At 72.1% G+C, this 218,880-nt stretch carries 228 protein-coding genes and 1 riboswitch (2 of these 229 running past the window's edge); of the genes, 119 read left to right on the top strand and 109 right to left on the bottom strand.

Annotation, left to right across the window (positions count from 1 at the left end; all coding sequences use genetic code 11):
* The 6 genes in view from L3i22_RS25990 to L3i22_RS26015 are tightly spaced (at most 12 nt apart) and all read left to right on the top strand, a layout consistent with a single transcriptional unit that may run on beyond the window.
* Nucleotides 1-880: the 3' portion of a glycosyltransferase gene (locus L3i22_RS25990; RefSeq protein ID WP_255658602.1), read on the top strand. Its footprint begins 254 nt before the window's first position; only the last 880 of its 1,134 coding nucleotides appear in the window; its start codon lies beyond the left edge, outside the window; its stop codon occupies nt 878-880.
* A gap of 12 nt (nt 881-892) precedes the next feature.
* Nucleotides 893-1,612, top strand: a complete 720-nt coding sequence (locus tag L3i22_RS25995) for a hypothetical protein (RefSeq protein WP_221329557.1) — start codon at nt 893-895, stop codon at nt 1,610-1,612.
* Nucleotides 1,609-1,947, top strand: coding sequence for a hypothetical protein (locus L3i22_RS26000; protein WP_221329558.1), 339 nt, complete (start codon nt 1,609-1,611; stop codon nt 1,945-1,947). The genes L3i22_RS25995 and L3i22_RS26000 overlap by 4 nt, the downstream gene beginning before the upstream one ends.
* Nucleotides 1,947-3,038, top strand: a complete 1,092-nt coding sequence (locus L3i22_RS26005) for a glycosyltransferase family 4 protein (protein ID WP_221329559.1) — start codon at nt 1,947-1,949, stop codon at nt 3,036-3,038. Before L3i22_RS26000 ends, L3i22_RS26005 begins: the two co-directional genes overlap by 1 nt.
* Nucleotides 3,035-3,817, top strand: coding sequence for a hypothetical protein (locus L3i22_RS26010; protein WP_221329560.1), 783 nt, complete (start codon nt 3,035-3,037; stop codon nt 3,815-3,817). Before L3i22_RS26005 ends, L3i22_RS26010 begins: the two co-directional genes overlap by 4 nt.
* Complete coding sequence (locus L3i22_RS26015; protein ID WP_221329561.1) at nt 3,814-4,353, top strand: GNAT family N-acetyltransferase; 540 nt, start codon at nt 3,814-3,816, stop codon at nt 4,351-4,353. Before L3i22_RS26010 ends, L3i22_RS26015 begins: the two co-directional genes overlap by 4 nt.
* A 64-nt stretch (nt 4,354-4,417) precedes the next feature.
* Here L3i22_RS26015 and L3i22_RS26020 read toward each other — a convergent pair whose 3' ends face one another.
* On the bottom strand, nt 4,418-4,825 hold the full coding sequence (locus L3i22_RS26020; RefSeq protein WP_221329562.1) for a DUF6069 family protein: 408 nt from the start codon (nt 4,823-4,825) through the stop codon (nt 4,418-4,420).
* A gap of 131 nt (nt 4,826-4,956) precedes the next feature.
* On the opposite strand from L3i22_RS26020, the gene L3i22_RS26025 reads away from it, so the two are divergent.
* Complete coding sequence (locus tag L3i22_RS26025) at nt 4,957-6,102, top strand: sensor histidine kinase (RefSeq protein WP_255658604.1); 1,146 nt, start codon at nt 4,957-4,959, stop codon at nt 6,100-6,102.
* Nucleotides 6,090-6,779 carry a response regulator gene (locus L3i22_RS26030; RefSeq protein WP_370644508.1) on the top strand — a complete coding sequence of 230 codons (690 nt, stop codon included), beginning with the start codon at nt 6,090-6,092 and terminating at the stop codon, nt 6,777-6,779. Before L3i22_RS26025 ends, L3i22_RS26030 begins: the two co-directional genes overlap by 13 nt.
* 50 nt (nt 6,780-6,829) lie before the next feature.
* Here the strand turns inward: L3i22_RS26030 and L3i22_RS26035 are convergent, their stop codons facing one another.
* Nucleotides 6,830-7,114, bottom strand: a complete 285-nt coding sequence (locus L3i22_RS26035; RefSeq protein WP_221329564.1) for a hypothetical protein — start codon at nt 7,112-7,114, stop codon at nt 6,830-6,832.
* Nucleotides 7,115-7,127: 13 nt separating this feature from the next.
* Between L3i22_RS26035 and L3i22_RS26040 the strand changes: the two genes are divergently transcribed.
* Complete coding sequence (locus tag L3i22_RS26040; protein ID WP_221329565.1) at nt 7,128-8,114, top strand: hypothetical protein; 987 nt, start codon at nt 7,128-7,130, stop codon at nt 8,112-8,114.
* Between the two features lie 143 nt (nt 8,115-8,257).
* Here L3i22_RS26040 and L3i22_RS26045 read toward each other — a convergent pair whose 3' ends face one another.
* The 10 genes from L3i22_RS26045 to L3i22_RS26090 form a co-directional block, all read right to left on the bottom strand.
* Nucleotides 8,258-8,791: an SRPBCC family protein gene (locus tag L3i22_RS26045; protein WP_221329566.1), complete on the bottom strand. Its 534-nt coding sequence runs from the start codon at nt 8,789-8,791 to the stop codon at nt 8,258-8,260.
* 206 nt (nt 8,792-8,997) lie between these two features.
* On the bottom strand, nt 8,998-9,474 hold the full coding sequence (locus tag L3i22_RS26050; RefSeq protein WP_221329567.1) for a hypothetical protein: 477 nt from the start codon (nt 9,472-9,474) through the stop codon (nt 8,998-9,000).
* Nucleotides 9,475-9,612: 138 nt separating this feature from the next.
* A complete protein-coding gene (locus L3i22_RS26055) occupies nt 9,613-10,158 on the bottom strand; it encodes a cysteine hydrolase family protein (RefSeq protein ID WP_221329568.1) in 546 nt (181 codons plus the stop codon).
* Complete coding sequence (locus tag L3i22_RS26060; RefSeq protein ID WP_221329569.1) at nt 10,155-11,000, bottom strand: helix-turn-helix domain-containing protein; 846 nt, start codon at nt 10,998-11,000, stop codon at nt 10,155-10,157. Before L3i22_RS26060 ends, L3i22_RS26055 begins: the two co-directional genes overlap by 4 nt.
* Nucleotides 11,001-11,097: 97 nt before the next feature.
* Nucleotides 11,098-11,763: a triacylglycerol lipase gene (locus L3i22_RS26065; protein ID WP_221329570.1), complete on the bottom strand. Its 666-nt coding sequence runs from the start codon at nt 11,761-11,763 to the stop codon at nt 11,098-11,100.
* A gap of 76 nt (nt 11,764-11,839) precedes the next feature.
* The gene (locus L3i22_RS26070; protein ID WP_221329571.1) at nt 11,840-12,166 is read right to left on the bottom strand and encodes a TraR/DksA C4-type zinc finger protein; all 327 of its coding nucleotides are present in this window, start codon (nt 12,164-12,166) and stop codon (nt 11,840-11,842) included.
* A 43-nt stretch (nt 12,167-12,209) separates the two neighbouring features.
* A complete protein-coding gene (locus L3i22_RS26075; RefSeq protein ID WP_221329572.1) occupies nt 12,210-12,632 on the bottom strand; it encodes a hypothetical protein in 423 nt (140 codons plus the stop codon).
* Nucleotides 12,633-12,732: 100 nt separating this feature from the next.
* Nucleotides 12,733-14,370, bottom strand: coding sequence for an NAD(P)/FAD-dependent oxidoreductase (locus L3i22_RS26080; RefSeq protein WP_221329573.1), 1,638 nt, complete (start codon nt 14,368-14,370; stop codon nt 12,733-12,735).
* On the bottom strand, nt 14,349-15,578 hold the full coding sequence (locus L3i22_RS26085; protein WP_221329574.1) for a cation:proton antiporter: 1,230 nt from the start codon (nt 15,576-15,578) through the stop codon (nt 14,349-14,351). Before L3i22_RS26085 ends, L3i22_RS26080 begins: the two co-directional genes overlap by 22 nt.
* Complete coding sequence (locus L3i22_RS26090; protein WP_221329575.1) at nt 15,575-16,744, bottom strand: LLM class flavin-dependent oxidoreductase; 1,170 nt, start codon at nt 16,742-16,744, stop codon at nt 15,575-15,577. The genes L3i22_RS26085 and L3i22_RS26090 overlap by 4 nt, the downstream gene beginning before the upstream one ends.
* A 107-nt stretch (nt 16,745-16,851) precedes the next feature.
* Here L3i22_RS26090 and L3i22_RS26095 point away from each other — a divergent pair, with 107 nt between their 5' ends.
* Together L3i22_RS26095 and L3i22_RS26100 are read left to right on the top strand one after the other, a co-directional pair.
* The gene (locus tag L3i22_RS26095; RefSeq protein WP_255658605.1) at nt 16,852-17,598 is read left to right on the top strand and encodes an alpha/beta fold hydrolase; all 747 of its coding nucleotides are present in this window, start codon (nt 16,852-16,854) and stop codon (nt 17,596-17,598) included.
* A gap of 18 nt (nt 17,599-17,616) precedes the next feature.
* Nucleotides 17,617-18,462, top strand: a complete 846-nt coding sequence (locus tag L3i22_RS26100) for an aldo/keto reductase (RefSeq protein ID WP_221329577.1) — start codon at nt 17,617-17,619, stop codon at nt 18,460-18,462.
* Between the two features lie 79 nt (nt 18,463-18,541).
* Here L3i22_RS26100 and L3i22_RS26105 read toward each other — a convergent pair whose 3' ends face one another.
* Together L3i22_RS26105 and L3i22_RS26110 are read right to left on the bottom strand one after the other, a co-directional pair.
* A complete protein-coding gene (locus L3i22_RS26105) occupies nt 18,542-19,252 on the bottom strand; it encodes a histidine phosphatase family protein (protein WP_221329578.1) in 711 nt (236 codons plus the stop codon).
* A 3-nt stretch (nt 19,253-19,255) separates the two neighbouring features.
* The gene (locus L3i22_RS26110) at nt 19,256-19,996 is read right to left on the bottom strand and encodes an SDR family oxidoreductase (RefSeq protein WP_221329579.1); all 741 of its coding nucleotides are present in this window, start codon (nt 19,994-19,996) and stop codon (nt 19,256-19,258) included.
* Nucleotides 19,997-20,067: 71 nt separating this feature from the next.
* Here L3i22_RS26110 and L3i22_RS26115 point away from each other — a divergent pair, with 71 nt between their 5' ends.
* Complete coding sequence (locus L3i22_RS26115) at nt 20,068-21,444, top strand: FAD-binding oxidoreductase (protein WP_221329580.1); 1,377 nt, start codon at nt 20,068-20,070, stop codon at nt 21,442-21,444.
* A gap of 41 nt (nt 21,445-21,485) precedes the next feature.
* Nucleotides 21,486-21,971 (top strand): nitroreductase/quinone reductase family protein, encoded by a 486-nt coding sequence (locus L3i22_RS26120; RefSeq protein WP_221329581.1) that lies wholly within the window; start codon nt 21,486-21,488, stop codon nt 21,969-21,971.
* Here the strand turns inward: L3i22_RS26120 and L3i22_RS26125 are convergent.
* Nucleotides 21,955-22,587 carry a maleylpyruvate isomerase N-terminal domain-containing protein gene (locus L3i22_RS26125; protein ID WP_221329582.1) on the bottom strand — a complete coding sequence of 211 codons (633 nt, stop codon included), beginning with the start codon at nt 22,585-22,587 and terminating at the stop codon, nt 21,955-21,957. The two genes, L3i22_RS26120 and L3i22_RS26125, sit on opposite strands and share 17 nt — an antisense overlap.
* A 43-nt stretch (nt 22,588-22,630) precedes the next feature.
* Here L3i22_RS26125 and L3i22_RS26130 point away from each other — a divergent pair, with 43 nt between their 5' ends.
* The 3 genes from L3i22_RS26130 (at nt 22,631) to L3i22_RS26140 (ending at nt 25,577) form a co-directional block, all read left to right on the top strand.
* Entirely contained in the window at nt 22,631-24,070 is a 1,440-nt protein-coding gene (locus L3i22_RS26130; protein WP_255658606.1) for a hypothetical protein, read from the top strand.
* Nucleotides 24,071-24,101: 31 nt separating this feature from the next.
* Nucleotides 24,102-24,944 carry a maleylpyruvate isomerase N-terminal domain-containing protein gene (locus L3i22_RS26135; protein ID WP_221329583.1) on the top strand — a complete coding sequence of 281 codons (843 nt, stop codon included), beginning with the start codon at nt 24,102-24,104 and terminating at the stop codon, nt 24,942-24,944.
* A 114-nt stretch (nt 24,945-25,058) separates the two neighbouring features.
* Nucleotides 25,059-25,577 (top strand): polyketide cyclase, encoded by a 519-nt coding sequence (locus L3i22_RS26140; protein WP_221329584.1) that lies wholly within the window; start codon nt 25,059-25,061, stop codon nt 25,575-25,577.
* Between the two features lie 36 nt (nt 25,578-25,613).
* Here L3i22_RS26140 and L3i22_RS26145 read toward each other — a convergent pair whose 3' ends face one another.
* The 3 genes from L3i22_RS26145 to L3i22_RS26155 form a co-directional block, all read right to left on the bottom strand.
* Nucleotides 25,614-26,150, bottom strand: a complete 537-nt coding sequence (locus L3i22_RS26145; protein WP_221329585.1) for an O-acetyl-ADP-ribose deacetylase — start codon at nt 26,148-26,150, stop codon at nt 25,614-25,616.
* Between the two features lie 158 nt (nt 26,151-26,308).
* Entirely contained in the window at nt 26,309-27,271 is a 963-nt protein-coding gene (locus tag L3i22_RS26150) for an arabinan endo-1,5-alpha-L-arabinosidase (RefSeq protein ID WP_221329586.1), read from the bottom strand.
* 42 nt (nt 27,272-27,313) lie between these two features.
* A complete protein-coding gene (locus tag L3i22_RS26155; protein ID WP_221329587.1) occupies nt 27,314-29,002 on the bottom strand; it encodes a methyl-accepting chemotaxis protein in 1,689 nt (562 codons plus the stop codon).
* Nucleotides 29,003-29,091: 89 nt separating this feature from the next.
* On the opposite strand from L3i22_RS26155, the gene L3i22_RS26160 reads away from it, so the two are divergent.
* The 10 genes from L3i22_RS26160 (at nt 29,092) to L3i22_RS26205 (ending at nt 38,425) form a co-directional block, all read left to right on the top strand.
* Nucleotides 29,092-29,640 (top strand): chemotaxis protein CheW, encoded by a 549-nt coding sequence (locus tag L3i22_RS26160; RefSeq protein WP_221329588.1) that lies wholly within the window; start codon nt 29,092-29,094, stop codon nt 29,638-29,640.
* Nucleotides 29,637-30,473, top strand: coding sequence for a protein-glutamate O-methyltransferase CheR (locus L3i22_RS26165; protein ID WP_255658607.1), 837 nt, complete (start codon nt 29,637-29,639; stop codon nt 30,471-30,473). Before L3i22_RS26160 ends, L3i22_RS26165 begins: the two co-directional genes overlap by 4 nt.
* Complete coding sequence (locus tag L3i22_RS26170) at nt 30,466-30,933, top strand: hypothetical protein (RefSeq protein WP_221329589.1); 468 nt, start codon at nt 30,466-30,468, stop codon at nt 30,931-30,933. Before L3i22_RS26165 ends, L3i22_RS26170 begins: the two co-directional genes overlap by 8 nt.
* Nucleotides 30,930-31,982 carry a chemotaxis response regulator protein-glutamate methylesterase gene (locus L3i22_RS26175; RefSeq protein WP_221329590.1) on the top strand — a complete coding sequence of 351 codons (1,053 nt, stop codon included), beginning with the start codon at nt 30,930-30,932 and terminating at the stop codon, nt 31,980-31,982. The genes L3i22_RS26170 and L3i22_RS26175 overlap by 4 nt, the downstream gene beginning before the upstream one ends.
* A complete protein-coding gene (locus L3i22_RS26180) occupies nt 31,975-33,009 on the top strand; it encodes a methyl-accepting chemotaxis protein (RefSeq protein ID WP_221329591.1) in 1,035 nt (344 codons plus the stop codon). Before L3i22_RS26175 ends, L3i22_RS26180 begins: the two co-directional genes overlap by 8 nt.
* 11 nt (nt 33,010-33,020) lie before the next feature.
* Nucleotides 33,021-33,389 (top strand): response regulator, encoded by a 369-nt coding sequence (locus L3i22_RS26185; RefSeq protein WP_221329592.1) that lies wholly within the window; start codon nt 33,021-33,023, stop codon nt 33,387-33,389.
* Nucleotides 33,386-33,655: a lipid asymmetry maintenance protein MlaB gene (locus L3i22_RS26190; protein ID WP_221329593.1), complete on the top strand. Its 270-nt coding sequence runs from the start codon at nt 33,386-33,388 to the stop codon at nt 33,653-33,655. Before L3i22_RS26185 ends, L3i22_RS26190 begins: the two co-directional genes overlap by 4 nt.
* Complete coding sequence (locus tag L3i22_RS26195) at nt 33,655-35,826, top strand: chemotaxis protein CheA (protein ID WP_255658608.1); 2,172 nt, start codon at nt 33,655-33,657, stop codon at nt 35,824-35,826. The genes L3i22_RS26190 and L3i22_RS26195 overlap by 1 nt, the downstream gene beginning before the upstream one ends.
* A gap of 68 nt (nt 35,827-35,894) precedes the next feature.
* Nucleotides 35,895-36,899 (top strand): alpha/beta fold hydrolase, encoded by a 1,005-nt coding sequence (locus L3i22_RS26200; RefSeq protein WP_255658609.1) that lies wholly within the window; start codon nt 35,895-35,897, stop codon nt 36,897-36,899.
* 119 nt (nt 36,900-37,018) lie between these two features.
* Nucleotides 37,019-38,425: a DUF1996 domain-containing protein gene (locus L3i22_RS26205; protein WP_221329594.1), complete on the top strand. Its 1,407-nt coding sequence runs from the start codon at nt 37,019-37,021 to the stop codon at nt 38,423-38,425.
* A gap of 204 nt (nt 38,426-38,629) precedes the next feature.
* On the opposite strand, the gene L3i22_RS26210 is transcribed toward L3i22_RS26205, so the two are convergent.
* Nucleotides 38,630-40,678, bottom strand: a complete 2,049-nt coding sequence (locus tag L3i22_RS26210) for a serine/threonine-protein kinase (RefSeq protein WP_221329595.1) — start codon at nt 40,676-40,678, stop codon at nt 38,630-38,632.
* A gap of 74 nt (nt 40,679-40,752) precedes the next feature.
* Between L3i22_RS26210 and L3i22_RS26215 the strand changes: the two genes are divergently transcribed.
* Both L3i22_RS26215 and L3i22_RS26220 read left to right on the top strand, forming a co-directional pair.
* Nucleotides 40,753-41,364 (top strand): DUF4304 domain-containing protein, encoded by a 612-nt coding sequence (locus L3i22_RS26215; RefSeq protein WP_221329596.1) that lies wholly within the window; start codon nt 40,753-40,755, stop codon nt 41,362-41,364.
* A 161-nt stretch (nt 41,365-41,525) separates the two neighbouring features.
* Nucleotides 41,526-42,050, top strand: coding sequence for an ATP-binding protein (locus L3i22_RS26220; RefSeq protein WP_221329597.1), 525 nt, complete (start codon nt 41,526-41,528; stop codon nt 42,048-42,050).
* Here L3i22_RS26220 and L3i22_RS26225 read toward each other — a convergent pair.
* Nucleotides 42,047-42,523 (bottom strand): helix-turn-helix domain-containing protein, encoded by a 477-nt coding sequence (locus L3i22_RS26225; RefSeq protein ID WP_221329598.1) that lies wholly within the window; start codon nt 42,521-42,523, stop codon nt 42,047-42,049. The genes L3i22_RS26220 and L3i22_RS26225 overlap by 4 nt on opposite strands.
* Before the next feature lie 72 nt (nt 42,524-42,595).
* On the opposite strand from L3i22_RS26225, the gene L3i22_RS26230 reads away from it, so the two are divergent.
* Nucleotides 42,596-43,186, top strand: a complete 591-nt coding sequence (locus L3i22_RS26230) for a dihydrofolate reductase family protein (protein ID WP_221329599.1) — start codon at nt 42,596-42,598, stop codon at nt 43,184-43,186.
* Nucleotides 43,186-43,995 (top strand): MBL fold metallo-hydrolase, encoded by an 810-nt coding sequence (locus tag L3i22_RS26235; protein WP_221329600.1) that lies wholly within the window; start codon nt 43,186-43,188, stop codon nt 43,993-43,995. The genes L3i22_RS26230 and L3i22_RS26235 overlap by 1 nt, the downstream gene beginning before the upstream one ends.
* Here the strand turns inward: L3i22_RS26235 and L3i22_RS26240 are convergent.
* The 3 genes from L3i22_RS26240 to L3i22_RS26250 all read right to left on the bottom strand — a co-directional run bounded on the left by L3i22_RS26240 (nt 43,992) and on the right by L3i22_RS26250 (nt 46,999).
* Nucleotides 43,992-44,576 (bottom strand): TetR/AcrR family transcriptional regulator, encoded by a 585-nt coding sequence (locus L3i22_RS26240; RefSeq protein ID WP_221329601.1) that lies wholly within the window; start codon nt 44,574-44,576, stop codon nt 43,992-43,994. The two genes, L3i22_RS26235 and L3i22_RS26240, sit on opposite strands and share 4 nt — an antisense overlap.
* Before the next feature lie 105 nt (nt 44,577-44,681).
* A complete protein-coding gene (locus tag L3i22_RS26245) occupies nt 44,682-45,542 on the bottom strand; it encodes an SDR family oxidoreductase (protein ID WP_221329602.1) in 861 nt (286 codons plus the stop codon).
* Between the two features lie 212 nt (nt 45,543-45,754).
* Nucleotides 45,755-46,999 carry an NAD(P)/FAD-dependent oxidoreductase gene (locus tag L3i22_RS26250; RefSeq protein ID WP_255658610.1) on the bottom strand — a complete coding sequence of 415 codons (1,245 nt, stop codon included), beginning with the start codon at nt 46,997-46,999 and terminating at the stop codon, nt 45,755-45,757.
* Between the two features lie 62 nt (nt 47,000-47,061).
* Here L3i22_RS26250 and L3i22_RS26255 point away from each other — a divergent pair, with 62 nt between their 5' ends.
* On the top strand, nt 47,062-47,529 hold the full coding sequence (locus L3i22_RS26255) for a MarR family winged helix-turn-helix transcriptional regulator (protein ID WP_221329603.1): 468 nt from the start codon (nt 47,062-47,064) through the stop codon (nt 47,527-47,529).
* Nucleotides 47,530-47,553: 24 nt separating this feature from the next.
* On the opposite strand, the gene L3i22_RS26260 is transcribed toward L3i22_RS26255, so the two are convergent.
* From L3i22_RS26260 to L3i22_RS26270, 3 genes are all read right to left on the bottom strand, one after another.
* A complete protein-coding gene (locus L3i22_RS26260) occupies nt 47,554-49,047 on the bottom strand; it encodes a gamma-glutamyltransferase (protein ID WP_255658611.1) in 1,494 nt (497 codons plus the stop codon).
* A 199-nt stretch (nt 49,048-49,246) separates the two neighbouring features.
* A complete protein-coding gene (locus L3i22_RS26265) occupies nt 49,247-50,155 on the bottom strand; it encodes a hypothetical protein (protein ID WP_221329605.1) in 909 nt (302 codons plus the stop codon).
* A 182-nt stretch (nt 50,156-50,337) separates the two neighbouring features.
* Complete coding sequence (locus L3i22_RS26270) at nt 50,338-50,901, bottom strand: TetR/AcrR family transcriptional regulator (RefSeq protein ID WP_221329606.1); 564 nt, start codon at nt 50,899-50,901, stop codon at nt 50,338-50,340.
* Between the two features lie 91 nt (nt 50,902-50,992).
* Between L3i22_RS26270 and L3i22_RS26275 the strand changes: the two genes are divergently transcribed.
* Together L3i22_RS26275 and L3i22_RS26280 are read left to right on the top strand one after the other, a co-directional pair.
* Nucleotides 50,993-51,871, top strand: a complete 879-nt coding sequence (locus tag L3i22_RS26275) for an NmrA/HSCARG family protein (RefSeq protein WP_221329607.1) — start codon at nt 50,993-50,995, stop codon at nt 51,869-51,871.
* Nucleotides 51,868-53,025 carry a cation:proton antiporter gene (locus L3i22_RS26280; protein WP_221329608.1) on the top strand — a complete coding sequence of 386 codons (1,158 nt, stop codon included), beginning with the start codon at nt 51,868-51,870 and terminating at the stop codon, nt 53,023-53,025. The genes L3i22_RS26275 and L3i22_RS26280 overlap by 4 nt, the downstream gene beginning before the upstream one ends.
* Here the strand turns inward: L3i22_RS26280 and L3i22_RS26285 are convergent.
* Entirely contained in the window at nt 53,006-53,512 is a 507-nt protein-coding gene (locus L3i22_RS26285; RefSeq protein ID WP_221329609.1) for a hypothetical protein, read from the bottom strand. The two genes, L3i22_RS26280 and L3i22_RS26285, sit on opposite strands and share 20 nt — an antisense overlap.
* A 173-nt stretch (nt 53,513-53,685) precedes the next feature.
* Between L3i22_RS26285 and L3i22_RS26290 the strand changes: the two genes are divergently transcribed.
* Nucleotides 53,686-54,375: a GntR family transcriptional regulator gene (locus L3i22_RS26290; RefSeq protein ID WP_221329610.1), complete on the top strand. Its 690-nt coding sequence runs from the start codon at nt 53,686-53,688 to the stop codon at nt 54,373-54,375.
* An 18-nt stretch (nt 54,376-54,393) separates the two neighbouring features.
* Here L3i22_RS26290 and L3i22_RS26295 read toward each other — a convergent pair whose 3' ends face one another.
* A complete protein-coding gene (locus L3i22_RS26295; protein WP_221329611.1) occupies nt 54,394-55,254 on the bottom strand; it encodes a biotin-dependent carboxyltransferase family protein in 861 nt (286 codons plus the stop codon).
* Nucleotides 55,251-55,868, bottom strand: coding sequence for an allophanate hydrolase subunit 1 (locus tag L3i22_RS26300; protein WP_221329612.1), 618 nt, complete (start codon nt 55,866-55,868; stop codon nt 55,251-55,253). The genes L3i22_RS26295 and L3i22_RS26300 overlap by 4 nt, the downstream gene beginning before the upstream one ends.
* A 113-nt stretch (nt 55,869-55,981) precedes the next feature.
* Here L3i22_RS26300 and L3i22_RS26305 point away from each other — a divergent pair, with 113 nt between their 5' ends.
* The 3 genes from L3i22_RS26305 (at nt 55,982) to L3i22_RS26315 (ending at nt 58,778) form a co-directional block, all read left to right on the top strand.
* Entirely contained in the window at nt 55,982-57,286 is a 1,305-nt protein-coding gene (locus tag L3i22_RS26305) for an MFS transporter (protein ID WP_221329613.1), read from the top strand.
* 514 nt (nt 57,287-57,800) lie between these two features.
* Nucleotides 57,801-58,034, top strand: a complete 234-nt coding sequence (locus L3i22_RS26310; RefSeq protein ID WP_221329614.1) for a hypothetical protein — start codon at nt 57,801-57,803, stop codon at nt 58,032-58,034.
* 189 nt (nt 58,035-58,223) lie between these two features.
* On the top strand, nt 58,224-58,778 hold the full coding sequence (locus tag L3i22_RS26315; protein ID WP_221329615.1) for a hypothetical protein: 555 nt from the start codon (nt 58,224-58,226) through the stop codon (nt 58,776-58,778).
* 334 nt (nt 58,779-59,112) lie between these two features.
* On the opposite strand, the gene L3i22_RS26320 is transcribed toward L3i22_RS26315, so the two are convergent.
* Nucleotides 59,113-59,580 (bottom strand): OsmC family protein, encoded by a 468-nt coding sequence (locus tag L3i22_RS26320; protein WP_221329616.1) that lies wholly within the window; start codon nt 59,578-59,580, stop codon nt 59,113-59,115.
* 8 nt (nt 59,581-59,588) lie between these two features.
* On the bottom strand, nt 59,589-60,176 hold the full coding sequence (locus L3i22_RS26325; RefSeq protein ID WP_221329617.1) for a TetR/AcrR family transcriptional regulator: 588 nt from the start codon (nt 60,174-60,176) through the stop codon (nt 59,589-59,591).
* A gap of 118 nt (nt 60,177-60,294) precedes the next feature.
* Here L3i22_RS26325 and L3i22_RS26330 point away from each other — a divergent pair, with 118 nt between their 5' ends.
* The gene (locus L3i22_RS26330) at nt 60,295-61,470 is read left to right on the top strand and encodes a macrolide family glycosyltransferase (protein ID WP_221329618.1); all 1,176 of its coding nucleotides are present in this window, start codon (nt 60,295-60,297) and stop codon (nt 61,468-61,470) included.
* A gap of 515 nt (nt 61,471-61,985) precedes the next feature.
* Here L3i22_RS26330 and L3i22_RS26335 read toward each other — a convergent pair.
* On the bottom strand, nt 61,986-62,858 hold the full coding sequence (locus tag L3i22_RS26335) for a hydrolase (RefSeq protein ID WP_221329619.1): 873 nt from the start codon (nt 62,856-62,858) through the stop codon (nt 61,986-61,988).
* A gap of 43 nt (nt 62,859-62,901) precedes the next feature.
* On the opposite strand from L3i22_RS26335, the gene L3i22_RS54645 reads away from it, so the two are divergent.
* Both L3i22_RS54645 and L3i22_RS26345 read left to right on the top strand, forming a co-directional pair.
* A complete protein-coding gene (locus L3i22_RS54645; protein ID WP_370644509.1) occupies nt 62,902-63,981 on the top strand; it encodes a TetR/AcrR family transcriptional regulator in 1,080 nt (359 codons plus the stop codon).
* 55 nt (nt 63,982-64,036) lie between these two features.
* Nucleotides 64,037-65,845 (top strand): ATP-binding protein, encoded by a 1,809-nt coding sequence (locus tag L3i22_RS26345; protein WP_221329620.1) that lies wholly within the window; start codon nt 64,037-64,039, stop codon nt 65,843-65,845.
* 55 nt (nt 65,846-65,900) lie between these two features.
* Here L3i22_RS26345 and L3i22_RS26350 read toward each other — a convergent pair whose 3' ends face one another.
* Nucleotides 65,901-66,323 (bottom strand): ester cyclase, encoded by a 423-nt coding sequence (locus L3i22_RS26350; RefSeq protein ID WP_221329621.1) that lies wholly within the window; start codon nt 66,321-66,323, stop codon nt 65,901-65,903.
* Nucleotides 66,324-66,422: 99 nt separating this feature from the next.
* Here L3i22_RS26350 and L3i22_RS26355 point away from each other — a divergent pair, with 99 nt between their 5' ends.
* A complete protein-coding gene (locus L3i22_RS26355) occupies nt 66,423-69,596 on the top strand; it encodes an AAA family ATPase (protein WP_221329622.1) in 3,174 nt (1,057 codons plus the stop codon).
* Between the two features lie 129 nt (nt 69,597-69,725).
* On the opposite strand, the gene L3i22_RS26360 is transcribed toward L3i22_RS26355, so the two are convergent.
* Nucleotides 69,726-70,454: an alpha/beta fold hydrolase gene (locus L3i22_RS26360; RefSeq protein WP_221329623.1), complete on the bottom strand. Its 729-nt coding sequence runs from the start codon at nt 70,452-70,454 to the stop codon at nt 69,726-69,728.
* A 205-nt stretch (nt 70,455-70,659) separates the two neighbouring features.
* Nucleotides 70,660-71,496, bottom strand: a complete 837-nt coding sequence (locus L3i22_RS26365) for a hypothetical protein (protein WP_221329624.1) — start codon at nt 71,494-71,496, stop codon at nt 70,660-70,662.
* A 150-nt stretch (nt 71,497-71,646) separates the two neighbouring features.
* Here L3i22_RS26365 and L3i22_RS26370 point away from each other — a divergent pair, with 150 nt between their 5' ends.
* Both L3i22_RS26370 and L3i22_RS26375 read left to right on the top strand, forming a co-directional pair.
* Entirely contained in the window at nt 71,647-71,823 is a 177-nt protein-coding gene (locus L3i22_RS26370) for a hypothetical protein (RefSeq protein ID WP_221329625.1), read from the top strand.
* The gene (locus L3i22_RS26375; protein WP_221329626.1) at nt 71,820-72,218 is read left to right on the top strand and encodes a hypothetical protein; all 399 of its coding nucleotides are present in this window, start codon (nt 71,820-71,822) and stop codon (nt 72,216-72,218) included. The genes L3i22_RS26370 and L3i22_RS26375 overlap by 4 nt, the downstream gene beginning before the upstream one ends.
* A 243-nt stretch (nt 72,219-72,461) precedes the next feature.
* Here the strand turns inward: L3i22_RS26375 and L3i22_RS26380 are convergent, their stop codons facing one another.
* The 3 genes from L3i22_RS26380 to gabT are packed head-to-tail and all read right to left on the bottom strand — an operon-like array spanning nt 72,462 to nt 75,441.
* The gene (locus tag L3i22_RS26380) at nt 72,462-73,844 is read right to left on the bottom strand and encodes an NAD-dependent succinate-semialdehyde dehydrogenase (protein WP_221329627.1); all 1,383 of its coding nucleotides are present in this window, start codon (nt 73,842-73,844) and stop codon (nt 72,462-72,464) included.
* The gene (locus tag L3i22_RS26385) at nt 73,841-74,122 is read right to left on the bottom strand and encodes a hypothetical protein (RefSeq protein ID WP_221329628.1); all 282 of its coding nucleotides are present in this window, start codon (nt 74,120-74,122) and stop codon (nt 73,841-73,843) included. Before L3i22_RS26385 ends, L3i22_RS26380 begins: the two co-directional genes overlap by 4 nt.
* Entirely contained in the window at nt 74,119-75,441 is a 1,323-nt protein-coding gene (gabT, locus tag L3i22_RS26390) for a 4-aminobutyrate--2-oxoglutarate transaminase (RefSeq protein WP_221329629.1), read from the bottom strand. The genes L3i22_RS26385 and gabT overlap by 4 nt, the downstream gene beginning before the upstream one ends.
* A gap of 76 nt (nt 75,442-75,517) precedes the next feature.
* Here gabT and L3i22_RS26395 point away from each other — a divergent pair, with 76 nt between their 5' ends.
* On the top strand, nt 75,518-76,402 hold the full coding sequence (locus tag L3i22_RS26395) for a LysR family transcriptional regulator (protein WP_221329630.1): 885 nt from the start codon (nt 75,518-75,520) through the stop codon (nt 76,400-76,402).
* A gap of 880 nt (nt 76,403-77,282) precedes the next feature.
* On the opposite strand, the gene L3i22_RS26405 is transcribed toward L3i22_RS26395, so the two are convergent.
* The 3 genes from L3i22_RS26405 to L3i22_RS26415 all read right to left on the bottom strand — a co-directional run bounded on the left by L3i22_RS26405 (nt 77,283) and on the right by L3i22_RS26415 (nt 85,206).
* Nucleotides 77,283-78,290: an ATP-grasp domain-containing protein gene (locus L3i22_RS26405; RefSeq protein WP_255658612.1), complete on the bottom strand. Its 1,008-nt coding sequence runs from the start codon at nt 78,288-78,290 to the stop codon at nt 77,283-77,285.
* A 236-nt stretch (nt 78,291-78,526) separates the two neighbouring features.
* A complete protein-coding gene (locus tag L3i22_RS26410) occupies nt 78,527-80,404 on the bottom strand; it encodes a bifunctional diguanylate cyclase/phosphodiesterase (RefSeq protein WP_221329631.1) in 1,878 nt (625 codons plus the stop codon).
* Nucleotides 80,405-80,409: 5 nt separating this feature from the next.
* Nucleotides 80,410-85,206: a diguanylate cyclase gene (locus tag L3i22_RS26415; protein WP_221329632.1), complete on the bottom strand. Its 4,797-nt coding sequence runs from the start codon at nt 85,204-85,206 to the stop codon at nt 80,410-80,412.
* A 161-nt stretch (nt 85,207-85,367) separates the two neighbouring features.
* Between L3i22_RS26415 and L3i22_RS26420 the strand changes: the two genes are divergently transcribed.
* Genes L3i22_RS26420 through L3i22_RS26430 form a run of 3 tightly spaced genes read left to right on the top strand, consistent with a single transcriptional unit; the run spans nt 85,368 to nt 88,371 of the window.
* Nucleotides 85,368-86,345, top strand: a complete 978-nt coding sequence (locus L3i22_RS26420) for an efflux RND transporter periplasmic adaptor subunit (RefSeq protein ID WP_221329633.1) — start codon at nt 85,368-85,370, stop codon at nt 86,343-86,345.
* Nucleotides 86,342-87,085 (top strand): ABC transporter ATP-binding protein, encoded by a 744-nt coding sequence (locus L3i22_RS26425; protein ID WP_221329634.1) that lies wholly within the window; start codon nt 86,342-86,344, stop codon nt 87,083-87,085. The genes L3i22_RS26420 and L3i22_RS26425 overlap by 4 nt, the downstream gene beginning before the upstream one ends.
* Complete coding sequence (locus L3i22_RS26430) at nt 87,082-88,371, top strand: ABC transporter permease (RefSeq protein ID WP_221329635.1); 1,290 nt, start codon at nt 87,082-87,084, stop codon at nt 88,369-88,371. Before L3i22_RS26425 ends, L3i22_RS26430 begins: the two co-directional genes overlap by 4 nt.
* Before the next feature lie 54 nt (nt 88,372-88,425).
* On the opposite strand, the gene L3i22_RS26435 is transcribed toward L3i22_RS26430, so the two are convergent.
* Nucleotides 88,426-89,472 carry an amidohydrolase family protein gene (locus L3i22_RS26435; protein ID WP_221329636.1) on the bottom strand — a complete coding sequence of 349 codons (1,047 nt, stop codon included), beginning with the start codon at nt 89,470-89,472 and terminating at the stop codon, nt 88,426-88,428.
* Between the two features lie 166 nt (nt 89,473-89,638).
* Nucleotides 89,639-90,226, bottom strand: a complete 588-nt coding sequence (locus tag L3i22_RS26440; protein ID WP_221329637.1) for a hypothetical protein — start codon at nt 90,224-90,226, stop codon at nt 89,639-89,641.
* Nucleotides 90,227-90,249: 23 nt separating this feature from the next.
* Here L3i22_RS26440 and L3i22_RS26445 point away from each other — a divergent pair, with 23 nt between their 5' ends.
* On the top strand, nt 90,250-90,927 hold the full coding sequence (locus L3i22_RS26445) for a hypothetical protein (RefSeq protein WP_221329638.1): 678 nt from the start codon (nt 90,250-90,252) through the stop codon (nt 90,925-90,927).
* Between the two features lie 10 nt (nt 90,928-90,937).
* On the opposite strand, the gene L3i22_RS26450 is transcribed toward L3i22_RS26445, so the two are convergent.
* Nucleotides 90,938-91,849: a hypothetical protein gene (locus L3i22_RS26450; protein ID WP_221329639.1), complete on the bottom strand. Its 912-nt coding sequence runs from the start codon at nt 91,847-91,849 to the stop codon at nt 90,938-90,940.
* Nucleotides 91,850-91,898: 49 nt separating this feature from the next.
* Between L3i22_RS26450 and L3i22_RS26455 the strand changes: the two genes are divergently transcribed.
* Nucleotides 91,899-92,642 carry a DUF6597 domain-containing transcriptional factor gene (locus L3i22_RS26455; protein ID WP_221329640.1) on the top strand — a complete coding sequence of 248 codons (744 nt, stop codon included), beginning with the start codon at nt 91,899-91,901 and terminating at the stop codon, nt 92,640-92,642.
* 282 nt (nt 92,643-92,924) lie between these two features.
* Here the strand turns inward: L3i22_RS26455 and L3i22_RS26460 are convergent, their stop codons facing one another.
* Nucleotides 92,925-93,437, bottom strand: coding sequence for a hypothetical protein (locus L3i22_RS26460; RefSeq protein ID WP_221329641.1), 513 nt, complete (start codon nt 93,435-93,437; stop codon nt 92,925-92,927).
* A 544-nt stretch (nt 93,438-93,981) separates the two neighbouring features.
* Nucleotides 93,982-94,473, bottom strand: a complete 492-nt coding sequence (locus L3i22_RS26465) for a HEAT repeat domain-containing protein (RefSeq protein WP_221329642.1) — start codon at nt 94,471-94,473, stop codon at nt 93,982-93,984.
* 112 nt (nt 94,474-94,585) lie between these two features.
* Between L3i22_RS26465 and L3i22_RS26470 the strand changes: the two genes are divergently transcribed.
* The 5 genes from L3i22_RS26470 (at nt 94,586) to L3i22_RS26490 (ending at nt 99,851) form a co-directional block, all read left to right on the top strand.
* On the top strand, nt 94,586-94,885 hold the full coding sequence (locus L3i22_RS26470; protein WP_221329643.1) for a hypothetical protein: 300 nt from the start codon (nt 94,586-94,588) through the stop codon (nt 94,883-94,885).
* Nucleotides 94,886-95,054: 169 nt separating this feature from the next.
* Entirely contained in the window at nt 95,055-96,653 is a 1,599-nt protein-coding gene (locus L3i22_RS26475) for a cellulase family glycosylhydrolase (RefSeq protein WP_221329644.1), read from the top strand.
* A complete protein-coding gene (locus tag L3i22_RS26480; protein WP_221329645.1) occupies nt 96,650-97,789 on the top strand; it encodes a cellulose-binding domain-containing protein in 1,140 nt (379 codons plus the stop codon). Before L3i22_RS26475 ends, L3i22_RS26480 begins: the two co-directional genes overlap by 4 nt.
* 134 nt (nt 97,790-97,923) lie before the next feature.
* A complete protein-coding gene (locus L3i22_RS26485; protein ID WP_221329646.1) occupies nt 97,924-99,045 on the top strand; it encodes an NAD(P)/FAD-dependent oxidoreductase in 1,122 nt (373 codons plus the stop codon).
* 14 nt (nt 99,046-99,059) lie between these two features.
* Complete coding sequence (locus tag L3i22_RS26490; RefSeq protein ID WP_221329647.1) at nt 99,060-99,851, top strand: MBL fold metallo-hydrolase; 792 nt, start codon at nt 99,060-99,062, stop codon at nt 99,849-99,851.
* Nucleotides 99,852-99,858: 7 nt separating this feature from the next.
* Here L3i22_RS26490 and L3i22_RS26495 read toward each other — a convergent pair whose 3' ends face one another.
* From L3i22_RS26495 to L3i22_RS26505, 3 genes are all read right to left on the bottom strand, one after another.
* Nucleotides 99,859-101,223 carry a cellulase family glycosylhydrolase gene (locus L3i22_RS26495; protein WP_221329648.1) on the bottom strand — a complete coding sequence of 455 codons (1,365 nt, stop codon included), beginning with the start codon at nt 101,221-101,223 and terminating at the stop codon, nt 99,859-99,861.
* Nucleotides 101,224-101,358: 135 nt separating this feature from the next.
* Nucleotides 101,359-102,669, bottom strand: coding sequence for an ABC transporter substrate-binding protein (locus L3i22_RS26500; protein ID WP_221329649.1), 1,311 nt, complete (start codon nt 102,667-102,669; stop codon nt 101,359-101,361).
* 109 nt (nt 102,670-102,778) lie between these two features.
* Nucleotides 102,779-104,785 (bottom strand): DUF6461 domain-containing protein, encoded by a 2,007-nt coding sequence (locus tag L3i22_RS26505; protein ID WP_221329650.1) that lies wholly within the window; start codon nt 104,783-104,785, stop codon nt 102,779-102,781.
* A gap of 69 nt (nt 104,786-104,854) precedes the next feature.
* On the opposite strand from L3i22_RS26505, the gene L3i22_RS26510 reads away from it, so the two are divergent.
* From L3i22_RS26510 to L3i22_RS26535, 6 genes are all read left to right on the top strand, one after another.
* Nucleotides 104,855-105,454 (top strand): HD domain-containing protein, encoded by a 600-nt coding sequence (locus L3i22_RS26510; RefSeq protein ID WP_221329651.1) that lies wholly within the window; start codon nt 104,855-104,857, stop codon nt 105,452-105,454.
* A 399-nt stretch (nt 105,455-105,853) separates the two neighbouring features.
* Nucleotides 105,854-107,089, top strand: coding sequence for a glycosyltransferase (locus tag L3i22_RS26515; protein WP_255658613.1), 1,236 nt, complete (start codon nt 105,854-105,856; stop codon nt 107,087-107,089).
* Complete coding sequence (locus L3i22_RS26520; RefSeq protein ID WP_221329653.1) at nt 107,086-108,696, top strand: glycosyltransferase family 39 protein; 1,611 nt, start codon at nt 107,086-107,088, stop codon at nt 108,694-108,696. Before L3i22_RS26515 ends, L3i22_RS26520 begins: the two co-directional genes overlap by 4 nt.
* Nucleotides 108,693-109,943, top strand: a complete 1,251-nt coding sequence (locus L3i22_RS26525) for a glycosyltransferase (protein ID WP_221329654.1) — start codon at nt 108,693-108,695, stop codon at nt 109,941-109,943. The genes L3i22_RS26520 and L3i22_RS26525 overlap by 4 nt, the downstream gene beginning before the upstream one ends.
* A complete protein-coding gene (locus tag L3i22_RS26530; RefSeq protein WP_221329655.1) occupies nt 109,940-112,024 on the top strand; it encodes a galactose oxidase early set domain-containing protein in 2,085 nt (694 codons plus the stop codon). Before L3i22_RS26525 ends, L3i22_RS26530 begins: the two co-directional genes overlap by 4 nt.
* Entirely contained in the window at nt 112,021-112,548 is a 528-nt protein-coding gene (locus tag L3i22_RS26535) for a hypothetical protein (RefSeq protein ID WP_221329656.1), read from the top strand. Before L3i22_RS26530 ends, L3i22_RS26535 begins: the two co-directional genes overlap by 4 nt.
* Before the next feature lie 44 nt (nt 112,549-112,592).
* Here L3i22_RS26535 and L3i22_RS26540 read toward each other — a convergent pair whose 3' ends face one another.
* The 7 genes from L3i22_RS26540 to L3i22_RS26570 form a co-directional block, all read right to left on the bottom strand.
* Nucleotides 112,593-113,072, bottom strand: coding sequence for an SRPBCC family protein (locus tag L3i22_RS26540; protein WP_221329657.1), 480 nt, complete (start codon nt 113,070-113,072; stop codon nt 112,593-112,595).
* The gene (locus tag L3i22_RS26545) at nt 113,069-113,458 is read right to left on the bottom strand and encodes a metalloregulator ArsR/SmtB family transcription factor (protein ID WP_221329658.1); all 390 of its coding nucleotides are present in this window, start codon (nt 113,456-113,458) and stop codon (nt 113,069-113,071) included. Before L3i22_RS26545 ends, L3i22_RS26540 begins: the two co-directional genes overlap by 4 nt.
* A gap of 312 nt (nt 113,459-113,770) precedes the next feature.
* Nucleotides 113,771-114,520, bottom strand: a complete 750-nt coding sequence (locus tag L3i22_RS26550; RefSeq protein WP_221329659.1) for an SDR family NAD(P)-dependent oxidoreductase — start codon at nt 114,518-114,520, stop codon at nt 113,771-113,773.
* Nucleotides 114,511-115,785 (bottom strand): enolase C-terminal domain-like protein, encoded by a 1,275-nt coding sequence (locus L3i22_RS26555; RefSeq protein WP_221329660.1) that lies wholly within the window; start codon nt 115,783-115,785, stop codon nt 114,511-114,513. The genes L3i22_RS26550 and L3i22_RS26555 overlap by 10 nt, the downstream gene beginning before the upstream one ends.
* Nucleotides 115,782-116,606: a fumarylacetoacetate hydrolase family protein gene (locus L3i22_RS26560; RefSeq protein WP_221329661.1), complete on the bottom strand. Its 825-nt coding sequence runs from the start codon at nt 116,604-116,606 to the stop codon at nt 115,782-115,784. Before L3i22_RS26560 ends, L3i22_RS26555 begins: the two co-directional genes overlap by 4 nt.
* Nucleotides 116,603-117,430, bottom strand: a complete 828-nt coding sequence (locus L3i22_RS26565; protein ID WP_221329662.1) for an amidohydrolase — start codon at nt 117,428-117,430, stop codon at nt 116,603-116,605. Before L3i22_RS26565 ends, L3i22_RS26560 begins: the two co-directional genes overlap by 4 nt.
* Nucleotides 117,427-118,404 (bottom strand): aldo/keto reductase, encoded by a 978-nt coding sequence (locus L3i22_RS26570; protein WP_255658614.1) that lies wholly within the window; start codon nt 118,402-118,404, stop codon nt 117,427-117,429. Before L3i22_RS26570 ends, L3i22_RS26565 begins: the two co-directional genes overlap by 4 nt.
* An 88-nt stretch (nt 118,405-118,492) precedes the next feature.
* Between L3i22_RS26570 and L3i22_RS26575 the strand changes: the two genes are divergently transcribed.
* Nucleotides 118,493-119,146, top strand: a complete 654-nt coding sequence (locus L3i22_RS26575) for a GntR family transcriptional regulator (RefSeq protein WP_221329663.1) — start codon at nt 118,493-118,495, stop codon at nt 119,144-119,146.
* 307 nt (nt 119,147-119,453) lie between these two features.
* Here L3i22_RS26575 and L3i22_RS53710 read toward each other — a convergent pair whose 3' ends face one another.
* From L3i22_RS53710 to L3i22_RS26585, 3 genes are all read right to left on the bottom strand, one after another.
* On the bottom strand, nt 119,454-119,576 hold the full coding sequence (locus tag L3i22_RS53710) for a hypothetical protein (RefSeq protein ID WP_255658615.1): 123 nt from the start codon (nt 119,574-119,576) through the stop codon (nt 119,454-119,456).
* 101 nt (nt 119,577-119,677) lie between these two features.
* Entirely contained in the window at nt 119,678-119,893 is a 216-nt protein-coding gene (locus L3i22_RS26580; RefSeq protein ID WP_255658616.1) for an AlpA family transcriptional regulator, read from the bottom strand.
* A gap of 299 nt (nt 119,894-120,192) precedes the next feature.
* A complete protein-coding gene (locus tag L3i22_RS26585; RefSeq protein ID WP_221329664.1) occupies nt 120,193-121,338 on the bottom strand; it encodes a monooxygenase in 1,146 nt (381 codons plus the stop codon).
* 143 nt (nt 121,339-121,481) lie between these two features.
* On the opposite strand from L3i22_RS26585, the gene L3i22_RS26590 reads away from it, so the two are divergent.
* Both L3i22_RS26590 and L3i22_RS26595 read left to right on the top strand, forming a co-directional pair.
* Nucleotides 121,482-122,399, top strand: coding sequence for a cation diffusion facilitator family transporter (locus tag L3i22_RS26590; RefSeq protein WP_221329665.1), 918 nt, complete (start codon nt 121,482-121,484; stop codon nt 122,397-122,399).
* A gap of 10 nt (nt 122,400-122,409) precedes the next feature.
* Nucleotides 122,410-122,640: a YiaA/YiaB family inner membrane protein gene (locus L3i22_RS26595; RefSeq protein ID WP_255658617.1), complete on the top strand. Its 231-nt coding sequence runs from the start codon at nt 122,410-122,412 to the stop codon at nt 122,638-122,640.
* Here L3i22_RS26595 and L3i22_RS26600 read toward each other — a convergent pair.
* A complete protein-coding gene (locus L3i22_RS26600; RefSeq protein WP_221329666.1) occupies nt 122,628-123,194 on the bottom strand; it encodes a GNAT family N-acetyltransferase in 567 nt (188 codons plus the stop codon). The genes L3i22_RS26595 and L3i22_RS26600 overlap by 13 nt on opposite strands.
* A 389-nt stretch (nt 123,195-123,583) precedes the next feature.
* Entirely contained in the window at nt 123,584-124,594 is a 1,011-nt protein-coding gene (locus L3i22_RS26605) for a cation diffusion facilitator family transporter (protein WP_221330166.1), read from the bottom strand.
* 55 nt (nt 124,595-124,649) lie between these two features.
* On the opposite strand from L3i22_RS26605, the gene L3i22_RS26610 reads away from it, so the two are divergent.
* From L3i22_RS26610 to L3i22_RS26620, 3 genes are all read left to right on the top strand, one after another.
* Complete coding sequence (locus L3i22_RS26610) at nt 124,650-124,982, top strand: metalloregulator ArsR/SmtB family transcription factor (protein WP_221329667.1); 333 nt, start codon at nt 124,650-124,652, stop codon at nt 124,980-124,982.
* Entirely contained in the window at nt 124,979-125,698 is a 720-nt protein-coding gene (locus L3i22_RS26615; RefSeq protein ID WP_221329668.1) for a sulfite exporter TauE/SafE family protein, read from the top strand. The genes L3i22_RS26610 and L3i22_RS26615 overlap by 4 nt, the downstream gene beginning before the upstream one ends.
* A 101-nt stretch (nt 125,699-125,799) precedes the next feature.
* Entirely contained in the window at nt 125,800-126,237 is a 438-nt protein-coding gene (locus tag L3i22_RS26620; RefSeq protein ID WP_221329669.1) for a chemotaxis protein CheW, read from the top strand.
* A 1-nt stretch (nt 126,238) separates the two neighbouring features.
* Here the strand turns inward: L3i22_RS26620 and L3i22_RS26625 are convergent, their stop codons facing one another.
* Complete coding sequence (locus L3i22_RS26625; protein ID WP_255658618.1) at nt 126,239-127,252, bottom strand: LacI family DNA-binding transcriptional regulator; 1,014 nt, start codon at nt 127,250-127,252, stop codon at nt 126,239-126,241.
* Nucleotides 127,253-127,382: 130 nt separating this feature from the next.
* On the opposite strand from L3i22_RS26625, the gene L3i22_RS26630 reads away from it, so the two are divergent.
* Entirely contained in the window at nt 127,383-130,874 is a 3,492-nt protein-coding gene (locus L3i22_RS26630) for a LamG-like jellyroll fold domain-containing protein (protein WP_255658619.1), read from the top strand.
* Between the two features lie 19 nt (nt 130,875-130,893).
* Here the strand turns inward: L3i22_RS26630 and L3i22_RS26635 are convergent, their stop codons facing one another.
* Nucleotides 130,894-131,625: a DUF4253 domain-containing protein gene (locus L3i22_RS26635; protein WP_221329671.1), complete on the bottom strand. Its 732-nt coding sequence runs from the start codon at nt 131,623-131,625 to the stop codon at nt 130,894-130,896.
* 110 nt (nt 131,626-131,735) lie between these two features.
* Between L3i22_RS26635 and L3i22_RS26640 the strand changes: the two genes are divergently transcribed.
* Complete coding sequence (locus L3i22_RS26640) at nt 131,736-131,951, top strand: hypothetical protein (protein WP_221329672.1); 216 nt, start codon at nt 131,736-131,738, stop codon at nt 131,949-131,951.
* Nucleotides 131,952-132,286: 335 nt separating this feature from the next.
* Here L3i22_RS26640 and L3i22_RS26645 read toward each other — a convergent pair whose 3' ends face one another.
* Nucleotides 132,287-133,021: an SDR family NAD(P)-dependent oxidoreductase gene (locus L3i22_RS26645; RefSeq protein WP_221329673.1), complete on the bottom strand. Its 735-nt coding sequence runs from the start codon at nt 133,019-133,021 to the stop codon at nt 132,287-132,289.
* Nucleotides 133,022-133,144: 123 nt separating this feature from the next.
* Between L3i22_RS26645 and L3i22_RS26650 the strand changes: the two genes are divergently transcribed.
* Entirely contained in the window at nt 133,145-133,738 is a 594-nt protein-coding gene (locus L3i22_RS26650; protein WP_221329674.1) for a TetR/AcrR family transcriptional regulator, read from the top strand.
* 18 nt (nt 133,739-133,756) lie between these two features.
* Here the strand turns inward: L3i22_RS26650 and L3i22_RS26655 are convergent, their stop codons facing one another.
* From L3i22_RS26655 to L3i22_RS26665, 3 genes are read right to left on the bottom strand one after another with little or no spacing between them, the layout of a single operon-like run.
* A complete protein-coding gene (locus L3i22_RS26655) occupies nt 133,757-134,722 on the bottom strand; it encodes a hypothetical protein (RefSeq protein ID WP_221329675.1) in 966 nt (321 codons plus the stop codon).
* Complete coding sequence (locus tag L3i22_RS26660; protein ID WP_221329676.1) at nt 134,722-135,222, bottom strand: SigE family RNA polymerase sigma factor; 501 nt, start codon at nt 135,220-135,222, stop codon at nt 134,722-134,724. The genes L3i22_RS26655 and L3i22_RS26660 overlap by 1 nt, the downstream gene beginning before the upstream one ends.
* Nucleotides 135,223-135,255: 33 nt before the next feature.
* Nucleotides 135,256-136,263: a DUF4037 domain-containing protein gene (locus tag L3i22_RS26665; RefSeq protein ID WP_221329677.1), complete on the bottom strand. Its 1,008-nt coding sequence runs from the start codon at nt 136,261-136,263 to the stop codon at nt 135,256-135,258.
* 116 nt (nt 136,264-136,379) lie between these two features.
* Between L3i22_RS26665 and L3i22_RS26670 the strand changes: the two genes are divergently transcribed.
* From L3i22_RS26670 to L3i22_RS54410, 3 genes are all read left to right on the top strand, one after another.
* Nucleotides 136,380-137,315 carry a phosphotransferase gene (locus L3i22_RS26670; RefSeq protein ID WP_255658620.1) on the top strand — a complete coding sequence of 312 codons (936 nt, stop codon included), beginning with the start codon at nt 136,380-136,382 and terminating at the stop codon, nt 137,313-137,315.
* A gap of 283 nt (nt 137,316-137,598) precedes the next feature.
* Nucleotides 137,599-138,594, top strand: a complete 996-nt coding sequence (locus L3i22_RS26675) for a BtrH N-terminal domain-containing protein (protein ID WP_255658621.1) — start codon at nt 137,599-137,601, stop codon at nt 138,592-138,594.
* 162 nt (nt 138,595-138,756) lie between these two features.
* Nucleotides 138,757-139,755 carry a HEAT repeat domain-containing protein gene (locus tag L3i22_RS54410; RefSeq protein ID WP_221329678.1) on the top strand — a complete coding sequence of 333 codons (999 nt, stop codon included), beginning with the start codon at nt 138,757-138,759 and terminating at the stop codon, nt 139,753-139,755.
* A 265-nt stretch (nt 139,756-140,020) separates the two neighbouring features.
* Here L3i22_RS54410 and L3i22_RS26685 read toward each other — a convergent pair whose 3' ends face one another.
* Nucleotides 140,021-141,484 carry an MFS transporter gene (locus L3i22_RS26685; RefSeq protein WP_221329679.1) on the bottom strand — a complete coding sequence of 488 codons (1,464 nt, stop codon included), beginning with the start codon at nt 141,482-141,484 and terminating at the stop codon, nt 140,021-140,023.
* A gap of 129 nt (nt 141,485-141,613) precedes the next feature.
* Here L3i22_RS26685 and L3i22_RS26690 point away from each other — a divergent pair, with 129 nt between their 5' ends.
* The 5 genes from L3i22_RS26690 (at nt 141,614) to L3i22_RS26710 (ending at nt 145,594) form a co-directional block, all read left to right on the top strand.
* The gene (locus L3i22_RS26690; RefSeq protein ID WP_221329680.1) at nt 141,614-141,985 is read left to right on the top strand and encodes a YciI family protein; all 372 of its coding nucleotides are present in this window, start codon (nt 141,614-141,616) and stop codon (nt 141,983-141,985) included.
* Complete coding sequence (locus L3i22_RS26695) at nt 141,982-143,184, top strand: RNA polymerase sigma factor (RefSeq protein ID WP_255658623.1); 1,203 nt, start codon at nt 141,982-141,984, stop codon at nt 143,182-143,184. The genes L3i22_RS26690 and L3i22_RS26695 overlap by 4 nt, the downstream gene beginning before the upstream one ends.
* 252 nt (nt 143,185-143,436) lie before the next feature.
* Nucleotides 143,437-144,027: a dihydrofolate reductase family protein gene (locus tag L3i22_RS26700; RefSeq protein ID WP_255658624.1), complete on the top strand. Its 591-nt coding sequence runs from the start codon at nt 143,437-143,439 to the stop codon at nt 144,025-144,027.
* A 14-nt stretch (nt 144,028-144,041) separates the two neighbouring features.
* Nucleotides 144,042-144,377, top strand: coding sequence for a YciI family protein (locus tag L3i22_RS26705; protein ID WP_221329681.1), 336 nt, complete (start codon nt 144,042-144,044; stop codon nt 144,375-144,377).
* Nucleotides 144,374-145,594: an RNA polymerase sigma factor gene (locus tag L3i22_RS26710; RefSeq protein WP_221329682.1), complete on the top strand. Its 1,221-nt coding sequence runs from the start codon at nt 144,374-144,376 to the stop codon at nt 145,592-145,594. Before L3i22_RS26705 ends, L3i22_RS26710 begins: the two co-directional genes overlap by 4 nt.
* An 89-nt stretch (nt 145,595-145,683) precedes the next feature.
* Here L3i22_RS26710 and L3i22_RS26715 read toward each other — a convergent pair whose 3' ends face one another.
* On the bottom strand, nt 145,684-146,643 hold the full coding sequence (locus tag L3i22_RS26715) for a winged helix-turn-helix domain-containing protein (protein ID WP_221329683.1): 960 nt from the start codon (nt 146,641-146,643) through the stop codon (nt 145,684-145,686).
* A gap of 67 nt (nt 146,644-146,710) precedes the next feature.
* On the opposite strand from L3i22_RS26715, the gene L3i22_RS26720 reads away from it, so the two are divergent.
* On the top strand, nt 146,711-147,919 hold the full coding sequence (locus L3i22_RS26720) for an MFS transporter (protein ID WP_221329684.1): 1,209 nt from the start codon (nt 146,711-146,713) through the stop codon (nt 147,917-147,919).
* 13 nt (nt 147,920-147,932) lie between these two features.
* On the opposite strand, the gene L3i22_RS26725 is transcribed toward L3i22_RS26720, so the two are convergent.
* The 4 genes from L3i22_RS26725 to L3i22_RS26740 all read right to left on the bottom strand — a co-directional run bounded on the left by L3i22_RS26725 (nt 147,933) and on the right by L3i22_RS26740 (nt 151,326).
* Nucleotides 147,933-149,177 carry an RNA polymerase sigma factor gene (locus tag L3i22_RS26725; protein WP_221329685.1) on the bottom strand — a complete coding sequence of 415 codons (1,245 nt, stop codon included), beginning with the start codon at nt 149,175-149,177 and terminating at the stop codon, nt 147,933-147,935.
* Nucleotides 149,174-149,527, bottom strand: coding sequence for a YciI family protein (locus L3i22_RS26730; protein WP_221329686.1), 354 nt, complete (start codon nt 149,525-149,527; stop codon nt 149,174-149,176). The genes L3i22_RS26725 and L3i22_RS26730 overlap by 4 nt, the downstream gene beginning before the upstream one ends.
* Nucleotides 149,524-150,621: an anthranilate phosphoribosyltransferase gene (gene trpD, locus L3i22_RS26735; RefSeq protein WP_221329687.1), complete on the bottom strand. Its 1,098-nt coding sequence runs from the start codon at nt 150,619-150,621 to the stop codon at nt 149,524-149,526. The genes L3i22_RS26730 and trpD overlap by 4 nt, the downstream gene beginning before the upstream one ends.
* Before the next feature lie 126 nt (nt 150,622-150,747).
* Nucleotides 150,748-151,326: a TIGR03086 family metal-binding protein gene (locus L3i22_RS26740; protein WP_255658625.1), complete on the bottom strand. Its 579-nt coding sequence runs from the start codon at nt 151,324-151,326 to the stop codon at nt 150,748-150,750.
* Nucleotides 151,327-151,455: 129 nt separating this feature from the next.
* Here L3i22_RS26740 and L3i22_RS26745 point away from each other — a divergent pair, with 129 nt between their 5' ends.
* Together L3i22_RS26745 and L3i22_RS26750 are read left to right on the top strand one after the other, a co-directional pair.
* Nucleotides 151,456-151,956 (top strand): sigma-70 family RNA polymerase sigma factor, encoded by a 501-nt coding sequence (locus L3i22_RS26745; protein ID WP_221329688.1) that lies wholly within the window; start codon nt 151,456-151,458, stop codon nt 151,954-151,956.
* Complete coding sequence (locus tag L3i22_RS26750; RefSeq protein WP_221329689.1) at nt 151,946-152,713, top strand: hypothetical protein; 768 nt, start codon at nt 151,946-151,948, stop codon at nt 152,711-152,713. The genes L3i22_RS26745 and L3i22_RS26750 overlap by 11 nt, the downstream gene beginning before the upstream one ends.
* 40 nt (nt 152,714-152,753) lie before the next feature.
* Here the strand turns inward: L3i22_RS26750 and L3i22_RS26755 are convergent, their stop codons facing one another.
* The gene (locus L3i22_RS26755) at nt 152,754-153,272 is read right to left on the bottom strand and encodes a hypothetical protein (RefSeq protein WP_221329690.1); all 519 of its coding nucleotides are present in this window, start codon (nt 153,270-153,272) and stop codon (nt 152,754-152,756) included.
* A gap of 41 nt (nt 153,273-153,313) precedes the next feature.
* A riboswitch (cobalamin riboswitch) is annotated at nt 153,314-153,388 on the top strand.
* A 58-nt stretch (nt 153,389-153,446) separates the two neighbouring features.
* Between L3i22_RS26755 and L3i22_RS26760 the strand changes: the two genes are divergently transcribed.
* The 3 genes from L3i22_RS26760 (at nt 153,447) to L3i22_RS26770 (ending at nt 154,923) form a co-directional block, all read left to right on the top strand.
* Nucleotides 153,447-153,650 (top strand): CbtB-domain containing protein, encoded by a 204-nt coding sequence (locus L3i22_RS26760; RefSeq protein ID WP_221329691.1) that lies wholly within the window; start codon nt 153,447-153,449, stop codon nt 153,648-153,650.
* Nucleotides 153,641-154,405 (top strand): CbtA family protein, encoded by a 765-nt coding sequence (locus L3i22_RS26765; protein WP_221329692.1) that lies wholly within the window; start codon nt 153,641-153,643, stop codon nt 154,403-154,405. Before L3i22_RS26760 ends, L3i22_RS26765 begins: the two co-directional genes overlap by 10 nt.
* Before the next feature lie 68 nt (nt 154,406-154,473).
* Entirely contained in the window at nt 154,474-154,923 is a 450-nt protein-coding gene (locus tag L3i22_RS26770) for a MaoC family dehydratase (RefSeq protein ID WP_221329693.1), read from the top strand.
* Between the two features lies 1 nt (nt 154,924).
* Here L3i22_RS26770 and L3i22_RS26775 read toward each other — a convergent pair whose 3' ends face one another.
* Together L3i22_RS26775 and L3i22_RS26780 are read right to left on the bottom strand one after the other, a co-directional pair.
* Nucleotides 154,925-157,198, bottom strand: coding sequence for an FtsX-like permease family protein (locus L3i22_RS26775; RefSeq protein WP_221329694.1), 2,274 nt, complete (start codon nt 157,196-157,198; stop codon nt 154,925-154,927).
* Nucleotides 157,198-157,851, bottom strand: coding sequence for an ABC transporter ATP-binding protein (locus L3i22_RS26780; protein ID WP_221329695.1), 654 nt, complete (start codon nt 157,849-157,851; stop codon nt 157,198-157,200). Before L3i22_RS26780 ends, L3i22_RS26775 begins: the two co-directional genes overlap by 1 nt.
* A gap of 103 nt (nt 157,852-157,954) precedes the next feature.
* On the opposite strand from L3i22_RS26780, the gene L3i22_RS26785 reads away from it, so the two are divergent.
* Together L3i22_RS26785 and L3i22_RS26790 are read left to right on the top strand one after the other, a co-directional pair.
* The gene (locus L3i22_RS26785) at nt 157,955-159,118 is read left to right on the top strand and encodes a sensor histidine kinase (RefSeq protein WP_255658714.1); all 1,164 of its coding nucleotides are present in this window, start codon (nt 157,955-157,957) and stop codon (nt 159,116-159,118) included.
* Entirely contained in the window at nt 159,115-159,771 is a 657-nt protein-coding gene (locus L3i22_RS26790) for a response regulator transcription factor (RefSeq protein WP_221329697.1), read from the top strand. Before L3i22_RS26785 ends, L3i22_RS26790 begins: the two co-directional genes overlap by 4 nt.
* On the opposite strand, the gene L3i22_RS26795 is transcribed toward L3i22_RS26790, so the two are convergent.
* The 5 genes from L3i22_RS26795 to L3i22_RS26815 form a co-directional block, all read right to left on the bottom strand.
* Nucleotides 159,768-160,355: a hypothetical protein gene (locus L3i22_RS26795; RefSeq protein ID WP_221329698.1), complete on the bottom strand. Its 588-nt coding sequence runs from the start codon at nt 160,353-160,355 to the stop codon at nt 159,768-159,770. The two genes, L3i22_RS26790 and L3i22_RS26795, sit on opposite strands and share 4 nt — an antisense overlap.
* A complete protein-coding gene (locus tag L3i22_RS26800; RefSeq protein ID WP_255658626.1) occupies nt 160,342-160,881 on the bottom strand; it encodes an RNA polymerase sigma factor in 540 nt (179 codons plus the stop codon). Before L3i22_RS26800 ends, L3i22_RS26795 begins: the two co-directional genes overlap by 14 nt.
* 53 nt (nt 160,882-160,934) lie before the next feature.
* Complete coding sequence (locus L3i22_RS26805; RefSeq protein WP_255658627.1) at nt 160,935-161,423, bottom strand: adenylate kinase; 489 nt, start codon at nt 161,421-161,423, stop codon at nt 160,935-160,937.
* Between the two features lie 97 nt (nt 161,424-161,520).
* Nucleotides 161,521-162,201, bottom strand: coding sequence for an alpha/beta fold hydrolase (locus tag L3i22_RS26810; protein WP_221329699.1), 681 nt, complete (start codon nt 162,199-162,201; stop codon nt 161,521-161,523).
* Nucleotides 162,202-162,276: 75 nt separating this feature from the next.
* Nucleotides 162,277-162,972, bottom strand: coding sequence for an SDR family oxidoreductase (locus tag L3i22_RS26815; RefSeq protein WP_221329700.1), 696 nt, complete (start codon nt 162,970-162,972; stop codon nt 162,277-162,279).
* 92 nt (nt 162,973-163,064) lie between these two features.
* Here L3i22_RS26815 and L3i22_RS26820 point away from each other — a divergent pair, with 92 nt between their 5' ends.
* A complete protein-coding gene (locus tag L3i22_RS26820) occupies nt 163,065-163,940 on the top strand; it encodes a LysR family transcriptional regulator (protein WP_255658716.1) in 876 nt (291 codons plus the stop codon).
* Here L3i22_RS26820 and L3i22_RS26825 read toward each other — a convergent pair.
* The 7 genes from L3i22_RS26825 to L3i22_RS26855 all read right to left on the bottom strand — a co-directional run bounded on the left by L3i22_RS26825 (nt 163,880) and on the right by L3i22_RS26855 (nt 169,937).
* The gene (locus L3i22_RS26825) at nt 163,880-165,259 is read right to left on the bottom strand and encodes a serine hydrolase (protein ID WP_221329701.1); all 1,380 of its coding nucleotides are present in this window, start codon (nt 165,257-165,259) and stop codon (nt 163,880-163,882) included. The two genes, L3i22_RS26820 and L3i22_RS26825, sit on opposite strands and share 61 nt — an antisense overlap.
* A gap of 18 nt (nt 165,260-165,277) precedes the next feature.
* Nucleotides 165,278-166,528: an MFS transporter gene (locus L3i22_RS26830; protein ID WP_221329702.1), complete on the bottom strand. Its 1,251-nt coding sequence runs from the start codon at nt 166,526-166,528 to the stop codon at nt 165,278-165,280.
* Between the two features lie 51 nt (nt 166,529-166,579).
* Entirely contained in the window at nt 166,580-166,930 is a 351-nt protein-coding gene (locus L3i22_RS26835) for a DoxX family protein (RefSeq protein WP_221329703.1), read from the bottom strand.
* A gap of 70 nt (nt 166,931-167,000) precedes the next feature.
* On the bottom strand, nt 167,001-167,636 hold the full coding sequence (locus L3i22_RS26840) for a class I SAM-dependent methyltransferase (protein ID WP_221329704.1): 636 nt from the start codon (nt 167,634-167,636) through the stop codon (nt 167,001-167,003).
* The gene (locus tag L3i22_RS26845) at nt 167,633-168,361 is read right to left on the bottom strand and encodes a class I SAM-dependent methyltransferase (protein ID WP_221329705.1); all 729 of its coding nucleotides are present in this window, start codon (nt 168,359-168,361) and stop codon (nt 167,633-167,635) included. The genes L3i22_RS26840 and L3i22_RS26845 overlap by 4 nt, the downstream gene beginning before the upstream one ends.
* A 47-nt stretch (nt 168,362-168,408) precedes the next feature.
* On the bottom strand, nt 168,409-169,086 hold the full coding sequence (locus L3i22_RS26850) for a dienelactone hydrolase family protein (protein WP_255658628.1): 678 nt from the start codon (nt 169,084-169,086) through the stop codon (nt 168,409-168,411).
* A gap of 119 nt (nt 169,087-169,205) precedes the next feature.
* Nucleotides 169,206-169,937, bottom strand: coding sequence for a maleylpyruvate isomerase family mycothiol-dependent enzyme (locus L3i22_RS26855; RefSeq protein WP_221329706.1), 732 nt, complete (start codon nt 169,935-169,937; stop codon nt 169,206-169,208).
* A gap of 143 nt (nt 169,938-170,080) precedes the next feature.
* On the opposite strand from L3i22_RS26855, the gene L3i22_RS26860 reads away from it, so the two are divergent.
* Nucleotides 170,081-170,623, top strand: coding sequence for a GNAT family N-acetyltransferase (locus L3i22_RS26860; RefSeq protein ID WP_221329707.1), 543 nt, complete (start codon nt 170,081-170,083; stop codon nt 170,621-170,623).
* A gap of 71 nt (nt 170,624-170,694) precedes the next feature.
* The gene (locus L3i22_RS26865) at nt 170,695-171,687 is read left to right on the top strand and encodes a HEAT repeat domain-containing protein (protein WP_221329708.1); all 993 of its coding nucleotides are present in this window, start codon (nt 170,695-170,697) and stop codon (nt 171,685-171,687) included.
* 186 nt (nt 171,688-171,873) lie between these two features.
* Here L3i22_RS26865 and L3i22_RS26870 read toward each other — a convergent pair whose 3' ends face one another.
* On the bottom strand, nt 171,874-173,028 hold the full coding sequence (locus tag L3i22_RS26870) for a tyrosine-type recombinase/integrase (RefSeq protein WP_255658629.1): 1,155 nt from the start codon (nt 173,026-173,028) through the stop codon (nt 171,874-171,876).
* Nucleotides 173,029-173,331: 303 nt separating this feature from the next.
* Here L3i22_RS26870 and L3i22_RS26875 point away from each other — a divergent pair, with 303 nt between their 5' ends.
* Nucleotides 173,332-173,721, top strand: coding sequence for an endonuclease VII domain-containing protein (locus tag L3i22_RS26875; protein ID WP_221329709.1), 390 nt, complete (start codon nt 173,332-173,334; stop codon nt 173,719-173,721).
* A gap of 55 nt (nt 173,722-173,776) precedes the next feature.
* On the opposite strand, the gene L3i22_RS26880 is transcribed toward L3i22_RS26875, so the two are convergent.
* A complete protein-coding gene (locus L3i22_RS26880) occupies nt 173,777-174,790 on the bottom strand; it encodes an aldo/keto reductase (RefSeq protein WP_221329710.1) in 1,014 nt (337 codons plus the stop codon).
* A gap of 133 nt (nt 174,791-174,923) precedes the next feature.
* Between L3i22_RS26880 and L3i22_RS26885 the strand changes: the two genes are divergently transcribed.
* From L3i22_RS26885 to L3i22_RS26900, 4 genes are all read left to right on the top strand, one after another.
* The gene (locus tag L3i22_RS26885) at nt 174,924-175,454 is read left to right on the top strand and encodes a TetR/AcrR family transcriptional regulator (RefSeq protein WP_221329711.1); all 531 of its coding nucleotides are present in this window, start codon (nt 174,924-174,926) and stop codon (nt 175,452-175,454) included.
* A complete protein-coding gene (locus L3i22_RS26890; protein ID WP_221329712.1) occupies nt 175,451-175,879 on the top strand; it encodes a GNAT family N-acetyltransferase in 429 nt (142 codons plus the stop codon). The genes L3i22_RS26885 and L3i22_RS26890 overlap by 4 nt, the downstream gene beginning before the upstream one ends.
* A 121-nt stretch (nt 175,880-176,000) precedes the next feature.
* Entirely contained in the window at nt 176,001-177,710 is a 1,710-nt protein-coding gene (locus L3i22_RS26895) for a hypothetical protein (RefSeq protein ID WP_221320311.1), read from the top strand.
* 214 nt (nt 177,711-177,924) lie between these two features.
* Nucleotides 177,925-178,287 (top strand): hypothetical protein, encoded by a 363-nt coding sequence (locus tag L3i22_RS26900; RefSeq protein ID WP_221320312.1) that lies wholly within the window; start codon nt 177,925-177,927, stop codon nt 178,285-178,287.
* On the opposite strand, the gene L3i22_RS26905 is transcribed toward L3i22_RS26900, so the two are convergent.
* Nucleotides 178,241-179,236 (bottom strand): TerC family protein, encoded by a 996-nt coding sequence (locus L3i22_RS26905; RefSeq protein WP_221320313.1) that lies wholly within the window; start codon nt 179,234-179,236, stop codon nt 178,241-178,243. The two genes, L3i22_RS26900 and L3i22_RS26905, sit on opposite strands and share 47 nt — an antisense overlap.
* Nucleotides 179,237-179,363: 127 nt before the next feature.
* Entirely contained in the window at nt 179,364-179,924 is a 561-nt protein-coding gene (locus tag L3i22_RS26910) for a TetR/AcrR family transcriptional regulator (protein WP_221320314.1), read from the bottom strand.
* A gap of 96 nt (nt 179,925-180,020) precedes the next feature.
* Between L3i22_RS26910 and L3i22_RS26915 the strand changes: the two genes are divergently transcribed.
* Both L3i22_RS26915 and L3i22_RS26920 read left to right on the top strand, forming a co-directional pair.
* Nucleotides 180,021-181,190 carry an acetyl-CoA C-acyltransferase gene (locus tag L3i22_RS26915; RefSeq protein WP_221320315.1) on the top strand — a complete coding sequence of 390 codons (1,170 nt, stop codon included), beginning with the start codon at nt 180,021-180,023 and terminating at the stop codon, nt 181,188-181,190.
* A gap of 17 nt (nt 181,191-181,207) precedes the next feature.
* Nucleotides 181,208-182,002 carry a thioesterase family protein gene (locus L3i22_RS26920; RefSeq protein WP_221320316.1) on the top strand — a complete coding sequence of 265 codons (795 nt, stop codon included), beginning with the start codon at nt 181,208-181,210 and terminating at the stop codon, nt 182,000-182,002.
* A 72-nt stretch (nt 182,003-182,074) separates the two neighbouring features.
* Here L3i22_RS26920 and L3i22_RS26925 read toward each other — a convergent pair whose 3' ends face one another.
* The 4 genes from L3i22_RS26925 to L3i22_RS26940 all read right to left on the bottom strand — a co-directional run bounded on the left by L3i22_RS26925 (nt 182,075) and on the right by L3i22_RS26940 (nt 185,390).
* The gene (locus tag L3i22_RS26925) at nt 182,075-182,266 is read right to left on the bottom strand and encodes a hypothetical protein (protein ID WP_221320317.1); all 192 of its coding nucleotides are present in this window, start codon (nt 182,264-182,266) and stop codon (nt 182,075-182,077) included.
* A gap of 172 nt (nt 182,267-182,438) precedes the next feature.
* On the bottom strand, nt 182,439-182,639 hold the full coding sequence (locus L3i22_RS26930) for a hypothetical protein (RefSeq protein ID WP_221320318.1): 201 nt from the start codon (nt 182,637-182,639) through the stop codon (nt 182,439-182,441).
* Nucleotides 182,640-182,857: 218 nt separating this feature from the next.
* Entirely contained in the window at nt 182,858-184,348 is a 1,491-nt protein-coding gene (locus L3i22_RS26935) for a M1 family metallopeptidase (protein ID WP_221320319.1), read from the bottom strand.
* A 79-nt stretch (nt 184,349-184,427) separates the two neighbouring features.
* On the bottom strand, nt 184,428-185,390 hold the full coding sequence (locus L3i22_RS26940; protein WP_221320320.1) for a DUF2332 domain-containing protein: 963 nt from the start codon (nt 185,388-185,390) through the stop codon (nt 184,428-184,430).
* Between the two features lie 61 nt (nt 185,391-185,451).
* Between L3i22_RS26940 and L3i22_RS26945 the strand changes: the two genes are divergently transcribed.
* Complete coding sequence (locus L3i22_RS26945) at nt 185,452-186,192, top strand: methyltransferase domain-containing protein (protein WP_221320321.1); 741 nt, start codon at nt 185,452-185,454, stop codon at nt 186,190-186,192.
* Here L3i22_RS26945 and L3i22_RS26950 read toward each other — a convergent pair.
* Nucleotides 186,173-186,898 carry a hypothetical protein gene (locus L3i22_RS26950; protein WP_221320322.1) on the bottom strand — a complete coding sequence of 242 codons (726 nt, stop codon included), beginning with the start codon at nt 186,896-186,898 and terminating at the stop codon, nt 186,173-186,175. The genes L3i22_RS26945 and L3i22_RS26950 overlap by 20 nt on opposite strands.
* A 60-nt stretch (nt 186,899-186,958) precedes the next feature.
* On the opposite strand from L3i22_RS26950, the gene L3i22_RS26955 reads away from it, so the two are divergent.
* The gene (locus tag L3i22_RS26955) at nt 186,959-187,447 is read left to right on the top strand and encodes a MarR family winged helix-turn-helix transcriptional regulator (RefSeq protein WP_221320323.1); all 489 of its coding nucleotides are present in this window, start codon (nt 186,959-186,961) and stop codon (nt 187,445-187,447) included.
* Here L3i22_RS26955 and L3i22_RS26960 read toward each other — a convergent pair whose 3' ends face one another.
* On the bottom strand, nt 187,448-188,308 hold the full coding sequence (locus tag L3i22_RS26960; protein WP_221320324.1) for a LysR family transcriptional regulator: 861 nt from the start codon (nt 188,306-188,308) through the stop codon (nt 187,448-187,450).
* Nucleotides 188,309-188,379: 71 nt separating this feature from the next.
* On the opposite strand from L3i22_RS26960, the gene L3i22_RS26965 reads away from it, so the two are divergent.
* The 4 genes from L3i22_RS26965 to L3i22_RS26980 all read left to right on the top strand — a co-directional run bounded on the left by L3i22_RS26965 (nt 188,380) and on the right by L3i22_RS26980 (nt 193,087).
* Nucleotides 188,380-189,237, top strand: a complete 858-nt coding sequence (locus L3i22_RS26965) for a 4-hydroxy-tetrahydrodipicolinate synthase (RefSeq protein WP_221320325.1) — start codon at nt 188,380-188,382, stop codon at nt 189,235-189,237.
* A 35-nt stretch (nt 189,238-189,272) separates the two neighbouring features.
* Entirely contained in the window at nt 189,273-192,278 is a 3,006-nt protein-coding gene (locus tag L3i22_RS26970) for a BTAD domain-containing putative transcriptional regulator (RefSeq protein ID WP_221320326.1), read from the top strand.
* 86 nt (nt 192,279-192,364) lie between these two features.
* Nucleotides 192,365-192,607, top strand: coding sequence for a hypothetical protein (locus L3i22_RS26975; RefSeq protein ID WP_221320327.1), 243 nt, complete (start codon nt 192,365-192,367; stop codon nt 192,605-192,607).
* Nucleotides 192,608-192,745: 138 nt separating this feature from the next.
* On the top strand, nt 192,746-193,087 hold the full coding sequence (locus L3i22_RS26980) for a hypothetical protein (RefSeq protein WP_221320328.1): 342 nt from the start codon (nt 192,746-192,748) through the stop codon (nt 193,085-193,087).
* Nucleotides 193,088-193,149: 62 nt separating this feature from the next.
* Here the strand turns inward: L3i22_RS26980 and L3i22_RS26985 are convergent, their stop codons facing one another.
* The gene (locus L3i22_RS26985; protein WP_221320329.1) at nt 193,150-194,652 is read right to left on the bottom strand and encodes a multicopper oxidase family protein; all 1,503 of its coding nucleotides are present in this window, start codon (nt 194,650-194,652) and stop codon (nt 193,150-193,152) included.
* Between the two features lie 218 nt (nt 194,653-194,870).
* Between L3i22_RS26985 and L3i22_RS26990 the strand changes: the two genes are divergently transcribed.
* Genes L3i22_RS26990 through L3i22_RS27000 form a run of 3 tightly spaced genes read left to right on the top strand, consistent with a single transcriptional unit; the run spans nt 194,871 to nt 196,542 of the window.
* Nucleotides 194,871-195,314, top strand: coding sequence for a hypothetical protein (locus tag L3i22_RS26990; RefSeq protein ID WP_221320330.1), 444 nt, complete (start codon nt 194,871-194,873; stop codon nt 195,312-195,314).
* 26 nt (nt 195,315-195,340) lie between these two features.
* Entirely contained in the window at nt 195,341-196,159 is an 819-nt protein-coding gene (locus L3i22_RS26995) for a sugar nucleotide-binding protein (protein ID WP_221320331.1), read from the top strand.
* 26 nt (nt 196,160-196,185) lie between these two features.
* Nucleotides 196,186-196,542, top strand: coding sequence for a DUF6204 family protein (locus L3i22_RS27000; RefSeq protein ID WP_221320332.1), 357 nt, complete (start codon nt 196,186-196,188; stop codon nt 196,540-196,542).
* 22 nt (nt 196,543-196,564) lie between these two features.
* Here L3i22_RS27000 and L3i22_RS27005 read toward each other — a convergent pair whose 3' ends face one another.
* A complete protein-coding gene (locus L3i22_RS27005; protein ID WP_221320333.1) occupies nt 196,565-196,948 on the bottom strand; it encodes a VOC family protein in 384 nt (127 codons plus the stop codon).
* An 8-nt stretch (nt 196,949-196,956) separates the two neighbouring features.
* Nucleotides 196,957-197,412: a GNAT family N-acetyltransferase gene (locus tag L3i22_RS27010; protein WP_221320334.1), complete on the bottom strand. Its 456-nt coding sequence runs from the start codon at nt 197,410-197,412 to the stop codon at nt 196,957-196,959.
* A gap of 66 nt (nt 197,413-197,478) precedes the next feature.
* On the opposite strand from L3i22_RS27010, the gene L3i22_RS27015 reads away from it, so the two are divergent.
* The gene (locus L3i22_RS27015) at nt 197,479-198,192 is read left to right on the top strand and encodes a Clp protease N-terminal domain-containing protein (RefSeq protein WP_221320335.1); all 714 of its coding nucleotides are present in this window, start codon (nt 197,479-197,481) and stop codon (nt 198,190-198,192) included.
* Here the strand turns inward: L3i22_RS27015 and L3i22_RS27020 are convergent.
* Nucleotides 198,189-198,707: a 2'-5' RNA ligase family protein gene (locus tag L3i22_RS27020; protein ID WP_221320336.1), complete on the bottom strand. Its 519-nt coding sequence runs from the start codon at nt 198,705-198,707 to the stop codon at nt 198,189-198,191. The genes L3i22_RS27015 and L3i22_RS27020 overlap by 4 nt on opposite strands.
* A 116-nt stretch (nt 198,708-198,823) precedes the next feature.
* Between L3i22_RS27020 and L3i22_RS27025 the strand changes: the two genes are divergently transcribed.
* From L3i22_RS27025 to L3i22_RS27050, 6 genes are all read left to right on the top strand, one after another.
* Nucleotides 198,824-199,762: an ABC transporter ATP-binding protein gene (locus tag L3i22_RS27025; RefSeq protein WP_221320337.1), complete on the top strand. Its 939-nt coding sequence runs from the start codon at nt 198,824-198,826 to the stop codon at nt 199,760-199,762.
* Complete coding sequence (locus L3i22_RS27030; RefSeq protein ID WP_221320338.1) at nt 199,759-200,538, top strand: ABC transporter permease; 780 nt, start codon at nt 199,759-199,761, stop codon at nt 200,536-200,538. Before L3i22_RS27025 ends, L3i22_RS27030 begins: the two co-directional genes overlap by 4 nt.
* A gap of 21 nt (nt 200,539-200,559) precedes the next feature.
* Nucleotides 200,560-201,684 (top strand): sensor histidine kinase, encoded by a 1,125-nt coding sequence (locus L3i22_RS27035; protein WP_221320339.1) that lies wholly within the window; start codon nt 200,560-200,562, stop codon nt 201,682-201,684.
* Nucleotides 201,681-202,292: a response regulator transcription factor gene (locus tag L3i22_RS27040; protein ID WP_221320340.1), complete on the top strand. Its 612-nt coding sequence runs from the start codon at nt 201,681-201,683 to the stop codon at nt 202,290-202,292. The genes L3i22_RS27035 and L3i22_RS27040 overlap by 4 nt, the downstream gene beginning before the upstream one ends.
* Before the next feature lie 171 nt (nt 202,293-202,463).
* Nucleotides 202,464-203,870, top strand: a complete 1,407-nt coding sequence (locus tag L3i22_RS27045; RefSeq protein WP_221320341.1) for a HEAT repeat domain-containing protein — start codon at nt 202,464-202,466, stop codon at nt 203,868-203,870.
* A 423-nt stretch (nt 203,871-204,293) separates the two neighbouring features.
* Nucleotides 204,294-205,172: a sigma-70 family RNA polymerase sigma factor gene (locus tag L3i22_RS27050; protein WP_221320342.1), complete on the top strand. Its 879-nt coding sequence runs from the start codon at nt 204,294-204,296 to the stop codon at nt 205,170-205,172.
* A gap of 85 nt (nt 205,173-205,257) precedes the next feature.
* Here the strand turns inward: L3i22_RS27050 and L3i22_RS27055 are convergent, their stop codons facing one another.
* Both L3i22_RS27055 and L3i22_RS27060 read right to left on the bottom strand, forming a co-directional pair.
* On the bottom strand, nt 205,258-205,860 hold the full coding sequence (locus L3i22_RS27055) for a dihydrofolate reductase family protein (RefSeq protein WP_221320343.1): 603 nt from the start codon (nt 205,858-205,860) through the stop codon (nt 205,258-205,260).
* 117 nt (nt 205,861-205,977) lie between these two features.
* On the bottom strand, nt 205,978-207,111 hold the full coding sequence (locus L3i22_RS27060) for a PLP-dependent aminotransferase family protein (RefSeq protein ID WP_221320344.1): 1,134 nt from the start codon (nt 207,109-207,111) through the stop codon (nt 205,978-205,980).
* A 345-nt stretch (nt 207,112-207,456) separates the two neighbouring features.
* Between L3i22_RS27060 and L3i22_RS27065 the strand changes: the two genes are divergently transcribed.
* From L3i22_RS27065 to L3i22_RS27075, 3 genes are all read left to right on the top strand, one after another.
* On the top strand, nt 207,457-209,055 hold the full coding sequence (locus L3i22_RS27065) for an ABC-F family ATP-binding cassette domain-containing protein (protein ID WP_221320345.1): 1,599 nt from the start codon (nt 207,457-207,459) through the stop codon (nt 209,053-209,055).
* A gap of 89 nt (nt 209,056-209,144) precedes the next feature.
* Entirely contained in the window at nt 209,145-209,981 is an 837-nt protein-coding gene (locus L3i22_RS27070) for an undecaprenyl-diphosphate phosphatase (RefSeq protein ID WP_221320346.1), read from the top strand.
* Between the two features lie 130 nt (nt 209,982-210,111).
* A complete protein-coding gene (locus L3i22_RS27075) occupies nt 210,112-210,990 on the top strand; it encodes a hypothetical protein (protein ID WP_221320347.1) in 879 nt (292 codons plus the stop codon).
* Nucleotides 210,991-211,004: 14 nt separating this feature from the next.
* Here L3i22_RS27075 and L3i22_RS27080 read toward each other — a convergent pair whose 3' ends face one another.
* The 3 genes from L3i22_RS27080 to L3i22_RS27090 form a co-directional block, all read right to left on the bottom strand.
* Entirely contained in the window at nt 211,005-211,589 is a 585-nt protein-coding gene (locus L3i22_RS27080; protein ID WP_221320348.1) for a class I SAM-dependent methyltransferase, read from the bottom strand.
* Complete coding sequence (locus L3i22_RS27085; protein ID WP_221320349.1) at nt 211,586-212,317, bottom strand: hypothetical protein; 732 nt, start codon at nt 212,315-212,317, stop codon at nt 211,586-211,588. Before L3i22_RS27085 ends, L3i22_RS27080 begins: the two co-directional genes overlap by 4 nt.
* A 155-nt stretch (nt 212,318-212,472) precedes the next feature.
* A complete protein-coding gene (locus L3i22_RS27090; RefSeq protein ID WP_221320350.1) occupies nt 212,473-213,069 on the bottom strand; it encodes an exonuclease in 597 nt (198 codons plus the stop codon).
* A gap of 849 nt (nt 213,070-213,918) precedes the next feature.
* Here L3i22_RS27090 and L3i22_RS27095 point away from each other — a divergent pair.
* From L3i22_RS27095 to L3i22_RS27105, 3 genes are read left to right on the top strand one after another with little or no spacing between them, the layout of a single operon-like run.
* Entirely contained in the window at nt 213,919-214,887 is a 969-nt protein-coding gene (locus L3i22_RS27095) for a tyrosine-type recombinase/integrase (protein ID WP_221320351.1), read from the top strand.
* A gap of 38 nt (nt 214,888-214,925) precedes the next feature.
* Nucleotides 214,926-215,645, top strand: a complete 720-nt coding sequence (locus tag L3i22_RS27100; RefSeq protein WP_221320352.1) for a dienelactone hydrolase family protein — start codon at nt 214,926-214,928, stop codon at nt 215,643-215,645.
* 35 nt (nt 215,646-215,680) lie between these two features.
* Nucleotides 215,681-216,178: a GNAT family N-acetyltransferase gene (locus tag L3i22_RS27105; RefSeq protein ID WP_221320353.1), complete on the top strand. Its 498-nt coding sequence runs from the start codon at nt 215,681-215,683 to the stop codon at nt 216,176-216,178.
* Here the strand turns inward: L3i22_RS27105 and L3i22_RS27110 are convergent.
* Together L3i22_RS27110 and L3i22_RS27115 are read right to left on the bottom strand one after the other, a co-directional pair.
* Nucleotides 216,135-217,013: an aminoglycoside phosphotransferase family protein gene (locus L3i22_RS27110; protein WP_221320354.1), complete on the bottom strand. Its 879-nt coding sequence runs from the start codon at nt 217,011-217,013 to the stop codon at nt 216,135-216,137. The genes L3i22_RS27105 and L3i22_RS27110 overlap by 44 nt on opposite strands.
* Before the next feature lie 56 nt (nt 217,014-217,069).
* Complete coding sequence (locus L3i22_RS27115; protein ID WP_221320355.1) at nt 217,070-217,654, bottom strand: bifunctional 2-polyprenyl-6-hydroxyphenol methylase/3-demethylubiquinol 3-O-methyltransferase UbiG; 585 nt, start codon at nt 217,652-217,654, stop codon at nt 217,070-217,072.
* 161 nt (nt 217,655-217,815) lie between these two features.
* Here L3i22_RS27115 and L3i22_RS27120 point away from each other — a divergent pair, with 161 nt between their 5' ends.
* Nucleotides 217,816-218,181, top strand: a complete 366-nt coding sequence (locus L3i22_RS27120; RefSeq protein WP_221320356.1) for a hypothetical protein — start codon at nt 217,816-217,818, stop codon at nt 218,179-218,181.
* A 46-nt stretch (nt 218,182-218,227) separates the two neighbouring features.
* A protein-coding gene (locus L3i22_RS27125) for an aminoglycoside phosphotransferase family protein (RefSeq protein ID WP_221320357.1) crosses the window boundary here: on the top strand, nt 218,228-218,880 show its 5' portion. Its footprint extends 313 nt past the window's final position; only the first 653 of its 966 coding nucleotides appear in the window; it begins with the start codon at nt 218,228-218,230; the stop codon falls past the right edge of the window.

The raw sequence follows: 218,880 nt of genomic DNA on the forward strand, positions 1-218,880 counted from the left end.
CGCGCCGCACCGGGACACCCTCGAACTGTGTCACGTGCGGGATCCGTGGAGCGCGCTGCCGGTGACCGGGCGGATGGTCTACGAGGCCAACGGGCTGCCGTCGATCGAGCTGCCGTACGCCTGGCCGCTGGTCGCCCCGGCCACCCTCGCCAAGATCCGTGACCTGGAGCGCGACTGTCTGAGCCGGGCCGCGGCGGTGGTCGTGCCGTCGTACGTCATCGAGAAGGCCGTGATTGATCGCGGCGCCGCGCCGGACCGCGTACATCTGATTCCCAATGGAGCGGACCCGGTGCCGGCCGGACTACCGCGCCCACCAGCGGCCCCGGGCCGTTATCTGATCTATGTCGGCGCGCTGCAGGCGTGGCAGGGCGTCGACGTGCTGCTGCGGGCGTTCGCCCGGCTGGCCGATCTGACCGATCTCGCCCTGGTCGTCTGCTCGTCGGTGTCGCCGAACCGGGCCCGCCCGCTGCGCCGCCTCGCCGAGCGCCTCGGCGTCGGCGACCGGGTCGTCTGGCAGTACACGCTGCCGCACGAGGAGGTCGCGGCCTGGCTGGCGAACGCGGAGCTCTCGATCGCGCCGCTGACCGCGAGCCCGCGGAATCTGGATCAGGGGTGCAGCCCGATCAAGGTGTGGGAGTCGATGGCCGCCGGGACCCCGGTCGTCGCCTCGGACCTGCCGGTGACCCGTGAGGTGCTCGGTGAGCACGGCCGGTTCGTGCCGCCGGACCGGCCGGCCGAGCTGGCCCGCGCCATCCGGGTGCTGCTCGAATACCCCGAAGCGGCACAAGAGCTCGCCGCGCGGGCCCGGCCGCGCGTTCTTGCCTGGTCGGACGTGCGACATCGGCTGGCCGCCGTCTATGACCAGGTCGAACTCCACTGATACGGTCCGATCATGTTTTGGCGCGAGCAGAAGGCCGCTCTGGCGGGGTTCCACCCGCTGCATCAGGCCCTCGTCCATCAGCGTGGCTTCGCCGCGACCCAACCCGCGGCGGGCTGGACCGCGCTGATCACCAGCCTGTACCAGCACGCGGGGCTGGTGAAGCGGGGCAAATGGGCGTTGCCGGCCCGCACCCTCGACGTCGTCGTGCCGCTGATCATCGAGCTCTGCTCGGACCTCGGCGCCAAGGGCACCCTCGCCGTGACTCTCGACCTGCGCGGCCGGGACGTGCCCGGCAAGACCGGGCCGGAACACAAGCTGGCGGTGCGCCCGCCGATCCGGTCGGCCACCGAGGCCTGGACGATCGACCCGTGGCTGAGCCTGCGCGCCGAGCTGCGCGACGGCAGCATCCTCGAGGTGCTCGTCGTCGACCGGGAACGCAAGCGCAAGATCACCAAGCGCAACGCCCGCGGCAAGACCAAGTGGAAGCGCAAGAGCAAGGTGGTGCAGACCATCAAGGTGCGCCGCCGGCTGCCCGAGGATGTTCGCGGCCAGGTCCCGCCGACGCCACCGCCGCCCTGGATCGGCGTGTTCGTCCGGGACGGATCACGCCGCAGCGTCCTCGCCGGCGCGAAGCTCGACCGGATGCCGCAGAGCGGGCAGGAACAGGTCGACCGGATCCTGACCGTGGCCACCGAGCCGTTCCGCTGGACGCAGACCCGAGGAGTGTCATGACGCCCTGCACCGTCACCACCGGCTTCTTCACCCTCGGCAAGTGCGGGGTGATGGCGGTGGCCGGCTGCGCGGCCTGCGGGCGGGCGCTGTGCGCGAACCACGTGACGCCCGGCGGGCTGTGCCCGGAGTGCGCCGCGGCCCGCAACCAGGTCGGGCACCCGGCGGCCGCGTCGGCCTTCCGCCGGCGGGCGCATCGGCAGCGGACCTCGCAGGCGTACCAGGACTACGGGTGGTACACCAGCTTCGACTCCTACGACCGGGCGCCGTTCGATCCGGGCATGGGCGCGGACCAGGACTATCTCGACGACGGGCCGGGCGCGCTGGTGGACAGCTGATGCGGCTGCTCTGGGTGACCGAGAACTATCCGCCCAGCCCCGGCGGGATGGCGAACTCGTGCGATCGGATCGTGCGGGGGCTGCGGGGCGCCGGGGTCGCGGTGGACGTCGTGCATCTGAGCCGGCGAGCCGGTCCGTCGCGCTCGGCGGCCGGAGTCCGCACGGTTCCGCTGGGGGAGGATCCGGAGCACGCGCTGCGGCTGCTGTGGACGTCGCTCAGCGGCTCGATCGGGAAATATACGCACGTCGTTGCCTTTGGTGGGACCTATCCGCTTCTGGCGGCGCCGGTCTATGCCGCGTGGGCCGGGTTGCCGCTGGTCACGCTGTTGCGCGGGAACGACTTCGACACCGGGATGTTCTCGCTGCGCCGCCAGCCGGTGGTCCTCGAAGCGCTGCGCGCCTCCGCGCACGTGTGCGTCGTCGCCGCCTCGACGGGCCCGCAGGTTTCCGCGCTGGCGCCCGGTGTTCCGGTCAGCTGGGTCGCCAACGGCATCGACACCGAGGACTGGCAGATCCTGCCCTCGGAACGGGCCGGGGCAGCGGGGTGGCGCGACTCGCTCGGGCGGCGGACGCTGGGCCTGATCGGCCAATTGAAGAACAAGAAGGGGGTACGGCTTCTGCTGGACGCCCTGGTCGCCGGTCGGCACGCCGAACGATTCCACGTGGTGCTCGCCGGGGAGCTCGAGCCGGGCATCGAGGAGTGGCTCGCGCTGCATCCGGAGGTCGAATACACCGCGCTGCCGTTCCAGGACCGGTATCAGTTGCTCTCCGTTTATGCCGGGTGCGATCTGGTGGCGCTGCCGTCGTTCTACGACGGGCTGCCCAATGTGGCGCTGGAAGCGGCCGCGCTGGGCATTCCGCTGCTCACCTCCGACGCCGGTGGACTGGCCGATCTCGTGGACGACGCGATCGGATTCCGATTCACCGCCGGGGACGCGCACGAATGCCGGGCCGCCGTGCACCGGGCGGCACTGGCCACCGACGACGAACTCGCGGCGCTGGGCGCGGCCGGGGCCCGGCGGGTCCGGGACCGATTCGATGTGGCCGCCGAGACCGACGGTTATCTGAAGGTGCTGGCCGCGACGCAGTGATCGTCTGCTATGCGCACGGCGGTGGGCTCGGGCATCTGACCCGGATCCGGGCCTATCTGTACACCGTTCACGGGGACGCGCCGGCGACTATTCTGAGTGCTTCGCCGTTCGGGGCCGATCCGCGCGTGGTCGGGCCGCACCGGGTGCTTCCGGTGCGTGGCCCGGTCGGTGACGTGCTGCGGGAACTGCGGGCTTCGACATTCGTGGTCGATGCTTTTCCGGGCGGGATCGACGGAGAGTTGACGGGGACGATGATTCCTTCCGGGGTGCGGACGGTTCATCTCGCCCGGCTTCTGCGCGAGGAGGCGTACCGTCGCAGGCCGTTGAATTTTGATCAGGTTTTCCTCGTCGAGGAATTGACCGGCCACCATCGGGCCGCGCTCTCCGGGATCGCCGGGAGCGTCGTCCCGCTGGAGCTGACCGACCCGCCGTCCACCTCGGCCGATCTGGCCGACGGGGCCTGGCTGATCCCGCATTCCGGGCCTTCGGCCGAGATTCACGAGCTGATTTCGTACGCGCGTGAATGCGCCGGCCTGGAGGGCGTCCGGCCCCGGCTGGTCCTGGCGTCGCCCGGTCGCCCCGCATCGCTGCCGGACGATGTCGAGCACCTCGACGGGTATCCGGCGTGGCCGTTGTTCGCCCGGGCCGCGCGGGTCATTTCCGCGGCCGGGTTCAACGTCGTCCGGCAGATGCGGCCGTGGCGGGACAAGCATCGGATGCTGCCGTTTCCCCGTCGATGGGACGATCAGTTCACGCGAGCGGCGCGGGCCCGCCGATGACCATTCGCACCGCGCGACTTCTGCTCCGGCCGTTCACGATCGACGACGTGGACGACGTGTGGGGTTATCAGCGGGAGCCCTCGGTCGCGCGATTCATGCGGTGGGAGCCGCGGGATCGGGATGAAGTGGCGGTCTCGGTCCGGCAGATGACGACCGAGACGGTTCTGGTGGCCGAGGGCGACTGTTTGACCTATGCCGCCGTGGATCCGTCGTCGGAGCGGGTCATCGGGCATGTCGAATTGGCGTGGGTGAGTGAGGCGGATCGGACCGGGGAGATCGGGTTCGTGTTCGATCCGCGGTTCCAGGGGCGGGGGCTGGCTTTCGAGGCCGCCCGGGAAATGCTGCGGATCGGGTTCGACGAGCACGGATTCCGGCGGATTGTCGGGCGTTGTGTTGCGCCCAACGTTGCTTCGGCGGCCCTGTTGCGACGGCTGGGGATGCGGCAGGAGGCGCATTTCCTGCAGAGCCGGTTGTTGAAGGGCGCTTGGGTGGACGAATTGGTCTTCGCCGTTCTGCACGACGAATGGGCTGAATAGCCGCAGGGCGCGCCGGTTTCCCGGTGCGCCCTGGCGTTTCCTGTCGGCAGTTTGCGGGGGTTGGTCAGCAGTTGCGGCGGCCGGGGAGGCCGATGATCAGGGCGGCGCCGACCGTGAGGTGCATGCCGAGGAGGACCAGCTTCGTGCTGGTGCCGATGCCGCTGCCGAGCGGGCCGGCCAGGGAGAGCAGCAGGATCAGCGACGTGATGATCCGGTAGATCCGGGCCGGGTGGCGGGTGGTCCGCTCCAGGACGGCCAGCAGGCCCCAGGCGGCCAGGCCGGCGAACAGGGCGGTCAGGGCGACCGCGAGCGGGCCGATGTGCTGGACCGAGCCGCCCTGGCGGACGGTCAGGTCGAGGCCGGCCCAGGGGTCGTTGATCGCCCACAGCAGGAGGGCGCCGGCGGTTCCGGCGGCGATCGTGATGGCGCGTCCGGCGGTGCGGGACTTGGCGGTGCGGATGTCGGTTGTCATGCCGATGAGCTTGGCCGCGGGAGGCCTCCGCCGACATCGGACCGGCGGCGTCGCGCGCACCCTCCTAGGAGAGGGAGTCCTCCTACTTTAGAAGGTGTCGGTGGGTTCTCCGGCGGGGCTAATCTCGCGGCGTGAACGAGAGAATCCGGCCGCCGCTGGCCGCCGTCGGCATCGTGCTCGGCGCGTCCGTCGTGCTGGTCGCGGTCACCCTGGTGTCCTGGTGGAGCGGGCGGCCGCTCGGCCCGCTGTTCGCGCTGGACGTGGTGGCCGGGGTGCTCAGCTGGGCGCTGACCCCGCTGGTGCTGTGGCGGCCGGTGTTCGCGACGGCCGTGCTGAACGTGTTCGCCGCGCTGTCACCGGCGGCCACCCCGGCGGCCTCGATCGGGGCGCTGCAGGTGGCCCGGCGGCGGCGCTTCCCGGTGGCGGCCGCGGTGGCCGCCGGCGGGGTGGCGGCGCACGCGGTGCAGGGGCTGTGGCGGTCGAACGGGGGGATGTCCTACGGCTGGTGGCTGGTTCTGATCGTCGTCACCTACGGCGCGCTGCTCGGCTGGGGGGCGTGGGCGCAGGCGCGGGCCGCGCTGATCCACTCGCTGCGGGAGCGGGCCCGCCGGGCCGAGGCCGAGCAGGGCCGGCGGGTCGCCGAGGCCCGCATGCTGGAGCGCCGCCGGATCGCGCGGGAGATGCACGACGTGCTCGCGCACCGGCTGTCGCTGCTGGCGACGTTCGCCGGGGCGATGGAGTTCCGGCCGGACTCGTCGCCCGAGCAGATGTCCCGGGCCGCCGGCGTGGTCCGCGACGGGGTGCACCAGGCGCTGGAGGAGCTGCGCGAGGTGATCTCGCTGCTGCGCGACGACGATCCGCCGGACGGGGACGGGGTCCATCCGCAGCCGGTGCTGGCCGACGTGCCACGGCTGGTGGAGGAGTCCCGATCGGCGGGGACCGAGGTGGAGCTGCGGGAGGCGGTGGACGAGCCGGGGGAGGCGCCGCCCGCGGTGGCCCGCACGGCCTACCGGGTGATCCAGGAGGGGCTGACCAACGCGCGGAAACACGCGGCCGGGCAGGTGGTCCGGGTCGCGCTGCGCGGCGGGCCGGGGGCGGGCTTGGAGATCGAGGTGCGGAACGGGCTGACCCCGGATCGGCCGGCGCCGGCCGGGTGGTCCGGGGGAGCGGGGCTGGTCGGGCTCACCGAGCGGGTGCACCTGGCCGGGGGCCGGCTCGATCACGAGGAGCTGGCCGGTGAGTTCCATCTCCACGCGTCGATACCATGGCCGGCATGACTGCGTCCGGGGGAGAGGCCGAGGTGACCCGGCCGGTGCGGGTGCTGGTGGTGGATGATGACGCGCTGGTGCGGGCCGGGCTGACGATGATGCTGGACGGGGCGCCCGGGATCGCCGTGGTGGGCGAGGCTTCGGACGGCGACGAGGTGCCGGCGGCCACCGACGCGCACGGGCCGGACGTGGTGCTGATGGATCTGCGGATGCCGCGCGTCGACGGGATCACCGCGACCAGGCGGCTCCGGGCGCGGGCGCGGCCGCCAGAGGTGATCGTGCTGACCACGTTCGACGCCGACGAGAACATTCTGCACGCGCTGCGGGCCGGGGCCAGCGGGTTCCTGCTCAAGGACACCCCGCCGGCGCGGATCGCCGAGGCGGTGCGCCAGGTGGCGGCCGGGGAGCCGATCCTGTCGCCGCGGATCACCCGGCGGCTGATGGACCGGGCGGCGGTGCAGGCGGGGGCGTTCACGCAGGCCAAGAGCAGTCTGGCCGCGCTCAGCCCGCGGGAGCGGGACGTGGTGGTGGCGATCGCTCAGGGGCGGTCGAACACGGAGATCGCGCGGGCACTCGACATGACGCTGGCCACGGTGAAGTCGCACGTGTCGCACGTGCTGGCCAAGCTGGACCTGGACAATCGCACGCAGATCGCGCTGCTGGCCCACGACGCGGGCCTGGCCTGATCAGGCGGTTCGCGGTCGCGTTGTCGGTGGGTGATGCGGGACCGGTCGGATCAGGCGGTTTGCTGGATCCAGGCTTGCTGGGCCGGGGCGAGGTGGCGGCGCGGGAGGTTCTTGCGGACGGTGGCGGCCTGGTCCGCCGCGGCCGCTGCCTCGCGGTCGGTCACCGGAACGGCGGGCGCGACGTCCAGGTCCACAAGGGAATCGGGGAGCGGCCGGCGTGCGCGGTCGATCACGGTCCGCAGCGCGGCGAGCACCAGGAGCAGGGACGGCGCGCAAGGTGGAGGTGCGGCGCGGAGGAGGGTGCGGTGCGAGGACGAGGCGATGAGCCTGGGCACCTATGCTGCGGCGGTGCGTCCGATCCTGATCGCCGAGATCGCCCTTCCGGCGTTTTCTTGGGCCAGTTGGGTTCCCGAGGTGGGGTGGCTGGTCATCCAGCCGGCCGACCGGTCGGTGACGGTTCTGGACGCCGGCCTCCGTGCCCCGGTGCGAACGGCTGTCCCGGTCCACGCCCCGCAGTTCATGGCCAGTGTGAGCGAGCGGCACCTGGCCGTGGTGACCCTCGACGAGCTGGTCGTCGCCGACCGGGACGGCGCCGTGCTGTGGCGGCGGGAGCACGAACTGCCGGAGGCCGGCGAGATCTGGCGGCCGAACTGTCACCTCGACGCCGGCGGGGTCCTCTGGGTGTATCTGCCGAACGGCGACGAACTGGTCGCCTACGACGCGGCGGCCGGGCGGGAGATCGACCGGGTTCCGCTGAATTCCACGGTGGGCGTGGCCCACTTCTTTCCGCACCCCGACGGTGAACGCATCGGATTCTACGTGGCGATGGGCCAGGATCGGCCGCTCAGCCATGTGGCCTGGCTGGCCGGCGGCCGGATCCGGGGCCGCGACCTGCCAGGCGGCTTCCTCGCCGGCTTCACCACGAGCGGCGACCGCTACCTGGCGATGCCGCACGCTGATGCCCCGGAACTCGCGTTCCACGACCTGGCAAGCGGGGCCGTCGTGGCCGCGTGCGACCCGGCCGCGATTCCGGGTCATGACGGCGAGTATCGCCTGATGGAAGCGGCGGTGCTGGCCGATGACGACACCGTCCTGGTGGCGGTCAGCACCGACGACTTCGCGACCGACTTCGAGGATCACCTGGCACTCACGACGCGGGGGCTGGGCCGGCGGGCGCATGTCGACTACGGCCGTGCCATGACCCACAACTCGATCGCCGCCGGCGACGGGCATGGCCGCTGGCTGACCAGGAACAAAAACGATGCGACGGTACGGCTGTGGCAGCTCCCCGGCCACATCGACGACGAGGTGGAAGGGCAGCTCGGGCTCTGGTGACCGTTCCGCTCGACCGGGTGCACGAGATGATCGCTGCCCCGCCACCAGGAGCCGCTCGACGGGTGACCGCAAGGCGGCCCGCCGGCGGCCTGGCCGGATCCTGGCCGGCCGGGAGCACGTCGGCCAGGACGGTTGGCCGGTCCTTAACTTTCGGAGGTTTCGACCGGCAGGGTTTGATAGGTCGGGTGGAGTTGTTGCCAGCGTTGGCGGGCGTCGCAGGGGGCCTGGGCGGTGAGGTGGGCGGCGAGGTCTTCGATGTGGATCTGGACGCCGGCGCCGTAGGCCGGGAGCAGGCCGACCGGCATGCCGCGCTCCTCGAGGATCAGGATGGTCGCGTCGCCGTCGGGGGTCAGGGTGGCCTCGATGGTGTGTCGTTCCTTCTGTTCCGCGTCGATGGTGGTGACCATCAGCCGGCGGGGTGGCTCGCAGGCCTCGACCTGGCCGGTTCCCTCCCAGCCGCTGGCGAAGAAGCGGGCCTTGAACTCGCCGCCCAGGCGCAGGTCGCCCGCGCACTCGCCGAGCCATCGGGCGAGGCGGGTGGGGTCGGTCAGGGCCGACCACAGATCGTCGACCGGGGTGTCGAACCGGTCCTCCATGCGGACTACGCCGACACCGTCCACCGTGTACAGGCTGCCGATGATGCGATTCCCCGCGTTCGCGTTGCTCACAGCTTCCATGGAGCTTGTGTACCAGGGCGGGTACGTAACCGTCAAGGTACATAAGCTTCGTCGATGGCGGGCCGGGGCGCAGGATGGCGGGCCGGGGCCGGGGCTGGGGCCGGGGCTGGGGCAGAGGGTGGCGGGCCGCGGCGGGTCGGGGGCGCGGGGGTCGGGGCAGTGGATGGCGGGCCGCGGCGGGTCGGGGCTGAGGGTGGCGGGCTGGGTTACAGGAAGTCGAAGTAGCGGACGAACCATGTCGGTGCGACGCTCGCGCCGTCGTAGGGGGTGTTCAGCACGTCCTCCAGCAGCGGCACGTAGGTCAGCTCGGCCAGGATCTCCAGGAGCGCGTCGAGGTCCGGGCCGCCGATCAGGGTCAGCGTGTCGGCGTCGTCGTAGCAGCCCGGGTTCTCGGCGCCGAGCAGGGCCAGGCGGCCGAAGTTGCTGACCCGGACGAAGATCGCCACGCTCTCGGTCGTCGCGGAGGCCGGGATCACGACCTGGCCCAGGTGACTGGCGTCCTGGATCTCCCGCTCCGACTCGAACCGGCAGGTGCACGCGAACCGGCGCTCCAACTCGGACACCAGGGACCGGAATCGCCGCTGTTCGATCGCGTTGTCGAAGGTGGCCGGGTGTTCGAGGTGGTCGGGGTCGTCCAGCTGGCGCAGCAACGCGAGGATCTCGGCGCGGTCGGGCATGGTCACCCGGCCATCCTCCATCCATCCCGGTGACCGGGTCCAGCCCGCCGCGACTGTCACCCGGGCCGCGCCGAGGGGAATTGCTGTCCCGGTGACCGGGTCCAGCCCGACACGGCGGTCACCCGGGCCTCGGCGGGGGAATTGCTATCCCGGTGACCGGGTCCAGTCCGCGACCGTGGTGACCTCGGCCTGGGCGGGGAAGATCTTTTCGGTGAGGACGGTGTGCACCTCGGGGTCGTTGTCGAGGCAGCCGTCGGCCGGCACCGTCAGGCGGTAGTCCAGGTCGGCCGCCTGGCGCAGGGTGGACAGCACCACGCCGCTGGTCGCGATGCCGGTGAGCACCAGGTGGTCGATCCGCTGGGCGCGCAGCAGCAGGTCCAGGTCGCTGCCGGCGAACGCGGAGACACGGCGCTTGGTGACCACGATGTCGCCCGGCCGCGGGGCGACGTCCGGATGCACCTCGACCGCCTGGGCCGGGGCGTCGTGGCCGGCGAGGCGGCCGAACATCTTGTTGGCCGGGTCGACCTCGGGGGCGCCCGGGCGGAAACCGACCACCACGTAGATCACCGGCAGTTCCGCGGCGTGCGCGGCGTCGATGGCGGTGCGCAGCCGGGGCAGGTACGCCGGGTCGGGGTAGCGGGCCACCACCGAGCGCTGGACGTCCATCACGAGGAGGGCGGTACGGGTCATTGCGGTCCTTTTCTGATCAGGGTGGTGGTGGTCCAGTTCGCCAGGAACTGCAGGGCCTGCTCGGTGGGGGAGTGCGGCTCGGCGGTGCCGGCGGACAGGCGCAGGCCGGTCGGCAGGGTCATCGACTCGAACGTGAGGGTCAGCGGGCCGGCGACCGGGTGGTGGAAGCGCTTCACGCCGGTGCGGCGCCGGCTGACGTCGTACGCAAGCCAAAGCTCCTGGAATTTGATCGTGGTTCTGAGCCGGCCGATCAGGGTGGCCAGGCGCTCGTCGTGCGGGGTGCGGGCGGTGGCGGCGCGCAGGACCGCGACGGCGTCGTGGGCGAGCAGCTCCCAGTCCGGGAAGAAGGCGGGGGCGCCGGGGTCGAGGAAGAGGAAGCTCGCCTGATTGACCGGGTGACCGTTCTTGAACAGCGGGTCGAACAGCGCGCGGCCGAGCGGGTTGGTGGCGACGATGTCGAGGCGGCTGTTCCAGACGTACGCCGGGATGGTCATCGCATCCAGGACGCGCTGGAGATTCTCGGTGGGAGCCCGGTCGGCCTTCATCCGCTTCGCCGGTCCCGCGCCGGCGGCGTGGACCAGGTCGAACAGGTGCTCGCGCTCGGCGTCGTCGAGCTGCAGCGCGTGGGCGACCGCGGCCAGCACCTCGTCGGAGTAGCCGCGGGAGTTCCCGCGTTCGAGGCGCGTGTAGTACTCGACACTGATGCCGGCCAGCTCCGCGACCTCCTCGCGGCGCAGGCCGGCGACCCGGCGCTCGCCGTGCCGCGGCAGACCCGCGCGCTCCGGCGAGATCCGCGCCCGGCGGGACAGCAGGAAGTCCCGGATCTCGTCCCTGACACTCACCGGCCGACGATATGCCGGGCGGGCCGGTCGCCGGGAGGAACTGCTGGTGCCTGGACGCCGCGCGCCCGGTCGGGGCGCGCGGCGCGGTTCGGCCGGATCAGCTCGCCAGGAACGTCCTGACCTGGGTGAGCGTGACGGTGTCGGTCAGGTAGCCGATGTGCGTCTGGCACGCCACGTAGTTGTTCGTGGCGCCGCTCAGCACCGTGCTCGTGTACGGGATGATGATCCCGTCGCACGGGGAGTACCACGTTCCGTACTTCGTGCTGCCCGGCGTCTCGTCGCCGGCGCTCAGCGTGGTGATGAACGACGAGCCCGGATACATCTGCTGGCAGGTGACGTAGACCAGGCAGGCGCTCGCGTAGGTGGTGCCGTGGTTGGCGCCGGCGATCGACGCCAGGTGCCGGACGTACTGGGCGCCGCCCAGCTGCTTCAGGTACCAGAGGCTGACCAGGCCGCCCATCGAGTGGTTGACGATGTCGACCTGGGCCGCGCCGGTGCGGGCCCGGACCTGGCTGACGTACGTGGCCAGACCCTGCGCGTTGGTGATGTTGTTGCCGTAGGAGTTGTACTCGTAGGCGAACAGTTCGCTGCTCGAATAGCCGCCGGCGCGGAACACCGACATCGCGGTGGTCCAGTTCGAGGCGCTGCCGGTGTAGCCGTGCACGAAGATCACCGGAGTGCCGGGGGCGGCGGTCGCGGGCAGGGCCGGGCTCAGCGAGAGCGCGGCCAGCAGCGCGGTGACGAGGACGACGAGACGACGCATGAAACCTCCTGGGGAATCGGGGTTTCTGCATCGTCAGTGCAAAGTCATTGCCCACGCATCGGTGAAATCGCCGGTGTCAGGCGCAGGCCATGCACCGGCGGGCGAACGGGCGCACCGCGAGCCGATCGGCGGGGATCGGCCGGCCGCAGCCCTCGCAGTTGCCGTAGGTGCCGGCGTCGAGCCTGGTCAGCGCGTCGTCGACCTCGGCGATCCGGGCCCGGGCGGCGGCCAGCAGGGCGGTCAGCTGGGCGCGCTCGAAGCCGATCGTGGCGCCCTCCGGGTCGTGCTCGTCGTCGGCGTTGGAATCCCGCGACGCGGCGAACAGCGACTCCAGGTCGGCGGCCAGGGTGGTGGCCTCGGAGTGGGCGCTCGCGCGCAGCCGCAGCAGCTCGTCCCGGATCATCTCCGCAGCCTATGACCGGCCGGCGTCGTTCTCCCCGCCAGCTTTATCGCCGGCGGCGGAGGATGCCGACCATGAGCATCGCGAGCAGAGTCAGCGGACACAACAGCAGGCCCGCCAGAGGTGACTCGCGCAGATGCACCTCCGTCGCCGACGCGTTCGACGCGTCGGCGTCGACCCGGTCACCCGCCCCGAGCTCATCGTCGGCGCGGACCGAGACGATGCGCGGGGCGCCGCCGTCCGATGGGGCGAACGAGCCGCCGCAGGTCCAGTCGGCCCGCTTGGCGGTGGGGTGCGCGGCGAAGCAGTGCTGCACCGTCAGGACGCCGGCCTGACCGGTTGCCCGGCGCCACAGGGCGGACGGGCTCGCGGCCAGGCCCAGGCAGAGCGCCAGGGCGGCGGCGATCAGGGCGGCGGTGCCCAGCCGCCCGACGCGGGTCACCGGGTGCGGAAAGCTCGGCTCGGTCACGATCGGCTGCCCACCTTGATGGCGCGTTGCGGCCTCGCGCCAGGAGGTACCTCGCGCGAGGCCGGTCCGGGGGCGTCGGCTACGCCCGTACGTCGGAAATCTAGGCTTTTTTGATGAGATCGGCGGCCTTGGGGATGGTGGCCCGGTCGTAGTCGAAGTAGGGGCGCAGCGCGAGCGGCGCCGCCGTCCGCCCCCACTGGTAGATCAGCCGCTGCGTCTCCATCGAGCCGTCGTGCCAGCGGCGCAGCACGTCGTGCAGGTTCAGCGGACTCGGCGAGGCTTCGCCGTCGCCGAGGAGAAAAGCCAGCTCCGGTACGGCGTCGGTCGGCGCCAGCACCCCGTCGCGCACCCGGCGCAACACGTCGAAGCACGCGTCGAACTGCTCCTGGGCACTGGGCAGATCCGGACAGAACGAGCCCGGCACCGGCCCCTGGTGCAGGCGGTCCAGCAGCGCCGGGTCGCCGGTCTCCAGGTACTGGTAGTACGTCCCGGCGACCCGGATGACGCCCAGGTTCCAGGCCAGGTACCACATCTTGGACCAGGCCCGCCACAGGTCGAAGTCCCGGAACGCGATGTACGACCCGGCGATCAGCTTGTCGTTGTTGTCGAGGATGCTCTGGTTGAGCGTGTCGAGGTAGGCGAACCGCTCGGCCGAGTAGTCGTCCGCCTCGCGCGCCTTCAGCAGCAGCGGGACGAACGCCTCGATCACCGCCATGGTGTTCGCCATCCCCCGGCTGAACAGGGCGTCGATCGCGCCGGCCGCGTGGCTCATCAGCACCCAGCGGTCACCGACCGTGCGCGACGAGGAGAACTGGGTGCGGCCGGTGGAGATCCAGCGGAACGCCGACGTGGCGTTCGCGAACTGGCGCTTGAGCGGCGGGAACCGGTCCAGGAACTCGGTCCACTCCTGCTCGGCGGAGACGCCCTCGCGCTTCGGGAACCGGTCCACGTCCAGGTTCAGGCCGACGCTGACCAGGTCGGACTCGCTGCCCTCGCGGTTGTCGAACGGGATCACCCACATCCAGCCGCCGTCGAACAGGTGGTGCAGGGTGCCCTCGTGCCAGAGGTTGGGCTGGCCCGACGAGCTCTCGACGGCGTCGTACGGCACCACCCCGCGCATGTGCGTGAAGATCGTCCGCGAGTTCGTCTCGAACCGGCACGGCTCCTCGCGCAGCCCGAACGTGTCGGCCAGCACCGAGGTGCGCCCGGTCGCGTCGATCACGTAGTCGCTGCGGAAGATCTCGCCGCTGTCGAGCGTCACGACGGCCTGATCGGGCTGGACGTCCACTGATTGGATTCGGACACCCTCGCGCCCGAGCGCGCCGTATTTCAGCGCGGCGAGATACAGGTATTGATCGATGTCGGCGCGCATCAGGTGCGACTCCGGCCCGAACGGCCCCTCGGAGACGCTGCACTGCGTCACCTCGAACGGGTCGTGCTCCTGCCCCTCGTGGTGGTAGACGAACCCGAAGTTGGTCTTGATGCCGCACCGCTTGCTCGCGTGCTCCAGGATGCCGCCGCTGGTCGACACGTGCGCCAGCTCCGGCACGTCGTAGCGGGCGGCGAGCAGCCGCAGCAGGAACGACGTCTCGCCGATCGTCGACTCGCCCAGGGCGAACCGCGGGTGCCTGGCCGCGTCCACGATCGCGACCGAGAGGCCCAGCCGGGCCAGGATCGCGGCCACCGTGCTGCCACCGATACCGCTGCCGAGGACCGTTACGTCGACGCGGGTGTCCATATCTGCTCCACCTTCCGATTGTTCGTCGAGCGGCCCCGGCGCTCCAGCAGGCTGAGCAGCGGACCGGTGGCCAGGGTCGTGATCACCGCATTGATCACGAGGATCGTGTAGAGCGTCGTGGTGAGCAGGCCGGCCGCCGCGCCCACGGTCAGCACCACGAGCTCGGTCAGCCCGCGCGTGCTCAGCAGCACGCCCAGGGTCAGCGCGTCGCGGCCGCCCATCCCGGTCAGCCGGGCCGGACCGGCCGCGCCGGCGATCTTGCCGACCATCGAGACCACCACCGCCGCGCCCAGCACCCCGGCATCGCGCCAGGTCAGCGCGGAGAGATCGACGCCCAGGCCGGCCACCACGAAGAACGCCGGCAGCAGCAGCCCGGTGCTCAGATCCGCGGCCCGGGTCACCACCAGGTCCACGGTGGCCCGGTGGCGGGGCAGCGCCAGGCCGACCACGAACGGGCCGAAGATGCTGTGCAGGCCGATGCTCTCGGTGAACCAGGCGGCCAGCACCGCCGCGACCAGGACGCCGACCAGCAGCGCGCGCGGCGACACCCGGTCGAGCGTCCCGCGCCGCTGCAGCGCGGCCAGCCCCGGGCGTACCGCCAGCAGCACGACCAGGACGAACGCGGTCACCAGGGCGAGCATCACCCACGGCCGGTGGGTGCCGTGCCCGGCCAGCGCGATCACCGCGGCCAGCCCCAGCCACGCCACCACGTCGATGATCGCGGCGCAGGTCATCGCGATACCGCCGATCCGGGTGCCGGACATGCCCCGGTCGCGCAGGATCCGGGCCAGCACCGGGAACGCGGTGATCGCCACGGCGACGCCGACGAACAGCAGGAACGGCAGGCGACCGGCGGCCACCCGGTACCACGGCCAGACGACCGCGGCGAGCAGCACGCCGAGCACGAACGGGAGCACGGTGGCGCCGGCCGCGATCGCGCCGACCGTCCGGGCCCGGGCCACGACCTCCACCTCCAGGCCGACGATCAGCATGAAGATGACCAGGCCGAGCTGGGCGATCAGGTTCAGGTAGGGCCGGGCGTCGCTCGGCAGCAGCACGCCGCCGAACTGGGCGGCGGCGATCCCGGCCACGATCTCGCCGACCACCGGCGGCTGGCCGAGCCGCTCGAACAGGAAACCGCCGAGGCGCGCGAGCAGCACCACGATCGCCAGGCTGAGCAGCACGTGCGACAGGACCGCGCTGGTCACGTCGTGCGCCGCCGCTCGGCGACCTCGTGGGAGTACTCGACACCCGCCTTCGCCTGGGCCGCGGCCATCGTCCGGCGGGTCAGGCCACCGGACTGCAACTCCTGCTCGTACGCCTTGATCCGGGGCCAGGTCGCCGCGGTGAAATACGGGATCACCCGCCGGGCGAACAGCTCGTAGGACCGCAGCGTCGCCGCGGTGTCCGCGATGTCCGACTGCTCGATCAGGAACGTCCCGAAGCCGCCGCTGAGCTCCCACATCTTCTCGATGTGCCGGATCGCCTGCTCCGGCGTCCCGATCACCGCGGTGCCGGTGGTCATCAGCACGTCGATCACGGCATCCGGATCCTCCAGATCCACCGGGACGTTCATCGGCAAAATCTGACGGACAAATTTGATGTACGCCGTGAGGCCGTGCCGAACCTCAGCGCGCGCCTGCTCCTCCGTCGGGGCGACGTGCAGCAGGCTCATCACCGACCAGCGGCTCCGGTCGAACCGCAGCCCGACCTGCTCCGCCTCGGCCTGGGCGATCCCGGCCGTGGTGCGCAGCGGGTTCTCCGAACCGGTGCCGATCGCCGCCGACGCGCCGAACGAGACGATCCCGGCGCCGAACCGCCCGGCGAGCCGTGGCCCGGCCGGCGACTTGAACGCGGCGACCCGGACGTCCAGGGGCCATTGGTACGGCCGGAGGTGCATCGTGGCCTGGTCGAGGTGGAACCAGTCGGTCTTGCGGGTGACCGGGCCGTCGTACCGAAGCAATGCGGTTATCGCTTCTAAAGCTTCTTCCATCATCCGGCGCGCCTGCATCGGATCGTGGCCGATCATGCTCGCGTCCAGCGGCAGCGCCCCGGAGCCGACCCCGAAGATCAACCGGCCGCGGGTCAGGTGATCGAGCTGGATGATCCGGTCCAGCAGCAGGAACGGGTGGTGGTAGGAGAGCGTCGCGACCCCGGTCCCGAGCCGGATCCGGTGCGTCCGCTGCGCCGCCGCGGCGATCATCAACTCCGGCGACGCGATGATCTGCCAGCCGCCGGAGTGATGCTCCCCGAACCAGAACTCGTCGAAACCGAGCCGGTCACAGTGCTCGGCGAGGGCGAGGTCCCCCTCCAGTTGCAGGGTGGGATCCTCGACCGGGTTGTGGAACGGAAAGGTCAGCGCTCCGAACTTCATGCGTGGCCCCCTACCTGCACGAATTAGGCCCACTGTAGACGTTGATCGCCATGCATGCAGGACACGTTCGCGTCCCGCGCGACAATTGCCTGGGTAAGATCAGGTCTGTGCGTACCGGCGACGGATTCTCCCTGGCGGTTCAGGTCAGTGGGCGGGATGACGGGCCGGTGCTGCTTCTGCTGTCCGGGCAGGCGAATTCGCATGGCTGGTGGACCGGGCTGCGGGAAGCGTTCGAGGATCGGTTCCGGGTGGTCACGTTCGACTGGCGGGGGACCGGGGGCAGCCGCGGGCCGGTGGAGGAGTGGACCACGCCGTGGTTCGCCGACGACGCGGCGGCCGTGCTTCGCGGGTTTCCGACGCCGGCGGCCGTCTACGGCACCTCGATGGGCGGCCGGGTCGCCCAGCACCTCGCCGCGAACCATCCCGGGCTGGTCGACCGGCTCGTGCTCGCCTGCACGTCGCCCGGTGGGGAGCACGCCCACGAGCGCACCCCCGAGGTGCGCCGCCGGCTGGCCGCCGGGCGGGCCGGCACGCTGCGCGAGCTGTTCTACACCGACGCGTGGGACGGGCACAGCCATCTGTTCGGTGACCCGACGATGAGCGCCGAGGAGAGCCGCGCGCACCTGCGGGCCAGCAACCGGCACGACGCGTGGGACGTGCTGCCGCTGATCCAGGTGCCGACGCTGGTCCTGCACGGCACCGACGACCTGATGGTCCCGTCCGCGAACGCGCCGCTGCTGACCGGGCGGATCCCGGGCGCGGTGATGCACCTGCATGAGGGCGGCCGGCACGGGTTCTTCGACGAGTTCGCCGGCGACGTCGTGCCGGTGATCGACGATTTCCTTCTAGGTTAGTTCGTTTGGGGAGTGGCAATGACCAGCATCGACCTCGGTGGGAAGACCGTGAACCGGCTCGGGTACGGCGCGATGCGCATCACCGGGCCGGGCATCTGGGGCCCGCCGCGCGACCACGACGAGGCGATCCGGGTGTTGCGCCGCAGCGTGGAGCTCGGGGTCACGTTCATCGACACGGCCGACTCGTACGGTCCGGATGTCTCCGAGAATTTGATCTTCGAGGCCCTGCACGACGGCACCGGCTACGGCGACGTGGTGATCGCGACCAAGGGCGGCTTCACCCGGCACGGCCCGAACATCTGGGCCGCGGTGGGCCGCCGGGAGTACCTGCGCCAGTGCGTCCTGATGTCGATGCGCCGGCTCGGCGTCGAGCAGCTCGACCTGTGGCAGCTGCACCGGATCGACCCGCGGACGCCGCGCGCGGAGCAGTTCGCCGAGCTGCGCGCGTTCCTGGACGAGGGCCTGGTCAAGCAGGTCGGCCTGTCCGAGGTCAGCGTCGAGGACGTCGAGGAGGCGCAGGCCGCCGGTGTCCCGGTCGCGTCGGTCCAGAACCGCTACAACCTGGGCGACCGCCGGGCCGAGGACCTCCTGGACTTCTGCACCGAGCAGGGCATCGCGTTCATCCCGTGGGCCCCGGTCGACGCCGGCAACCTGGCCCGCCCGGGCGGCCCGCTGGAGAAGGTCGCCGCGAATCACCCCGGTGTCAGCACCGGTCAGCTCGCCCTGGCATGGCTCCTGCGCCGTTCTCCGATCGTGGTGCCGATTCCCGGCACGTCGACGGTCGCGCATCTTGAGGAAAACCAGGCTGCGGCCGGGGTGCGCTTGTCCGACGAGGAATTCGAGACGCTGGCCAAGGCCGCCTGAAAACCCGATTTCGACGGTACGGACGGAAACCGCGTCCCGTGGCGGCCCCGCCGGAGGCCGGCACGGGACGCGAGCCGGGTCAGCGGTAGGTGAGCAGCCGGGGTTCGGGCTCGGTGTGGGTGTGTTCGTTGAACGTCGACAGGGAGAGGCCGCTGCGGCCGGAGATGACCTTGGTGACGCCGGTGTTGACCGAGACCCGGTTGAACGACGCCCACAGGGTGGCCAGCGTGGGAGCGGGAACGGCCGGGCCGGCGGTGATCAGGGCGGTGGCCATCGCGATCGGGCCGCCGGAGCTGACCGTCAGGATGTCGCGGTGCTCGGGCAGCAGGGCGGTGACCGATGACAGTGCCTCGGCGATCCGGGTGCGGAACGCGGTGAACGACTCGGTGTAGTCCGCGTCGTGGGCGCCGGCCGACCAGCGGAGCGTGGCCTCGTCGAAGACCTGCTGGAACGCTCGGTCCGGGCGGTCCGACAGCGCCAGCTCGGCCATCATGGCCGACCGGTCGCGGTAGGCCGGGCGGTGGATCTCGACCACGTGCTGGAAGTCGAACTCGTTCCAGCCCGCGTCGGTGATCATCGGGACCGGGCTGCCCAGGCCCTCGAGGATTCCGGACAGGGTCTCCTCGTGGCGGCGCATCGTGCCGCGCAGGACCAGGGCCGGCTTGATGCCGCGGGCCGCCAGCGAGCGGCCCAGCACGCGGGCCTGCTCGTGGCCGAGCGGGGAGAGCGCGTCGTAGTCCTCGGCGCCGAACGACGCCTGGCCGTGCCGGACCAACAACAGACGAGCCATTCTTCAGACCATCTTTCGTACGGCGGAGAGCGGCAGGACTTTCATCGCGAGACCGATCGGGAGCCAGGGCCATGCGGGGACGTACGCCTTGACTTTTCGTTTCTCGATGGCCGCGACCATTTTCCGTACGCCGAATTCGGTGTTGACCATGAACTTGGTTTTCTGGGACACCCGCGAGTTCATTTCCGAGCGGATGTAGCCCGGATAGATGACCGAGACGTCGATGCCCGGAATGCGCTCCGAGCGCACCCCTTCGGCGATCGCCGCCACGCCCGCCTTGGTCGCCGCGTAGGTGGTCATCGACTTCCGCATGCCGCGGAGCGCGGACATCGACGAGATCAGGACGAGGTGGCCGCGGCCCTGGGCGCGGAAGATCTGCAGGGCGGCCTCGGTCTGGGCGAGCGCGCCGACGAAATTGACCATCGCGGTGGCGCGGTTCGCGTCGAAACGGCCGGTGCCGAGGGGCGCGCCCTTGCCGAGGCCGGCGTTGACGACGACCCGGTCGATGCGGCCGAATTCCGCCGCGAATTCCTGGAAGACGGTGAACACGGCGTCGTCGTCGGTGACGTCCAATTCCTTGACGATGACGCGGACCTCCGGAAGGGCGGCCCGCAATTCCTGGAGGCGGTCGATCCGGCGGGCGCAGAGCGCGAGGTCGTAGCCGAGCGCGGCGAACTGGCGGGCCATCTCCTCGCCCAGCCCCGCGCTCGCGCCGGTGATCAGCACGACGGGTCGATCGGTCATCCCGACACGGTAGGGCACCGCCTGATGATCTTGCACGCCGAGTGCGTAATTCCGGCGCGTAGGGTCGGCGTATGCCGACGATCCCGGAGCTGCCCGGCCTCGATCTCGTGGACGACCCGGACGTCCTGGCGAGCCTCAGTCACGACGACGCCGAGTGGGCGCCCTACGGAAAAGCGCTGGCCGCGGTGCGTCCGCGGACCACCGGGCAGGTCCAGCGGATCGTCGCCGCGTGCGCCGCGGGGCAGATCCCGATCATCCCGCGCGGCGCCGGGACCGGCCTGTCCGGCGGCGCGAACGCGGTCGACGGCGCGATGATCGTCGATCTGTCGCGGATGAACCGGATCGTGGAGATCGACGCCGAGAACATGACCGCCACCGTGCAGCCCGGCGTGATCAACGACGACCTGAAGGCGGCCGTCGCCGAGCACGGCCTGTGGTATCCGCCCGACCCGGCCAGCGCGCCCTGGTCCACGATCGGCGGGAACGTCGCGACCAACGCCGGTGGACTTTGCTGCCTGAAGTACGGCGTGACCCGCGACTACGTGCTCGGGATGGAGGCGGTCGTCGGCGGCCCGGCCGGCGACTACGGCACGGCGGTCCGCCTCGGCCGGCGCACCACCAAGGGCGTCAGCGGCTACGACCTGGCCGGCCTGTTCACCGGCTCGGAGGGCACCTTCGGGATCATCACCGAGATCACCGTACGGCTGCGCCCGGCCCGCCGCGAGGCCCCGCGCACCGTGGTCGGCGCGTTCGCCAGCGTCGTCGCGGCCGGCGAGGCGGTCGCCGCGATCACCCGGGCCGGCCTGCTCCCGGCCGCCCTGGAGCTGCTCGACCGCACCTGCCTGCGCGCCGTCGAGGACTGGAAGCACCTCGGCCTCGAAGCCGACGCCGCCGCGCTGCTGCTCGCCCAGCTGGACACGCCCGGCCGGGCCGGCGACGAGGAGGCCGCCGCGGTCGCCGAGGTGTTCCGCGCGGCCGGGGCGTCGTGGGCGGAGCGGTCCACCGACGAGATCGAGGCCGAGGCGCTGTTCGCGGCGCGCCGGCTGGCCTATCCGGCGCTGGAACGGCTGGGCCCGGTGCTGACCGAGGACGTCTGCGTGCCCCGTTCCCGCGTACCGGAAATGTTGTCCTTGATCGAAAAGATTGCGGCGCGGCACGGCGTCACCATCGCCACGATCGCGCACGCCGGCGACGGCAACCTGCACCCGCTGATCCTCGCGCCGGCCGGGAACGACGATGCCCGCCGCGCGGCCCAGGCCGCGTTCGAGGAGATGCTGACCGCGGCGATCGCGATGGGCGGCACGGTCACCGGCGAACACGGGGTCGGGCTGCTGAAACGGGCCGGGATGCGGCAGGAGCTGTCGCCCGGGGTGCTGGCCATGCAGATCGCGGTCAAACAGACGCTGGACCCGCTCGGCCTCTTCAACCCGGGCAAGGTCATCGGCTGATCACCCCCGGTTCGGCAGGCAGTATCGTGACGCCAGCGTCGATGGAGGTCACGGTGGTCTGGAAAGGTTTCTGGCGGGCGGTCGGCTCGATCCCCGGGTTCACCCCGGTCGCCAAACGGACGGTCACCCTCGACCGCTGGCTGAGCCGGGTCACCAAGGGCCGCGTCGTGGCGCTCGGCATGGCGCCGAGCCTGCTACTCACGACGGTCGGCCGCAAGAGCGGCCAGGAGCGAAAATCGCCTTTGCAGTACGTCGCCGACCAGGGCGCCTATGTCGTGGTCGGCTCCAACTGGGGTGGCCCGAACGCGCCGGGATGGGTCCACAACCTGCGGGCGAAGCCGGCGGCCACCATCACGATCGGCGGCCGGGACCTCGCGGTCGAGGCGCAGGAGGCGACCGGCGACGAGCGCGAGCGGCTGTGGCAGCTGTTCGTCGACCAGTGGCCGGGCTACGCCCGCTACCGCGAGCAGGCCGCGCACCGCACCCTGCGGATCTTCCGCCTGGTGCCGGTCACAGCCCCGCGATAGTCGCCGGGGCCCGTTCGGCGCGGCTCAGCGCGCGGAGCACGGCCGGCTGACCGTGCCGGCGCGCCGCCAGCCGGCAGAGCACGCCGGTCACCGCGTCGAAGGCGGCCGGTGGGAACTCCGGGGTGTCCGCGCCGATGCTCACGGCCAGGTCGTCGCAGTGCACGACCAGCTCCAGCAGCCGGGTGACCAGGTAGTCGTCGAGGGACAGCGTCCACGGCCCGAACGGCAGCTGGACCACCCGGTCCGGCGGCTCCTGGGGCAGCCGCCGGCGCAGCTCCGCCAGGGCGTTCCCGGCGGCGGCGAGCAGGGCCGGCGCGCCGGCGGCCGCCTGCTGCCGGGACGCCTCCTGGATGTACGTGCTGTCCTCGCTGTCGAGGTCGCCGCCGACCCACGTCGACCGGGCGAAGTGCTCCGGCAGCGCGACCCGCTCGTCGGCGACCGGCGCGTCGAGCACCGCCGGGAGCTGGGTGACCTGGTCGACGAGATGGGCGGCGAGCCCGCCGATCCGCATCCGGGGCAGGGCGCTCGGCGCCGCCCAGCCGTCCGCCACCCCGGGACGGGCCAGGAGAGCGATCATCGCCGCGGTGGATTCGAGGAAGTCGTCTCTGATGCTCACCACTCCAGTCTGGACACGGCGGGAACCTGGCAGAGTGGTGGGGGTGAATCTTGCCGAGGGCGCCGGTCTGCTGCACCGGCTGACGTCGTACGTGCCGGACCGCGAGTGGGACGTCCCGGTCGACGATCCCCGGGTGCGGCACGACCTGGTCCCCAATGATCCGGACACGCTGCCGCCGCCGGTGAAGACGTACCCCAATGATCTTGAGGTTTTGATTTTGCCGCAAGAACTGCCCGATCCGGGGGTGAGCGCGACGGCGGTGCTGGCCGGCGTCGCGGCCCCGGCGCGGGTGCTGGACGTCGCGCAGCTGGGCCGGCTGCTGTTCCTGGGGGCCGGGGTGGTCCGGACCGGCGAGCGCAACGGCCGCCGGATCCTGTACCGGGCCGCCGGATCGGCCGGGGCCCGCTTCCCGCTCGAGGTGTACGTCAGCGCGCGCGGCGTGACCGGCGTCCCGGACGCGGTGTACTGGTACGACGCGGTCCGGCACGCCCTGGTCCGGATCGCCCCGGCCGCCACCGGCGAGGTGACCACGCTGATCGTGACCGGCGTGCCGTGGCGGACCGGCTGGCGGTACGCCGAGCGGGGCTGGCGGCACCTGTACTGGGACGCCGGGACCGTGCTGGCCCAGCTCTCGGCCGCGGCGGACAGCGCGGGCCTGGCGCCCCGGCTGCGCTCGCTGTTCCCGGACGCGGCGGTCCGGAACCTGGTCGGCGCGGACGGCGTGCACGAATACCCGCTCGCGCTGCTGTCGCTGGGCGACGGCGGGCCGGCGATCGGTGCGGCCGGCCCGGCGATCACGGGGGAGTTGCCCGAGGTGGAGCTGCCGCTCTGCACGGTGGCGCAGCGCGCCGGCGACCGGGACAGCCTGGGCGAGCCGTGGCCGGTCGGGCCGGCGCTGGCCGAGGTGCCGCCGTCCGGCTCGCTCGACGAGGTGGTCCGGCGGCGGGGCTCTCAGCGGCGGATGGACCGGTCCGGGACGCTGACCGCCGAACAACTGCGGTGGCCGGTGGCCGCGTCGCTGCGCGGGGTGCCGGTGCCGCACTGGGTCGTCGTGCACGGCGTCGACGGGGTCGAGCCGGGCCTGTACCGGTGGCCGGACCTGGACCGGCCGGTGCGGGCCGCCGGCCTGCGCGACGAGCTGCTGCGGATCTGCCTGGACCAGGCGCTGGCCGGCGACGCGGCGTACGTGGTGATCGCGGCTAGCCCGCTCGACGGCCTCGACGATCGGGGCTACCGCGACGCCCAGTTGGCGGCCGGGCTGGTCGAGGGGCGGTTGCACCTGGCGGCGTACGCGCTGGGGGCCAGCGCCTCCGGGATGACCTTCCTCGACTCGGAGGTGCCGGACCTGCTGGGCGAACCGGCGGAGCTGGCCGCGCTGCTGTTCACCTGCGTGGGCGTGCCGGAGTACCGGTCCCGGCCGGGTGGGGGGCCGGGCGCCCCGGTCGCCGTCCGCTCGGTCGTTCCGCGTCTCGGCAGCTCCTGACACCGGGGCCGGTTTCCGGCAGACTGCCCGGATGATCGTCGAACCGGATCCGGACGCCCTGCGCGCGGCGCTGCTCCGGGAGAGCGGCCGCCTGGTCGACCGGGTCCGGTCCAGCCCGCACCTGGACGGGCCGGCGCCCGGGCTGGCCTGGACCGCCGGCCAGCTGGTCGCGCATCTCTGCGTGGTCTACCGGGCGTTCGCGCTGGCCGTGCGCGGGGCCGACTACGGGCCGGACATCCTGGCGAACCTGGGCAGCGGGCACACGCTGCCCGAGGTGGTGGCGTCGACGAACGCCCGGGCCCTGGCGGTGGTGTCGTTCCCCGGTCCCCGGGAGGCCGCCGACGGGCTGCGGGAGTGCGCCGACGAGCTGATCGCCGCGCTGGACACCCGGCCGGACCTGCGGGCCGGCCGGGCCGCGCCCTGGTACGGGCCGGACGTCACCCGGACGGTCGGGACGCTGGCCGCGCTCACCGTCAGCGAGAGCGTGGTGCACGGGTACGACCTCGCGCGGGCGCTGCGGATCCGGCCGTGGCTCGACGAACGGTCCGCGGCGGCGGCCGCCCCGACCGTGATGAGCGAGATGCTGCCGCTGCTGGTCGACCCGGCCGGGGCGCGGGGCTTCAGCGGGACCTTCGAGGTGCGGATCCGGCGGGCGCCGCGGTTCGTGCTCCGGGTGGACGGCGGCCGGGCCGAGAGCGCTGTGCCCGGTGGTGGGGACGTCGACTGCGTGCTGTCCATGTCCGGGTGCGCCGCCCTGTTGCTCGGCTTCCGGCGGCGGCCGTTGTGGCGGGCGCTCGCCTCCGGGGATGCCGTGGCCTTCGGGCGCCGGCCCTGGGTGGGGTTGCGCTTTCCCGCGCTGTTCCAGCTCCCGTAGGGCTGCGGGCCGACTCAGTCGGTGTGCACCACGGTGAGCGCCCAGCCGGAGTTGTTGTAGGCGACCCAGGCCGGCGGCAGATCCGGATACCGGGAGACAGTGGAAGATGGATACGTGATCGGTGACCGGTGGGGTGTGACGGACAGCGAGATGCTGCGTCCGTATCCATGCGACGATTTTGTCGTCTCGCCCACCGTGCAGGCCTGGCGGGGAGTGTCGATCGAGGCTCCTGCCGCGGCGGTGTGGCCGTGGGTTGCCCAGGTGAGACTTGCGCCGTACTCCTATGACTGGATCGACAACCTCGGCCGCCGCTCACCTCGACAGCTGACCGGCCTTCCCGAGCCTCAGGTCGGCGAAGCGTTCACCACGGCGGGCGGGCGGAAAACCGGCACGATCGTCGCGGTCGACCTCGGGGAACAGCTGACGGGCAGCATCATGGGCGCCTACATGTCGTACGTCCTGGTGCCCCAGGAGCACGACATGACGCGTTTGTTGCTCAAGGTCGTGATGCGGACGAACCGTTGGTTGGCCCCCGGGCTGTCGATCGGGGACCTGGTCATGGCTCGACGGCAGTTACTGAACCTGAAGCAGCTCGCCGAACGTCAACACCACCAGGGCGATGCCCCGGAATGAAGATCAAATGGCGCTCATCGGCAGATCCGGATGGGGCTATCGCCGGCTGGGCTCGTCTTGCGGGTGGGTTCCGTCTCGAAGGGCAGCCGCGAGCAGGTTCCGACTCTCTTCGTCGAACGCGACCAGAAGGACTCTCTGGACGGCGGTAGGTGTCGACCGGATGGTGTCGATCGCGATGCGCGCGGCGTCGTCTGCCGGGTAGCCGTAGACGCCGGTGGCGATCGTGGGGAAGGCGATCGTCCGGGCCTGTAGTTCGTCGGCGACCTGCAGGCTACGCCGATAGCAGGCGGCCAGGATGCCGGCCTCGTCGTAGCCGCCGCCCTCCCAGACCGGGCCGACAGTGTGGATGATGTGTCGCACCGGCGGGTTCAGGTCGAAAGCGGGCGTGGCTTTCGCATCGCCCGGGTCGCAGGGGGCGATGGCCGCGCCGGCTTGTGCCAGTCGCGGACCGGCGGCCCGGTGGACGGCGCCGTCGACCCCGCCGCCACCGAGCAGGGACTCGTTGGCGGCCGTCACGATGGCGTCCACCTGCTGATGAGTGATGTCGCCGAGAATGACTTCGATGCTGGCCATGACCGATAGTGGCACTACCGCGTCTGCCCCGCCGATGGGGGAGGGCAACAGGAGAGAGTCGCCGCACGCAAGCAAGCAGTGCCGGAGGGCCGCTTGAGCTTACGGGCAAGCCATGCGGCATGTGGTCATGATATTGCGAGGGAGATCTGGCTCGAGACTTATGGGCTGGTGGGCGTGTAGATGAAAGGCCAGCCGTCCCCGTCGTACGCCAGGGAATTGATCCCCAGGTAGGACGCGCCGCTGTCCGCGTAGTAGTGGTAGATCAGCAGGTCGCCGAGGACGGCCTCGTGGCCCGGCCCGTGGATGCTCCCGTGCCCGGCGACGACCTCGGTCCCGCCGCCGGCCGTCATCGGTGTCCCGTCCCGGTCGGCGAACGGCCCCTCCGGCGAGCTCGCCCGCCCGACCATGGTCCGGTACGTGCTGGCCGCCCCCTTGCAGCAGGCGTCGAACGAGACCCACAGGTAGTAGTAGGACCCGTGCTTGACCAGGTACGGCGCCTCGATCGCGGTGTCGCCCCGGCCGGCCAGGCCGATCATCGTGCCGCCCCGGCGCAACCCGGTCGACGGGTCCAGCCGGATCTGCTTGATCCCGGTCCAGAACGAGCCGAACGTCAGTCGCCAGCCGTCGTCATCGACGTACAAATTAGGGTCGATGGCATTGAAATCGTCGCTCCTGGCGCTTTCGACGACCAGACCGCGGTCGATCCAGGAGCCGGACTCGCCGGTCGGGCTGGTGGCCAGGAAGATCGCCGAGTGGTTCGAGCCGAACGACGAGGCCGAGTAGTACATGAAGTACTGCCCGTCGTGGTAGGAGATGTCCGGCGCCCACAGGTCCTTGTTGTCCGCGGTGTAGGGCTTCGTCCACGGCGTCCCCGACGGAAACGCCGGGCCCGCGGCGGTCCAGGTGGAGAGATCCGCCGAGGTCTTGAGCGGGATGTTCGCCCCGGTGACCGCGAGCAGGTAGCCGCCTGCCGGCGTCCGGGCCAGGGACGGGTCGTGCGCATTGGTGTCGCCGAGGACCAGGATCGGGTCCGGGTAGGCGGCCGGCCGGACGGGTGCGGGTGGCGCCGCCGTGCATGCCGAGAGCAGGAGCAGGGCGGCGGCCAACGCGATGCGGGACATGCCGCACGATGCTAAAGAGGATTTTGCAGCGCTGCAATATCCTCAGAACCGGTCGAACTTGGCTTCCAGGTCGACCGGGGCGGTGCTCGCCGGGCTGAGCGCGGGCGCCGAGTTCTCGTTGTAGGACGCCCAGTTCCCGCCGCCCCGGTTCGCCGGCCGGCCGCCGCCGCGCGAGGACACCGGCATCGCCACCGTCCGGTGCGCGCCGCCGATGTGGAAGAAGTCCATCAGCGCGGTGAGCTGCGCGGTCTGCGCGGACATCTGCTGCGCGGTGGCGGCCAGCTCCTCGCTGGACGACGCGGTCTGCTCGGTGACCTTGCCGATCTGGGACATCGCGATGTTGATCTGGCGCACCCCGGTGGACTGCTCGCCACTGGCGGCGGCGATCTCCTGGACCAGATCCGACGTACGGATGATGTTGGGAATCATCGTGGAGAGCAGGTCGCCGGCCTTCTCCGCGGTCTGCACGCTGCCCGCCGCCAGCTCGCTGATCTCCTGCGCGGCGATCTGACTGCGCTCGGCCAGCTTGCCGACCTCGGTCGCGACCACCGCGAAGCCCTTGCCGTGCTCGCCGGCCCGGGCCGCCTCGATCGTCGCGTTGAGCGCCAGCATGTTCGTCTGGAACGCGATGTCGTCGATGATCGCTATCTTGCTGGTGATCTCCTTCATCGCCGCGACGGTCTTCTGCACCGCGTCGCCGCCCTCCTGGGCCTCGGCCGCGGTGTTCGTCGCGATGCCCTCGGTGGCCGATGCGTTCTCGCTGTTCTGCCCGATCCCGGCGGTCATCTGCTCGATGCTCGCGGTGGTCTCCTCGACGCTGGCGGCCTGTTCGGTGGCGGCCTGCGACAGGCTCTGCGACGCCCCGCTGATCTGGTTGGAGGCGCTGTTGAGCTGGGCGGCCGACTCGACGACGGTCGACACGGTCTCGCTGAGCCGGCCGAGCGCGCTGTTCAGGGCCTCGCCCATCCGCCCGACCTCGTCCCGGCCGTGCACGGTGACCCGCTGGTCGAGGCGGCCCTGGGACAGCCCGGTGAGCACGGCGACGGTCTCGTTGAGCGGTCTGGCGACGGCTCGGATGATGAACTGGACCACGGCGAACGTCAGGATCAGCGCCACCACGATCAGGACGATCATCACCATCCGGGCGGTCGAGTACGCGTTCGCCGAGTCGGTGATCGACGACTTGGCCGCCGTGTCGTCCTTGGTGATCAGGTTGTCGACCGCCGCGTTGATGCTGTCCGCGATCGGGTTCACCTGGTCGCTGACCACCTTGTTGAACTGGGTCAGGTTGCCCGCCACGGCCAGCGGCCGCAGCTTCTCGGTCAGCAGCTTCTTGTACGCCGTCCAGTTCGTGGTGAACGACTCCTGGTCCGTGTCGCCGGTCGCGGTGGCCGCGAACGACGTCCACACCTGGTCCATGGTCGTGACCGAGGTGTCCAGCCGGGTCAGCGCGGCGTCCATCGCGGTGCCCTGCCCGGACATCGCCACGCTGCGCAATGCCAGGCGGACGTCCCGGTAGTCGGAGGCGACCTCGCCGAGCAGCCGTACGTCGTGCAGATTGCTGTTGTAGAGGTGGGACAGGCGGTCCTGGGTGCGGCTGAGCTGTACCAGCCCGACCACTCCGAGGACCACGAGCAGGGCGCAGACCATTCCGGCGAGCGCGCGCAACTTCACCGCGATCGGCATGTCCCGGAAGGCGAACCGGCTACCAGTTTCCGACGAGTCAGCCACCGCGCCAGCGTATTCAACCGGATGCCGGACGTATGCGGGAAAGCAGTTTCCCCTGGAAAACCGGCCGGGATCGTGGTTGGTCTGATCGAATGACGCAGGTGAACACGGTCACCGAAGCGGGGCGGTATCTGACCTTCACCCTCAACGGCGAGGCGTACGCGCTCGACATCTTCCACGTCACGGAGATCCTCGAGTACCGCGCGCTGACCGTGGTGCCGATGATGCCGGACTTCATCCGTGGCGTGATCAACCTGCGCGGGCGGGCGGTGCCGGTGATCGACCTGGCCATCCGGTTCGGCCGGGGGCGTACCGAGATCGAGCGGCGGACCAGCATCATCATCGTGCACGTCGAGGATCCGGGGCTGGCCGAGATGGCCGAGCTGGACGGCGACGACAAGAGCATCACCGACGGGCAGGACATCGGGGTGCTGGTCGACTCGGCGTCCAAGGTCGTGACGCTGCAGCCGGACGACATCGAGCCGGCGCCCGCGTTCGGCGCCGGGATCCGCGCCGACTACATCAGCGGGATGGCCCGCCGGGACACCGACTTCCTGATCCTGCTGGACATCGGGCACGTGCTGTCGATCAGCGACATGGTCCGGCTCAGCGAGATAGCCCAGCAGCCGGTCCAGTCGTGATCGCCTCGGAGTCCTACTCACGGTCGATCAGCCGGGCCGACTTCCAGTACATCACCGGGATCCTGCACAAGCACGCCGGGATCCGGCTCGCCGACGGCAAGGAGGCCCTCGTCGCCAGCCGGCTGGACAAGCGGATCCGGGCGCTGGGGCTGGGTGGGTACTCCGAGTACGTACGCCTGCTGCAGGACCGCGCCGGGGAGGCCGAGCTGCGGCAGATGGTCGACCTGCTGACCACCAACGAGACGTTCTTCTTCCGCGAGGAGCAGCACTTCGAGTTCCTGCGCCGGGAGGTGTTGCCGGGGCGGCGCACCGGGCGCACGTTCCGGCTGTGGAGCGCGGCCAGCTCGACCGGGGAGGAGGCGTACACCGCGGCGATGGTGCTGGCCGACGCGCTGCCGGCGGGCACCTGGGAGATCGTCGGCACGGACATCTCCACCCGGGTGGTCGAGGGGGCCCGGACCGCGCTCTACCCGATCGCCGCCGCCGAGAAGATCCCGCGTCAGCTCCTGCGCCGCTTCTGCCTGAAGGGCCGTGAGGAGTACGAGGGCCTGATGACGATCACCCGTGAGCTGCGCGCCAAGGTCCAGTTCCACTGCATGAACCTGCAGGAGGACGTCAGTCACCTGGGCCGCTTCGACGTGATCATGCTGCGCAACGTGATGATCTACTTCGACGTCGACACCAAGCGGACCCTGATCGGCCGGCTGCAGGAGATGCTGCACCCGGGCGGCTATCTGATCATCGGGAGCTCCGAGTCGCTGAACGCGATCCCGTCCCGGCTGCGCATGGTGCAGCCGTCGATCTACACGGCGGACGGCGAAGGCCGTGCCTGACGTGCACCTCAACCCCGGCGACTACCACTTCGGTGACGCGAGCACCCGGATCCACACCGTGCTCGGCTCGTGCGTCTCGATCACCATGTGGCACGCCGGGCTGCGGATCGGCGGCATGTGCCACTACATGCTGCCCGGCCCCTGCCCGCGGGAGGATCCCCTGAACTCGCGGTACGCCGACGGCGCGGTCCGCCGATTTCTCCGGGACGTGCGCCGGTCAAGGACCAGCCCGCCCCAGTACGAGGTGAAGATGTTCGGTGGCGGCCAGCAGTTCCCGCAGCTGATCGTGCCGGCCGCGCTCGACGTCGCCAACCACAACATCAGCGCCGGGATCACCCTGTTGGAACAACAGAACTTCGCGATTTCGGTACGGGAGTTGGGCGGCACAGGCGCACGACGCCTGATCTTCGACCTGGCCACCGGCACGGTGTGGCTGCGAGCCGCGGCGGCGACCGCGTGACGGGGCCGATCCGGGTGCTGATCGTGGACGACTCGGCGGTCGTCCGGCAGGTCCTCGCCGCCCGCCTGCGGGAGAACCCCGGCATCGACGTGGCCGGCGCCGTCGCCGACCCGATCTTCGCCATGGAACACATGAACAAGTCCTGGCCGGACGTGGTCGTCCTGGACCTGGAGATGCCCCGGATGGACGGCCTCACCTTCCTCAAGAAAATCATGGAGGTACGGCCGACGCCGGTGGTGATCTGCTCCACGCTGACCCAGCGCGGCGCCGAGAAGTCGATGGAGGCCCTGTCGGCCGGCGCGGTCGCGGTGATCGAGAAGCCGCAGAGCGGGCTGAAGAAGTTCATGGAGACCGACAGCGGCGACATCGTGGCCGCCGTCCGGGCCGCGGCCGCCGCCGGTCAGCGCCGCCGCACGCCCGCGACCCGGGCCGCTCCGGTGCTGGCGACGCCGTCCCAGCCCCGGCCCCGCTCGCAGGCCACCCCCGCCGAGCGCCTGATCGCGATCGGCACCTCGACCGGCGGCACCCAGGCCCTGGAGGTGGTGCTGACCGCGCTCGCCCCGGGCGGCCCCGGCGTGGTCGTGGTCCAGCACATGCCGGAGAAGTTCACCGCCGCGTTCGCCGCCCGCCTCGACACCATGTGCCGGGTCCGGGTCAAGGAGGCACGCGACGGCGACCCGGTGCTGCCCGGGCACGTGCTGATCGCCCCCGGCGGCCGGCACCTGGAGGTGCAGCGGTTGGACACCCGCTTCCGGGTCCGGGTCTTCGACGGCCCCCCGGTGAACCGGCACCGGCCGTCGGTCGACGTGATGTTCCGCTCGGTGGCGAAGGTGGCCGGCGCGGACGCGGTCGGCGTGATCATGACCGGGATGGGCGACGACGGCGCCCGCGGACTGCTCGAGATGCACAAGGCCGGCGCCTACACCGTGGCGCAGGACGAGGCGACCTGCGTGGTCCACGGGATGCCCCGGGAGGCCGTCGCGCTCGGGGCCGTGGACCGCGAGACGCCACTCTCCTCGATCGCGGAGGTGATCCACCAGCATGGCTAACGTTGTGATCGCGGCGGTCGCGCTGGCCGTCGGGGTCGGTGTCGGCTACGCGTTGCGCAGCCGGCAGGACCCCGCTCGGCCGACCGGCGCCCTACTGCCACCGGACGGTCAGGCCCAGGACCTGACCCGCTTCGCCGGTGCGATGACCCCGGTCTGGTCGGCGCAGATCGATTCATCGCGTACCCAGATGGAAACCGCCGTCGGGCAACTCACCGAGACCTTCGCCGGCATCGTGGAGAACCTCGACACGGTGCTCACCTCGTCCAGCGGCGTGCTCGACGACGGCCAGGGCGGCGTCTTCGCCCGCAGCCGCGAGCGCCTCGGCGAGGTGGTCGGCACCCTGGACAGCGCGCTCACCGGCAAACGCGAGGCCCTCGCCGAGCTGCACGACCTGCTCAGCCTCAACGAGGAGCTGCGCCAGATGTCCGGGGAGGTCACCCGGATCGCGTCGCAGACCAACCTGCTCGCCCTCAACGCCGCCATCGAGGCACAGCGCATCGGCGAGGCCGGCGCCGCGTTCGGCGTGGTCGCCTCGGAGGTCCGCCAGCTCGCCGACCGCTCGCAGAACACCAGCGTGCGGATGGTCGAGAAGGTCGACAAGGTGGCCCAGGCGATCTCCGGCGTGCTGGTCACCCAGGAGGCCAGCGCCGAGCACGAGGGCACCGCGGTCGCCCACGCGCACGGCGAGGTGCAGGCCGTCCTGGACGATCTGATGGGCATGCTGTCGAAGATGCGCGAGTCGTCGCAGGGTCTGGAGCAGGCCGCCGTCGGCATCCGCGGGGAGATCAGCGAGTCACTGGTCAACCTGCAGTTCCAGGACCGGGTCAACCAGATGCTGGAGCACCTGCGGGACAACATCGGCCGGTTCCCGGACGTCGCGCAGGCGGCCGCCACCGGTACCGCGCCGCTGGACGCGCAGGTCCTGCTCGACGAGCTCGCCGCGCGCTACACGATGGCCGAGGAGCACCAGGCGCACCAGTCCGGCTCGGCCACCAAGGTGAACGAATCCGAGATCACGTTCTTCTGAGGGGGACGACCATGGCCAAGACGATTCTCATCGTGGACGACTCCGCGTCGGTGCGGCAGGTCGTCAGCATCGCCCTGAAAGGCGCCGGCTACGAGGTGATCACCGCCAACGACGGCAAGGACGCGCTCAGCAAGATGACCGGCGTACGCATCCACCTGATCATCTCGGACGTGAACATGCCGAACATGGACGGGATCACGTTCGTGGCCGAGGCGAAGAAGCTGCCCGCCTACAAGTTCACGCCGATCATCATGCTCACCACCGAGTCCCAGGACGACAAGAAGAAGCAGGCCCAGGCGGCCGGCGCGAAGGCCTGGGTGACCAAGCCGTTCCAGCCCGACCAGATGCTCAGCGCGGTGTCGAAACTGGTCGCGCCGTGAGCGACCCGGCGCTGCGGCGGTTCGCCTTCGACGACGAGCTGACCATCGTCACCGCCGCCGAGCACCGCGAGCGTCTGCTGGCCGCACTGGGCGACGGCATCGGCGTACGTCTCGATCTGTCCGGAATTTCTGATCTTGACACTGCCGGGTTGCAGGTTCTGCTTCTGGCGCGCAACGAGGGCGCCCGCCTCGGCCTGCCGGTGGAGTTCACCGAGCCCAGCCCCGCGGTGGCCGCGGTCCTGGAGCTGACCAGCCTGGAGTTGTGATGAGTCTCGACGACAGCATGCGCGAAGCGCTCGACATGTTCGTGACCGAGGCCCGCGACCTCGTGCAGCAGCTCGAGGAGGGCATCCTCGAGATGGAGGGCCAGCCGCCCGGCGGCGACGCGGTCAACGCGATCTTCCGCGCGGCGCACACCGTCAAGGGCTCGGCCGGCCTGTTCGGGCTCTCCGACCTGGTGTCGTTCACGCACGTGGTGGAGACCGTGCTCGGCTCGGTCCGGGAGGGGCAGCTCCCGGTGACCGCCGGGCTGGTCAGCGCGCTGCTGCCGTGCGTCGACCAGATCTCGTCGCTGATCGAGGGGATCGCCGAGGGCCGGCTCGAACCGGACGCCGCCCAGGCCGCGTCCGGCGCCCGGCTGCTCGACGGCCTCGCCCCGTTCCTGGAGGGTGGCCCGGCCGTCGCGGCCCCGGCCACCGCCGCCGAGACCGTCGCGACCGAGACCGCGTGGCACCTCGACCTGCGCTTCGGGCCGGACTGCCTGCGCAACGGCATGGACCCGCTGTCGTTCCTGCGCTACCTGTCGTCGCTCGGCGAGGTCACCGGCGTCACGACCGATACCGATCGGCTGCCCGAGGCCGCCGCGATGGACCCGGAGACCTGCTACCTCGGCTTCACCGTCGACCTGGTCAGCGCCGCGCCGAAGGGCGAGATCGAGGCGGTCTTCGACTTCGTGCGCGAGGACAGCGACCTGCGGATCACCCCGGCCGAGAGCAGCCTGGACGCGTACGTCGCGGCGATCCGGGCGATGCCGGAGAACGACCGGATCGGCGACGTGCTGGTCACCAGCGGCGCGGTCACCGAGCAGGAGATGGCCGAGGCGCTGCGGGTGCAGCAGGAACGCGCGGTCCGGGAGAAGACCCAGCCGGTCCCGATCGGCGAGATCCTGATCGAGCAGGGCATCGTGCCGCGGGCCATCGTCGACGCCGCCCTGTCCAAGCAGCGCCGCACCACCGAGACCCGCTCGTCGCAGGACACCCGCACCATCCGGGTCGACGCCGGCCGGCTCGACAAGCTCATCGACCTGGTCGGCGAGCTGGTCATCGCGCAGTCCAGCACCGGCGTCACCGGCGGCGGGGTGAGCGAGGCGCAGAGCGAGGTGATGCGCCTGGTCGACGAGGTCCGGCACAGCGCGCTGTCGCTGCGGATGGTCCCGATCGGCACCACCCTGCGGCGCTTCGAACGGGTGGTCCGGGACGTCTGCATGGAGCTCGGCAAGGAGGTGTCCCTGGTGATCACGGGAGGGGACACCGAGATGGACAAGGCGCTCGTGGAACGGATCAGCGACCCGCTGCTGCACCTCGTACGCAATAGTCTTGATCATGGTATTGAGCAGGCGGCGGAACGCCGCCGGCACGGCAAGTCGGCGCACGGGACCCTGCGCCTGAACGCCTACCACGACGCCGGCAACATCGTGATCGAGGTGACCGACGACGGCCGGGGACTGGACCGGGACCGGATCCTGGCCAAGGCGGTGGAACGGGAACTGATCGCGCCGGACACCGTGCTGCCCGACACCGACGTCTACAACCTGATCTTCGAGCCGGGGTTCTCGACCGCCGCGACCGTCTCCAACCTGTCCGGCCGCGGCGTCGGGATGGACGTGGTCAAACGCAACGTCGGCGCGCTGCGCGGCAGCATCGAGGTGGAGACCACCCGGGGGATCGGCACCACGATCCGGATCCGGCTGCCGCTCACCCTGGCGATCATCGACGGGTTCCTGGTCGGCGTCGGGCCGTCGTCGTTCATCGTCCCGCTCGACCGGGTCACCGAATGCGTCGAACTGCCGCCCGCGCAGCTCGGCCGGGAGTGCATGAACCTGCGCGGCGAGGTGCTGCCGTTCATCCGGCTGCGGCAGCTGTTCCACATCCCCGGCCCGCCCGCGCGGCGGCAGAGCGTGGTGATCGTGGAGCAGTCCGGGCAACGGACCGGGCTGGTGGTGGACAATCTGCTGGGCGAGCTGCAGACCGTGATCAAGCCGCTCGGGGTGCTGTTCAGCCGGGTCAAGTGCGTGAGCGGCTCGACGATCCTGGGGAACGGGGAGATCGCGCTGATCCTCGACGTCGGCCCGCTGATCGCCGACCACTCCGACCGCGAACAGACCCGGCAGGCCGCGGTCACCCGGGAGCCCGGGGCCCTGGCCGCCGTCGGCCAGTAGGTTCCCCTGGGGACAGATGGGCCTCGTCGATGTGAACCTGGTGTCACATCGACATTCCGGAGGCTCACATGGTCGACAACAGCACCCGCCGCCAGTTCCTGGCCACCACCGGCACGGTCGCGATGGCCGCCGGGGCCGCCCCGCTCATCGGCGCCGGCCCGGCCGTGGCCGGCGGGGCACGCTTCGGGCGCATCCGAAAGATCGACGCGGGTGTGCTCAACGTGGGATATGTCGAGCTCGGCCCGTCGCACGGGGAGCCCGTGGTGCTGATGCACGGGTTCCCGTACGACATCCACAGCTTCGAGGAGGTCGCCCCGCTGCTCGCCGCCCGCGGGTACCGGGTGATCGTCCCCTACTTCCGCGGGCACGGCGCGACCACGTTCCGCTCCGCGTCCACGCCGCGCGACGTCGACCAGGCCGCGTTCGCGCTGGACATCATCGCCCTGCTCGACGCCCTCGGGATCCCGCGGGCGGTCCTGGCCGGCTTCGACTGGGGCTCCCGGACCGGGGACATCATCGCGGCGCTCTGGCCGGAACGGGTCAAGGCCCTGGTCTCGGTCACCGGCTACCTGATCACCAACCTGGCGATGAACCGGACGCCGACCCTGCCGGCCAACGAGAACGCCTGGTGGTACCAGTACTACTTCGCGACCGACCGGGGCGAGGCCGGCCTGACCGCGTACCGGGCCCAGATGGGTGAGTTCATCTGGAAGTTCAACTCGCCGACCTGGAAGTACTCGCCGGCGACCTACGACCGGACGTCCGCCGCGTTCTTCAACGACGACTGGGTGGCGATCGTGATCGGCAACTACCGCTGGCGGCAGAGCCTGCTGCCGGCCGAGCCGGCGTACGCCGCGCTGGAGGCGAAGTTGCAGGCCGCGCCGAAGATCGCGGTCCCGACGATCACCATCGACGGGAAGTACGACCCGTTCACCCCGGCCGGCGACGGCAGCGCCTACCGCGGCCAGTTCACCGGCAGGTACCAGCACCGGGTCCTCGACGTCGGCCATAACGTCCCGCAGGAGGCCCCGCACGACTTCGCCCGCGCGGTCATCGACGCCGGTCGCCTCTGACCGAGTTCTTACCGAACGATGACGTGCTGGCCCGCCACCCGTCCGGCGTGGACCCCGGCCCGTAACTCCGATCACCGGCCGCCGCAGCGGCCGGCCACATCGGGCATCGAGGAGGAACCGTGCGAACTCGATACAGGGGCAACGGAAAACCGGTACGGATCGTCGCGGCGGTGGTCGCCCTGGCCGCGGCCGGGGTCCTGACCGTCACGTTCGTCTCCGGCGGCGGCAAGGGCAGCGCGGACGCGGCGACCAGCCTGACCGACTACGTACCGATCCAGCGGGTGCAGCCGAACGTAGTCAGACCCGCACCGGGCCCGGCTGCGTCCCGCGGCCGGTTCACCGTCGACTGCGGCACCAACCGCATCGGCAAGTTCAGCCCGGACAACCCGGTCGCCCAGCCGGGCATCAGGAACGGCGCCGAGCACCTGCACGACTTCGTCGGCAACATCGCGATCACCGCGACCTCGTCCGACGCCGACCTGGAGGCGTCCGGCACGACCTGCCGCAACGGCGACCGGTCGTCGTACTTCTGGCCGGTCGTCCGGATCGACCACTCGGTGCGCGACGGCGAAGCGGTCCGTCAGGCACTGGCCGCGACCTCGGGCGCAGTGGTCTGCCCGTCGGTGCGGGACCGGCTGCCCGCCGTCCCGGCCGGCGCCCGCACCGTCGTCGACCGCAAGCTGGCCGAACTGGATCAGCTGACCGCCGCTGCCGGGCGGCGGCTCCAGGCGAGCCGGGGCGCCGATCCGACGCTCAACAACGAGGTGCTGGGACGGTTGCGGGAGCGGCGCGCGGCGGTTCTCGTCACGATCGGGAACGCGATCCGCGGGGGTCACCTGGTCTCCCTGGCCGACTGCGACGTCAGCTACGACGGCATCCACGCCGGACACACCGCCGCGCCATCACCCGCGCCGAGCACCGCCCCGGCGTCTCCCGCCCCGAGCGGCAGCGCACTGCCGGAGCCGCAGGGCCGCAACCGGGAGCTGCCCAACAACACCGGCGGCATCGTCCGCCCGTCGAGCGTGCTCATCGAATACCGCGGCAACGCCACCGCGCAGGTCGTGCCGATGCCGAGGCTCCTGCGCGCGCTGACCGGCGACGCCAAACCGACCAGCCGCGGCCCGGCCAACGCCCGCGCCGCCTGGACCTGCTCCGGCTTCGGCGACCGGCTCACCGACAAGTATCCGATCTGCCCGGCCGGCCGCCAGGTCCAGCGGGTGCACGACTTCCCCGGCTGCTGGGACGGCAAAAACGTGGACAGCGCCAACCACCGCAGCCACGTCGCCTTCGCCGACCAGACCACCGGCGCCTGCCCGGCCGGCTTCGTCGCGATTCCCCAGCTGCGCGTCACGATCTCCTACCGGATCTCCCGCGCGGAACAGCTCCGGGGCCAGTACGCCCTCGACTCGTTCCCGGAGGAGAACCACAACCCGTTCTCCGACCACGACGACTTCGTCAACGTCAACTCGACCCGCACCATGCAGCGCATCGCCACCTGCCTCAACCAGGGCCGGAACTGCGCCTGACCCCGGCGGACTCTCAAGATCAAATTCAAGGGATTCATTGCCTCGGCTGCGGCCAATAACTGATCGTCGCTCCCGCGGGGACCCTTGCGACCCTCGCAGGGCGCTGGCGCGCCCAGAACGCGAGGCCCACAAGGGCGACGTCCGCGGGTGGTCGCGGTAGAAAAACCCCGGTACGGAGCCGGCCGGCTCCGTACCGGGAGCGACTCAGTGATAGTCCAGGTGCGCGACCGAGACCACCGTGCCGCCCCGGATCGTGAGCAGCCCCGCCCACGGATCGAACTCGTCGCCCATCACCGCGAACACCCCGCGGCTCACCTGGCACGTGCCCGCGTGCGTCCCCGCGTCCAGGCACCGCGCCGGCAGCTCGCGGTAGTCGAGAAACTTCACCCCGGCGGCGACCGGCAACGTCACCCGGGTCCCGCTGTACACCGGCACGGTCTTCTTCGCGCACTTCGGCGACGAACTCGCCACCGCGAACCGCCGGCAGTACTCCGCGCCGCCCAGATACTCGGCCTGCTCGACGATGGCCAGCCGATGCGCCTGGTCGAGCATCCACACCCCGGCGACCAGCTGCGCGTCCCCGGTGACGAACGCGGGCACCGGCGGCACGGCCGGATCGGTGCCGGACCGCAGCAGCGCGTCGGTGAACGTCACCTTCGCGCTCCCACCGGGCAACGCCTCGGCGCCGAACATCACCCGCCCGCTGATCAGGTTGTTCTCGGTCAGCTCACCCTCGAGCACCGGTTCGTCGTCGATCGAGACGGTCGCGCCGCGGTCGGTCGTGACGACCAGGATCCGGTGCGGCACCCCGACCTTGGTCGGCCGCTTGACCGTCGCGATCGGATCGTCCGCGGCGGCGATCGAGCTGGTCAGGCGGACCTCGCCGGGGCAGACGAAGACCTGGTAGCCCTGCGCCAGATAGTCGGGCTGGCCCTCGTCGCCGGTCGCCCGGAACCAGATCGTCGCGCAGGACCGGCTGTTGGCCAGGGTCGCCCGCACGCCGATGTTCTGGCTCGCCGGGAAGGCCAGGTGCGCGTACTCCCCGCAGACCATCATCGACTCCGCCTTCGCCGAGACGACCAGGCCCTTCTTGATCGCGCAGGTGCCGCCCTCCTCGCTGACCGGGCCGAATCCGGCCGCGGTCAGCAACGGATCGAAGAGCGCGGGCCCGGTGGGCGGATCGGTCGCGGTCGCGGCCGGGCTGGGCTCCGCCGATTGCGGGGTACGGCCCTCGGCGGCCTGCGGCCCGTCCCGCAGTCCGATGCCCGCGGCCACGCCGGTGCCGACCGCGAGGACCGCCGCCACCGCGGCCGCGATCACCACGCCCCGCCGCTTGCGGGGCGGCTTGCGCTCCCCGGTGTGGTAGCGCCCGGACTGCTGCGCCGCCTCCGCCTCGCGGCGCAGTTCCGGCGGCAGCGGGGGAGCGCTCGGCGCCGCCCCGGTCACCAGCAGCCGGTCCAGCAGCTCCGTCGCGGTCGGCCGGTTCGCCGGCTCCTTGTCCAGCGCCGCCCCGACCAGCTCGGCCAGGTAGGGCGGCAGATCCCCGATCCTCGGCGGCTGGGTGAGGATCCGGGCCGCGGTCACCGCCGGGGTGTCGCCGCCGAACGGGGTCCGGCCGGTCCCCGCGTACGTGACCACCGCGCCCCAGGCGAACACGTCGACCGCGGGCGTGATCAGCCGGTCGGTCTCCGGGTCGAGCCGCTCCGGCGACATGTAGGCGAGGGTCCCGACCACCTCCTGGGCCCGGGTGTGGAAGCTGGTCGGTTCGAGCGGCCGGGCGATCCCGAAGTCGATCACCTTGGGGATGCCGAGCGCGAACAGCACGTTGCGCGGCTTCAGGTCCCGGTGGATCACCCCGACGCCGTGGATCGCGGCGAGCGCCGACGCCACCCCGACCGCGACCCCGTGCAGGCTGCCCCCGCCCAGCGGCCCGCTCTCGGTGACCACCTCGCTCAGGCTCGGGCCGTCCACGTACTCGACCACCAGGTACGGCGTCTCGTGGTCCGGGTCGGCGTCGAGCACCTCGGCGGTGCAGAACGGCGGCACCTGCCGCGCCCGGTTCACCTCGCTCCGGAACCGGGCCCGGAACTGCTGGTCGTGCGCGTACTCCGGCCGGATCACCTTGACCGCGACGAGCCGCCCGCCCGGGTCCTGGGCCAGGTAGACGGCGCCCATCCCGCCCTCCCCGATCCGGGAGAGCAGGCGGTACTTCCCGATGGACTGCGGGTCGGCGGGACGCAAACGATCTACCACGGGGTGACAACCTACCGGCCCCGCATTTCGGGCCACCCCGTGGTCCGTGCGACGGCGCGATATCGTGCCGCCTCGTGAACGCGTTGCTGCGCCGCTTCGTCGACCTGATCGAGCCGGACCTGACGGCCGCCGGCTTCGTCCGGCGCGGCCCGGTCTTCCGGCATCTCGACGCGGCGGGCAACGGGATCGCCCTGGACGTCCAGCCCACCGCCGCGATGTGGGGCGAGGTCGAGTTCTTCGTCAACGCCGGCCTGCTGCTCGCCCCGCACCTGCGGTTCTACTTCGGCGACGAGGACCCGGGCCGGGAGGCGATGCCGCACCACAGCGTCTGGGACCACCGGCTGACCGGGATGCGCGACCACCACCTGTTCTCGCTGTCGACCGAGGCCGACGCGGACACCGCCGCGACCATCGTGCTGACCTGGCTGGCGGCCAGCCTGCCTCGATTGAAGAGCTGCCTGGGCGACTACGACGCGATGTTCGCGGCGATCGCGGCGGACGGGCGGCACGCCGACCCGGACGGCACCTGGCACGAGGCGGTCCTCCGCCTCTACGCCCACGCCGACCGCGGCGACGTGGCCGCGGTCCGCGCAGCCCTCGGCACCTGGCACGACACCGGCCCGGACTCGCTGGCCGCCCACGCCCTGCACCTCGCCGAGCAGCGCCGCCGCGAGCGGGAAAGCTGATCCGTGGTCGGCTAACCTGGGCCGCATGGGTTGCATGTGCTGCTTCGCCGCGATGAACATCCGCGCCGCCGCCTGACGGCGGTCACGCGGTTGTCGTAACCGCGGGTCGTACCGCCGGACAAGGTCCGTTCCGGCAGCTACCTGACTCGTGGAGCAGATCCATGGCACAACTCTTTCTGATGGTCGGCCTCCCCGGTGCGGGGAAGACGACCAGGGCTCTCGCCCTCGCCGCGGCGCACCGGGCGCTGCGGCTCACCCCGGACGAATGGATGATCGCCCTGTTCGGCGAGCCGGACGCCGACGGCCGGCGCGACGTGCTGGAGGCCCGGCTGATCACGGTCGCCCTGCAGGTGCTGCGGGCCGGCGCCGACGTCGTGCTGGACTTCGGCCTGTGGGGCCGCGACGAACGGTCGGCGCTGCGCCGGCTCGCCGCCGAGGCCGGCGCCGCCTGCACGGTCGTCTACCTGCCGGTCGGCCGGGACGTGCAGCGCGCCCGGATCGCGCACCGCCAGGCCACCGCGCCGCACACCACGTTCCCGATGAGCGAGACCGAGCTCGATCAGTGGCGGACCCAGTTCCAGCCCCCGGACGCCGCGGAGCTCGACGGCGGCCCCATCCCGGCCCCGCCGCCGGGCTGGCCCACCTGGCCGGCCTGGGCCGCGGACCGCTGGCCGACGCTGGGCTAATCCGCGGGGCGGGCCGCGTTCAGGCGTTCCAGGGGGCTGGGGCCGGAGCGCGGCACCGCCGGCGCGCCGAGGTGGTGGACGCGCAGCTCGTCCATGAGCTCGTCGAGGAACGCCGGACCCGCGTCGCGCAGGAACTCCTGCCGGGCCCGGAGCTCGTCGCTGCCGGCGCGCCAGTCGAGCCCCCAGTTCCCGAGCGCGTAGATGATCGGCAGCGTCCGGATCCCGGCCTCGGTGAGGCTGTAGCGGGCCCGCTGACCCCGCGCCGCCGTGCCGCGGGTCAGGATCCCGGCCTCGACGAGCCGGACGAGCCGGTCGGCGAGGATGTTCGAGGCGATGCCCTCGATCGACCCGGTGAGCAGCGCCCGGAAGTACCGGCGGTCGCCGAAGATGACGTCACGCAGCACCAACAGCGCCCAGCGATCGCCGAGCACCTCGACGGCGGCGTTGATCGGACACCCGGACCGTGGTTCCACGCTTCCTCCTTGACACGTATGACGCCCTCAATATAGTGGTTGCAGAACGCAACCACTAGGAGGCGGGAGCGAATGGGCAGCTTCATCTACCAGATGAACGTCTCCCTCGACCTGCGGATCGAGCAGGTCCCCGGGGACAACGGCGCGGGCGAGTGGCTGCGCATCGACGAGGAGCTGCACCGCGAGTTCAACGCGCGCTCCCGGGCGATGTCGCTGATGGTCCACGGCCGGGTCCTCTACGAGGTGATGGAGGAGTACTGGCCACGCGCCCGCGCCGACGAGTCCCTGCCGGCCGTCATGCGGGAGTACGGCGAGATCTGGACGTCCACCCCGAAGGTGCTCGTCTCCCGAACCCGCCGGGCGGCCGGGCACGACACCGTGGTGATCGGGGGCGACGACGCGATCGAGCGGCTCGCCGCGCTCCGGGCCGAGACCAGCGGCCGGATCGGGGTGGGCGGCGCGACGCTGGCGACGCAGCTGCTCCGCGCCGGCCTGCTCGACGAGCTGCTGCTCTTCACCCATCCGGCGTTCCTCGGCTTCGGCCGGCCGCTGTTCGACGACTACGAGATGCCGATCGACCTGGAACTGCTCGAGCACCGGGCGTTCGGCCAGGGGGTCACCATGCACCGCTACGCCATCCAGGACGCGAGTGAGGAGAGCTGATGCTGACGCAGATCGCTGAGGGAGTGCTGGTCCACGAGAGCGAGTTCCTGCAGAGCAACGCCGTCGTGGTGCACGGCCGCACCGGCGTGCTGCTGGTCGACGCCGGGTTGCAGGACCACGAGCTGGCCTGCCTCGCGGACGACCTGGCCCGGGCCGGCCGGACCGTCGTCGCCGGCTTCTCCACCCACCCGCACTGGGACCACCTGCTCTGGCACGCGAGCCTGGGCGATCCACCGCGGTACGGCACGGCCCGCTGTGCGGCCGCGGCCCAGGAGGAGCTGGCCGACCCGGACACCAAGGCGAACATCATCGAGCACCTGGCCGGGACCGGGATCGAGGAGCACCTCTCGCTGGATCGGTACGGCCTGATCACCGCCCTGCCCGCCGGTACGGACCTGATCCCGTGGGACGGCCCGCGGGTCCGGATCGTCGAGCACCAGGCGCACGCCCCGGGCCACGCGGCGCTGTTCGTCGAGGAGCGCGGCGTCCTGATCGCCGGCGACATGCTCTCCGACGTCCTGATCCCGATGCTCGACCTGCACGGCCCCGCCGACCCGATCGAGGGCTACCTCGACGCGTTGCGCCTGCTGGAGACGGTGCCGGCCGGGGTCGTCGTCCCCGGCCACGGCTCGGTCGGCGACGCCACCGAGCTGACCACCCGGATCGCCCGGGACCGGGCGTACGTCCTCGCCCTGCGCGACGGCACCCCGCTCGACGACCCGCGGCTCGGCCCGTCGGCCAAGCCCGGCTGGGAGTGGGTCGGCGACGTCCACGACGGTCAGGCCAAGGGGCTGGCCGGCCGCGCCTAGGCGAGCGACGCGAGGATGATCTCCTGCGCGGCGCCGACCGCGGCGGTGAGCGCGGCCGGGTCCCGGCCGATCCGCTCGGCGCCGGCGCGCATCACCCCGGACAGCAGCTCCACCCGCAGGCCCACGTCGCCGACGGCACGGAACTCGCCGCGCGTGACACCGTCCCGGACCACCGTCTCCACCTCGGTCACGATCTGGTGGAACGGGCCGTCCGGGCCCTTCACCGCGGCGCTGCCCGGCCGGAACATCAGCTGCAGGGTCTGGTCGGTGAACGCGTCCAGGACCACCGCGACGATCGCCCGCAACCGCTCCGGCGCCGGGTCGCCGGACCGGGCGGCGATCGCGGTGACCCGCTCCACCGTGGGCCGCCCGGCCCGCTCGGTCAGCGCCAGCACCAGCCCGCTCTTGTCCGGGGCGTAGTTGTAGAGGGTGTTGCGGGCCAGCCCGGCCCGGGCCGCGATGTGCCCCATCGTGATCGCGTCGTAGTCCTGCTCCAGCAGCAGCTCCCGGATCGCGGCGGCGAGGCCGGTCCACACCATCTCGTGGTGTTCCCCGATGCTGGCTCCCCGGATCCGCGGCATCCGGTCATCCTCCCGCACCGCGCCGACCGGCGGTCACGCGGCGGCCGGCGGTCACGCGTTGGCCGACGTTCGTGCGGCGGCCGGCGGTCATGCGGCGGCCGGCGGTCATGCGGTGGTCGGCTTCGGGAGGTGGCGGCGCACGGTGCCGGCGATGACCCGGTCGAGCAGGCGGTCGGGCAGCACCCGGGCCATCCCGATGATCATCGCGGCGTCCCGGCCGACCGTGTAGCGGGTGCGCGGCCGGCGCGCGGTCACCGCCTTCGCGATCACCCGGGCCGCGGCGTCCGCGGTCAGGCCGGCCGAGGTGCCGGACGCCATCAGCGAGTTGATCGCCTGGACCAGGCCGCCGTAGCGGGCGTCCTGCTCCGGGGTCATCCGGGCGGCCAGATCATTCGCGGTCACGATGCCGCGGCCGGACATCTCGGTGCGGACGCCGCCGGGCTCCAGCACGATCACCCGTACCCCGAGGGGCTCGACCTCCCGGCGCAGCGCGTCACTGACCGCTTCCAGGGCGAACTTCGCGCCGGCGTACGCGCCGTAGGTCGGCATCGCGGCCTTGCCGCCGATCGAGCTGATGTTGAGCACGCGACCGCCGCTGCGCAGCAGCGCGGGCAGCAGCGCCTGGGTGACCGCGATGTGCCCGAACAGGTTCACCTCGAACACCCGCCGCCACTCGGCCAGCGGCAGCGCCTCGACCGGCGCGTTCACCTGGATGCCGGCGTTGTTGACGACCGCGCGCAGTGGGCGCGGGTCCGCGTCGACCCGGGCGGCGAGCGCCTCGACCCGCGCGGTCTCGGTGATGTCGAGGATCACCGGCTCGACGCCGTCGCCGCGGAGCGCGTCCGCGTCCCGGTCGCGGCGCACCCCGGCGAGCACGTGGAACCCCTGCCGGGCCAGCTCACGCGCGGTGGCCGCACCCATCCCGGTCGACGCCCCGGTCACGACGACCAACTGCTGTGCACTCATGGTCCACTCCTCTTTCGCGACGATCTGTCGCAAAGATTACGACGGACTGTCGCGAAAAGCGAGCGGGGCCGACGGGCGTGCTCACCCGCCGTACCCAAGCAAGGGTTTTAAAGAAAACGCGACGGCCGTGCCGCCTTGCTGATCGATCGCGGTCACGGCCGCCTTGCCTCCAGGCCGATTGCGGGGGTACGGCACGATCCCCGCCCCCGCCGTCAGTTGCCGGTGAACACGGCGATCAGGTTCCGGGCCGCGTCGGGGCCGAGCAGGACCCGGTTCATCTCGATGCCGTCGTGGGCGCCGTCCGCGCTGCGGGCGAACATCGCCTGCTCGTAGCCGGCGAGCGCGGCCTCGGTGTCGTCCGGGTGGGCCGCGAGCGCCGCGCCCAGCTCGGCCCCGTCCAGCATCGCGAGGTTGGCGCCCTCGCCGTTCGGCGGCTGCACGTGCGCGGCGTCGCCGAGCAGCGTCACGCCCGGCACCCGGTCCCAGCGCAGGCCGAGCGGCAGGCCGAAGTGCGGCCGGTGCACCGGCGCGGTGTCACTGTCGGTGATCAGCGCGGTCAGCTCGGGCGCCCAGCCCTCGACCTCGCGCACGAGCCGCGCGGTCGCCGCGGCCGGATCGCCGAAGTCGATGCCGGCGAACCAGTCCAGCGGCCGGGACAGCCAGAGGTAGGCGTGCAGGTTCCCGTCGCTCTCCCGGTGGGCGAGCACGAGTTTCCCGCTCGTGCCCTGGTCGAACGCGAACAGCGAGCCGCCGCCGATCGCCTTCGCGCTGGCCGGGTGGCGGTTGTCGCCGTCGAACAGGAACGTCTCGACGGCCGAGGCGCCGCCGTAGGCCGGGGTCACGTCGGTGAGCAGCGGCCGGACCCGCGACCAGGTGCCGTCCGCGCCGACGAGCAGGCCGGTCACGACGCTCCCGCCCGCCCGGCCTCCGGTCGGGCCGGCGTGATCGTTCCCGGTCGCGCGGTCTCCGGTCGGGCCGGCGTGGTCGTTCCCGGCCGCGCGGCTTCCGGTCGGGCCGGTGTGGTCGTTGCCGGCGGCGAAGGTCACCTCGTGCCGGCCGTCGCCCAGCGCGCGCACGCCGCTGACCCGGTGGCCCCAGCGGACCGTGCCGGCCGGCAGCGAGTCGAGCAGCATCTGCCGCAGCGCGCCGCGCTGCACCTCGGGGCTGTCACCCGAGCCGTCGTCCGGCTTGTCGAACAGGATCGTGCCGTCCCGGTCGGTGACCCGGTAGGCCTCCCGGCCGGGCAGCACGAGGCGCCGGAACTCCGCGGTCAGCCCGGCCGCGGCGAGGGCCGGCTGGCCGTTGTAGTCGTGGATGTCGAGCAGGCCGCCCTGGGTGCGCGCGCCCGGCCCGGACTCCGCCTCGAACACCGTCGCCGGGATGCCGTTGACGTGCAGGACGCGGGCCAGGACGAGGCCGCCGAGGCCGGCGCCGACGATCGTGACAGGGGTGGTCATGATTGCTCCCTCGTAAAGTAGTAACGCGATGAAGCTACTTCACGAGATGCTATATTTCAACCGTGAGTGACGAGCACGAACGGGTCATCCGGAGCCTGCAGGCCTTCGCGTCCACCCGCGGCGAGCTGGCCCGGCTCTTCGCCCGCGGCCAGGGTCTGCACACCACCGACGCGGCCGCGATCGTCGAGATCATCGACGCCGAGGAGCGGGGCGCCCCGCTGACACCCGCGCGGCTGGCCGAGCGGCTCGCGCTGACCACCGGGGCGACGTCCACGCTGCTGAACCGGCTCGAAGGCGCCGGCCACGTGTCGCGGGCGCGCGGGCACAGCGACCGGCGGATGGTGACGCTGCACGCGACCGCGGCGATCGAGGCGACGGCGGACGCGTTCTTCGATCCGCTCGCGCGGCAGTTGCGGGCCGCGGTGGGCGACTACTCCGCCGCCGACCTGGCCCTGATCGAGACGTTCGTGAACCGGCTGACCGACACGATGAGCACCTACATGGACGCGGCCGGCCGCGAGCAGCCGTAGCGAGCAGCCACCTTCACCGGCGCGTCACAGCACGGCCGGGCGCCCGTCCGCACGCGGGTCGCTCGCCGCGGCCAGCACACCGTCCCGGAGCCGGGCCACCTGGACGTGACCGGCGTCGTCGTGCCGCCCGGCCGTGGTCTCGACGGCGAAGCCCAGCTCACCGGCCACGGCCGCGAGTCGCGCCGCGTCCGGGGTGCCCGGCTCCAGCAGCAACGTCGGCCGCGCGCGGTCGATCCCGGCCGTGCCGATCACCCACCGGGACCGGGCCAGCAGGCCGTCCAGGTCGGGCGAGGCGAGGACGTCCGCCGCGACCTGCGCCAGGATCCACGGCTGGGACCGCCCGCCCTGACAGCCCAGCGCCACCACGGTGTCGCCGTCGACGGCCAGGGTCGGGCAGAGGGTGTGCGGGGGTCGCGCGCCCGGGGCCAGCCGGGCCGGATGGGCCGGGTCGAGGCTGAACGACGAGCCGCGATTGTGCAGGACGATGCCGGTGCCCGGGTCCAGCAGACCGGACCCGAAACTCCAGAAGACACTCTGGATCAGCGTGACCGCGTTGCCCTCCGCGTCGACCGCAGTGACCGCCACGGTGTCCCCGGCCGGCTTGGCCCCGCCCGCCGATGTGCCGGCGGCCGATGTGCCGGCCGCCGATGGGCCGGGGGTCGGCTCGGGTCGCAGCAGGCCGTCCAGGTCGATCGGACCGGTGCGCGGGTCGCCGAGCAGCAGGTCACGTGCCCGCCGGGCCCGGCTGGCGTCGGTCAGCAGGTCCGGTGACCCGGCGATCGCCAGGAACGTCGCGCCCTGTACCGGCGGCGGCGCGGCATGCCAGGTCGCCTCGCCGATCACCCGGGTCAGCGGCTCGGTCACCTCGGCCCGGTGCGCCGCGAGGTCGGCGGCCGACAGCGGGCTGCCCAGCGCGGTCAGCCCGGCGACCAGCCGATCCGCCAGCTCGCCGGTGTAGAACGACCGCCAGTCCCCGGCGAGCACGTCGAAGGTCTCCGCCAGCACGGGCTGGCTCAGCGTGGTGACCGGCGACCCGTCACTCCGCAGCAGCAGCGCGGACAGGCCCGGGTCGGCCCGGACGACGTCGATCCCGTCGCGGACGGCCCGCCGCAGACCGGCGCTGACCGGCACCCCACCGGCCGCGAGCGCCCGAGCCGGAGCGAGCAGGTCGGCGAACGGCAGCCGGGCACCGAGACCGGCGATCGCCGCCCACCCGGCGACCACGCCCGGCACGGTCACCGTCTGCGGCCCGCCGGACGGCATCTCTGCCCCGGCCGCCCGCAGCGCCGCCACGTCGACCGCGGCGGCGGCCGCCCCGATGGACAGCACCGCGCGCGGCGCCTGCCCGGCCGGGCGCACGATCGCGACCAGGTCACCGCCGATCGAGCACTGATGTGGATAGACCACGGTGAGCGCCGCGGCGGCGGCCAGGGCGGCGTCGAACGCGTTCCCCCCGGCGGCGACCACAGCCCGAGCGGCGTCGGCGGCGGCCGGATGCGGAGCGGCAAGGGCGACCATGAGGTCGTACTGTACGTCGCCCGTGGCCCCGGCGAGCCGCGCCGCATCCTGGCCCGCCCCGCCCCGCCCCGCCCGGCCGCGCCGCATCCTGGCCCGCCCCGCCCCGCCCGGCCGCGCCGCGTCCTGGCCCGCTGCGTCGCGCCGCGTCCTGCCCAGCCGCCGGACCGGTGTCGACCGCTGCTCGGCCCGGGGGCGTGCGCTACTGCGGGCCGGCCAGGGCGGTGAGGCGCTCGGTGGCCAGGCAGGAGGTGAGGCAGCGCTCCTTGGCATCGCCCATCAGCTGCGCCGTCCACGTCGTGAACCCACCGTCGCCGAACTCCAGATCTCCCGCGGCGATCCGCAGCGCGGCGTCGGTGTAGTACCCGCGTCCACGCTCCCGCCCGGGATCGGCGACCACCGGCACGGGTGAGCCGGCGAGCCGGGGCAGAACGGTGTCGTCGAGGCGGTCCCCGACGGCCGGGTTACCCATCACGGTGTACTGCAGCCGGGCACCGGCCCCCGGCGCGAGCTCGGCGAGAACCTCCTGCCAGAAGCCGAGGTGCCGGGCGAGCAGCCGCGCCTGGGTGCGTCCCGAGCCGGTGTCGCGGGCGCTGGACACCAGCGTGAAGAGCCGGAAGTGCGCGGACATCCCCGCGCCGAAGTCCTGGGCCCGCAGCTGGCGATGGCAGGCGGCCAGATGCACCTCGCCGCCGACGGGTTGCCGCCTGCGGCGGTGGGCGGCCTCGATCGCCAGGGCGTTGGTCGCGTCGCTGAGCACCTCGGTGCCGCGCATCGTGCTGACCACCCGGTTCTGACTCCCCGGGGAGACCGCCGAGCAGGTGCCCAGCGGCACGACCGGCGACAGCTCGACCCCCTCGAAGCCGGCCGGCAGCAGCCGCCAGATCCGCGCCTCGACGGCGGCGAGGGCGCGCGGATCGGTGCCCGCGGTCCGGACGAACCGGTCCTCACGCCACCGGCGCATCAGGTCCGCAGGCCGCACCGCGGCGGCCCGGTCGCGGGCGATCGCCAGCAGCAGGGTCTGCAGATCCGTCCCGGCCAGCCCGGCGAGCGCCGCCCGGGCACCGTCCGGAAGCCGGCTCCAGACCCGTTCCTCCGCCGCTGACGTCATCCGGTCACGATGGCGGCGCCGGCGCGCGTTGTCGACGCGATTACCCGGCGTCAGGCCGGTCTGACCCCGGCGATCGTCAGGCCGATACCCGGCGTCGGGCCGGGCTGGTCCCGGCGATCGTCAGGCCGATACCCGGCGTCGGGCCGGGCTGGTCCCGGCGATCGTCAGGCCGATACCCGGCGTCAGGCCGGGCTGACCCCGGCGATCGTCAGGCCGAGCAGGCGCTTCGCCTCGGTGGCGGCGTCCGGGTGGTGCTCGGTGGCCAGGGCGATCCCGGTGATCAGGCTGAGCAGGTCGTCGATGGTCACGCCCGGGGTCAGCGCGCCGTCGGCCGCGGCCCGGCTCACCAGGGGCTGACCGGCCTCGGTCAGGCGGGCGGTGGCGCAGTGGTCGTGGGCCTCGCCGGGGTCGGCGGCGTGGTCGCGGTTGAGGGTCTCGGCCAGCCCGCGGGTCGTCGCGGCGAACGCCAGCAGCTCGCCGAGCCACTCCAGCAGCGCGGCCCGGCTGTCCGGCCGCCCGGCCAGGTCGCGGGCGCGGTCGGCGAGCACGTCGGTCTGCTTCCGGAAGACCGCGGCGAGCAGGGCGTGCCGGGTGGGGAAGTGCCGCCGCACGGTGCCGGACCCGACCCCGGCGGTCCGGGCGATCTGTTCCAGGGACGCGTCGGCGCCCTGCTCGGCGATCGCCCGCTCGGCGACGGCCAGCAGCAGCGTGTAGTTGCGGCGGGCGTCCGCGCGCTGGCCGGCCATCGGTTCTCCTCACGGTTGCTAAGTGGCGGGGTCCGCCGTATCTTAGCGGCATGGAAACGGCGGGCCCCGCCGTTTAGTCTGAGGAGTGATCATGTCCGATCCCGTACTCGTCGTCGGCGCCACCGGTCAGCAGGGCGGCGCGGTCGCCCGGGCCCTGCGCGCCGCGGGCATTCCGGTGCGTGCGCTGGTCCGTGACCCGGCCAAGGCGGTCGTGGGGGAGGCGGTGATCGGGGACCTGCGGGACCGGGAGTCGCTGGCCAAGGCCGTGGACGGGGTCCGCGCGGTCTTCTCGGTGCAGATGCCCGAGCTCAAGGACGGCGGCTACGACTTCGACGGCGAGCTGCGGCAGGGGGTCAACCTGATCGAGGCGGCGCGGGCCGCGGGCGTGCCGCAGTTCGTGCACTCGTCGGTGTCCGGATCGGACCGGCTCGCGCAGGCGCCCGGGGACCGGTGGCAGCCGCTGGCGCCCTATTACGACGCGAAGGCGGGCGTGGAGGAGGCCGTACGGGAAGCGGGTTTTGCTCTTTGGACGTTGGTGAAACCGGCGTTCTTCATGGAGAACTTCCTGCTCTCGGCGAAGTATCTGGTGCCGCGCGGTGCGGCGGGTGGCCTCGCGACGGTCCTCAAGCCGGCGACCCGGCTGTCCCTGGTCGCGGTCGAGGACATCGGTGCGGCCGCCGCCGCGGCGATCGCCGAGCCGCAGCGGTTCCACGGTGTCGAGCTGGAGTTGGCCGGCGACTATCTGTCGATGACCGAGATCGCCGCGGTGCTGTCGAAGGCCCTCGGCGTCCCGCTGACCGCGCCGGACATGACCGAGCGGGAGGCGCTCGCGGCGGGCGCGCCGGCGTATTCGGTGCTGCCGATGGAGCTGATGAACATTGTCGGTCAGCCGGCCCGGCCGGAATTCGCGCGGGCGCTCGGGATTCCGCTCACGTCGTTCGCGGCGTGGGCGCACGATCAGATGAAATGACCTTCACCGACCTCGCGCTCGTCGGCGCCGCCGCCGTGCTCGGCCCGCTCCTCGCGATGCCGCGGCTCGGGCGGCTGCCGGTCGTCTTCGGGAAATTGCTGGCCGGCCTCGCGCTCGGCCATACCGGCCTGCGGATTCTCGATGCCGGCGACCCGACCTTCGCGTTCCTCGCCGAGATCGGCTTCGCGCTGATCATGTTCGTGGCCGGCAGCCACGTCCCGATCCGCGACCCCCGGCTGCGCCCGGCGTTCCGCACCGGCGCCCTGCGGGCCGTGGCCGTCGGGGTCCTGGCCCTGCCGGTCGCGGCGCTCATCGCTGGTCTTTTTCAGACAAGACATTTTCTGCTGTACGCCGTTCTGCTCGCCTCGTCGTCGGCCGCGCTCGTGCTGCCCGCCGTCGAACCGGGCGACCCGGCCGTGCTGGCGCTGCTGCCCCAGGTCGCGATCGCGGACACCGCCTGCATCGTGGCCCTGCCGCTGGCGATCGATCCGGCCCACGCGGCCCGGGCCGGGCTCGGGGCGCTCGCGGTGCTGGCGGCGGCGGCCGTGCTGTTCCTCGGTCTGCGCGCGGCCGAACGCCGTGGCTGGCGGCACCGGCTGCACCGGGTCTCCCGGCGGCACAAGCTGGCGCTGGAGATGCGGCTCCACCTGGTCCTGCTGTTCGCCCTGGCCGCGGTCGCCGTCGCCACCCACGTCTCGGTGCTGCTGGCCGGGTTCGCCTTCGGGCTCGCCGTCGCCGCGGTCGGCGAGCCCCGGCGGCTGGCCCGGCAGGTGTTCGCGCTCACCGAGGGCTTCCTCGGGCCACTGTTCTTCGTCTGGCTCGGGGCGTCGCTCGACGTCCGCGGCCTGGCCGCGCATCCCCGGTTCATCCTGCTCGGGCTGGTCCTCGGGGTGGCGGCACCGGCCGTGCACGGCGCGATGCGGGTCACCGGGCAGCCGCCGGCGGTGGCGACGATGGCCGCGGCCCAGCTGGGCGTGCCGGTCGCGGCGGCCACCGTCGGCACCCAGCTGGGTGTGCTGGCGCCCGGCGAGCCGTCGGCGCTCGTGCTCGGCGCGCTGGTGACGATCGGCGCGTTCACCGTCGCCGTCGCTGCCCGGTCGCGCTCCGCACCGGACGGTCCGGCGTCGCCGCAGGCTAACCGGCCGGGCGGATGACGGCGCGGGCGGGTTGCGCGGTCGGCTGGAAGACGGCGAGCGCGTCGCCGCCGGGGCCGGCCGCGATCCAGACGTGCCCGACGAAGGTGTCCTGGGTGTACTTCTCGCCGGCGGCGAGGGTGGCGTAGACCGAGCGCTCGCCGTCGTAGCCGAGCCACGCGATGGTCACGTTCTGGGCGGTCTCGTTGACGAACTCGACCCGGGTCTGCGGCCCGCCGTCGGTGGCCCGCAACGTCTGCTCGGCGGTGCCGGGCAGCGCGGGCAGCTCGGCCCAGGCGGTCGCGGCCGGCGTCGGCGCGGGGGTCGCCCCACCGGACGGCCAGAGCTGCACGAGCAGGACCACGGCACCGGCACAGAGGACGGCGCCGAGCGCGGCGACCAGGCCGATGAGCTTGCGAGGCTTGCGCGGCTCCGGGAAGTCCTGCGCGGTGATCTCCGCGAGCGGCGGGTCGAACGGGTCCACGGCAGGCGGAAGCTGATCGGTCACCGCGCCACCGTAGTGATCAACTAATCCCTGCCACAATTCGGGTCATCTCCCGCAAAGTGCGGCGTGCCTGGTCAGCGCCGGTGCCGGCGAAGATCGACCGTCAGCTTTCCGACAGGCCGGGGAGGGTGGCCGGCCACGCACGTACCGTGCAGGATTGTTCTACGATTCTGGGCGTGACTGACGAGTGGGGCGACCGGCTGGCGGGGGATCGGGCGCTGCTCGACCGCGGCAGCACGGCGGAGCGGGTGGCGGACATCCTGCGGCAGCGGATCACCGAGGGAGTGTTCCTGCCCGGCACGCGGCTGAGCGAGGAGAGTCTGCGCGAGGCGCTCGGCATCTCGCGGAACACGCTGCGCGAGGCGTTCCGCCTGCTCGCCCACGAGGGCCTGCTGGAGCACCAGCTGAACCGGGGCGTCTTCGTCCGGCTGCTGAGCACGTCCGACATCCGGGACCTGTACGCGATCCGCCGCATCCTGGAGTGCGGCGCGCTGCGCAACCTGAAGACCGTGCCGCCGGAGGGCGCGGCCCAGGCGGGGGTGGCGATCGAGGCGGCCGAGGCCGCGGCGGCGGTCGGGGACTGGGGTGCGGTCGGCACCGCGAACATGCGGTTCCACCAGGCGATCGCCGACCTGGCCGGCAGCCGCCGGGTGGCCGAGGCGGTGCGCGGGCTGCTGGCCGAGCTGCGCCTGGTCTTCCTGGTGGTGGCGGATCCGCGGCAGTTGCACGAGCCCTATCTGGCCGGGAACCGCGCGCTGTACGAACTGCTCGCGGCCGGTGACGCGGCCGCGGCCGAGGAGGCGCTGCAACGCTACTTCGACGAGGCCGAGGCCCAGCTGCTCGCCGCCTACGCGGCCGCCAACTGAGGGCGGCGCGGATTCGAGCTAGATCACCGGCGTGAACCGGACCGGGAGGCCCGGGCGGGCCTGGCCGAGCAGATCCACGTCGGCCGGGTCGACGACGCCGATCACCGGGTAGCCGCCGGTCGTCGGATGGTCGGCCAGGAAGATCAGCGGCTGCCCGTTCGCCGGCACCTGGATCGCGCCGAGGACCAGCCCCTCGCTGGGCAGCTCGCCGCCGACCGCGCGGTCCAGCGCCGGCCCGGTCAGCCGCGCGCCGACCCGGTCGCTCTCCGGCGACACGCGATAGACCGACCTGAACATCGTCGCGATCGCGTCCGCGGTGAACCAGTCGTCGCGCGGCCCGAGCCAGATCCGGAGCCGCAGCTCGGCGGCGGGCGGGGGATAGGGCGCGAGGTCCACCCCGGGCGGCAGCGCGATCATCGGCCCGAGCGGCAGCACGTCGCCGTCGAGCACCCGGTCCGGTCCGAGCCCGGAGAGCGTGTCGGTGGACCGACTGCCCAGCACCGGCGGCACCGCGATCCCGCCGGCGGCGGCCAGGTAGATCCGCAGACCCGCCCGAGCCTGACCGATGCTGATCAGCGCGCCGGCGGGCACGGCCAGGGGCAGGCCGGGGTCCGCGGGCCGCTCGCCGACGGTCACGTCGCACGGCGCGCCGGTCACCGCGAGGGTCGTCGCGCGGGTCGCCCGCAGCCGCACGCCGCCGAGCAGGATCTCCAGCCCGGCGGCCCCGGGCGGGTTGCCGGCCAGGCGATTCGCCAGGCGCAGCGCACCGGCGTCGACGGCTCCGGACCGCGGGACGCCGAGATGGGCGTACCCCGGCCGCCCTTGATCTTGAATGGTGGTCCGCACCCCGGCGCGCACCACCTCCAGCGCGGCGCTCACGCCGCCTCGACGAAGCGGACGGTGGCACCCGGGGCGAGCAGTGCCGGAGGGTCATTTTCAAGATCAAAAAGAATTGCTTCGGTACGGCCGATGCACTGCCACCCACCCGGCGACGCCACTGGGTACACCCCGCTGTACGGCCCGGCCAGCGCGACGGTCCCGGCCGGCACCCGGGTCCGCGGCGACGCCCGGCGGGGCACGTGATGCGGCGAGTCCAGGCCGGTCAGGTACGCGAACCCGGGCGCGAACCCGCAGAACGCGACCCGGAACTCGGTTCCGGTGTGGATCGCCACCACCCCCGCCCGATCGGTGTTCCACAGCTTCGCCACGTCGTCGAGGTCCTCCCCGTCGTACGTCGTCGGAATCTCGATCGTGGGCAGCGACCCGGCGGCGGACGGCGGACCCTGCGGCCCGCCCGCCTTGATCAATGTCGTAATCCGATCAGGATCGGTGACGCCGTCGACCAGCACCGTGCGCGCCGCCGGAACGATCTCCGCCGCGCTCAGCGTCCCCGCCGCCCGCGCCGCGGTGAGCAGGTCGTATGCCGCGAAGGCGGCGGTCTCGTCGGCCCACTCGACGAGGACGGCCGACGGCCCGGCCCGGCGGACGCGCATGCTTGCTCACTTTCCGCAGATTCGTATTGGGGTATTGCCGGATTGTTCAACGATTCCTAGAGTGTGGCACACGGCACCACGCAGCCCAACGCACACCCCCGTAGGAGCTAGCCATGAATGCCAGCCGCCGCGTCATCCTCGCCAGCCTGGTCGGTACCTCACTGGAGTGGTACGACTTCTTCCTCTACGCCTCCGCCGCCGCGCTCGTCTTCGGCAAGCTGTTCTTCCCCAGCTTCGAGCCGCTCACCGCGACCCTGCTGGCGTTCGCCACCTACGCCGTCGGGTTCGTCGCCCGGCCGCTCGGCGGGATCCTGTTCGGTCACTTCGGCGACCGGGTCGGCCGCAAGGGCGTCCTCGTCGTCACGCTGCTGCTGATGGGCGGCGCCACCTTCCTGATCGGCGTCCTGCCCACCCATCAGACGATCGGCGCCGCCGCCCCGATTCTGCTGGTCACGCTGCGTTTCTTCCAGGGCCTCGGCCTCGGCGGCGAATGGGGCGGCGCGGTCGTGATGTCCCTCGAGCACGGCGACCCGCAGCGGCGCGGGCTGTCCGCGTCCTGGCCGCAGGTCGGCGTGCCGGCCGGGAACCTGCTCGCCTCCGGCGTCCTCTGGATCCTCTCCGCGACCCTTTCGGAGAGTTCCTTTCTCGGTTGGGGATGGCGTGTCCCGTTCCTTCTTTCTGGGGTGCTTGTGCTGGTGGGCCTATGGATCCGCGTCGCGGTCACGGAGTCGCCGGCGTTTGCGGAGCTTGCGGCCAAGGGTGGCAAGGCCAGACTCCCGCTGATCGAGGTGCTGCGCCGGCACCCGCGCGGGCTGCTGGTCGCGATGGCCGCGCGGATCGGCACCGACGTCGCTTTTTACACCTTTTCGCTGTACGTGTTGACGTACGTGACCGGGACGGTCGGGCTGCCCCGGACCGTTGCCCTGACCGGTGTGCTGGTCGCCTCCGGCCTGCAGCTGGTGCTGATCCCGCTCTTCGGCGGACTGTCCGACCGGGTCGGCCGGCGGCCGGTCTACGCGGCCGGGGCGGTCGCGGCCGGGGTGTGGGCGTTCGCGTTCTTCCCGCTGCTGGACACCGGGAACACACTGGTCATCGTGCTGACCGTGGTGGTGGCGCTGGCCACGCACGCGGCGATGTACGGTCCGCAGGCGGCGTTCGTGGCCGAGATGTTCTCGACGCGGTTGCGGTATTCGGGCGCTTCGATGGGCTACCAGATCGCCGGGATCCTCGGCGGGGCGCTGGCCCCGATCATCGCGATCAAGCTGGTGGCGGCGACCGGGAGTGCCCTGGCGGTGTCGGTGTATGTGGCGGGGGCGTTGGGGTTGACGCTGGTGGCGCTGGCCTTCGCCCCGGAGACGTCGCGCGACCCGGCGGACGACGGGGTTCTCCCGCAGGCTTCATCGGCACTCGCGGCGTGACCCCCGTTTCGTCTTCGCGCGGCGTGATTCCCGCTCTGCCTTCAGGTGGCGTGATTCCCGTTTCGTCTTCGCGTGGCGTGATCTCCGTTTCGTCTTCGCGTGGGGCGATTCCCGTTTTGCCTTCGCGTGGCGTGAGCGCCGCTTCGTCTTCGCGTGGGGCGATTCCCGCTTTGCCTTCGCCTGGCGTGAGCGCCGCTTCGTCTTCGCGCGGCATGGCCCGGGGCGCTGATCCGGTCCACGATGGCGGCCCGGTTGGCGAGGGGTCTCCGCGTTCGTATCGCGCGGCCCATGGCATCTGCGCCTCGCCGGTCTGACCCGCGGCGCCGTTGCCAGCCGGTGCGGTGTTCGGTGCCTGACCTGTGAGATCTCCGCGTTCTTCGCACCCGCTACGGTGTCCCGAGGCCCTCCCCGTGGGGGGTGTCGGGACACCTTCGCGATATCCTGTGTGGCGTGATGAGCGCTGCGTTCCATCCCCTTTAGCGCCGCATTTCCGCGGCTCCGGAAGGGGTTTTTCATGTCTCGCACGGACAAGGACGGTCCGCACCACCCGCGCACCGGCCTGCGACTCCTTGTCGGCGGTGGCGGCCCGCCCCGCTGGTTCATCAACCACATCTGGACCGGCCGGGAACGCCAGGCAGCCCGGATCGCCTGCCGCACCGCCGCCAAGGAACACCGCGGCGCCGGCAGCACCGACACCGTCCCCACCGTTCGCCAGCATCGCCACAGCGCCCAGTGGCTGTGGTGGTGAGCACCACGACCTCGCGACCCTCGTCGGGCAGCTGGACGTAGACGATGTCGCCGATCAGGCCCGAAATCCGGCCCGGCCAGGCACGTCGCGCAGGCCTCCTCGCGTACCGTCGCCGTCGACCGCAACCGAAGCGGACCGTGACCGGAGAGATCATCAGTGACCGAGGACCGTGACCGGGGCAGATCATCAGTGACCGAAGACCGTGACCGGGGCAGATCGTCAGCGACCGAGGTCCTGTTCGACGGGGAGATCGAAGTCCACTACGGCTTCATCGACCTGATCGAAGCCGGCGAGACCGACCGCCCCGAACTGCGCGCGGCCCGAGCCGGCCAGCTCAACGGCATCTGCGGCGCGACCGAGCCGGGATTCCTCTCCCTGATCACCGGCCTGCACACCGGCGGAGTCGCGTTCACGATGGAGTGGCACGACACCGAGCCGCCCATCGGCGAGGACTGGGAGGAGGTAGTCGAGGTGGCCTACCAGCCGCCCTCCGCAGACCTCCTGTTGTCCGCTTTCGAGCAGGAGGAACCCCTACGCCTGCCGACCGTCACGAGCATGCGCGCCCGTTACTGCGCCACGGAGATGGACGCCGGCCACGAGATGGACACTCCCGCCGACGACGAGTCCGGCCCGGACCGCTACCTGCTGCAGCTGTGGCCGTCACCACCCCTGCCGGAGTCGATCCCACGGCAAACCAGCCAGATCGCCGCCTACTGGCACCGCGAAGCCCGCACCCCGAGGTAAGCCGAAACAGCGCCGCCCAAGCCAACGCACCGTTGGCAGACGCGCCCGCATCCGCGCTGTGCCCGCATCCGCGCTGTGCTGTGCCCGCATCCGCGCTGTGCTGTGCCCGCATCCGCGCTGTGCTGTGCCCGCATCCGCGCTGTGCTGTGCCCGCATCCGCGCTGTGCTGTGCCCGCATCCGCGCTGCGTTGTGCCCGCATCCGCGCTGCGTTGTGCCCGCATCCGCGCTGCGTTGTGCCCGATGCGTCACGCCGGTGGAGCACTGCCACGTCCGTGCGTCAGGCTCGCCGCGCCTCACCCGGCGAGATCGTTCAGCCGGCGGCTCGGTGTGGAGTCAGGCGACCGGCTCGGGCTCGTGGCGGACCGGGAAATTGACCGAGTTGGCGATGAAGCACAGCTTGTGGGCCCGCTCATGCAGCTCGGCAAGCTGGTCGGCCTGTCCCGGATCGGCCAGCGTGACCCGGGGCCGCAGGACCACCTCGTCGAAGCTCCCACCACCGTCAGCGGTCGTCGTCATCGAGCCGTGCGGTGTGTCGGAGTAGCCGGTCACCACGACCTTCGCCATGACGCACACGTGCAGGAACGACAGCATGTGGCACTGGGACAGCGCGGCCAGGAGCAGCTCCTCCGGATTCCATCGGGCCGGATCGCCGCGGAACGTCGGGTCGGCGCTGCCGGCGATCGGCTGCTTGCCTTCGGCTGTGAGGTCGTGGGCGCGCGAATAGTCCCGGTAGGAACTGGTACCCGTCCCGGTGTTCCCGGTCCAGGTGACCGTCACCTCGTACCGATGCGTCTTTGACATCTTTCTCCTCAAGCTCGGTCGGCCATGCCGGTGATCGCCAGGTCGACCAGGTTGTCGGCGTAGTCGTCGGTCAGCGGGCCGGTGCGCAGCATCCACCGGTGATAGAGCGGCCCGAAGATCAACTCGACGCCCTGGTCCAGGTCGAAGTCGTCCCGCAGCTCGCCGGCGTCCTGAGCCGCGCGCAGTCGGTCCTTGACCGCGTCGAGCTGGGGGCGCAGCAGCCGATCGCGGACGTGCCCGGCCAGCTCCTCGTTGAGCAGCGTCTCGACGGTGATCGCGCGGGTGGTCTCGGACAGCGCCGGGTCGGCGAACTCGGCGACCGTGGCGCGCATGACTAAGCACAGGTCGGCCCGCAGATTGCCGGTGTCGGGCAGCCGCGCGCCGTCCTCGGTCACGCTGTCCACCATGGCGTCCAGCACGACCGCGCCCTTGCCGCCCCACCAGCGGTAGATGGTCTGCTTGCCGACCCCGGCCCGGGCCGCGATCGCGCCGACGGTGAGCTCGGCATAGCCCGTCTCGGCGAGCAGCGCGCGGGTCGCCTCGAGGATCGCGCGGCGGGATCGCTCGTTGCGGCGGGTGGGATCTGGCGTGGACACTCCGCCACCCTACCTCAAACGAGACGAGCCGTCTCGTCTTGACAGCGAAATCTTCAAGGGGCAAAGTGATTAGCGAGACGAGGCGTCTCGTCTCACCGAACCTGCCTGAGGAGATCGCATGCCGCACATCGCCATGGTCAGCATTCCGTTCCACGGGCACGTCAACCCGAGCCTGGAGCTGCTGCGAGCGCTCGTCGCGCGCGGCCACCGGGTCACCTATGCCAACGACGCCTGCTGGGCCGAGCCGATCAGCGACATCGGCGCGCAGCTCAGACCCTACGAGTCCACCCTGCCCAAGGCCGGTGCCGGCTGGGCCGGCGACACCATCGACCAGCTCACGCTGTTCCTCGACGACGCCATCAGGATGCTGCCCCAGCTGCGGGCCGCTTATCTCAACGACAAACCAGACCTCTTTCTGTACGACATTGCCGGCGCCCCGGCCCGGCTCCTCGCCGCGGAGTGGGACATCCCGGCGATCCAGCTGTCACCCACGTTCGTCGCCTGGGAGGGCTACGAGCAGGAGATGGCGGAGGCGATCGCGGGCATGCGAGCCGACCCGCGCGGCGCGGACTACTACCGCCGCTTCACCGAGTGGCTGACCGAGCAGGGGTCGCCGGTCACTGATGGCCCGGCCTTCATGGGCCGACCCGATCGTGGGCTGGCGTTGATCCCCCGAGCACTGCAGCCGCACGCCGACAAGGTGAATCCGGAGGGCTTCCAGTTCGTCGGCCCGCTGATCGGCGAGCGGGCCGCGACCGAGCAGTGGACGAGACCGCCCGGGGTGGAGAAGGTGCTGCTGGTGTCGCTCGGTTCCGCCTTCACCAACCATCCGGACTTCTACCGGCGCTGCGTCGCCGCGTTCGGGGCCCTGCGCGGCTGGCACACCGTCCTGCAGATCGGCAGCGAGGTCGACCCGGCCGAGCTGGGCGCGGTCCCACCCTCGGTCGAGGTCCGCGACTGGGTGCCGCAGCCGGCGATCCTGGCCCAGGCCGACGCGTTCCTCACCCACGCCGGAATGGGTGGCAGCGCCGAGGGCCTGTTCCACGGCACCCCGATGATCGCCGCCCCGCAGGCAGCCGACCAGTTCGCGAATGCGGAGCGCCTGGCCGCGCTGGGCGTCGCCCAGGTGATCGATCTGGAGACCGTCACCGCCGAGGAACTGCGCGCCATCCTGATCGCGCTGACCACGGATCCGGATGTCGCCGCCAGGTCCGACGAGCTCAGCCGCGATGTGCGCGCTGAGTGCGGGGTGACCCGCGGCGTCGATCTGATCGAGGCCGCGTTGCCGGGATAAGGCCTCGCGCTGCTCAAGGGCCTACCAAGCACCCGCTGCCGCTCGGTGCTTGGCCGGTCGAGGCCGTTCGGCTACTCAGGGCCTGTCAGCCGCCCGCTGGCGCTTGATGCTTGGTCGGTCGAGCTGTCGGTAGGAGCCGTCCGGCTGCTCAACGGCCTCCCCGCGAGCCGCCGCCGCTTGGCGGTTCACGCTCGGTCGGGCGGGCTGCCGGTCTGCTGGGCCGTGCGAGGGCGGGATGCCGGTCGGTCGGGTTGGCGGTCTGCTGGGCCGTGCGAGGGCGGGATGCCGGTCGGTCGGGTTGGCGGTCTGCTGGGCCGTGCGAGGGCGGGATGCCGGTCGGTCGGGTTGGCGGTCTGCTGGGCCGTGCGAGGGGGCGGGCTGCTGGGCCGTGCGAGGGGCGGTCTGCCGGGCGAGTTGCGGGGCGGACGAGTTGCGGAGGTGGGAGGTGCGCGACGACTACGGCATCGGTCGCGGGGTGAGGCGATCTCAGGGTGCGGCGTTGATCGTTGAGTGGTCTACGGCGCCGGGCTTCGCTCGACAGAGACGACGGCGCCGCTCTCCATTGCCACCCAGACGTGGGTGGGGGAGACCCAGAGGCCGTGCGGTTCCTCGCCGGGGAGCTTGTGGAGGGTGATCTTGCCGTCCGTGGTGATCCGGGCCAGTTCGGTGGAGCCCCACAGGGTCACCCAGCAGCCGCCGGCCGGGTCGGGGGCGACGGCGTGTGGGCGGCAGGCGGGATCGGGGAACGGGAATTCGTCGATCGAACCCGACCGGGAGATCCGGCCGGCGAGTCCGCGGGCGATATCGGCGTACCAGATGCCGTCTGTGGACGCGGTGATGCCGACCGGAGCGCTGCCGGTGGGTAGTTCGACCAGGTCGACGGTGTCGTCGGGGCGGACGCGGGCCAGTGCCGCGGCACCGTTGAGGGCTGCCCAGGGTGCGCCGTCACCATCGATCGTGAGCATCGCGGGCCGCGAGTCGGGCAGCGGCAGGTCGATCGTGATGGCGGTCTCTCCGCCGCTCACCCGGACGATCTGGTTGGTACCGGCGGCGGTGAACCAGACGTCGCCAGGTCGGGCGGTGGGGTTGGCGTGTGGGGGAGTGGTGACGGCGATGCCGTAGGGCGATGAGCCGGGAGTGACGTTGATCGTCGTGTGGGAGCCGGACGGGTCGCGGCGGCCGAGTTTGTCGTCGGTGCGGGTGTACCAGAGGGCTCCGTCCGGGGCGGTGGCCAGCAGCATCGGCTGGCCGGTCAGTGGTTCGAGGTGGATTTCGGAGGTGGTGGAGATGCGGCCGAGGCCGTGGGGTTTCAGCAGCGTGGTCCAGATGGTGCCGGTGGCGTCGCCGGTCACCGCGTAGGGCGTCCAGCCGGAGGGAAGGGTAGGCACGTCACTGCTCCTCTCATTAACGCGACAGTTGTAACATTAATCCGTGGATGACGATACGCAATTGCCGGGCTCGGTGCGGCCCGGCGGGCGGACCGCGCGTACCCGGGAGCGGGTGCTCGAGGCGGTCTCGGCATTACTGCTGGAGGAGGGTTATGACGGACTGACCATCGACGCGGTCGCCGCGCGGTCAGGGGTTCATCGGGCGACCGTCTACCGGCGCTGGCGGGACGTCGGCGGGCTGCTGGCCGATACCGTCGACGCTGCCCGTGAGCTGCCGTGGGAGCCGCCGGACACCGGTTCGCTGATCGGTGATCTCATCGAGATCAACCGGCAGGTGGCCGCCGTGCTGACCGAGCGGCCGTCGATCGCCCAGGCGCTGATCGCCGCGTCGTTCCGGTCCCCGGCGGCCGCGACCGCGCTGCGGACGTTCTGGGAGGACCGGTACGCCCGCGCCGCGATCGTCGTGACCCGCGCCGCCGATACACGCGCAGGGGTCGCGGCTGACAAACGCGCTGCATCCCGCGCCGAGCCCGCCGGGGAAGGCCACTCGGACGCTGCGCCCGCCGCCCGGGCTGCGGCTGCGGGGGCTGTGGCCGGCATGCGGGCGGTGGTCGCGTCCGGCGCGCGGGCTGCGGCTGCGGGGGTTGCGGCTGGTGCGCGAGCCGGGGCTGCGGTCACCGAGACTGACCGGCACGCGGGCGCTGCGACTGACTCCGGCGCGGCAGCCGCAGCTGGCGGCGGCGCGGATGCGGGGGCTGGCGGCGCTGGGGCTGGCGGCGCGGGCACTGGCGTTGCGGTTGGCGGCGTGGGGGTTGCGGTTGGCGGCACGGGCGCGCGCGTGAGGGTTGGCGGCGCGGGCGTGGGGGCTGGGGCTGGCGGTGCGGGCGTGGGCGCGGATGCGGGGGCTGGCGGTGCGGGCGTGGGCGCGGATGCGGGGGCGGCGGCTGAGGCGCGGAGTGTGATTGTCGCGGCCTGTGCGCCGCTCTTCTACGAGCTGGCCCTCATGCGCAATCCCGCCCCCGCCGACCTCCCCGAGCGATACGCACGGATGGCCGCCGCGCAGTTTTTGTCGGGCGATGAGGTTTCAACGAAGGACGGGTCAGCAGGGGCGAACCGGGACTAATCTGCCCCTACCGGAGATGCCAGGGAGGGCCCGCCGCGCGGAAAGGCGCCGCACCATGAAGCGACCGCATTCTTCGTACGTCCTGGCCGCGTACGTGACGGTGACCGCGCTGGCCGCCGTCTCCATGGTGGCGCCGCCGCGAATGCTGGTGTTCGGCATGCTGGCGATCGGTCCGGTGCTGGCCGTGGCGTCCGCGCGACCGCGCGCGGTGCTGGGCGTCGGCGGCTACGCGTTGACGGCCTCCGCCGTGATCTCCACCGAGAAAGGCCTGTTCGGCACCGGCGACCAGGCCTGGCGCCTGCTCGTGGTGGCCGCGCTCACCGTGGTCAGCTGGGCGATCGCCCGGCACCTGCGGACGTTGCTGCGGGCCACCGCGGCCGCCACCCAGGAGCGGGAGATGCTCGCCGCGCTGGTCCGCCAGTCCGCGGACGCGATCATCGTGATGACCCTCGACGGTGTCGTGACGATCTGGAACGCCGGCGCGGAGAGTCTGTACGGCTACACCGCCGCCCAGGTCGTCGGCACCAGGTTCACCAAGGTGCTCCCGCCGGGCCGGGTGCACCTGCTGCAGGAGGCGCTCGCCAACCTGGCCGCCGGCGACCACGTGCTGCTGGAGGAGTCCCGCCGGATCCACCGGGACGGCCACGAGCTGCTGGTCAACGTCGCGGTCTCGCCGATCCGGGACGAGCACGGCCGGGTCGTCGCCGCGGCCGCCACCGAACGTGACATCAGCCGCCGCAAGCGGCGCGAGGCCGAGGAGCGCGTGGCACTGGAACGTTCGGCCCGCGCGGCGCGGCTGGAGAGTCTGGGGCAGCTGGCCGGCGGTGTCGCGCACGACTTCAACAACCTGCTCGCGATCATCCTGAACTACGCGGATTTCCTCGGTGACGAGGTCACCCCGGCCGGTACGAGGGATCTGGCCCGGATCCGGGACGCCGCCGACCGGGCGCGTTCGCTGACCGGCCAGTTGCTGCTGTTCGCGAAGCGGGAGCCGACCGAGGTGACGAATGTCGACCTCAGCGACATCGCGACCTGTTCGAGTGAGCTGCTCAGCCGCACGATCGGGGCGAACATCCGGCTGGTGTGCCACCCGGATCCGCAGCCGTTGCCGGTCCGCGCGAACCGGGGCCGCCTGGATCAGATCCTGCTCAACCTGGTCATCAACGCCCGCGACGCGATGCCGGACGGCGGCGTGATCATGGTCGAGACCGATCGCTGGCAGGGCCGGTTCGCGCGGCTCACGGTCAGTGACACCGGGTGCGGGATGACCGCCGAGGTCCGCGACCGGCTCTTCGAGCCGTTCTTCACCACGAAACCCGCCGATCGGGGCACCGGCCTGGGCCTGGCCACGGTCTACGGCATCGTCGGCGACGCGGGCGGCCAGATCAACGTGGAGTCCGAACCGGGCATCGGCACCACGTTCCACATCCTGTTGCCGCTCGCGGAGGAGCTGAACGAGCAGCCGGCCGAGGCGGACGTGGGTGGTCCGGCAGCCGGTCACGGCGAGCACGTCGTCGTGATCGAGGACGAGGAGTACGTCCGTGACCTGGTGGTTCGCATCCTGCGCGACAACGGCTACCGGATCAAGACGCTCGACGACGGCGACCTCGACGACGTCGCCCTGATCATCACCGACGTCGTGCTCCGCGACCGCTCCGGCCCGGAGATCGCCGAGCAGCTGCGCGGGCGGTACCCGCGGCTGCGCGTGCTGTTCATGTCCGGCTACAGCGACGAGGAGCTGCGCACCCGCTTCGACCTCGGCGAGTCGGAGCGGATCGTGCACAAGCCGTTCACCGCGATCGAGCTGCTGGCCGCGGTCGGCGAGACGCTGGCGACCCCGGCCGAGGTCGCCCCACGCCCATGAGAACCCCAAAAACCACAACAAAACCCGCTTCGGCGTACGACCGGAAGGAGCGCCCCTACTCCCGGATGTGCCCCAGCTGACTCAGCTGCGTGTACAGGTCGACCACGCCCCACAGGTCGGTGATCCGCCCGTCGTCGAAGCGGGCGATGAAGATCTCCTGGTAGGTGACCCGCCGGCCGCTCGCCGGTCGCCCCCGGTACTCCCCGGTGTTGGTCCCGGTGACCGTCTGCCGGGCGACGATCTTGTCGTCGACCGCGAGCAGCTCGTCGATCGTCACCCGCAGATCCGGATAGGCCCGGAACAGCACCCGCCAGATCCGGTTCTGCGCCGGGACCGCCGGAACGCCGCCCGGCTCCGCGGTGTGGAACCTGGCGTCCGGGTGGAAAGTTTCCTCCACCACTTTCGCGATCGTCTCCGGGTCACGACTCTCGACGGCGTCGTGGAACCGGTGGAACGCCGCGATGTTCTCTGCTGACATGGGCTTGCCTCCCTGGTCTCTCACCGGTCATGACGGGACCGGCGGCCGGAATGTGACGGCGCCGGGCGGTTCCGCCGGCACCGGCTACGCTGACCAGTCGTGTTGGCGCTGCAGATCCTCGGCCCGTTGCGGGTCTGGCACGACGGCGCCGAGTCGGCCCTGCCACCCAGGCAGCAGGCGTTCCTGCTCGCGCTGCTCCTGGCCCGCGCCGGCCGGCCGATCGCGGTCGCCGACCTCGTCGACCTGATCTGGGAGAACGGCGCCCCGGCCAGCGCGGTGAACACGGTCCACAAGAACGTCGGCGCGCTGCGGCGATTCCTGCAGCCCACGCTGCCCGCCCGGGAGTCCGGCAGCTACCTGATGCGCTCCGGCACCGGCTACCTGATCGAGGCCGGCCCGGACCTCCTCGACCTCGCGCGCTTCCGCGAGCTCACCGGCACCGCCGCGCCCCTGACCGACCAGCGACCGGACGAGGCGCTCGCCACCTACGCGGACGCGCTCCGGCTCTGGCAGGGCGCGGCCGCCGACGGCCTCCGCCGCGGCGCGGGCGCGGCTTCGATCTTCGCCACGGTCGACACCGAATTCTTCGGTACGTGCGTGACCGCGGCCCGCCTCGCCACGTCGCTGGGCCGCCCGGAGCCGGTGCTGCGCGCCCTGCGCCTGGCCGCGACGATGGCACCCCTGCACGAGCCGGTCCAGGCGAGCCTGATCACCACGCTGGGCGCGGCCGGCCAGCAGGCCGAGGCCCTCGCGGTCTTCGGCGCGGTCCGCGCCCGCCTGAACGACGAGCTCGGCGTCGAGCCCGGCCCGGCGCTGCGGGCCGCCCACCAGCAGCTCCTCGCCGACAGCATCACCCCGGTCACGCTGACCAGCGGCAGTGGCCCAGGCCCCAGCATCGATCCTGGCCCAAGCATCGACCCTGGCCCCAGCGTTGACCCTGGCCCAACTGGCGGATTGGTCGGCCGGACCGCCGAGCTGGCGACGCTGCGGCAGGCGGTGGACCAGGCGTTCGCCGACGGCACCGGTCTGGTGCTGGTCGAGGGCGAGCCCGGCAGCGGAAAGACCCGCCTGCTACGGGAGATCACCGGCGAGGCGGCCGGCCGGGGCGCGCTCACCGTCTGGGGCCGCTGCCTCGACGGCGCCGGAGCCCCGTCGATGTGGCCGTGGATCCAGGCCACCCGGGCGCTGCTCGGCGCACTGCCCGCCGCCGCCCGGACCCGCCGGCTCGCCGGTGAGCTGCGCCGCCTCGCCGAACCGCCCGAGGACGACCTCGCGATCCCCGACCAGGGCGCCCAGTTCCGGCTGTTCGAGCAGGTCGTCGCGGTGCTCGAGGAGGCCGCCGCGGCGCGCCCGGTGCTGCTCGTGCTGGACGACCTGCAGTGGGCCGACGACGCCTCGCTGCGCCTGTTCGGCCACCTGGCGACCCGCCTGCCCGGCCGGACCGTGCTCGTCGGCGCGCTCCGCGACGGCGCCCCCGCACCCGGCGCGGAGCTCACCCGGATCCTCGCGCTGACCAGCCGCACCCCGTGTTACCGCCGGATCCGCCTCGGACCGCTCGACCGGGCCGAGGTGGGCGAGCTGGTCCGGCAGGAGATCGGGAAAGACGCCGGCTTCGCCGCCATTCAAGACCTTCACGTCCGTACGGCGGGAAATCCGTTCTTTGTTCTTGAATTGTCCCGAATCCTCGCCGCCGGCGGTGAGGTGTCGATTCCGGCCACCGTGCGGGATGTCGTGCGGGACCGGGCGGCCGCGCTGGACGCCGAGTCCGGGCGCCTGCTGGAGATCGCCGCGCTGCTCGGCCGCGACGTCGACCTGCGGCTGCTCGCCCGAGTGGCCGGCCTCGACGTGCCGGCCTGCCTGGCCCGCACCGAGCCGCTGGAGCCGCTCGGGCTGATCGGTCCCGGTCGGGACGATCCGTTCGCTCTGCGCTTCACGCACGACCTGGTCCGGGAGTCGGTGGCCGGGGCGACGCCGCCGCTGCGGGCCGCCCGGCTGCACCTGGAGATCGCGGACGCGCTGGAGCACGCCGGGCCGGACGAGGAGACCGCCGAACGGCTCGCCCACCACCTGTCGGCGGCCGGGCCGCTGGCCGACCGGGCCCGGACCGCGACCGCGCTGCTGCGGGCGGGCCGGCACGCGGCCGCGAAATCCGCGCTCGAAGCGGCCGGGCAGCACCTGGACTCGGCTGTCCGGCTGGCTCGCGCGGCCGATCTGCCGGAACTGGAGCTGTCCGCGTTGTCGCAGCTCACGGTCATTGCCGGGATGCGTGCGGGCTATCACTCGTCGGCGCCCGACATGCTCCGGCGGGCCGAGCACCTGGCCCGCGGCCTCGGGCGGGAACGGGAGGCCGCCGACTTCCTGTTCTCCCGGCGGGCCGCGCACTCGCAGGCCGGGCAACTCGGGGAGAGCGGACGGCTGGCCCGGCGACTGCTGGAGCTGGGCACGGCGTCGCGCGATCCCGTCGTACGGCGATATGGGTTTTATGCCTGGGGAATCCACCAATGGGATCTTGGCGACATCGGGGCGGCGTTCCGGCATCTGACCTCGACGGACGGGGCCGCCGGCGACGATCCGTGGGCCGAGCGGTCGCTGCGGTACGACCTGCGGCTGATGTCGGCCGGGATGGTCGCCGAGACGACCGCGCTGCACGGGGACGTCGGCGCGGCGCGGGCCCGGCTCGACACGCTGGAGGCGCGGGCCGGGGACGATCCGTATGCGATCACGGTGTCGGCCAGCTTCGCCGCGCGGATCGCCGCGATGGCCGGCGACCCGGACTGGGCACTGCGGGCGGCCGAGCGGGGGATCGAGGCGGATCCCGGGTTCTCGTACACGTTCTTCGGGGCCTACCTGCGGCTGGCCCGGTTCTGGGCGCTGGCGGTGACCGGCGACGACCCGGCGGGTGCCGCGACCGGCGCGGCATCGGTGATCACCGACGTGCTGCTCGACCCGCCGCGGTCCAATCTGCACACCTGGTACGGGTTGCTGGGGGAGATGTGGCTGGCGGCCGGGCGGGTGGACGAGGCCGGGGAGGCGCTCGACCGGGCGGATCGGTTCCTGCACGCGCAGGGGCAGCGGTATGCCGAAGGGCTGCTGCTCCTGCTGCGGGCCCGGTTGCTGCGGGACCGGGGTGCGCCGGTCGCGGAGGTGCGCGCGGCGGGCGAGGCGGCCCGGTTGCTCTCCGTTGAGCGTGGGGCCCACCTGTTCGCCCGCCGCGCCGGCGAGTTCCTGGCCGGGCTCAGCCCGGTTGCTCGCTCACCCTTTTCTCCCCGTTGATCAGGTTGTGGCGGGCTTTGTTGGTTCGCCGCGCTGATCAGGTTGGGTCCGGCTTTGTCTGCTCGCCGCGTTGATCAGGTTGTGGGCGGCCGTAGTCTGCTCGCCGCGCTGATCAGGTCGTGGGCGGGCTCAGTCGGTGACGTGGGCGGCGGCGGCCAGGATCGCCTCGACCGTCACCTCCGGGTGCGACACCATCGACAGGTGCGAGGCCGCGACCTCGGAGATCTTCGAGCCGGCCCGCTCGGCCATCGAGCGCTGGGTCGCCTCCGGGATCACCAGGTCGTCGGTGCCGAGCACGGCCCAGCTCGGCAGCGTCCGCCACGCGGTGGCCTCGGTCGGGGCGGCGTTCGCGCTCAGCGTGATCGGTCGCTGACCGGCCAGCACCAGCCAGCCGTCCGCCTCGGACAGGTCCTGGGCGAACAGCCGGTACACGGTGTCCGCCTTGAGGAACGCCTCCGCGTCACCCTCCGGGGCGCCCGGGTAGCCGACCACGTCCAGAACGGTGGTCGGGTCCGGGACGTCGAGCGCCGAGCCCGAGCCGCCCAGGATCTGGAAGATGCTCTCGCCCTCGGCCGGGATGAACGCGTTCACGTAGACCAGCGCCTTGACGTTCTCGGCGCTGCCCGCGGCGTTGCTGATCACGACCCCGCCGTAGGAGTGGCCGGCCAGGACGACCGGGCCGCTCGTGCGCTGCGCCAGGAACGACGACAGGTACGTGGCGTCGGAGGCCACGCCGCGCAGCGGGTTCGGCGGGGCGAGCACCTCGAACCCGTGACCGCGCAGCTCCGTCGCCACCTTGTTCCAGCTCGAGGCGTCGGCCCACGCGCCGTGCACCAGGACGATCGTCGGTTTCACCATGGTTGTGCTCCCCAGCCAGAGATTTTGTTCGTTCGTTTCGTGAAGTCGTCACCGATGCTGGTTCGCGCTTGTGGAGATCGAGTGAACTGCCACTGAAGTGGGCCGTGTTCCGGCGGTGGTTCTTTCCTGCGGCGGTTCTTTTCCTGCGGCGGTTTCTTCCTGTGGGGTGGTTCTCTTCTTTCGGTGGTTCTTTTCTTTCGGCGGCTCAGCCGGGTGGTAGGGGCAGCTCGTACTCCGTGGCGAGGCCCTCGACGAACACCCGGGCGTGTTCGTCGCCGGTGGCCCGGACCCGCTGGATCAGCTCCGCCGCCTCGTCGACGGCCCCGCGGTTGAGCAGCAGGGCGGCGAGCACGCTGCGGGACCTGTTCTCCAGCAGTGCGGCGCCGCGCCGCAGCACGACCTCGGCCTCCGCCTCCCCGCCCGGCGCGACCAGCAACAACGCGCCCAGCGGTGCCAACGCGCCGGAGTTTTCGTCGGCCAGCCGCCGATACTTCTCGACCGCCTCGGCCCACTCGCCGGGCTCGCCGCCATTGCGCAGGAACGTGCCGTATCCGAGCAGGGAGTAGATGTCACCGGCGTCGATACCCTGCTGGAACAGCTCGCGAGACTCCACGCCGTCACCGCGCCGGGCCCGGACCACGGCCAGCGACGACAGCGACGTCACGTCGCCGGCCGCGACCGCCGCGCGGTACACCGCCTCCATCGCCGCCGGATCCTCGCGGACGCCCGGCCAGTTGACCACCTTCCGGACCGCGCGGTGGTCACCGGCCCCGGCGGCCTTGCGATACAGCGCCAGCGCCTCGTCCGGCCGGCCCGCGCGGAGCGCGCTGTCCGCCATGTCCAGGAGAAACGCGATCGCCCGCGGCCGGGACATCTCCCGGAACGCGGCCGTCGCGTAGGCATCGGCGAGCGCGTCCGGCAGGGGCGTTCCGCGGCGCGCGGCACGGAAGATCGCGACGCCGATCCGCAGCGGGCGGACCCAGCCCGCGACCAGCCGCTCGCACCATTGCACCGCCGCCCGCACCGCCGAAAACAATCTCACATCAGTCGATGATTTCAGGCGCCCGCACCCCACCCCGTCGATCCGGAGCCGGCCGGCGGGGTGACCGGCGGCCCGGAATGATCGACCGGCCGGAAATGAGTGGATGGGGCGTGCTTACCGGAAGGGCGCGGGCGCGGTTACTCTGGGCGGATGGAGCAGGACACCAGTTCGAAGCTGAGCGTCGAGGACATCCACGCGCGGATGGGGCTGGCGGTTACCGACGAAGGTAAGGCCAGGGCCAAGCAGCGCCGCCGGAAGGCGGAGCGGGCTCGGGACGCGGACGGCCGGGCGGCGTTTCTCGCCGGGCTGCGGTCGCGGCCCGCGTGACGGAGGGGCGCGACGCGAAGCTGGTTCTCGACACGTCGGCGATCACCGCGTGGGTCCGCGGTTCGGTCGCGGTCGGGGAGACGCTGGCCGAGGTCAACGATGAGAACGGGGCGGTGGTCATCCCGCTGTGGTGCCTGATCGAGGCCGGCCACAACACGGCGATGATCGAGCGGGAGCGGATCGAGCTGCTGCTCGCCCACCCGGCGACGTTCCTGATCGCCGACGACGCGGACGACTGGGCCGCGCTGGTCGCACTCCGGACCCTGACCGGCCGGCCGGACTGCGCCTCGGCCGCGATGCTGGCGCTGGACCTCGGCGTGGACGTGATGACCGCCGACCCACGCTGGTACAAAGGCGTCGCCGGCGGCCACATCGTCCTGCACATCGAGGAGTAGCGGCACTGGCCTGACCACGAACGTGATTTGGCCCCGCGCTGCCAGGCACGTAGCTGGCCCTGTGGAGTAGCCCGCTGGCTGCCCCGCGCAGGGCCAGGCACGTAGCTGGATCGCGGAACAGCCGCACGGCCGGGCGCGTAGCTGGATCGCGGAGCAGCCCGTCGGCTGCCCTGCACGGCCGGGCGCGTAGCTGGATCGCGGAGCAGCCTGCTGGCTGCCTCGGTCGGGTGGGCGCGGTGCTGGTCAGGAGGGCCAGGCGACGCTCAGGTAGTGGGTCTCCTGGAACTCCCGCAGACCCTCCCGGGCGCCCTCGCGACCCAGACCACTCTGCTTTACCCCGCCGAACGGGGCGGACGGGTCGGAGACCAGCCCCCGGTTGATGCCGACCATGCCGGCCTCCACCGATTCGCCGATCCGGATCGCCCGGGCCAGGTCGCTGGAGAAGACGTAGCCGGCCAGGCCGTACTCGGTGGCGTTGACCTGGGCCAGCATCTCCCGCTCGTCGGACCAGGTGACGATCGGGGCTACCGGGCCGAAGATTTCTTCCTGCAGGATCGCCGCATCCGGAGCCACGTCCACCAACACCGTCGGCGGATAGAAGTGGCCCGGCAGATCGGGCGTAGCCGCCTGATGGGAGATCCGGGCACCGGCCGCCACCGCGTCGGCGACCGCGCGCGACACCCGGCGCAGGGCCGACGCACTGATCAGCGGGCCGATCTCGGCACCGTCCGTGGCCGCGCCGACGGAAAGTTTCTCCACCGCGGCGCCGAAGCGGGCCACGAAGGAAGATGCCACCGCCTCGTGGACGTAGAAGCGGTTCGCCGCCGTACACGCCTGACCGCCGTTGCGGAACTTGGCGATCATCGCGCCGGCCACCGCCTCGTCCAGATCGGCGTCCTCGGCGACGATGAACGGGGCGTTGCCACCCAGCTCCATCGACGAGTTGACCACCCGGTCGGCCGCGTGGCGCAGCAGCACCCGGCCGACCGCCGTCGAGCCGGTAAAAGAAATCTTCCGGACCCGCTGGTCGTTCAGCCAGGCACCGACCACGGCGGAAGCATCCGACGCGGTGACGATGGTGACGACACCTTCCGGCACGCCGGCCTCGGTGAGGAGCCGGGCGATCGCCAGCGCGGTCAACGGCGTCTCGGCGGCCGGCTTCACCACCACGGTGCAGCCGGCGGCCAGCGCCGGGCCGATCTTGCGGGTGATCATCGCGGCCGGGAAGTTCCACGGCGTGACCAGCGCGGCGACCCCTACCGGGCGATGCGTGACCAGCGTGCGGGCGCCACCGGCCGGGGCCTCGCCGTACTCGCCGCCCGGCCGCACGGCCTCCTCGGCGAACCACCGGAAGAACTCCGCCGCGTAGGTGACCTCGCCCGCCGCGTCGGTCAGCGACTTGCCGTTCTCCCGCGCGATCAGCGCGGCCAGCTCGGTGCGGTCCCGCAGCATCAGCTCGAACGCCCGGTGCAGGATCTCCGACCGGTGCCGGGGAGCGGTGCGGGCCCACGCCCGGAACGCCTGGTGCGCCGCGTCCACCGCGGACCGTGCCGCGGCGACGTCCTGGTCCGGCACCTCGGCGACCGTCACCAGCGATGCCGGGTCGACAACTGCGATCGTGTTCATCGGATCTCTCCCACGGTGATGAGGTGCTGGTTCGGCGCTGCGGTGGTCGCTGCCGGGCGGGCTGCCGCGTTCTGGTTCGCCGGGATCGTTCCGGCGGTGTGGTGCTGGTGGGCCGCCGCGTTCTGGCTGGCCGGGATCGCCCTGGCGGTGAGGCGCTGGTCCGGTGCCGTGGTGGCCGCTGCCGGGTGGGCTGCCGCATTCTTGTTCGCCGGGATCGTCCCGGCGGCGAGGTGCCGATTCGGTGCCGCTGCGGGGCGGACCGCTGCGGTCGTGCTCATCGGATCTCCCCGAAGGCCGCGGCGAGCACGTCGAACGCGTCGTCGAGAAGGTCGTCGGAGATCGACAGCGGCGGCAGGAAGCGCAGGACGTTTCCGTACGTCCCGCAGGTCAGCACGATCACGCCCCGCTGGTGGGCGTACCGGGCGACGTCGCGGGCCAGCCGGGGATCGGGCTCCGCCGTGCCGGCCCGGACGAGCTCGACGGCGAGCATCGCGCCCCTACCCCGTACGTCGCCCAATCGGTTGTCCTCGACCTGGAGTCGCCGCAGCCGGGAGATGACCGCGGCCTCGATCTCGCGGGCCCGGGCGACGAGGCCGTCGGCCTCGATCGTCTCGATCGCGGCCAGGGCGGCGGCGCAGGCCAGCGGGTTGCCGCCGTAGGTGCCGCCCAGCCCACCGGCGTGCGGCGCCTCCATGATCTCGGCGCGGCCGGTCACCGCGGACAGCGGCAGCCCGCCGGCAATTCCCTTCGCGGTCACGATCAGGTCGGGAATTACCTTCTCGCGGTCGCAGGCGAACATGTCACCAGTGCGGGCGAAGCCGGTCTGCACCTCGTCGGCGACGAACACCACGCCGTTGGCCCGGCACCACGCCGCGAGGGCCGGAAGGAAACCTTCCGCCGGCTCGATGAAGCCGCCCTCGCCCTGGATCGGCTCGATCACGCACGCGGCCAGGTTGTCCGCGCCGATCTGCTTCTCGATCTGGTCGATGGCACGCGCGGCCGCCGCCCGGCCGTCAAGACCGTTGTCCCGGTACGGATACGACCCCGGCGCGCGGTACACCTCGGGAGCGAACGGGCCGAAGCCGTGCTTGTACGGCATGTTCTTCGCCGTCATCGCCATCGTCAGGTTGGTGCGCCCGTGGTAAGCGTGATCAAAAACGACCACGGCGTCCTTACCGGTGTGTGCCCGGGCGATCTTCACCGCGTTCTCCACGGCCTCCGCGCCCGAGTTGAACAGCACGGTGCGCTTGTCGTGGTCACCCGGCGTGACGCGGTTCAGCGTTTCGGCCACCGACACGTACCCGTCGTAGGGCGTGACCATGAAGCAGGTGTGGGTGAACGCCGCGACCTGCTCGGTGACGGCCGCGACGACCCGCGGCGCGCTCGCGCCGACGGTGGTGACCGCGATGCCGGAGCCGAGGTCGATCAGGTGGTTCCCGTCGACGTCGACGACGATGCCGCCCGCGGCGCGCGCCGCGAACACCAGCATGGTGGTGCCGACGCCGCCGGGAACCGCGGCGAGCTTGCGTTCCATCAGTTCCTGGGACCGGGGACCGGGCAACTCGGTGACCAGCCGGCGCTTCTGTTCGAGGCTCACGCCGAACAGTGTGTTCACCTGGGACTATGCTCGTCCAGTTCCGATTGGGCAGGTGAAGTATGCCGGGGAGGCATAGGTGGAGCTGAGGCTGTTGCGGTACTTCGTCGCGACCGCGGAAGCCGGCACGGTCAGCGCCGCCGCCGTCGCGCTGCACCTGACCCAGCCGGCGCTGTCCCGGCAGATCCGGCTCCTGGAACGCTCGCTGGGGGTGGAGCTTTTCGACCGGGGCGGGCGGCGGCTGGAACTTTCCACCGTCGGGCGCGCGCTGCTGCCACTCGCGCGTGACGTGCTCGGCCGGGTCGACGCGTTGCGGGTCGCGGCGATGGTGGCCGCCTCGGGCCGCCTCGAACGGCTCACCATCGGGGCGCCGACGGTCACCCTGACCGACGTGGTGTCACCGTTCATCGCCACGCTCGCGCCGGAGGACCCGACCGCGGACGTGCTCGGCGCGGACGGACTGTCACCGGTGGAGACGCTCCGGCTCGGCGCGGACCTGGCGATCGGGACCGTCCGAGCACCTGATCCGTTCCGGTCACAGGCGCTGGCCGTCTTGCCGGTCTGGGCGTATGTGAACGCGGAACATCCGTGGGCGGGCCGGACGTCGGTGCCGCTGGCCGAGCTGCTCACCGAGACGCTGATCGTGCAGCCGGGAGCGTTCACCGCGCGGCAGTCCCTCGAAGCGGCGGTCACCGCCGCCGGGGCGACCTACTCGTCCGTGATCGAGGCCGCCAACGGAACGGTCGCGCAAGCCCTGGCGGCGGCCGGCCGGGGAATCGCCGTCGCCTCCGACGATCCCCGGTTCGGCCTGCTCCCGCTCGCCGTCGACGTGGGCGGCCGGCACCTCAACATCCGCCTGGCCGCGGTCTGGGACTCCCGGCACGCAGCCGCACCAACGCTGGAAAGTTTCGCCGCGCGCCTCGGCGCCTTCGTCCGCGACCGCTACAGCGCCCCAGCCAACTGACCAGCCCCCGAGCCCCGAGCCACCTGACCGACCCCCGAGCTGACTCTGACCGCGGACCCCCAAGCCGCCTGCGTACCGCCAGCTGACCAGCCGACCTCCAGCCAGCTGATCAACCCGGAGCCAGCTACCGACCCCCAGCCAGCTGACCGAGCCCCAGCCGACTGAGCGGGCCCAGCCTCGGCGGCCTGGTCGCCGGCGCCGCTGGCAGGTCGCGCCAGAGCACATCGTCGTCGCAGAGGTGCACCTTCTTCCCAACTCCCCGCATCCCCGCATCTCCACGGCCCCGCCCGTCGGGTGGTGAAAATCTTCGCTGCAGGTCCGTGGGTGGTGAAAGCTTCCGCCGACGGACCTGCGGTGGTGAAAGTCTTCACTGCCGGTGCCTGGCCGATGGAAGTCTTCGCCACCGGGCCTCCTGGGCGGCGAGATCTTTCGACGCTAGCGTCGGCGTGGCGAAAGGCACCACCGCCGACCTCTGAACGCGGAAGTCTTCGCCGGGCCTGGCTGCGGGGGTAAAAGTCTCTGTCGGTACCGACCGCCTGGCGACAATTTTTGTGGGTGTTGGCAGCGTGGCGACAGTTTTCGCCGGCGCTGGCGGCGTGGCAAAAGGCCTTGCCGTTATCGACCGCTTGGCGGAATTCTTCATCGCCGATGACCATGCGGGCCGGGGGTTTCTACCGCCGGTCCCGGCGCGTTGGAAGTTGTCGCCGCGGGACCCGGCGCGTTGGAAGTTGTCGCTGCGGGACGTGGCGTGCTGGAGGTTTTCGCTGCGGGACGTGGCGCGTTGGAAGTTGTCGCTGTGGGTCCTGGCGCGTTGAAATTCGTCGGCGCGGGTCCTGGTGCGGCGGAAATTTCTGTCGCCGGTGAGAGCGGCGCGGTTGTCTCACCGCATGAGCGCGGCGATCAGGTCAGCGGCTGGGGTGCTGCGTGGGCGGTCGCTGACCTGGCCGTCGCCGATCTCGATCAGGCGCCAGCGGCCGTCGGCGTGGCGGGCCAGGTCGGCGGTGACGAACGGCAGGTTCAGACTGCGGATCAGCGGGGCCAGGAACTCCGGGTCGAGGCTGGCGGGCGACAGGCCGGTGAGTGGCGGGCCGGTGAGTGGCAGGCCGGTGAGTGGCAGGCCGGTGAGTGGCAGGCCGGTGAGTGGCAGGCCGGTGGGTGACGGGCCGGTGGGTGACGGGCCGGTGGGTGACGGGCCGGTGGGTGACGCGCTGGTGGATGGTGGGCTGGTGGGTGGCAGGTCGGCGGGGGTGTCTGGGTGTGCGGTTACCAGGCGGCATGTGCCGTTGAGCCACCAGGTTCGGACTTCGGCGCCGGTGAGCTGCTCGAATCGGCGTAGGACGAAGCCGCCGGTGAACTCGTCGTCTCGGAGTTCGCGGAAACGGGTTGCGATCTTCCAGGCGTTTTTCAGATCCGAGACTGATTCGATGTAGGCGGCCTCGTGCCAATGATGTTTCATCGACTTCGTGTAGTCCCGCAGGACTGCGGCCCCGGTGCCGAGTGACGCGCACGCCGCCATGAAGCCGTCTCGGTCATCGCCGTCGGTCCAGACGGTCTCTGGGGTGAGGGTGCCGGCCACCGTGCACCAGCCTGGCAGTTCGTGCGCGCGTCGGTAGGCATCCGCGCTGGTCCGGAGCGTGACATCCCGGCGAGACAGCGCGGCCTCGAGCGCCGCGTACTGCGAACCGTTCAGCATCCAGCCGCGATAGACGGCGTCCGTGGCGGCCGGGACCCGGGATACCGCGGCGTCGGCGGATCCGCCGCTGGTCAGGGCGTCGTGGTCGATCACCGCGACCTCGATCCCGGCGTCCCGGGCTGCGGCGACCTCGTCGGCGAAGTGCTCGTCGGGCCGTCGCGGTCGCAGCACGTCCCCGGGAACCAGCAGCAGCATGGCCCCGAGGGTAGCCGCATGCCCTGACCGGCCACGCGGGGCTGCGGCCCTGGCCGGCAGGGTGAGCGGTCGGGGTGGTCGGGAGCTTGTGGGGCTGCGGCCCGCGCCGGTAGGGCGGGCGGTCGGGTGGTCGCGGCAGGCAGGGGCGAGCAGGTGGCAGACAGGACGATCAGCCGGGGGACCGGGGGACCGGGTGGCCGGGTGGCCGGTTGGCCGGGGGGCGCCAGGGCAGGTGGTCAGGCGATCGGGAGCTGGCGGGGCTCCAGGCATACCTCGGCGGCCGGGACCGGGCGGGCGAAGTGGTAGCCCTGGGCCGTGTCGCAGCGCAGGGCCCGCAGCGCCTCCGCCGTGGGGGCGTCCTCGACGCCCTCGGCGACCACGGTCAGGCCCAGGTTGTGGGCCAGGTCGACGGCGGAGGCGACCAGGGCGTGACTGCTCGGGTCGGTGACCATGTCGGCGACGAAGGCGCGGTCGATCTTCAACTCGTCGACCGGGAGGAGTTTGAGGTACGCCAGCGACGAATACCCCGTACCGAAATCGTCTATGGAAGTTTTGACGCCCAGCGCGCGGATGCGATGCAGGGCCGCGATCGTCGTGGCCGGGTCGGACATCACCGTGTACTCGGTGATCTCGATGCAGAGCAGCGACCCGGGCACGCCCGCCGCGTTGAGCAGGGCCGCGAGCCGGTCCGGGAACGTCTCGTCGAGCAGGCTGCGGGTGGAGACGTTCACCGCGATCGCGACCTGCCGGCCGGCGTCCAGCCAGTCGCGGGACTGGCGGAGCGCGATGGTCAGCACCCGCTCGGTGAACCGGTGGATCAGCGTGGTCGTCTCCAGGACCGGCACGAACTGTCCCGGCGACACCGGTCCTTTCACCGGGTGATGCCACCGGGCGAGCGCCTCGACCCCGGAGACCGAGCCGTCGTCGAGCCGTACCTTCGCCTGGTAGTGCAGGGTGAACTGGCCGTCGTCATCGAGGCCGCGGCGCAGGTCGCCGAGCAGGCTGAGCCGGTCCGCGCTGTCCGGCCCGGTGTGCGGGGTGAACCGGCGGAACCCGTCGTGCTGCTGTTTCGCCTCGTGCATGGCGGTGTCGGCGTGCCCGAGCAGGCTGCTGACGTCGTCGCCGGGGGCGGCGGTCGCGGCGCCGATGCTGATCTCCAGGTCGACGGTCAGGTCGCCGAGCTGGAACGGCTGGTCGAACGCCTCGCGCAGGCGTTCGGCGACCAGCTCGGCGCGGGCCGGGTCGGTGTCCGGCAGCAGGATGGCGAACTCGTCGCCGCCGATCCGGGCGACCAGGTCGGTCTCCCGGACGCCGGACGACAGCCGCCGGCCGGCCTCGGCCAGCAGCCGGTCGCCGATGCTCGGCCCGAGCTGGTCGTTGACGTGCCGGAAGCCGTCGATGTTGACGGTCAGCAGGGTGACGCCGGTGGCCAGGGCGCGCTGGGTGTACGCGGTGAACGCGGCCCGGTTGGCCAGCCCGGTGAGCGTGTCGGTGGCGGCCATCGTCTCCACCCGGATCCGGTGCGCGCGCAGGGTCCAGACGAACAGGCCCAGCATCAGCACGGTGAGGCCGAAACTGATCACGCTGACCACGAGCAGTTCCCGGGAGTCCTCGCGGGCCTGGACGGCCCGTTGCGCGTACAACGCCTGGTGCCGGTCCCGCAGTTCCTGGAGCTGGGCCATGTTCCGCCGGTACGTCGGGACGATGCTCCCCTCCAGCACGGCGACCGCCCGGGTGTGCTCACCCCGGTCCAGCAGCGACAGGTACCAGATGATGTCCTGTCGCAGGTTGATCTGCCGCTGGGCGATGTTGCCGGCCTCCATCGCGTCCGTGTGTGCCGCGTCGGAGCCGGCGAGCACCGCGGTGGCCTGGTACGCCTGCTGGTCGAGGTCGAGCAGTTCCTGGCGTCCCGGGCCGTCCGGGTCGTTGGCGGTGCCCTCGATCAGCGACATCTCCCGGGCCGACAGGTAGGCCGCCTGCTCGTAGGCGGTGACCTGGTTGCCGGCCCGGACGATGTCCTCGGTGATCTGGCGGTGCCGCCTGCTGTCCAGCACCGCCGACGCGGACAGCAGGATGAGCACCACGACCAGCGCGCCGACGATGTAGCGGCGCATCGCGTTCACCCGCTCACGACGCGGTTGCGCCCGCCGCGTTTCGCCTCGTAGAGCGCCTCGTCGGCGAGCTTGGTCAGCTGGTCCGGCCCGGCCGCGGCGGCCGGCGTGGCCGAGGTGACGCCGACGCTGACGGTGACGACGCCGGCGTCGGCGAGCAGGTGCGGCTCGCGCAGCCGGGCGACCGCGCGGCAGGCCCGTTCGGCGACCATCACCGCGTTCTCCTCGTTGGCGCCGGGCATCACGATGCAGAACTCCTCGCCGCCGTAGCGGGCGACCAGGTCGGTGACCCGCACGCTGTCGCGCAGCGCTTCGGCGACCAGCCGCAGGCAGTTGTCACCGCCCTGGTGGCCGTAGTGGTCGTTGTACTTCTTGAAGAAGTCGATGTCGACCATGGCGACGCCGACCGGTTCGCCGGAGCGCAGCGACCGCAGCCACTCGGCGTCCAGGAACGCGTTCAGCTTGCGCCGGTTGGGCAGGCCGGTCAGCGGGTCGGTCACGGTGAGCAGCTCGAGCCGCCGGTTCGCCTCGGCCAGGGCCTCGGTGCGCTCGGCGACCTTGCGCTCCAGCGACGCGTAGACCTGGGCGTTCTCCAGCGAGACGGTGAGCTGCCCGGCGATCAGCTGGACCGCGTCGAGGCGGCCGGCCGAGAACGCGCGCCGGGTCAGCCGGTTCTCCAGCACCAGCATCGCCCGGGGCTGGCCCTGGCTGAGCACCGGCACGACCAGCAGCGAGCAGTGCTCGAGCCCGGCCAGGTACGGATCCCGCCCGACCCGCCCGTCGAGCGTCACGTCGTCGACGACCAGCGGCTCGCGGGTCCGCTCGGCGTACCGGATCGCGGTCATCGGCACCCCGGCGTCGCCGTCGAAGGACCAGCCGCCGACGGCCGCGTCCCAGAGCGCCACCCGCACCCCGGTCGCCCCGGTCATCGCCTTGAGCACGTGCTGCACCCGGCGGCGCAGGCTGTCGAGGTCGGTCTCCGAGCTGAGCACCCGGGCCGCCTCGAGGACCGCCATCAGGTCGATGACCTCGGTGGACAGGTTGATGCTGTGGTTGCCGTCGATCGTGGTGTTGCGGGGCGTGGCGGCGCCGCCCAGCGCCGAGCCGAGCGACGGGTACGCCCGTTTCAGCTCGTGCACCTTGCCGACCGCACCCCACCGCGAGTAGCCCTGCACCGCCTCGGCGAGCAGCCGGTCACCGACGTGGTCGAGGCCGTTGGCCAGGTAGAACCGGGCGGCCCGCTCGGCGATCAGCGGCGCGTGCCAGGACCGGCCGGTGGTCGACGCGTCCTGCAGGGCGGTGTCGTAGGCGACCGCGGCCGCCTGGAAGTCGCCGAGCGCCGCGGCCCGGGTCGCCTCGGCGAACCGGTGCAGGTGCCGGAAGTTGCCGGGCTGGTCGAGGGCCCGTTCGGCGAGGAAGTCGCGGCTGCGGTCGAGGTCGGCCAGCGCGGCCGTCCGGTCCCGGCCGGCGGTGATCCGGATCGCGGCACCGAGCACGGCCATCATGTGCGCGGGCGCCTGCAGGTAGACGCCGGGGATGGTGGGCAGCAGCCGGACCGCCACCGCGCTGTGCTCGGCGAGCCGGTCGTCGTCGCCGAGGATCGCCGCGGCCAGGGCCTGCGCGGACGCGAAGAACGCGCTGGCCGCGTCGTTGCCGGCGAGCTCCGGGAACTCGCCGAGCGAGGCGCCCGCCCCGGCCTCGCCGCGCAGCACCCGGACCAGGTGCTGGCCGACGACGAACATCGACGTCTCGTACTCGGCGCCGATCCGCGCGCCGAACGCCTGGGCGGCCGCGGCCTCCTGGACGAACGCGTCCAGCGCGGGCGCGCTGCCCAGCGTCTGCGGCACCGACGCGTAGTAGGTGTAGAACGCGCTGCGCAGGTCCCCGCCGCGCAGCAGGCCGTCGCGCGCCTGGTGAGCGAGCCGCACCCCGTTCTCCAGCGGCTCGAACCAGGGCACCCCGGCCAGCGCGTGCAGGAACTTGACCTGCGACACCTCCGGCTCGTAGCCGTGCTTCTCGCCGGTCGCGATGATCACCCGCAGGGCGTCGTAGGCGGCCCGGTACTCGCCGCCGCTGCCGATCGTGATCACGCCGATGTTGCCGACCGTGCCGGCCAGCGCCGCGCACACCCCGTGCGTGGCCCAGATCCGGGCGGCCTGCGCCACCAGCCAGGCCATCATCTGCTGGTCGGCGAAGAACGCGGCCGGGGCGAGCCGGTTGAGCAGGTGCGCGACCGCGAGCAGCCGCTCGTCGGTCAGCTCCGGATGGTCCGGGTCGTCGCCGTAGTTGGCCAGCCAGGTGTAGAACGTGGCCAGCCCGCTGCCGATCTCCGGCCCCATCTCCGCCGGGCCCGGCACGTCCAGGTCGAGCGCGCCGAGCAGGTCCAGGCCGAGGGCCAGGGCCTCGGCCAGCATCCGCCGGTTGGTGAGCGAGCCGACCTGCTCGGCGACCGGGCCGGCGAACCACACCGGGTCGTGGTCACCGACCTCGAACTGCCCGAACACCTCGTCGGCCGCGTCGAACCGGCCGAGGGCACAGAGCGCGGCGTGCCATTCCGCGCGCGTGTCGTCGTACGCCGAATCGGTTTTCTCCAGAAGGCGCAGCGCGGCGGCGAGATAGACCTCGGCCGCCGCATGGTTGGCGACGAGCCGCGCGGCATGCGCGGCGTGGCGCATCAGGGCCGTCGCGGTCCGCTTCTCCGCCGGCAGAGAGATTTCCGGTACGGCGAAGGCCCGCACCGCCGCGAGGTACTGCGGTGCCGCCGCGAGGGCGTGCTCGGGCACCGCCGCGAGCCGCCGGGCCAGGGTCAGGCTGAGCCGGGCGCGTTCGTCCGCGGCGAGCCGCCCGAACGCCGCCTGGTGCACCCGGTCGTGCCGGAACCGCGCGGTGGCCGCGTCCACGGCGACCAGCCCGTCGTCGGCCGCCGGCCGCAGCGCGACGGTGATCTCCTCGACGCTCCGGCCGGACGCCACCCGCAGCAGCTCCAGGTCGACCTCGCCGCCCAGCCCGGCCATCGTCTCGATCATGTCGCGGGCCTCGTCCGGCAGCGCCGCGATCCGGGTGCCGAGCAGGTCGAGCACGTCGCCGTGGCCGACGAACCGGCGGACCGCCGTCTCGGCCCACCGCCACCCGTCGCCCTCCGGGACCAGCACGCCCTCCCGGCGCAGCGCGTTCAGCAGCTCGACGGTGTCGAACGGGTTCCCGCCGGTGCGTTCGGCGAGGACCGCGGCCAGCGGCGCGGCGGCGCCGACCGGCAGCCGCAGCATCTCCGCGACCAGCTGCGGCAGGTCGCCCGGCCCGAGGTTGGCCAGCCGGATCTCGCCGGCGTCGCCGTGGTCGCGGTGCAGCCGGGCGAGCAGCTCGGTCAGCGGGTGCGCCGCGTCGACCTCCGCCTCGCGGTAGGCGCCGAGGACCAGCAGCCCGGGCAGGTCGGCCTGGTCGAGCACGTCGTCGAGGAACCGGAACGCGGCGGCCGACGCCCACTGCAGGTCGTCGAGGAAGAACACCACCGGGCTGGTGCCACTGGCGACCGTCCGCAGCACCGCGAGCACGGCCAGCCGCAGCCGGGCGAACAGGGCCCGCGGGTCGTCGGCGCGCGGCTCGGCGGCCTCCTCGCCGAGCAGCGCGCGAAACGGCGGCATCATGCTGCTGACCAGGCCGCAGTTCGGGCCGAGCGCGTCCCGCAGCCGGGTCCGCAGCTCGGTCACCACCTCGTCCGGCTCGGCGAGCAGCTGACTGCCGAGAAGATCGAAGGCTTCCCGTACGGCGTCGCCGGCCAGGTCCTGCCGGAACTGGTCGAACTTGCCGGTCACGAACCGCCCGCCGGCCCGCTCGACGGCCGGCCGGAGCCGGTCCACCAGGCTGGTCTTGCCGACCCCGGGCGGCCCGGTGACCAGGGCCAGCGCGCTGTGCCCGGCGGTGGCGCCGGCGAGCAGCGCGTGCAGCGCGGCGAGCGGCTCGGCCCGGCCGATCAGCCGGGCCGGCGCGGCCAGGCGCAGCGGGAAGTCCCGGGTGCCGAGCTCGTCGAGCCGGCCGTCGCGCAGCCGCGCCAGGTCGTAGGCCAGGCCCTCGGCGCTCTGGTAGCGCTGGTCCGGCTCCTTCCGCAGCAGCCGCATGATGATCCCCGACAGCAGGGCCGGCACCCGCGGGTTCACCTCGGCGGGCGGTTCCGGGACCCGGGCCAGGTGGTCGTGGATCAGGCTCAGCGGGTCCCGGTCGCGGCCGAACGGCGGCGCGCCGGTGGCCAGCTCGTACAGGGTGGCGCCGAGCGCGTAGAGGTCGGCGCGGTGGTCGACCGGGCGGCCGGTGCGCCCGGTCTGCTCCGGCGCCAGGTACGGCAGCGTGCCGGCCAGCCCGTCCTCGGGCACCTGCGTGTGGTGATCCTGAACGGTCAGGGCGGCCAGTTCGAAGTCGATCAGGACCGGTTCCCCGGAGCCGTCCGCGATCAGCACGTTGGCCGGGCTGACGTCGCGGTGGATCACTCCGTGCCGGTGGATCGCGGCGAGCACCCCGGCCAGCCGGTGCGCGAGCCCGGCCAGGTCGCCGGGATCCCACGGGACCGGCAGGTCGGCGAGCGTGCGTGCGGGCGTGTCCCGCAACGTGAGCCGGCCCTCGCCGACCAGTTGCGGGGTGCCGTCGACCCCGGCCAGCCGTTTCAGCGCGGCCAGCTCGTTGCGCAGCCGCTCCTCGGCGCCCGGGCCGAGTGGCTGCTTGTCGATCAGCCACCCGCCGTCCGCGCCGCGGATCCGGGTGACTCGGGTGCGCTCGCTGTCATAGAGCAGCTCTTCCAGCTGGTCAGACGTCACGCAGTGAAGATCGGCAGCTCGGTGCGATTCGTTACACCGGAGAGCGAACCCTCAACCCGGGCGGCGGCCGGCCGCCACCGGGATCTGTGCGCTTTCTGTGGGTTGCGTGTGTCCGGTACCCTTCGCCGCGCTGCTGATCGCATTGACGACGGGGGATTCGGGTGGTTGCTCGCAGGCAGGCCTTTCTCGGCCTGGTGGTGGTGTTCGCGGTGGCCGGGTGCTCGTCGTCCGGGGACGCCGCCGAGACACCGGGCCTGGCTGACCGGGGCACGGTGCTGACCACCGTCAAGCCGACCCGGCAGGACCTCAGCAACAAGATCAGCCTGGCCGGGAAGGTCACCATCAACCCGGTCTTCGGCGTCGTCGCGCCGTACGACGGCGAGCTCCGCTGGGTGACCCGCACGCTGCCGAAGAAGGCGAGCGACAAGTCGGTCTGGGTGGCCACCGTCTGGGACGACGACATCCCGCACCGGGTCGACATCCCGGCCGGCTCGGTCTTCGCCGGGCGGCTGATGGACGACCGTGCGGCGGTCACCAAGGGGATGCCGATCGTCTCCGCGACGCACGGCGGGTACGGGATCGTGGCCGACATCGACAGCGCACAGGCGTACCGGGTCTCGGGCGCCGTGAAGCAGGTCCAGGCGCAGATCAAAAACGGTCCCGGCCCGTTCAAGTGCACCGCCCTCGGGACGATCGCGGCGCTGCCCGCCGGCACCGTCCCCGAGCCGGTCACCACGACCACGGCGCCCGCGCCCAACGCCTCCGGCGGCGGCCTGCAGGTCCAGAGCACCCCGGACCCGGCGCTCGGCGGCGCCCCGGGCGGCTCCGAGCCGACCGGCCTGCGCCTGGTCTGCGTGCCGCCGGCCGGCGTCAAGCTGATCAACGGCGCGGACGTGACCATCGAGGTGATCACCGACAAGGCCAGCAAGGTCCTCGTCCTGCCGGTCGAGGCGGTGGCCGGCTCGCAGGGCAGGGGCAAGGTCGACCTGGTCGTCGGCGAGGGGCAGACCCGCAAGACGGTCGACGTCACCCTCGGCATCTCCGACGGCAAGGTCATCGAGATCAAGAAGGGCCTGACCGGCGAGGAGACCGTCGCCGTCCCCGGCCCGAACCTGCCCACCCCGGCAGCGACCCCGTGACCGAGCTGATCCAGCTGACCGGGATCACCAAGGTCCTGAAGGGGCAGAAGGAGCCGCGCACCATCCTGGACGGGGTCGACCTGACCGTCCGGGCCGGGGAGAGCGTGGCCATCGTCGGGCGGTCCGGCTCCGGCAAGAGCACCCTGCTCAGCGTGCTCGGGCTCTTCGACCGGCCGGACGCCGGGAGCTACGTGATGGACGGCGAGGACATCAGCCGGGTCCCCGAACGGCACGCGGCCAAGCTGCGCAGCTCCCACTTCGGCTTCGTCTTCCAGCGGTTCTTCCTGCTCAAGCACCTGAGCGCGGCGCAGAACGTGGCGATGGCGCTGATCAACGGCCAGGGCTGGCTGCCCCGCCGGGAACGCCGGACCCGGGTGATGACGGCGCTCGACCAGGTCGGCATCGCCCACCTGGCGAAGAACCGGCCCACCAAGATGTCCGGCGGCGAGCAGCAGCGGGTGGCGATCGCCCGCGCGCTGGTCCGGGATCCGCGGATCCTGCTCGCCGACGAGCCGACCGGCGCCCTCGACACCGAGACCGGCTCGATCGTGATCGACGCGCTGCTGGAGGCGACCACCCGCGGGTGCGCGCTGATCCTGGTCACCCACGACCGCGACCACGCCGCCCGGATGGGCCGGATCCTCGACCTGCAGGCCGGGGTGCTCGGCGAACGGGCCCCCGCGCTCGCGGTCGGCGGCCCGACGATGCAGCTCCCGCACCTGGGCGGAGCGACCGCATGATGCGTCTCTCCGGCCGGCTGCGCTCGGCGATGATCATCGGCGGCCAGGGCATCCGGGCCCGCAAACTGCGCACCCTGCTCTCCATGGTGAGCCTGTTCCTCGGCGTGCTCGCGGTCGTCGTCGTCCAGGCCGGCGCCGGCATCGCCGAGCGCCTGCAACTCGCCGACCTCGAACTGCAGTCCGGCGTCGACGGCACCAAGGTCCTCTACATGCCGCAGGTGGCCGGCGGGGGCCAGGCCGTGGTCGGCACGGTCAAGGGCCGCACCGACGCGGTCGCCATGTTCACCCTGAACGCGGTCATCGGCGAGCCCGGCGTGCGGGCGGTCAACGAGGGCGGCTCCCCGTTCGACCAGAACTGGGGCGGGTCGTCGCAGATCTGCGACCAGTTCGGCAAGTGCTACGACCCGACCGCCGGGATGCCGCAGGGGCAGGCGATCGAGCTGCGGATCACGGCGCTGACCGGGGACGTGCGGGAGTTCCGGCCGTACCGTCCGCAGTCCGGTCACTGGCTCGACTTCGGCACCGCGCCGATGCTCGCCCCGCGCCTGGTCCTCAACGAGGAGGCGGCGAAAGGTTTCGACCGTTACCACGTGCCCGCCGAGATGCGCGTCAACGGCGCCACCGCCGACATGACGCCGCAGCTGATCGGTGTGGTGAAAGACGGAGATTCCCAACCCCATGCTTACGTACGTCTTGACGAGCTGACCAACTGGGTTCCGCTGGACAAGCTCACCGACCCGAACGGGGTCAGCGAGAGCCAGGTCCTGATGACCGGCTCGTCCCCGGTCGAACCGGTCCTGATCGCCAAGCTGAAGGGCCTCGGCGCCCCGGACGTGGCCGCGGAGACGATCAACTCCCGCAAGGAGATGAAGGAGCAGCTCAACCTGCTGCGGATGATCTTCCTGGCGATGGCCGGCCTGGTCCTGGTGATCGGTGCGGCCGGCGTCCTGAACGTCGGCCTGGCCACGGTCGGCGAACGGGTCGAGGAGTTCGCGCTGCGCCGGGCGGTCGGCACGCCGCGACTGGTGCTGGCCGGGATCGTGCTGGCCGAGACCCTGCTGACCGGGTTGTTCACGGCCGCGGCGGCGATCGGGGTGAGCGTGGCGGCGCTCAAGGCGGCGTCGGTCTTCCTGGGGCCGTCCCAGCCGTTCCTCCAGGGGGTGGAGTTCCCCTGGTCGGCCGGGGTGTCCGGGGTGATCGCCGGGCTGGTGGCCGGGATCCTGGGCGGCTTCATCCCGGCGATCCGGGCGGCCGGCATCCCGATCGCCACGGTCATGCGCGCCTGACCGTTTTCCTTCGCGGCGGCATCCCGGCGTCGGGATGCCGCCGCTGCTGTCTCCTCAGCGAGCGACCCGCTTGCCCCGGACGATGACGGCCGAGGGCTTGTCCAGCTGGGACAGGTCGGTGCGGGGGTCCGCGGCGTACACGACCGCATCGGCCGGGGCGCCGTCGAGCAGGCCGGGCAGGCCCAGGTAGGCGCGGGCCGCCCAGGACGCGGCGGCGATCGCCCGGTGCGGTGTCACCCCGGCGGTGACCAGGGCGCGGATCTCCTGCGCGATGCCGCCGTGCGGCCGGGTGTCGGTGCCGGCCAGGACCGTGACGCCGGCCTCGACCGCGGCGGCGGTGAGCCGGGCGTGCACGCTCGCGCCGGGGACGTACCAGCTCGTGCGCGCCCGATCCGGGTTGGCGAGGGTCCGGGCCAGCGAGCCGGTGATCGCGGCCAGCGTCGGGGTCAGCGCGGTGCCCTGCTCGGCCATCCGGGACAGCAGCGCCGGATCGAGGCCCATGCCGTGCTCGATCGAGTCCACCCCCGCCTCCACCGCGACCGCGCCACCGGCCCCGTGCTGGGAGTGCACCGCCAGCCGCCCGCCGGCCGCGTGCACCCGGGTGACCGCCTCGCGCAGGATCTCCACCGGCACGATGTCGTCGCCGGCCTTCCAGTCGATCACGATCTTGGCCCAGCCGGTGCGGGCGGCCTGCTCGGCGGCGACGGCCGGCAGGTCGGCCGGGTCCGGGCGGCGTCCCCAGCCCGGCGCGAACTGGCCGTGCTGGGCGATCCACCGGCCGGCGTGGAACGCGCGCGGGCTGTCGTCGGACCGGCCGAACCAGTCCGGCGGGTCGTCGGCCAGGCCGGGGGAGCGGATCAGCGTGACGCCCGACTCCAGGTGCGCCCGCAGGTCGTCCCGGAGGATGCCGTCGTCCAGCGGGTCGCCCGGGGTGTTCGCGCCCGGATGGGTGTGCGCGTCGACCAGGCCGGGCAGGATCCAGCCCTCGGCGACCAGGTCCGCGCCGGGCACCGGGTCCGACGTCCACCGGTCGCCGTCGGCGTAGAGGTCGACCGGGTCGCCCTCGGGGAGCGCGAGACCACGGATGCGCAGGACTGCCACCGACACCACCTCCGGTTACCGCGTCGTACCGCTTCGACGCGGGAAGTGGCCAGCATGCCATCGCCGGTGATCATTGCCGCCGTGGGCCGCTCCGCCCGGCGTGTCGCTTCTGGACGGTGCTCCCCACCCGGCACGGCGTGCCGTCTCAACCAGCTGATTGTCCCGATCAATCAGCCGGTTGACAGCGGTCGGGCAGCGGAAACTCACGCTCGCCCGCCGGGAAGTGGACCGTCAGGCGGCGGGCGTCCGGTGGTGGGGGTGGGCGGAAGTCCCGGTGCATTCGCCACGGCGTCGCCGGCCCGCCACCGCTGCCGCCGGCGAACCGGTACTCGGTGCCCACGTCGTCGGTGACCGAGATCGGGATCCGCGGGAAAGCGTCGGCGCCCGGCGGGGCCGGCGGTTCGATGCCGGGCCCGGAGCTGTCCGCCCACACCTTCTCGGCGGCCAGGTAGGCCTCGGTGGCGGCCCGCGCCGCCGGGGAGTCCTCCACATCGAGGGTGACCTCGACGTGGTTGGCGACGCCGACCCGGACCAGGAGCGCCCGTACCCCGCCGGCCTCGCCGACCACCACCGGTGCCGCCAGCGGCAGCCGGATCCGGGGCACCTGCCGCACGGTCACCAGGTAGACGTGATCCGGGTCGTCCCGGTAGTCGACGTGGTACACGCCCTGATCCAGCCGGGCGATGCGGCCGTCCGGCGGCGACTCGTTCCGGCGCCGGAACAGCAGCGCGTGGATCACGTCCTCGAAGTTCATCGACGCTCCTCTAGGGTGGGGGCGTGGCTACGAGTCGACGGTTGTGGATGGTCACGGCAACCTCGGCGGAGGTCGACTGGCGGGTCGCCGTGGCCGCGATCGCGGCGGGAGCCGAGGTGCCGGTCGCGGTCGTCATCGTAGGCGTCGTCGCCCCGGATCCGCTCGTGGCACATGTCGCCGGGCTGGTGTGTGCCGACCGGCTCTCCCTCGAACAGGCGCGGGATCTGGTCGTCGCGGTGTCCCGGGCGTACCGTCTGGTCCTGCTCGCGGCCCCGGCCGGACTGCTGGTCCCGCTCGGCGACGACGGCTGGAACCTGGCCGACCTGACCGCCGGGCTCGGCTCGCCTGCGCTGGTGGTGGCCGGTCCCGGGCCGGACGCGCTGAACCACACGACGCTCGCGATCGGGGCGCTCGCCGGGCACGGGATCGCCGCCTCGGTCATCACCGTCGGCGTGGCCACCGACCCGGCCGGGCTGCCGGTGACCCCGATCGGGCGGATTCCGGCCGATCATCCGGCGGACTTCGCCGGCGCGGCGAGCTGGTTCGACCCGGCCCTGTTCGTGCCGCCCGACCCGCCGCCGGTCCTGGCGGGCCGGACGGCGGTCAGCGGCCGGAAGGTGGTGACCACGTTGCTCGCCGGGTTCGCGATCTTCATCGCCATGGTCCTGCTGGCCTGCGGCGCCGCCTGGTGGGGCGGGTGACCGGCCGGTTTCAGAGCCGTCCGTACGATCTCAGCGTCCGCAACGCGTGCAGGGTCACCAGGCCGCGCCACTCCAGGCGGGAGGCCTGGCTCGGGGGCTCCCAGACGACCGGCCAGCCGCCGTCGTCCTGCTGGGCGGCGGCCAGTTCGTCCAGGTGGGCGTCGAGTTGCGCGTCGGTGAACAGGCCGCGCCACGGGGAGTCGGCGGACGGCGCGACGTTGAGCGGGGTCAGGCCGTACTCGCCGGGCCGCGGCATCGGCTGGAACAGCGGCGACTCGGTGATCCGGGCCAGCACGGCACGCGCGGCCTGTTCCGCGCGCGGGCGGTCCGGGACGTGGGCGAGGAACACCAGCGTCTCGGAGAGCGCGTGCGTCTCCTCGGGCAGCTTCGCCGAGTCGATCGCGTCCCAGCAGTACCGGGTCGCGGCGTCCCGCCACGGGTGCTCGAAGCCGATCCGGTGCAGCAGCCCGGCCAGGCCGGCGGTCGGGTTCAGGCCCGGCTCGTAGGTCCAGTCGGTCCAGTGCGCCGCCCGCGGATAGTCCTCGATCACCGGGAACGCCAGCGGCACCGCGCCGTCGGTGGCGACCCCGGCCAGGAAGTCGCAGGCCGGCCCGAGCAGCTCCCGGAACCCGGCCGGGGGCTCGCCGGGCCCGGCCACGGTGGCCCGCTCGCCGGACCCGGGCCCGGCCGCGGCGGCCAGCGCCTGGAACGCGATCTCCACGTCGACCGGCAGGCTGGCCGGGCAGCGCTTGTCCGGTTCCAGGCCGTGGCCGAAGCCGCCGTCGGCGTTCCGGTAGCCGCGCAGCACCTCGGCCACGCCCTCCGGCGCCTCGTCGCGGAACAGCACGCCGAACAGGCGGCGTTCCAGCAGCCGGCCTTCGGCCTGCAAAAACCTTTCAGCGGTACGGAAATCTGCGGTCATGCCCCGACGCTATTGGCAACCACCCCCGCGCGTCTTGTATGAATCGGTCATGAGCTACGTCGAGTGGGCGCCCCCGCCGGGACTCGACCGCGCCGTCGCCTGCCTGTGGCGCAGCGCCGTGCCGGATCGGCAGGATCGGCCGGACCAGCCGGACCGGCCGGGCCGGATGCCGATCCTGCCGGACGGCTGCGTCGACCTGATCTGGCAGAGCGGGCGCGGCGCGTTCCTGGCCGGCCCGGACACCGGCCCGGTCGCGAACCTGACCCCGGGCGGCCGGATCCTGGTCGGGGTGCGGCTGCGGCCCGGCGCGGGAGCGCTGCTCGGCATGCCGCTGACCCCGCTGCGGAACCTGCGGCCCGGCCTGGACGAGCTGCGCCTGGGGGCGGAGCTGCCCGGGGACCTGGCGCCGGCGGACGCGCTGCGGCGGCTGGTCACGCTGACCGGGCGGCTCGCCGAGGAGCGGCCGGCGGACCCGGCGATGCTGGCGGCGGCGCGGCTGCTGCGGGATCCGGGGGTGCGGGTGCACGAGCTCGGCGGGCGGCTCGACCTGAGCGATCGGCAGTTGCGGCGGCGGTTCGGGGCGGCCGTCGGGTACGGGCCGAAGACGCTGCACCGGGTGTTCCGGTTCCGGCGGTTCCTGCGGATGGCGGGGGAGGGGAGCCTGGGGGAGCTGGCGGTGCGGGCGGGGTACACCGATCAGGCGCACCTCAGCCGGGAGACGGCCGAGTTCGCCGGGATGACCCCGGCCGCCCTGGTGCGGCGGGCGGCCCCGTGGCGGCGACCGGTCGGATGATCACCGGCCCGGGCCCGTGGCGGCAACCGGCCGGATGATCACTGGCCCGGGCCCGTGGCGGCGACCGGCCGGGTGATCATCGGCGCGGGTGCCGCCACGAGAAGCCCGAGCAATCCGCCGGCGACGGCCAGCCGGATGATCACCGGTCCGGCGCCGCCGTCAAAGCCTCAGCGAGCTGCCACAACAAGCCTCAGCAAGCCGCTGAGACAAGCAGCGAGCTGCCGCGAAAAGCTTCAGCAAGCCGCCGAGACAAGCGGCAACGAAAAGCGAAAGCGAACAGCGTCAGCAGTAGCCGGACGGGCACTCGCCGCTGGCGAGCAACTCGTACTGCCGGCACTTCGAGCAGATCGGCTGGTCCGGCCGGGGCGCGGGCTTGGTGGCCCGCGGGGTGGCCGCCGCCTTGGTGGCGCGCGGCGCCGCCGCGGCCTTGACCGCCTTCACCGGCGCGGTCTTGCGGAACTCGACCGCCTGCACCGCGGCGGCCAGGATCGCGTCATAGTTCGCGTCGATCAGGCTGCCGTCGACCGAGACGAACGGTATCGGGTCGTCCGGATCCTTCACCGTCGCCCCGTAGATCGTGGCCGCCACCTCGTCGGCCTGGTCGCGGGCCACCGCGATGTCGACCCCACCCGGGTGGATGTTCACCGCGACGACGCGTGCGCCCTGCGGCCGGATCTGAATGCTGCGCCCGGCCGGCTTGACGTCGACACCTGTGTGGCCGCGCAGCTCCAGGAGCAGCCGGGCCACCGAAGGCGCCGCTCCGACGCCGTCGGAGTCAGTTTCCTCTACGTCCATGTGCCATGCCCCTCGCTGTCCACGACGACCCGGTGGCGTGCACCCCGCGCCGCCCGTGAGCCGTCGATGCGAGCCTACCCGGCGCGATGATCGCGGTTTTATCCTCCCGGACCGGCGCCGAAATCGGGTCGGATCGTGGCAGCGGTCTGCCCCAGGGTCCGTGCCGTGCGACCGGCGGCGATCACCGCGGCGGGGCCGGCCCCTCGAGGTGCGCCCGGGCCAGGCGGATCTGGTCGCCCCGGTGGTGAAGTCGCTGGTGGAGGGGTGGGTGCACACGCGAAGCCGCCGCGGCCCGGCCTGGCGCGGTCCCGGCTGGCGTCGAGGATTGTCGCGGGGTGCCGGAGCCGCGACACGCGGCTGGGTCCCGGCCCGGCCGCCGGCTCGCGTGGGTTCTTTGAAACCGCAACCACCCGCGGACGTCGCCCTGGAGGGTCTCGTGTTCTGGGCGCCCCGCGCCCTTGCGAGGCCCGGAAGGGTCCCCGCGGGAGCGACGATCAGTTATTGGCCGCAGCCGAGGCAAAAATGAAGTTGATCTGTGGTTCGCTCATTCCTCGAAGAGCTCCAGCAGCGGCCCGAGCACCTCGTTGGCCGGATCCGCGGCGTGGGCCGTGCGCAGGCGTTCGTGGGCCCGGTCGAAGACGTCCGCGTCCATCTCGCCCTCGATCTGGGAGATCAGGCCGGCGGCGGAGACGCGGACCTCCCAGCCGCCGGTGATCGCCAGCTCGACGAGCCGGGGCAGGAGCGGCCGGCAGTCGTAGTCGTCGGTGCCGAGCGCGTAGAGCAGGGTGCCGCGGCTGTGGGCGGTCCGCGGGTCGTCCAGCAGCCCGGCGACCACGCCGAGCAGGTCCGGGACCGCCATGTCGGAGAGCGCCAGCGCGGCCGCGTTGCGGATCGTGGCGTCGTCGCTGGTCCGCAGCAGGTCCAGCAGCGCGGGCGCGGCCGCCCGGGCCCGCTGCCGGCCCAGTTCCTGGATCGCGGCGTCGACGACCTCAGGATCGGCCGACTCCAGGCGGCGGATCAACTCCGATACGGTCACGTCTTTCTGATCGGCCGCCGCGGGGCCATCTTCATCCCACCCGCCTAGGACGCTCTACGGGGTGTGGTGCGGGCGCGACGTTCATCGTGTTCGATGGGTGACCATGGGGACCGTGAGCACGGCCGGCCGGCGGGGACTGCTGGGCTTCGGCATCGGGTTCGTTCCGCACCTCACCCTGCTGGTCGTGATGATCGTGCTGGGCGCCCAGGTGGGCGGCGGTGACGGCTGGGCCTATGTCGCCTACTGGGGGCTGCTCGAGGTCTACCTGGCGCCGCTCGGCCTGCTGGTTGCGCTGGTGCTGTGCGCGTGGCCGCGGATGCGCCCGGTCGCGGCCGGGGTCGCCGCCGCGTCGGTGACCGGGTTCGGGGTGATCGCCCTGACCGTCGTGGTCTTCAACGGCCTGGCCGGTTGAGACGGCCTGGCCGGTTGAGACGGCCTGGCCGGTTGAGACGGATTGGTCGGTTGGGACGGGCTGGCCCGCTGCGGACGGAGTTTCGAAAACATCGATGACGATTGTTACTGGGAGCGCTCCCATGTAACGATGTCGTGAACCGCCTTCCGTCCTCGAAGGAGCTCCCCGGATGAAACCACGCAGCTGGCTGGCCGGCGCCGTCGCGCTGGCCGCCGCGGCGGCCACGGCCGTCGTCATCACCGCACCACCCGCGTCCGCCGCCACCGGCGGGACCGGCACCGGATACCTGCACACCAGCGGCAACAAGATCATCGACAGCGCGGGCGCCACCGTCCGGCTGACCGGGATCAACTGGTTCGGCATGGAGACCGACAACAAGACCTTCCACGGACTGTGGTCCAGCAACCCGTGGAAGAGCCAGCTCGACACGATGGCCTCGCTCGGCTACAACACGCTGCGGGTCCCGTTCTCCGACGACGCGCTCAAGGCCGGCGCGACCGCCACCGGCATCAACGACTTCGTCAACCCGGACCTGGTCGGGCTCTCCCCGCTGCAGATCCTGGACAAGGTCGTCGCGTACGCCGGCGACAAGGGGATGCGGATCATCCTGGACCGGCACCGGCCGACCGCGGCGGGACAGACCGCGCTCTGGTACACCGCCGCCGTACCGGAGAGCACCTGGATCTCGGATTGGAAAGCGCTCGCCCAACGCTATGCCGGCAACACCACGGTGATCGGCGCCGACCTGCACAACGAGCCGCACGCCGAGGGCACCAACCCGGCCGCGACCGGGGCCTGCTGGGGTTGTGGCGACACCACCCGGGACTGGCGCCTGGCGGCCGAGCGCGCGGGCAACGCGATCCTCGCCGTACAGCCGAATTGGTTGATCTTCGTGGAGGGGGTCAGCTGCCCGAGCGGTGGCCTGTCCAACGTCTGGGACGGGGACACCAGCAACGACGAGGACTGCGGCTGGTGGGGCGGCAATCTTTCCAAGGCCGGAGATTTCCCGGTACGGCTGAGCGTGGCGAACCGTCTCGTCTACTCCCCGCACGAGTACGCGACGTCCGTCTACCACCAGGCCTGGTTCGACGCCGCGAACTACCCGGCGAACATGCCGGCGATCTGGGACCACTACTGGGGTTATCTGTACAAGCAGAACATCGCGCCGATCATGATGGGCGAGTTCGGCACCACGCTGGCCAGTGACGTGGACAAGGTGTGGCTGCAGAACCTGATGGCGTACACCGGCACCGGGGTGAACGGCATGTCGTTCACCTACTGGTCGTGGAACCCGAACTCGGGCGACACCGGCGGCATCGCCAACGACGACTGGACCACGATCAACCAGGCCAAGCAGGCGATCCTGCAGCCGTACCTGATCGCTCCGGTGGCCGGCGGCGGCAGCACCTCGAACCCGTCCCCGTCGCCGTCGACCTCGGTCAGCACCCCCGCGACGAGCGGCGCCTGCAAGCTCACCTACACCCAGGACAACGCGTGGCAGGGCGGCTTCCAGGGCCAGCTCAAGGTGCAGAACACCGGCACCGCCGCGGCCAACCCGTGGCAGGTCACCTGGACCTGGCCGTCCGGCGTCACCCTGGCCAGCGGCTGGAACGCGACGGTCACCCAGTCCGGCACGACGATCACGGCGGCCGCGCCGACCTATTCCCCGTCGCTCGCGGCAGGCGCTTCGGTCACGGTCGGATTCACTGCCAACGGTACGGCGTCGGCCCCGGCGACCGTGAAGCTCAACGGCACGGCCTGCTCATGAGACGACTGATACCGGTCGTCTCGGCCGTGGCCCTGACCTGCGCCGCGATCAGCGTCGCGGGCCTCGGCCCGGCCCATGCCGCGGCCGCTACCTGCGACGTCACCTGGACGGCGAACAGCTGGAGCACCGGCTTCACCGCCGACGTCAAGGTCACCAACCTCGGCGCGGCGGTCACCTCGTGGACGCTGGGCTGGACCTTCGCCGGCAACCAGCAGGTCACGTCGGCCTGGAACGCCACGGTCACGCAGTCGGGCGCGTCGGCGACCGCCACCAGCGTGGGGTGGAACGGGCCGCTGGCCACCGGCGCCTCGGCGAGCTTCGGCTTCCAGGGGACCTACTCCGGGACCAACGTCGCGCCGACCGCGTTCACCTTCAACGGGGTGTCCTGCGGCGGCGACGTGACCCCGTCCCCGTCGCCGTCGGTCAGCGTCTCGCCGAGCACGTCCAGCCCGCCCGGCACGTCCGGGGGTGACGGGTTCGAGTCGCAGACCGGCAGTGCGCCGACCGGCGCGTGGGCGGTGACCAGCCCGGACTGCTCCGGCGCCGGGACGGCCACCATCGACCGCACGGTCGCGCACAGCGGCACCACCTCGCTGAAGATCAGCGGGGCGGCCGGCTACTGCAACCACGTCTTCGCCCGCAACACCGCCCTGATCGCCGCGGTCTCGGGAAAGACCTGGTACGTCCGCTACTGGGTCCGGCACACCACCGCCCTGCCCGCCGCGCACGTCACCGCGGTCGCCATGACCGACGCCAACGACGGGGGCAAGGACCTGCGCTTCGGCGGCCAGAACGGCGCGCTGCAGTTCAACCGGGCCTCCGACGACGCCACCCTGCCGGAACAGAGCCCGGCCGGGGTGGCCCTGTCCAAGCCGCTCCCGGTCGACACCTGGAACTGCGTCGAGTTCAAGGTCGACGGGACCGGCGGCACCATCGAGACCTGGCTCAACGGCGCCTCGGTGCCGGGCCTGCTCGAGGACGGCGTCGCGACCCACGACATCGACAGCCAGTGGCTCAACCGCACCTGGCGCCCGGCCCTGACCGATCTGCGCCTGGGCTGGGAGAGCTACGGCGACGGCGCCGACACCCTCTGGTACGACGACGTGGCGGTCAGCGGCGCCCGCAACGGCTGCTGACCTGAGAAAACGATGCCGGCTCGCCCGCCCGGTCGAGCCGGCCCATCGTCTCCGCCTGCGGCTGTCAGCGCCGGGCCAGGACCTGCCAGGGCGGTGACAGGCCGGTGCCAGGACTTCGCGCCAGGCTTCCCGGCATGAACGTCACGATCATCGGCGCCGGCCTCGCCGGCCTCACCCTGGCCCGCGTCCTGCACGTCCACGGCATCCCGGCCGTGGTCCACGAGGCGGAGGCGTCCCCGGCGGCCCGCGCCCAGGGCGGCATGCTCGACATCCACGACTACAACGGGCAGCTCGCCGTCGAGGCGGCCGGTCTGCTGGACGAGTTCCGGGCACTGACGCTGGCGGGCCGGCAGGCGTTCCGGATCGCCGGCCCGGACGGAGCGGTCCTGTTCGACAAGGCGGACGACGGCGCCGGCGGACGCCCCGAGGTGCAGCGCGGCGAGCTGCGGCAGATGCTGCTCGACGCGCTGCCGCCCGGCACGGTCCGGTGGGGCCGCAAGGTCACCGGCGTGCGCGCGCTCGGCGACGGCCGCCACGAGGTCACCTTCGCCGACGGCGGCGCCGAGGTCACCGACCTGCTGGTCGGCGCGGACGGCGCCTGGTCCCGGGTCCGGCCGCTGCTCTCCGACGCCCAGCCGGCGTACACCGGCGAGTCGTTCGTGGAGACCTACCTGTACGACGCCGAGGAGCGGCACCCGGCCGTCGCGGCCCTGGTCGGCGGCGGAACCCTGGCGGCGGGCATCGGCGACCGGGCGATCAACGCGCACCGGGAGCGCGGGACGACCCTGCACACGTACGTGATCCTCAACCGCCCGCTGGACTGGTTCGCGGCCATCGACTTCACCGACTTCGAGCAGACCACCGCCCGGATCGCGGCCGAGTTCGAGGGCTGGGCGCCGGAGCTGACCGCGCTGATCACCGCCAGCGACACCCAGCCGGTGCTGCGCCCGATCTTCGCCCTGCCGGCCGGGCACCGGTGGGACCGGGTCCCCGGCGTGACGCTGGTCGGCGACGCCGCGCACCTGGCCGCCCCGGACGGCGAGGGCGCCAACAACGCCATGCTCGACGGCGCCGACCTGGGCCGGGCCCTGGCCGCGCACCCCGGGGACGTGGAGGCCGCGCTGGCCGCGTTCGAGGCGGCGATGTTCGAGCGCAGTGCCAAGCCGACCGACGGGGCCGAGTTCCTGGAGCAGATGTTCGGCCCGGACGGCCCGCCGGAGCACCTGCGGGAGATGTTCGCCGCGATGGCCGAGTGAGTACCGTGGCAGCGGTGCGCACAGATGCCGAAGAGCTGCCGGTCGCCGGCCGATGGTACGAGGTCACCCGGGTCACCGACACCCTGACGGTGATCACCGAGCCGTACGTCGACGCGCTGCTGCGGGCGAACATCTGGCACCTGCGCGGCCGCGACCGGGACCTCGTCGTCGACGCCGGGCTGGGTGTGGTCCCGCTGCGCCCGGCGCTGCCGGAGCTGTTCGACCGGGACCCGGTCCTGGTCGTCACCCACGCCCACCTGGACCACATGGGCGCGGCGGCGGAGTTCGGCGAGGTCCGGGCCCACCCGCGGGAGCCGCTGCACGATCCGCTGCCCGGCACGCTGCGCACCGCGGAGCTGGCCGCCCTGCTCGGCCTGGAGCTGCCGGACGGTCCGGAACTGATGATCACGGCGGCGCCGTTCCCGGGCTACGACCCGGCGAGCTACCGCCTGGCGCCGGTGCCGGCGGTCCGGCCGCTGGCCGACGGCGACCGGATCGACCTCGGCGACCGTGCGCTGGTCGCCCTGCACCTGCCCGGCCACACCCCGGGCAGCCTGGCGCTGTTCGACCCGGGCGACGGCACGCTGTTCTCCGGTGACGTGGTCTACGACCTGGACGAGGGCGAGGAACTGCTCGACGAGATCCACGGGGCGGACGTCACCGACTACCTGGCCTCGCTGACCCGGCTCGCCGGGCTGCCGGTCACCGTCGTGCGGCCCGGTCACGGCCCGAGCTTCGGCCGCGACCGGCTCCAGGAGCTGATCGAGGGGTATCACCGGTCCCGGCACGCGCACCGGGACCGGTGACTGACGATCAGCTGGCGGTGCAGGTGACCGCCGGGACCGGGTTGCTGCCGGTCCACGAGCCGAGGAAGCCGAACGAGGTGCTGGCGCCGGCGGCCACGCTGCCGTTGTAGCTCACGTTCTTCGCCGTGACGGCGGCCCCGCTGCTGGTCACGGTGGCGTTCCAGGCGTTGGTGACGGTCTGGCCGTTGGCGTAGGTCCACTTGACCGTCCACCCGGTGATCGCCGAGCTGCCCGCGGTCACCTTGACGTCACCCTGGAAGCCGCCGGACCACGAGCCGGTCACCGTGTAGGTCGCGGTGCACGCCTTGCCGGTGGGCTGCGACGGGGACGTGGACGGCGACGCCGACGGGCTGCTGGACGCGGACTGGCTCGGCGTGGGGGAGGTGGTGCCGCCGGTGCCGTAGATCGTCGCCTGCTTGGCGGTCGCGGTGATGCCGTTCGCGCCGTCGAAGATCCGGTGGTACCAGGTGGTCTTCTGGTTGACGTCGAAGCTCAGCACCATGTCCAGGATCGGGTCGGTGTTGCCCGACCAGGACCAGCCGATGTAGCCGATGTCCCGCTTGACCGCCTCGGCGATCGCGGTCTGGTCGTCGACCTGGCTGGAGTCGAACTGCCAGCCGAACTCGCCGATGATCAGCGGCCAGCCCTTGGACTTGAAGGTGTCCAGGTACGACGTGATCGACGACGCCTGCGCGAAGATCGAGTACATGTGGATCGACAGCACCGTGTTGTGCTGGGCGTCCGCGTCGAGGACCGCCTGGCCGTTGTCGCGCATCACGTACTGCCAGTCCTGGCCCCAGTTCGGGGCGTCGATCACGAGCAGGTGCTGGAAGCCGTTGTCGCGCATCTTCTTGACCGCGGCGACCGTGGCGGCGGTCCACTGGCCCGGGTTGGTGTTGCCGATCGGCTCGTTGCCGATGTTGATGGCGACGTAGTCCTCCTGGCCCTGCAGGACGCTCTTCAGGCTGATCCAGTAGTTGGCCGCCTGGTCCAGGGTGTACGCCGCGCTGTCCTCGCCGTACCCGGTGGTGTCGTGGTCCTCGAGGATGCAGATCAGCTTGTTGGCCTTGCAGAGCGAGATCACGTTGGCGACGTCGCTGGCGGTGTTCGCGGTCCAGCGGCCGCCGCTGAGCACCACCCGGACGGTGTTCGCGCCGGCCGCCTTGATGTTGGCGAACGAGCTGGTCTGGCTGGTGTACCAGGTGTGCGCGTGATTGACGCCGCGCATGACGAACTTGGCGCCGTTGGCTTCGTAGATGTCGGTGCCGGAGACGTGCAGGCCGGTGGCCGCGTACGCCGGGTTCCCGAGCGCGAGGACGGCGCCGGTGGCGGCGAGCAGGGCGGCACAGATCGCGACGAGGACTCTTCGCATGGTCTGGCTCCCCTTTCTGGGGATTGATGGGGGTCATTCGGGAGCGCTCCCACAAGAGTCCAGATGTTTCTTCATTTGGTCAAGATAGTCACCGCGGTGTTTCGAAACTTTCGCCGACCGCGGCCGCGGCGGGCCTCAGGCGTTGTCGATCGCGGTCTGCAGCTCCTTGATGAACGACGTCGCCGCGTCCTGCGGGGACTGCCGGCCGAACAGGACCTCCTCGGTCCGGCGGCGCATCATCGCCTCGACGTCGCTGGCGCCGTTCGGGGTGACCCGCGGGGACTCGCCGACCTTGACCGTGTCCAGGAAGTCGGCGGCCGCCTTGTCGTAGGCGCTGAGCTTGCCGGCGATCCCGGCCCGGATCTTCGGGTTCGCCGGGACGCCCCGCTCGGTGAGCAGGATGTCCGCCGCCGACTGGTCGTTGACCAGGAAGTTCACGAACAGGGCGGCCTCGGCCGGGTGCTTCGAGCGGGACGACACCGACCAGAACATCGACGGCTTGTAGTACGCGCCCGGCGCGCTCGCCGTCGATTCGCCCGGCAGCCGCAGCAGCTTGAGGGTCTGGCCGCTGGCCGTGGCGAGCGAGGTCAGCTGGGTGTTCCACCAGGTGGCGAACGCGGACTTGTTGGTCGCCGTGCCGGACTGGTCCAGCGGGGCGTTGGCCCGCTCGACGGTCACCGACGCGGCCGGCGCGACGCCGGACTTCGCCAGGTCGGCCAGGTACTGCCAGAAGCCGGCCAGCACGTCCGGCGGCACGGCCACCCTACCGTCCGGGGCGTAGATCGCGGCGCCGTGCTGGCGGGCCCAGATGTTCGGCGCGCCCATGTCGAAGCCCCACGACTGTACGCCGGTGACCGCGCCGCCGGACGCCTTGGACACCGCGCCGCCGAGCGCCTTCAGGTCGTCCCAGGTCCAGGTGGCGTCGTCGGGCAGGGCCACTTTGTACTTCGCCAGCAGGTCGGTGTTCACGATGATCGCGTAGGTGTTCAGGCCGACCGGCAGCGCGTACTGCTTGTCGTCGAGCAGCCCGGTCGCCAGGGCCTTCGGGTCGAAGTCGCCGGTGGTCAGGTGCTTGTCCGCGGTCTTCAGGTCGAGCAGGGCGCCGCGCTGGGCGTAGGACGCGAGGTAGAGCTCGTCCATCTGGATGATGTCCGGCGCGTCGTTGGCGGCGACCGTGGTCGCGAGGGCGTCCCAGTAGCCGTTCCAGTCCTTGAACTCGCCCTTGATCGTGATGGTCGGATGCGCCTTGGTGAACAGGTCGATGACCTGCTGGGTGCGCTTGTGGCGGGCGTCCGAGCCCCACCAGGTGAACCGCAGGGTGACCGGTTTGTCGGAGAGCTCCCCGCCGGCATCCCCGCCGCCGCTGCCTCCGCAGGCGGCGAGGGCGGCTGCGGCGCCGAGTCCGAGGGGCAGGGTCAGTACGTCGCGGCGACTCCACTTGGGCATGGTGAAACGCGTCCTTCCGATCGGCGTTGATCAATGCGGAATGCGTTTTCCCGCGAGTCTAGGACCTGCCGCGCCGATCACGCGAGCACGAGCCCAGCCGGCCGTTGCGTCAGGCGCTGGTGATCCGGTAGCCGTCGCCGGCGCGGATCGCGGCGAGCATCGCCGGGGTCGGCCCGCAGCCGGTGAACCGCTCCACCGCGACCAGGCCCTTCTCCGCCCGCAGCCCCGGCGACCCGAAGTCCAGCCCGGTCAGCGCGGCGGCCACCCGCGGCTCGGCGTCGAGGTCCGCCCACGGCTCGAACGCCGCGAGCAGCTCGCCGTGCTCGGCGAACGACAACCGGGTCAGCGCCCGCTCGTTCCAGAACATGCTGGCCACCCGGCCGTGCGCGGACGCCGCCTTGACCACCGCGGCGTGCGACCCCTGGTAGCCGTTGAACTCGACCGCGATGATCGCCTTGCCGGCGTCGTGCACCGCCACCCACGGGTCCGGCCAGGGGGAGGCCTCGATCGACGCGATCGGCTGCGGCCGGTCCGGGTCCGCGCCGAAGGCGCGCAGAACCTCCGCCGTGGTCGAGCCGGTCACCACGGTCACGGTTGCGGCGCCGGCGATTACGGTACGGCGGATCCACCGGTACGCGTGCTCGGGGCGAATCGGCCGCACGGGTTCGGGCTCGCCCCGCAACCGGTGCCCGAGCCGGTCACCGCGCTGGTGCACGACCGTCCCGGCGGGCGGCGCGGCCCACACCACCAGGTGGTACATCTCGGTGTCCGGCGCGTCCGGGTCGTCCGCCTCGTCGCGTCCGCGCGCGTGCACCCGCACCCGGTAGTCGCCCGGCCACGGCGGGGTCGCGTGGCGCAGCTGCGGGTCGCCGCTGCCGTCCGGTCCCATGATCGACGCGTGCCCGGCCGACGCGTGCCAGCTGAGCTCGACGATCTCGTCCCAGCGGTCCTCCACCTCGGCGGGCGGGTCGGCGAGCACGGACAGGTGCATCCGGACCGGGCCGTCGGCCACGCCGGTCCGCACCGCCACCCCACCGTCCACGACGGTCACCAGGCCGTTGTCCGAGAAGTCGGCTGCGGCCGGGAAGTCGGTCTCGGTCAGCGCGAACCGGTGACCGGAGATGATCACGGTGCCGTAGCTGTGCCGGGGCAGCAGGTACTCGTCCCGGATCCGGGCGAGCCGGGCTCCGGCGTACCCCGAAGGCATCGGAGCTCGGCGCAGGACCGTCGCCGCGGCACCCACCGCGAGCCCGGCGGCGGCCGCGACCCGTTCCACGATCCCCGGCGGATCGGCTTGCTCGACCGCGGCGCACGACGCGGCCACCGCGAGGCCCAGCCAGTACCGCCCGTGCGCGGCCGCGATCTCCGCCTCACCCGGCCCGTCCTCGCCCGGCCCGTCCTCGCCCGGCCTGTCCTCGCCCGGCCCGCCTTCGGCAGGCTTGCTCGCGGAGGTCGCGGAGGTCGCGGAGGTCGCGGAGGTCGCGGAGGTCGCGGAGGTCGCGGAGGTCGCGGAGGTCGCGTCCTGCGGCGAGGGGGCTGGCGAGGGGGCCGGCGAGGGGGCTGCTGGCGGGGGAGTCGCGGAGGGCGGCGAGGGCAGCAAGGGCGGCGGCGTGGCAGGCGGGGGGAGGGCGGCGCCGAGGCGGCGGGTCAGGGTGAGGGTCAGGTCGGCGAGGCCCGGCCGCAGCCGGTCGGCGAGGACGGCGGCCCGGACCGCGGCGCTCTCCTGCCCGCCGGCGAGGACCATGGCCAGCCCGGTCGTCGCCGGCTCGGCGGGCTCGGCCGGCAGCGCCGGGAACGACAGGCCGGCGATGGTGACCTCGAGTGCGCCGAGCAGCCGCTCGGGCAGCAGCGGGCCCAGGTCGCGCAGGGCGGTGAGCGGGACCGGCTCGGCCGCCGACGCGCCGAGGCGGTGGGCGACCCGGGCCTGGGCCAGGCGCAGCTGCCCGCCGCGGCCGGGCGTCGCGGGGGCGGGGCCGGCCGGCAGGGCGGGGGCCGGGTCGTCGGGTGCCCCGAGGCGGCCGAGCTCCGCCGCCGGACCGGAAGCGATCAGGGCCGTGAGCCTCGGCAGGCAGGCGCGCACGGCGGCGAGGAACTCGTCCGGCAGGGAATCGACCACCGTCGAGACGGTACCGGACCGTGGCGGGCCTGTCCGCCCGCTGCGGCCGGGCTGGGATCATGGACGGTCATGTGGATTCCCTCCGACCCCGAGATCCGGCGGCTGCACGAGCGGGTCGCGCCCACGCCCGAGGCGTTCGACCTGGTCTGGACGCACTGCGAGATCGTCTGCCGGATCGCCGAGCAGCTTCTGGACCGCCTCGACCTCGGGGTGAACGCCGATCTGGTACGGGCCGGCTGCCTGCTGCACGACATCGGCGTGTACCGCCTCTACGGCCGGGACGGGACGCCGGACTTCACCGGCTACATCCGGCACGGGCTGCTCGGGCACGAGCTGCTGCGCGACGAGGGCTACCCGGACTACCTGTGCCGGTTCTGCTCCTGCCACACCGGGGTCGGCGTGACCCGCGCGGACATCCTGGACCAGGGGCTGCCGCTGCCGCCCGGCGACTACGTGGCCGAGACCGGTGAGGAGGAGCTGGTCATGTACGCCGACAAGTTCCACAGCAAGAAGACGCCGCCGGTCTTCGTGTCGGTGCCCGCGTACACGCTCAGCGTCGCCCGCTTCGGGCCGGACAAGGCGGAACGCTTCACACGCATGGTCGACACGTACGGCGCGCCGGACCTCAGCGCGCTGTCCACGGAGTACGGTCACGCCGTCGCCGGCTGATCCTGTCCCCCGTACGCGGGATGTCTTGAAATAGCCAATCTGGTTTACCTTCTTTCTAGCGGGCCGCTCCCAGTGGCGTGAGAATTTCTTGCGTCGGCCACGAATAAGAAAAGGCATCCGCTCCGACGGCCGGGGCGGATGCCTTTTCGTGTCCGGACCCGAAATGGCTCGGAAAATGTGTCACCGATCTGACCGGTCGATCCGTTCAAGCGCGGCGAACTGGACATTAGCCGTGTATCGGCCCTGCTCACTGGATCAGGGGAAAAGGCTCTGATCGACTTGAATTGCACCGGCCGGTTAGCGATATGGTCTCGCCGCACCCCATTTCTGGTGGCTATTCCTCACTTTGCCGAAAGGGCCACGATCTTGGCTGCCGCCGTCATGATTTTGATTTCTGTTGTGCTCTCCGTATTCGCTGCGGTGACGCTGTGGTGGACGATGCACGCCTGGCGCACACCGGAGACGCTGGCCGGCACCCGGTTCGCCGAACCGGACGGCGACCACCGGGTCACGTTCTCGTTGCTGGTGCCGGCCCGGCACGAGCAGGCCGTGCTGGAGCACACGGTCCAGCGGCTGCTGAGCTCGATCCACCGGGGCTTCGAGATCATCCTCATCGTCGGGCACGACGACCCGGACACGGCCGAGGTCGCCCATCGGGTCGCGGCGACGGCGCCGGACCGGATCCTGGTGGTCACCGACCACAACGAGGTGAAGAACAAGCCGCGGGCGCTGAACACCGCGCTGCCGTACGTCCGCGGTGACGTGGTCGGGGTCTTCGACGCCGAGGACCAGGTCCACCCCGACCTGCTGGAACACGTCGACCACGCGTTCCGGACCACCGGCGCCGACGTGGTCCAGGGCGGCGTCCAGCTGATCAACTTCCACTCCAGCTGGTACAGCCTGCACAACTGCCTGGAGTACTTCTTCTGGTTCCGCAGCCGGCTGCACCTGCACGCCGACAAGGGCTTCATCCCGCTCGGCGGCAACACCGTGTTCGTCCGGACCGACGTGCTGCGCACCGCGAACGGCTGGGACGGCACCTGCCTGGCCGAGGACTGCGACCTGGGCGTGCGGCTGTCCAGCCGGGGCGCCAAGGTGGTCGTCGCCTACGAGGCGTCGCTGGTCACCCGGGAGGAGACCCCGGACACCATCGGCAGCCTGCTCAAGCAGCGCACCCGGTGGAACCAGGGGTTCCTGCAGGTGCTGCGCAAGGGGGAGTGGCGGCGGCTGCCGTCGTTCCGGCAGCGGCTGCTGGCCCGCTACACCCTGACCGGCCCGTTCCTGCAGGCGTTCTCCGGCCTGGCCATCCCGGTCGGCATCGCGATGGCGCTCTGGGCGCGGCTGCCGGTCGGGATCGCGCTGGCCACCTTCGTGCCGGTGGTGCCGATGCTGGCCAACATCGTCTTCCAGACCGTCGGGCTGCGCGACTTCGGCATGCAGTACGGCCTGAAGATCAAGCTGCGGCACTACGCGTGGCTGACGCTCGGCGCGTTCCCGTACGCGCTGGTGCTCAGCGTCGCGGCGCTGCGAGCCGTCTGGCGGGAGTACACCGGCCGGCGCAACTGGGAGCTGACCGCACACGTCGGGGCGCACCTGCACAACCCCGCTCCGGCCACTGAGGCGAGTGCCGCATGACCACGACCACGACGAAGCCGGTCCACGGGAACCTGCGATTGGTGGACGCGGCGGACGGCCGTACCCAAGCAATCTCTGACCCGGCCGAAGCGCCCGGCGCGAGAAAACGACGCGGGCGCAACCCGGAGACCTACCTGATGTTGTCCCTGACCGCGCTGGTGGTGACCGTCCTCGCGATCAACATCACCGGGTTCCCGGGGGCCAGCGACGACGAGGGCACCTACCTCGCGCAGGCCTGGGCGGTCGCGAACGGCAAAGGCCTGGCGCACTACACCTACTGGTACGACCACCCGCCGCTGGCCTGGATCCAGCTCGCCGCCCTGTCCTGGCTGCCCGGGGTGTTCGGCGTGCACAGCCCGGCGGTCGCCGCCGGCCGGATCGCGATGCTCCCGGTGATCGCGGCCAGCCTGATGCTGATCTACACGATCTGCCGCCGGACGGGGATGGCCGTCTGGTCGTCGGCCGCCGCGCTGCTGATCTTCGGACTGTCCCCGCTCGCGATCACCATGGACCGCGAGATCTACCTGGACAGCTTCGCCGTCGCCTGGATGCTCGGCGCGCTCGCCCTGGTGCTGTCCCCGCGCCGGCACCTGTGGCACGTCACCGCGGCCGGCGCGGCCACCGCGATCGCCGTGCTCAGCAAGGAGACCATGCTGGTCACCGCGCCGGCCGTGGTCGTCGCGCTGTGGCAGAACGCGGCCCGCAGCTCGACCCGGCCGTGGGCGGTCGGCGGCTACGCCAGCGGGGTGGTGCTGGTCGGCGCGTTCTACCCGCTCTACGCGCTGCTGCGCGGCGAGCTGTTCCCCGGCCCCGGGCACGTGTCGCTGATCGGCGCCTGGCAGTTCCAGCTGGCCAGCCGGTCCGGCTCGGGCAGCATCTTCACCGGCGGCTCGGGCGCCAACGACCTGCTGCACTCCTGGCTGTACTACGACCCGATCATCCTGGTGGCCGGGCTGGTCGCGACGGTCGCGATCCTTCCGGTACGGCGGCTGCGCCCGCCCGCCGTGGCCGGCGTGATCCTGACCCTGGTCGCGCTGCGTCCCGGTGGCTACCTGCCGGCGATGTACGTGGTCCAGATCCTCCCGTTCTTCGCCATCGCGATCGCCGCGGCTCTCGATCAGATCGTCGTGGTGGCGGACCAGCGTGGCCGCTTGGCGAAAATCGCGGCATTCGTCGTCCTGGCCGGGCTGGCGGCCACGTTCGTCGTCCCGCGCTGGTGGACCGGCAACCAGCGGGCCCTGACCGCGAACGACAACGCCGGCTACGCGGCCGCCGCCGACTACCTGCGGACCGCCGTGCTCGACCGCAAGGACACCACGGTGGTGGTCGACGACGTGCTCTGGCTCGACTGCGTCCAGGCCGGCTACCAGCAGGAGAAGGTCATCTGGTTCTACAAGCTCGACCTCGACCCGGCGGTCAAGGCCACCCTGCCGCACGGCTGGCACGACGTCGACTACATCGTCTCCACCCCGGCGCTGCGGCAGGACCCGGCCGCGCTGCCGACCGTCAACACCCTGCTCACGAACTCGACCGTGGTCGCCGCGTTCGGCCCGCAGGAGGGCCGCATCGAGGTCCGGCGGATCAACAACCTGGAGAACAATTCATGACCCTGGCCGCTGACGATCGTTACGCCGCCCGCGCGGTGGTGCACTCACCGATCCGCGCCACCGTCGCACCCGGCGAGAAGACCGTCCCGCTGCAGCAGCACCGCAAGCCCGGCCGCACCCGCGCGGTCCTGCCCGGCGAGATCGGCGTCCGCAACGCGCCGAACGCACTGCGGCAGAGCATCATCGTGCCCACCTACAACGAGCGCGACAACGTGGTCGCGCTGCTGGAGCGACTCGCGGCCACGCTGCCGCACACCGAGACCGAGATCGTCTTCGTCGACGACAGCACCGACGGCACGCCCGACGTGATCGCCGGGGTGGCCGCCGACTACCCGATGGCGATCACCGTGCACCACCGCGACGACGCGGCCGGCGGGCTCGGCGGGGCGGTGGTCGAGGGCATGCGGCTGGCCCAGGGCGAGTGGGTCGTGGTGATGGACGCCGACCTGCAGCACCCGCCGGAGATCGTCCCGGACCTGATCGCGGCCGGTCTGCGCGACGGCGCCGACCTGGTGATCGGCTCCCGCTACACCGGCGGCGGCAGCACCGGCGGGCTCGCCGACGGCTACCGCAAGCTCGTCTCGCGCGGGTCGACGATCCTGGTCAAGACGCTGTTCCGGAACCACCTGCTGTCGGTCAGCGACCCGATGAGCGGGCTGTTCGCGATCCGGGCCAGCTCGCTCGACGCCGAGCAGCTGCGGCCGCTCGGCTACAAGATCCTGCTCGAGCTGATCGTCCGGAACCGGCCCGGCCGGGTGGTCGAGGTGCCGTACACGTTCCAGCCCCGGCACGCCGGCGAGTCGAAGTCGACGGTGGCCGAGGGGCTGCGGTTCCTCAAGCACCTCGGGCGGCTGCGGCTGGGCAGCGGGCGGGCCCGGATGCTCGGCTTCGGCCTGATCGGCCTCTCGGGGCTCCTGCCCAACCAGGCGGTGCTGTGGGGGCTGGTCGGAGCGGGTCTGCACTACGCCCCGGCCGCCGTCGCCGCGAACGTGGTCGCGGTGGTGTGGAACTTCGCGCTGATCGACCAGATCTTGTATCGAAACCGGCGTGAGCGAGGTTTCACGGCCCGATTCGGTCGTTTCTTCCTCGTCGGCAACGCCGATCTGCTGCTGCGGATCCCGCTGCTGGCCCTGCTGGTCGACGGCGTGCACACCGGGGTGCTCGCGGCCAACCTGCTGACCCTCGTCGCGTCGTTCGCGGTGCGGTTCCTGATCGCCGAAAAAGTCATCTACCTGGGGCGCAAATGAACAGACCCGTGATGAGCCGGCGGGACCGGCTCCGCATCGCCCAGCTGACCGTCCTGACCCTGGTGCTCTTCCTCGGCCTGCCGCAGCTGCCGGCCGGGGCGAGCGCCAACCTGGTCGGCAACCCCGGCCTGGAAGCGCTGGACAGCAGCGGCTTCCCGGTCTGCTGGGAGAAGTCCGGCTGGGGCTCCAGCGGCTACTCCTTCGCGGTCACGCACGCCGCGCACAGCGGCACCAACGCGATGACCGTCACGCTCACCTCGGCCGGCAGCGGTGACCGCAAGGCGATGATGCTCGAGGACACCTCGTGCGCGCCCAACGTCACCCCGGGTCACCAGTACGACCTGTCCGCCTGGTACCAGACGACCACGCCGAACACCGTGATGACGATGTTCCGGCACGACGTCGCCCAGGGCTGGGTCTACTGGACCGACCTGGCCAGCCTCGCCCCGACCACCGGCTGGACCCAGTCGACCGTGCGCACCCCGCAGGTGCCGGCGAACACCGACCAGATCGTCTGGGGCATCACCATCTACGGCGTCGGCACGCTGCAGACCGACGACTACGAGACGGCCGACGCCACGCTGCCCGCGCCCGAGCAGTCCTGCAGCGCCGGGACCGCCTGCACCAAGGGCGCCTGGGCGGTGATGCCGTTCAACTCCACGGTCCGGGCGATCCACGCGGTCGTGCTGCGCAGCGGTGACGTGCTGCTGGTCGCCGGGTCCGGGAACAACCCCGACGACTTCGCCGCCAAGACGTTCAAGTCGGCGGTCTACCACCCGGGCAACGGCACGTTCACGACCATCGCCACGCCGGAGGACCTGTTCTGCTCCGGGCACGTGCAACTGCCGGACGGGCGGGTGCTGGTGATGGGCGGCAACAAGGACTACCCGGCCGCCGACGGCAGCCACGGGTACAAGGGCCTGAAGAACTCGTACATCTTCGACCCGGCGACCAACGCTTACACCCGGGTCAACGACATGACCGCCGGCTCCTGGTACCCGTCGGCGACCGCGATGGGCAACGGTGACGTGATCAGCCTCGGCGGCCTCGGCGAGGACTCCAACGGGATGGTCGCCACCCAGTACTTCTCCAACGCCCAGCAGCGCTGGCTCGGCCTCAACGAGGCGCACCAGACGTGGAACTTCTGGGGCCTGTACCCGTCGATGATCCTGATGCAGGACGGCCGGCTCTTCTACACCGGCAGCCACGTCTTCGGCAACGGGCTGTCCGGCACCGGGAGCAGCATCTACGACTACAACGCCAACACCGTCACCCCGGTCGACGGGCTGCGCAAGAAGGACGAGCGCGACCAGTCGATGAGCGTGCTGCTGCCACCGGCCCAGGACCAGAAGGTGCTGACCATGGGCGGCGGCAACATCGAGAGCAACCCGGACGCGCACCGGCTCACCGACCTGATCGACCTCAAGCCGGCCAACCCGGTCTACACGGCCGGCCCGGCGCTGCCCGGCGGCACCGTCACCGGCGGCGCCCCGGAGACGGCCGCGCAGGGCAAGATGTACGTCTCCGCGGTGCTGCTGCCCGACGGCAAGGTCTTCGAGACCGGCGGGGGCCTGCACAACCGGGCCGACCCGGTGTACGAGGCGTCCATGTACGACCCGGCCACCAACACGTTCACGCCCGGGATGGCGACCGACCCGGTGCCGCGCACGTACCACTCGTCGGCGTTCCTGCTGCCCGACGGCCGGGTGATGGCGGTCGGCGACAACCCCGGCAACGGGACGTTCGACATGCGGATCTCGGTGTACTCGCCGTCGTACCTGTTCAAGGGGGCCCGGCCGCACATCACCGGGATCTCCGGGACGCAGTGGGCCTACGGCTCGCAGCAGTCGATCACGGTGGACGCGCCGATCCTCAAGGCCGAGCTGATCCGGCCGGCCGCGGTCACCCACTCCAGCGACCCCAACCAGCGGTTCGTCGACCTGCCGCTGACGGTCAACGGCAACACGATCGGGCTGAACCTGACCAGCAACCCGAACCTGGCGCCGCCCGGCTGGTACATGCTGTTCGCGGTCGGCACCAACGGTGTTCCATCGGTAGCGAAGTGGGTGCACGTCGGATGAGCCGTCTACGTTTCGCCGGGATCGCCGTCGCGGCGCTCGCCCTGACCGGGGCGGCCGCCTGGACGGTCGGTGCCGGGCAGCAGAAGCCCGTGATGAGCACGCCGGCCGCCCAGCTCCTGGCGTCCCCGGCCGCGCCGGCCGATCGCACCGATCGCACCGACCGGGCCGGGGATCGCGCTCCGGTGCCGCCTTCCTCCCCAGCCGCGACCACGGCTTCGTCCTCCGCCAAAAAGCCGCGTGTGTACGGGACACCGGCGCCGTTCGTGCAGACGTTCGCGGCGCAGCCCGGCCGGACCCGGATCCGCCCCGGGAAATCGCCGCGGACACCGGTCAAGGTGGCGCCGACGGTCGACGGGTGCGACCGGAACTACGGGACCACGGCGCAGTGCGTACCGCTGACCTACCCCAAGGGGACGAGTGACCGGTGCGCCTGGCTCAAGGCGCACGGGTTCACCGGCCTGAAGGTGGTGGCCAAGGACCCGCAGAAGCTCGACCCGGACCGCAACCGGATCGCCTGCGGCTGACCGACCTGGGGATGCCTGCCGGCCCGGGCAGGCATCCCCGCACGTCATCGCTGGGACTCGTAGTGCTCCTTCATCGACGGGTAGTAGTCGTCGAAGCTCGGCACGTCGTTGCCGTCGCGGGCGGCGACCAGGGCGTCCAGGTAGAACTCCCAGCCCGGGCCGACCTCGCCGACGCCCTCGGTGGTGGTCAGGTGCTGGGTGAAGCGGAGCTCGGTGACGCCGGCCTCCTCGGTCAGCGTCATCTCCAGGTGCCAGCGGCCGTCCGCCTCACCGGCCGACACCGCCAGCCGCCGGGGTGGCTCGCACGCGTCGATCGTCATGTCGAACCACGGCTTGCCCTCCTCCTGGACCATCTGCACCTTGATCGTGCGGCCCGGGGCGGCGTCGCCCTCCCACGGGCCGAACCAGCGGGCGGTGCGCTCCGGCTCGGTCAGGCTCGCCCAGACGTCCCCGATCGGGGCGCGGAACGTGCGGGTCAGCACCAGGTCGTCGCCGAACAGGCGGCCGGTCGGTGTCGGGCTCATGCGGTCTTCCTCTCAGATGTTCCACGGTCCTCCGATGCGCGGTCCTCGAGGCGTGGCCCGGCGGCCTGTCGCTCGCGGCGGGTGCGGTGGACCTCGGTCTCCAGGGCGTCGAGGTGGTGCGCCCAACCGGACGGGCGGGTCAGCCGGTCGAGCCACCCGGCCAGCTCGTCCAGCGGCGCGGTGACCAGCTCGTAGACCCGGCGGCGGCCGTCGGCGGTGTCGCTGACCAGCCCGGCCTCGCGCAGCACGCGCAGGTGGCGGCTGACCGCCGGCCGGCTGATCGCGAACCGCTCGGCGATCTGGCCGGCCGACAGCGACTCGTCCCGCAGCATGAGCAGGATCTCCCGCCGCACCGAATCCGCGATCGCCCCGGCCACCTCGTCCACGCCTGGAAGCGTAACCAATGGGTTACGCGTCTGGCAATGCCACCCCCGGCAGGTGATCCCGGCCCCGGCTGGCACTCATGGTTGTTCCCGGCGTTTGAAGCAGCCGTGAGTGCCAGCCGGGGCCGCGACGCGCGGCCGGGCCGGGACCCGGGTCGTGGCCCGCGGGGTTCTTTGAAACCGCAACCACCCGCGGACGTCGCCCTGGAGGGGCTCGCGTTTTGGGCGCCCCGCGCCCTTGCGAGGCCCGGAAGGGTCCCCGCGGGAGCGACGATCAGTTATCGGCCGCAGCCGAGGCAAGAAAAGATCTTGAATTTATCGGGGTGGGAGGCGCAGGCCGGCCATGCCGCCGTCGACCGCGAGGGACATGCCGGTGGTGGCGCCGGAGGCCGGGGAGGCCAGATAGGTCACCGCGGCCGCCACCTCGTCGGCGGTGACCAGGCGGCCGGTCGGCTGGCGGGCGGCGAGGCGGGCCTTCTCCGCGTCCGGGTCGTCGGTGCGGGCGAGCAGGCGGGCGACCCACGGCGTGTCGACCGTGCCGGGCGCCACGCAGCAGACCCGGATCCCCTCGGTGACCAGGTCGGCGGCCATCGCCAGGGTGAGGGCGTGGACCGCGCCCTTCGACGCGCAGTAGAGGGCGCGCTGCACCAGCCCGGCGGTCGCGGCGATCGAGGAGAGGTTGACGATCACCGGGGATCGGCTGCGCCGCAGGTAGGGGAGGGCGGCGCGGCTGGCCCTGGCGACGCCGGTGACGTTGACGTCGAGCACGCGCGCCCACTCCGCGTCGTCGTTGGCCTCGACCGTGCCGACCGCGCTGACGCCGGCGCTGTTGACCAGGATGTCGATGCCGCCGTAGGTCTCGGCCAGGCTCGCGAACGCGGCCTGCAGGGACGCCTCGTCGCGGACGTCGGCCTTGAGCGGCAGGCCGGGCGCGTTCGCCGGGTCGACGTCGAGGATGCCGACCTTCGCGCCGGCCGCGGCCAGGCGGCGGGCGCACGCCGTGCCGATGCCGGAGCCGCCGCCGGTGATCGCGGCGACCAGGCCGTCCAGATCGTTCAGTGCCATGCTGGGCCTTCCGGGTAGGTGTACCGGGCCAGGGACTCGGGGCGCATCTGGGTGGAGAAGCCCGGCGCGGACGGGGCCAGGTAGCGGCCGTTCGCCACGACCGCCGGGTCGACGAAGTGTTCGTGCAGGTGGTCGACGTATTCGACGGCCCGGTCGGCGAGCGAGCCGGAGACCGCGACGTAGTCGAAGAAGGACAGGTGGCGGACCGCCTCGCAGAGGCCGACGCCGCCGGCGTGCGGGCAGACCGGTTTCCGGTACGCGGCGGCGAGCAGCAGGATCGCCAGGTTCTCGTTGACCCCGGCCACCCGGCACGCGTCCAGCTGGACAAAGTCGATCGCGTCGGCCTGCAGCAGCTGCTTGAAGACCACCCGGTTGGCGATGTGCTCGCCGGTCGCGACCCGGATCGGGTCGATCGCCTGCCGGATCACGGCGTGGCCGAGGATGTCGTCGGGGCTGGTCGGCTCCTCGATCCACCACGGGTCGTAGCGGGCGAGCGCGGACATCCAGGTGATCGCGTCGGGGACGTCCCAGCGCTGGTTGGCGTCGACGGCGATCCGGATGTCCGGGCCGACGACCTTGCGGACCAGGGCGAACCGGCGGAGGTCGTCGTCGAGGTCCGCGCCGACCTTGAGCTTGAGCATGGTGAAGCCGTCGGCGAGGGCCTCGCGGGCGAGCCGCTCGATCTTCTCGTCGGAGTAGCCCAGCCAGCCGGCTGAAGTGGTATATGCCGGATATCCGAGGGCTTTCACCTGCTCGAGGCGGTAACCCTTTTTATCCGATAAATCGGACAGGAGGCCGCGCGCGTCCGCCGGCGTGAGCGCGTCGGTCAGATACCGCCAGTCCACCAGATCGACGATCTCGTCGGGGGACAGGGACGCCAGCAGCTCCCACAACGGCTGCCCGGCCGCTTTCGCGCGCCAGTCCCACGCGGCGTTCACCAGCGCGCCCGCCGCCAGGTGCATGACCCCCTTCTCGGGCCCGAGCCAGCGCATCTGCGAGTCGTGCGTCAGCCGCCGGTAGAACTCGCCCAGATCGTCCAGCGACTGCCCGACGATCAGCGGCGCCAGGGCGTCGATCGCCGCCCGGCACACCTCGTTCCCCCGCCCGATGGTGAACGTGAACCCGTGCCCCTCGGAGCCGTCGTCGGCGCGCAGCACCACATACGCCGCCGAGTAGTCCGGATCCGGGTTCATCGCGTCGGACCCGTCGAGGCTGCGCGAGGTGGGAAAGCGGATGTCGTGCGAGACGATCGAGGCGACCTTCATCCCTTCACCACGGTGCGCTGCCGGCCGAGCCCGTCGATCTCGATCTCGACCACGTCACCGGCGCTCAGGTACGGGAACCGGCCGCTCAGCGCCACCCCCTCCGGGGTGCCGGTGTTCACCAGGTCGCCGGGTTCGAGGACGGTGAACTGGGACAGGTGCCAGATCAGGTACGCCACGTCGAAGATCATGTCGGCGGTGCTGGAGTCCTGCCGGGGCGCGTCGTTGACCCAGCTGCGCAGCCGCAGCGGGAAGGTCAGCTCGTCCGGGGTGACCAGCCACGGGCCGAGCGGGTTGAACGTCTCGCACGACTTGCCCTTGGACCACTGCCCGCCGGAGCGGTCCAGCTGGTAATCACGTTCGGACACGTCGTTGGAGAGCACGTAGCCGGCGACGCACGCCAGGGCCGCGGCCGGGTCCGGCAGGTACCGCGCGGTCTTCCCGATCACCACCCCGAGCTCGACCTCCCAGTCGGTGCGCTTCGAGCCGGGCGGGAGCCGGACGTCGTCCTCCGGGCCGACCACGGTGTTCGGCGCCTTGTAGAAGATGATCGGCTCGGCCGGCGGCTGCGCGCCGGATTCCGCGGCGTGCGCGGCGTAGTTCTGCCCGACGCAGAGCACCACACCCGGCCGGGCGATCGGCGGGCCGATCCGGTGATGGTCGAGGTCGGCGGCCGGCAGATCGTCCGGGTTGCCGGTGAACCCGCCGCCGGCCAGGAACGCGCCGTCGATGTCCGCGGTCACCTCGGACAGGTCACGCAGCATCCCGTCGGCGTACAGAATCGGACGCTCGGCGCCCGGCTCGCCGGCACGCAGGTACCTCATGGCTGCTCCAATCGATAGACGCGGATCGCTGTGCGTCCGAAGATGTTCCCCGGACGGCCGCCGAGAATCCCGGTGAGGACCGCGGCGACCTCCTCGTAGGTCGCCACCACCTCGCACACCGGCCAGTCCGAGCCGAACATCAGCCGGTCCGGCCCGAAAAGATCAAGAGCGATGTCGACGTACGGCCGTAGCCCCGCCCTGGTCCATCCCGGACCGGCCTCGCTGACCAGCCCGGACACCTTCGCCGTCACGTTCGGACAGGCGGCGACCATGGCGAGCAGCCGCTTCCAGTCGTCCAGGCCCCGTCCACCGGCGATCGGCGGCTTCCCCAGGTGGTCCAGGACGAACGTGGCATCGGGCATCGCGGTGGCGGCGCGGGCCACCGACGGCAGCTGCGTGGCCCGTACGACCAGCTCGTTGACCAGCCCCGCCTCGGCCACGGTGGCCAGCCCGGCGCGGACCCCGGGCTGGTCGAGCAGGTCGTCCGGGCCGGCCTGGATCTGGTCGCGGACGCCGACGAGCCGGTCGCCGCCCGGCCCGGAGCGGTGCCGGGCCAGCATGGCGCGCAGATCAGGATCGGACAGGTCGGCCCAGCCGACCACCCCGGCGATCTCCGCGGCGCGGGCGGCCAGGGCCAGGAACCGGCTGGTCTCGGCGGCGTTGCACAGGCCGGCCTCGACCAGCACGGTCCGCTGGACGCCGACCGCGGCCAGGTGCGGGCGCAGGTCGGCCATCGTGTAGTCGCGGCGGATCGGGGCCAGGCCGTCGGCGGCCAGCCACGGATAGTCCGCGGTCCACAGGTGGTGGTGCGCGTCGACGATCATGCGCCGGGCACCGGGACGGCGGCGTCGAGCAGGCCGGTCCGGATCAGGTCGTGCCAGAGCCCGCCGGGGATCTCTACCGCCGCCATCGCGACCGCGTCGGCCACCTCCGCGGCCGAGCGCATGCCGATCACCACCGAGGCGACGGCGGGGTGCCCGAGCGGGAACTGCAGGGCGGCGGCCCGCAGCGGCACGTCGTGCCGGGCGCACACCTCGGCGATCGCCCGGGCGCGGGCCCGGATCTCCGGCGGCGCGGCCTGGTAGTCGTAGGTGCCGTTGAGCCCGGGGTCGGCGAGGATCCCGGAGTTGTAGACGCCGCCGCAGATCACCGAGATCCCGCGCCGCCGGCACTCCGGCAGCAGGTCCCCGAGCCCGGACTGGTCGAGCAGCGTGTACCGCCCGGCCAGCAGGAAGCAGTCGAAGAGCCCGGTGCGGGCGAACGCGGTGAGCATCGCGGACTGGTTCATCCCGGCCGAGACCGCCCCGATCACGCCGGCCTTGCGCAGCTCGGCGAGGGCCGGGGCGGCGCCGTGCAGCGCCTCCTCGAAGTGGTCGTCCGGGTCGTGCAGGTGCAGGACGTCGACCCGGTCCAGGCCGAGCCGCTCCAGGCTCTCGCGGTGCTGCGCGCGGACCCCGTCGGCGCTGAAGTCCCAGGCCGGCGCCGTCCCGGACGGCTCGGTCCAGATCTCCTGCTCCGGGTCGGCGCCCGGGACCAGCCGGCGGCCGACCTTGGTGGCCAGGGTGAACCCGTCGCGGCCGCGCAGGGCGGCGCCGGCCCGGCGCTCGGACAGGCCGGAGCCGTAGAGCGGGGCGGTGTCGAAGAACCGCACCCCGTGCCGCCAGGCGGCCTCGACCGCGCCGATCGCGTCCGCGTCGCCGACCGGCGTGAACAGCCCGCCGATCGGGGCCAGGCCCATCCCGAGGCGGGTCACGGTGACGCCGGTGCCGCCCAGGGGCACCCTCTCGAACGGATCCACTTCACGGTCCTTTCGTAGATCCTATAGGATCCGGGTATCTGTCTAATCCGCTTCGCCGCGTTAGTCAACCGTCCGATGGAGGAAGTCGATGTCGGGGCCGATTCGCCGCTCGGTGCTCAGCGATGACGTCCACGACTCGCTGAAGTCGATGATCCTGGAGCATCAGCTCGCCCCCGAGGAACGCGTCAACATCGACGCGCTGGCCCGCACGCTGGACGTCTCGCCCACCCCGGTGCGGGAGGCGCTGGCCCGGCTGGAGTCCGAGGGGCTGGTCCGCAAACGGCCCCTCGCGGGGTACACGGTGGCGCCGCTGCTGACCCGGGACGAGTTCGGCGACATGTTCGACATGCGGCTGCTCCTGGAGACCGCGGCCGCGCGCTGGGCGGCGGCGCGGGCCTCCGGCGCGGCTCGGGCCGGGCTCTCGGCAGAGGCATCGCTTTCGTACGAGGTGTCGTCGTCGCACGCGGCGTTCACGGCCGCGGACGCGCGCTTCCACGACCTGGTCGCCGCGGCGGCGGTGAATCCGCTGCTGCGCGAGGCGATCACGCGGCTGCACGCGCACCTCCACATTCACCGGCTGTACTTCCCGTACGCGGAGACCGCCTCGACCCGCCGCGAGCACGAGCTGATCGCCGCCGCGATCGAAGCCGGCGACCCGGACGCCGCGGAGGCCGCGATGCGAGCCCACCTGACCGCCGCCCGCACCCGCCACCTGGCCGTCTTCGATCAGCCTTCTCGGTAGCCGCCCGGGTTTCGATCAGCGCTGTTTCGATCAGCCCCGGTAGAGGACGCGCAGTCCAGCCGGGTGCCGGCGGGCCCGCTGGGCGCGGCCATGGTGTCCCGGCGGGCGGAGGTCGAGCCGGAACGGGCGCCCGGGTGAGCGGCGTCCGAGGTGGACCGTCAGGTGGTGCCGGGCGCCCCGGGCGGGCGGCCCGGGGATACCGCCGGTGGGTGGCCGTCACACCGTGCCGGTCTCCGGATGCCGGGGGAGCCGCAGGAGGTCGGCGGGATCGGCCGGCGGGGTGTCGCAGTCGCACCGGCGACGACCGTCATGCGGCGAATACCTGCCGGTCGTCGTGCTCGCCGTCGGGCTCCAGGATGTGCACCTCCTGGAGCGTCGCGCCGATGAGCGCGGTGAGCCGGGATTCCGGGCTGTGGTGAATCGGGGTCATCGAGGGGAGCTGGGCTTCCCGGACCTCCTCGACGGTGGTGCGGGGGAGGGGGTCGTAGTCCGGGACGCCGTACCTGCGTCGATTCTAGGTGGGTGGTGACGTCAGGCCTTTCCGGTCGCTCGGACCGGGTCGGTGCGGTGGTGGGTGATCCAGTCCTCGATGTCCTCGGCGAGCCAGACGCGGCCCTGGCCCAGGGTCGCGGCCGGTTTGGGGAAGTGCTCCTTGGCGGTGAGTTGGTTGACCCGCTGGCGGCTGATCGAGCCGAGGCGGAGGCCGATCTCGTAGGTGCCCATCAGTTGGGGGCGTTTTGTTTTCATGCAAGCGACTATAGGCACACAGCAACCCCGTTTTGTACCCCGCGGGGCCAAGTATTGCGGAAACTTTTGCGCGGGGGCGGGGTGCCGGGGCGGGCAATCGGTGCTTGTCACGAGGCCAGATGCGGTGTGACAGGCCCGGATACCCGGCTCGGTCCGGCATCGACCGTCACCGTTTCGAGTGGGCCCGCGACCCGAACTAGTGACTACCTATCTTCCTAGGATGCTCGAGGGCGTGTGACGTCCCCGGACAGCGGACGTCCGGCGGCGCCACCGGGGCACCGCCGGACGGGAGGGGTGGGTCAGGAGCCCGCGACGACCAGGATGCCGAGGCACATCTCGTCGCTGGTGCCCTCGCCCCAGACGACGTACCTCGGGGGCAGTTTCTGCAGCTGCGGCAGCAGCTGTCGCAGTTTCGCGTCGTGCGTGCACGTCACGCGGACGGTGTCGCCGGCCTTCACCGGGATCGGTTTCGGGAGCGGGACCAGGGCCTGGTTGTCGAAGTTGTACTGCGGGACGTCCAGGATGGTCTGCGCGCCGGGCTTGCCGGGATTCAGCTCGATCTTGATGGAGCGGCCGAGCAGGTGCATGTGGCCGGCCGCCATGTAGATCGTGGCGGACTCGTCGATCGGCTGGTCGCAGTGCTGGGTGTTGCCGGCCGTGATCTTGCCGGCGCTGCAGCCCTGGATCAGGTGGCTCTCCTGCTGGCCGGCCTGCTCGCCGAAGCGCTTGCCGACGTCGGCGACGGCGGCGGCACGGTCGCAGAGCGGACCGGTCTCGCCGGCCGCGCAGGGCAGCTCGATCGGGGCCGGGAACAGCGCGGTGTTCAGCGGCTTGAGCGCGGTGGTGCCGCCGGCGACGCGCAGCTGGATGCCGGACTGGTCGGTCTGGCCGGCCGCGCCGTCGTCGAGCATGTTGTAGTGGACCTGCATGACGAGCTTGCTGCCGGGCGGCATGGAGAAGCCGAACCCGTCGGGCATCAGGGTCTCGCCGGCGCCGGGCGCCCAGTGCGCGACCCACGCGGTCTGCCCCTCGACGCCGGCGTCGCCGAAGCAGGTCCAGCCCTCGCCCGGGGTCTCGGCGTCGACCTTGACGGCCTCGGTGGCCTGCTCCGGGTCGAGGCGGTAGAAGATCGCGTGGTGCACGATCGCCGCGTTCTGCGGCTGGAACCGGCTGCCGGTCAGGAACGACGTCGTGGTCAGGCCGGGGTCGACGAGGAAGCAGCGGTAGTCGTCGGTGCCGCCGTTCGGGGCCTGCGGGGTGTAGGGCTGGGGCAGCTTCAGATCGACGAACCGCTCGCCCGTACGCAGCGGTTTCGGCGGCGGCGCGGAGCCGGCCGAGTGGCCGGCGTGCGGGTTCGAGGTGGCCGGCGCGGCGGCCGGGGTGTTCGTGGATCCACACGCCGCGACCAGCAGTAACGCGGCCACGGAGACCAGGATGCGCTTCACGGTGTCCTCCCCTGTGAGTCATCCGGAATCGTCCCGTTTCGATGCTCCTGATCACATCCGGGATGTCCCGTAGTTCTTCCCCCGGAATGGGAAACTTGATCTTGGCTTTACAATTGCCGGACAAGCTTTTTCAGAGAGGAACCATGTCAACCGAAGGCAGTACCAAGGCCGTGGTGACCGCGCTGAGCGCGAATCTCGCGATCGGCGTCGCCAAGTTCGTCGCCGCGGCCGTCACCGGCTCCGCCTCGATGCTCGCCGAGGGCGTGCACTCGGTCGCGGACTCGACCAACCAGGTGCTCCTGCTCGTCGGCGGCCGCCGGGCGAAGCGGCCGGCGTCGGCCCTGCACCCGTTCGGCTACGCCCGGGAGCGCTACGTCTACGCGTTCATCGTCGCGATCATCCTGTTCAGCCTCGGCGGGCTGTACGCGGTGTACGAGGGCTACCACAAGGTCATCGACCCGCACGAGCTGGAGTCGCCGCTGGTCGCGGTCATCGTGCTGGTGATCGCCGCGGTGCTCGAGGGGTACGCGCTGCGGACCGCGGTCGGTGAGGCGAACCGGGTGCGCGGCAAGCGCAGCTGGTTCCGGTTCATCGTGCGGACCCGGAACCCGGAGCTGCCGGTCATCCTCCTCGAGGACTCCGGCGCGCTGCTCGGCCTGCTGTTCGCGCTGCTCGGCGTGGGCCTGAGCGTGGCCACCGGCAACGGCGTCTACGACGGCATCGCCACGCTGATGATCGGCCTGCTGCTGGTCGGCGTCGCGGTGGTGCTCGCGGTGGAGACCAAGAGCCTGATCATCGGTGAGTCGGCGGTGCCGGAGCAGCTGACCGCGATCGAGACGGCGCTGCTCGCGTCGCCCGGCGTGCAGCGGGTGATCCACCTGCGCACCATGCACCTGGGGCCGGAGGAGCTGCTGCTGGCCGCGAAGATCGCGATCGGGGAGCAGGACGAGGGCCGGGACATCGCGGCCACGATCGACGACGCCGAGGCCCGGGTCCGGGCGGCGGTGCCGACCGCGAAGGTCATTTATCTGGAGCCGGACATCTATCGCCCGACCGGGTAATGTCCGGTAAGTGGTGAATTATCAGCAGCAGCCACCGCCGCAGCCGCTCCGGCCGACCCCCGCGTTCGTGGGGGCGTCCTGGGCGGCGCTGGCGGTCGGGATCCTCTCGTACGGCGTCGGGCTCTGGAACGCCGAGATGACCAAGAGCGAGAAGGGCTTCTACGGGCTGGCGTTCGTGCTGTCGCTCTACGCCGCGGTCGCGGTGCAGAAGAACGTGCGGGACGCGCTCTACAAGCCCTGAGGCTGCTGCTGCAGCACCCAGAACCGGAACGGCGCGGTGGCCGCGGCGACGACCTCCCAGCCGGCCCGCCGGTACATGCCGACGTTGCCCTCGGTGGCGGTCTCCAGGATCGCGGGCACCCCGTCGGCGGCGGCCCGCTTGAGGCCCTCGGCCATCACCGCGTGCCCGAGGCGGCGGCCCTGGTGGTCCGGGTGGGTGCCGAGGACGCCGAGATACCAGAACGGGCCGTCGGGCAGCACCGCGTGCACGGCGTGGTCGTAGGCGTCGACGCGGGCGTGCACGTCGGCCGGGACGTCCAGCGCGTGGTCGGGCGCCGGGCTGCCGTCGGCCGGGGGCTCCCAGATCGCGGCCGCGTGCCCGCCGTCGGCGATCCAGATCGAGTCCCGGCCGACGCGCTTGTCGAAGAGCCGCCCGAAGAACGCGCCCGCGTAACGGGGGTAGGTCGCGTCGTCCGGGAACAGCCAGCGCAGCACCGGGTCCTGCGCAAAGGCAGGGACAAGAGAAGAGATCACTTTTGTACGGTCGGACGGGGCGGCCACCGAAATCGTCGTCACGTGTCCGGACTCTATCCGCCCCGGCCCCGAAGCACCCCGGCCCACCAGCCGAGCCGGCCTCGGTGACCGCAGCGGTGGCCCGCGACCCGCGCCGCCAGGCCCAGCCCCAGCCGCGCCGGCGGACCCGGCTGGCAGTGAGGGCTGCTTCGCGCGCTCGGAACAGCCGTGACCACCAGCCGACACCGCGAGCCGCGGCCGGGCCTCGCGTGGCCGCCGCCTCGCGTGGGTCCTTTGAAACCGCGACCACCCTCGGACGCCGCCCTGGAGGGCCTCGCGTTTTGGGCGCCCCGCGCCCTGCGAGGCCCGGAAGGGTCCCCGCGGGAGCGACGATCAGTTATCGGCCGCAGCCGTGGCAATGAAGAATTTGATCTTGATTTGTCCGGAGGTGATCAGACGCCCAGGCGGGTGTGCGAGATGCGCAGGTGGTGCTCGGCGCCGGGGTGGGTGTCCGGGTCGACGTGCACCGTGGCCTCGGTGAGGCGGGGGACGTGGTGGGTGAGCTGGTGCTCGGCGTCGGCGGCGATCTCGTGCGCGGCCATCAGGCTCAGCGCGGCGTCGACGACGACCGCGGCCTCGGCGTGCAGGTGGTGCCCGACCCAGCGCATCCGCAGGCCGGAGATGTCCCGGACGCCGGGGATCAGGCGCAGCTCGCGCTCGGCGCGGTCGACCAGGCCGGGGTCGACGCGGTCCATCAGGCGGCGGTAGACCTCGCGGGCGGCGTCCTTGAGGACGAACCCGATCGCGACCGTGATCGCCAGGCCGATGACCGGATCTGCCCATCGCCAGCCGAGCGCGGCGCCGCCGGCGGCGAGGACCACGGCGAGGGAGGCGAAGCCGTCGGTGCGGGCGTGCAGGCCGTCGGCGACCAGGGCGGCCGAGCCGATCCGGCGGCCGACCGTGATCCGGTAGCGGGCGACCAGCTCGTTGCCGGCGAAGCCGATCACGCCGGCCGCGAGGACCCATGGCAGGTGCGTCATCGGCCGCGGGTCGAGCAGCCGGGTGACCGCGAAGAACGCGGACGCGGCCGCGGAGGCGGCGATGACCAGCACGATCACGATGCCGGCCAGGTCCTCGGCGCGGCCGAAGCCGTAGGTGTACGCCCGGGTCGCGGCGCGCCGGCCCAGCCAGAACGCGATGCCCAGGGGCACCGCGGTCAGCGCGTCCGCGACGTTGTGCAGGGTGTCGCCGAGCAGCGCGACCGAGCCGGAGGCGTAGGCGACGACGGCCTGGGCGGCGGCGGTCAGCCCGAGCGCGAGCAGCGAGATCCAGAGCGCGCGCATGCCGGCCCGGGACGACTCCATCGCGTCGTCGACCCGGTCGGCGGCGTCGTGCGAGTGCGGGGTCAGCAGGTGCCGCCAGCGGCTCTTCGGGGCGTGCGCGTGATCGTGGTGCGAGGCCATTCTCGGTTCCCCCGGACGTCTTCTCATCGTGCTGTCGTCCTCATAATATGTGCTCATGCGCGCACGCGACAACGTTGCAGATGCCAATGACCTGCAGAAACACACGTCGGGCGACACCATCTCGGTGGCAACGACGATGCTGGGGATGCTGGCCGACCCGACCCGGCTGCGCCTGCTCGCCGCGCTGGTGCCGGGGGAGCGGGACGTCACCGCGCTGACCGGGGTCGCGGGCGCCGCCCGGCCGGCCGTCTCGCAGCACCTCGGGAAACTGCGGCTGGCCGGCCTGGTCCGGGTCCGCCGGGAGGGCCGGCGTCAGGTGTACGAGCTGGCCGGGCCGCACGTGGCGCGCCTGGTCACCGAGGTGCTGCGGGCCGCGGCCGGGCGGTGAGCACACCCGCCGCGCTGACGGTCGCGGTGATCCTGGCCGTCGCGTCCTGCGCCCAGGTGATCACCGGGTTCGGGTACTCGCTGCTGTCCGTGCCGCTGCTCGGCCTGATCGTCGGCCCGGTCGACGCCGTGGTCGGCTCGACGATCCTGGTGCTGCTGGTCAACCTGGCCGTCGCCGTCCGGGACCGGGCGCACGTGCGGTGGCCGATCGCGCGGACCGTGCTGATCGCCGGCCTGGCCGGGCTGCCGCTCGGGTTGTGGCTGCTCCGGGTGCTCCCGGCCCGCGCCCTGTCGATCCTGATCGCGGTCGTGGTGCTGGCCGGGACCGGGGCGATCTGGCGTGGGCTGCGGGTGTCCCCGCACCCGGTCACGATCGCCGCGGCCGGGCTGCTCTCCGGGATCCTGACCACGTCGGCCGGGGTGAACGGGCCGCCGATGGCCGCGGTCCTGGCCGCGACCGGCCTGCCGCCCCGGGTGTTCCGGGCGACGCTCGCGGCGATCTTCGTGCCGGTCGGCCTCGGCGGGGTCCTGGGGTTCGCGGTGACCGGGGTGATCAGTCACGTGGCCTGGCTGGTGACGGCGATCGGGATCCCGGCGGTCGTGGTGGGCTGGCTGGCCGGGGAGCGGGTCTTCGCGCGGCTGACCAACTTCCGGTACGTGGTGCTCACCGCCCTGGTGGTGGCGTCGATCGTCACGCTCGGCCGGGCATTGCTCTGATTGGCCGAGCCGGATTGCTTCGTTCCGGGCCCGGGGACCCGATAAGGGCCTCGACCAGTCGCGGCAGTTACCCCGGCGGTCACCATCCCCGGGAGCAGCGCATGTCCAGTCGTCAGTTCGTCACCTTCGAGGTCGCCGGTCAGTTCTTCGGGGTGGACGTGGACGCGGTGCAGGAGGTGCTCTCGTACAGCGAGTACACGCCCGTGCCGCTGGCGCCGAACGCCGTCGGCGGGCTGTTCAACCTGCGCGGCCAGGTGATCGCCGCGGTCGACCTGCGGGTGCAGTTCGGGTTGCCGCGCCGGGAGATGTCCGGCCTGGTGATGAACGTGATCGTGCGGTACGCCGGGGAGCCGGTCAGCCTGCTGGTGGACCGGATCGGGCAGGTCGCCGACCTGGACGCGGACCTGTTCGAGGAGCCGCCGGCGACCCTGACCGGGCCGTCCCGGGCGCTGGTCACCGGCGCCTACAAGACCGAGGGCCGGCTGCTGCTGGTGCTCGACGTCGCCGAGTGCGTGAACACCGCCCGCGTCCTGGTCTGAGTCACGCCGGCGCGGACGAGGAGCGGACCACCAGCTGGCACTCGACCGAGTGCACGCCCGCGGTGTGACCGCTCTCGATCGCCTGCAGCAGGAGCCGGCCGGCGCGGTGGCCGACCTGGCGCAGGTCCAGGTCGACGCTGGTCAGCGGGGGCCGGCACTCCTCGGCGACCGGGGCCCAGTTGTCCACGCCGACCAGCGCCACGTCCTCCGGCACCCGGCGGCCCGCCTCGCGCAGGCCGTCCGCCACGCCGCGGGCGATCGTGTCGCTGCCGCAGAAGACCGCGTCGACGTCCGGGTGCTCGCGGGTCAGCGCGGCCGCCGCGAACCGGCCCCAGACCTCGCTCCAGCCGCCGTACCAGGGCTCGCCGACCAGCTCGAGCCCGGCCGCGGCGAGTCCGCGGTTGACCCCGTCGACCCGGGCGATCGCCGAGGCGTGCCCGTGCGGGCCGGTGACGTGGGCGATGCGACGGCGCCCGGTCCGTACCAAATGCTCGATTGCCATGATCGCGCCGCCGGCCTCGTCGGTGACCACGCTGCAGTCCGCCTCGTCCGCGGAGCGGGCGAAGGCGTAGACGACCGGGACCGGTGACTTCGTCAGCAGCGGCGGCCGGGCCTCGGCCCGCCGACCGGCGACGATGATCCCGTCCACCCGGCGGCCGAGCAGGCTGCGCACGTAATGCTGCTCGCGGATCGGGTCGTCGCGGGTGTCGCAGACGAACGCCAGCGTCTCCGCCCAGCCGAGCGCGTCCTCGGCGCCGTGCAGCACCGGCAGGCTGAACCGGCCGTGATGATCGGTCATGATCAGGCCGACGGTGAACGTGCGCCCGGTCAGCAGGCTGGTCGCGACCGAGCTCGGGATGAAGCCGAGCTGCTCGGCGGCGGCCTGGACCCGGGCGCGGGTCTCCTCACGCAGCTGTCCGCGATCGTTCAGCGCCTTGGACGCCGTCCCGATCGAGACGCCGGCGAGGCGGGCCACGTCGGCGATCCCGGCGCGCGCTTTGATTTTCCCTGGCACGGTCCCACGCTACCGACGGAAACCCTTTTCCTCAACCGCGCTCATTGACCACTGTGTACTCCGGTCGTAACCTGGCGGAAATCGCTGTCCCCGTGCGGCAAAAAGTTTCCGAACCGTGGAGATGAGCGCCATGAGACCTCTCGCCCTGCTGGCCGCGCTGGTCGTGCTGCTGCCCGCGGTCCCCGCCGCGGCCGCCGCCGACCTGCCCGATCCGGTGGTCGCCTACGACTTCGACCACGACGACCTCACCGGGGTCATCACCGACACCTCCGGCCACGGGCTGAACGGCACCCTGGTCAACGGGAGCACCGCCGCCCTGGTCGACGGTGCCCTGCAGCTGCCCGGCGGCGCGACCAACTCGGCCGGCGCCTACGTCACCGTCCCGCGCGGGGTGCTCGCCGGGCGGACCGATCTGACCGTTTCCGTCCGGGTGAAGTGGGACGGGACGACCGCGCCGTGGCAGTGGATCTACGCGCTCGGCAAGGACAACGGGCGGTACCTGTTCAGCACGCCGTACAACGGTGACGGGCTGCTGCGGACCGCGGTGACGGTCGGCGGTGGCGGGGCGGAGGCCCAGGTCACCGGCTCGGCGGCGCTGCCTTCCGGGGTGTGGAAATTGCTGACGGTCACGCTGGACACCGCGGCTGACCGGCTGACCAGCTATCTCGACGGGGTTGCCGTGTCGTCCGCGGCGACCACGATCAGCGCGGGTGACCTGCTGGACACCGCGACTTTCTCCGGCTACATCGGGAAGTCCTTCTATGCTGATCCGCTCTTCGACGGGGCCGTCGACGACTTCCGGGTCTACGACAGCGCGCTCACCCCGGCCCAGGTCGCGGATCTCTTCGGCGGCGCCTTGCCGACCCTGAGTGGTCTTTCCCAGACCGATTTCGACGTACGGACGACGATCGGCACCGCCCCGGCGCTCCCGGCGACCGTCCGCGGCACGTTCTCCGACAGCTACGCCCGCGACGTCCCGATCACCTGGGCGGCGGTGGACCCCGCGCAGTACGCCCAGCGTGGCGTCTTCACCGTCACCGGAACCGCCGGCGGGACCCCGGTCACCGCGACGGTCACCGTGATCCGCGAGGGCGAGATGACGATCGACCTCGGCAAATCCACCGGTGCCTTCCACGGTGGCGCGTCCGGCTCGCTCTACGGGCTCTACGGCGCCGGCGTCCCCACCGACAACCTGATCGAGGGCATGCACCTGCGCACGGTCTCGACCAAGGCGCAGGACGGCCCGCAGCACCCGGGCGCCGACGCCCTCGAGGTGGTCAAGCCGCTGACGGACAGCACCGGCGGCGACGTCTACATCTACATGACCGATATTCATCGCGGCTTCCCGTACCAGTGGCCGGGCAGCACCCCCGCGGAGAAGATGGCTCTCTACCGGGAGAAGATCGCCGAGCAGGTCGACCAGGTGCTGACGCTCGACCCGAAATACCAGGGTCACATCGTCTTCGTGCCGTTCAACGAGCCCGAGGGCAACATGTTCGGCACCGGCGAGTGGAGCTACAACGGGGTCAGCTGGCTCAGCGACCCGACCGACTACTTCGCCGCCTGGGACGACGTGTACCGCCTGATCAAGGGCAAGATGCCGGCCGCGCGGATCGCCGGGCCGAACACCAGCGTGCTCTACACCCAGATCCAGGGCTTCCTCACCCACGCGCGGGCCGCCGGGACCGTGCCGGACGTGATGACCTGGCACGAGCTCAGCCACCCGGAGAAGGTCCGGCAGGACGTCGCCCTCTACCGGGAATGGGAAGCCGCCATTCTCGGGCGTCAATTGCCGATCAACATCAACGAGTACGCGTTCAACTACCACACCTCGGTTCCCGGGCAGATGATCCAGTGGATCTCGGCGATCGAGGAGTCCAAGGTCGACGCGGACATCGCGTACTGGAACATCGACGGGAACATCTCCGACTCCGCGGTGCAGGCCGATCGCGGGAACGGGCAGTGGTGGCTGTTCAACGCGTACGGCGGCATGACCGGGAACACCGTTGAGGTCACCCCGCCGTACCCGGGGCAGAACTACACGATGCAGGGCGTCGCCACCCTCGACAGACAGAAGAAACAGGCCCGGGCCATCATCGGCGGCTCGACCGGCGCCGGATACCTTCGCTTCGACAACGTGCCGTCCGCGGTTTTCGGCAAGACGGTGCACGCCACGATCCGGGAAATTCCCTGGACCGGCCAGGTGGGCGATTCGGCTCAGCCTCGGCTGGTGGCGGAAACCGATCTGCGGGTACGGGACGACGCGGTGGCCGTGGAATTGTCGAATCTGGTCGACTCCTCGGCGTACGAAATCGTCCTCTCGCCCGGCCCGGCCAAGCCGCAAGCCGGCGCCGTTCCGGCGCTCTGGAACGGCTCGTACGAGGCCGAGAACGCCACCTACACCGGAAGCGGATACAGCAAGAACGGGCCGGAAGGGTCGACCGCGGACGTCTCCAAGTTCTACACCTCCGGCGGATACGACGTCGGCGGACTGCGCACCGGCAGCGACGGCGTCCTCGATTTCAGCGTCGACGTGCCCACGGCCGGAACGTACGACCTGAGCGTCTTCGCGAATTCGCTGAACACCTACGACCTGGTCAAGGAGCAGGGGCCGACGAATGTGTTCCTGCGCGTCGACGGCGCCGCCGAGCAGGAGATCCACCTGCCGCTCGGCTACAAGTGGGTGGTCTGGGACCACACCGACACGAGCGTCGCGCTGACCGCCGGAAAGCACACGATCTCGCTGGCGGCCCGCAGTCTCGACGGGACGAAAGCGACCAAGGGTGACGCGATTCTCGACCGGATCACGCTGGCGTTGCCGAATCCGGCGGCGGCCACCGCGGTCTATCCGGCGGCGCGGGCCGACCTGACCGGGGTGCGATCCGTCTCGGCCGGCCGGGTCAGCCTGAAACGCGGCGGAACGGCGACGTTCTGGGTCTACTCCAAGGCCGACGCGGAATCGACCATCGACGCCGGGGCCGGCGGCTCGGTGACCGTCAACGGCATTCCGGTCGCCGCCAAGGCGGCGGTCTCGCTCTCCGGCGGCATCAACAAAGTGGTGGTCACGGCGGGCCGGAACGGCACGGTTCTGGACCGGTTGACGGTACGGGCGTCGGCGCATCTTCCGTCGACCGTTCTCGAGGCCGAGTCGGCCACCCTGACCGGAACGGCCGCCGTGGTGCCCAGGTCGCTCGCCAGCGGGGGCGCCGCGGTTTCCGGAGTCGGCAACGGGCCGGCGAACACCGTGACGTTCACCGTTCCCGCGGATCGGGCCGGGACGTATGCGCTGCGGATCCGGTACTCGAATCCGGAACAGGCCGAGGCGACCCACTACAACCCGGATCCGCTCGCCCGGCACGCCGACCTCGCGGTGAACGGGGGAGCGGCGACCCGGGTGCTCTTCCCGCACAGTTTCCACGACAACAACTTCTGGGAGCTGACCGTTCCGGTGACGCTGCGGCGCGGGGTCAACCGGGTGAGTTTCTCGTCGGCGGAACTGCCGAACTTCGACGGGACGACCTACGCGTCGCAGACGTGGCCGGACGTGCTGCTCCGGTCGGCCTACGCTCCGGTGATCGATCGGGTGACGGTTACGCCGTACGCAAAATCGCTCTTGAATTGATTTTTGACTGTGCCGGCCGTCAGTCCCACCACATGCGCCAGACCGGGGCATTCAGCAGGCTGGCGGCCAGATCAGTGAGGGAATCCGCGTAGTAGTTGTCGTATTCGCCGTCGTTGTACTGGCGGTATTCCCAGGCCAGGGCGATCGCGTCGGCCCGGGTGGACGGTGGGCGGGCGACGGCGTACTCGACGGTCGTGCCGGTCCAGACGACCGGTTCGGCACCGTAGCGGCCGTGCCAGTAGCGCATGATCGCGGCGTGCTCGGCCGGGTCCGGGTAGTCGTTCCACGATCCGTACTGCAGGGTCACCGGGACCAGCCACGGCTCGGCGGCCGGCACCAGGGCCACGGTGACCTCGTTCGGCTCGTCGTTCCAGCCGTAGGGCAGGCCGAAACCGCGGCGCTCCGGCTCCGCGGGCCAGGCGCCCTGACCGGCGAGTTCGGCGCGCAGCACCGCGGCGTACTCGGGTGAGCCGGAGCTCAGCGAACGGACGCCGCGTTCGGCCAGGACAGCGGCGCCGTCGATCTGGTCCGCGTCGGCCGGTGACCAGGTGACCGTGGCGTCGGCATATGAGTCGGTCAGGTATTCGGGGGCCTCGTCGTCCATCAGCAGTGGCCAGAGGCCGGTCTCCCGGTGGGCCCGCCGCAATCGCTCCGACCAGCGCAGGGCGTCGTCGCCGGCGGCGGGGAAGCCGAAAACCTCGATTTTGGACGGGGTGATGAACAGCGGCCGGGTCGGCGGCATGTCGAGCATCCGGCCATGGTGATCGAACGGCGTCGCTCGGTCAAGATCCCGATGGACTGTCGTATGTCACCTAGTCGCGCGACTTCCTTTCGGGCGACTAGGTCTGTACCCTCGTCAACATGTCGCACGACACCCCTCTGGGCTCGGCGGAAGAAGGTATTCCGCAGCTCATCAAGGAACGCCGGGAGTTCCAGGAGCAGTTCTGCGCGCGGGCAGGCCTGCCCGCGCCGAAACCCTGGACCATGGAGGACGAGGAGAAATTTCAGGCCAAGGAAGCCGCTGCGGAGCGCCGGCTGGAGGAATGGAAGGCCCGTCAGGAGAGGCGGGTGGCGTGACCGCGGAGCGAGTATCGATGCGGGTGACCTGGCCCGGCCGCGGCTGGCGAACCATCCAGTCTGCCCGCTGCTGACCGGGCCGCCGATGGTGGCGCAGGTTCTTCGGGAGACCGTCGTGATGAAGGCGATGATCGTCACCACGATTCCGGAGAACTATGGCGGCCATGACGTAGCCGTAGAGGTTCTCGCCTAGGAAGGGTTTTCGGTCTCGCCGACGGGGCCTGCATCGGCCCCTTCGGCGAGTGCCGCCTTCAGCGGGGCTCGGCGCGCAGGGCCAGGCCGACCAGGAGGAGGCCGGCCCACTCCAGGGCGTGGGTCATGTCGACGGGACGGGCTCAGATGACCGTGGTGCCGCCGTCGGCGACCAGTTCCATGCCGTTGACGTAGCTCGAGTCGTCCGAGGCGAGGAAGAGCGCGACCGCCGCGATCTCCTCCGGGCGGCCCATCTCGCGCCGCGGGATCATGGCTTCGAACTGCGCCTTCGTCCGCGCGTCCATCACCTCGGCCAGGATCGGGGTGGCGACCTGGCCCGGGGTCAGCACGTTCACCCGGATCCGCCGGTCGCGCAGCTCGGACACCCAGACCCGGGCGTAGGCGGGCAGCACGGCCTTGCTCGCCGCGTAGACGCTCCAGTCCGGGTAGCCGCGGAGCGACGCGTTCGACCCGGTCATGAAGATCGAGCCGCCGTCGTTGAACAGCGGCAGCGCCTTCTGGACCGTGAACAGCGTGCCGCGCGCGTTCAGCGAGAAGGCGTCGTCGAACTGCTTCTCGGTGATCTCGCCGAGCCGGCCCTGCTCGCCCGTTCCGGCGCTGGCCCACAGCACGTCGATGCTGCCCTTCTCCTGCTTGACCGTCTCGAACAGCCGGTCCAGGTCGTCGAGGTCGGCCGAGTCGGCCCGCACGGCGGTCACGTTCCGGCCGATCAGCGCGACGGCCTCGTCCAGCGCGTCCTTCCGCCGGCCCGAGATGAAGACGTGCGCGCCCTCGTCGACGAACAGCTTCGCTCCGGCCAGCGCCATCCCACTGGTCCCGCCGGTGATCACCGCGACCTTGCCATCGAGCTTTCCCACGACGACTCCATTCACCTGCCGTGCCGATGTTATGTACACCGATCTGTGCACTTAACGTAGCGGGCGGTCGGGGCCGGCGCAAGCTATGCACACCGATCCGTACCCAAGGGCTAAGCTGGGCTGGTGACAGAGTTGGAGAAGGGGCCGCGAGGTCTGCGCCGCGGCCGGGGCGCCCGGGAGCGCATCGTCAGCGCGTCCCAGCAGCTGTTCCGTGACCAGGGCATCAACGGCACCGGCCTGGACCAGCTCTGCACGGTGGCCGAGGTGTCCAAGCGCACGCTCTACCAGCACTTCGCCGGCAAGGACGAGCTGATCGCCGAGTGCCTGCGCCGGTTCGACCCCGACGTCCTGCCCGAGGTGTTCGAGCACGCCGGGCTCACCCCGCGGGAACGACTCCTCGCGGTCTTCGACATCCACTCGCCGCTGTGCCCGTTCATCGCGGCGGCGGTCGAGATCCCCGACCCGGGCCACCCGGCCCGCGTGCACGCCCGCGACTACAAGAAGGCCTTCGCCGCCCGGCTCACCGAGGCCGCCCGCGAGGCCGGCGCCGCCGACCCCGAGCAACTCGGCGAGCAGCTGGCGCTGCTGCTGGACGGGGCGTCGGCTCGCAGCCGGGTGCTGGACGCCGAGGCGTTCAGCACCGCGGCCGCCATCGCCGCCGTCCTCGTCGACAACGCCGTTCCCGCGGCGCCGTCGTCGGCCGTCGTCGGCCGATGACGGCGCCGCGACGGCCGGCTAGGAGATGCCGCTCGCGAAGCGGAGCACGTCCTCGCGGGTGAGCGGGACGGTCTCCGGGTCCCAGTTGACCACCAGCTTCATCGCGTTCGTCCAGTCGATGACCAGCTGATGCAGCTCCGGGTAGTAGACCGCGTGCCTCCCGTTGACGGTGACCTCCTCCATCGGGGGCTCCTGGCCGGCGTCGTCGGCCGACTCCAGCGTCACGCACACGCCGATCTGCGCCGGACGGTCCTGGTTGACCAGGGCCGGCGGCGCGAGGCAGGTGATGCCCTGCGACCGGTGCCCCAGGGTCAGGCCGGGCGGCACGGTCGCGAACGTGAACTGTGGCTTCCCGGCCGGGATGCTGCCGTCGGTGGTCAGGCCCGTGGCGATCCGCAGCACGTCGGCCTCGGTCCGGGGACCCCAGCTCAGCACGGAGACCCACCGGCCGTCGGCCAGCTGCCAGCGGACGCCGACGTACTGGTCGTGCTTGCCGGCGCCGTCGAACTCCTTGGTCCGGTGCACCTCGGCCGGCCGCCCGTTGACCGTCGAGGCGTGGGTCTGTTCCGCCTCGGTCTCCCAGTCGGCCTGCAGCGGGCCGATCTCCACGTCGAGCACCGACGGGTCCTTCTCGTACTGCAGCAGCACGTTCGGGCCCATCTTCATGACCTCGTGGGAGCCGAGGCCGCCGGGCAGCCAGGTCGGCCGCATCGGGAAGACCGGCTCCGGCCAGGCCGGCGGGCCCCAGCCGTCGGTCCGCTGCACGACCGGCGGGTTCGGCGGGTGCTGGTGGTGCCGCAGCAGCGGGATCGTGACGCTCGCGGCGCCGACCACCAGGGCGGCGGCGACGGCCACGGTGGCGCGGCGGCGGCGCTGGTCCCGGCGTACGCCGTCGGTCACGCCCGCCCACAGGTCCGGCCGCGGTGCGGCGTCGTCGGCGGCCCGGTCCCGCAACGTGGTCCGCAGGTCCTCTTCCAGGGTCATCATTTCGCTCCCGACCGCTCGGACAGTGCTGGGTTCAGGTCGTTGCGCAGCCGGGCCAGGCCGCGGGTGGCGTGCACGCGGACGGTGCTCGGCGCGCAGCGCAGGATCTCCGCGATCTGCCGGTCGTCGAGGTCCTCGTAGTAGCGCAGCACCAGCACCGCACGCTGCGCCCGGGTCAGCCCGGACAGCCGCGTCCACAGGTCGTCGCGCAGCGCCTGCTGGTCGGCGAAGTCGCCACCAGCCGGGCGCTCGTCACGGATCGTGGCCGGCCGCTCGGTGTTGGACAGGCGGCGCAGCCACGAGACGTGCGAACGCACGAGCGCGGTCCGCAGATATCGGTCCGGCTGATCCGTTTCGATTCTCGGCCATCTTCGGTACGCCTTGACCAGCACCTCCTGGACGAGATCCTCGCCCAGATGCCGGTCCCCGCAGAGCAGGTAGGCGAAGCGCCGTAACGCCTCCCCACGTGCCCGTACGTATTCCTCGAATCCGCTGTGCACCCGACTGTTCCCCCGGTCTGTTCGCCGCTCTCCTCACATAGGACGCGGTGAGTGCGCCGATCCGCTTACCGCGATGCAGATATCGGGGTGGTCCAGCACCTCGTTGGCGTCGGTGATCTGGTCGATCGTGCCGATCGCCGGTTTCCCGTCGAGGAGCGCCTCGGCGAACCGGCCGGCGCCGATCACCGGATAGCCGCGGTCGAAATACGGCCGCCTTCGGGTGTCCAGCGGCGGGCACAGACCCAGGTCGTTCTGCCTGCGGGCGGCCTCCTCGTAGGCGTCGCAGAGCGCCGCGGATCTGCGATCCGCATCGTCTGCCGACAATGCCCGGGCCAGGTGGTCCGCCGCCGGGTCGCTGGTGATCGCGGTTCCGAGCCATTTGCCGTACGGCGGCCAGCGGCGCTGCTGGAGCAGCAGCAGCCGGGCGACATCGCGGGCCAGGCGGGCCGTGATGATCCGGGACCCGGCGTCGTCGCCGAGCTCGGCGGTGCGGCCCGGGAACGCCTCCTCCTGGCCGATCCGCGCCCACTGGCAGCCCAGCACGTAGCGCCAGAAGTCGTCCGGATACCAGGACAGGCGCGCCCGGATCGCGGTCAGCTCGCCGTCCGGGTCGTGGAAGACGCCGCCCCCGGCGATCTCGGCCAGCCGCTGCCACGGAATGGCCGGCCAGCCGGGGTCGGCACCGATCCGGGCGCGCAGCCACGCGTCCAGGGGGGTGATCGTGACGTAGTGGTCGACCGGGCCGTCGGTGGCGGCCATCGAGCGGACCCGGGCGCCGGGCGGGACGAAGTGCGTCGGCCAGCCCAGGAACTGTTTCGGCAGCGTGTGCCGCAGCTCCTCGGCCAGGTCGCCGGGCTCCTCGAGGAACAGGTCGAGGCGGGGACCCCAGTCGTGGTCGGTGGACCGCTCGGTGTCGAAGCCGAGCACGTCACTGCCCGGGCCGATCCGGGCGGCGATGTGCTGGCGGTTGCCGAGCAGGGGGCGTACCGCCTCCAGGTAGAAGCGCCGGGACAGTTCCACGCCGGGCCGGAATTCGGGCATGCGACCGGTCTACCATCCGAGACCATGTGGATCATCCGAATTGTTCCGTCGTGAGCGCCACCGCCGAGGAGCTGACGTACGGGACGGCCAACGAGGTCACCGGCGGGGTGTGGCGGGTGCCGCGGGGCGACGGGACCGCGGTGCGCAAAGTGGTCATGCGGCGGCGGGACGGGGCGTCACCACATCTGGCGGCCAGCGACGATCCCGGCCATTTCAACTATTGGCGGCGGGAGCCGATCGCGTACCGGAGTGGATTCGCGCGGACCGCGTTCGCCGCCGGGGGGCTGTCCGTCCCGGAACTGTACGAGCTCGAGGAACAGGCCGACGGGTCGATCGCGATGCTGCTCGCGGATGTGCGCGGAACTCCGCTGACGGCGTGGCGGCCCGCGGACGTGGGGGACATCGCCTATCGGCTCGGGGTCGCGCAGTCGCGGTGGATCGGTGCGCCGCCGGACGAGGAATGGCTGGCTCGGGACTTCCTGCGGGATTACACCCTGGCACAACCCGTACCGTCGGAATTGGATTTTGATCATCCGGTCGTGGTGGCGGCCTGGGATCCGGAACTGCGCGCGCGGCTGCGGGAGATGTGGACCCAGCGGCATGATCTGCTGGCGGTCGCGGATTCGCTGCCTAGGACGTTGTGCCATCACGATGTGTGGCCGATGAATGTGATCCTCGCCGATTCCGGGCCGGTGTTGCTGGATTGGGCGTTCGTGGGGCCGGGGGCGATCGGGGAGGATGCGGCGAATCTGGCGCTGGACACCTTTCTCGACGGGCTGATCGATCTGTCGCTGATGGACGGGGTCCTCGCGGCGGTCACCGAGGGTTATGCGCGCGGGATGTCCGAGGTCGATCCGTCGCTGGTGCAGCGGGCGATCATGGTGACGGGCGCGGCGAAGTACTTCTGGTTGGCACCGCGCATGATCGATTCCCTGATGCGGGACAAGCCGGCAGCGGCGGCCTATGACTCGCGGGGGTGGCCGGAGCGGCTCGCCGGGCGGGCGCCGGTGCTCGAGGTGATCGCCCGCTGGGCCGGCGAAGCCTTGCGCTGATGCTCATCCGACGAAGCCACATCCTATCGTCCTAGGATGCCCTACGGGGCGTGCGGCGAGCCGCACCTTAAATACACAAGGACGGCTTCGCCGACCGACCCAGGGCATTTCTCGGATTTGCCGCGATCGGCGGGTTGACTCTGCCCCTGGGGCAGGGGTGAGGCTTGGTGAGTCGCCGGTCAGGGCGGGTGACCGGCGGCGGGGGCGTAGCCGTGACCCTTCGTGGCCTCGGTGCGGTGTGCGGTGTCCTGTTCGGAATGCTGGTCGGAGAGTCGGAGGTGCTATGGCGGATGATCGCGTGATCGTCGAGGGTGTGGGCTTGTCGGGTGGGCGGCACTGTGAGACGACGGCGCTCGGGGTTCTGCTCGGGCATGCGGGGCTGGAGCTGTCCGAGGCGATGCTGTTCGGGCTGGGGGAGGGGCTCGGGTTCGTCTACTGGGACGCCAAGGGGATGGACGTGCCGTTCCTCGGTGGGCGGTCCAAGCCGATGGCGATCACCCGGGCGCTTGCCGGGCGGCTCGGGCTCGAGCTGCGGGTCACCGAGACCGCTTCGGCCGCCAGAGGGTGGCGCAACGTCGTCGCGGAGCTCGGCGCCGGGCGGCCGGTGGGATTGCAGCTGGACTGCTACCACCTGGAGTACTTCACGGCGCGGACGCACTTCGGCGGGCATGTCGTGGCGATGTACGGATACGACGACACGGATGCCTACCTGGTCGACACCGCTCAGCAGGGTGGGGCGGTGACCACCTCGCTGCGGAGCCTGGCGCTGGCCCGGGCCGAGCGGGGGCCGATGACTGCCCGGCACCTGGCGTTCACCCTGGCGGTCCCGGAGGCTCGCCCGGATCTCGGGGTGGCGATCCGGGCGGCGGTTCGGGGGAACGCGGCGACGTTTCTGAACCCGCCGATCGCGAATCTCGGCCATCGGGGGATCGGAAAGGCGGCCGTGCGGGTGCGGCGGTGGCTCGACCGGGCGACGGATCCGGGACGGGATCTGCCGATGGCGGCGATGCTGATGGAGCGGGGTGGCACCGGCGGCGGGCTGTTCCGGGCGATGTATCGGGACTTCCTCGCCGAGGCGGCCACGGTCGTCGACGACGAGCGGCTGCGGGCCGGGCATCGGGGGTACGCGGAGATCGCGCCGAGGTGGACCGAGGTCGCCGGGCTGATCGCGGCGGCCGGCGAGTCGGGTGATCCCGGGCCGCTGGTGCGGGCGTCGGAGCTGCTCGCCGACCTGGCCGGCCGGGAACGCCGCGCGATGGAGATCCTGTCCGGGCTGTGACCGGCGATGCGGGTGCGGGGTCGTCGCGGTGGCCGGGCGCTGGTCTTCGACCGGCGGTCCGGCCCGGGGCCGGCAGTGGGCGGTCCGGCTCGGGCACGGCGGTGGGTGAGGCGGTTCGGGCCTGGCGGTGGGTGAGGCGGCGGTCGGCTACGGTCGGTGGCCATGAGCTGGACTGCCGCGACCGTTCTCACCGACGACGGTGAGGTTCCGCTTCGTGATCTGCCGGTTGCGGAGCTCGTGTCCGCCGCGCTCGCCGTGGACGAGGACAGCCGGCCGGAGTACACCGCGTTTCTGCAGCTGCGCGGTGATCGGGAGACCTTCGAGGCGGCCCGGTCGCTGTGCGGCTCCGCGGACCCGGCCCGGCGGGCGCTGGGCGCGTATGTGCTCGGGGAACTGGGCGCGGTGGCGTTGTCGGACGAGGGTGACATCGTGGTCGTCCCCCGCGATCAGCGCCCGTTCCGCATGCCGGCGGTCACGCTGCTGCTGGACCTCGCTGCCGGCGAGCCCGCCGGTGAGCCCGATGGCTGGCCGACGGGCGAGCCCCTCGGTCGGCCCGATGGCTGGCCCACGGGCGAGCCTCTCGGTGGGCGCGATGGCTGGCCCACGGGCGGTCCCGCCGGTGGGCCCGATGGCGGGACCATCGGCGGGACCGGAGGTGAAGTGCAGGCGGCGATCGCGACCGCGCTCGGCCATCTCGGTGATCCCCGGGCGGTCGAGCCGCTCGGCGCGTGGCGCTCTCATCCGGTTGTCCACGTGCGGTGGACGGTCTGCCTCGCGTTGACCCGCTTTGCTTCCCGCGATGACGACGCGTTGCGGTATCTGGTCGAGTTGACGGCCGATCCGGAGCCGATGGTTCGTGACTGGTCCTGCTGCGGGCTGTACCAGGCCGGCCGGGACACCCCGGAGGTTCGCCGTGCCCTGATGGTGCGGCTGGATGACGACGATGCCGTGACGCGGGCGGAGGCGCTGCGGGCGCTGGCCCTCTTCGGGGAGCGCCGGGCGGTCCAGCCGCTGCTGGACGCGTTGGACCGCCCGCCGGAGGCCGGCGACGACGAGACGGGCGAGGTGGCCGGGCTCGTGGCGGAGGCGCTTTCCCTGCTGGCCGACCGCACCGGAGATCCGCGCCTGCTTGCGCGCCTCCGCCCGTCGGACGACGACTGAGTCGTCCTTCCTTGCCGGACGTTCCTTGCCGGCCCTGAACGGTGCCGGGCCTTCCTTGCCGGCCCTGAACGGTGCCGGCCCTGAACGGTGCCGGGCCTTCCTTGCCGGCCCTGAACGGTGCCGGGCCTGAACGGTGCCGGGCCTGAACGGTGCCGGGCCTGAACGGTGCCGGGCCTGAACGGTGGCTTCCGAGCTGAGGAGCGTGCCGGGCCAGTGCGGCGCCCGGCGGCGTTGATCCGGTCCGCGGGCTCTGCCCCCGGGCGGATCAACCGGGGATCTGGGTCACGGCTGGCTCGCGGGTGCGGGTGGTGTGGACGAGGAGGGCCAGGGCGGCCAGGATCAGGGCCGCTACCAGGGCGGTGACCTGCAGGCTGCCGGTGAAGGCGTGCCGGGCGTCGGCGAGCAGGGTGGCGGCCTGGGCGGTGGGGAGGTGGCGGCTGGTGGCCAGGGCGCCGGCGAGGGAGTCCGAGGTGTCGTTCATCCGGCTGCGGTAGACGACGGTGGCGAGGACGCCGAGCAGGGCGAAGCCCAGGGAGCCGCCGAAGTAGTTGCCGGTTTCGGACATCGCCGCGGCGGAGCCGGCCCGGGACGGGGGGACGGCGTTCATGACCAGGCCGGTGCCGAGGGCGAACAGCGGGCCGGTGCCCAGGGCGAGGACCGTGATGCCGGTCAGGATCAGGGGCAGGGCGCCGGTCAGCATCAGCAGGCTGCCGAGGGCGGACACCGCCAGGCCGCCGGCGATGGCGGTCACCGGGGGGACGCGGCGGGCGAGGGCGGGGGCGGTCATCGTGCCGGCGGCCACGCCGAGGCCCATCGGGGCGAACAGCAGGGCGGCGGTGACCGGGGACAGGCCGCGGACGCCCTGCAGGTACTGGGTGACGAGCAGGCCGGTGCCGGCCATCGCGATGCCGGCGCCGACCAGGGCGACCAGGACGGCGGTGAACGTCCGGCTGTGCAGTAGCCGCAGGTCGAGCAGCGGGGTGGGGAGGCGGTGCTGACGTCGTACAAAAGCGAATCCGACCGCCGCGCCCACCGCGAAAGCCGCAGCCGGGAGAGCGACCTGGCCTCCGGCGGAGGCCTGTTTCAGGGCGAAGATCAGCAGGAGTACGGCGGTGAGGGAGAGCGCGACGCTGGCCGGGTCGAGGCGGCCGGGTTGTGGCGCGCGGTGCTCGGGGAGCAGGAACGGGCCGGTGAGCAGCAGTAACAGCATCGGGGGTACGGCGATCAGGAAGATCGAGCCCCACCAGAAGTGCTGCAGGAGCAGGCCGGCGAGGACCGGGCCGAGGGCGCCGCCGGTGAACTGGCAGGTGGCCCAGGTGGCGATGGCGCGGCCGCGGCGCGGGTCGTGTTCGCCGAACATCGTGGTGATCAGGGCGAGGGTGGACGGGGTGAGGGTGGCGCCGGCGACGCCGAGCAGGGCGCGGATGACGATGAGCATGAGGGGGCCGGTGGCGAACGCGGCGGCGAGGGAGAGGCCGGCGAACGCGGCGGCGCCGATCAGAAGCAGTCGTCGTCGGCCGATCCGGTCGCCGAGGGTGCCCATCGTGATGACCAGGGCGGCGACGGTGAGGCCGTAGCTGTCGCTGATCCACAGTTGTTCGACGGCGCTCGCGCCCAGGTCGGCGCTGAGGGCGGGCAGGGCCAGGAGCAGCGCGGTGATGTCGGTCGCGACGATCAGGGTGGGCAGCATGAGGATGGTCAGTCCCAGCCACGAGCGGTGGAGTCTCATGCCCGCTGGTCGGAGTGGGCCGGGGATTCTTGACGGGCGGCCGGGAAAAATGTCGGTGGGGGATGTCAAGGTTGCTGCGGTGGCTACGACCGACCGGCGAGAAGTCGTTCATCTTGCGGAGGTAAGGCGATGAAGTTCCTGATCAGCATGCACATCAACCCGGCGGTGCTGGAGGCGTTGACCGAGGAGGAGATGGCGGCGATCGGTGCCGGGCACGGCCGGTTCATGGCGGGGTTGAAGGAGCGTGGCGAGTTGATCACCACGCAGGCGCTGGTGGATCCGTCGCAGGCGGTGGTGGTGTCGGTGCGGGACGGGCAGCGGGTGGTGACCGACGGGCCGTTCCTGGAGGCGAAGGAGTATCTGGGCGGGTTCTACTTCGTCGACGTGGAGGACAAGGCGCGGGCGATCGAGCTGGCGGCGCAGATCCCGGACGCGGCGATCGAGGGCCTGGGGATCGAGGTGCGGCAGGTGATGTTCGCGGACGGGGTTCTGGAGGCGTGAGCGCGCCGGGCATCGAGGACCTGCTGCGTGCGTTGATGCCGCAGGTCCTCGGCGCGCTGGTGCGCAGGTTCGGGCAGTTCGAGGGCTGTGAGGACGCGGTTCAGGAGGCGGGGCTCGCGGCGTCGGTGCAGTGGCCGGTCGAGGGGGTGCCGGACAATCCGCGGGGCTGGTTGATGACTGTCGCGTCGCGGCGGCTGATCGACGAGGTGCGCAGTGCGTCGGCGCGCCGGGGTCGGGAGTCGGCGCGGGTCGCGGACGTCGCGCCGGGGGAGGTGCCGGACACCGATGACACGTTGCTGTTGCTGTTCCTGTGCTGCCATCCGGCGTTGACGGCGGCGTCGCAGACGGCGTTGACGCTGCGTGCGGTGGGTGGGCTGACGACCGCGGAGATCGCGCGGGCGTTCCTGGTGCCGGAGGCGACGATGGCGGCGCGGATCAGCCGGGCGAAGCAGCGGATCCGGGCGGCGGGCGGGTCGTTTCCGGCGCCGGCCGGGCCGGAACGGTTGCCGGTGGTCCTGCACGTGCTGTACCTGATCTTCAACGAGGGGTACACGGCGTCGTCGGGGTCGTCGCTGGACCGGGCGGATCTGGCGGTGGAGGCGATCCGGCTGGCGCGGATGGTGCACGCGGGGCTCCCCGAGGACGGGGAGGTGGCCGGGTTGCTGGCGTTGATGCTGCTCACACATGCGCGCCGGGCGGCGCGGACGACGGCGGGCGGGGATCTGGTGCCGTTGGACGAGCAGGATCGTACGCAATGGGATCGGTCTTTGATCGTGGAAGGTCTTGAGCTGGCGAAGGGGGCGCTGGGGGCGCCGGAGCTGGGCCCTTATCAGTTGCAGGCGGCGATCGCGGCGACGCATGCGGATGCGGCGACGGCGGGGGAGACGAACTGGCGGCAGGTGTACGCGTTGTATCTGATCCTGGAGCGGATCGCGCCGAATCCGGTGGTGACGCTGAACCGGGCGGTGGCGTTGGCCGAGGTGGAGGGGCCGGCGGCCGGGTTGGCGCTGCTGGCGGGGTTGGACGGGGACGAGCGGCTGGCCGGGCATCATCGGTTGTGGTCGGTGCGGGCGCATCTGCTGGAGAAGGCCGGGGACGAGGCGGGGGCGTATTCGTGGTACCGGCGGGCGGCCCGGGCGACGGCGAGTCTGGCGGAGCAGCGGTATCTGGAGGGGCGCGCGAGCCGTCTGCGGGGTTAGCTTGCTTCCTATCGTCCTAGGATGACCTACGGATAGTGCGGCAAGCCGCACCCCAGGAACTGAAAGGACGGCTTCGCCGACGAACCCATAAAGCTTTTGCTGTCCGGTCCGGGAGCGCCGTGGTCGAGGTCCGATTGCGGGGGTACGGGCGGAGTCGAGATTGTGTCCACGCGGGTGTCGATCCGGGGCCGAGGCGTTCGTGTAGCTGATGAGAGGCCGGCGCAGGTTCGGCTGTTACGCGAGGAGACCCTCATGGGCAAGGTGGTCGTGGTGGAGAACGTGACACTCGACGGGGTCATGCAAGCGCCGGGCGGGGCAGACGAAGACGCCCGGGGAGGCTTCCCGTATGGCGGCTGGGCTCACCCGTATGCCGACCGGGTCATGGCCGAGGCGATGGGCAAGGGCATGAGTGAGGACAGCGGGATGCTCTTCGGTCGCCGCACCTACGAGCAGTTCCACGCCTTCTGGTCGAAGCAGACCGACGGCAACCCGTACACCGAGGTCCTCAACCGCAAACGCAAGTACGTCGCGTCGCGCACGCTGGCCGGGCCGCTGCCCTGGGAGAACTCGTCGCTGCTGCCGGGTGATGCGGCGGACGCCGTGGCCGCGCTCAAGCGCGGGGTCGAGGGCGACCTGGTCGTGCTCGGCAGTGGCGAGTTGGTGCGGTCGCTGGCGAGGGCCGGCTTGGTCGACGTCTACACGCTGTCGATCCACCCGCTGACGCTCGGTACCGGGACGAAGCTGTTCGCCGAGGGCGAGCAGGCGTACGGCACGTTGGAGTTGGTCGAGGCCCTGCCGACGACAACCGGCGTGATCATCGCGACCTACCGCTCGATTGCCTGAAAGGATCAGCTGACATGAGGCAGTACCTGCTCAGCGTCTATCAGCCCGACGGCGAGGCACCGCCTGAGGTCCTCGCCCCGATCATGGCCGATCTCGACACCTTGGCCGAGCAGATGCGGGCAGCCGGCGCTTGGGTGTTTTCCGTCGGTCTGCACCCGGCCAGCACCGCAACGGTCGTCCGCGACCGCGACGGCGAGGCGTTGCTCACCGATGGGCCGTTCACCGAGGGCAAGGAACACCTCGGCGGCTTCACGATCATCAACGCGCCCGACCTCGACGCCGCCTTGGCGTGGGGTGCCAGGATGGCCCGCGCCTCGACGCTGCCGGTCGAGGTACGACCTGTCGCATGAGCGGCGACATCGAGCGGATCTTCCGGCAGGAGTACGGCCGCGCGGTCGCGGTCCTGGTCCGTGTCTTCGGCGACATCGACGGTGCCGAGGACGCGGTCCAGGACGCGTTTGTCACGGCCATGCGGCACTGGCCTGTCCACGGGGTACCGCCCAGCCCGTCCGGCTGGATCATCACCACTGCCCGCAACCGCGCGATCGACCGCCTGCGTCGTGAGTCGACCCGGGCCGACCGGCATGCCCAGGCGCTGGTGCTCCGGGCGCCCGACAATGCACCCGATCCCGGACAGGAGGGGCCCGTGCGCGACGACCGGCTGCGCCTGATCTTCACCTGCTGCCACCCCGCGCTCGCACCCGCCTCCCGGGTGGCGCTCACGCTGCGGCTGCTCGGCGGACTCACCACCGCCGAGATCGCACGGGCGTTCCTGGTGCCCGAGCCGACCATGGCCCAGCGGCTCGTCCGCGCCAAAGGCAAGATCCGCGATGCGGGCATCCCCTACCGGGTGCCCCGCGACGCCGACCTTCCCGACCGCCTCCGGACGGTCCTCGCCGTCCTCTACCTGATCTTCAACGAGGGCTACACCGCAAGCTCCGGCGACGACCTCACCCGGGACGACCTGAGCACCGAGGCCATCCGGCTCTGCCGCCTGCTCGCGGCGCTGATGCCCGACGAGCCGGAGGTGCTCGGCCTGCTCGCGCTGATGCTGCTGATCGAGTCGCGGCGACCGGCGCGCACCAGCGCCGCAGGGGACCTCGTACGGCTCGGCGACCAGGATCGCACGCTCTGGCACCGGGCCATGATCGCGGAGGGCCAGGACCTGGTCAGGCGATGCCTGCGCGGTAACCGGCCCGGCCCCTACCAGGTGCAGGCCGCCATCAACGCCGTGCACAGCGACGCCGCGACGGCCGCCGGGACCGACTGGCCGCAGATCCTCGCGTTGTACGACCACCTGGCGGCGCTGACCCCTGGCCCGGTCATCGCGCTGCACCGGGCGGTCGCGCTGGCCGAGGTGGACGGCCCGGCGGCCGCCCTGCCGCTGGTCGACGGCATCGATGGTCTCAACCGCCACCACATGTTCCATGCGGTGCGCGCCGACCTGCTCCGCCGTCTCGGGCGGGCGCAGGAGGCCGCGGCGGCCTATGAGAAGGCCGCCGCGCTCACCGACAATGCGGCCGAGCGCCGCTTTCTCGCCTCCCGCCGCGCTGCCCTTTCCATCTGACGGGCCGGTACGGCTCCGGACCCCGGGCCCGGGGTCCGGAGGCACGGCAGTGACCCACCCTCCGCTGGCGCCGTTTTTCGTGGATTTGGTCAGTCGCCGGCCGTCATCAGGGCGATCAGTTGGTCGCCCGGGGTGGTGCGTTCGTAGTAGACGGCGCGGCCGCTGCGGCGGGCGACGATGACGCCGGCGGTGCGCAGGGCGGCGAGGTGGCCGGAGACCGTGCCCAGGGAGACGCCGAGCAGGGCGGCGAGCTGGGACGGGGTGGCCGGGTCGCGGAGGGTGGCGAGGATGCGGGCGCGGCCGTCGCCGATCAGGGTGGTGATGCCGCCGGGGTGTGGGTCGAGGTCGCCGAGGATGCCGCGGGCCGGGTAGACGACGGCGGTCCGGTTCGGGGCCTGGCAGATCCATCGTCCGGCGGTGCCGGTGTGCGGGACCAGGACCAGGCCTTCGGCGCCGACGGCGGGGTCGGTGTGTCCCCGGGTGGAGAAGAGGATGGCGTCCGGTTCTGCCCATCGGAGTTTGCCTAGGCCGTCGAGGGCGTGCCGCCAGCCGTGGGTGGCGATGATGCCGGCGCGGTGGCGGATGTCGCGTTCCATGATGGCGCGGCGGCGGGCCCAGTCCGGGGCGACGAATTGGTGCCAGATGTGGGCGAACACGTCGGCGGCGGCGGTGGCGATGCCGTCGCGGTCGGCCCAGTCGGTGTCGGCGGCGATCCAGGCGTGCCGGCGGGATTCGGCGATGGTGGCTCTGGCCTGCGGGTCCGGGATCGCGCGCAGCTGTGCGAGCTCGTCGGTGAATCGGGTGGTCATCGAGGACGGTGGGAGTGCGACGAAGTCGGGCAGGTATTTGGTCGCCGACACCAGTCGTACGAGTCCGGCCGCGAACGGGTTGTCGTCGAGCCAGCCGGCCAGTTCGCGGGCTTGCGGGCCGGGGCGGCCGCCGTCGAGTTCGCGGCGGAGGCCGAGCAGGCAGCTGAAGGTCTCGGCCAGTGGCGAGAGTGCGAACCGGCTGGCGCGCAGGGCGTCGGGGCCGAATCGGATCAGGGTCATGGCGCTAACTTGCGGCATCTGCCGCAAGAGTTCAAACCCGCGACGGTACGGCGTGAGGATGGTGGCCGTGACCATCGATCTCCCGGCGCGTCCGGTTCGTCGTCTGCTGCGTGGCCGGTTCGGGTGGTTCTTCGCGGGCCGGGCGGTCGACATCTTCGGGACGTCGATGTCGACGGTGGCGCTGGCGTTGGCGGTGTTGCAGGTTTCCGGGGAGGCGACCGACCTGGGGATCGTGCTGGCGGCGAACGTGACGCCGGGGCTGCTGTTGATGCTGGCGGGTGGGGTGCTGGCGGATCGGGTCGGCCGGCGTGGGCTGTTGATCGCGGCGAACACGGTGAGTGCGGCGGCGACCGGTGCGATCGCGGTCCTGTTGCTCTGCGGCCGGTATCAGGTGGCGGCGGTGGCGGGGTTGTCGCTGGTGACGGGGGCGGCGGCGGCGTTCGCGCAGCCGGCGTTGCGGGGCGTCGTGCCGGAGTTGGTCGCGGATGTGGATCTGCAGCGGGCGAATGCGTTGCTGGCGAGCAGCCGGCATGCGGTGCGGATCGTCGCGCCGGCGGTGGCGGGGCTGGTGACGGCGACGGCGGGTGGTGGCTGGGCGTTGGTGGTGGACGCGGTCAGCTGTCTGGTGGCGGCGGTGTTCTTCCTGCGGTTGCCGGCTCGTGGCCGGGTGGTGGTGTCGGGGCGGTCGGTGCTGGCCGATCTGGTGGCGGGGTGGCGGATCTTCCGGTCGTTGCGCTGGGTGCTGGTGGGCAGTGTGTCGTTCGCGGTGATGAACGCGGTGAACGCGGGTCCGTGGAATGTGCTGGGGCCGATGCTGGTGTCGGCGCGTGGGGGGCCGTTCGGGTGGGGTGCGGTGTTGTCGGTGCGGGCGGTGGGTCTGCTGGTGATGAGTGTGGTGGCGGTGCGGCTGGGGTGGCGGCGGCCGTTGCGTACGGGAAGGGTGTTCGGGGTTTTGTCGGCGGTGCCGTTGCTGGCGTTGGGTGTGTCGGGTTCGCCGTGGGTGGTGGGGGTGGCGGCGTTCGTGGGTGGGGTGGGTATGACGGTTTCGGCGATCACGTGGGATTCGGCGGTGCAGGTGCGGGTGCCGCGGGAGGCGTTGTCGCGGGTGGCGTCGTTCGATGATCTGTTCTCGTTCGTGACGGTGCCGTTGTCGGGGTTGGCGGTGGGGCCGTTCGCGGGGTGGTTCGGGGCGAGCCGGGTGGCCGGGGTGTGCGGTGTGGTGTTCGTGGTGGCGGCGTTGGTGCCGTTGTTGAGTGCGGAGACCCGGCGCGGCTGATCGTGGGGCTGGTTCACGGGTCGGTGAGTTCGGTGAGTCGGCGTTGGATGGTGGCGCGTTCGGTGGTGTTGCCGGCGAGGTCGAGGGCGGTGCGGTAGGCGGCGGCTGCTTCGGTGGTGCGGCCGAGTCGGCGGAGCAGGTCGGCGCGGGCGGCGGGGAGCAGGTGGTAGCCGGGTAGTTGGTCGGTGAGGTCGTCGAGGAGGGTGAGGCCGGCTTGGGGTCCGTCGCGCATGGCGATGGCGACGGCGCGGTTCAGGGCGACCAGTGGGGAGGGTTCGATCTGGTGGAGGACGTCGTAGAGCGCGACGATCTGGGGCCAGTCGGTGGTGTCGATGCCGGTGGCTTCGTCGTGCAGGGCGGCGATAGCGGCTTGGACGGCGTAGGGGCCGACGCCGGGTCCGGTGAGGGCGGGGATGACGAGGTGTTGTCCTTCGGTGATCAGGTCGGGGTCCCAGTGGGTGCGGTTCTGCTCTTCGAGCAGGATCTGGTTGCCGGCCGGGTCGGTGCGGGCGTTGCGGCGGGCGTCGGTGAGCAGGAGCAGGGCGAGTAGTCCAGTGACTTCGCGTTGGCGGGGCAGGAGCCGGTGCAGGATGCGGGCGAGGCGGATGGCTTCGTCGGCGAGGTCGGGGCGTTGCAGGTCGTGGCCGTAGCTGGCGGTGTGGCCCTCGGTGTAGACGAGGTAGATGACGCGCAGGACGCCGGGCAGGCGGGCGGGGAGTTCGTCGGTGGCGGGGACGCGGAACGGGATGCGCGCGCTGCGGATCTTGCGTTTGGCGCGGACGATGCGCTGGGCCATGGTCGGGGTGGGGACGAGGAAGGCGCGGGCGACCTCGGGGGTGGTGAGGCCGGCGAGGAAGCGCAGGGTGAGTGCGGTCTGGGCGTCGGGGGGCAGGGCGGGGTGGCAGCAGGTGAAGAAGAGTTGGAGGCGTTCGTCGGGGATGTCGTCGAAGCCGTCGGGGGTGGTGGTGGGGGTGGGTCGTTGACTGTCGAGGTGGAGTTCGGCGAGGCGTTGGGTGTGCAGGCGGTCGCGGCGGATCCGGTCGATGGCTTTGCGGCGTGCGGTGGTGAGCAGCCAGGCCAGGGGTTTGTCGGGGACGCCGTCGACGGGCCAGCGGTGCAGTGCGGTTTCGATGGCGTCGGAGGTGACCTCTTCGGCGAGGTCGAGGTCGCCGAGGCGGGCGGCGAGCAGGGCGAGCAGCCGGCCCCGGTCCTCGCGGAAGACCGCCTCGACGGAGCCGGCCGCTCGCTGGTCGCTCATGCCTGGCCGGGTCCCCAGATGGTGCGGACCTCGATGGTGCCGTGGCGGGCGCCGGGGCAGCGGGCGGCCCAGTCGAGGGCGGCGTCGAGGTCGGGGACGTCGATGAGGTAGTAGCCGCCGACGATTTCGCGGGTTTCGGCGTAGGGGCCGTCGGTGATGACGCGGTCGCCGTTGGCGCGTACGTGCAGGGTGGTGGCGTTGGTCAGGTCGAGGGCGTTGCTGTCGAGGCGGACGCCGGCGTCGGTGACGGCTTTCTCGTAGGCCATGAACTGGTCGGGGGTGGGTTCGCCGGGGGCGAGTTCGCCGGCGAGTTCGGGTGCCGGGGTGTGGATCAGCAGCAGGTATTTCACCGTGGGCTCCTCGGGTGATCGGTCGTTGTGTGGTCATGACGAACGGCCGGGGCGGGATTCGACAGGGTGGTCGCAGGTTTTTCGGCGGTGCGGCCGGCGGTCACCCATCGGTGCAGGGTGGTGCGGGCGGCGCCGGTGTCGACGGCGTTCACGCAGGCGGTGAGGGCGTCGGTGAGGGTGCGGTCGTCGACGGTGGTGAGCAGGGCGGCGGCGTTGAGCAGGACGATGTCGCGGATCGGGCCGGGCCGGCCGTCGAGCAGGGCGGTGAAGGTGGCGGCGTTGCCCGCGGGGGTGGTGCCGCGCAGGTCGGCGGGGGTGGCGCGGGGCAGGCCGAGGCCGGTCGGGTCGAGGACGGTGGTGGTGACGGTGCCGTTGCGGATCTTCCAGATGCGGCTGGTCGTGGTGGTGGTGAGTTTGTCGAGGCCGTCGTCGCCGTGCACGACGAGGGCGTGGGTGCCGCGGGCGGCGAGGACGTCGGCGATCAGGGGTGCGGTGCGGGGGTCGGCGACGCCGATGACCTGGTGTCGTGGGCGGGCGGGGTTGATCAGGGGGCCGAGGAGGTTGAAGACGGTGGGTACGCCGAGGTCGCGGCGGGCGCCGGCGGCGTGGCGGAGTCCGGGGTTGTAGCGGGGTGCGTGCAGGAAGGTGATGCCGGCTCGGGCGGCGACGCGGGCGGCGGCCGCGGGGCTCAGGTCGAGGGTGATGCCGAGGTGTTCGACGAGGTCGGCGGCGCCGGGGGTGGTGGAGGTGGCGGCGCGTCCGCCGTGTTTGACGACGGTGATGCCGGTGGCGGCGGCGATGACGGCGGCCATGGTGGAGATGTTGACGGCGCCGGTGCGGTCGCCGCCGGTGCCGGCGATGTCGGCGGTCGGGCCGGGGATGTCGACGGGTAGGGCGGCGGCGTGCAGGGCGTCGAGCAGGCCGGTGAGCTCGGTGGGGGTTTCGCCTTTGGTGCGCAGGGCGGTGGCGAACGCGGCGATCTGGACGGCGGTGAGGTCGCCGTTGACGATCCGGGTCATGGCCCAGGCGGCCTGGTCGCGGGTGAGGTCGTGGCGGTTCAGCAGGCGGGGCAGGATGTCGGTGGCCAGGGGCATGGTGGTGTCCTCGGGTGCGGGGCCGCGGTGACGAGGGCACAAAAATGGCCGCCTCGTCGAGGCGGCCGGTGGGTGCGCTGGCTGGGGCCGCCTAGGAGGCGGGCCACCAGAGGTTCGCGCTGGTCTTCACGGCTGGGACTGTAGCAGCCAGCCGGGGTCGCGGCCGGTGAGGGCGAGGAGTTCGTCGAAGGCGCCGGCGTCGGGTGGGCAGTGGACGGGGTCGCCGAAGGCGCCCATCTTCCGGCCGGTGTCGATCATGGTGTCGAGGAATTCGCGGACGGCGGGGATCAGGGTGGGGTCGACGTGGTAGTCCTGGCCGGTGCCGCGGGCGAGGTCCCAGCCGTGCACGACGAGGTCGCCGAGGACCATCTGGCCGACGGTGCGCTGGGGCAGGCCCATGCCGGGTGAGGTGCCGTCGAGGCTGTCGGGGTCGGACCAGGCGTCGACGAGGCGGCTGGTGTCGGCGGCGAACGCGGTGCGCCAGTCGCCGGTGAGCTGGTCGGGGCGCGGTGTCCAGTCGACGTCGTCGCGGCGGGCGAGGGCCTGGAAGTTGTGGACGACCTGGATGAGGTGGTTGAGCAGGTCCCGGACCCGGAATGCGGTGCAGGGCGTGGCCTGGTCGAGCTGGTCGTCGCGGACGGCGGCGACCAGACCGGCGACGGCGGCCGAGGCGGTGGCTAGCTTGTCGCTCATCTCTGTGGACACCCGGACAGGGTATGACAGGGTGCGGGCGGGTTTCGCGGTTCGCCACCCGGATGGTGGACGGCGGGGTGCAGCATTTCCGGGTTGCCGGCCGTTACCTGGGCATGATGACCGATCGGGCGGGGGAGCGGTATGCGCGATGCCTCCGCGTTTGACGAGTTCTATCGGGACACTTCGGTGCGGATGCTGCGGTACGGGTATGCGCTGACCGGCGAGCTGGCCGAGGCGCAGGACCTGGTTCAGGAGGCGTACACCAGGGCGTGGCAGCAGTGGCGGCGGGTGGTGGCGCATCCGGCGCCGGAGGCGTGGATCCGTCTGGTGATGGCGCGGCTGGCGACGGATCGGCATCGGCGGTTGTCGGGCTGGTGGCTGGCGTTGACCCGCAGTGGGCTGCCGGAGCCGGTGCGGCCGCCGGCGGAGGACGCGGTGGTGGTGACCGCGGCGTTGCGGCGGCTGCCGGTGCATCTGCGGCAGGCGCTGGCGTTGCATTACCTGTTCGATCTGCCGGTGGCGGTGATCGCGGCGGAGACCGGGGTCGCGGTCGGCACGGTCACGTCGTGGTTGCGGCGTGGCCGGGTGGAGATGGCCGTGTTGCTGACCGATCCGGTGAAGGAGGTTGCTGATGTCGAGTGAGTGGGATGAGGCGTTCGCGGCGCTGGCGCGGGATGCGGGGCGGGCGCGGCTGGCCGGGGCGGCGGAGGTGCGGCGGCGGGCCGGGCGGCGTTCGGCGGTGCGCGGGGCGGCCGGTGTGGTGGGGGTGGCGGTGCTGGTGGCCGGGGTGAGTGTCGGGGCGCGGCTGGTGCTGGCGGACGGGGAGCGGGGGTTGCCGGTGGCGCCGCCGTCGGTGTCGGCGACGGCGGTGCGGCCGTTGCCGACCTCGATTCCGGCGGTGGCGTTGCTGACCGCGGAGGACGCGCACGCGAAGCCCGGTGAGTTCGAGCGGCTGGGTGCGGCGTTGCCGCCGCCGGTGTTGTGTGATCGGGCGGACTATCCGAGTGAGAGTCAGGCGGCGGTGCGGGCGTCGGTGCGGACCGTGGCCCGGATGTCGTCGCATGCGGGGCTGGCGCCGGACGACGCGGTGGTGAACACGGTGTCGGTGTATCGGGGGGACGGGGCGGTGCGGTTCCTGGCCGAGGTGCGGGCGGCGGCGCAGGTGTGTGAGCGCTACCGGGTCGTCCGGTCGCCGGGGTACGGGGACGATTCGGTGGTGCTGGGGACCGTCAAGGGTGACGGGGACAGTATGCGCAAGACGTATCTGATCGTGGTGCGGGTGGGGGATGCGGTGACGCTGGTGGAGAGTGACGGGTATCTGCCGCTGGCGTCGTATCTGCCGACGGTGCAGTCGCTGGCGAAGAAGGCCGGGCAGCGGCTGGTGGCCTGGCGGCCCTGAATACGGCGCATCGCGGGTGGCGGCGGCACCCGCGATGCGGTCAGTGGGTGGGCCAGGCGTGGGTGACGTCGGCGTGGCGCATGCTCAGGGTTTCGCTGAGGTGGCGGAACCAGGCGGCGCACTCGGGGATGTCCATGATCGTGCGGGCGGATTCGTCGGCGTCGGTGCGGGTGCGCCACAGGATGATGTCGGTCCAGGTGCCGTCGTCGTTCTTGGTGAGGTAGGCGGCGAGGCAGGCCGGGTGGGCGGTGCGCAGGGCGGCGAGCATGGCAGGGCGTTCGGCCAGCAGGGCTTCTTCGGCGCCGTCGTGGATGCGGAAGGTGGCCAGTTCCATCGTTGTCATGATCGCCAAGTTAGCGCGGGCGGTGCTGACGGCGTACGGCGAAGGGGTTGTCGGTGTTGATCTGAAGTTGATCATCGGCGAGACGTTGATCACCTGGGGGCGGGGCGCCGGGGAATCGGGCTCGGCGCCATCACCGACCACACCAGCCACATCCTCGGCGCCCGGGCCGGCGGACAGGCAGGAGTGAATGTCGGCGGCCGGTTGTGCCGCTGCCACGGCGACGGTTAGTTTGTGGAGGCCATCTGCGGCGTCGTGAGGGAAACCGGTGAGATTCCGGTGCGGTCGCGCCACTGTGAACCGCCTCCGCCCGCGGGGTCGGTGAGTCAGGACGCTCACGTGTCCGCAGCCTGTACGACGGGACGCGTCATCCCGTAGGAGGTTGATATCGCCATGCCCAAGGCCCAGTCCGTTCGGCCGCTCGCCCTTCCGGTGGTCTCCCCGCGCCTGCTGCTCACCGCGGCCGGTGTCGTGGTGCTGCTGCTCGCCCTCGCCTACCTGGTCGCGTTCGACCAGGGCGCGTTGTCGCGCAGCGGCATGTACATGCACGAGCTGATGCACGACGGCCGGCACCTGCTGGGTGTGCCGTGCCACTGAGACTCAGCTTCGGGCGGCTGCTGATCGCCGGGTTGCTGGCCGGTCTGATCGCGGGGGTGCTCGCCGGTACGTTCGCGTACTTCGCCGGGGAGCCCCGCATCGACGCGGCGATCTCGATCGAGGAGCAGAACGCGCTCGCCCACGGCGAGGCCGGCGGCGGTGAGGAACTGGTCAGCCGGGACACGCAGAAACACGTCGGGCTGATCCTGGCGACCGGCCTGTACGGGATCGCGATGGGTGGTTTCCTCGCGACCGGCTACACGCTGCTGCGGCGGCGGCTGCGCACCGGCAGCGACACCCGGGCCGCGTTCGGGCTCGCCGGGGCCGCCCTGGTCGGGATCGTGCTGGTGCCGTTCCTGAAGTATCCGCCGAATCCGCCCGCGGTCGGTGACCCGGCCACGATCAACCAGCGGACGATCAGCTACCTGGCGGTACTGGCCCTCGGGCTGGTCGCGGTCTGGGCCGGGGTGCTGGCCGCCCGGACGCAGACGCACGAGTGGCGGCGGGCCACCGCCGGCCTGGCCGGGTTCCTGGTCGTGGTGACGGTCGCCTACCTGCTGCTGCCGACGGTCAACGAGGTTCCGGCCACGTTCCCGGCGGTGCTGCTGTGGAAGTTCCGGATCGCGTCGCTGGGCACCCAGGCCATCCTGTGGACGGTGCTCGGGCTGGCGTTCGCCGGCCTGCTCAGCCGGCTGGCGGGCAGTGCCGCGAACCCGGCGGTCACCGCGGACACCACCGTGACCGCCGACGCCTGACCCTTGATCCACCGCAACGCCGCGCGAGGGGACTCGCGCGGCGTTTTGCGCGTACATAGGGTGGGACGATGCCCCGGTTCACGAGCCTCGACGACCTGCTCGGCCACGACGAGCTGGGCACCAGTGACTGGCATCTGGTCGACCAGGACCGGATCGACGGGTTCGCCCGGATCACCGGTGATCACCAGTGGATCCACACCGACCCGGAACGCGCCGCCAAGGACGGCCCGTTCGGCTCGACGATCGCGCACGGCGCGCTGACCCTGTCGCTGTGCATGACGTTCCTGACCGAGGTGCTGCAGGTGGAGAGCGTCACGTTCGTCGTCAACGGCGGGTTCGACCGGGTCCGGTTCCAGAGCCCGGTGCGGTGCGGGGCCCGGCTGCGCGGCAAGGTCCGGCTGCTGGAGGCGCGGCGCCTCGGCGGCGGCGCCCGCCTGATCCTGCGGACGACCGCCGAGATCGAGGGCGAGCGCCGCCCGGCGTGTGTCGCCGACCAGATCCTGGCCCTCTACGAGTGAGCTATTCGGTGCGCAGCGCGGCCGCGGTGCTGGTCCGGGCCGCCCACCCGGCCGGCAGCAGCGCACCGGCCACCGCGATCAGCAGGCCGCCGGCGGCGAACAGCAGCAGCTGCCCGGGCCGGTAGACGTCCAGGACCGACGCCGGCAGCCGGAAACCGGCGGTGTCGCCCATCCGGGTCACGATGGCGCGTTGCAGCAGCACGCCCGCCGGGGTGCCGGCCAGGCCCCCGGCCACGCCGAGGACGACGACCGACGCGACGACCATCGCGATCGTCTGCCGCGGCGCCATCCCGAGCGCCTTGTGCACACCCAGGTCGTGGACGCGTTCGCGGGTCTCCAGGACGACGGTGTTGAGCACGCCGAGGGCGGCGACGACGATCAGCAGCACGGTCAGCAGGCCGGCCAGGGCGTTGATGGTCAGGATCAGGCTCGCGGTGCCGCGGTCGACCGGCATCGCCTGCACGCTCAGCGGCTGCAGGGCCACATTCAGGGCTTTCGCGTACGCGTCGACGTCGGTGCCCGCCGTCACGAGCACGTCGAACTGATCCGGTTCGACCGATCCCAGGGTGGCGGCGGCGGTGAGGATCTGCAGGCCGTCGTTCTCGGTGTCGAACACCTCCCCGGCGATCCGGGCGCTCACCGGCCGGCCCTCGAAGGTCAGCGTCACCGTGTCGCCGACCCGCTTGCCGGTCGCGGTCAGGAACGGGGTCGCGACCACGATCTGGCCCGGCCCGGTGTACCAGGACCCGGCGACCAGGCGATAGCCGTACGAGCACCGCTGCCCGCTGCCGGCCAGCGTCTCCAACTCGTCGGCGAGCCCGGTGACACCCACCCGCGTGCTCGCCACCGCGCAGGAGCCGGCCGTCCCGGGCTGCGCGGCGATCGTCGCGGCGATCGCGGCCGCGTCGAGGCCGCCCGCGGGCCGGTGCGGGCCGCCGATCACCTGCACGTCGCCGTGGTCGCCGGCGGCCTGGATCTCGGTGAGCGACGCGGCGAGCCCGGCCGCGAACGTGACCGCGGCCGCCCCGAACCCGATCGCCGCGACGATCGTCACCGAGCGGACCGGCCGGGCGAACGGGTGCGCCAGCCCCAGCGTCACCGGCCTGGGCAGCGGCAGCCGCCCGGTCAGCCGGGCCGCCCACCGGCCACGCCCCGGCGACGGGGTGCGGCCGGCGGCGAGCGCGTCGACGGTCCGCAGCCGGCCGGCCCGCGACGCGGCCACCCAGGCGGTCACCGCGACCAGGCCGAGGATCACGGCGAGCACGCCGCCGGCCGCCCACGGCGCGACGCCGGCATCGGTCGTACCGTAGATGTCGTTGGTCTTTGCCAGCAGGCTCCGGGCGAGCAGAGCGCCGGCGGCCAGCCCGAGGATCGCCCCGGCCGTGGCCGGGAGCAGCGCCTGGCTCAGGTAGGCCAGCACGACCTGCCGCGGGGTGAAGCCGAGCGCCTTGAGGATGCCGATGCGGCGGGTGCCGGCGCTGACCGCCCCGGCGACCACGGTGCCGACGATCAGCACCGCCATCACCAGGCCGAGGACCCCGAACGCGATCAGGAACGGCACGAACAGGGCGGTGTTGCCGGCCGCGGCCCGCCGGGTGTCCTGCCACGACCGGGCCGAGGTCAGCGTCCCGGCGGGGACACTCGCCGTGATCGCCGCGAGGCCGGCGTCGACCTGACCGCCGGGGAACCGGTACAGCATCTGGTAGCCGGCCGGGGCGCTGATCTGCCCGGGGACGACCCAGCCGCCGGCGGTCTCGCTGATCGACCGGGCCACCCCGACGATGGTCAGAGTCGGACTGCCGGGCAGGTCCGGCACCGTCCACGCGCGGCCGATCGCCCGGGAGTTGCCGCGGAACCGGCCGTCGCTGTTCAGGACGAGCTCGCCCGGCCGGCTCGCCCACCGCCCGTCGAGCAGGGTGAGCTCGTCGACCGGTCCGCCCGGATCGGCCCGGCCGACGACGGTGACCTGCGGCAACGGCTGGCCGTGGTCGTCGACCGGGTGGATTGCCGCGATCGGGAACGGCCCGGCCGCCGCGCTCGCCCCGCCGGTGTGTGCGGTCGCGGTGACCTGCGCGGAGCCGGCGGTGAACGCGGCGGTCAGGTGTGCGCCGTGCTGCTGCTCGAACGCCCGGTCGAACGGCGCGTCCGAGGCGACCAGCAGGGTCGCGCCGAGCACCGACGCGGTCACCGCGATCAGCACGACCAGCCCGACGACGACGGTCTGCGTCCGCCGGCGGCCCACGCCGGCGCGGACCACCCGGCCCAGCGCGCCCATCAGGCGACCTGCCCGTCGACCAGGCGGATCGTGCGGGTCGCGCAGGCCCGCGCCAGCCCCAGATCATGGGTGACCATGACGATCGTCTGCCCGCCGGCCCGCAACTCGTTCAGCAGATTGCGCACGTCCTGCCCCGACGCCGAGTCCAGGGCGCCGGTCGGCTCGTCGGCCAGCAGCAGCGCCGGCCGGTTCATCAGCGCCCGCGCCACCGCGACCCGCTGCCGCTCCCCGCCGGACAACCGGCCCGGATACGTGCCCGCGTGCCGGCCGACGCCGAGCACCTCCAGCAGTTCGGCGGCACGACGGCGGGCCGTGCCGCGCGGCATCCCGCCCAGCTGCGCCGGCAGCATCACGTTGTCGGCCACGGTCAGATCATCGAGCAGATGAAAAAACTGAAAGACCAGGCCGATTTTCGTACGGCGATAGCGCGCCGACCCGGCCTCGCCCAGTTCGTCGACGCGGACCCCGTCGACCGTCACGGTCCCGCCCGACGGCCGGTCCAGGCCGGCGACCAGGTTCAACAGGGTCGACTTGCCGCTGCCGGACGGGCCCAGGACCGCGACCGCCTCCCCGGCGGCGATGGTCAGCGACACGTCCCGCAGCGCCGGCGGCCCGTCGTCGTAGGCCCGGCTCACCCCACTCAGCTCGATCATGCCGTCGACGGTAGGAGCGCACCGGGGGCGGGCGCGTCATCACTTCTGTGTAGTCCTGCGGCGGATGCCACCGGCATGGACCGGCGCCGATAATGGCCCGGTGATGAACGGGTTGCTGCGCCGGTCCGGGAGCCTGCCCCCGCTGTCGTGGCGCGGCCAGGTCTTCGACGTGCTCCTGGCCGTGACACTGCTCGGGGCCGCGGTGCTGGCCGGCAGCGGCGACGCGCCGCAGCCGCAGCAGACGCCGCGGGTCGCCGGGCCGCTGTTCCCGCCGATCGAGCAGCATCAGAGCGGCTGGGTGCTGGTGCTGGTCGTGGTGCCGCTGTGCGTGCGGCGCCGCTACCCCCTGGCCGGGCTGGCGGCGGTGCTGGCGACGGCGCCGTTCGTGGCCGGCAACGACGCGGCGCTGCGGGTGTCGTTCTACGCGTGCGTGATCGCCGCGTACACGGCGGCGGTCTACAGCCCGTACCGGATCCCCGCGCTGGCCGGTCTCGGCGCCGGCGCGGTGCTGTACGCCGGGCTGCAGGACGGGGCGCCGACCGTGCCGCCCGAGGTGGTGCCGGTGCTGGTGCTGGGCGCGCTCGCGGTCGCCGCCGACGGGCTGCGCCGCTGGCGGCTGCGGGCCGGGCAGCGGGCGGTCGCGCTGCGGCACGCCGCCGAGCACGAACGGGCCCGGATCGCCCGGGAACTGCACGACGTCGTCACCCACCACGTCAGCATGATGATCATCCAGGCGGGGGCGGCCCGCAAAGTCCTCGACGGCGCCCCGGAACAGGCCCGGGAGGCGCTGCTCGCGATCGAGGCCGGCGGCCGGGCCGCGATGACCGAGCTGCGGCACGTGATGGGCCTGCTCGCCCCGGACGACACCGGCGACCTGGCCCCGCAGCCCGGCCTCGACCGGCTCGACGCGCTCGTCGACCGGCTCAGCGGCAGCGGCGTCCCGGTCACCCTGACCCGCACCGGACGGCCCCGGCCGATGCCCGCCGGGGTCGAACTGGCCGCCTACCGGGTGGTGCAGGAAGCGTTGACGAACACGGTCAAGCACGCCGCCGGGGCGAGCGCGGCCGTGGTCGTCGACTACGGCCCGGACCAGCTGCGGGTCCGGGTGACCGACACCGGCGGGGCGCCGCGCGGCCCGGCCGGCGCCGGCCGCGGCCTGATCGGGCTGCGGGAACGCCTCGCCGTCTACGGCGGCACGCTGCACAGCGGGCCACGGCCGGCCGGCGGCTACCGGGTCGACGCCCGGATCCCGGTGGAGGCGGCGTGACCGGGAACCCGCGGGTGGTGATCGCCGACGACCAGGCCCTGGTCCGGGCCGGATTCCGGATGATCCTGACCGCCGACGGCATCGACGTGGTCGCCGAGGCCGCCGACGGGGACGCGGCCGTGCGCGCGGTCGCCGCGACCGGCCCGGACGTGGTGCTGATGGACATCCGGATGCCCGAGCTCGACGGCCTCGAAGCGACCCGGCGGATCCTGACCGGCGCCCCCGGCGAACCCCGGGTGATCATGCTGACCACGTTCGACCTGGACCACTACGTGTACGCGGCGCTGACCGCCGGGGCCAGTGGCTTCCTGCTCAAGGACGTCACCCCGGAACACCTGGTGGCGGCGGTGCGCCTGGTCCGGGCCGGGGACGCGCTGCTGGCCCCGGCGATCACCCGGCGGCTGGTCGAACGGTTCGCGCACCGCGAGCCCGGCGGCGCGGACCGGGACCTGGCCGTGCTGACCCCGCGCGAACGGGAGGTCCTGCGGCTGCTCGCGCACGGCCTGAGCAACGCCGAGCTGGCCGCCCGGCTGCACCTGTCGGAGGCGACGGTGAAGACGCACGTGGCCCGGATCCTGGCGAAACTGCAGCTGCGCGACCGGGTCCAGGCGGTCGTGCTGGCCTACCGCACCGGGCTGGTCACCCCGGGCTAACCACCGGCGATCAGGGTGTCGCCGGGGACCGGGACGCACCGGCCGACCGGGCCGTCGGCCAGCCGGATCGCGGCCCTGGTGCTGCCCTTGTCGATCTGGACGGCGTAGACGAACGTCTGGCCCGGCCCGATGAACTCCGGGTGGACCTTGAAGTAGTGATCGGGTTCGGACAGGGTCGACCAGTCGACCAGCCCCAGTGGCATCCGCTGCGGCGGCACGAAGTCGGCGCGCGGGGCCTGGCAGACGGTGCGGGCCGGCAGGAAGTCGACGACGGCCCGGACCCCGAACGACGCGATGCGCCGCTGCAGGCCGGCGGCGTCGGTGTACTGGCGGATGGTGATCCGGATCGAGCCGTCCGGGTCGCGTTGCACCGCGTACGCGGGCGTGGTGCGCAGCAGCGGCACGGTGACCGCGGACGCGGCGGCCACCAGGACCGCCGCGGCGGCCAGCGCCAGGGTGCGGCGCCGCGGGGTGACCGCGGGCGGCGGGGGCGGGCCGGTCAGCCGGTCCAGGTGCTCCTGCCGAGCGGCCAGCGGGCGCAGCGCGGTGAGCAGGCGGTCCTCGAACGTCTCAGGCGTACTCATGGGTGGTGCCTCCCAGCGGGATGTCGTCGGTGAGCAGCTCGCGCAGCCGGTGGCGGGCCCGGTGCAGGCGGACCCGGGCGGCGATCGGGGACATGCCGAGCGCGGCCGCGGCGTCGGCGACCGGCAGGCCGTCGACGGCGACGAGCTCGAGCAGGCGGCGGGTGCCGTCCGGGATCGCGGACAGGGCCCGGTAGACGCGCCGGGCGGACGCCTCGGCGTCGATGCGTTCCTCGATGCGGGCCACGTCGGCCGGATCGAGCAGCCGCCGGCCGGCGACCCGGCGGGTCGCGGTGGTCTCCCGGCGGGCCCGGCGGTGCTCGGCGGCGACCACGTGGTGGGCGACCCCGTACAGCCAGGCGGTGCGGCTGCCCCGGTCGGGGCGGTAGGTGTGCGCGGACTCGATCACGGCGACGAACACGTCCGCGGTCAGGTCCGCGGCCAGGTGCGGGTCGTCGACGCGGCGGGCGACGAAGCGGGTGACCGGCCCGATGTGCTGCCGGTAGAACGCCTCGAACGGGTCGTCCACGGGGCCTCCTTCGATGTCTTCACACCACTACTTGGGCCGGGCGGCCCGTGGTGTTACATCGACGTCAGCCAGGCCCGGGTGGCTCGCGGGGAGCGCAGCAGCACGACCGGGGGCATCGCCGGGTCGTGGCGCCACGCCCGCATCCGCGCCCGTTTGCGGGGGAACGAGCGGAACTGCTGCACGACGATCGAGTCGCGGGTGAACAGTGCGCGCAGCGACTCGGTGTTGCCGTTGCAGATCTCGGTGCGGCGCACCGCGCTGGTCAGGCTGCGCCGCAGCAACCGGAACAGGCACAACAGGCGCGGATAGTCGAGGCAGACGATCAGGTCGGCGCGGGCCGTCGGCACGTCGATCCAGGACAGGTAGGCGCTGTCGAGCACCCACGCGTCGCCGGCGCAGATCGCCGCGATCCGCTGCCGCTGCACCGCGGTGGGGACCTCGACCCAGCCCGGTTCCCAGGTCAGGTCGTCGACGGCGTGCCAGGGCAGGCCGGTCCGCTGCCCGATCCGGCGGGCGAGGGTGGTCTTGCCGGAGCCGGTCACCCCGTACACAAGAATGCGTTTGATGGTCGTCGCCTTCCGTGCCGCGCGGCCGCGACCGCGCCCGGAAGATCATCTCGCGATCCTCCGGGCACCGCGGTCAGGGATTCAGGAACCGGCGCAGCTCGGTGATGAACGCGGTCGGCTGCTCGGTGTGGACGTGATGGCCGGCGGTGACCGACGCGAGGATCGCGCCGGGGATGCGGGCGGCGGCGTCGGCGAGCAGCTCGTGCGGGACCGGGCTCTCCGCCCCGCTGATGATCAGGGTCGGGACGGACAGCCCGGACAGCGCCTGCCACCAGGCCGGATCCGGATCGTTGAGCTGGGCGCGGATCGCGTTGACCGCGGCGAAGTCGAACCCGGTCGGCTCGGCGGGCTGCCGCAACGGCGGGCGGGGCATCGAACCGGGACGCGGCACGCTGCTGTCCTCCAGCACCAGATGCGTGACCCGTTCCGGCGCGGCCAGCGCCAGCAGGGTGGCGACCACCCCGCCCATCGAATGGCCGACCAGCACACACCGGTCGATGCCGGTGGCGTCGAGGAAGGCGAGCACGTCGTCGCGCATCAGCTCGAACGAGTACTTGCCCGGGCGGGAACTGTCGCCGTGACCGCGCAGGTCCAGGGCGTAGACGTAGTGGGTCTCGATCAGGTCGGGCAGGACGGTCGCCCAGTCGGTGCGGTTGTCGCCGAGGCCGTGCAACAGCACCATCGGCGGGTTGCCGGGATCGCCGGCGGTCTGGTAGGCGACGGTTACCCCATTGACATCCAGTCGCGTCGTCATGGCCGGAATGTAGCCGATCCGCGCCGTCCATCCGGTCCCGGTCGCCCGAACGCGGGTAGGCAGCCGACCGGAGACTCAGGCCAGCAGCGCCCCGCCGTCGACGGTCAGGATCGTGCCGGTCGTGAACGGCTGCCCGATCAGGTACAGGTAGGCGGCGGCCACGTCGCCGACCTCACCGACCCGGCCCAGCGGCACCGCCGCGCCCGCCCGGGCGAAGAAGTCGCCGGTGTCGGCACCCCACATCGGGGAGCGGGTCACGCCCGGTTTGACGGCGTTGACCCGGATCGGGGCGAGCTCCACCGCCAGCGCCCGGGTCAGCGCGTCGACGGCGCCGCAGACGCTCGCCGCGACCGACCAGCCCGGGGTCGGCCGGTCCGCGGCGGTCCCGGTGGTCAGGGTGATCGAGGCGCCCGGCCGCAGCCACGGCAGCGCGGCACGGACGGCGGCGAGCGCCCCGAGATAGCGCAGCCCGAAGAACTCCCGGGCCACCACCGGATCGAACGCGGTCACCGGCATCAGCGACAACGGGCCGCCCGCGGTGTAGACGAGATGGTCGAACGGGCCGATCCGGTCGAACAGGTCCGCCGGCGGACCCGCCAGGTCGGCGGTCAGCCCGGTCACGCCGAGCCGGGCGGCCGCGTCCCGGACCCGCCGCTCGTCGCGGGACACCACGACGACCTCGGCGCCCTGATCGACGGCGGCTCGCGCGGTCGCGTACCCGATGCCGGAGGTTCCGCCGAGCACGACCACTCGCTGTTTCGCAATGTTCATGCCGACAACGGTGCGGCCGGCGGCGGGTCCGCGTCCAAGACCTGTCCGGTCGCCTGTAATACCCTGAGGGCATCGACGTCGACCTGCGCAAACTGCGCTACTTCGTGGCGGTCGCCCGGCACCTGCACTTCGGGCGGGCCGCCGCCGCGCTGCACATCGCGCAGCCGGTGCTGTCCCGGCAGATCCGCGCCCTGGAGACCGAGCTGCGCGCGGAACTGTTCCGGCGCGACAAACGCTCCACCGAGCTGACCGACGCCGGCCGGCAACTGCTCACCGACGCGGAACCGCTGCTGGCCGCCGCCGACGCGCTGCGCCGCCGGGTCGCCCGGGCGGCCGGCGGCACCGACCGGTTCGTGGTCGCCTTCATGCCCGGGCTGACCGTCACCGACGCCGTGCGCGCCCTGCGCGACCGGCACCCCGGCCTGGTCGTCGACGTGCTGCGGACCGGCTGGCACGACCAGGTCGACGTCCTGCACGACGGGCGGGCCGACGTGAGCCTGCTGCGGCTGCCGGCCGACCAGCGCGGGCTGACCGTACGGCCGGTGCTGACCGAGCCGCGCGTGGTGGCGCTGCCGGCCGGGCACCGGCTCGCCGGCAAGGAATCGGTGCGGATCGCCGACCTGGCCGCCGAACGGCTGCTGCAGGACCCGGCCGCGGTCCCGGAATGGCGCGACGTGGCGACGGTGGCCGCCGCGCCGGTGCCGGCCGCGGCCGTGGAGGAGAAGCTCGAGCACGTGGCCGCCGGGCGCGGGGTGGTCGTGCTGCCGCTGTCGACCGCCGCGTTCTACACCCGGCCGGACGTCACCTACGCCCGGGTCGACGACATCGCGGACAACCAGGTGTGCGTGGCGTGGGTCGCCGCGCGCCGGGATCCGCTGCTCACCGAGTTCGCCGCCCTCGCCGCGGATCAGCCCGCCCGCCAGCCGGCCGGGTCGACACCGCCGGGGATCGGCGCCGCCGGGTCGTAGGGCTGGCGGGTGAAGACGAACGACCCCAGATCGAGGTGGCTGACCGCGCCCGCCGCGTCGCGCACCACCCGCAGCCGCTCCCCGGCGAAGTAGCCGTTGAGCCCCACCCAGCCGCCGTCCCCGGCCGGCCGCAGCCGGGTGCCGCGCCCACCGGCGGGCAGCGAGGTCAGGCTCAGGAAACCGTCGGCCAGCGGCCGCAGCACAAACGGCGCCGGCCCCCAGTACCACGGCCCGGCCAGCTCCAGGACCCGCGGATCCACCGCCGGCAGCGGCCGCCACGGCGCCGGGATCCGCGGCTCCCGCTCAGCGACCGTCTTGACCAGGTCGGCGGCGATCCACGCGACGGCCGGGCCGGACGTCGCGTTGGCCAGCACGACCGCGCCCACGGCGTCGTCGGCGCTGATCCACACGGTGGCGAGGAAACCGGGCATCGACCCGGTGTGCCCGGACAGCAGCCGCCCGTCGCGGCGCAGCAGCTGCGTGCCGAGCCCGTACCCGGTGTCCCAGGTGGCGGCCTCCGGCGGACTCGCCGGCTCCCGCATCCGCACCAGGCTGTCGCGGGACAGGATCCGCTCGTCGCCGTCGATCAGGAACGCCGTGAACCGGGCCAGGTCCGCCGCCGTCGACCACAGCTGCCCGGCCGGCGCCATCGCGCCGGCGTCCACGGCGGGCTCCGGCAGCAGCACGTCCGCCCACGGGTGCACCGCCCAGCCCGAGGCGTGCGGCGCGACCGGCAGCAGCGTGGTCCGGGTCATCCCGAGCGGCGCCAGCACCCGCGCGTGCAGCACCTCGGCCCAGGCCTGGCCGTGGATCCGTTCCACCAGGGCGCCGAGCAGCGCGAACCCGGGATTGGAGTAGTGGTGGCGCGTGCCGGCCGGGAGGACCTGCGGGTCGTCGCCCAGGACGTCGGCCAGGCCGGGGCGCAGCGTTCCCGGGGTGCGCTCCCACCACGGGCCGGGGGTCTCGGCGGCCAGCCCGGCGGTGTGCGCGAGCAGGCCGCCGATCGTGGCCCGGCCCGCGGCGGTGCCGGGCAGGTGCGTGTCCAGGGGGTCGGTGAGGGCGAGCCGGCCCTCGTCGTGCAGGCGCAGCACCAGCACGGCCAGGAACATCTTGGTGATCGAGCCGATCCGGTACTGGACGTCACCGTCGGGCACGGCGCCGTCGTCGACCGTGCCGCGACCGCCGATCCACGCGGGGCGGCCGTCGCGGACCACCGCGGCGACCATCGACGGGGCCCGGCCGTCGACCTGGCCGGTGGCGAGCCGGTGCAGCAGGGCGCGGCGGGTCTCGGGCAGCAGCTCTTCGGCGATCGATGGCATGCCCGCCAACCTACCGATTCAGAGCACGACCTCCGCCCGCTCGCCGGTGAAGCCGCGCAGGCTCCGGCTGCTCGCCGCCACCGCCGCGGTCAGCAGCAACCCGCCCCCGATGCACAGCAGAGCGCCCGCCCCGCCCAGCGTCGCCGCCAGGAAGCCGCCCAGGATCGGGCCCAGCGGCGCCAGCGACCGCCCCACCACGGTCAGCACCGCGTCCATCCGGCCCAGCATCTCCTCCGGCACCAGCCGGGTGACCACCGCGTTCATCACCACGTTGATCGCCGGCGTCGACAGCGAGATGCAGACGAACGGGATCATCGGCCACCACTTGCCGAACGGCAACGTCTCCAGCGCCACCGCGCCGCCGAAGATGGTCACGATGGCCAGCAGCAGTTTGCCCGGCGGCAGCAGCGCCCCGGTCCGGTTCGAGATCAGCGCCCCGACCAGTCCGCCGATCCCGGAGGCGGCCAGCACGGCGCCGGTGACCACACTGTTGCCGCCGCGCTCACCGACCAGCACGATCAGCGGCAGGATGGCCGCGCCGCCCAGCAGATTCAGCATCATCACCGCGCCGGACACGTCGCGCAGGCCGCGCTGCTGCCAGAACCAGCGGAAGGCCGCGCCGAGCTCACGGCCCATGCTCGGCCGGACCGGCGCCGGGTCGCCGGCCGGTACGGCGGCGATCGCCGGGCGGCGCGGCACCCGGGCGGCCACCGTGCACACCGCGGAGACCAGGACCGTCACCGCGTCCACGACGAACGGGACGGCGTGGCCGAGCCCGAACAGCAGGCCCCCGGCCGGCGGCCCGGCGAGCCAGGCGGCATGCGTGCGCGCCTCCTCCTGCGCGTACGCCGCGCGCAGCTGCTCCGGCGGCACCACACCCCGGACCGCGATCGACCGGGCCGGCCCGATGAACGCCGTGCACACCCCGTCGACGACCGCGAGCAGCAGGAACATCCACAGCAGCGGGTGCCCGGCGGCGACCAGCGCGGCCAGCGCCGCGGCGGCGCCGGCCTGCACCAGCTGGCCGGTGACCAGGGTGCGCCGCCGATCCCAGCGGTCGACCCACACCCCGGCGGGCATCTGCGCCAGCACCGTCGCGGCGGTGCGCGCGCCGGCCACCAGGCCAGCCGACAGCGGGGAGCCGGTGACGGCCAGCACCAGCAGCGGCATCGCGAGCCGGGTCAGCTGCGAACCGAACTCGGAGGTGGCGCTGCCGATCCAGAGGAGTTGGAACTTGGTGTTCTTCCGCAACGGCGGCGGTTCGGTCATCACAATTTTCCGTCGTCGTCGTTCCTGGGTGTGCGCAGGCTACCGGGTGGATCACCAGCGATGGATCAGGGTGACCACCAGGGTGGCGGTCATGGTGGTGACGAAGACCGCCCAGCCGACCAGATCGCGTGACCCCACCCGCAGGTGCGCGATCAGCGCGCCGACGAAGTACAGGACCAGGCCGGCCGCCGCCAGGACTCCCAGGATCGGCACGGCGAAGCCGGCGAGCAGCCCGATCGCGCCGGCGGCCAGCACCGAGCCCAGCATCGGCATCCACCACATCGGCAGCCGCTTCATCCGGACCTGGGCCTTCGGATAGTCGTGGCCGATCAGGTAGGTGACCGCCGCGCTCCCGGCGAGGAACGCGGCGACGACGGTGAGCGTGACATAGGCAGCGAACATCGGCACTCCCGGGACGGTCGGCGACGGGTCTGCCCTATCGACGAGACAGGCCTACCGAATGTGACCCGCCCTACCGCCGGGCGATGACAACCGCACCCGGGAGCGGGTCTTCCAGGTCGAAGGCGAGCTCGGCGGTCACCGTGAAACCGGCCTCGCGCAGCCACTGCGTCACCCGGCCGAGCGTGCGCCGGTGCACCTGGACCCGCATCGGATGCCCGCCGTACCCCGAGGTCTTCAGCGTCGACCGGTCACCCAGGTGAAACCCGATCAAAATCGGACCCCCAGGCCGCAGTACGCGGTGAAAGTGCCCCAACACGGCCGGCACCGTCTCGTCCGGCACGTGGATCAGCGACCAGAACGCCAGCACCCCCGCGACGCTGCGATCGGCGAGCGGCAGATCAGTCATCGAGCCGACCGCGAACCGCACCCCCGGATGATCGCGCCGGGCCACGTCGATCATCCCGGGTGACAGGTCGATCCCGAACGCGTCCACCCCGAGCCCGCGCAGCCGGGCGGTGACCTGGCCGGGCCCGCAGCCGACGTCGGCGGCCGGCCCGTCCCCGGCGGCCCGCACCAGGTCCGCGAACAGGCTCACCGACGCGGACAGGAACGGCTGAGAATCAAGGGCTTCGCGTACGACGTCGGCGTAGTTGCCGGCCACGGTGTCATAGGAGACCCGGGTGTCGGCGATCCATCCCGCGCTCACGGGCGCAGCACCAGCAGGTCGAGCGTGTCCACCTGCGGCCCGGTCTCCTGGGCCGCCGCGGCGTGCAACCGTTCGAGCCCGGCCGCCCACGCCTCGTCGCTGATCAGCCGCAGCAGCGTGTGCGCCTCCCGGCGCAGCCCGGCGGCCGCCTCGGCCAGCGACGGCGCGGACACCTGCGGGACCGGCTCCAGCGCCGCGGCCGGACACCCGAACGCCTCCTCGATCGCCGCGACACTCGGATACGCGGTATTCAACGCGGTGATCGTTTCCGGCCAGAACCGGCACAGCGTGATCCCCTCGTGCCGGCCCGGGAACACCGACCGGATCAGGACCGGCGCCCCCGGCCGCAGCACCCGGCGGATCTCCCGGGCGGCGGCCGGCAGATCCGCGACGTGGTGGATGACCGTGGACAGCCACACCGCGTCCACACTGGCGTCCGCGACCGGAAGATCCGCGGCGTGCCCGGCCAGGATCGGGCCGGCGACGGCCCGCTCCCGCATCGCCGCGGACGGCTCGACCGCCACCACCCCGGTGCCGGGCCACCACGCGCGGAACGCGGCCGTCCAGCTCCCGGTGCCGCAGCCCAGGTCGAGCAGCCGCATCCCGGGCCGTGGATCGAGGTGCCGGGTGATCGCGTCACGCCAGGCGGCGAGGGCGTCGCCGCCGAGATGACGGGTGGCCTGGAACGCGGCGGCGTCGGCCCGGTCGTATGCGATGAGCGCCATGGTCCACAGCCAACCCGGCGGCACCGCGCCCCGCAACCCCGGTCGGGCTACAGGTGCCGGCGGAAGAACCGGATCGTACTGTCGATCTCGTGATCCGGCAGGTCACCGTGCTTGCCGGGGTTGGCGTGCAAGGTTTTCCCGGCCGACCCGAACGCGTCGAACAGCGCCAGCGCGTGCTCGCGCGGCACCCGCTCGTCGTCCCACTGGAGCAGGAACTCGACCGGCGCGGTGATCGCCGCGGCCGCCTCCCGCGACGCCAGGCCGCTGCCGAGACCGAGCACGGCCGCCCGCACCCGCGGCTCCGCGGCGACGAACGGCACCCCCAGGCCACAGCCCAGCGACACACCCCGATAACCGGCGCGCCGCGCGCCGACAAAATCAAGAACAGACCGCCATTCCCGTACGGTCGTGAGCGCGACCAGGGCATGGAACTCCGCGAGAATCGTGGCGATGTCCGCGCCCGCCTCGATCCGCGTCTGGTTCGCGGTGGCGATCCGGTTCAGTTCCTCGTCGACCGGGCGGTCCCCGTGCCCCGGCACGTCCGGGCAGACGACGGTGAAGCCGCCCTCGGCGACCAGCCGGGTGGCCAGGGCGACCATCTCCGGGGCGGTCTTGTGGAAGCCGCCGCCGTGACCGAGCAGGATCACCGGACGGTTCTCGTCGGGGGTCTCCGGCGCCCACAGCGCGACGGGGACGTCACCGACGGCAAAGAGTTCTTCACGCATAGCGGTAGTGCCTTTCGGGAGAATGCCTGTGCGGGCGCTCCCTAGGCGATGCGCGCGAGGGAGTCCCGACCTGTCACTGCGTTGATCGGACTCACCTCCTCGGCTAGGCCCCGAACCTATCAGAACCGGGTGTTGGCCACCCACCGGGCCAGCAGTGCCCGGTCCCCGGTGGACTCGCCGGGCGGCAGCCGCCGGTTCAGCACCAGCAGCAGTTCCCGGGCGGGCGCGCGGTAGGTGACGTCGGCCGGTCCGGGGCCGTCGCGCCAGACCGCGCCACCCGGGGTGAGCGTGACGTGCCAGTCGTGCTCGCCGTCGCCGAACCGCAGCGTCTGGCCGGTCCCGCGCAGCGCGGCCATCGGCGAGTCCGGGCGGGCGCTGATCGTGGCGAAGCACAGCAGGATGTCACTGACCCCGTCGACGGCCAGATCCTGGTCCAGGTCGCCGCCGGGCTGGACGTCGAACCGGTGGATGATCAGGTCGTGCAGCATCCGGCGCACCCAGAAACCGGCGCTCTGGTGCTGCGGCACCCAGGACCAGAGCGGGGCGTCGAAGCCGCGCTCGCGGACCGCGGTGGTCAGCCCGGCCGCCCCGTCGGTCAGCCAGCCGGCCCACTCCCGCGGGTCGTCCGGCGCGGCGATCAGCGTGTACGGCGCCGGCGCGGCGGCCTGCGCCCGCACCACCGCGGCGGACAGCCGGTGCCCGGTGCCGACGTGCGTGACCAGGTCCCGCACCGTCCACTCCGGGCAGCTCGGCACTTTCTCGTCCGGATCCCGCCCGGTCACCGCGGCGGCGAGCCGTGCGGTCTCCTCCGGCATGGCGTCCAGGTAGCGGTCGGGGGTCAGCCAGTCCATGTGCTCAACCTTCTGATGCCGTACGTCGGAAGCTCTGGTGTTCGGGGCGCAGCGACCCCGTCGTAGGCTATGGCGGGTCTCGCCTGCATCCAAAGGGATCGATCGGCTTCCTGACTCGGCACGGCGATCGAAACGGGGCGACGATGACACCTGAACTGACCACCGAGCGGCTGCGGCTGCGGCAGTGGCACGCCGGCGATCTGGACACCTGGGCGGCGATGAACGCCGACCCGCAGGTCCGCGAGTTCTGGCCGGAGCTGCTCACCCGGGAGCAGGCCGCCGCAAGCCTGGAGCACTTCCGCGGCGAGCTGGCCGACCGCGGCTGGGGCTGGTGGGCGGTCGAGGTGGCCGCGACCGGCGAGTTCATCGGCATGGCCGGCCTCGACCCGGTCGACGACGAGGCCCCGGTCAGCGGCGTCGAAGCCGGCTGGCGGCTCGCCCGCAGCGCGTGGGGCCACGGGTATGCCACCGAGGCCGCCCGCGCCGTGCTGGACCACGGGTTCCAGGTTCTGCGGCTGCCGGAGATCCTGGCGATCTCGGTGGCCGGCAACGAGAATTCCCGGGCCCTGATGGACCGGCTCGGCATGACCCACGATCCGGCCGAGGACTTCGAGGACCTGGACATGCCGCCCGGCCCGTTGCGGCACAGCGTCGTCTACCGTCTGGCGGCCGGCGCCTGGCGGTGACCGCCTGCGCTCGGCCGTTCGCGGGCGCGGCCTCGGATAAAGTGACGCCACCTTCTTTGGAAGAAGCATCCATGGACGACATCGTCGCCCGTATCCGATCCAAACTGGCCGCTGCCTGCACGGAACCTGTTCCTCGCCCGCGGACCTTCGTGCGGGCGCCCGGCGGTCAACGCTTGGGCACTCCGCTCAGCGAAGAACGAGTGGTTGCCTACGAGGCAAGACATGGCATCCGCCTTCCCCATGGCTATCGCAGGTTCCTGCGTGAAATCGGCAACGGGGGTATTGGGCCCGACTACGGGCTGCTCCCGTTGACGCGTTGGTCCGCCCACGACATCCCCACCGCCAATCATCAGCTTGGGCGTGCCTTCGCACTGGAACCAACCGACTCCATCGCCGCTGATTGGGCACGGCTGCGCGCCGTGCAGAGCAACTCGTATGCAGGCACCCACACCGTTGTCCATCGCGGTTGCATGGAGATGACGCTGCTGGTCATCTCAGGACCCGCCCGAGGCCGCCTCCTCGACGCCAACCTCGAAGATCTTGCCGCGCCTCCGGTATTCCACCCCCAACCAAACTTCCTGACCTGGTACGAGCATTGGCTCGACACACTGCCGGAGGGTGAACTCGTCCCCGACTTTCGCCACCAGAGACGCGGCAGCTCCGAGGATCTCGCCGATGTCCTGACCACCTCCGCCTCCCCTGGCGAACGCCAGGCCGCCGCCTACACCCTGGGCGGACGTCAGCCCCTCACCGATCGTGCTCGGGACGCGTTGGCCCGCGCCCTGGCAGACGACCCCGATCGGGGAGTACGGATGGATGCGGCACGGACCCTGGCCGAACTCGACAGCGGGGCTGCCCCGGTGCTGGCATCGGCTCTCAAGGATCCGGATCACTGGGTTCGACGCCGAGCCCTCGTCCACCTGCTCCAGGTCAGCAACGATGAGAACACTCACGGGCCGGCAGCTCGCGAACTTCTGCAGGACGAGAACCCCTACGTTCGGATGGCGGCAGCGGACCTTCTCGACCGTGCTGGATGGATGTCCCGCCCGAGCGAGCGCCAATGATCCGGAAACCGCAGGCGCTCCTGCCACTCCCGCTCCGGATTCAACCCCGGTGGTGCCACCTCGTGGATCAGCGCGACCGCCGCCCGCAGTTCCGCACGCGGCACCACGTCCTCGGTGGCCTTGCCCTCCGGATCCGCTGGTTTCACAAGATCGTCAGTCGATGCCCGGCAACGGCGGGCGGCTGGGTCAGGAGCGGCGGCTGGCGCGGCGGGTGCCGAGGATGAAGGCTGGGTCGCGGTCGAGGTTGTGCCGGTCGCGGTCGTAGCGGCGGGTGGTGCGCGGGTCGGCGTGGCCCATCGCGTCCTGGACGTCCTCCAGGGCGATGCCTGCCTCGCGGGCGCTGGTGGCGAACGCGTGCCGCAGGGAGTGCGGCGACAACCGGCCCGCCGAGGCGATCCCGGCCTTGGCGGCGAGCCGGCGGATCGTCATGAAGATGTTGGGTTCGGCGAGCCGGCCGCCGGTGGTGGCGAACAGCGGCCCGGACAGCGCCTCGACGCTCGTGCCGGCCGCGGCGGCCCGGGCGGCCAGGTATTCGTCGAGGGCCTGCAGGGTGTGCGCGGGCATCGGGCGTTCCCGGTGCACCCCGCCCTTGCCGACGAAGCGCAGGGTGCGGTGCCCGGCGTTGTGGCTCAGGTCGACCAGGTCGCGGTCGAGGGCTTCGCTGATGCGCAGGCCGAGGTCGGCCAGCAGCCGCAGCAGGGCCCGGTCGCGCAGCGCCGCCAGGTGATGGGCGCGGCCGGTCGCGGTCCGGGTCGCGGCGGCGGCCCGCGCGGAAGCCTGGGCGTCGGCGGCGGCGAGCAGCAGGTCGACCTCGTCAAGGGTGAGCCCGGCGGTGGTGGAGGTGTGCCGGTTGACCGCGGGCCGCTTGACGGCGGCGGCCGGGTTGGTGGCCACGACGTCGTCGCTGTTGGCGATCAGATGCGTGTACCAGCTGGAGATCGAGGCGAGGGCGCGGGCGACGGTGCTGGCCGCGGCCGGCCGGCCCGCCGCGGTGGCCAGCTCCCGGAAGACCCGGAACTGGCTCAGGTCGGTGGGCCGGGCGGTGAGCGGGTCGAGGCGTTCCCGATCGCACCAGTCGAGGAAGACGCCGAGGTCGCGGCCGTGCGCGGTCTCGGTGTGCACGGACTCGGCCTCCAGGAGCCAGGCGACGGTGAGGCGGCGCGGACTGTACCGGTTCCCGTCGTCGGCGGGCAGCCCCGGCATCCGCGCGACCAGAGCGGCGATCCGGGTGACGCGCGCGGTCAGCGCACCGTCGTCGCCTCCGGCGGGCACCGGGAGCCGCCCGGCCTGACTCGGCGGCATCCAGGTTCGCGTCGGCTCGAATCCGGGTTCGACGGTCATCGGCGTCCGATCTCTCCAGCAAAAGGACTCATAGGATAACAGTAACTATTCTATGAGTACGGATTGACCCTTCCGAAGCTCCAAGGTGGCCCTTTGGCTGGATTATTGGATTACCGGTAATTGCAATCCAGTAATCCAGGCTCTCCGGAGTGTCAGACCGCCCGACTGAAGTCCGGTCCCATGGAGGTTGAAGGGCAACGCGCCGAACAGCACTGTCCGGGCTGCGACCGGTCGAAGCCGATGGAGCAGTTCCGAAGCCGGTCGGGAAAGCTCACCGCGCGCTGTGGCACATGCCTTGGCGTCGTGCGCGAACAGCATCGGAAGTGGCGGGCACGCATCGGTCCGGAGAAGATCCGCGCCGCGAACCTCTGGAAGAAGTACCGGATCACTCCGGAGCAGTACGACGCGCTGCGCGAGGCCCAGGACTACCGGTGCAAGATCTGCGGCACACATGAGGACGACATCACGGCAGTCCTCAGCGGCCGCCCCCGACTCGACGGACAGCAGACCGCGGAACCGGCGCGGCTCGTCGTGGACCACTGCCACTCGGGTCGCCGGGTGCGGGGCCTGTTGTGCAACCACTGCAACGCGATGATCGGCCAGTCCCGCGACCAGCCGGCAATTCTGCGCGCCGGCGCCGCATACCTGGAGGGCGCCGTCCGGTGCATCCCCTACGCGAGCCGGCGAGGGTGACGGTCGGTGAACGCGCCGTGCCAGACCAGGAAGGGCAAGAACGGAAGTTGGCGGATCAAGCGGCGTGGTGCTGGCCGGTGACCGGAGGGGGCACGGTGCGTTGGCTGACGGCGGTCAAGCGGGCGGCCACGGAGTCGGAGAGGTTGAACGCCAGGGCGGCGAGGGTTGCGGTCAGTTGATCGGCTGAGCGTGGGCCGATGATCAGCGAGGTGATCTCGGGGCGGCTGTTGATCCAGGACAGTGCGATGGCCGGCGCGGTCGTCCTCAGTTCGGCGGCGACGGTGGCTACCTCGTCGGCGATGTCGAAGTGGCGTTCGGCGAGCAGGCCGTTGACGAAGGCGCGGGCCATCGGGCTGGGCATGGCAGCCCACTGGGCGAGCCTCGACCCCTCGGCGGGCGCGGCGCCGCGCTGGTATCGCCCGGCGAGCAGGCCGCTGCCGAGCGGACTGTAGGCGAGTACGCCGAGCCCGTGTTGCCGGCAGGTGGGGACGATCTCGGCCTCGATGGCGCGCATGATCAGGGAGTAGTTGGCCTGCAGGCTGACGAAGGGCACGGCGCCGGCACGTTGCGCGGCCCACTGGGCGCTGACGATGCCGGCGGCGGTGAAGTTCGAGCAGCCCAGGTACCGGACTTTGCCGGAGCGGACAAAACCGTCGAGCGTCGCCATGGTCTCGTCGATCGGGGTGTCCGGGTCCGGGACATGGCACTGGTACAGGTCGATGTAGTCGGTGCCGAGCCGGCGCAGGCTCGCCTCCAGGGCGCGGGTCAGGTGTGCGCGGGACAGTCCTCGGTTGTTGGGGCCGTCGCCCTGCGGCGCTGCCCCTTTGGTGGCCAGGACGACGTCGTCACGGCGGTGCGCGATGGCGCGGCCCACGACTTCTTCGCTGGTGCCGCCCCGGTAGGTGTCGGCGGTGTCGATGAAGTTGTGACCGGCGTCGAGGAACCCGTCGATGATGCGCCGGGCCTCGGGTTCCGGGGTGGGGGCTTGCGGGTCGCTGCCGAAGTTCATCGTGCCCAGGCAGACCCGGGACACGCGGAGGCCGGATCGGCCCAGTGTCGTGTAATCCATGCCGCCCTCATAGAATCGGAATCGTGATTCCGTTTGAAGATATGGAACCTGGATTCCGCTTGTCAACGGCGCTACCCCCGGCGGTTCGGGCGTGATGCGGTCGGATGCGGCCCGCAATCGGGAGAAAGTGCTGGTGGCTGCCGAGGTAGTGCTCGGCGAACAGGGGCCGGCGGCCCGCATGGACGAGATCGCCCGGCGCGCCGGGGTCGGGGTCGGCACCGTGTACCGGCACTTCGCCACCAAGGAGGCCCTGTATGCGGCGATCGTCTCGACCCGTGTCGACCTGCTTCTGCAGGAGGCGGCCCGATTGCGGGCGTCCGCGGAGCCGCAGACCGCGTTCTTCACCTTCTTCACGCAGATCGTCTCGGACGCGGCACGGAAGAAGGCGCTGACCGACGCGTTGCAGGGTGCCGGAGTGGACCTCAAGGCGGAGCAGACCGGCCAGCGGACACGGATGCGCGATGCGCTGGCGGATCTGCTGGACGGTGCCCAGCGGGTAGGCGCCGTCCGGCCCGACATCGGGCTGCCCGAGATTCTCGCGCTGCTGCGTGGGGCCAGCATGGCTGCGGAGACCGGCGAGTACTCCGGGCCGGTGCTCGACCGCGCGGTGGCCGTCCTGTTCGACGGTTTGCGGCCGGCGGCTGCTTCGGGTGAGGGTCGATGACCGGTCAGCCTGGCCACGTTCGCCGGGGTGGCGTCGCGGACGCGGCGGCTCTTGGTGGGCTGCGGGGGATCAAAACCGAGGACCTTGCGGCGTACGGCGATTGGGTTGCCGCCCACGCGCAGACGCATCTGCCGTTCGTGGCCGAGGTTGACGGCTCCGTGGTCGGTGCTGCCTGGCTGCATGTCGCGGAGCGGGTGCCCGGTAACGGCGTGCTCGATCGGCGCTACGGGGACGTCCAGTCCGTCGAGGTGCGCGAGGAGTTCCGTGGGCGTGGCATCGGTGGCGCGCTGATCGCCGCGATCCTGGCCGAGGCCCGCGCCCGTGACCTGCTGCACGTGACCGTGCACTCGGGCCGCCGGTCCGTCGACTTCTACCTGCGGGCCGGCTTCAGCCAGCACCGTCAGCTGCTGTTGTGGAAGCCCTAGCTCGGGAAAGTCCGTCGCGGGGAGGGTGCCGGGCCGGTACGGTGGCCGCCATGACGATGCGAATCGAGTTCTCCCCCGCGCGGTGAGCGCGACCGGCGAGCGTAACGCGCTCGATCACCCGATGACTCTGCTCGACCATGCGCGCCGGACGCCGCACGAGCCGCTGCCGGACAGCGACGTGCACCAGGATTCCCGGAACCCTGACGGAGCGCGGGCGCTGTGGGCCGTGCTGCGGGAGTTCGTCGACGATCCGGGGCTGTCACCGCGGGACCTGCACGAGCGGTGCACCCGGGTGCGGTTCTCCGCCAGGAATGTCAGCCGGGCGGTGCGGGACGGTGTCCCGGAATCGTCGGCGCGGCTGCTGCGGGCCGCCCGGTGGCTGGTCACCAACGGCACGGACCGGCGTGCGGTGCTGCTCGGGCTGGGGCTGCTCGACGGCAATGCCGGACCGGACGACGGACCGGTGATCAGGACCATCGGGCTGCTGCCGTTCGCCGGGCGGGCGGCCGCCGAGGTGCTGGCGAAGATTCCCACCGCGGCCCGGGACCTGATCTGGCTCGCCGAACGGTCACACCCCTCGACGCGGCACTACGCCCTCACGACCCTGGCCGGAAACGCCGACCCGGTGGTACGTCAGTGGGTACTGTCGGCGCCGCGGGACCTGCTCTCCAGTGCGCTCGCCCGGCGCATCGCCGAGCAGTACTCGCTGGCCGAGGCGCTGGGCCGCGCCGACGTGGACGACCGCACCTGGGATCAGGCCGGGACCCTGCTGATCGCGATGACCAGCACCCGCAACCACCGGTACGAGATCCATCAGTACGGACCGGCGGTCGCCGTCTATCGGCGGTGGGTCGAGTTGGCCGGGACCAGGCCGGCGATGCTGGAACGGGCTGCCCTGCTGGCCTCGGTCGCCGAGGATCTGTGCACCGGCCCGGCGGCGCCGGTGGTCGGGGACCTTCGCGCCGGGTTGATCGGGCGGATCGACGCGGTGCTGGCCTCGGCGCCGTGGGTCGCGGCGGTGGATCGGGCCGCGAGCAGCGCTGATCCGGTCGAGGCCCGGCGGGCTGCCTGGATCCTCGGCCGGGCGGGCGGTGGGATACCCGGGGAACGGTTCGCCGTCCGGGTCGTGGTCCCCGATCCGGTGCCGGACGGGTTTCCGCAGGTCGAGGCGCGGATCGTGATCGACGGGAGGCCGATCGTCGCGGCCGCGTTCGACAAGGGGCCCGCCGAGCAGCCGGAGCGACTGCTCGGCGGTCGGCGGCTGCGGGCCACGGTGGAACCCCGGGAGGTGCGGCTTGCCGAGGCGTACTGCACCGAGGGGTGCTGCGGCGGGTTGTACGTGACGATCGTGCGGGACGGGTCCGGCGTGCTCTGGAAGGACTGGCGCTCGTCGATGCCGGGCGACCCGCCGCCGGACGTGCGGTTCGACGCGGCCCGGTACGACCGGGAGCTGGCCCGAGCCGAGCAGGACCACGGCTGGGAGTGGCCGGCCCGCACGGCGGCGCGGCGGATCGTCGAGCGGCTGACCGCTGATCCGACGGTTCTGGGCCGGTGGGACTGTTCGCCGGGCTGGTGCCATGCCTGGCTGAAGGACTTCGACGTGGTCCGTTTCACGTTCGGCTACCCGGCCGGCGCCCGGACGCTCCGGGACCCGAGTATCCAGTTCGGCCAGGTGATCGAGGTGAACGGCCGGGACCCGGAAGTCGTGGCGGCCGAGTTCGTGGAGTCGATGCGGGACACCGATCCGAAGTCTCTCGCCGAGATGGTCGGCGGGAGCAGGGATGCGGCCGGGGAGCTCGGGCTGGTCTACCGCGCGCCGAGCCGCTGGTAGTCGGGTTTGGGTTGACCGCAACCACCCGCGGACGTCGCCCTGGAGGGTCTCGCGTTCTGGGCGCCCCGCGCCCTTGCGAGGCCCGGAAGGGTCCCCGCGGGAGCGACGATCAGTTATCGGCCGCAGCATAGGCAATGATGAATTTGATCTTCCGGGTTTCGGGGCCCGCGGCGACGATCTTGCTGTGTGGCGGGGGTGGTGGTAACTGTTGTCGATGAGCTGGTTCTGCGTGCGGGCGGTTTTCGTGTTCGAGGACGGCCTCGGCGACCAGCGGGCCGCGACCTATGAGGAGCGGCTGACCCTGTGGCAGGCCGCGGATCTGGATGCGGCGATGGCGCTGGCCGAGGGGGACGCGGTGGATTACGCGCGCTGCCTGGACGGCTGTGTGTTCAGCGGGCTGATGCAGGCCTACGAGTTGCCGGAGGAGCCCGGGCACGGTGCCGAGGTGTTCTCGCTGATGCGTGACAGTGCGCTGCCGGCCGAGAAGTACCTGAACACGTTCTTCGACACCGGCCGGGAGCGGCAGGGGGTCACCGACCCGGGCTTACCCTGGATCGCTCGTCGAGGCGGACCTTGATCAGGGAGGCGATCGCGGTCAGGGCGAGCGCGCCGGCGATCACGGTCAGGGACACGCCGATGCCGATGTGCGGCGCCCAGCCGATCGGCTCGCCGCCGTTGAGGAACGGCAGGTTGTTCTCGGCGAGGGCCTGCAGGACCAGTTTGACGCCGATGAAGCCGAGCACCACGCCGAGCCCGATCGACAGGTAGACCAGGCGGTCGAGCAGGCCGCCGAGCAGGAAGTACAGCTGGCGCAGGCCCATCATGGCGAAGACCGTGGCGGTGAAGATCAAATATGGCTGGTCGGTCAGCCCGAAGATCGCCGGCAACGAGTCGAGCGCGAAGATCACGTCGGTGGTGCCGATCGCGACGAAGACCACGATCAGCGGGGTGAAGCGGCGCCGGCCGTGGTGGTCGCGGGTGAACAGCCGGCCGGCGTCGAAGTGGCCGGTCATCGGCAGGACCCGGCGGGCCCAGCGGACCAGCAGGTTCTCCGAGTACTCCGGCTCGTCGCTGTCGTAGCCGAAGACCTTGACCGCGGTGTAGATCAGGAACCCGCCGAAGATGTAGAACACCCAGGTGAACCGGCTGATCGCGGCCGCGCCCAGGGCGATGAACACCCCGCGCAGCAGCAGCGACAGGATGATCCCGACGAGCAGCACCTTCTGCTGGTAGCGGCGCTCGATCCGGAACCGCGCCATGATGATCACGAAGACGAACAGGTTGTCGACCGACAGGCTGTACTCGGTGAGCCAGCCGGCCACGTACTGGCCGGCCGCGTCACCGTCGAAGTGCGCCCACAGGAAGACCGCGAACAGCAGCGCGAGCGCGACGTAGCCGGTGACCCAGAGCGCACACTCCCGCAGGGACGGCTCGTGTGGCCGGCGGCTGACCAGGAACAGGTCGAACAGCACGAGAGCGCCGAGTCCGACGAGGGTGACCGTCCACAACCAGCCGGTTACCTCCACGGGCGAAAACCTCCCAAGCAGTGCCACATCGACGGGGAGCCATGTGCAGCGTCCCAGAGTCGCCGGGGTGACGAAAGGGCCGTTGGACACATCGACAGGGATGTACCCGGCAACGGCCCGATCACTGTCAGTGGTCGGATTTCCGACTGTCGGTGACCAGTTCGGTGACCCATTCCACGGCGGTGCCGGCCTGGGCGGGATCGCCGCCGTGCAGGCCGCCGATCAGCAGCCAGATCCGGTCGGCGGCCTTGGCCGGCTGGCCCAGCCGCTCGACCAGGGTGTCGACCTGGGCGCGGGTGTCGCGCAGATAGGCCTTGGCGACCCGGGCCGGCGCGTCGTCCTCGCCGGGGAACTCGATCAGATGGTTGCGGAACGCGCAGCCGCGGTAGTCGGGGCTCTGAACCAGGTCGGCGACCTCGGTGACCAGGGCGATCAGCTGGCCGGCGGGGTCGGTGGCGGTGGTCAGGGCGGCGGCGATGGACGCGTCGCGACGGGCGCGGACCAGGCGCAGGTAGGCCGCGGCCAGGTCGGCCTTGCTGGGGAAGTGCCGGTAGAGCAGGCCCTTGCCGCAGCCGGCGGCCTCGATCACCTGCGCCATCCCGACGGCGCGGACGCCGTTGCGGTAGAACAGGTCGCTCGCGGCGCTGAGGATGTTGTCCCGGGTGCCGGGGATCGGGGTGCGGGCCATGGTGACCAGCTTAACGGACCGTTCGGTCTGCTTGCGAGTTAATGTTAGACCGATCGGTCCGTTACCCGTTCCGCTATCCGTTCCGCGGAGGTTTCCATGCGAGACGCAGTCATCGTCGACGCGGTGCGCACCCCGGTGGCCAAGGGCAAGCCGTCCGGCGCCTACGCCGGCGTGCACCCGGTCGACCTGCACGCCCACGTGCTGCGCGCCCTGGTCAGCCGGGTCCCCGGCCTCGACCCGGCCGAGATCGACGACATCATCGGCGGCGTCGTCGGCCAGGTGGGGGAGCAGTCCGGCAACACCACCCGGCTCGCCGCGCTCGCCGCCGGCTTCCCCGACTCGGTGCCCGGCGTCACCGTCGACCGCCAGTGCGGCAGCAGCCAGCAGGCGCTCAGCTTCGCCGCCCAGGGCGTGATCTCCGGAGCCTACGACGTGGTCGTCGCGTCCGGCGTCGAATCCATGTCGCGGATCCCGATCGGCAGCCAGACGCTCGGCCTGGACGTCGGCGGCCCGCTGATCGGCGACCGCTACCCCGGCGGCCTGATCCCGCAGGGCGTCGCCGCCGAGCTGATCGCCCGCAAGTGGGGCCTGTCGCGCCTGCAACTCGACGAGTTCGCCCTGCTCAGCCACCAGAACGCGAGCAAGGCGTGGGCCGAGGGCCGATTCGCGGCCCAGGTCGCCGCCCTCAACACCCTGCAAACCGACGAGACGGTACGGGCCCAGGCGAGCCTCGACGCGATGGCCGCCCTGCGCCCGGCGTTCGCCGACCCGCGCTGGGAGCAGCGCTTCGGCACGATCGACTGGAAGGTGACCGCCGGCAACTCCAGCCCGGTCAACGACGGCGCCGCCGCCCTGCTCGTCACCACCAGCGAGCACGCGGCCCGGCACGGCTGGCGCCCGCGCGCCCGGATCCACACCGCGGTCGCCGTCGGCGACGACCCGATCTACATGCTGACCGGCGTCATCCCGGCCACCGCCAAGGTCCTGCAGCGGTCCGGGCTGTCGCTGTCCGACATCGACGCGTTCGAGGTCAACGAGGCGTTCTCCTCGGTCGTGCTGGCCTGGCAGGCCGAGACCGGCGCCGACCCGGCGAAGGTCAACATCGACGGCGGGGCGATCGCGATCGGACACCCGCTCGGCGCGAGCGGCGCCCGGCTGACCACCACCCTGCTCAGCACGCTGGAGCGCACCGGCGGCCGCTACGGGCTGCAGACCATGTGCGAGGCCGGCGGCACCGCCAACGCCACGATCATCGAACGGCTGTGACGCCCTAGGGTGATCGGATGCAGACCTTCTCGGAGGCCACCGCCGTCCACCCCGTCGACGGCGGCTTCCGCGCCGACCTCGACCCGCAGTGGGGCGTGGGCGACAAACTCCACGGCGGCTACCTGATGGCCGTGATCGCCCGCGCGGTCACGGCCACCGCCTCGGGGTTCCCGCACCCGATCGCGATGACCACCACGTTCCTGCGGCCGCCGCGGCCGGGTGGGGCGCAGGTCGCCGTCGAACTGCTGCGCGCCGGGCGCGGCTCGGCGCAGTTCCGCGCCCGGCTCAGCCAGGACGGCGCGGCCTGCGCGGAATCCCTGGTCACCCAGGGCGTGCTCGACGAGGCGGCGCCGTGGTGGTCCGGCCTGCCGACGCCGGCGCTGCCCGCCGAGGAAGAGTGCTACCTGCTGCCGTCGCTGCCGCCGGGCGCCGCGTTCCCGGTGCACCTGCTCGACGTGGTCGAACACCGCCTCGACCCGACCTGCCTGACCTTCGCGATGGGACATCCGTCGACGACCGGCCAGATCAGCGGGTACCTGCGCCTGGCCGACGGCACCGACTGGGATCCGCTGAGCCTGCTCGTGGCGCTCGACCCGACCCCGCCGATCTCGCTGACGCTGGGGATCCAGGGGTGGGCGCCGACGATCACGCTGACCGCGTACCTGCGCCGGCTGCCGGCGGCGGGGCCGCTGCGGATGACGATGCAGTCGGCCGAGGTGACCAGCGGGCGGATGGACGAGACGGCGCAGCTGTGGGACGCCGCGGGCGCGCTGGTCGCCCAGGCCACCCAGCTCGCCGCCGTCCGCTTTTGACAACCAATTTCGCGGTACGGCGGAAGGGCCGGTCCCGCCGCGAGCGTCGCGTGCGACCACCGACCCGGTGGGTCACTGCCACGCCTCGAGTGCCAACCGTTCCGCCAGGATCTTCTTGACGTGCGAAGGCGGTAGCGGGCGGCTGAAGATCCGGGACAGCGGCTGATCGGGATGCAGGCCGAGCCGCCACAGGGCGTCCGCGTCGATGTCCAGGTAGTGCCAGCACCACCAGCGGCCGGTTTCGTCGTCGCGGCCGCACATCACGCCGCCGCGGACCTCGCCCTCCGCGAACGGGCCCCAGTCGATGCCGCGGTCGGCCAGTCAATCCGCCAGGGAGAAACGACCGCCACTGTTCGAGGAGTACACCGACACCCAGTTGCTCATGGCGCCACCGTACAGAATCCGATGTGTCCCTGGTCAAGGGGTTTAGCGGGCGTTAGTCGGTGCTCGCGAACGTCCGGCTGGGGAGGGCGTCCAGCTCCTGGCTCCAGGCGGCCGCGGCAGCGAGCAGGTCGCCGAGGTCAACGGTGCTGTCGATGACCAGCCATCGGTCGTCCCGGGCCCCGGCGTCCGGCGGGAACTGCCAGCGCACCGGTCGCAGGCGCACGGTGAAGCCGGTATTCCCCTCGATCAGCACTCGGCGACTGTAGATCGTCTCCGTGCAGGCTTGTCGAGGCCGGTTGCTCGTTGTCGCAGATCGTCGGGAACCCGGCCCGCCACGACGGGCAGCGGCTCGGCCGGGAGCCTGCCGCGTGGGGTTGGGCGGGGCTTTGTCCGTACCGAAAGCGGAATTTGATCTTGATTTGAAAGACCGCGGCGCCCGCGAGAGGCGGACGCCGCGACGATCGGAAGCGGTCAGTGCTCGTTGAGCAACCCGTGGGTCTCGGCGATCTTGGACCAGGACTTCGGGGCGACCGGCTTGGTCAGCGCGCGGGCGGCGCTGGGCAGGGCCGGCTTCGACGGGGTGTAGAGCCAGGCCTGGAACAGCGCGTCCAGGTCCTTGCCGGAGATCTTCTCGGCCAGCGCGGTGAACTCCTCGGTGGTCGCGTTGCCGTACTTCTTCCCGGCGACCCAGGTGCGCAGGATCTCGAAGAAGTCGTCGTCGCCGACGGCCAGGCGCAGCTGGTGCAGCGTCATCGCGCCGCGGTCGTAGACGGCGTCGCCGAACAGCTGGTCGACGCCCGGGTCGGCGGGCGCGGTGGTCCAGACGGCGGCGTCGTCCGGGTAGGACGCGTACGTGTAGTCGAAGAGCTCCTGCGCGGTGCCCTCGTCGTTCTTCTCCGACCACAGCCACTCGGCGTAGCTGGCGAAGCCCTCGTTGAGCCAGATGTTCTGCCAGTCGCGGACCGAGACCGAGTCGCCGAACCACTGGTGGGCGTTCTCGTGCGCGATCACGTACGTGTTGGACCCGCGCCGGAAGAACGCCGACGAGTAGTTCGGCCGGGTCTGGTTCTCCAGGGCGAAGCCGAGCGTGCCGGGCGGGGTGACCACGCCGCCGCGGGCCTCGAACGGGAACGGGCCGAAGACCGTCGACTCCCAGTCGGTGATCTCCGCGGTGCGCTCGACGCTGGCCTGCGCGGCGTCCCGGAAGTCCTGCGGCAGCAGCTGCGAGTACGCGTTGTACACCTGCGAACCGTCGGCGGTGGTGTCGGTGGTGATGTCGTACTGCCCGACGGTCAGGAACGTCAGGTACGTGGCCTGCGGCTTCAGCGACCGCCAGCTCCACCGGGTGTAGCCGAGCGTCTCGCGGACCGGCGGCCGCGGCTGCACACCGTTGCTGATCGCCTCGACCCCGTCCGGCACGGACACCGACACGTCGAAGGTGGCCTTGTCCGACGGGTGGTCGTTGGACGGGTACCACCACCAGGCGATCTCCGGCTCGCCGACGGCGGCCGCGCCGTCCGGCGTCTTGATCCAGGCGGTGTAGCCGGCGGCGACCTTGGACGACGGCACGCCCGAGTACTGCACGACGATGGTCAGCGCGCCACCGGCGGCGACGGTCCGGGCCGGGGTGACGACCAGCTCGTGGTCGCCCTGCCGGGCGAAGGTCGCCGGCCGGTTGTTGACCAGCACCGACGACACGTCGAGCACGAAGTCCAGGTTGAACCGGCTCAGGTCCTGGGTCGCGGTGGCCAAAATCGTGGTGGTGCCGGTGAGCTTGTCGGTGTTCGGCGTGTAGCGCAGGCGGATGTCGTAGTGGGACACGTCGTACCCGCCGTTGCCGTAGTCCGGGTAGTACGAGTCCCCGAGACCCGGCGCACCGGGCGCGGGTGCGGCCTGGGCCGCGACCCCCGTGCCGGCCAGCGTCAACGCTGTGGCGAGGGTGGCCACTAGCAGTCGTCGCACGGTCGAACTCCTTCCGATCGGTAAGAGCTAACCGCGCCAACCTATCGAAGAAGCTCGACCCCTTGGGGGACTGACGCGTTTACGTCAGTGAATGTGATGAACGGGTCTCCGGCCCGAACCAGGTCAGCGCCTGGCCGTGCCCGCGCACCCAGGCGAGCGGCTCGCCGTCGACGACGAGCACGTTGTGCAGCGCCTCGGACGGCGGCGGGGGCAGCTCGTAGCCGGGGCCGACCACGGCCGGGCTCTCGACCGCGACCCAGTGCGCGTCCAGCGACCGGACGGTGTCGACGAACGCCTGCGGATCGGGCAGCTGGTACACCATCGACGTGTGGTAGACGACCAGGGTCGCCTTCGCCGGGGCCTTCGCGGCCAGCGCCGGCAGGTCGGTGACCGCGTCGCCGCGGACCAGCAGCGGCGGGTCGGCCCGGGCCACCTCGATCGCCTGGCGCAGCCGGTCGCGGCGGTGCTGCTGCTCCGGCCAGATCAGCGCTTCGAGCCAGGCCACGTCGCCGGGATCGGTCACGTCGAGCGGGTTGAGGTCCAGGCCGGCGCGCCAGACGACGCGCGGCAGCCGGGTCGGCGGGGTGAACCCGGTGGCGGTGCAGTCCAGCAGCGGGGTGCCGGCGCCGACCGTGCGGGAGCCGTAGCGGTAGGCGTACCGGTCGGCGAACAGGCACAGCCCGGCGGACGCCCCGACGTCGATCAGCGCCAGCGGGCCGGAGAACCTCGCCAGCGCCGGGAGCAGCGCGGCGCAGCGACCGACCTCGTTGGTCTGGGTGGCCCGGACCAGCATCTGCGCGGCGATGTCGGCCCAGCGATCGAGCGCGAAGGCCCGGAACTCGCCCGGGTCGGTGACCGGGCCGCCGAGCAGCCGGACCACCGCGAACAGCAGGTTCGGCTGCTGTTTGGGCCCGGGCAGGGTGGCCAGCCGCTCGAGCAGCTCGGCGTCCGAGGCCACGTGGTAGGCGAGGCGCTCGTAGGCGGGCGACACGTCGCGCGCCTCGTGTGCGGCGAAGTACAGGTACTCATCGGCGACGGTCATCGGTGCATGGTTCCAGGAAAATCGGTGGCCCGCTGCCCGGCTTGACCCCAAGGATGAGCCGATGACCACTTTCGAGGACCTGGTGGCCGAGGGCTCGTCGGTGCCGGTCGACGGCTGGGACTTCGGCTGGTTCGCCGGGCGGGCCACCGAGCAGCGGCCGAGCTGGGGCTACGCCGGGCTGATCAGCGACCGGATGACGACCGCCGGCCGGGTCCTCGACCTGCAGACCGGCGGCGGTGAGGTGCTCGCCGGCGCCGCCGCGGCCGGCCGCCCGGCGACGCTTGTCGCGACCGAGGGCTGGCCGCCGAACGCCGCCCTGGCCCGCGCGGCGCTCGAACCGCTGGGCGCCACCGTGGTGGAGGTGGCCGAGGACGCCGCGCTGCCGTTCCCGGACGCGTCGTTCGACCTGGTGGTCAGCCGGCACCCGGTGACGACCGACTACGCCGAGGTGGCCCGGGTGCTCGCGCCCGGCGGCACCTACCTGTCCCAGCACGTCGGCGCCGGCTCGGTGCGCGAGCTCTACGAGTTCATGATGGGCCCGCAGCCGCACCGCCCGGCCCGCGAGCCGTCGCACCACCGCGCCCTCGCGACCGCGGCCGGCCTGACCGTCGTCGACCTGCGCGACGAGTCCCCGCGGATGGAGTTCTTCGACGTCGCCGCCGTGATCGTCTTCCTGCGCAAGGTGATCTGGACGGTGCCCGGCTTCACCGTCGAGCGGTATCTGCCGCGCCTGCGGGAGTTGCACGACCGGATGCCGTTCGTGGCGCACTCGCGCCGCTTCCTCATCGAGGCCCATTCATAAATTCAACGGCTTGCGCGTACGGGCGGTGCGCGCCGACCGCCTCGGCGGTCCGGGCGATCTCCCGGGCCAGCAGCATCGCCCCCGCCTCGTCCCCCTCATCGCGGGCCAGCTCGGCGAGCAGGATCTGCTGGGTGAGCAGCCCGGGCACCATACCGGCCCGGCCGCTGAGCTCGGTGGCCCGCGCCCACTTCGCGTAGGCCCCCGCCCGGTCTCCGTGGTCCCGGTCGTGGTCGCCGAGGTGCCGCAGCGCCTCGCGTTCCAGCCGCGGGTCGGTGTTCTCCCCGGCCCGCAGCGCCGCCGCGTAGTGCGCCGGCGCGAGATCGCGCTGCCCGAGCAGGACGTCGGCGATCAGGCCCTGATACATCCGCGCCCACCCGTGCCGCACCGGATCCGGCGCGGCCTCGGCCAGCCCGGCCGCCCGGTCCCGCAGGTCGCCCCGCTCCCCGGCGCGCAGCAGGAGCAGGTAGTCGTGCCGCAGCCGCAGGAAGTCCAGATCCCAGCCGCTGCCGAGCCGGGCCGCGGCGGCCAGCCGCCCGGTGGCGAGGTCGGTCCCGGCGAACCAGTCGGACTCCAGCGCCACCTCGGCGGCGGTCACCGCCACCCGGAAACCGCCGGGCGTCGCGTCCAGAAGCGACAGGGCCCGCTGCCAGCGCCCGGCCCAGGCCAGTTCGCGGGCCGCTTCGAGAATCTCGTCGAGATCGGTCATGCTCCGCGACGGTAGTTATGCGAAAAACTATCCACAAGAAAACTACTTCGGAGGTACGTCGTGAAGGACGTCATCGACGAGCACGTCGCCCTGTGGGTCCGGGAGCTCGACTCGCTCGACCCGGTGCAGGAGGCGATCGTCGGGCGGCTGTCGCTGCTGGGCCGGCACCTGGCCGGGTCGCGGCGGGCCGCGCTGGGCGCCAGCGGGCTCAAGCACTGGCAGTTCAAGGTGCTGCTGATGTTGCGGCGGGCCGGGGTGCCGTACGAGCGCAGCCCGTCGCAGCTGGCCGAGCATCTCGGGCTGACCCGGGGCGCGCTGTCCGCCCGGCTGCGGCCGCTGGAGGAGGCCGGGCTGATCGTGCGGACCAGCGCGGGCGCCGACCGGCGCCGGGTCACGGTCCGGCTGACCCCGGCCGGGCTGGCCACCTGGGAGCGGCACACCGGCGCGGAGAGCGCGGCCGAGGCGGCGCTGCTGGCCGCGCTGACCGCCGCCGAGCGCGACCAGCTCGCCGGCCTGCTGCGCAAGCTGGTGCTGCGCGCCGACGGCTGATCACCGGGTCAGCGCGGCGACGACGGCGGCGATCGCCGGATGGCCGGCGGCGCCTTTGCGGTAGGCGATCCGGGTGCGCCGCCGCAGCCCGAGCGGGACCAGGCGTACGCCGTCGGTCGGCGCGGCGGCGAGCTCGGGCACCAGCGACACCCCCAGCCCGGCTCCGACCAGGGCGAGCACGGTCGCGAAGTCGTCGGCCCGGTGCCGGACCCGCGGCGTGAAGCCGGCCGCGGCGCAGGCCCGCACGGTGGCCTCGTGACACAGTGTCCCCGCGCTCGCCATGATCCACGGCTGGTCGCGGGCGGCGTCCAGGCTCGCGCAGCCGCCGGCCGCCGGGACGGCCAGGAACACCGTCTCGTCCAGCAGCGGCACCGAGTCCAGGTCGGCGTCCACGTCGCCGGGTGCCACGTCGTAGTCGTTGAGCAGGGCCACGTCCAGGCGCCGCTCGCGCAGCGCGGCCGGCGCGTCGGCCGGATCCACCTCGGTCACCATCAGCTCCAGCGCCGGGTACTCGCGGCCCAGCGTGACCAGGGCCGGCGGGAGCAGGGTGCGCACCGCGGTCGGGAACGCGCCGATCCGCAGCGGCCCGGCCGGGCCGGCCTTCAGCGCGGCCAGCGCGGCGCCGGTCTCCTCCAGCGCGGACAGCACCCCGGCGGCGTGCCGGGCCAGGACCTGCCCGGCGGCGGTGAACGTGACCCGGCGGCCGGTGCGTTCCAGCAGGGCGACGCCGGCCTCGCGTTCCAGGGCGGACAGCTGCTGGGAGACGGCGCTCGGCGTGTACGAGCGGACCTGCGCGACCGCGGCGATCGTGCCGAGTCGTTCCAGGTCGCAGAGCAGGCTGAGTTTGCGCACGTCGAGCATCAGTTCAGCTTACGGGTATCGCCAGGAACGTGAACTGGACCTGATGCTCGTTCCGGGCGAGGCTGGTGGGCATGGACTTGACCGGCGTTTTCGTCCCGATGATCACCCCGTTCGATGCTTCCGGGGCGGTGACCTACTCCGTACTGGAAAATTTGGCTCGGGAAATGTTGGAAGCGGGTGTGTCCGGCCTGGTCGCGCTCGGCACCACCGGGGAGCCGTCGTCGCTGACCGCCGACGAGCAGCGCGGCGTGCTGGAGGTGCTGGCGCGGGTGTGCCGGGATCGCGGGGCGCCGCTGATCTCGGGGGTGGCGTCGCCGGGGGCCGATGCGGTGCTGAGCCTGGTGCCGCCGTTCGTGCGGCCGGGCCCGGAAGGGGTGGTGGCGCACTTCACCGCGCTGGCGGAAACCAGTGCGGTGCCGCTGGTCGTCTATCACGTGCCGGCCCGGACCGGGCAGGCCCTGGATGCCGCGACTCTGCGGCGGATCGGCGCGCTCGACCGCGTGATCGGCGTCAAGTACGCGACCGGCGCTCTCGACGCGGACGTGGTCGCGCTGCTGGCCGACCCGCCGCCGGGCTTCGCGGTCCTCTCCGGCGACGACGTGTTCCTCTCTCCGCTGCTCGCGCTCGGCGCCACCGGCGGCATCCTCGCCTCGGCGCACCTGGCCACCGAACGTTTCGTCGCGCTGCACCGGGCCTGGCAGGACGGTGACCCGGCCACCGCCCGGAAGCTGACCCACGAGTTGAGCCCGCTGTCGGCGGCGCTGTTCGCCGAGCCGAACCCGGCGGTGGTCAAGGCGGTCCTGCACGCGCGGGGCCGCATCCCGACCGCTGCGGTCCGACTCCCGCTGCTGCCCGCCTCGGCGGCCGCGCTCGACCGCGCCCAGCGCCTGATACCGACCGCGAGAATATCGACAGTATCTGATCTCTGACAGGGTCCGGCGGCCCCGGTGATCTACGCTTCGGCGTGCGTTTTCAAGTGCTCGGGCCGCCCGAGGTCTGGGACGGCGACCGGCTGGTCCAGCTCGGCGGCCCGCAGCAACGGGCCGTGCTCGCCCTGCTGCTGGTCCAGGTAAACCAGGTGGTCTCGACCGAGCGGATCTGCGAACGGCTCTGGGGTGACCAGGCTCCGGCGGCGGCCCGCAGCCTGGTGCAGGGCTGCGTCGCGAAGCTGCGCCGGGCCCTGCGCGACGGCCCGCACGATCCGCTGGTCACCCGCCCGCCCGGCTACCTGCTGCGTCTCGACCCGGACGCCCTGGACGTGGGCCGGTTCGAGCAACTGGTCGACGACGCCGACCGGCTCGCCGGGCACGACTCCGGGCCGCGGCTGGAACAGGCCCGGGCCCGGCTGCGCGACGCGCTCGCGCTGTGGCGCGGTCCCGCGTACGACGGCATCGGTCTGCCGGCCTGCCAGGCCGAGGCGGACCGCCTGCACGAACGCCGGCTGGCCACCGTCGAGAAACGCGTCGACCTCGACCTGCGGCTGGGCCCGGACGCCGCGCTCGTGGCCGAGCTGCGCGAGCTGACCCGCGAACATCCGCTGCGGGAACGTCTCTGGGGTCAGCTGATGCTCGCCCTGCACCGCACCGAGCGGCGCGCCGACGCCCTCGACGCCTACCGGGAGATCCGCCGCGCGCTCGTCGACGAGCTCGGTGTCGAACCCGGCCCGGCCCTGCAACGGATCCACCGCACGATCCTCGCCGACACCCCGCCCACCGACCCGCCGCCCGCACCGGCGCCGCAGTCGGGCGGGCCGGCGCAACTGCCCGCGCCGGTCGCCGCGTTCACCGGCCGCGACCACGACCTGAACCGCCTCGACACCCTGCGGGCGGGCGCGTCGATCGTGGTCATCTGCGGCACCGCCGGCGTCGGCAAGACCGCCCTGGCCGTCCAGTGGGCGCACACGCTCCGCGGCCGGTACGACGGCGGCCAGCTCTACCTCGACCTGCGCGGCTACGCCACGGCCGGGCCGGTCGCACCGGTCGAGGCGCTCACCGGGTTCCTGGCCGCGCTGGGCGTGCCCGCCGACCGGGTCCCCACCGACGAGACGCAGGCCGCCGCCCTGTACCGCAGCCTGGTCGCCGACCGGCGGATGCTGGTGCTGCTGGACAACGCGTACGGCGTCGAGCAGGTCCGTCCCCTGCTGCCGGGCGGCCCGGAACACCTGGTCGTGGTCACCAGCCGCGACACCCTGGGCGGTCTGGTGGCCCGCGACGGCGCCGCCCACCTGCGGCTCGGCGTGCTCGGCCCGGACGAGGCGCAGGCGCTGCTCAGCCGGGTCCTCGGCGCCGAGCGGGTGGCCGCCGAACCCGGGGCGACGGCCGAGCTGGCCCGGCTCTGTGCACACCTGCCGCTCGCCCTGCGCATCGCCGCGGCCGACCTGGTCACCCGCCCGGCCCGGCCGATCGGCGCGCACGTCACCCAGCTCCGCGGCGACAACCGGCTGGGCACCCTCGCCGTCGACGGTGACCCCGAGTACGCGGTCCGGGCCGCGTTCGGCGTCTCCTACGCCAGCCTGCGACCGGCCGCCCGCCGGCTGTTCCGCCGCCTCGGCCTGGCCCCCGGCCCGGACTGCACCGCCGACGACGCCGCCCTGCTCGGCGACCTCGACCGGGACACCGCCGCCGGGCTGCTGGGCCGGCTGGCCGGCGCGCACCTGGTCGACGAACACCTGCCCGGCCGGTACGCCGGCCACGACCTGCTGCGCCTGTACGCCGCCGAACGGGCCGCCGCCGAGGAACCCGCCGACCAGCGGCGGGCCGCCGGGCAACGCCTGCTCGACGGCTACCTCGACCGGGCCCGGGCCGCCGCCGACGTGCTCTACCCGCACATGCTGCGCCTGCCGGGCGCCGCCGCCGGCCCCGCCCACCAGGACGCCCTGGCCTGGCTGGAAGCCGAACGCCACAACCTGGTCATCGCCGTCGGCAGAGCCGCCCGCGAGGGGCCGCGCCGCTCGGCGTGGCTGCTCGCCGACGCGCTGCGCGGCTACTTCCACCTGCGCCGCTACACCGCCGACTGGTTCACGGTCGCTAATGCCGCCCTGGACGCGGCCCGCGCCGACCACGACGACGCGGGGCAGGCGGCGGCCCGGCACAGCCTCGGCACGGCGTACCGCAGCATCAGCGACCACCACGAGGCGCTGCGCCAGTACGCGAAGGGGCTCGGGCTGGCCCGGCGGTGCGGCTGGGCGCAGGCCGAGGCGACCGCCCTGGGCAACCTCGGCATCGTCAGCCGCAAACTGGGCCGGCTGCGCGCCGCCGCCCGCCAGCTGGACGCCGCGCTGGTCATCGACCGCCGGCTCGGCCGGACCGCCGGGGAGGCCAACAACCTGAGCATGCTCGCCACCGTGTACCTGGAGATGGGCGACCTGGACCGGGCCGCCGAGCACTTCGCCGCGGCCCTGGAGCTGAACACCCTGATCGGCAGCCGGCACGGCGAAGCCCTGGCCCTGACCGGTCTCGGTCAGGTCGCCCTGGAACTGGGCCGGTCCGACGACGCCGGCACCCACCTCACGGCCGCCCGGCACCGGTACGCCGAGGTCGGCGATCGCGACGGCGCCGCCGTCACCCACTGCCTGCTCGCGCTGCGCGACTGCGACCTCGGCCGGCCCGGCCCGGGCCGCGAGCACGCGCTGACCGCCCTGGCCCTGGCCCGGGAGTTCGGCGACCGGCAGACCGAGGCGATGGCCCTGAACGCCCTCGGCGCCGCCGACCGGCTGCGCGGCGAGCCCGACGCGGCGGCCGGGCACCACCGGCACGCCTACCAGCTGGCGCAGGACACCGGCAGCCGCCGAATCGAGAGCGAGGCCCTGATCGGGCTGGCCGCCGCCCACCACGGGCTCGGGCAGCACGACACCGCCGACGCCCTGGCCCGGCAGGCGCTCGGCCTGGCCCGCCTCGGCGGGTTCGCGGTCGTGGCCGCCGCCGCGCAGGCCTCGCTCGCGTCGATCTCCGGGGCGGCGCCCTGCCGCTGACCAGCATGCCCATCGTCTGCCCACCACCTGCCCAGCGCCGCCCGGGACGCTCGCACCGACCTGACCGGACGCGCGAGGGAGATGTCATGCGCACAACATTGCTGGGCGTGGTCGTGCTGACCGCCGGGCCCGCCACGCTCGACATCCACGCCAACGGCGGCATCGACCGGATCAGCAGCGGCGGGTTCGGGTTCGGCCAGTACGTCGGCGGGGCCGGCAACGACCGGGTCGACGGCGCGCAGGGCACCGGCACCGACACGTGCCGGGCCGACCCGGCCGACCCGAACATCCCGGGCAGCGTCGGCGACCTGGTGCTGAACTGCCCGTGAGAATGAGCCCCGGGCCGGAGGATTGGGGGCCCCTCCGGCCCGGTCCCTTTCCTGCCGGGTGTTGCCATCGCTGACCGCGGGACCACGCTGGCTACAGTCGCCCTGGCGAAAGCCCGCCGGCACGAGGGAGCGAATGGCGTGAGCGCTGAGCAGTGGGACCGCGAGCAGGCCGAGGAGAAGCGCCGGATCGCGGTCGAGGAGGAGGCGGTGATGGCGGCCTCGGGTCTGACCTTCACCGGGGAGCGGCTGACCGCCAGCACCGCTGCGGGGTCGTTCGTCGGCACCTACGCGCAGGCGCGGGCGCACGGCATGAAGGCCGGCGAGGTCAGCGAGGTCATGCCGGGCCGGCGGTTCCTGGTCCTGTCCGTGGTCTTCCACTACTACGACCGGTTCGACGGCCTGCCTCCCGATGTCTCCCCGGACCAGCGGGCCGAGTGGAACTTCACCGTGAACCTGGCGGAGATCGCGCCGGCCGACTGATCGCGACGGCGGGAATGCGGGGGCGCGGCATTCCCGCCGTACGCAAATAGGAATTTTGATTTTCAGCTGGACATGACCATGAGCATGGCCATCATTCCCTCGTCCTCGTGGACGGTGTTGTGGCAGTGCAGCATGTAGCCGTAGGTATTGTCCGCGTAATCGGTGAACTGCATGGCGATGACATTCGTGGACTGCGGTGAGATCAGAATGGTGTCCTTCCATTCCGCGTAGCCGCCGGTCGGCGCGACCCCGTTGATCGAGCGCACCTGGAACGGGACGTCGTGCAGATGGAACGAGTGGGTCAGACCGGTCGCGTTGGTGATCGTCCACACCTCGGTCGCGCCCAGCGTCGTCATGATCTCGCCGGACTCCATCGCGGTCATCGTGGTGCCGGCGACCCCGTTGATCAGCATGGTGTTGCCGCTGTTCGACAGGGCGATCGTGCGGGTCGCGTCGGGGCTGCTCACGTCCAGCGCGGTGAACGTGTTCAGGGTGTCCGGCAGGTCGTCGGCGGCGGTGGTCGCGGTGGAGGTCAGGGCGAGGATCGAGGAGGTGCCGCTGCCGCCGCGCGCGCCGCCGGCGGTGACCGTGGCCTGCAGGGTGACCGTGCCGTCGGTGCTGGTCAGGTCGATGCAGATCTCGGCGCGTTCGCCGCCGACGAGTTTGAGCGCGGTGACCGACAGCGGCGCGGAGAGCAGGGCGGCGTCCGTGGCGACCTGGGTGAACGCCGCGCCGTCGGTGCGGGTGATCGTGATGATGTCGGCGATCGACGCGTTGAGCAGGTGCAGCCGGACCCGGCTGACGCCGACCGACAGGGTCGGGGTGCCGGCGACGCCGACGTTGGCCCCGTTGACCAGCAGCGGGAACGAGGTGCTGGTGGCCAGTTCGGCGGCGGTGGTGGAGCCGATGACGCCGGCCGAACTGACCGGCAGCGACTGGATGATCAGCGGGAACTGGTCGGTGCCGTAGTCGCCGGGCAGCGCGGCCGCACCCTCGGTGTCGTCGTCGATCAGCAGCATCCCGGCCAGGCCGCTGGCGACCTGTTCGGAGGTGGTGCCCAGGGCGTGCGGGTGGAACCACAGCGTGCAGGCGCCCTGGTTGATGTCGAAGGTGGGGGAGAACGTCGCGCCGGCCTCGATGGTGTTCTGCGGGCCGCCGTCGACCGCGGGCGGGATGTGCGCGCCGTGCCAGTGCACGGTGCTGACGTCGTCGAGGTTGTTGGTGATGTCCATCCGGACGCTGTCGCCCTCGCTCACCTTGATCACCGGGCCGAGGAAGGCCTGGTTGAAGCCGCAGGTGGCGCTGCTGACGCCGCTGAGGATCTGGGTGGTGCCGGTCTGCATGTCCAGCGTGAACGCCTTGGTCCCGTCGCTGTCGGTGGTCGCTTCGAGCAGCGTGGGGACGGTCAGGGTGCCGCTGGTCGCGGCGCGGGCCGGGTCCGCGAACCGGGCGCTGATGCCCAGCGCGGCGCCGGTGAGGGCCAGGGCACCGATGCCGCGCAGCAGGGCGCGCCGGCTGACGGCGGGGTGGGCCGGCATGGACGCCGGACGATCTTTTTCGGTCATGGCCGGGGAAGTTATGAGTCGACCCTATGATTCCGGTGTGGACCTGATGTCAAAACCATCAGACTGTCCACAGAAAATCACCCCCTATTTGGGTACGGGCTGTGCCGACGCCCGTAAAAGCCTGTCGAACATGGCTTCCTGACAGTTTCCTCCCATGGTTCTTAAAGGATCGGCCGTCACGGTGAGCCGTCCTGACGCCAATCATGGAAGGCAATCTCATGCGCAGAAGAACCCTCGGTAATACGGCGCTCGTCGTGACCGCCCTGCTCACCCTGACCGGGCTCGGGGTGGCGATCGCGAACGCGGCGACCACGGACACCGCCACCAGCAGCGAGTGCGCCGACGTGTTCCTGACCACCGACCCGGCCGGCGATGCGGCCGGGAAGCTGTGCACGGCGGTGGAGGCCGACGGGACCGCGGTCAGCGGGGTGGCGCTCACGTTCACCCCGTCGGCGGCGTGCACCAGCAAGGTCATGCTGCGGGTCTCCGGTGTCGACCCGGCCGGCGCCGAGTTCGGTCAGGTGGCCGAGGTGGCGTGCGGTTCGGGTGCGGCGAGCGCGTCGTTCACCCCGGTGAAGGCGATCGCGCCGGACACGTTCCTGTGCGGCACGCTGCTGGCCGACCGGTTCACCGCGGCGCAGGCCTGCGTCGCGCTGTCGTAGGGCAGCACCCCGATAGGCTGCGGCACGTGACGCGACGTGTGCTGGTGACCGGCGGCAGTGGATCTCTGGGCCGGCGGGTGTTCGCGCGTGCCGCGGCCGCCGGGTGGGAGCCGGTCGGGACGTTTCTGACCGGGCCGGCCGCCACCGCGGACGTGCGGATGGACATCCGGGACCCGGCGGACGTGCGCCGGGTCGTGGCCGCGGTGCGCCCGGACGCGATCGTGCACACCGCGGCCGGGCGCGACCGCGACGACTGGCCGGCCAATGCGGACGGTCCCGCGCACGTGGCGCTGGCCGCGCGCGGGATCCGTCTGGTCCACGTGTCCAGCGACGCGATCTTCTCCGGGCGGGCGGTGCACTACGACGAGTCGGCGCTGCCCGATCCGGTCTACCGGTACGGCGCGGCGAAGGCGGCCGCGGAGACCGCGGTGCGGGCGATCGACCCGGGCGCCGCGGTGGTGCGGACCTCGCTGATCCTCGGTGACGGCAACGGCGCGCACGAGATCCTGACCCGGGACTTGATCGCCGGGCGGGCCGACGGCGCGCTGTTCACCGACGAGATCCGCACCCCGGTGCACGTCGACGACCTGGCCGACGCGCTGCTGGAACTGGCCGGCGGCGACTACGCCGGGGTGCTCAACGTGGCCGGCGCGGACGCGGTCAGCCGCTACGACCTGGGTGTGCTGGTCGCCCGCCGGGAGGGCCTGGACGTGGCGGCGATCCCGTCGACCTCGCTGGCCGCGCTCGGGTTGAGCCGGCCCGGCGACGTGCGGCTGGTCATCGACCGGGCCGCCCGGCTGCTGGGCACCCGGCTGCGCGGGGCGCACGAATATCTGAAGCGCTGATCAGGGGCGTGCCCGATACTGGCCGGATGAGTGACAGCCGCACGATTCGCGTGACCGTACGCGGGTCCTTCGACAACCTGACCGACGAGCAGAAGGCCGAGCTGGTCGCGAACGGCGGTGACGACCTGCTGACCGTCGAGTACACCGAGCGGGGGCACCTGACCTACGACCTCGCGGCCCGCCCGTTCTTCACGTTCCGCTTCGCCGAGCAGGTCGCCGGGGAGCAGGAGATCCCGCAGGCGACGATCCGCGCGGAGATGAAGGCGGTCACGTGGCTGGAGGAGCGCGGCTACGGCTACAAGAAGATCACCTCGCAGACCGTCGACATGTCCGAGGTGCCGCTGGGCAAGCGCGGTAAGCGGGAGGCCGCCAAGTCGTCCTGAGCCGGCCGCGCCCGGGACGACGTCAGGCCGGGAGGCGCTCGGCGGCGCTGCGTTCCACGCAGAACTCGTTGCCTTCCGGATCCCGCATGGTCACCCAGCCCGTGCCGTCGGGCTTGCGGTGGTCCTGGTAGATCGTCGCGCCGTGCGCCAGCATCGTCTCGACGAACTCGTCACGGGTGCCGGTGTGCGGCTCGATGTCCAGGTGGAACCGGTTCTTGCCGGTCTTGTCCTCGGGCACCGCGATGAACAGCAGGCCCGGCGACTGCTCGAACGACGGGGTGAGCAGCGCTTCCTCGCTGTCGGACTCCTCGTGCAACGCGTAGCCGGTGACCACGGCCCAGAACTGCGCGATCTTGAGCGGGTCGTGGGCATCGACGGTGATGTGCCGGATCGGGTTGTTCGCCATGGCGCCCATCATGCCAATGTCCGGACGTGCCGGTGACCCGGCAGCGGGTAGCCCGCGCTGGGCGGCAGCTCTTCGGCGAGCAGGTAGCCGCAGCGGCGGGCGACGCCGCACGAGCCGAGGTTGTCGACGTTGTGGATCAGCGCCACCTCGCTCATCGCGAACTCGGCGAACCCCCACCGGGTCGCCTCGTCGACCGCCCAGCTGGCCAGGCCCTGGCGGCGGGCGTGGGCGGCGATCCAGTAGCCGATCTCCCACTCGAACGGGCGCGGCATCTTGAGCGCGACGTGCCCGGCGAGCGCGCCGTCGCGGACGACCGCGAAGCCGTGGCGCCCCTCGACCGCCTGCGAGCGGATCCAGTCACGCGGGGCCAGGGCGCGGGTCCACGTCCGTACCTCCGGGTCGTCGAGAAGCGGCCGCAACTCGTTCGCATCGCGCATGGCCCACGGCCGCAATGTCAGCTCCACGGCACGAACCCTACATCGTCAACTCAAGGTTGACGGTCAGGGAATCGTCAACCTATGGTTGACCACATGACACAGGTTACCCCGCCGGTTCGCCTCGACGATCTCATCGGCGCCATCACCAAGAACCGTCCCGACAACCCCCTGGACCGGCTCTCCGACGCGGTCCTGCTCGGCGATCACCTGGGGGATCTGGCCGACCACCTGATCGGTCACTTCGTCGACCAGGCCCGCCGCTCCGGCGCGTCGTGGACCGACATCGGCCGCAGCATGGGCGTGTCCAAGCAGGCCGCGCAGAAACGTTTCGTACCCAAGGAGAAGCTGGACCCGTCGCAGGGCTTCAACCGCTTCTCCGACCTGGCCCGCAGCGCGGTCGTCGCCTCGATGAACCTGGCCAAGCAGCACGGCAACGTCGAGATCACCCCGGCGCACCTGGCGCTGGGGCTGCTCGAGCAGCCCGACGGGCTGGCCGTGGCGGCGATCACCGCACAGGGCCTGAGCCTCGACGCGGTCCGCGAGCGCCTGGTCGCGGCGCTGCCCGCGGGCGGCGCCGACGTGCCCGCGCTGATTCCCTACGACGCCCGGTCCCGCAAGGCCCTGGAGCTCACGTTCCGGGAGGCGCTGCGGCTGTCGGCGCAGGACTTCATCAGCACCGGGCACGTGCTGCTCGCCCTGCTCGAAGAGGAGGAACCGGAGGGCGGCGTGCTCAACAGCCTGGGCGTGCACAAGGCCGCGGTCGAGCAGACCGTGACCGCCGGGCCCGAGGAGGGCCAGAACCGTTAACCCAGCGGGAAGTCGGTCAGGGTGTGCCAGGAGTCGCCGGGCTCGGGCCGCCCGGTGATCAGGCGCAGCGCCGTGACCCGGGCCTTGACCGGCAGTTTGGCTTCCACCCCGGCGGCCACCGCGGTCAGCCCGGGCGCGTCGTGGCCGACGGTCAGGTGCGGGACGACGTCGGTGAACTGCCCGCCGTACGGCTCGGCCTGCGGGAACCGGACCGCGAGCCGGTTGGTCAGCTCCCGGAACGGCTCGGCCGGGTTCGGCGACAGCCACAGCACCCGGTCCCCGAACCAGCCGACCCGGTCCAGGCTCAGGTAGAAGCGCGGCACCCCGGCGGCGATCAGCCGGACCGCGGCCAGGACCTGCGGGGTCAGCTGCTCCGGCGGCAGGAACGGGAAGATCACCGTGATGTGCGCGGGCACGCCCCAGGACGCCGACCGGTCGTGCCGCGCCCGCAGATCGGCGACGGCCGGTTCGGCCTCGGGAATCGGAACGATCAGGGCGCTCTGCGTCGGTTCCATTCGCGAAGTGTCGTCGATGGTCGTTACGGAACAAAGCACATCACTGACGGATGTCATGCACGAGGGGTGACGCATAGCGGGGACGCGGAGGCACACCGAAAACCAGAATTGCTCTCATGACGCTCACCGCTTCAACCGATGTCGCGGCCTCCGGTGCGGGGCAGCTGGCCGTGAACTTGGACGGCGTGGTCAAACGATTCGGCACGGTCACCGCCGTGGACGGGATCGACCTGCGCATCCGCCCCGGAGAGGTGGTCGCCCTGCTGGGGCCGAACGGCGCCGGCAAGACCACCACCGTCGACATGCTGCTCGGGCTGTCGCAGCCCACCTCCGGCACGGTGCAGGTGTACGGCCGGTCCCCGCAGGACGCGGTCGCGCTGGGCCTGGTCTCGGCCGTGATGCAGTCCGGCGGCCTGCTCAAGGACTACACGGTCGAGGAGACCGTCCGGCTGACCGCGGTGCTGTTCGGCCGGCCCCGCGACGCGGTCCAGGTCGCCCTCAAGCGCGCCGGGATCGCCGACATCGCCGACCGGCTGGTCGGCAAGTGCTCCGGCGGGCAGCAGCAGCGGCTGCGGTTCGCGATGGCGCTGCTGCCCGACCCGGAGCTGCTGATCCTGGACGAGCCGACGACCGGCATGGACGTCGGGGGCCGCCGCGAGTTCTGGGACGCGATCCGCCAGGACGCCGAGGGCGGCCGGACGGTCATCTTCGCCACCCACTACCTGGAGGAGGCCGACGCGTACGCCGACCGGGTGGTGCTGGTGCGCCGCGGTCAGATCGTCGCCGACGGCACCGCCAGCGAGGTCAAGTCGCTGGCCGCCGGCCGGACCGTGCGCGCCACCCTGACCGACCCGGAGCGCCTGGACCTGTCGGTGATCCCCGAGGTCGAGTCGTCGGAGATCCGCGGCGACAGCATCTACCTGCACGGGCGCGACACCGATGCGATCGCCCGCTACCTGCTCAACCAGACCGACGCCCGGGACCTGGAGATCACCTCCCGGAACCTGGAGGACGCGTTCCTCACCCTGACCGCGGACGAGGAGACCCCGGCATGACCGCCACCACGATCCAGCGCACCCTTCCGAAGTTCGGCGGCTTCAACCTGGGCATGATCGCCCTGGAGCTGCGCCGGCTGGTCCGCAACAAACGCACCGTCGTCTTCAGCGTGATCATGCCGCCGGCGTTCTTCCTGCTCTTCGGCACCAGCTCGGACTACAAGACCGAGCGCATCGGCGACGGCAACGTCACCGGCTACGTGCTGATCAGCATGGCCGTCTACGGCGCGATGCTGGCCACCACGTCCGGCGGCGCGATGGTCTCGATCGAACGGGCCGCCGGCTGGAGCCGGCAACTGCGGCTCACGCCGCTCAAACCCGCCGCGTACGTCGCCATCAAGCTCACCCTCGCGATGATCATCGGTTTGGTGTCGGTGCTCGTCGTCAACGTCGCCGGGGTGATCTTCGGCGCCGACCTGCCGCTCGGCGAGTGGATCGCCTCCGCCGTCCTGGCCTGGGTGTGCGCGCTGGTGTTCGCCGCGTTCGGCCTGTTCATGGGCTACCTGCTGCCCAGCGAGAACGTGATGCAGGTGCTCGGCCCGGCGCTGGCGATCCTGTCGTTCGCCGGCGGGTTGTTCGTGCCCCTGGACACGCTCGGTTCCACCTTCGCGACAATTGCGAAATTCACTCCGGTGTACGGCGTGGGCGAGCTCGCCCGCTACCCGGTCACCCACACCGGGCACCTGTGGCAGCCGGTGCTCAACGTGATCGCCTGGACCCTGCTGTTCTCGGTCGGCGCGATGTGGCGGTTCCGCCGCGACACCGCCCGCGTCTGAGTCCACCGGTACCGTCACCTCATGTCGCCGGCACCCCTCACCGACACACCCGGCCGGATCGGTTTCCGAGCCGGCTGGGTGTTCGCCGCGATCTGGCTGTTCTATCTCGGCGAGACCCTCACCACCCTGCTGCACCACCCGGCCGGGATGTGGCGCGACATCGGGCTGGCCGCGCTCGGCCTGTTCGCCCTGACCTACGTGACGATCATCGCGACGATGCGCCGCGAGCGCCGGGACGGGCCGTACCCGAATCGGGTCTTTCCGGTCTGGATCGGCCTTGCCGCCCTGGTCGGTCTGGCCCTGCTGCAGGTTCCGGCGGCCGGGTCGTCGGTGCTGACCTGCGCCGTCTACGTCAGCGCGACCGCGGTGATGGGCCTGCCGCTGCGCCAGGGGCTGGCCGTCGCGGTGATCGTCGCCCTCACCGTCGAGATCAGCCTGCGGTTCGTGCCCGGCTGGCACGCCGTCAGCCAGGGCTACGCGCTCGCCGTCGTGCTGGCCGCCGCCGCCACCTGGGGGATGCGGCTGGCGTTCGAGCGGCAGAGCCGGCTGATCCAGGCCCAGCAGGAGCTGGCCGACCTGGCCGTCGCCGACGAACGCTCCCGGATCGCCGGCGACCTGCACGACATCCTCGGGCACTCGCTGACCGTCGTCGCGGTCAAGGCCGAGCTCGCCCAGCGGCTGCTCGACGTCGACATCGAACGGGCCCGCACCGAGCTGCGCGACCTGGAGGCGCTCGCCCGCGACGCGCTCGCCGACGTGCGGGCCACCGCGCTGGGGATGCGCGGCATCTCGCTGCCCGGTGAGATCGCCGCCGCCAAGGCCGCGCTGACCGCGGCGAACGTCGAGGCCGACCTGCCCGGCGCCGCCGACGACGTGCCGACCCGCAACCGGGAACTGTTCGCCTGGACCATCCGGGAAGCGGTCACCAACATCGTCCGGCACAGCCGGGCCCGGCACGCCGAGGTCCGCCTGAGCCCCAACAGCGTCGAGATCGTCGATGATGGTCACGGCGCCAGCACCTCTGACACCCCAGGTCAGGGGCTTGCCGGGCTACGCCGGCGGGCCGACGAACTGGGCGCACACCTGACTGCCGGGCAACGGGGGGACCGGCCCGGTTTCCGAGTACGAGTGGAGGTCCCCTCTTGATCAAGATGTTGCTGGCCGACGATCAGGCCCTGGTCCGCGGCGCGATGGCGGCGCTGCTCGACCTGGAGCCCGATCTGAAGGTCGTCGTCGAGGTCGGCCGCGGCGACGAGGTGGTCGACGCGGCCCGCGCGCACGAGGTCGACGTCGCGCTGCTCGACGTGCAGATGCCCGGCCTGGACGGGATCTCCGCGGCGCGGCTGCTGCACGAGGCGCTGCCGGCGTGCAAGGTGCTGATGGTGACGACGTTCGGCCGGGCCGGCTATCTGCGCCAGGCGATGGCGGCCGGGGCCAGCGGGTTCGTCGTCAAGGACACCCCGGCCCGCCAGCTGGCCGACGCGGTCCGCCGGGTCCACCAGGGCCTGCGGGTGGTCGACCCGGCCCTGGCCGCGCAGAGCCTGGCGCACGGCGACTCGCCGCTGACCGAACGCGAGACCGACGTGCTGCGCGCCGCCCGCGACGGGGGGACGGTCGCGGACATCGCCCGGGAGCTGCGGCTGTCCGACGGCACGGTCCGCAACCACCTGTCGTCGGCGATCGGCAAGACCGGCGCCCGCACCCGCGCCGAGGCGGTCCGGCTGGCCGTCGACAACGGCTGGCTGCTGGGCTGACCCCGCCCGCTCGGCATCGGCGCAGGCTCGCCCGTTCCGCCCGGCGTCGGGGTCCGCTCGCCCGTTCTGCCCGCCCGGCGTCGGGGCAGGCTCGCCCGTTCTGCCCGCCCGGTGCCGGGGCCCGCCCGTCCGTTCCGGCCGCCCGGCGTCGGGGACCGCTCGCCTGGGATCATGCTGCGGGTGATCGACAACCGGGCGGCGCTGGCCGAGCTGATCCAGCGGCTGAGCGACGACGACGAGCTCGACGAGATCCGGGACGCGCTGGCGGCCTGCGGCGACCACACCCTGGTCCCGGAGCTGACCGCGGCGCTGCACCGGTTCCTGGACCAGGGCGATGCCGCCGGCCGGGATGTGATCGCCGGGATCCTGGCCGGGGTCCAGGGGGCGCCGGCGCTGCCGGAGCTGCTGCGGGCGGCCGCCGTCGACCTCGGCGACGACCAGGACACCCTGGACGCCGAGATCGTCGACCTGGTGCACACCGACCCGGCCGCGGCCCGCCCGCACGTCCTGGCCCTGGCCGCCGGCCCGGACCGGCGGCTGCGCAGGATGGGCCTGAACCTGCTCGGCCTGGTCGCGCAACCGTCAGACGCCGGCCCGATCCTGGATGCGACCGCCGACCCCAACCCTGGCATCCGCACCGCCGCCGACCCCGCCCCGGACATCCGCACCGCCGTCGGCTCTGACCCGGACATCCGCACCGCCGTCGGCCTGATCCTGGACGCGGCGGCCGACCCCGACCCGGACATCCGCGCCACCGCGGTCGGTGCGCTTCCGGTCGAGAGCGACCGGACGTTCGCCGCTCTGGTCACCGCCCTGCGCGACGTCGACGCCGGGGTGCGGGTGACCGCGGCCGCCCAGCTCGGTTTCCAGGGCCGGGCCGAGGCGATTCCGCACCTGGCGGAGCTGGCCGGTGACCACGCCGACCGGGTGCGGCAGTTCGCCGCGATCGCGCTGGGCCGCATCGGCGGCCCGGACACCGCACCGGCCCTGCTCCGGCTGCGCACCGACCGGTCGCGCGACGTGCGCGAAGCGGCAACCGAGGCCCTCGGCTCGGCCGGCGGCCCGCAGGCGATCGCCGCGCTGCGCGCCATGGCGGAGAACCCCGACCCGGAGGTACGCATCCAGGCCGCCGCCGCCCTCCCGAAAGCCGGCGCCGAGGTCCTCCCGCTGCTCACCGCCCTGGCCGCCGACCCGATCCCGGAGGTCCGCACCGCCCTGGTCGCAGGCCTGGCCCGAGCCCACGCACCGATCCGCGCCGCGTCGGCCGCCGGCCGCGCAGTGCAAGCCCCAACAAGCTCCGAGCCGGCCGCCGGCCGCCCGGTGTCAGCCCCGCCCACGTCGGCGCCGGCCGTTGGCGACCCCGCGTCGGCAGCAGGCAGCGCAGCACCGGCTCCGGGCGGCTTCGACGCGCTGGTCCTCGGGCTCGCCGCCGACCCCGAGTTCGACGTGCGGCACAGCGTCGCCCGCAGCGTGCGCCTGATCGCCCCGGCCCTGGCCCCGTCGATCCTGCGCCGCTACCTCGACGACCCGGACCTGCGCACAGTCGCCGAGCGCGAGCTCTCCCGCCTGCGGGACTGAGCAGCGCAGAGGTCAGCGACCCGCCCACCGGGCCGATAGTGCGGGGGAGTCGAGCAGCCCGGCCCGAGCACGCCCGAACAGCCGACCGCCGCCGGCCGAAGCGATCCCCAGCCCTTCGCCGAGCAGCCACAACCCTCACCCGGCCGCCCGCCGGGGGCGCGTTCCGCCGGCGCGCAGGCCGTTGCCGATTGACTGCCCGGCCGGTGGAGTAGCGGATCAGCCGGGTGGCCCGATCCGGTACCGGCCGACCGGCCGAGGCGCTCGCAAACCCGGCACAGCAACGCCGCCGTTCTGGTAAGCGGTCATCTGCCCGACTTGAGAAGAAATTCGGAGTGCAACCGAGCAGCAACCGAGAGTGCCCATTCGTTGCACCCGTAGCCGCGAAAAGTTCCCCCTGCAACCGACGCAACGGGGGGAACCGAAATGACCGCGACCGCTCTGCAGACCGCCGCCAAGTCCGCGACCCGCTCTGTCACCCGCGAGCAGGAGCAGCTGATCCGCGACAACATGGCGCTGGTCGGCCACATGGTCCGGGAGATGCTGTTCAAGGTGCCGCCGCACGTGCACCGTGACGACCTGGCCTCGGCCGGTTACGCCGCCCTGGTGACCGCCGCCCAGTCGTTCGACGAGTCGCGGGGCATCCCGTTCGGCCGGTTCGCCGCCGTCCGCGTCCGCGGCGCCCTGCTCGACGAGCTGCGCAGCATGGACTGGGCGAGCCGCTCGGTCCGCGCCCGGGCCCGCCGCGCCGACGTCGCCCGCGAGGAGCTGACCCGCCAGCTCGGCCGGACCCCCACCGCCGAGGAGCTGGCCGAGCTGCTCGGTGTCGCGGTCAACGAGCTCAGCAGCGTCGACGAGGACGTGCAGCGCGCCGCCGTCCTGTCGCTGCAGGGCTTCACCGCCGGCGCCGCCGAGGACATGGTCACCGAGTCGTCGATGAACCCGGAGGAGATGCTGCTGCACCGGGAGCGTCTGGGCTACCTGCACGACGCGGTCACCGTGCTGCCGGAGCGGCTGCGGTTCGTCGTGGAGGCCTCCTTCCTGCAGGAACGTCCGCTGTCCGAGGTCGCCGCGGAGCTCGGCGTGACCGAGTCGCGGGTGTCGCAGCTGCGCACCGAGGCCCTGGCGCTGCTGCGCGACGGCCTGACCACGCACATGGAGCAGGTCGCCGGCCCGAGCGCCAAGGACGGCTGCGTGACCCGCCGCCGGGCCGCCTACGCCGCGCAGATCGCCGCCCGCAGCACGATGAGCACCCGGCTGAGCATCACCGACGCCCGGGGCGAGCGCCTCGCCGTCGCCGCATGACCCGCGCCCGCCCGGTGGGGCCGCGCTCGTCCGCGCGCCCCCACCGGTCCAGCGGCAACGCCCGGCGAGGGCCGGGCAGCAGCGGTCAGACCTTGCCCTTCGTCTCCTCGTAGCCGGCCGGGAACGGCGCCTCCCCGGGCGCGTAGATCACCCGGATCACCCCGGTCGGGAACGCCTCGGTCGCCACCACCCGCAGGTGATAGGCACTGTCACCGTCGTCGAACAACCGGCGCCCCCGACGCGCCGCGACCGGATGCACGAGCAGTCGCAGCTCGTCGACCAGCCCCGCGGCCAGCAACAGCTGCACCAGCGAGATCGACCCCGGGATCAGCAGTCCCTTGATCCCCGGATCCGCCTTCAGCGCCGTCACCGCCGCGACCAGATCCCCCTGCACCAGCTCGGAGTTGCGCCAGGTGAACTCCAGTGGCCGGCGTGACACCACGACCTTGCGCATGTCGCCGAGCTGCTTGGCGAACGGCGCGTCCTCCCCGCCGGCGGCCTCCCGATCGGGCCACGCCCCGGCGAAGCTGCCGTAGGTCTCCCGGCCGATCAGCAGCACGTCCGCGGTGTCGTAGTCCTCGCTGACCGCGCGGCCCATGTTGTCGTCGAAATACGGAAAATGCCACTCGGGGTCGATCTCCGCCACCCCGTCGGCCGAGATGAACAGCGTGGACACGAGCTTCGCCATCGTGGTGGTTCCCTTCGGATCAGGTGCGGTCGAATCTCTGACGTCGCAAGCCTGCCAAACTCGACGCCCGCCCGCTTCCCTCCTCGGACGGAGGCCGAAAGTACCGGGCCGAAAGGCCTAGAGCACCGCCCGCCCGATCCGCCGCATCCCCTCGGTGATCTGCTCCGGCGTGCACGAGGTGAACGACAACCGCAGCGTCGCCCGATCCGGCTCACCCGCGAAGAACGGCGCCCCCGGCACGAACGCCACATCCGCACGCAACGCCACCGCCAGCAACTCCGCGGTGTCCACCGCCCCGGGCAGCCGCACCCACACGAACATCCCGCCGTCCGGGTCACTCCACCCCGTCCCACCCGGCATGACCTGCGGCAGCAACCCCAGCATCGTGTCCCGCCGCGCCCGGTACGCGCCACACAGGCCCCGCACGTGCGCGTCCAGGTCGGTCACCGACAGGTAGTGCGCCGCGGCCGCCTGATCGATCGTGGACGTGTGCAGGTCGGCCGCCTGCTTCGCCACCACCAGCGCCGCGCGCAGCTCCGGCGGGGTCCGCACCCAGCCGAGCCGCAGCCCCGGCGCCCCGATCTTCGACAAACTGCCGAGATAGACAACCCGATTCGAGTACGACGCCAGCGGCGCCAGATGATCCCCGCGATACCGCAACTCCCCGTACGGATCGTCCTCCACCACCCACACCCCGAACCGTTCGGCCAGCTCCGCGATCGCCGCCCGCCGCGCCCGGTCCAGAGTCCGCCCGGTCGGGTTCGCGAACGTCGGCACCAGGTACAACAGCGCCGGCCGCTCCCGCGCGAACACCTCGGCGAGCGCCTCCGGATCGGTGGGCGACGACACGATCCGCGCCCCGGCCATCCCGAAGCACTGCAGCGCGGCCAGATACGTCGGCTCGTCGACCACCACGGTCGCGCCCGGCTCCAGCAGCGCCGCCGCGACCAGCGTCAACCCCTGCTGCGACCCGGTCGTCACCAGCACGTCCGCGGCCCGCGTCGGCAGGCCACGCCCACTGGTCCGGGCCGCCAGACACTCCCGTAACCGCGGATCACCCTCGGTCGGCGCGTACTGCAGGTGCCGCCGCGCCGCCGGCCCGCTCAACGCGGCCTGGAACGCCGCCCGCCAGCCGTCGACGTCGAACAGCTCGGGCGCGGGCAGCCCACCGGCGAACGAGATCACTTCCGGACGGTCGATCAGGGCGAGCAGGTCACGGACGGGGGAGGAGGCGACATCGGCCAGGCGCATGACAAACCCATTTCCGGTACGGGGGACGAGACGTGCCCACGGATCACGGACGGTCGTGCCATCGACGTGCGCGGCGAAACGAAAGTGGCCTGGTCAAGGCGCTCCACCCGAGCCTAACGCCGACTCCGGACAGGATTGGTCCCCGGATTGGTTCGCCCACCAAGCCAAAACCCGACAATCAACACCCAGGCTTCCCGGTACGGGCAATTCAGGTTGCCGTCCGCCGATCCACGGGGCAGAGTGGGCGGCGAACCCGAGAGCCAGGAGCACGAACACCCCCATGTGAGAGCAGCCAACACCCCGTACCCCAAGCTGGTGTTGATCTTTGTTCTCTGGAGGCAAACCGTGCCCGCTCACCTCAAAGCCACCGGCATCGCCCGCGCCCACGACGGCGACCTGCTGTTCTCCGGCTTCGACCTGGTCCTGCAGGACGGCGACCGGATCGGCGTCGTCGGCCCCAACGGCGCCGGCAAGACCACCCTGCTGCGCGTGCTCGCCGGCGACCTGCCACCCACCCACGGCACGGTCACGCTCGCGCCCGGCACCACCACCGCGTACGTCTCCCAGGAAGTCCCCGACCCCAGCGGCACCGTCGCCGCGTTCCTCACCTCGGGCCTCGGCGAGCTTGCGGAAGTCACCGCGTCAATGCGCGCGCTCGAGACCCGGATGGCCGCCGGCGACGACGTCCTCGACGAATACGCCCAGGTCCAGGAACGCTGGACAGCCCTGGAAGGCTGGACCGCCGAGACCCGGCTGACCGAGATCCGCCAGCGCCTCGACATCGACCACCTCGACGACGACCTGCCGCTCTCCTCGATCTCCGGCGGCGAACAGGCCCGCCTGATGCTCGCCCGCGCCCTGCTGACCGGCCCCGACCTGCTGCTGCTCGACGAACCCACCAACCACCTCGACGCCGACGGCGCCACCTGGCTGCGCGACTGGCTGCAGAACTTCCCCGGCGGCGTGCTCACCGTCAGCCACGACCGCGCGTTCCTCGACGCCAACGCCACCCGGATCATCGAACTCGACGGCATCGACGAACAACCCCAGGACTACCCCGGCGGCGGCTACACCGCGTTCCGCGCCGAGAAACAACGCCGCTGGGAACGCCTGCTGCTCGACTACGAGGCCCAGGAGAAGGACCGGATCCGCTGGGAAGCCGACATCGCCCGGACCATGGGCTTCGCCCGCGGCGTCGAGAACGCCGACCGCTCCAGCGCCCAAGCCCCCCACCTGCGCCGCGTCGCCCGCCTCGTCGCCCGCAAGGCCAAGGTCCGGGAACGCCGGCTGCGCCGGCAGATGGCCTCGGTACGGTGGATCGCCGAGCCCCGCCGCCGCCCGCCACTGACCCTCGCCTTCCCCGACGACGCCGGCGACCCGGGCGAGATCGTCCTCAAGATCCGCGACCTGCACCAGGCCTACGGCGACCGCGTCCTGCTCGACCACGTCGACCTCGACGTCACCCGCGCCGACCGCATCCTGATCACCGGCCGCAACGGCTCCGGCAAGACCACCCTGCTGCGCGCCATCGCCCACGCCCACCCGGAAGTCGCCGTCCTCCCACAGACCACCGACCACCTGCGCACCGACACCACCGTCATGGACTACTTCCGATCCGAAGTCCCGGTCTACATCGACGACGCCGAGAAACTGCTCGCCGGCCACCAGTTCGACCCCGAACAGTGGACCGCCCGCCTGCGCGACCTGTCCGCGGGGGAGCTGCGCCGCCTGCTGCTCGCCGTCCTGGTCAACAGCCCCTCCCGGATCCTGCTGCTCGACGAGCCGACCAACTTCCTCGACTTCGACGCCCTCGACGTCATCGAAGAGGCCCTGCGCCGCTACCGCGGCACCCTGCTGATCGTCTCCCACGACCGGTACTTCGCCGACGCCGTCGGCCACCACCGCCACTGGCACGTCGCCGACGGCACCGTCCAGCAGAACTGACACCGCCCCCGCCCGCCGTCGGTCCGCCTGACTCGTCCCCCTATGCTCTGGACCGGCCACACACGTGACAAACAGGGCGGGATCAGGGCTTGAATATCTTCGAAGCAATCTTGATGGGCGCAGTGGAGGGCGTCACCGAGTTCCTCCCGGTGTCGAGCACCGGTCACCTGACCATCCTGGAGAAAGTTCTCGGATACCGCCTCGACGACCCGGACATCACCGCCTTCACCGTGATCATCCAGTCCGGCGCGGTCCTCGCCACGATCCTGTTCCTGATGAAGGACATCACCCGGATCGTCCCCGCCTTCTTCCGCGGACTCGCCAGCAAAGAATCCCGCGACCACCCCGACTTCCGCTTCGCGATCGCCGTCATCCTCGGCTCGATCCCGATCGTCATCGCCGGCCTCACCTTCAAGGACGCCATCGAGACGACCCTGCGCAGCCTCTGGTTCGTCGCCGGCGCCCTGATCCTCTGGTCCGGCGTGATGGCCTTCGCCGACCACGCCGCCACCCAGGTCCGCCACGAAGACGACGTCACCTGGAAAGACGCCCTCGTCATCGGCGTCGTCCAGTGCCTCGCCGTGATCCCCGGCATCAGCCGCTCCGGCTCCACCATGAGCGCCGGCCTGCTGCGCGACCTCGACCGGGTCACCGTCACCAAACTCTCGTTCTTCCTCTCCGTGCCCGCCCTCACCGGCGCCTCCCTGCTGCAGGGCTACGAGGAGTACGACAACATCTCCAACGGCGTCGGCTGGACCAACACCATCGTCGCCACCGCCGTCAGCTTCGTCGTCGCCTACTTCGCCGTCACCTGGCTGCTCAAGTTCGTCGCCAAGCACTCCTACAGCGTCTTCATCTTCTACCGGCTCGCCCTCGGCTCCCTGCTCATGCTCCTGCTCGCCACCGGCACGATCAGCGCCCAGTAACGCCGGCACCACCCAAAAGCGCTCGCCCATCGGGGCGAGCGCTTTTTCGTCCCCGACCACCCTGAGTGATCACCAACGATGTCTGCTAACGTCCCGGCGATCCGAATCCGCCTGACTGTGGATGGCGTCGATGCCCCGATCCGACCAGCAAAAGGACGTACGCCCCGCCCGCACCCAGCAGCAGCGCGCCGCGCCGACCCGCCGGCCCGTGCACCGCATATCCCGACGGGTCCACCTCCCACGAGATGCCGGCCGCCGCCGCATCATCTCCTCGACACTGACGGTCACCGCCGCAGCCGGGGCCGCCGGAAAACTCGCCGACCTCCTGGGCATCCTCAGCGCGGACTCCACCGCCTGGTCACTCCTCTGGCGCGGGTCAGGCGCCCTGGCCATGATCGCCGCCGGCATCGCCCTGTTCCGCCTCTGGACACCCGACGAAGGCTGGCCGGCCAAGTCACGCGGCAAGGTCATCGCGACCGTCCTGATGCTCGCCGTCGCGGCCGCCTTCTTCGGCTACCAACACCCCTGGTCCACCACCACCAGCAGCGCGATCCCCACCACCACAATCCCCGGCCCGACCGCCGCCGCAAGCAAGGCCCCAGCCGCCACGAGCAAGGCTCCCAGCCCTTCCGGCCCGCAGGCACGGCCGACGTCAACCTCGCTGACGCTGCCGCACCAATACGGGTTCGACCTCGACGGCCCCGACATCGCGAGATACCCCACCGGAACCGACGACGACACAAAGATCGATCTCGAGTTCGACGGCTCTGACGTGGCCTTCAGCAAGACCGTCCAGCTCGCGCCCTGGGAATCCACGAAACCACCCGAAGACCCGGACGCCTGCCGGACGGCCGTGACCACGACCGGCCTGAGCCCGGACAACAACCGGCGCCCGCCCACCAAAGGCGACGCCTACTGCTTCATCACCAAAGCCGACCGCGTCGGCCACCTCCGGATGACCGGCCGCCAGAAATACGCGGTCGTCGTCGACCTGACACTCTGGCGCTGACCCGCGCTCAGCGCCTAGGGACGCCGCGCCACGATCAGCAGCTCCTGGCCGTTGCCGCCCGGCTCCCACACCGCCGACACCACCTCGAACCCGGCCGCCACCAACCGGGGGAGCAGCACCTGGTCAAACCCCCGGCCGACACCGCCACCCTCCGGCAGCACCGCCCGCTCGGTCACCCCGACCGCCAGCACCCCACCCGGCCGCAACACCTCGAACACCCGGGCCAGCGACCCCGGCAACGGACGCCACAACTGCACATTGTTCACCGCACAGACCGCGTCCACACTGCCCGCCGGCAACGACAAACTCGCCGCCGTCGCATCCAGCAACGTCACCCGCCCACCACGAACCCGCCCAGCCGCCTGCGCACGCATCACCGCCGACGGCTCCACCCCGAACACCCGGCCCCGCGGCAACCGGCCCGCCAGCAGCACCAGACCCACCCCCGGACCCGGCCCGATCTCCACGACCGTCTCCGACCCCGACAACACCAGCGCACCCACCACCCGCCGGGTCAGCCGGGCGTTGGCGCGGGCCATCACCCACCCCACCACCCGGCCCAGCACACCCCGAGGAGCCGCGAACTGACCATCGATCACGACGCCTGCGAACCCGCCTCGCCCAACTCCGCCAGCCGCGCCTCGATCTCGGCCAGCTCCGCCCGCAACCGCTGCGCCTGCTGCTCCGCCTCGGCCCGCTCACCGGACAGGATCTGCTCCACCGCCTCCTGCACCCCCGGCACGTCGATCAGCTGAACCATCTTCAGCGCCTCGGCCGGCCGGATCACATACGGCTTCGCCAGGGGCTTCGCACCCTGATTCGCCCCCACCGTCCACTCACCCTCGGCATAGGCCAGCGTGACCGTCAACGACGGACCCGGCTTCGGCTTCACCGGACGCACCGCCTTGCGCGGAGCCGGCGCCGGCGTCACTTCCTGAACATCTTTCTCCACGTCATCCTCACTCTTCCGCTGCACCGGCGCCGGCTTCGGCCTCTCGATCGGCTTGTCGATCAGAAACTCCGGCCCCGACAACACCGGCTCCGGCTCGACAACCGGCGCCGCCACCTTCTTCACCGGCACACCCCGCGGCGCGATCCGCAGATCACCGGGGGAGAAGGGCAACTCGTCGCGGCCGAACTTCACCACGACCCACTCCTCGGACACCGCGGGATCCTCCAACCCCACCACCTGCCCGATCTGCCCCGCGATCTGCCCCGCCGAATCGGTGAACTGCACCTTCGGTTTCCGCCCGGCCGCCAGAGCGTCCCGGATCCCGTCCAACTCCTCCGTGGTCAACCCACGGGCCTCCACGCCCGCCGCGGCCATTGTCCCCACCTTCGTACGCCTGTATGAGAGGGCCTTAGTTCTACCAGCACCCACCGACAACAACCGCGCGCCCCGCCGCACGCACAAGATCAAGATCGAGCAATCGAACCCGCATCATGCCCTACCCGCCCAGCGCCCGATCCACCCGCAAGGCGTCACGACGACCGGCCCGCGGACCGCCGGAACAACTCACCCAGCAGATTCGCGTACCCCCGCGCGTCGTCGATCGCCCGATGCGTGTGCGGCACATCCCCGAACCACTCCGCCGGCAACTGATCCGGCGACACCTCCGCCACCGGCCGCCCGGTCACCGCCGCCGCATAACTCCGCAGACACAAACCAAAACCATCGAACAAGACATCCTTCTCGTACGGCCCCTGCACCAACCCGTACCGCGTGAAGCGCCGCAGGTAGTAGTCCATCCACCCGCCGTCGAACGCGATCGGCGACGCCGCGAACGTCCGCGGACCCGGCAACGCCCGCACGAACGCCACGAACCCGTCCATAACCTCGGCCACCGGCCGCGGATCGGTGACCGCCGCCGCCCACGCCTCCGGCTGCGTCTGGAACCACGCGTACGTGTCCGGATTCGGCGCCGCGCCCGGCAACTGCTCCAGGACCGCCTCGAACACGCCCAGCTCCTCGCCCCGCGCGTTCACCGCCACCGACGCGAACGAACGCATCGAGTTCGCGCCCGGCCAGGGCCCGTCGACCTCGATGTCCGTCACGACATACACCCATTCGTCCTGCATCGCACGACCTCCCCGTCACCATCAAGATCACCGATATCGTGTCACGCCGGCGCGGCCCACATTGCCCCCGGCCGGGGGACAAGCGGATGTCTACATAGCCTCTGAGCTGCGGAAATACTGACACTCAGACGGCCGGACCAGGGGAGAGGCGGCATCCAGCCGGGATAGTCGTCCAGCAGCGCCCGAGCTTGATCATCTCTAAAAGGGCCGGGAACCGGTCAAGGCCCGAAACCGGCGACGCGGGAACTCGATCATGGATTCGGGAGCGACTCCGGTCCGGCGACACGACAGCCGAGAGGTTCACAACCACGCGGCCGCGCCCGCTGGAGCTGCGCCGTCTGTCCGAGCCTCGTTGCCACTGACAATCACCGCGAACCACGCCTGCGCCGGGTGGCCTGCAATAGGCCCCTTCCAGCGCCTAAAATATCAGGCCGATAATGTGCATTATGTCAACTAGACCGTGGAGAGGGGTCGCCCGGAAGCGGGCATTTCTCCCCTCATCCGGTCGCCACTGGCACCGCTGCTCTTCTCGGTGGTCTCCCAAGGCTCCGGGCCCACCCTCTTGTCCAGCCCGCGCGTGGCGCAACTCGACCGTCAGAACGTGCGCGCATCCGGTTCGCCGCACAGGCGTTCGAGTTGCGCCACGCGCGGTTCCGCAGCAACTTGGGTCGCCGGGCTCACACGATCAGCCGGTAAAGACCTTGCCTGAGGGCCACTTCCCCACGGGCGGACGGCCCGGCGGGCGCAGGGAGCCGGCGCGGGTTCGGGGTGAAAGCCGCTCGGGATCCCGTTTCACATGGTAAGGTCCATCTAGCCACGAATGCGGATATATCATGCATAATATCTCTTATGCAGCACGAATCAGCCGTTGAGCCACTCTCCCCTCTCGCCGAGCTGGTTGACGAGTTCCTCGCCGCACGGGCCACGCGCAAGCCCTCCGCCCACACGCTCGCCGCGTACCAACGGGATTTGACCTTGGTGTTGCAGCAGGCCGTGCCCGCGCCGGCCAGCCCGGCCGACCTCTCCCCTCGCGTGCTGCGGGCCGCGTTCGCGCGGTTCGCCGCGGACCGCGCCCCCGCTTCCGTGGCCCGGGCCTGGTCGTCGTGGAATGCGTTCTTCACGTTCCTGGTGACCGAGGGGGTGGTGGCGGGCAATCCGATGTCGGCGGTGGACAAGCCGCGGATGGTGGCGCACTCCCCCAAGCCGTTGCGGGGTGAGGACACGCCGGAGGAGTTGTTGCGGGTGGTGTCGCGTGCTGATGAGCGGCAGCGGGATCCGTGGCCGGAGCGCGATGTGATGGTGGTGGCGCTGGCGTTGTGTGCGGGTTTGCGGTTGTCGGAGTTGCTGGGGTTGCGGGTGGGGTCGGTGTCCGGGCGGGTGGGTGAGCGCCGGGTGGAGGTGGCCGGTAAGGGTGGGCGGCCGCGGACGGTGCCGATCGACAATGGGTTGGATGCCGCGGTGGAGCGGTATGTGGGCAGTTTGCGGGTGCGGTTCGGGCGGGTGGGAAAGTCGGATCCGTTGCTGGTGGATCGGCATGGGGCGCCGTTGCAGCGGGGTGGTCTGCAGTATTTGGCGCGGTCGTGTTTCCGGCGGGCGGGGATCGGTGATCGGGTGCCGCGGGGTGCGCAGTTGCATGCGTTGCGGCATACGTTTGCGACGCGGTTGGCGGAGGACGGTGCGAATGCGTCGGAGATCATGCGGTTGCTGGGGCATGCGTCGCTGGCGACGTCGCAGAACTACATCGAGGTGACGGCGGAGCAGCAGCGTGCGGCCATTCAGTCGAATCGGACGAACAGGATTCTGCGTGAGCTTGCCTGACGCCGTACGGCGGAAGTTTGTCCGTTAGGTTGATCTTCATGAAGTTGCGTGAGGATGAGGTTTCGGTCGGTGGGATTCGTGCGGTGGTCCTCTCCCCCGTGGTGGGTGGGCCGTTTCCCGGGGTGTTGTTGTACACGGATATTTTTCAGCTGACCGAGTCGAGTTTGCGGTCGGCGCGCAGGTTGGCGTCGGAGGGTTTCCTGGTGTGTGTTCCGGAGATCTATCCGCATGGTGAGCTGGCCGGGGTGGCGCTGGAGTTCGACGACGCGGGTAAGGCGCGGGGGCTGGCGGGTGCGGCGGCGACGTCGACGGCGGGGTTCGATGCGGATCGGGTGGCGGTTCTGGATTATCTGGAGGGCCGTTCTGATGTGTCGTCGTTGCTGGTGACGGGGTTCTGTATCGGTGGGCATCTGGCGTTTCGGGCGGCGTTGGACGCGCGGGTGTCGGCGACGGTGTGTTTCTATCCGACGGGTTTGCACAATGGTGGTCTGGGTGCGGATGTGGCGGATTCGTTGTCGCGGGCGGCGGAGATCCGGGGGCGGTTGATGGTGGTGTTCGGGTCGCGGGATCCGCATGTGCCGGCCGACGCGCGCCTGTCGACGATCGGGGCGTTGTATGCGGCGGGTCTGGAGGATGTGGAGTTGCATGTCTTTCAGGGTGGGGAGCATGCGTTCATGCGGGATGTCGGGGCGCGGCATGATCCGGTGTTGACGGATCTGGCGTTCGCCGAGGCGGTTTCGTTCTTTCGCGGGCGCTGATGTTTCCGCGGGTCACGTTGCGGTCGGAGCGGTTGGTGTTGCGGCCGTTCGAGGTGGGTGATGCCGCGGGGGTGCATGCGGTGTGGAATGAGCGGGAGTTTCTGCGGTTCGCGCCGGTGGGTTTCCGGTATGCGGGGGCGGGTCTGGATCGTGCGGTGGATTGGTGTGCGCGCGGTGAGGGGTTTGCCGGGGTGTCGGGTGGCCGGTTGGCGTGTCATGTGGCGTTGTTCGGGGCGGATTGGTCGTCGATGACGGCGGAGATTCACTATTGGACGGCGGTGTGGGCGCGCGGGAACGGTTTCGCGGCGGAGGCGGCGCGGGCGGTGGTGTGGTGGGCGGTGCGTGATCTGGGGTTTGCGCGGATCACGTTGCAGTCGGATATGCGGAATGTGGCGTCGCGGCGGGTGGCGGAGGCGGCGGGGTTCCGGTTCGAGGGGGTGTTGCGGAATGCGTCGTGGACGCGTTCGGGCCGGGGTGATCTGGGGGTGTTCAGTGTGATCCCGGGTGATCTAGCCGGCGGGCCAGCCAGCTGAGCAGGTGGTGGCCGTGTTCGCGTTGCATGTGGCGCAGGGTGGGTGGGCCGGGTTGGTGTCCGTCGCGCCAGGCGCGGCCGGCGAGTCCGGCGAGGGCGGTGTTGACGTGGTGGTGGGGTGCGTCGTGCCATGGGGAGCGGCGGAGCAGGTCTTCGGGGTCGTGTCCGCAGGCGGCGACGTCGGGGGCGAGTCGGATCAGGTCCATCCAGCCGGGGGCGGTCCAGAGGTGGGTCCAGTCGACGATGCGCAGGTGTCCGTCGGGTTGTCGGATGGTGTTGTCGCGGCGTAGGTCGCCGTGGTGCAGGGCGGTGTCGTCGGCGAGGGCTTCGGTCCAGTGGCTTTCGAGGGCGGCGAGTACGGGGATGTCGATGGGGACGGGTAGTGGGTGTTGTGGGGTGTGCCAGGCGCCGAGCATGGGGCGGAATGCTTCGGCGTAGGGGGTGGTGCCGGTGATCGGGCTGGGGTCCAGGGTCTGGTGCATGCGGTTCAGGATGTCGAGCAGGGGTGGGATGTCGTCGGTGGTCCATCGGGTGACGGTGTCGCCGTCGATGACTTCGTAGGCGGCGATGTGCCAGGTGCCGGTGGTGGTGTGTCCGAGGAGTCGGGGTGACAGCTCCCCCACTGCGGCGGCCAGGAGTGTTCCGGCGTGGATGTCGTCGCTGGGTGCGGCTTTGACGAACAGGCGTTGTCCCCGGTCGCCGGTGATGATCGAGGCGATGGCGGGGGTGTAGCCGGCGGTGGCGGGTTGTTCGGTGCGGATGGGGCTGCCGAGCAGGGTGGTGACGGCGTCTTGGACGTGGGTGGGCGCGTCGGTGAGCCGGGGCCGGTCGATCATCGCTGGTTTGAGGCTTTGTTCAGCATTTGCCGGGTTTTGCTCGCCGAAGTCTCAACCTAGTTCCAGGCGCGGGCGGTGCGGAGCAGGTAGCCGGGCATGATCACGTTCTCGTCGTTGATCTCGGCGGTGACCTGGACGTCCTTGATGACGGTGTCGGTCCAGACGGGTTCCGGGAAGCAGGCGGTGAGGATGTCGCGGGTGATGGTCCAGCCGTCGCCGGCGTCGGCGGAGACGGCGAGCACGTAGAGCATGGTGCCGGCTTCGGCGAGGCCGGGCAGCTGGGCGAGGTAGTCGTCGAGGCCGCCGTCGCGGTGCAGGTTGTGCAGCAGGCCGGAGTCGAAGATGGTGTCGAACGGCGCGTTGGGCAGGTTGAGTTTGGTGGCGTCCTGCACGTCGAAGCGGGCGGTGAGGCCGGCGGCTTTCTTGCGGGCCAGGTCGATGGCGGTGGGTGAGATGTCGATTCCGGTCACGTGGTAGCCGCGGCGGGCGAGGGTGCAGGCCAGGTCGCCGGTGCCGCAGCCGAGGTCGAGGACTTTGGGGCCGCGCACGCCGTGTTCGAGCAGGGCGGTCAGGGCCGGTTGCGGGCGGCCGATCTCCCAGGGCGTGTCGCCGGTGCGGTACCGCTCGTCAAAATCGGTCATCGTCTCCCCCTCGTTGAGGCTTTGGTCGGTAATTCCCGGCTTTGAAGCTCAAAACCTTAAAAGCCGATTTGGGTACGGCCGGAGCGCCGCTCCCCTGTCCAACGGTCCAAGGCGATGCCCTCCCCCGGGACGGCGACGAGCTTATCGTTCATGCTTTCGCGGTGAGCGGTGCTGTGGTGGCGTACCACTGTGGGTCGGCGACGGTGTCCGAGGCGGTGGTCGGCGGGCGTTTGTCGTGGGAGGTGCGGCATGCGTGCCCGGACGGTGAGGTGCTGGAGTGCGGGTGGGACGAGCTGCCGGCGGGTCTGCGGGTGGCGCTGCTGGCGCACGGTGGGACGTTCGGGGTGCGGTTTCCGGGTGTGGATCGGGTGGCGGTGATGCGCGTGTTGCGGCGGCGGGGTGTGGCGGTGCGTGGGCTTGACGCCGTACTGCGGCAGGGGGTGACCGGGACCGAGGCGGAGATGGAGGTGCTGCGGCAACAGCTCGCCGCGGCGGACGTCGCGGTGGTGGTGGAGTTGATCGGGTAGGAAACCGGGTGGACGGGTCGTGGCGGGCTGGGGCAGGCTGCCGGGCGTGCCGGATACCGGGGTGGCGAAGCTGCACGACGACGAGGTCGACATCGACGCGGCGCTGGTGGCGCGCCTGCTGGAGCAGCAGTTTCCGCGGTGGGCGGGCCGGCCGGTGCGGGTGGTGGGCGAGTCCGGCACCGACAACGTGACGTTCCGGGTCGGAGACGATCTTTCGGTCCGGCTTCCGCGCACGCCCGGCACGCAGGGTCAGGTCGAGAAGGATCTGCGGTGGCTGCCCCGCCTGGCGCCGGTGCTGCCGCTGGCGGTGCCGCAGCCGCTGGCGCTCGGCGAGCCGACCGGTGAGTTCCCGTTCACCTGGGGCGTCTACCGCTGGCTGGACGGCACCGCGTTCCGGCCCGAGCTGCTGGACGACCCGTGTGCGGCGGCCCGCGAGCTGGCCGGGTTCATCGGCTGCCTGCAGGTGGCCGACACGACGGGGGCGCCGGCACCGCCGGACGACCCGTTCGCCCGGGGCACTGCCCTGTTGCCGCGCGACGGCCTGTTCCGGGCGGCCCTGGAGCAGGTCCGCGACGAGTTCGACACCGGGCTGGTGCTGGCCGCGTGGGAGGCGTCGCTGGCGGTCGGGGCGTGGGCGGGGCCGCCGTGCTGGATCCACGGGGACCTGATGCCCGGCAACGTGCTCGTCGCCGGCGGCCG

Source organism: Actinoplanes sp. L3-i22 (assembly GCF_019704555.1).
GTDB lineage: Bacteria > Actinomycetota > Actinomycetes > Mycobacteriales > Micromonosporaceae > Actinoplanes.

What these genes read in the sequence shown, in the direction of transcription:
- L3i22_RS25995 (WP_221329557.1), top strand. Translation starts at nt 893, where the DNA reads ATGTTTTGGCGCGAGCAGAAGGCCGCTCTGGCGGGGTTCCACCCGCTG.
- L3i22_RS26000 (WP_221329558.1), top strand. Translation starts at nt 1,609, where the DNA reads ATGACGCCCTGCACCGTCACCACCGGCTTCTTCACCCTCGGCAAGTGC.
- L3i22_RS26005 (WP_221329559.1), top strand. Translation starts at nt 1,947, where the DNA reads ATGCGGCTGCTCTGGGTGACCGAGAACTATCCGCCCAGCCCCGGCGGG.
- L3i22_RS26015 (WP_221329561.1), top strand. Translation starts at nt 3,814, where the DNA reads ATGACCATTCGCACCGCGCGACTTCTGCTCCGGCCGTTCACGATCGAC.
- L3i22_RS26020 (WP_221329562.1), bottom strand. Translation starts at nt 4,825, where the DNA reads ATGACAACCGACATCCGCACCGCCAAGTCCCGCACCGCCGGACGCGCC.
- L3i22_RS26030 (WP_370644508.1), top strand. Translation starts at nt 6,090, where the DNA reads ATGGCCGGCATGACTGCGTCCGGGGGAGAGGCCGAGGTGACCCGGCCG.
- L3i22_RS26045 (WP_221329566.1), bottom strand. Translation starts at nt 8,791, where the DNA reads ATGGAAGCTGTGAGCAACGCGAACGCGGGGAATCGCATCATCGGCAGC.
- L3i22_RS26055 (WP_221329568.1), bottom strand. Translation starts at nt 10,158, where the DNA reads ATGACCCGTACCGCCCTCCTCGTGATGGACGTCCAGCGCTCGGTGGTG.
- L3i22_RS26065 (WP_221329570.1), bottom strand. Translation starts at nt 11,763, where the DNA reads ATGCGTCGTCTCGTCGTCCTCGTCACCGCGCTGCTGGCCGCGCTCTCG.
- L3i22_RS26070 (WP_221329571.1), bottom strand. Translation starts at nt 12,166, where the DNA reads ATGATCCGGGACGAGCTGCTGCGGCTGCGCGCGAGCGCCCACTCCGAG.
- L3i22_RS26080 (WP_221329573.1), bottom strand. Translation starts at nt 14,370, where the DNA reads ATGGACACCCGCGTCGACGTAACGGTCCTCGGCAGCGGTATCGGTGGC.
- L3i22_RS26090 (WP_221329575.1), bottom strand. Translation starts at nt 16,744, where the DNA reads ATGAAGTTCGGAGCGCTGACCTTTCCGTTCCACAACCCGGTCGAGGAT.
- L3i22_RS26100 (WP_221329577.1), top strand. Translation starts at nt 17,617, where the DNA reads ATGACCAGCATCGACCTCGGTGGGAAGACCGTGAACCGGCTCGGGTAC.
- L3i22_RS26105 (WP_221329578.1), bottom strand. Translation starts at nt 19,252, where the DNA reads ATGGCTCGTCTGTTGTTGGTCCGGCACGGCCAGGCGTCGTTCGGCGCC.
- L3i22_RS26110 (WP_221329579.1), bottom strand. Translation starts at nt 19,996, where the DNA reads ATGACCGATCGACCCGTCGTGCTGATCACCGGCGCGAGCGCGGGGCTG.
- L3i22_RS26115 (WP_221329580.1), top strand. Translation starts at nt 20,068, where the DNA reads ATGCCGACGATCCCGGAGCTGCCCGGCCTCGATCTCGTGGACGACCCG.
- L3i22_RS26120 (WP_221329581.1), top strand. Translation starts at nt 21,486, where the DNA reads ATGGAGGTCACGGTGGTCTGGAAAGGTTTCTGGCGGGCGGTCGGCTCG.
- L3i22_RS26135 (WP_221329583.1), top strand. Translation starts at nt 24,102, where the DNA reads ATGATCGTCGAACCGGATCCGGACGCCCTGCGCGCGGCGCTGCTCCGG.
- L3i22_RS26145 (WP_221329585.1), bottom strand. Translation starts at nt 26,150, where the DNA reads ATGGCCAGCATCGAAGTCATTCTCGGCGACATCACTCATCAGCAGGTG.
- L3i22_RS26150 (WP_221329586.1), bottom strand. Translation starts at nt 27,271, where the DNA reads ATGTCCCGCATCGCGTTGGCCGCCGCCCTGCTCCTGCTCTCGGCATGC.
- L3i22_RS26160 (WP_221329588.1), top strand. Translation starts at nt 29,092, where the DNA reads ATGACGCAGGTGAACACGGTCACCGAAGCGGGGCGGTATCTGACCTTC.
- L3i22_RS26180 (WP_221329591.1), top strand. Translation starts at nt 31,975, where the DNA reads ATGGCTAACGTTGTGATCGCGGCGGTCGCGCTGGCCGTCGGGGTCGGT.
- L3i22_RS26185 (WP_221329592.1), top strand. Translation starts at nt 33,021, where the DNA reads ATGGCCAAGACGATTCTCATCGTGGACGACTCCGCGTCGGTGCGGCAG.
- L3i22_RS26195 (WP_255658608.1), top strand. Translation starts at nt 33,655, where the DNA reads ATGAGTCTCGACGACAGCATGCGCGAAGCGCTCGACATGTTCGTGACC.
- L3i22_RS26200 (WP_255658609.1), top strand. Translation starts at nt 35,895, where the DNA reads ATGGTCGACAACAGCACCCGCCGCCAGTTCCTGGCCACCACCGGCACG.
- L3i22_RS26220 (WP_221329597.1), top strand. Translation starts at nt 41,526, where the DNA reads ATGGCACAACTCTTTCTGATGGTCGGCCTCCCCGGTGCGGGGAAGACG.
- L3i22_RS26230 (WP_221329599.1), top strand. Translation starts at nt 42,596, where the DNA reads ATGGGCAGCTTCATCTACCAGATGAACGTCTCCCTCGACCTGCGGATC.
- L3i22_RS26235 (WP_221329600.1), top strand. Translation starts at nt 43,186, where the DNA reads ATGCTGACGCAGATCGCTGAGGGAGTGCTGGTCCACGAGAGCGAGTTC.
- L3i22_RS26240 (WP_221329601.1), bottom strand. Translation starts at nt 44,576, where the DNA reads ATGCCGCGGATCCGGGGAGCCAGCATCGGGGAACACCACGAGATGGTG.
- L3i22_RS26245 (WP_221329602.1), bottom strand. Translation starts at nt 45,542, where the DNA reads ATGAGTGCACAGCAGTTGGTCGTCGTGACCGGGGCGTCGACCGGGATG.
- L3i22_RS26250 (WP_255658610.1), bottom strand. Translation starts at nt 46,999, where the DNA reads ATGACCACCCCTGTCACGATCGTCGGCGCCGGCCTCGGCGGCCTCGTC.
- L3i22_RS26260 (WP_255658611.1), bottom strand. Translation starts at nt 49,047, where the DNA reads ATGGTCGCCCTTGCCGCTCCGCATCCGGCCGCCGCCGACGCCGCTCGG.
- L3i22_RS26265 (WP_221329605.1), bottom strand. Translation starts at nt 50,155, where the DNA reads ATGACGTCAGCGGCGGAGGAACGGGTCTGGAGCCGGCTTCCGGACGGT.
- L3i22_RS26270 (WP_221329606.1), bottom strand. Translation starts at nt 50,901, where the DNA reads ATGGCCGGCCAGCGCGCGGACGCCCGCCGCAACTACACGCTGCTGCTG.
- L3i22_RS26275 (WP_221329607.1), top strand. Translation starts at nt 50,993, where the DNA reads ATGTCCGATCCCGTACTCGTCGTCGGCGCCACCGGTCAGCAGGGCGGC.
- L3i22_RS26280 (WP_221329608.1), top strand. Translation starts at nt 51,868, where the DNA reads ATGACCTTCACCGACCTCGCGCTCGTCGGCGCCGCCGCCGTGCTCGGC.
- L3i22_RS26300 (WP_221329612.1), bottom strand. Translation starts at nt 55,868, where the DNA reads ATGCGCGTCCGCCGGGCCGGGCCGTCGGCCGTCCTCGTCGAGTGGGCC.
- L3i22_RS26305 (WP_221329613.1), top strand. Translation starts at nt 55,982, where the DNA reads ATGAATGCCAGCCGCCGCGTCATCCTCGCCAGCCTGGTCGGTACCTCA.
- L3i22_RS26310 (WP_221329614.1), top strand. Translation starts at nt 57,801, where the DNA reads ATGTCTCGCACGGACAAGGACGGTCCGCACCACCCGCGCACCGGCCTG.
- L3i22_RS26320 (WP_221329616.1), bottom strand. Translation starts at nt 59,580, where the DNA reads ATGTCAAAGACGCATCGGTACGAGGTGACGGTCACCTGGACCGGGAAC.
- L3i22_RS26330 (WP_221329618.1), top strand. Translation starts at nt 60,295, where the DNA reads ATGCCGCACATCGCCATGGTCAGCATTCCGTTCCACGGGCACGTCAAC.
- L3i22_RS26345 (WP_221329620.1), top strand. Translation starts at nt 64,037, where the DNA reads ATGAAGCGACCGCATTCTTCGTACGTCCTGGCCGCGTACGTGACGGTG.
- L3i22_RS26350 (WP_221329621.1), bottom strand. Translation starts at nt 66,323, where the DNA reads ATGTCAGCAGAGAACATCGCGGCGTTCCACCGGTTCCACGACGCCGTC.
- L3i22_RS26360 (WP_221329623.1), bottom strand. Translation starts at nt 70,454, where the DNA reads ATGGTGAAACCGACGATCGTCCTGGTGCACGGCGCGTGGGCCGACGCC.
- L3i22_RS26370 (WP_221329625.1), top strand. Translation starts at nt 71,647, where the DNA reads ATGGAGCAGGACACCAGTTCGAAGCTGAGCGTCGAGGACATCCACGCG.
- L3i22_RS26380 (WP_221329627.1), bottom strand. Translation starts at nt 73,844, where the DNA reads ATGAACACGATCGCAGTTGTCGACCCGGCATCGCTGGTGACGGTCGCC.
- L3i22_RS26385 (WP_221329628.1), bottom strand. Translation starts at nt 74,122, where the DNA reads ATGAGCACGACCGCAGCGGTCCGCCCCGCAGCGGCACCGAATCGGCAC.
- L3i22_RS26405 (WP_255658612.1), bottom strand. Translation starts at nt 78,290, where the DNA reads ATGCTGCTGCTGGTTCCCGGGGACGTGCTGCGACCGCGACGGCCCGAC.
- L3i22_RS26410 (WP_221329631.1), bottom strand. Translation starts at nt 80,404, where the DNA reads ATGCGCCGCTACATCGTCGGCGCGCTGGTCGTGGTGCTCATCCTGCTG.
- L3i22_RS26430 (WP_221329635.1), top strand. Translation starts at nt 87,082, where the DNA reads ATGATGCGTCTCTCCGGCCGGCTGCGCTCGGCGATGATCATCGGCGGC.
- L3i22_RS26440 (WP_221329637.1), bottom strand. Translation starts at nt 90,226, where the DNA reads ATGAACTTCGAGGACGTGATCCACGCGCTGCTGTTCCGGCGCCGGAAC.
- L3i22_RS26450 (WP_221329639.1), bottom strand. Translation starts at nt 91,849, where the DNA reads ATGACCGCAGATTTCCGTACCGCTGAAAGGTTTTTGCAGGCCGAAGGC.
- L3i22_RS26455 (WP_221329640.1), top strand. Translation starts at nt 91,899, where the DNA reads ATGAGCTACGTCGAGTGGGCGCCCCCGCCGGGACTCGACCGCGCCGTC.
- L3i22_RS26460 (WP_221329641.1), bottom strand. Translation starts at nt 93,437, where the DNA reads ATGGACGTAGAGGAAACTGACTCCGACGGCGTCGGAGCGGCGCCTTCG.
- L3i22_RS26475 (WP_221329644.1), top strand. Translation starts at nt 95,055, where the DNA reads ATGAAACCACGCAGCTGGCTGGCCGGCGCCGTCGCGCTGGCCGCCGCG.
- L3i22_RS26480 (WP_221329645.1), top strand. Translation starts at nt 96,650, where the DNA reads ATGAGACGACTGATACCGGTCGTCTCGGCCGTGGCCCTGACCTGCGCC.
- L3i22_RS26485 (WP_221329646.1), top strand. Translation starts at nt 97,924, where the DNA reads ATGAACGTCACGATCATCGGCGCCGGCCTCGCCGGCCTCACCCTGGCC.
- L3i22_RS26495 (WP_221329648.1), bottom strand. Translation starts at nt 101,223, where the DNA reads ATGCGAAGAGTCCTCGTCGCGATCTGTGCCGCCCTGCTCGCCGCCACC.
- L3i22_RS26500 (WP_221329649.1), bottom strand. Translation starts at nt 102,669, where the DNA reads ATGCCCAAGTGGAGTCGCCGCGACGTACTGACCCTGCCCCTCGGACTC.
- L3i22_RS26510 (WP_221329651.1), top strand. Translation starts at nt 104,855, where the DNA reads ATGTGGATTCCCTCCGACCCCGAGATCCGGCGGCTGCACGAGCGGGTC.
- L3i22_RS26520 (WP_221329653.1), top strand. Translation starts at nt 107,086, where the DNA reads ATGACCACGACCACGACGAAGCCGGTCCACGGGAACCTGCGATTGGTG.
- L3i22_RS26525 (WP_221329654.1), top strand. Translation starts at nt 108,693, where the DNA reads ATGACCCTGGCCGCTGACGATCGTTACGCCGCCCGCGCGGTGGTGCAC.
- L3i22_RS26530 (WP_221329655.1), top strand. Translation starts at nt 109,940, where the DNA reads ATGAACAGACCCGTGATGAGCCGGCGGGACCGGCTCCGCATCGCCCAG.
- L3i22_RS26535 (WP_221329656.1), top strand. Translation starts at nt 112,021, where the DNA reads ATGAGCCGTCTACGTTTCGCCGGGATCGCCGTCGCGGCGCTCGCCCTG.
- L3i22_RS26540 (WP_221329657.1), bottom strand. Translation starts at nt 113,072, where the DNA reads ATGAGCCCGACACCGACCGGCCGCCTGTTCGGCGACGACCTGGTGCTG.
- L3i22_RS26550 (WP_221329659.1), bottom strand. Translation starts at nt 114,520, where the DNA reads ATGGCACTGAACGATCTGGACGGCCTGGTCGCCGCGATCACCGGCGGC.
- L3i22_RS26555 (WP_221329660.1), bottom strand. Translation starts at nt 115,785, where the DNA reads ATGAAGGTCGCCTCGATCGTCTCGCACGACATCCGCTTTCCCACCTCG.
- L3i22_RS26560 (WP_221329661.1), bottom strand. Translation starts at nt 116,606, where the DNA reads ATGAGGTACCTGCGTGCCGGCGAGCCGGGCGCCGAGCGTCCGATTCTG.
- L3i22_RS26565 (WP_221329662.1), bottom strand. Translation starts at nt 117,430, where the DNA reads ATGATCGTCGACGCGCACCACCACCTGTGGACCGCGGACTATCCGTGG.
- L3i22_RS26575 (WP_221329663.1), top strand. Translation starts at nt 118,493, where the DNA reads ATGTCGGGGCCGATTCGCCGCTCGGTGCTCAGCGATGACGTCCACGAC.
- L3i22_RS53710 (WP_255658615.1), bottom strand. Translation starts at nt 119,576, where the DNA reads ATGACCCCGATTCACCACAGCCCGGAATCCCGGCTCACCGCGCTCATC.
- L3i22_RS26580 (WP_255658616.1), bottom strand. Translation starts at nt 119,893, where the DNA reads ATGAAAACAAAACGCCCCCAACTGATGGGCACCTACGAGATCGGCCTC.
- L3i22_RS26590 (WP_221329665.1), top strand. Translation starts at nt 121,482, where the DNA reads ATGTCAACCGAAGGCAGTACCAAGGCCGTGGTGACCGCGCTGAGCGCG.
- L3i22_RS26605 (WP_221330166.1), bottom strand. Translation starts at nt 124,594, where the DNA reads ATGGCCTCGCACCACGATCACGCGCACGCCCCGAAGAGCCGCTGGCGG.
- L3i22_RS26610 (WP_221329667.1), top strand. Translation starts at nt 124,650, where the DNA reads ATGCGCGCACGCGACAACGTTGCAGATGCCAATGACCTGCAGAAACAC.
- L3i22_RS26620 (WP_221329669.1), top strand. Translation starts at nt 125,800, where the DNA reads ATGTCCAGTCGTCAGTTCGTCACCTTCGAGGTCGCCGGTCAGTTCTTC.
- L3i22_RS26630 (WP_255658619.1), top strand. Translation starts at nt 127,383, where the DNA reads ATGAGACCTCTCGCCCTGCTGGCCGCGCTGGTCGTGCTGCTGCCCGCG.
- L3i22_RS26635 (WP_221329671.1), bottom strand. Translation starts at nt 131,625, where the DNA reads ATGCTCGACATGCCGCCGACCCGGCCGCTGTTCATCACCCCGTCCAAA.
- L3i22_RS26640 (WP_221329672.1), top strand. Translation starts at nt 131,736, where the DNA reads ATGTCGCACGACACCCCTCTGGGCTCGGCGGAAGAAGGTATTCCGCAG.
- L3i22_RS26655 (WP_221329675.1), bottom strand. Translation starts at nt 134,722, where the DNA reads ATGACCCTGGAAGAGGACCTGCGGACCACGTTGCGGGACCGGGCCGCC.
- L3i22_RS26665 (WP_221329677.1), bottom strand. Translation starts at nt 136,263, where the DNA reads ATGCCCGAATTCCGGCCCGGCGTGGAACTGTCCCGGCGCTTCTACCTG.
- L3i22_RS26675 (WP_255658621.1), top strand. Translation starts at nt 137,599, where the DNA reads ATGGCGGATGATCGCGTGATCGTCGAGGGTGTGGGCTTGTCGGGTGGG.
- L3i22_RS54410 (WP_221329678.1), top strand. Translation starts at nt 138,757, where the DNA reads ATGAGCTGGACTGCCGCGACCGTTCTCACCGACGACGGTGAGGTTCCG.
- L3i22_RS26685 (WP_221329679.1), bottom strand. Translation starts at nt 141,484, where the DNA reads ATGAGACTCCACCGCTCGTGGCTGGGACTGACCATCCTCATGCTGCCC.
- L3i22_RS26690 (WP_221329680.1), top strand. Translation starts at nt 141,614, where the DNA reads ATGAAGTTCCTGATCAGCATGCACATCAACCCGGCGGTGCTGGAGGCG.
- L3i22_RS26700 (WP_255658624.1), top strand. Translation starts at nt 143,437, where the DNA reads ATGGGCAAGGTGGTCGTGGTGGAGAACGTGACACTCGACGGGGTCATG.
- L3i22_RS26705 (WP_221329681.1), top strand. Translation starts at nt 144,042, where the DNA reads ATGAGGCAGTACCTGCTCAGCGTCTATCAGCCCGACGGCGAGGCACCG.
- L3i22_RS26710 (WP_221329682.1), top strand. Translation starts at nt 144,374, where the DNA reads ATGAGCGGCGACATCGAGCGGATCTTCCGGCAGGAGTACGGCCGCGCG.
- L3i22_RS26715 (WP_221329683.1), bottom strand. Translation starts at nt 146,643, where the DNA reads ATGACCCTGATCCGATTCGGCCCCGACGCCCTGCGCGCCAGCCGGTTC.
- L3i22_RS26725 (WP_221329685.1), bottom strand. Translation starts at nt 149,177, where the DNA reads ATGAGCGACCAGCGAGCGGCCGGCTCCGTCGAGGCGGTCTTCCGCGAG.
- trpD (WP_221329687.1), bottom strand. Translation starts at nt 150,621, where the DNA reads ATGCCCCTGGCCACCGACATCCTGCCCCGCCTGCTGAACCGCCACGAC.
- L3i22_RS26745 (WP_221329688.1), top strand. Translation starts at nt 151,456, where the DNA reads ATGCGCGATGCCTCCGCGTTTGACGAGTTCTATCGGGACACTTCGGTG.
- L3i22_RS26750 (WP_221329689.1), top strand. Translation starts at nt 151,946, where the DNA reads ATGTCGAGTGAGTGGGATGAGGCGTTCGCGGCGCTGGCGCGGGATGCG.
- L3i22_RS26760 (WP_221329691.1), top strand. Translation starts at nt 153,447, where the DNA reads ATGCCCAAGGCCCAGTCCGTTCGGCCGCTCGCCCTTCCGGTGGTCTCC.
- L3i22_RS26770 (WP_221329693.1), top strand. Translation starts at nt 154,474, where the DNA reads ATGCCCCGGTTCACGAGCCTCGACGACCTGCTCGGCCACGACGAGCTG.
- L3i22_RS26775 (WP_221329694.1), bottom strand. Translation starts at nt 157,198, where the DNA reads ATGGGCGCGCTGGGCCGGGTGGTCCGCGCCGGCGTGGGCCGCCGGCGG.
- L3i22_RS26780 (WP_221329695.1), bottom strand. Translation starts at nt 157,851, where the DNA reads ATGATCGAGCTGAGTGGGGTGAGCCGGGCCTACGACGACGGGCCGCCG.
- L3i22_RS26785 (WP_255658714.1), top strand. Translation starts at nt 157,955, where the DNA reads ATGAACGGGTTGCTGCGCCGGTCCGGGAGCCTGCCCCCGCTGTCGTGG.
- L3i22_RS26795 (WP_221329698.1), bottom strand. Translation starts at nt 160,355, where the DNA reads ATGAGTACGCCTGAGACGTTCGAGGACCGCCTGCTCACCGCGCTGCGC.
- L3i22_RS26810 (WP_221329699.1), bottom strand. Translation starts at nt 162,201, where the DNA reads ATGACGACGCGACTGGATGTCAATGGGGTAACCGTCGCCTACCAGACC.
- L3i22_RS26815 (WP_221329700.1), bottom strand. Translation starts at nt 162,972, where the DNA reads ATGAACATTGCGAAACAGCGAGTGGTCGTGCTCGGCGGAACCTCCGGC.
- L3i22_RS26825 (WP_221329701.1), bottom strand. Translation starts at nt 165,259, where the DNA reads ATGCCATCGATCGCCGAAGAGCTGCTGCCCGAGACCCGCCGCGCCCTG.
- L3i22_RS26830 (WP_221329702.1), bottom strand. Translation starts at nt 166,528, where the DNA reads ATGACCGAACCGCCGCCGTTGCGGAAGAACACCAAGTTCCAACTCCTC.
- L3i22_RS26835 (WP_221329703.1), bottom strand. Translation starts at nt 166,930, where the DNA reads ATGTTCGCTGCCTATGTCACGCTCACCGTCGTCGCCGCGTTCCTCGCC.
- L3i22_RS26845 (WP_221329705.1), bottom strand. Translation starts at nt 168,361, where the DNA reads ATGGCGCTCATCGCATACGACCGGGCCGACGCCGCCGCGTTCCAGGCC.
- L3i22_RS26850 (WP_255658628.1), bottom strand. Translation starts at nt 169,086, where the DNA reads ATGCGTGAAGAACTCTTTGCCGTCGGTGACGTCCCCGTCGCGCTGTGG.
- L3i22_RS26855 (WP_221329706.1), bottom strand. Translation starts at nt 169,937, where the DNA reads ATGGACTGGCTGACCCCCGACCGCTACCTGGACGCCATGCCGGAGGAG.
- L3i22_RS26860 (WP_221329707.1), top strand. Translation starts at nt 170,081, where the DNA reads ATGACACCTGAACTGACCACCGAGCGGCTGCGGCTGCGGCAGTGGCAC.
- L3i22_RS26865 (WP_221329708.1), top strand. Translation starts at nt 170,695, where the DNA reads ATGGACGACATCGTCGCCCGTATCCGATCCAAACTGGCCGCTGCCTGC.
- L3i22_RS26870 (WP_255658629.1), bottom strand. Translation starts at nt 173,028, where the DNA reads ATGACCGTCGAACCCGGATTCGAGCCGACGCGAACCTGGATGCCGCCG.
- L3i22_RS26880 (WP_221329710.1), bottom strand. Translation starts at nt 174,790, where the DNA reads ATGGATTACACGACACTGGGCCGATCCGGCCTCCGCGTGTCCCGGGTC.
- L3i22_RS26890 (WP_221329712.1), top strand. Translation starts at nt 175,451, where the DNA reads ATGACCGGTCAGCCTGGCCACGTTCGCCGGGGTGGCGTCGCGGACGCG.
- L3i22_RS26895 (WP_221320311.1), top strand. Translation starts at nt 176,001, where the DNA reads ATGACTCTGCTCGACCATGCGCGCCGGACGCCGCACGAGCCGCTGCCG.
- L3i22_RS26900 (WP_221320312.1), top strand. Translation starts at nt 177,925, where the DNA reads ATGAGCTGGTTCTGCGTGCGGGCGGTTTTCGTGTTCGAGGACGGCCTC.
- L3i22_RS26910 (WP_221320314.1), bottom strand. Translation starts at nt 179,924, where the DNA reads ATGGCCCGCACCCCGATCCCCGGCACCCGGGACAACATCCTCAGCGCC.
- L3i22_RS26915 (WP_221320315.1), top strand. Translation starts at nt 180,021, where the DNA reads ATGCGAGACGCAGTCATCGTCGACGCGGTGCGCACCCCGGTGGCCAAG.
- L3i22_RS26920 (WP_221320316.1), top strand. Translation starts at nt 181,208, where the DNA reads ATGCAGACCTTCTCGGAGGCCACCGCCGTCCACCCCGTCGACGGCGGC.
- L3i22_RS26940 (WP_221320320.1), bottom strand. Translation starts at nt 185,390, where the DNA reads ATGACCGTCGCCGATGAGTACCTGTACTTCGCCGCACACGAGGCGCGC.
- L3i22_RS26945 (WP_221320321.1), top strand. Translation starts at nt 185,452, where the DNA reads ATGACCACTTTCGAGGACCTGGTGGCCGAGGGCTCGTCGGTGCCGGTC.
- L3i22_RS26950 (WP_221320322.1), bottom strand. Translation starts at nt 186,898, where the DNA reads ATGACCGATCTCGACGAGATTCTCGAAGCGGCCCGCGAACTGGCCTGG.
- L3i22_RS26960 (WP_221320324.1), bottom strand. Translation starts at nt 188,308, where the DNA reads ATGCTCGACGTGCGCAAACTCAGCCTGCTCTGCGACCTGGAACGACTC.
- L3i22_RS26965 (WP_221320325.1), top strand. Translation starts at nt 188,380, where the DNA reads ATGGACTTGACCGGCGTTTTCGTCCCGATGATCACCCCGTTCGATGCT.
- L3i22_RS26975 (WP_221320327.1), top strand. Translation starts at nt 192,365, where the DNA reads ATGCGCACAACATTGCTGGGCGTGGTCGTGCTGACCGCCGGGCCCGCC.
- L3i22_RS26985 (WP_221320329.1), bottom strand. Translation starts at nt 194,652, where the DNA reads ATGACCGAAAAAGATCGTCCGGCGTCCATGCCGGCCCACCCCGCCGTC.
- L3i22_RS26990 (WP_221320330.1), top strand. Translation starts at nt 194,871, where the DNA reads ATGCGCAGAAGAACCCTCGGTAATACGGCGCTCGTCGTGACCGCCCTG.
- L3i22_RS27000 (WP_221320332.1), top strand. Translation starts at nt 196,186, where the DNA reads ATGAGTGACAGCCGCACGATTCGCGTGACCGTACGCGGGTCCTTCGAC.
- L3i22_RS27005 (WP_221320333.1), bottom strand. Translation starts at nt 196,948, where the DNA reads ATGGCGAACAACCCGATCCGGCACATCACCGTCGATGCCCACGACCCG.
- L3i22_RS27015 (WP_221320335.1), top strand. Translation starts at nt 197,479, where the DNA reads ATGACACAGGTTACCCCGCCGGTTCGCCTCGACGATCTCATCGGCGCC.
- L3i22_RS27020 (WP_221320336.1), bottom strand. Translation starts at nt 198,707, where the DNA reads ATGGAACCGACGCAGAGCGCCCTGATCGTTCCGATTCCCGAGGCCGAA.
- L3i22_RS27025 (WP_221320337.1), top strand. Translation starts at nt 198,824, where the DNA reads ATGACGCTCACCGCTTCAACCGATGTCGCGGCCTCCGGTGCGGGGCAG.
- L3i22_RS27030 (WP_221320338.1), top strand. Translation starts at nt 199,759, where the DNA reads ATGACCGCCACCACGATCCAGCGCACCCTTCCGAAGTTCGGCGGCTTC.
- L3i22_RS27035 (WP_221320339.1), top strand. Translation starts at nt 200,560, where the DNA reads ATGTCGCCGGCACCCCTCACCGACACACCCGGCCGGATCGGTTTCCGA.
- L3i22_RS27045 (WP_221320341.1), top strand. Translation starts at nt 202,464, where the DNA reads ATGCTGCGGGTGATCGACAACCGGGCGGCGCTGGCCGAGCTGATCCAG.
- L3i22_RS27050 (WP_221320342.1), top strand. Translation starts at nt 204,294, where the DNA reads ATGACCGCGACCGCTCTGCAGACCGCCGCCAAGTCCGCGACCCGCTCT.
- L3i22_RS27055 (WP_221320343.1), bottom strand. Translation starts at nt 205,860, where the DNA reads ATGGCGAAGCTCGTGTCCACGCTGTTCATCTCGGCCGACGGGGTGGCG.
- L3i22_RS27060 (WP_221320344.1), bottom strand. Translation starts at nt 207,111, where the DNA reads ATGCGCCTGGCCGATGTCGCCTCCTCCCCCGTCCGTGACCTGCTCGCC.
- L3i22_RS27075 (WP_221320347.1), top strand. Translation starts at nt 210,112, where the DNA reads ATGCCCCGATCCGACCAGCAAAAGGACGTACGCCCCGCCCGCACCCAG.
- L3i22_RS27085 (WP_221320349.1), bottom strand. Translation starts at nt 212,317, where the DNA reads ATGGCCGCGGCGGGCGTGGAGGCCCGTGGGTTGACCACGGAGGAGTTG.
- L3i22_RS27090 (WP_221320350.1), bottom strand. Translation starts at nt 213,069, where the DNA reads ATGCAGGACGAATGGGTGTATGTCGTGACGGACATCGAGGTCGACGGG.
- L3i22_RS27095 (WP_221320351.1), top strand. Translation starts at nt 213,919, where the DNA reads ATGCAGCACGAATCAGCCGTTGAGCCACTCTCCCCTCTCGCCGAGCTG.
- L3i22_RS27100 (WP_221320352.1), top strand. Translation starts at nt 214,926, where the DNA reads ATGAAGTTGCGTGAGGATGAGGTTTCGGTCGGTGGGATTCGTGCGGTG.
- L3i22_RS27110 (WP_221320354.1), bottom strand. Translation starts at nt 217,013, where the DNA reads ATGATCGACCGGCCCCGGCTCACCGACGCGCCCACCCACGTCCAAGAC.
- L3i22_RS27115 (WP_221320355.1), bottom strand. Translation starts at nt 217,654, where the DNA reads ATGACCGATTTTGACGAGCGGTACCGCACCGGCGACACGCCCTGGGAG.